The 230686-nt window shown below is 42.5% G+C and carries 209 protein-coding genes, 2 tRNA genes and 1 CRISPR repeat array (1 of these 212 cut by a window edge); of the genes, 135 read left to right on the top strand and 76 right to left on the bottom strand.

The genetic code is table 11. From position 1 onward, the window contains the following. Positions 1 to 105: the 5' portion of an alpha/beta hydrolase gene (gene phaC, locus Q4492_RS01060; protein WP_303415385.1), read on the bottom strand. Its footprint begins 1653 nt before the window's first position; 105 of the gene's 1758 nt are visible here — the first part of the coding sequence; the start codon lies at positions 103 to 105; its stop codon lies off the left edge, out of view. A 532-nt stretch (positions 106 to 637) separates the two neighbouring features. Between phaC (Q4492_RS01060) and Q4492_RS01055 the strand changes: the two genes are divergently transcribed. Continuing rightward, complete coding sequence (locus tag Q4492_RS01055; RefSeq protein ID WP_303415383.1) at positions 638 to 886, top strand: glutaredoxin family protein; 249 nt, start codon at positions 638 to 640, stop codon at positions 884 to 886. Positions 887 to 918: 32 nt separating this feature from the next. Here Q4492_RS01055 and Q4492_RS01050 read toward each other — a convergent pair whose 3' ends face one another. Both Q4492_RS01050 and Q4492_RS01045 read right to left on the bottom strand, forming a co-directional pair. Further along, entirely contained in the window at positions 919 to 1719 is an 801-nt protein-coding gene (locus Q4492_RS01050; protein ID WP_303415381.1) for a TatD family hydrolase, read from the bottom strand. 81 nt (positions 1720 to 1800) lie between these two features. After that, complete coding sequence (locus Q4492_RS01045) at positions 1801 to 3753, bottom strand: transglycosylase SLT domain-containing protein (RefSeq protein WP_303415379.1); 1953 nt, start codon at positions 3751 to 3753, stop codon at positions 1801 to 1803. A 161-nt stretch (positions 3754 to 3914) separates the two neighbouring features. Between Q4492_RS01045 and Q4492_RS01040 the strand changes: the two genes are divergently transcribed. Continuing rightward, complete coding sequence (locus Q4492_RS01040; protein WP_303415377.1) at positions 3915 to 5798, top strand: ATP-binding cassette domain-containing protein; 1884 nt, start codon at positions 3915 to 3917, stop codon at positions 5796 to 5798. A gap of 36 nt (positions 5799 to 5834) precedes the next feature. Here Q4492_RS01040 and Q4492_RS01035 read toward each other — a convergent pair whose 3' ends face one another. Further along, on the bottom strand, positions 5835 to 6278 hold the full coding sequence (locus tag Q4492_RS01035) for a universal stress protein (protein WP_303415375.1): 444 nt from the start codon (positions 6276 to 6278) through the stop codon (positions 5835 to 5837). Positions 6279 to 6496: 218 nt separating this feature from the next. Here Q4492_RS01035 and Q4492_RS01030 point away from each other — a divergent pair, with 218 nt between their 5' ends. Then, positions 6497 to 7003: a hypothetical protein gene (locus Q4492_RS01030; protein ID WP_303415373.1), complete on the top strand. Its 507-nt coding sequence runs from the start codon at positions 6497 to 6499 to the stop codon at positions 7001 to 7003. Between the two features lie 3 nt (positions 7004 to 7006). Further along, positions 7007 to 7216, top strand: a complete 210-nt coding sequence (locus tag Q4492_RS01025; RefSeq protein WP_303415372.1) for a DUF1653 domain-containing protein — start codon at positions 7007 to 7009, stop codon at positions 7214 to 7216. Here the strand turns inward: Q4492_RS01025 and Q4492_RS01020 are convergent. After that, on the bottom strand, positions 7213 to 7917 hold the full coding sequence (locus Q4492_RS01020) for a DNA topoisomerase I (protein WP_303415371.1): 705 nt from the start codon (positions 7915 to 7917) through the stop codon (positions 7213 to 7215). The two genes, Q4492_RS01025 and Q4492_RS01020, sit on opposite strands and share 4 nt — an antisense overlap. A 312-nt stretch (positions 7918 to 8229) precedes the next feature. Here Q4492_RS01020 and topA point away from each other — a divergent pair, with 312 nt between their 5' ends. Genes topA through Q4492_RS01005 form a run of 3 tightly spaced genes read left to right on the top strand, consistent with a single transcriptional unit; the run spans position 8230 to position 11669 of the window. Beyond that, positions 8230 to 10866, top strand: a complete 2637-nt coding sequence (gene topA, locus Q4492_RS01015; RefSeq protein WP_303415369.1) for a type I DNA topoisomerase — start codon at positions 8230 to 8232, stop codon at positions 10864 to 10866. 12 nt (positions 10867 to 10878) lie between these two features. After that, complete coding sequence (locus Q4492_RS01010) at positions 10879 to 11403, top strand: DUF6586 family protein (RefSeq protein ID WP_067863915.1); 525 nt, start codon at positions 10879 to 10881, stop codon at positions 11401 to 11403. 5 nt (positions 11404 to 11408) lie between these two features. Beyond that, the gene (locus Q4492_RS01005) at positions 11409 to 11669 is read left to right on the top strand and encodes a hypothetical protein (protein WP_303415729.1); all 261 of its coding nucleotides are present in this window, start codon (positions 11409 to 11411) and stop codon (positions 11667 to 11669) included. Between the two features lie 35 nt (positions 11670 to 11704). Here Q4492_RS01005 and Q4492_RS01000 read toward each other — a convergent pair whose 3' ends face one another. After that, positions 11705 to 12175 carry a cell division inhibitor SulA gene (locus tag Q4492_RS01000; protein WP_303415366.1) on the bottom strand — a complete coding sequence of 157 codons (471 nt, stop codon included), beginning with the start codon at positions 12173 to 12175 and terminating at the stop codon, positions 11705 to 11707. Positions 12176 to 12177: 2 nt separating this feature from the next. Next, entirely contained in the window at positions 12178 to 12783 is a 606-nt protein-coding gene (lexA, locus tag Q4492_RS00995; RefSeq protein WP_303415720.1) for a transcriptional repressor LexA, read from the bottom strand. A gap of 153 nt (positions 12784 to 12936) precedes the next feature. Here lexA and dinG point away from each other — a divergent pair, with 153 nt between their 5' ends. Genes dinG through sixA form a run of 5 tightly spaced genes read left to right on the top strand, consistent with a single transcriptional unit; the run spans position 12937 to position 18198 of the window. Beyond that, the gene (gene dinG / locus Q4492_RS00990) at positions 12937 to 15057 is read left to right on the top strand and encodes an ATP-dependent DNA helicase DinG (RefSeq protein WP_303415365.1); all 2121 of its coding nucleotides are present in this window, start codon (positions 12937 to 12939) and stop codon (positions 15055 to 15057) included. Between the two features lie 11 nt (positions 15058 to 15068). Next, entirely contained in the window at positions 15069 to 16514 is a 1446-nt protein-coding gene (gene rhlB / locus Q4492_RS00985; RefSeq protein WP_303415364.1) for an ATP-dependent RNA helicase RhlB, read from the top strand. After that, complete coding sequence (locus Q4492_RS00980) at positions 16477 to 16698, top strand: hypothetical protein (RefSeq protein ID WP_067863927.1); 222 nt, start codon at positions 16477 to 16479, stop codon at positions 16696 to 16698. Before rhlB ends, Q4492_RS00980 begins: the two co-directional genes overlap by 38 nt. A 19-nt stretch (positions 16699 to 16717) precedes the next feature. Then, positions 16718 to 17746: an NAD(P)H-dependent glycerol-3-phosphate dehydrogenase gene (locus Q4492_RS00975; protein ID WP_303415360.1), complete on the top strand. Its 1029-nt coding sequence runs from the start codon at positions 16718 to 16720 to the stop codon at positions 17744 to 17746. Continuing rightward, positions 17743 to 18198, top strand: a complete 456-nt coding sequence (gene sixA / locus Q4492_RS00970; protein ID WP_303415358.1) for a phosphohistidine phosphatase SixA — start codon at positions 17743 to 17745, stop codon at positions 18196 to 18198. The genes Q4492_RS00975 and sixA overlap by 4 nt, the downstream gene beginning before the upstream one ends. Here sixA and Q4492_RS00965 read toward each other — a convergent pair. Further along, on the bottom strand, positions 18146 to 19954 hold the full coding sequence (locus Q4492_RS00965) for a Wzy polymerase domain-containing protein (protein WP_303415356.1): 1809 nt from the start codon (positions 19952 to 19954) through the stop codon (positions 18146 to 18148). The genes sixA and Q4492_RS00965 overlap by 53 nt on opposite strands. A 102-nt stretch (positions 19955 to 20056) precedes the next feature. Between Q4492_RS00965 and Q4492_RS00960 the strand changes: the two genes are divergently transcribed. The 3 genes from Q4492_RS00960 to Q4492_RS00950 are packed head-to-tail and all read left to right on the top strand — an operon-like array spanning position 20057 to position 22694. Continuing rightward, positions 20057 to 20911, top strand: coding sequence for an alpha/beta hydrolase (locus Q4492_RS00960; protein ID WP_303415355.1), 855 nt, complete (start codon positions 20057 to 20059; stop codon positions 20909 to 20911). Positions 20912 to 20968: 57 nt separating this feature from the next. Then, positions 20969 to 21784 (top strand): DUF4892 domain-containing protein, encoded by an 816-nt coding sequence (locus Q4492_RS00955; RefSeq protein ID WP_303415354.1) that lies wholly within the window; start codon positions 20969 to 20971, stop codon positions 21782 to 21784. Between the two features lie 25 nt (positions 21785 to 21809). Next, positions 21810 to 22694, top strand: a complete 885-nt coding sequence (locus tag Q4492_RS00950; RefSeq protein ID WP_303415353.1) for a patatin-like phospholipase family protein — start codon at positions 21810 to 21812, stop codon at positions 22692 to 22694. 26 nt (positions 22695 to 22720) lie between these two features. Here Q4492_RS00950 and Q4492_RS00945 read toward each other — a convergent pair whose 3' ends face one another. Further along, the gene (locus Q4492_RS00945) at positions 22721 to 23275 is read right to left on the bottom strand and encodes a Smr/MutS family protein (RefSeq protein WP_303415352.1); all 555 of its coding nucleotides are present in this window, start codon (positions 23273 to 23275) and stop codon (positions 22721 to 22723) included. Between the two features lie 65 nt (positions 23276 to 23340). On the opposite strand from Q4492_RS00945, the gene prmB reads away from it, so the two are divergent. The 4 genes from prmB (at position 23341) to Q4492_RS00925 (ending at position 27550) form a co-directional block, all read left to right on the top strand. Beyond that, the gene (prmB, locus tag Q4492_RS00940) at positions 23341 to 24267 is read left to right on the top strand and encodes a 50S ribosomal protein L3 N(5)-glutamine methyltransferase (protein ID WP_303415350.1); all 927 of its coding nucleotides are present in this window, start codon (positions 23341 to 23343) and stop codon (positions 24265 to 24267) included. A 63-nt stretch (positions 24268 to 24330) separates the two neighbouring features. Further along, a complete protein-coding gene (gene aroC / locus Q4492_RS00935; protein WP_303415348.1) occupies positions 24331 to 25422 on the top strand; it encodes a chorismate synthase in 1092 nt (363 codons plus the stop codon). Positions 25423 to 25597: 175 nt separating this feature from the next. After that, positions 25598 to 26779: a threonine/serine exporter ThrE family protein gene (locus tag Q4492_RS00930; RefSeq protein ID WP_303415347.1), complete on the top strand. Its 1182-nt coding sequence runs from the start codon at positions 25598 to 25600 to the stop codon at positions 26777 to 26779. A 30-nt stretch (positions 26780 to 26809) separates the two neighbouring features. Then, the gene (locus Q4492_RS00925; protein ID WP_303415345.1) at positions 26810 to 27550 is read left to right on the top strand and encodes a lytic transglycosylase domain-containing protein; all 741 of its coding nucleotides are present in this window, start codon (positions 26810 to 26812) and stop codon (positions 27548 to 27550) included. Between the two features lie 7 nt (positions 27551 to 27557). Here Q4492_RS00925 and Q4492_RS00920 read toward each other — a convergent pair whose 3' ends face one another. Beyond that, a complete protein-coding gene (locus Q4492_RS00920; RefSeq protein WP_303415343.1) occupies positions 27558 to 28415 on the bottom strand; it encodes a LysR family transcriptional regulator in 858 nt (285 codons plus the stop codon). A 144-nt stretch (positions 28416 to 28559) separates the two neighbouring features. Between Q4492_RS00920 and Q4492_RS00915 the strand changes: the two genes are divergently transcribed. Then, entirely contained in the window at positions 28560 to 29225 is a 666-nt protein-coding gene (locus tag Q4492_RS00915; protein ID WP_303415342.1) for a glutathione S-transferase family protein, read from the top strand. Between the two features lie 58 nt (positions 29226 to 29283). On the opposite strand, the gene Q4492_RS00910 is transcribed toward Q4492_RS00915, so the two are convergent. The 4 genes from Q4492_RS00910 to Q4492_RS00895 form a co-directional block, all read right to left on the bottom strand. Next, positions 29284 to 30054: an amino acid ABC transporter ATP-binding protein gene (locus Q4492_RS00910; protein WP_303415340.1), complete on the bottom strand. Its 771-nt coding sequence runs from the start codon at positions 30052 to 30054 to the stop codon at positions 29284 to 29286. 12 nt (positions 30055 to 30066) lie between these two features. After that, positions 30067 to 31170, bottom strand: a complete 1104-nt coding sequence (locus Q4492_RS00905) for an amino acid ABC transporter permease (RefSeq protein ID WP_303415338.1) — start codon at positions 31168 to 31170, stop codon at positions 30067 to 30069. Between the two features lie 4 nt (positions 31171 to 31174). Continuing rightward, positions 31175 to 32359, bottom strand: a complete 1185-nt coding sequence (locus Q4492_RS00900; protein WP_303415337.1) for an amino acid ABC transporter permease — start codon at positions 32357 to 32359, stop codon at positions 31175 to 31177. Positions 32360 to 32436: 77 nt separating this feature from the next. Beyond that, entirely contained in the window at positions 32437 to 33450 is a 1014-nt protein-coding gene (locus Q4492_RS00895; protein WP_303415336.1) for an amino acid ABC transporter substrate-binding protein, read from the bottom strand. Between the two features lie 671 nt (positions 33451 to 34121). Between Q4492_RS00895 and speE the strand changes: the two genes are divergently transcribed. The 4 genes from speE to phaR all read left to right on the top strand — a co-directional run bounded on the left by speE (position 34122) and on the right by phaR (position 37113). Continuing rightward, complete coding sequence (speE, locus tag Q4492_RS00890; protein ID WP_303415334.1) at positions 34122 to 34979, top strand: polyamine aminopropyltransferase; 858 nt, start codon at positions 34122 to 34124, stop codon at positions 34977 to 34979. A gap of 103 nt (positions 34980 to 35082) precedes the next feature. Further along, entirely contained in the window at positions 35083 to 36246 is a 1164-nt protein-coding gene (locus Q4492_RS00885) for an MFS transporter (RefSeq protein ID WP_303415333.1), read from the top strand. A gap of 74 nt (positions 36247 to 36320) precedes the next feature. Beyond that, complete coding sequence (locus tag Q4492_RS00880; RefSeq protein ID WP_303415331.1) at positions 36321 to 36587, top strand: DUF6489 family protein; 267 nt, start codon at positions 36321 to 36323, stop codon at positions 36585 to 36587. Beyond that, complete coding sequence (gene phaR, locus Q4492_RS00875) at positions 36580 to 37113, top strand: polyhydroxyalkanoate synthesis repressor PhaR (protein WP_303415329.1); 534 nt, start codon at positions 36580 to 36582, stop codon at positions 37111 to 37113. The genes Q4492_RS00880 and phaR overlap by 8 nt, the downstream gene beginning before the upstream one ends. A gap of 109 nt (positions 37114 to 37222) precedes the next feature. Here the strand turns inward: phaR and speD are convergent, their stop codons facing one another. The 4 genes from speD to Q4492_RS00855 form a co-directional block, all read right to left on the bottom strand. Continuing rightward, positions 37223 to 38044: an adenosylmethionine decarboxylase gene (gene speD, locus Q4492_RS00870; protein ID WP_303415328.1), complete on the bottom strand. Its 822-nt coding sequence runs from the start codon at positions 38042 to 38044 to the stop codon at positions 37223 to 37225. A 162-nt stretch (positions 38045 to 38206) separates the two neighbouring features. Further along, entirely contained in the window at positions 38207 to 39271 is a 1065-nt protein-coding gene (gene phaC / locus Q4492_RS00865) for a class III poly(R)-hydroxyalkanoic acid synthase subunit PhaC (protein WP_303415326.1), read from the bottom strand. A 6-nt stretch (positions 39272 to 39277) separates the two neighbouring features. Continuing rightward, positions 39278 to 40324, bottom strand: coding sequence for a poly(R)-hydroxyalkanoic acid synthase subunit PhaE (locus tag Q4492_RS00860; RefSeq protein ID WP_303415324.1), 1047 nt, complete (start codon positions 40322 to 40324; stop codon positions 39278 to 39280). A gap of 4 nt (positions 40325 to 40328) precedes the next feature. Beyond that, positions 40329 to 41204 (bottom strand): LysR family transcriptional regulator, encoded by an 876-nt coding sequence (locus Q4492_RS00855; protein WP_303415322.1) that lies wholly within the window; start codon positions 41202 to 41204, stop codon positions 40329 to 40331. A gap of 172 nt (positions 41205 to 41376) precedes the next feature. Between Q4492_RS00855 and leuC the strand changes: the two genes are divergently transcribed. From leuC to Q4492_RS00765, 18 genes are all read left to right on the top strand, one after another. Continuing rightward, entirely contained in the window at positions 41377 to 42804 is a 1428-nt protein-coding gene (leuC, locus tag Q4492_RS00850; RefSeq protein WP_303415320.1) for a 3-isopropylmalate dehydratase large subunit, read from the top strand. Between the two features lie 23 nt (positions 42805 to 42827). Continuing rightward, positions 42828 to 43475 (top strand): 3-isopropylmalate dehydratase small subunit, encoded by a 648-nt coding sequence (leuD, locus tag Q4492_RS00845; protein WP_303415318.1) that lies wholly within the window; start codon positions 42828 to 42830, stop codon positions 43473 to 43475. Positions 43476 to 43558: 83 nt separating this feature from the next. Continuing rightward, entirely contained in the window at positions 43559 to 44638 is a 1080-nt protein-coding gene (gene leuB, locus Q4492_RS00840) for a 3-isopropylmalate dehydrogenase (RefSeq protein ID WP_303415316.1), read from the top strand. Positions 44639 to 44789: 151 nt separating this feature from the next. Further along, positions 44790 to 45905, top strand: a complete 1116-nt coding sequence (gene asd / locus Q4492_RS00835; protein ID WP_303415314.1) for an aspartate-semialdehyde dehydrogenase — start codon at positions 44790 to 44792, stop codon at positions 45903 to 45905. Positions 45906 to 45978: 73 nt separating this feature from the next. After that, the gene (locus Q4492_RS00830) at positions 45979 to 47001 is read left to right on the top strand and encodes an aspartate-semialdehyde dehydrogenase (protein WP_303415312.1); all 1023 of its coding nucleotides are present in this window, start codon (positions 45979 to 45981) and stop codon (positions 46999 to 47001) included. A gap of 143 nt (positions 47002 to 47144) precedes the next feature. After that, on the top strand, positions 47145 to 50000 hold the full coding sequence (locus Q4492_RS00825; protein ID WP_303415310.1) for a FimV/HubP family polar landmark protein: 2856 nt from the start codon (positions 47145 to 47147) through the stop codon (positions 49998 to 50000). Between the two features lies 1 nt (position 50001). Next, the gene (gene truA / locus Q4492_RS00820; RefSeq protein WP_303415308.1) at positions 50002 to 50853 is read left to right on the top strand and encodes a tRNA pseudouridine(38-40) synthase TruA; all 852 of its coding nucleotides are present in this window, start codon (positions 50002 to 50004) and stop codon (positions 50851 to 50853) included. 56 nt (positions 50854 to 50909) lie between these two features. Then, positions 50910 to 51548, top strand: a complete 639-nt coding sequence (locus tag Q4492_RS00815; protein ID WP_303415306.1) for a phosphoribosylanthranilate isomerase — start codon at positions 50910 to 50912, stop codon at positions 51546 to 51548. Next, positions 51538 to 52758 carry a tryptophan synthase subunit beta gene (trpB, locus tag Q4492_RS00810; protein WP_303415304.1) on the top strand — a complete coding sequence of 407 codons (1221 nt, stop codon included), beginning with the start codon at positions 51538 to 51540 and terminating at the stop codon, positions 52756 to 52758. Before Q4492_RS00815 ends, trpB begins: the two co-directional genes overlap by 11 nt. A gap of 21 nt (positions 52759 to 52779) precedes the next feature. Continuing rightward, complete coding sequence (gene trpA, locus Q4492_RS00805) at positions 52780 to 53583, top strand: tryptophan synthase subunit alpha (RefSeq protein ID WP_303415303.1); 804 nt, start codon at positions 52780 to 52782, stop codon at positions 53581 to 53583. Between the two features lie 16 nt (positions 53584 to 53599). Then, positions 53600 to 54529 carry an acetyl-CoA carboxylase, carboxyltransferase subunit beta gene (gene accD / locus Q4492_RS00800; RefSeq protein WP_303415301.1) on the top strand — a complete coding sequence of 310 codons (930 nt, stop codon included), beginning with the start codon at positions 53600 to 53602 and terminating at the stop codon, positions 54527 to 54529. Between the two features lie 69 nt (positions 54530 to 54598). Continuing rightward, positions 54599 to 55867 carry a bifunctional tetrahydrofolate synthase/dihydrofolate synthase gene (gene folC / locus Q4492_RS00795; protein WP_303415299.1) on the top strand — a complete coding sequence of 423 codons (1269 nt, stop codon included), beginning with the start codon at positions 54599 to 54601 and terminating at the stop codon, positions 55865 to 55867. Then, positions 55868 to 56431, top strand: coding sequence for an SPOR domain-containing protein (locus Q4492_RS00790; RefSeq protein WP_303415297.1), 564 nt, complete (start codon positions 55868 to 55870; stop codon positions 56429 to 56431). A 64-nt stretch (positions 56432 to 56495) separates the two neighbouring features. After that, positions 56496 to 56990: a CvpA family protein gene (locus tag Q4492_RS00785; RefSeq protein ID WP_067864027.1), complete on the top strand. Its 495-nt coding sequence runs from the start codon at positions 56496 to 56498 to the stop codon at positions 56988 to 56990. A 33-nt stretch (positions 56991 to 57023) separates the two neighbouring features. Beyond that, on the top strand, positions 57024 to 58541 hold the full coding sequence (gene purF, locus Q4492_RS00780; RefSeq protein WP_303415295.1) for an amidophosphoribosyltransferase: 1518 nt from the start codon (positions 57024 to 57026) through the stop codon (positions 58539 to 58541). 12 nt (positions 58542 to 58553) lie between these two features. After that, positions 58554 to 59771 (top strand): O-succinylhomoserine sulfhydrylase, encoded by a 1218-nt coding sequence (locus tag Q4492_RS00775; RefSeq protein WP_303415293.1) that lies wholly within the window; start codon positions 58554 to 58556, stop codon positions 59769 to 59771. Between the two features lie 246 nt (positions 59772 to 60017). Next, the gene (locus tag Q4492_RS00770) at positions 60018 to 60968 is read left to right on the top strand and encodes a tRNA-dihydrouridine synthase (RefSeq protein ID WP_303415292.1); all 951 of its coding nucleotides are present in this window, start codon (positions 60018 to 60020) and stop codon (positions 60966 to 60968) included. A gap of 29 nt (positions 60969 to 60997) precedes the next feature. Then, a complete protein-coding gene (locus Q4492_RS00765; protein WP_303415290.1) occupies positions 60998 to 63001 on the top strand; it encodes a methyl-accepting chemotaxis protein in 2004 nt (667 codons plus the stop codon). A 157-nt stretch (positions 63002 to 63158) separates the two neighbouring features. Here Q4492_RS00765 and Q4492_RS00760 read toward each other — a convergent pair whose 3' ends face one another. Then, positions 63159 to 63578, bottom strand: coding sequence for a DUF2185 domain-containing protein (locus Q4492_RS00760; RefSeq protein ID WP_303415288.1), 420 nt, complete (start codon positions 63576 to 63578; stop codon positions 63159 to 63161). 230 nt (positions 63579 to 63808) lie between these two features. Here Q4492_RS00760 and Q4492_RS00755 point away from each other — a divergent pair, with 230 nt between their 5' ends. Then, positions 63809 to 64114, top strand: a complete 306-nt coding sequence (locus tag Q4492_RS00755) for a DUF3622 domain-containing protein (protein ID WP_303415286.1) — start codon at positions 63809 to 63811, stop codon at positions 64112 to 64114. Positions 64115 to 64245: 131 nt separating this feature from the next. On the opposite strand, the gene Q4492_RS00750 is transcribed toward Q4492_RS00755, so the two are convergent. After that, positions 64246 to 65028 carry a DUF4197 domain-containing protein gene (locus Q4492_RS00750; protein WP_303415285.1) on the bottom strand — a complete coding sequence of 261 codons (783 nt, stop codon included), beginning with the start codon at positions 65026 to 65028 and terminating at the stop codon, positions 64246 to 64248. A gap of 278 nt (positions 65029 to 65306) precedes the next feature. Here Q4492_RS00750 and sugE point away from each other — a divergent pair, with 278 nt between their 5' ends. Further along, positions 65307 to 65624, top strand: a complete 318-nt coding sequence (sugE, locus tag Q4492_RS00745; RefSeq protein ID WP_303415283.1) for a quaternary ammonium compound efflux SMR transporter SugE — start codon at positions 65307 to 65309, stop codon at positions 65622 to 65624. Between the two features lie 33 nt (positions 65625 to 65657). Further along, positions 65658 to 66953, top strand: a complete 1296-nt coding sequence (locus tag Q4492_RS00740) for an APC family permease (RefSeq protein WP_303415281.1) — start codon at positions 65658 to 65660, stop codon at positions 66951 to 66953. A 172-nt stretch (positions 66954 to 67125) separates the two neighbouring features. Here Q4492_RS00740 and metH read toward each other — a convergent pair whose 3' ends face one another. Next, positions 67126 to 70827, bottom strand: a complete 3702-nt coding sequence (gene metH / locus Q4492_RS00735; protein ID WP_303415280.1) for a methionine synthase — start codon at positions 70825 to 70827, stop codon at positions 67126 to 67128. Between the two features lie 449 nt (positions 70828 to 71276). Between metH and panD the strand changes: the two genes are divergently transcribed. The 3 genes from panD (at position 71277) to Q4492_RS00720 (ending at position 73882) form a co-directional block, all read left to right on the top strand. Then, positions 71277 to 71711: an aspartate 1-decarboxylase gene (gene panD / locus Q4492_RS00730; protein WP_067864057.1), complete on the top strand. Its 435-nt coding sequence runs from the start codon at positions 71277 to 71279 to the stop codon at positions 71709 to 71711. Between the two features lie 212 nt (positions 71712 to 71923). After that, positions 71924 to 72541 (top strand): bifunctional phosphoserine phosphatase/homoserine phosphotransferase ThrH, encoded by a 618-nt coding sequence (thrH, locus tag Q4492_RS00725; protein ID WP_067864060.1) that lies wholly within the window; start codon positions 71924 to 71926, stop codon positions 72539 to 72541. A gap of 156 nt (positions 72542 to 72697) precedes the next feature. Continuing rightward, on the top strand, positions 72698 to 73882 hold the full coding sequence (locus Q4492_RS00720) for an HD-GYP domain-containing protein (RefSeq protein WP_303415275.1): 1185 nt from the start codon (positions 72698 to 72700) through the stop codon (positions 73880 to 73882). 1 nt (position 73883) lies between these two features. Here Q4492_RS00720 and pabB read toward each other — a convergent pair whose 3' ends face one another. Further along, a complete protein-coding gene (gene pabB, locus Q4492_RS00715; protein ID WP_303415274.1) occupies positions 73884 to 75230 on the bottom strand; it encodes an aminodeoxychorismate synthase component I in 1347 nt (448 codons plus the stop codon). A gap of 208 nt (positions 75231 to 75438) precedes the next feature. Here pabB and Q4492_RS00710 point away from each other — a divergent pair, with 208 nt between their 5' ends. The 12 genes from Q4492_RS00710 (at position 75439) to cas6f (ending at position 91144) form a co-directional block, all read left to right on the top strand. Continuing rightward, a complete protein-coding gene (locus tag Q4492_RS00710) occupies positions 75439 to 76305 on the top strand; it encodes an alpha/beta fold hydrolase (RefSeq protein WP_303415273.1) in 867 nt (288 codons plus the stop codon). Between the two features lie 142 nt (positions 76306 to 76447). Further along, positions 76448 to 77152 (top strand): GntR family transcriptional regulator, encoded by a 705-nt coding sequence (locus Q4492_RS00705; RefSeq protein WP_303415271.1) that lies wholly within the window; start codon positions 76448 to 76450, stop codon positions 77150 to 77152. A gap of 1 nt (position 77153) precedes the next feature. Further along, a complete protein-coding gene (gene prpB / locus Q4492_RS00700) occupies positions 77154 to 78047 on the top strand; it encodes a methylisocitrate lyase (RefSeq protein WP_303415270.1) in 894 nt (297 codons plus the stop codon). Positions 78048 to 78128: 81 nt separating this feature from the next. Further along, on the top strand, positions 78129 to 79256 hold the full coding sequence (prpC, locus tag Q4492_RS00695; protein ID WP_303415268.1) for a 2-methylcitrate synthase: 1128 nt from the start codon (positions 78129 to 78131) through the stop codon (positions 79254 to 79256). Between the two features lie 129 nt (positions 79257 to 79385). Further along, positions 79386 to 81989 carry a Fe/S-dependent 2-methylisocitrate dehydratase AcnD gene (gene acnD, locus Q4492_RS00690; RefSeq protein ID WP_303415267.1) on the top strand — a complete coding sequence of 868 codons (2604 nt, stop codon included), beginning with the start codon at positions 79386 to 79388 and terminating at the stop codon, positions 81987 to 81989. 270 nt (positions 81990 to 82259) lie between these two features. Beyond that, a complete protein-coding gene (prpF, locus tag Q4492_RS00685) occupies positions 82260 to 83441 on the top strand; it encodes a 2-methylaconitate cis-trans isomerase PrpF (protein ID WP_303415265.1) in 1182 nt (393 codons plus the stop codon). 247 nt (positions 83442 to 83688) lie between these two features. Beyond that, positions 83689 to 84540 carry a WYL domain-containing protein gene (locus tag Q4492_RS00680; RefSeq protein ID WP_303415263.1) on the top strand — a complete coding sequence of 284 codons (852 nt, stop codon included), beginning with the start codon at positions 83689 to 83691 and terminating at the stop codon, positions 84538 to 84540. 156 nt (positions 84541 to 84696) lie between these two features. Next, positions 84697 to 85659 (top strand): type I-F CRISPR-associated endonuclease Cas1f, encoded by a 963-nt coding sequence (gene cas1f, locus Q4492_RS00675; RefSeq protein WP_303415262.1) that lies wholly within the window; start codon positions 84697 to 84699, stop codon positions 85657 to 85659. After that, entirely contained in the window at positions 85656 to 88613 is a 2958-nt protein-coding gene (locus Q4492_RS00670; protein ID WP_303415260.1) for a CRISPR-associated endonuclease Cas3'', read from the top strand. The genes cas1f and Q4492_RS00670 overlap by 4 nt, the downstream gene beginning before the upstream one ends. 3 nt (positions 88614 to 88616) lie before the next feature. Next, positions 88617 to 89561 (top strand): type I-Fv CRISPR-associated protein Cas7fv, encoded by a 945-nt coding sequence (gene cas7fv, locus Q4492_RS00665; protein ID WP_303415259.1) that lies wholly within the window; start codon positions 88617 to 88619, stop codon positions 89559 to 89561. Positions 89562 to 89582: 21 nt separating this feature from the next. Continuing rightward, the gene (cas5fv, locus tag Q4492_RS00660; protein ID WP_303415257.1) at positions 89583 to 90584 is read left to right on the top strand and encodes a type I-Fv CRISPR-associated protein Cas5fv; all 1002 of its coding nucleotides are present in this window, start codon (positions 89583 to 89585) and stop codon (positions 90582 to 90584) included. 8 nt (positions 90585 to 90592) lie between these two features. After that, positions 90593 to 91144 (top strand): type I-F CRISPR-associated endoribonuclease Cas6/Csy4, encoded by a 552-nt coding sequence (cas6f, locus tag Q4492_RS00655; protein WP_303415256.1) that lies wholly within the window; start codon positions 90593 to 90595, stop codon positions 91142 to 91144. 130 nt (positions 91145 to 91274) lie between these two features. Then, a CRISPR array of direct repeats spans positions 91275 to 94423; the repeat unit is 28 nt; unit sequence GTTCACTGCCGCACAGGCAGCTTAGAAA. Between the two features lie 980 nt (positions 94424 to 95403). Here the strand turns inward: cas6f and Q4492_RS00645 are convergent. From Q4492_RS00645 to fusA, 3 genes are all read right to left on the bottom strand, one after another. After that, complete coding sequence (locus tag Q4492_RS00645; RefSeq protein ID WP_303415254.1) at positions 95404 to 97548, bottom strand: methyl-accepting chemotaxis protein; 2145 nt, start codon at positions 97546 to 97548, stop codon at positions 95404 to 95406. A gap of 349 nt (positions 97549 to 97897) precedes the next feature. Next, the gene (locus tag Q4492_RS00640; RefSeq protein ID WP_303415253.1) at positions 97898 to 98551 is read right to left on the bottom strand and encodes a DUF4253 domain-containing protein; all 654 of its coding nucleotides are present in this window, start codon (positions 98549 to 98551) and stop codon (positions 97898 to 97900) included. 98 nt (positions 98552 to 98649) lie between these two features. Beyond that, complete coding sequence (gene fusA / locus Q4492_RS00635) at positions 98650 to 100734, bottom strand: elongation factor G (protein ID WP_303415251.1); 2085 nt, start codon at positions 100732 to 100734, stop codon at positions 98650 to 98652. 396 nt (positions 100735 to 101130) lie between these two features. On the opposite strand from fusA, the gene miaE reads away from it, so the two are divergent. After that, complete coding sequence (gene miaE, locus Q4492_RS00630) at positions 101131 to 101742, top strand: tRNA-(ms[2]io[6]A)-hydroxylase (protein ID WP_303415249.1); 612 nt, start codon at positions 101131 to 101133, stop codon at positions 101740 to 101742. Between the two features lie 71 nt (positions 101743 to 101813). Here miaE and Q4492_RS00625 read toward each other — a convergent pair whose 3' ends face one another. Both Q4492_RS00625 and Q4492_RS00620 read right to left on the bottom strand, forming a co-directional pair. After that, complete coding sequence (locus tag Q4492_RS00625; RefSeq protein ID WP_303415248.1) at positions 101814 to 102542, bottom strand: UDP-2,3-diacylglucosamine diphosphatase; 729 nt, start codon at positions 102540 to 102542, stop codon at positions 101814 to 101816. Between the two features lie 2 nt (positions 102543 to 102544). Then, positions 102545 to 103075 (bottom strand): peptidylprolyl isomerase, encoded by a 531-nt coding sequence (locus Q4492_RS00620; RefSeq protein WP_303415717.1) that lies wholly within the window; start codon positions 103073 to 103075, stop codon positions 102545 to 102547. A gap of 281 nt (positions 103076 to 103356) precedes the next feature. Between Q4492_RS00620 and Q4492_RS00615 the strand changes: the two genes are divergently transcribed. After that, complete coding sequence (locus tag Q4492_RS00615; RefSeq protein WP_303415246.1) at positions 103357 to 105024, top strand: glutamine--tRNA ligase/YqeY domain fusion protein; 1668 nt, start codon at positions 103357 to 103359, stop codon at positions 105022 to 105024. A gap of 94 nt (positions 105025 to 105118) precedes the next feature. Here Q4492_RS00615 and Q4492_RS00610 read toward each other — a convergent pair whose 3' ends face one another. After that, positions 105119 to 105667: a TetR/AcrR family transcriptional regulator gene (locus tag Q4492_RS00610; protein ID WP_303415244.1), complete on the bottom strand. Its 549-nt coding sequence runs from the start codon at positions 105665 to 105667 to the stop codon at positions 105119 to 105121. A gap of 118 nt (positions 105668 to 105785) precedes the next feature. Between Q4492_RS00610 and Q4492_RS00605 the strand changes: the two genes are divergently transcribed. After that, entirely contained in the window at positions 105786 to 106424 is a 639-nt protein-coding gene (locus Q4492_RS00605; RefSeq protein ID WP_303415243.1) for a glutathione S-transferase family protein, read from the top strand. Between the two features lie 469 nt (positions 106425 to 106893). Continuing rightward, the gene (locus Q4492_RS00600; protein ID WP_303415242.1) at positions 106894 to 107901 is read left to right on the top strand and encodes a rhodanese-related sulfurtransferase; all 1008 of its coding nucleotides are present in this window, start codon (positions 106894 to 106896) and stop codon (positions 107899 to 107901) included. Positions 107902 to 107966: 65 nt separating this feature from the next. Here Q4492_RS00600 and hisI read toward each other — a convergent pair whose 3' ends face one another. After that, entirely contained in the window at positions 107967 to 108389 is a 423-nt protein-coding gene (gene hisI, locus Q4492_RS00595; protein WP_303415241.1) for a phosphoribosyl-AMP cyclohydrolase, read from the bottom strand. Positions 108390 to 108517: 128 nt separating this feature from the next. Between hisI and Q4492_RS00590 the strand changes: the two genes are divergently transcribed. After that, positions 108518 to 108694, top strand: coding sequence for a hypothetical protein (locus Q4492_RS00590; RefSeq protein ID WP_303415240.1), 177 nt, complete (start codon positions 108518 to 108520; stop codon positions 108692 to 108694). A gap of 100 nt (positions 108695 to 108794) precedes the next feature. Here Q4492_RS00590 and Q4492_RS00585 read toward each other — a convergent pair whose 3' ends face one another. From Q4492_RS00585 to Q4492_RS00570, 4 genes are all read right to left on the bottom strand, one after another. Further along, positions 108795 to 109667: an MYG1 family protein gene (locus tag Q4492_RS00585; RefSeq protein WP_303415239.1), complete on the bottom strand. Its 873-nt coding sequence runs from the start codon at positions 109665 to 109667 to the stop codon at positions 108795 to 108797. Positions 109668 to 109970: 303 nt separating this feature from the next. Next, entirely contained in the window at positions 109971 to 110549 is a 579-nt protein-coding gene (locus Q4492_RS00580; RefSeq protein ID WP_303415237.1) for a HupE/UreJ family protein, read from the bottom strand. A 55-nt stretch (positions 110550 to 110604) separates the two neighbouring features. Next, a complete protein-coding gene (locus Q4492_RS00575; RefSeq protein WP_303415236.1) occupies positions 110605 to 111024 on the bottom strand; it encodes a cytochrome b562 in 420 nt (139 codons plus the stop codon). 161 nt (positions 111025 to 111185) lie between these two features. Beyond that, a complete protein-coding gene (locus Q4492_RS00570; RefSeq protein WP_303415235.1) occupies positions 111186 to 111626 on the bottom strand; it encodes a hypothetical protein in 441 nt (146 codons plus the stop codon). Positions 111627 to 112144: 518 nt separating this feature from the next. On the opposite strand from Q4492_RS00570, the gene Q4492_RS00565 reads away from it, so the two are divergent. Both Q4492_RS00565 and Q4492_RS00560 read left to right on the top strand, forming a co-directional pair. Next, positions 112145 to 113119 (top strand): DUF1852 domain-containing protein, encoded by a 975-nt coding sequence (locus tag Q4492_RS00565; RefSeq protein WP_303415234.1) that lies wholly within the window; start codon positions 112145 to 112147, stop codon positions 113117 to 113119. A 44-nt stretch (positions 113120 to 113163) separates the two neighbouring features. Beyond that, a complete protein-coding gene (locus Q4492_RS00560; protein WP_303415232.1) occupies positions 113164 to 114192 on the top strand; it encodes a methionine synthase in 1029 nt (342 codons plus the stop codon). 94 nt (positions 114193 to 114286) lie between these two features. Here Q4492_RS00560 and Q4492_RS00555 read toward each other — a convergent pair whose 3' ends face one another. The 18 genes from Q4492_RS00555 to Q4492_RS00470 all read right to left on the bottom strand — a co-directional run bounded on the left by Q4492_RS00555 (position 114287) and on the right by Q4492_RS00470 (position 131894). Further along, complete coding sequence (locus tag Q4492_RS00555; RefSeq protein WP_303415231.1) at positions 114287 to 114847, bottom strand: hypothetical protein; 561 nt, start codon at positions 114845 to 114847, stop codon at positions 114287 to 114289. Positions 114848 to 115036: 189 nt separating this feature from the next. Beyond that, positions 115037 to 115693, bottom strand: coding sequence for a triacylglycerol lipase (locus tag Q4492_RS00550; protein WP_303415229.1), 657 nt, complete (start codon positions 115691 to 115693; stop codon positions 115037 to 115039). Positions 115694 to 115818: 125 nt separating this feature from the next. After that, positions 115819 to 116211 carry a VOC family protein gene (locus tag Q4492_RS00545; RefSeq protein WP_303415228.1) on the bottom strand — a complete coding sequence of 131 codons (393 nt, stop codon included), beginning with the start codon at positions 116209 to 116211 and terminating at the stop codon, positions 115819 to 115821. A 175-nt stretch (positions 116212 to 116386) separates the two neighbouring features. Beyond that, a complete protein-coding gene (locus tag Q4492_RS00540; protein WP_303415227.1) occupies positions 116387 to 117625 on the bottom strand; it encodes a hypothetical protein in 1239 nt (412 codons plus the stop codon). 350 nt (positions 117626 to 117975) lie between these two features. Next, the gene (locus tag Q4492_RS00535; protein WP_303415225.1) at positions 117976 to 118629 is read right to left on the bottom strand and encodes a TatD family nuclease-associated radical SAM protein; all 654 of its coding nucleotides are present in this window, start codon (positions 118627 to 118629) and stop codon (positions 117976 to 117978) included. A gap of 215 nt (positions 118630 to 118844) precedes the next feature. Continuing rightward, a complete protein-coding gene (locus Q4492_RS00530; protein ID WP_303415223.1) occupies positions 118845 to 119120 on the bottom strand; it encodes a hypothetical protein in 276 nt (91 codons plus the stop codon). Between the two features lie 375 nt (positions 119121 to 119495). Continuing rightward, positions 119496 to 119744, bottom strand: coding sequence for a DUF2164 domain-containing protein (locus Q4492_RS00525; protein WP_303415222.1), 249 nt, complete (start codon positions 119742 to 119744; stop codon positions 119496 to 119498). A gap of 18 nt (positions 119745 to 119762) precedes the next feature. Then, positions 119763 to 120002 (bottom strand): VF530 family DNA-binding protein, encoded by a 240-nt coding sequence (locus tag Q4492_RS00520; RefSeq protein ID WP_067868215.1) that lies wholly within the window; start codon positions 120000 to 120002, stop codon positions 119763 to 119765. 199 nt (positions 120003 to 120201) lie between these two features. Then, on the bottom strand, positions 120202 to 121830 hold the full coding sequence (locus tag Q4492_RS00515; RefSeq protein WP_067868219.1) for an electron transfer flavoprotein-ubiquinone oxidoreductase: 1629 nt from the start codon (positions 121828 to 121830) through the stop codon (positions 120202 to 120204). A 2-nt stretch (positions 121831 to 121832) separates the two neighbouring features. Then, positions 121833 to 123614 carry an acyl-CoA dehydrogenase gene (locus Q4492_RS00510; protein ID WP_303415217.1) on the bottom strand — a complete coding sequence of 594 codons (1782 nt, stop codon included), beginning with the start codon at positions 123612 to 123614 and terminating at the stop codon, positions 121833 to 121835. 97 nt (positions 123615 to 123711) lie between these two features. Next, positions 123712 to 124638 carry an electron transfer flavoprotein subunit alpha/FixB family protein gene (locus Q4492_RS00505; RefSeq protein ID WP_303415216.1) on the bottom strand — a complete coding sequence of 309 codons (927 nt, stop codon included), beginning with the start codon at positions 124636 to 124638 and terminating at the stop codon, positions 123712 to 123714. A gap of 11 nt (positions 124639 to 124649) precedes the next feature. Continuing rightward, on the bottom strand, positions 124650 to 125399 hold the full coding sequence (locus Q4492_RS00500) for an electron transfer flavoprotein subunit beta/FixA family protein (RefSeq protein ID WP_303415214.1): 750 nt from the start codon (positions 125397 to 125399) through the stop codon (positions 124650 to 124652). A 61-nt stretch (positions 125400 to 125460) separates the two neighbouring features. After that, positions 125461 to 127116, bottom strand: a complete 1656-nt coding sequence (locus tag Q4492_RS00495; protein ID WP_303415716.1) for an acyl-CoA synthetase — start codon at positions 127114 to 127116, stop codon at positions 125461 to 125463. 56 nt (positions 127117 to 127172) lie between these two features. Further along, a complete protein-coding gene (locus Q4492_RS00490) occupies positions 127173 to 128096 on the bottom strand; it encodes a branched-chain amino acid ABC transporter permease (protein ID WP_067868230.1) in 924 nt (307 codons plus the stop codon). Positions 128097 to 128105: 9 nt separating this feature from the next. Next, positions 128106 to 128993 carry a branched-chain amino acid ABC transporter permease gene (locus Q4492_RS00485; RefSeq protein WP_067868231.1) on the bottom strand — a complete coding sequence of 296 codons (888 nt, stop codon included), beginning with the start codon at positions 128991 to 128993 and terminating at the stop codon, positions 128106 to 128108. A 68-nt stretch (positions 128994 to 129061) separates the two neighbouring features. Continuing rightward, a complete protein-coding gene (locus Q4492_RS00480; protein WP_303415211.1) occupies positions 129062 to 130270 on the bottom strand; it encodes an ABC transporter substrate-binding protein in 1209 nt (402 codons plus the stop codon). Positions 130271 to 130335: 65 nt separating this feature from the next. Next, positions 130336 to 131097: an ABC transporter ATP-binding protein gene (locus Q4492_RS00475; protein WP_082792438.1), complete on the bottom strand. Its 762-nt coding sequence runs from the start codon at positions 131095 to 131097 to the stop codon at positions 130336 to 130338. After that, the gene (locus Q4492_RS00470) at positions 131094 to 131894 is read right to left on the bottom strand and encodes an ABC transporter ATP-binding protein (protein ID WP_303415209.1); all 801 of its coding nucleotides are present in this window, start codon (positions 131892 to 131894) and stop codon (positions 131094 to 131096) included. Before Q4492_RS00470 ends, Q4492_RS00475 begins: the two co-directional genes overlap by 4 nt. Positions 131895 to 132094: 200 nt before the next feature. Here Q4492_RS00470 and Q4492_RS00465 point away from each other — a divergent pair, with 200 nt between their 5' ends. Then, entirely contained in the window at positions 132095 to 134995 is a 2901-nt protein-coding gene (locus Q4492_RS00465; protein ID WP_303415208.1) for a cache domain-containing protein, read from the top strand. Further along, positions 134992 to 135693, top strand: coding sequence for a response regulator transcription factor (locus tag Q4492_RS00460; RefSeq protein ID WP_067868235.1), 702 nt, complete (start codon positions 134992 to 134994; stop codon positions 135691 to 135693). The genes Q4492_RS00465 and Q4492_RS00460 overlap by 4 nt, the downstream gene beginning before the upstream one ends. Positions 135694 to 135729: 36 nt before the next feature. On the opposite strand, the gene Q4492_RS00455 is transcribed toward Q4492_RS00460, so the two are convergent. Beyond that, positions 135730 to 136299, bottom strand: coding sequence for a peroxidase-related enzyme (locus Q4492_RS00455; protein WP_303415206.1), 570 nt, complete (start codon positions 136297 to 136299; stop codon positions 135730 to 135732). A 179-nt stretch (positions 136300 to 136478) separates the two neighbouring features. On the opposite strand from Q4492_RS00455, the gene Q4492_RS00450 reads away from it, so the two are divergent. Continuing rightward, a complete protein-coding gene (locus tag Q4492_RS00450; protein ID WP_303415204.1) occupies positions 136479 to 136979 on the top strand; it encodes a transcription elongation factor GreAB in 501 nt (166 codons plus the stop codon). A gap of 24 nt (positions 136980 to 137003) precedes the next feature. On the opposite strand, the gene Q4492_RS00445 is transcribed toward Q4492_RS00450, so the two are convergent. Continuing rightward, positions 137004 to 137471 carry a hypothetical protein gene (locus Q4492_RS00445; protein ID WP_303415203.1) on the bottom strand — a complete coding sequence of 156 codons (468 nt, stop codon included), beginning with the start codon at positions 137469 to 137471 and terminating at the stop codon, positions 137004 to 137006. A 126-nt stretch (positions 137472 to 137597) separates the two neighbouring features. Continuing rightward, entirely contained in the window at positions 137598 to 138731 is a 1134-nt protein-coding gene (locus Q4492_RS00440; protein WP_303415201.1) for a GNAT family N-acetyltransferase, read from the bottom strand. A 138-nt stretch (positions 138732 to 138869) separates the two neighbouring features. On the opposite strand from Q4492_RS00440, the gene Q4492_RS00435 reads away from it, so the two are divergent. The 18 genes from Q4492_RS00435 (at position 138870) to nadA (ending at position 153392) form a co-directional block, all read left to right on the top strand. After that, positions 138870 to 139313, top strand: a complete 444-nt coding sequence (locus Q4492_RS00435; RefSeq protein ID WP_303415200.1) for an HIT domain-containing protein — start codon at positions 138870 to 138872, stop codon at positions 139311 to 139313. Positions 139314 to 139646: 333 nt separating this feature from the next. Beyond that, on the top strand, positions 139647 to 139874 hold the full coding sequence (locus Q4492_RS00430; protein WP_067868251.1) for an FmdB family zinc ribbon protein: 228 nt from the start codon (positions 139647 to 139649) through the stop codon (positions 139872 to 139874). A gap of 87 nt (positions 139875 to 139961) precedes the next feature. Then, positions 139962 to 141725 (top strand): aspartate--tRNA ligase, encoded by a 1764-nt coding sequence (aspS, locus tag Q4492_RS00425; RefSeq protein WP_303415198.1) that lies wholly within the window; start codon positions 139962 to 139964, stop codon positions 141723 to 141725. Between the two features lie 125 nt (positions 141726 to 141850). Further along, entirely contained in the window at positions 141851 to 142591 is a 741-nt protein-coding gene (locus Q4492_RS00420; RefSeq protein WP_303415196.1) for a YebC/PmpR family DNA-binding transcriptional regulator, read from the top strand. A gap of 178 nt (positions 142592 to 142769) precedes the next feature. After that, a complete protein-coding gene (ruvC, locus tag Q4492_RS00415; protein WP_303415194.1) occupies positions 142770 to 143288 on the top strand; it encodes a crossover junction endodeoxyribonuclease RuvC in 519 nt (172 codons plus the stop codon). 45 nt (positions 143289 to 143333) lie between these two features. Next, on the top strand, positions 143334 to 143993 hold the full coding sequence (locus Q4492_RS00410; RefSeq protein ID WP_067868260.1) for a trimeric intracellular cation channel family protein: 660 nt from the start codon (positions 143334 to 143336) through the stop codon (positions 143991 to 143993). Continuing rightward, positions 143990 to 144622 carry a Holliday junction branch migration protein RuvA gene (ruvA, locus tag Q4492_RS00405; protein WP_303415192.1) on the top strand — a complete coding sequence of 211 codons (633 nt, stop codon included), beginning with the start codon at positions 143990 to 143992 and terminating at the stop codon, positions 144620 to 144622. Before Q4492_RS00410 ends, ruvA begins: the two co-directional genes overlap by 4 nt. Before the next feature lie 11 nt (positions 144623 to 144633). After that, positions 144634 to 145644, top strand: a complete 1011-nt coding sequence (gene ruvB, locus Q4492_RS00400; RefSeq protein WP_303415190.1) for a Holliday junction branch migration DNA helicase RuvB — start codon at positions 144634 to 144636, stop codon at positions 145642 to 145644. Between the two features lie 157 nt (positions 145645 to 145801). Further along, on the top strand, positions 145802 to 146182 hold the full coding sequence (locus tag Q4492_RS00395) for a TraR/DksA family transcriptional regulator (protein WP_303415188.1): 381 nt from the start codon (positions 145802 to 145804) through the stop codon (positions 146180 to 146182). Positions 146183 to 146388: 206 nt separating this feature from the next. Next, entirely contained in the window at positions 146389 to 147069 is a 681-nt protein-coding gene (tolQ, locus tag Q4492_RS00390) for a protein TolQ (RefSeq protein WP_303415187.1), read from the top strand. Between the two features lie 21 nt (positions 147070 to 147090). Then, positions 147091 to 147507, top strand: coding sequence for a protein TolR (gene tolR, locus Q4492_RS00385; RefSeq protein WP_067868274.1), 417 nt, complete (start codon positions 147091 to 147093; stop codon positions 147505 to 147507). A 9-nt stretch (positions 147508 to 147516) separates the two neighbouring features. Then, positions 147517 to 148413 (top strand): cell envelope integrity protein TolA, encoded by an 897-nt coding sequence (gene tolA / locus Q4492_RS00380; protein WP_303415186.1) that lies wholly within the window; start codon positions 147517 to 147519, stop codon positions 148411 to 148413. 47 nt (positions 148414 to 148460) lie between these two features. After that, positions 148461 to 149741, top strand: a complete 1281-nt coding sequence (tolB, locus tag Q4492_RS00375; RefSeq protein WP_303415715.1) for a Tol-Pal system beta propeller repeat protein TolB — start codon at positions 148461 to 148463, stop codon at positions 149739 to 149741. 98 nt (positions 149742 to 149839) lie between these two features. Continuing rightward, positions 149840 to 150355: a peptidoglycan-associated lipoprotein Pal gene (gene pal / locus Q4492_RS00370; protein WP_303415184.1), complete on the top strand. Its 516-nt coding sequence runs from the start codon at positions 149840 to 149842 to the stop codon at positions 150353 to 150355. Positions 150356 to 150358: 3 nt separating this feature from the next. Continuing rightward, on the top strand, positions 150359 to 151138 hold the full coding sequence (gene ybgF / locus Q4492_RS00365) for a tol-pal system protein YbgF (RefSeq protein WP_303415182.1): 780 nt from the start codon (positions 150359 to 150361) through the stop codon (positions 151136 to 151138). A gap of 14 nt (positions 151139 to 151152) precedes the next feature. Next, on the top strand, positions 151153 to 151836 hold the full coding sequence (gene queC / locus Q4492_RS00360; RefSeq protein WP_303415181.1) for a 7-cyano-7-deazaguanine synthase QueC: 684 nt from the start codon (positions 151153 to 151155) through the stop codon (positions 151834 to 151836). A gap of 51 nt (positions 151837 to 151887) precedes the next feature. Next, positions 151888 to 151963 (top strand) — tRNA-Lys (locus Q4492_RS00355). Positions 151964 to 152336: 373 nt separating this feature from the next. Continuing rightward, positions 152337 to 153392, top strand: a complete 1056-nt coding sequence (nadA, locus tag Q4492_RS00350; RefSeq protein ID WP_303415179.1) for a quinolinate synthase NadA — start codon at positions 152337 to 152339, stop codon at positions 153390 to 153392. A 50-nt stretch (positions 153393 to 153442) separates the two neighbouring features. On the opposite strand, the gene Q4492_RS00345 is transcribed toward nadA, so the two are convergent. Further along, complete coding sequence (locus Q4492_RS00345; RefSeq protein ID WP_303415178.1) at positions 153443 to 154879, bottom strand: M48 family metalloprotease; 1437 nt, start codon at positions 154877 to 154879, stop codon at positions 153443 to 153445. 180 nt (positions 154880 to 155059) lie between these two features. On the opposite strand from Q4492_RS00345, the gene Q4492_RS00340 reads away from it, so the two are divergent. Beyond that, a complete protein-coding gene (locus Q4492_RS00340) occupies positions 155060 to 155296 on the top strand; it encodes a sulfurtransferase TusA family protein (RefSeq protein ID WP_067868305.1) in 237 nt (78 codons plus the stop codon). Positions 155297 to 155308: 12 nt separating this feature from the next. Beyond that, the gene (locus Q4492_RS00335) at positions 155309 to 156385 is read left to right on the top strand and encodes an AI-2E family transporter (protein WP_303415176.1); all 1077 of its coding nucleotides are present in this window, start codon (positions 155309 to 155311) and stop codon (positions 156383 to 156385) included. A gap of 20 nt (positions 156386 to 156405) precedes the next feature. On the opposite strand, the gene Q4492_RS00330 is transcribed toward Q4492_RS00335, so the two are convergent. After that, complete coding sequence (locus Q4492_RS00330; RefSeq protein ID WP_303415175.1) at positions 156406 to 156873, bottom strand: peroxiredoxin; 468 nt, start codon at positions 156871 to 156873, stop codon at positions 156406 to 156408. A gap of 324 nt (positions 156874 to 157197) precedes the next feature. Between Q4492_RS00330 and dapA the strand changes: the two genes are divergently transcribed. The 3 genes from dapA (at position 157198) to Q4492_RS00315 (ending at position 160496) form a co-directional block, all read left to right on the top strand. Next, positions 157198 to 158073, top strand: a complete 876-nt coding sequence (gene dapA, locus Q4492_RS00325) for a 4-hydroxy-tetrahydrodipicolinate synthase (RefSeq protein ID WP_303415173.1) — start codon at positions 157198 to 157200, stop codon at positions 158071 to 158073. A 12-nt stretch (positions 158074 to 158085) separates the two neighbouring features. Continuing rightward, a complete protein-coding gene (gene bamC / locus Q4492_RS00320) occupies positions 158086 to 159462 on the top strand; it encodes an outer membrane protein assembly factor BamC (protein WP_303415172.1) in 1377 nt (458 codons plus the stop codon). Between the two features lie 74 nt (positions 159463 to 159536). Then, positions 159537 to 160496, top strand: a complete 960-nt coding sequence (locus Q4492_RS00315) for a D-2-hydroxyacid dehydrogenase (protein WP_303415170.1) — start codon at positions 159537 to 159539, stop codon at positions 160494 to 160496. Between the two features lie 19 nt (positions 160497 to 160515). Here the strand turns inward: Q4492_RS00315 and Q4492_RS00310 are convergent, their stop codons facing one another. Genes Q4492_RS00310 through Q4492_RS00300 form a run of 3 tightly spaced genes read right to left on the bottom strand, consistent with a single transcriptional unit; the run spans position 160516 to position 163322 of the window. Next, the gene (locus Q4492_RS00310) at positions 160516 to 161142 is read right to left on the bottom strand and encodes an RluA family pseudouridine synthase (protein ID WP_303415168.1); all 627 of its coding nucleotides are present in this window, start codon (positions 161140 to 161142) and stop codon (positions 160516 to 160518) included. Next, positions 161142 to 162497 carry a 23S rRNA (uracil(1939)-C(5))-methyltransferase RlmD gene (gene rlmD / locus Q4492_RS00305; protein ID WP_303415166.1) on the bottom strand — a complete coding sequence of 452 codons (1356 nt, stop codon included), beginning with the start codon at positions 162495 to 162497 and terminating at the stop codon, positions 161142 to 161144. Before rlmD ends, Q4492_RS00310 begins: the two co-directional genes overlap by 1 nt. A gap of 60 nt (positions 162498 to 162557) precedes the next feature. Further along, positions 162558 to 163322 carry an adenosylcobinamide-GDP ribazoletransferase gene (locus Q4492_RS00300; protein ID WP_303415158.1) on the bottom strand — a complete coding sequence of 255 codons (765 nt, stop codon included), beginning with the start codon at positions 163320 to 163322 and terminating at the stop codon, positions 162558 to 162560. Between the two features lie 127 nt (positions 163323 to 163449). Here Q4492_RS00300 and Q4492_RS00295 point away from each other — a divergent pair, with 127 nt between their 5' ends. Continuing rightward, positions 163450 to 164436, top strand: a complete 987-nt coding sequence (locus Q4492_RS00295) for a glycosyl transferase family protein (RefSeq protein WP_303415157.1) — start codon at positions 163450 to 163452, stop codon at positions 164434 to 164436. A gap of 16 nt (positions 164437 to 164452) precedes the next feature. Here the strand turns inward: Q4492_RS00295 and Q4492_RS00290 are convergent, their stop codons facing one another. Together Q4492_RS00290 and Q4492_RS00285 are read right to left on the bottom strand one after the other, a co-directional pair. Beyond that, positions 164453 to 165631: a cation:proton antiporter gene (locus Q4492_RS00290; protein ID WP_303415156.1), complete on the bottom strand. Its 1179-nt coding sequence runs from the start codon at positions 165629 to 165631 to the stop codon at positions 164453 to 164455. A 132-nt stretch (positions 165632 to 165763) separates the two neighbouring features. Then, complete coding sequence (locus tag Q4492_RS00285; protein WP_303415155.1) at positions 165764 to 167092, bottom strand: MATE family efflux transporter; 1329 nt, start codon at positions 167090 to 167092, stop codon at positions 165764 to 165766. Between the two features lie 195 nt (positions 167093 to 167287). Between Q4492_RS00285 and nfuA the strand changes: the two genes are divergently transcribed. From nfuA to Q4492_RS00260, 5 genes are all read left to right on the top strand, one after another. Next, entirely contained in the window at positions 167288 to 167881 is a 594-nt protein-coding gene (gene nfuA / locus Q4492_RS00280; protein WP_303415154.1) for a Fe-S biogenesis protein NfuA, read from the top strand. Positions 167882 to 168123: 242 nt separating this feature from the next. Further along, entirely contained in the window at positions 168124 to 170547 is a 2424-nt protein-coding gene (gene lon, locus Q4492_RS00275; RefSeq protein ID WP_303415153.1) for an endopeptidase La, read from the top strand. Between the two features lie 129 nt (positions 170548 to 170676). Then, positions 170677 to 170952, top strand: a complete 276-nt coding sequence (locus Q4492_RS00270; RefSeq protein WP_007020114.1) for an HU family DNA-binding protein — start codon at positions 170677 to 170679, stop codon at positions 170950 to 170952. Between the two features lie 29 nt (positions 170953 to 170981). After that, positions 170982 to 171058, top strand: a tRNA-Asp gene (locus Q4492_RS00265). Positions 171059 to 171141: 83 nt separating this feature from the next. Continuing rightward, positions 171142 to 173025, top strand: a complete 1884-nt coding sequence (locus tag Q4492_RS00260; RefSeq protein ID WP_303415151.1) for a SurA N-terminal domain-containing protein — start codon at positions 171142 to 171144, stop codon at positions 173023 to 173025. 74 nt (positions 173026 to 173099) lie between these two features. On the opposite strand, the gene Q4492_RS00255 is transcribed toward Q4492_RS00260, so the two are convergent. After that, positions 173100 to 173687 carry a YiiX/YebB-like N1pC/P60 family cysteine hydrolase gene (locus tag Q4492_RS00255; protein ID WP_303415149.1) on the bottom strand — a complete coding sequence of 196 codons (588 nt, stop codon included), beginning with the start codon at positions 173685 to 173687 and terminating at the stop codon, positions 173100 to 173102. A gap of 228 nt (positions 173688 to 173915) precedes the next feature. On the opposite strand from Q4492_RS00255, the gene Q4492_RS00250 reads away from it, so the two are divergent. Beyond that, positions 173916 to 175010 carry a DUF3524 domain-containing protein gene (locus tag Q4492_RS00250; RefSeq protein WP_303415148.1) on the top strand — a complete coding sequence of 365 codons (1095 nt, stop codon included), beginning with the start codon at positions 173916 to 173918 and terminating at the stop codon, positions 175008 to 175010. Here the strand turns inward: Q4492_RS00250 and dbpA are convergent. After that, positions 175007 to 176383: an ATP-dependent RNA helicase DbpA gene (gene dbpA / locus Q4492_RS00245; RefSeq protein ID WP_303415146.1), complete on the bottom strand. Its 1377-nt coding sequence runs from the start codon at positions 176381 to 176383 to the stop codon at positions 175007 to 175009. The two genes, Q4492_RS00250 and dbpA, sit on opposite strands and share 4 nt — an antisense overlap. Before the next feature lie 227 nt (positions 176384 to 176610). Between dbpA and Q4492_RS00240 the strand changes: the two genes are divergently transcribed. The 6 genes from Q4492_RS00240 to Q4492_RS00215 all read left to right on the top strand — a co-directional run bounded on the left by Q4492_RS00240 (position 176611) and on the right by Q4492_RS00215 (position 183012). Then, on the top strand, positions 176611 to 177837 hold the full coding sequence (locus tag Q4492_RS00240; RefSeq protein ID WP_303415714.1) for a UbiH/UbiF/VisC/COQ6 family ubiquinone biosynthesis hydroxylase: 1227 nt from the start codon (positions 176611 to 176613) through the stop codon (positions 177835 to 177837). Positions 177838 to 177930: 93 nt separating this feature from the next. Continuing rightward, positions 177931 to 178224 (top strand): cysteine peptidase family C39 domain-containing protein, encoded by a 294-nt coding sequence (locus Q4492_RS00235; RefSeq protein WP_303415145.1) that lies wholly within the window; start codon positions 177931 to 177933, stop codon positions 178222 to 178224. Continuing rightward, a complete protein-coding gene (locus tag Q4492_RS00230; protein ID WP_303415144.1) occupies positions 178187 to 180181 on the top strand; it encodes a type I secretion system permease/ATPase in 1995 nt (664 codons plus the stop codon). The genes Q4492_RS00235 and Q4492_RS00230 overlap by 38 nt, the downstream gene beginning before the upstream one ends. Before the next feature lie 49 nt (positions 180182 to 180230). Further along, the gene (locus tag Q4492_RS00225) at positions 180231 to 181679 is read left to right on the top strand and encodes an HlyD family type I secretion periplasmic adaptor subunit (RefSeq protein WP_303415143.1); all 1449 of its coding nucleotides are present in this window, start codon (positions 180231 to 180233) and stop codon (positions 181677 to 181679) included. Then, positions 181669 to 182526, top strand: coding sequence for a hypothetical protein (locus Q4492_RS00220; protein ID WP_303415141.1), 858 nt, complete (start codon positions 181669 to 181671; stop codon positions 182524 to 182526). Before Q4492_RS00225 ends, Q4492_RS00220 begins: the two co-directional genes overlap by 11 nt. 24 nt (positions 182527 to 182550) lie before the next feature. After that, the gene (locus Q4492_RS00215) at positions 182551 to 183012 is read left to right on the top strand and encodes a DUF2235 domain-containing protein (protein ID WP_303415139.1); all 462 of its coding nucleotides are present in this window, start codon (positions 182551 to 182553) and stop codon (positions 183010 to 183012) included. 226 nt (positions 183013 to 183238) lie between these two features. Here Q4492_RS00215 and Q4492_RS00210 read toward each other — a convergent pair whose 3' ends face one another. Continuing rightward, the gene (locus Q4492_RS00210) at positions 183239 to 183775 is read right to left on the bottom strand and encodes a phasin family protein (protein ID WP_303415138.1); all 537 of its coding nucleotides are present in this window, start codon (positions 183773 to 183775) and stop codon (positions 183239 to 183241) included. 404 nt (positions 183776 to 184179) lie between these two features. On the opposite strand from Q4492_RS00210, the gene Q4492_RS00205 reads away from it, so the two are divergent. The 10 genes from Q4492_RS00205 to Q4492_RS00160 all read left to right on the top strand — a co-directional run bounded on the left by Q4492_RS00205 (position 184180) and on the right by Q4492_RS00160 (position 195145). Then, complete coding sequence (locus tag Q4492_RS00205) at positions 184180 to 187101, top strand: insulinase family protein (RefSeq protein ID WP_303415137.1); 2922 nt, start codon at positions 184180 to 184182, stop codon at positions 187099 to 187101. A 107-nt stretch (positions 187102 to 187208) separates the two neighbouring features. After that, on the top strand, positions 187209 to 188081 hold the full coding sequence (locus Q4492_RS00200; protein ID WP_303415136.1) for a DMT family transporter: 873 nt from the start codon (positions 187209 to 187211) through the stop codon (positions 188079 to 188081). Between the two features lie 164 nt (positions 188082 to 188245). Further along, the gene (gene raiA, locus Q4492_RS00195) at positions 188246 to 188620 is read left to right on the top strand and encodes a ribosome-associated translation inhibitor RaiA (protein WP_303415134.1); all 375 of its coding nucleotides are present in this window, start codon (positions 188246 to 188248) and stop codon (positions 188618 to 188620) included. 175 nt (positions 188621 to 188795) lie between these two features. Next, positions 188796 to 189293, top strand: a complete 498-nt coding sequence (locus Q4492_RS00190) for a GNAT family N-acetyltransferase (RefSeq protein WP_303415133.1) — start codon at positions 188796 to 188798, stop codon at positions 189291 to 189293. A 253-nt stretch (positions 189294 to 189546) separates the two neighbouring features. Beyond that, the gene (locus tag Q4492_RS00185) at positions 189547 to 190230 is read left to right on the top strand and encodes a TIGR00153 family protein (RefSeq protein ID WP_303415131.1); all 684 of its coding nucleotides are present in this window, start codon (positions 189547 to 189549) and stop codon (positions 190228 to 190230) included. 17 nt (positions 190231 to 190247) lie between these two features. Then, complete coding sequence (locus Q4492_RS00180) at positions 190248 to 191513, top strand: inorganic phosphate transporter (protein ID WP_303415130.1); 1266 nt, start codon at positions 190248 to 190250, stop codon at positions 191511 to 191513. 166 nt (positions 191514 to 191679) lie between these two features. Continuing rightward, on the top strand, positions 191680 to 193113 hold the full coding sequence (locus Q4492_RS00175; RefSeq protein WP_303415129.1) for an aspartate kinase: 1434 nt from the start codon (positions 191680 to 191682) through the stop codon (positions 193111 to 193113). A 206-nt stretch (positions 193114 to 193319) separates the two neighbouring features. Further along, a complete protein-coding gene (bluB, locus tag Q4492_RS00170; RefSeq protein ID WP_303415127.1) occupies positions 193320 to 193994 on the top strand; it encodes a 5,6-dimethylbenzimidazole synthase in 675 nt (224 codons plus the stop codon). Positions 193995 to 194174: 180 nt separating this feature from the next. Beyond that, entirely contained in the window at positions 194175 to 194456 is a 282-nt protein-coding gene (locus tag Q4492_RS00165) for a peptidylprolyl isomerase (protein ID WP_067868391.1), read from the top strand. Between the two features lie 197 nt (positions 194457 to 194653). After that, positions 194654 to 195145: a DUF1499 domain-containing protein gene (locus Q4492_RS00160; RefSeq protein WP_303415123.1), complete on the top strand. Its 492-nt coding sequence runs from the start codon at positions 194654 to 194656 to the stop codon at positions 195143 to 195145. Between the two features lie 43 nt (positions 195146 to 195188). On the opposite strand, the gene Q4492_RS00155 is transcribed toward Q4492_RS00160, so the two are convergent. The 3 genes from Q4492_RS00155 to Q4492_RS00145 all read right to left on the bottom strand — a co-directional run bounded on the left by Q4492_RS00155 (position 195189) and on the right by Q4492_RS00145 (position 197771). Further along, entirely contained in the window at positions 195189 to 195734 is a 546-nt protein-coding gene (locus tag Q4492_RS00155; RefSeq protein ID WP_303415122.1) for a hydrolase, read from the bottom strand. A 27-nt stretch (positions 195735 to 195761) separates the two neighbouring features. Continuing rightward, entirely contained in the window at positions 195762 to 196376 is a 615-nt protein-coding gene (locus Q4492_RS00150; protein WP_303415120.1) for a DUF2889 domain-containing protein, read from the bottom strand. 177 nt (positions 196377 to 196553) lie between these two features. Further along, positions 196554 to 197771 (bottom strand): EAL and HDOD domain-containing protein, encoded by a 1218-nt coding sequence (locus Q4492_RS00145; protein ID WP_303415119.1) that lies wholly within the window; start codon positions 197769 to 197771, stop codon positions 196554 to 196556. A gap of 164 nt (positions 197772 to 197935) precedes the next feature. Between Q4492_RS00145 and ylqF the strand changes: the two genes are divergently transcribed. From ylqF to Q4492_RS00090, 11 genes are all read left to right on the top strand, one after another. Continuing rightward, positions 197936 to 198844 (top strand): ribosome biogenesis GTPase YlqF, encoded by a 909-nt coding sequence (ylqF, locus tag Q4492_RS00140; protein WP_303415118.1) that lies wholly within the window; start codon positions 197936 to 197938, stop codon positions 198842 to 198844. After that, positions 198845 to 199102, top strand: coding sequence for a hypothetical protein (locus Q4492_RS00135; RefSeq protein ID WP_303415117.1), 258 nt, complete (start codon positions 198845 to 198847; stop codon positions 199100 to 199102). 179 nt (positions 199103 to 199281) lie between these two features. Next, positions 199282 to 199524, top strand: coding sequence for a CDGSH iron-sulfur domain-containing protein (locus Q4492_RS00130; protein WP_303415116.1), 243 nt, complete (start codon positions 199282 to 199284; stop codon positions 199522 to 199524). A gap of 74 nt (positions 199525 to 199598) precedes the next feature. After that, complete coding sequence (locus tag Q4492_RS00125; protein ID WP_303415713.1) at positions 199599 to 200789, top strand: NAD(P)/FAD-dependent oxidoreductase; 1191 nt, start codon at positions 199599 to 199601, stop codon at positions 200787 to 200789. A gap of 450 nt (positions 200790 to 201239) precedes the next feature. After that, positions 201240 to 202226, top strand: a complete 987-nt coding sequence (locus Q4492_RS00120; protein WP_303415114.1) for a thiamine pyrophosphate-dependent dehydrogenase E1 component subunit alpha — start codon at positions 201240 to 201242, stop codon at positions 202224 to 202226. Positions 202227 to 202276: 50 nt separating this feature from the next. Then, complete coding sequence (locus Q4492_RS00115) at positions 202277 to 203299, top strand: alpha-ketoacid dehydrogenase subunit beta (RefSeq protein WP_303415113.1); 1023 nt, start codon at positions 202277 to 202279, stop codon at positions 203297 to 203299. Positions 203300 to 203302: 3 nt separating this feature from the next. Further along, the gene (locus tag Q4492_RS00110; RefSeq protein WP_303415112.1) at positions 203303 to 203533 is read left to right on the top strand and encodes a biotin/lipoyl-containing protein; all 231 of its coding nucleotides are present in this window, start codon (positions 203303 to 203305) and stop codon (positions 203531 to 203533) included. 16 nt (positions 203534 to 203549) lie between these two features. After that, positions 203550 to 204233 (top strand): 2-oxo acid dehydrogenase subunit E2, encoded by a 684-nt coding sequence (locus tag Q4492_RS00105; protein WP_303415111.1) that lies wholly within the window; start codon positions 203550 to 203552, stop codon positions 204231 to 204233. Continuing rightward, positions 204226 to 205002: a lipoate--protein ligase family protein gene (locus tag Q4492_RS00100; protein ID WP_303415109.1), complete on the top strand. Its 777-nt coding sequence runs from the start codon at positions 204226 to 204228 to the stop codon at positions 205000 to 205002. The genes Q4492_RS00105 and Q4492_RS00100 overlap by 8 nt, the downstream gene beginning before the upstream one ends. Before the next feature lie 50 nt (positions 205003 to 205052). Then, positions 205053 to 205631: a gluconate 2-dehydrogenase subunit 3 family protein gene (locus Q4492_RS00095; protein WP_303415108.1), complete on the top strand. Its 579-nt coding sequence runs from the start codon at positions 205053 to 205055 to the stop codon at positions 205629 to 205631. 17 nt (positions 205632 to 205648) lie between these two features. Continuing rightward, a complete protein-coding gene (locus Q4492_RS00090; RefSeq protein WP_303415107.1) occupies positions 205649 to 207229 on the top strand; it encodes a GMC family oxidoreductase in 1581 nt (526 codons plus the stop codon). Between the two features lie 837 nt (positions 207230 to 208066). Here the strand turns inward: Q4492_RS00090 and Q4492_RS00085 are convergent. From Q4492_RS00085 to Q4492_RS00065, 5 genes are all read right to left on the bottom strand, one after another. Beyond that, entirely contained in the window at positions 208067 to 209272 is a 1206-nt protein-coding gene (locus tag Q4492_RS00085; RefSeq protein ID WP_303415105.1) for a porin, read from the bottom strand. A 909-nt stretch (positions 209273 to 210181) separates the two neighbouring features. Then, positions 210182 to 212260, bottom strand: a complete 2079-nt coding sequence (locus Q4492_RS00080; RefSeq protein WP_303415104.1) for a 4Fe-4S binding protein — start codon at positions 212258 to 212260, stop codon at positions 210182 to 210184. Between the two features lie 43 nt (positions 212261 to 212303). Continuing rightward, positions 212304 to 213185, bottom strand: coding sequence for an SMP-30/gluconolactonase/LRE family protein (locus tag Q4492_RS00075; protein ID WP_303415102.1), 882 nt, complete (start codon positions 213183 to 213185; stop codon positions 212304 to 212306). Positions 213186 to 213210: 25 nt separating this feature from the next. Next, a complete protein-coding gene (locus Q4492_RS00070; protein ID WP_303415101.1) occupies positions 213211 to 213702 on the bottom strand; it encodes a hypothetical protein in 492 nt (163 codons plus the stop codon). 63 nt (positions 213703 to 213765) lie between these two features. Then, positions 213766 to 214716, bottom strand: coding sequence for a hypothetical protein (locus tag Q4492_RS00065; RefSeq protein ID WP_303415100.1), 951 nt, complete (start codon positions 214714 to 214716; stop codon positions 213766 to 213768). Positions 214717 to 215323: 607 nt separating this feature from the next. Here Q4492_RS00065 and Q4492_RS00060 point away from each other — a divergent pair. The 5 genes from Q4492_RS00060 to Q4492_RS00040 all read left to right on the top strand — a co-directional run bounded on the left by Q4492_RS00060 (position 215324) and on the right by Q4492_RS00040 (position 220688). Continuing rightward, positions 215324 to 215890, top strand: coding sequence for a ubiquinol-cytochrome c reductase iron-sulfur subunit (locus Q4492_RS00060; RefSeq protein ID WP_303415099.1), 567 nt, complete (start codon positions 215324 to 215326; stop codon positions 215888 to 215890). Positions 215891 to 215964: 74 nt separating this feature from the next. Further along, positions 215965 to 217758 (top strand): PQQ-dependent dehydrogenase, methanol/ethanol family, encoded by a 1794-nt coding sequence (locus tag Q4492_RS00055; protein ID WP_303415098.1) that lies wholly within the window; start codon positions 215965 to 215967, stop codon positions 217756 to 217758. Between the two features lie 85 nt (positions 217759 to 217843). Then, positions 217844 to 219283: an aldehyde dehydrogenase gene (aldA, locus tag Q4492_RS00050; RefSeq protein WP_303415097.1), complete on the top strand. Its 1440-nt coding sequence runs from the start codon at positions 217844 to 217846 to the stop codon at positions 219281 to 219283. Positions 219284 to 219364: 81 nt separating this feature from the next. Next, positions 219365 to 219811, top strand: a complete 447-nt coding sequence (locus Q4492_RS00045; RefSeq protein ID WP_303415096.1) for a hypothetical protein — start codon at positions 219365 to 219367, stop codon at positions 219809 to 219811. Between the two features lie 352 nt (positions 219812 to 220163). After that, on the top strand, positions 220164 to 220688 hold the full coding sequence (locus Q4492_RS00040; protein ID WP_303415095.1) for a DUF1097 domain-containing protein: 525 nt from the start codon (positions 220164 to 220166) through the stop codon (positions 220686 to 220688). A 286-nt stretch (positions 220689 to 220974) separates the two neighbouring features. On the opposite strand, the gene Q4492_RS00035 is transcribed toward Q4492_RS00040, so the two are convergent. The 4 genes from Q4492_RS00035 to Q4492_RS00020 form a co-directional block, all read right to left on the bottom strand. Further along, positions 220975 to 222456, bottom strand: a complete 1482-nt coding sequence (locus tag Q4492_RS00035) for an aldehyde dehydrogenase (protein ID WP_303415094.1) — start codon at positions 222454 to 222456, stop codon at positions 220975 to 220977. Positions 222457 to 222925: 469 nt separating this feature from the next. Beyond that, on the bottom strand, positions 222926 to 224143 hold the full coding sequence (locus Q4492_RS00030) for a hypothetical protein (protein ID WP_303415093.1): 1218 nt from the start codon (positions 224141 to 224143) through the stop codon (positions 222926 to 222928). Positions 224144 to 224551: 408 nt separating this feature from the next. Then, the gene (locus Q4492_RS00025) at positions 224552 to 225052 is read right to left on the bottom strand and encodes a hypothetical protein (RefSeq protein WP_303415092.1); all 501 of its coding nucleotides are present in this window, start codon (positions 225050 to 225052) and stop codon (positions 224552 to 224554) included. Between the two features lie 174 nt (positions 225053 to 225226). Then, positions 225227 to 227212: a sigma-54-dependent Fis family transcriptional regulator gene (locus Q4492_RS00020; RefSeq protein ID WP_303415091.1), complete on the bottom strand. Its 1986-nt coding sequence runs from the start codon at positions 227210 to 227212 to the stop codon at positions 225227 to 225229. 890 nt (positions 227213 to 228102) lie between these two features. Between Q4492_RS00020 and Q4492_RS00015 the strand changes: the two genes are divergently transcribed. The 3 genes from Q4492_RS00015 to Q4492_RS00005 all read left to right on the top strand — a co-directional run. Next, positions 228103 to 229887, top strand: a complete 1785-nt coding sequence (locus Q4492_RS00015) for a methyl-accepting chemotaxis protein (RefSeq protein WP_303415090.1) — start codon at positions 228103 to 228105, stop codon at positions 229885 to 229887. 206 nt (positions 229888 to 230093) lie between these two features. Beyond that, the gene (gene pqqA, locus Q4492_RS00010) at positions 230094 to 230168 is read left to right on the top strand and encodes a pyrroloquinoline quinone precursor peptide PqqA (RefSeq protein WP_075107977.1); all 75 of its coding nucleotides are present in this window, start codon (positions 230094 to 230096) and stop codon (positions 230166 to 230168) included. A 201-nt stretch (positions 230169 to 230369) separates the two neighbouring features. Beyond that, positions 230370 to 230686, top strand: a 317-nt coding sequence (locus tag Q4492_RS00005; RefSeq protein WP_303415089.1) for an MBL fold metallo-hydrolase, incomplete at its 3' end; no start/stop codon positions are given.

Raw genomic sequence — 230686 nt, 5'->3', positions numbered from 1 at the left:
AAACATATCAAACACTTTTTGGGTCTCAGTGTTTAGATAGTCAATAAATTCCTGAGGGTTTGAGAGTAGGTTGTTGTTATCCATTGGTTCGCCTTTCTTTGTCATATCCGTTTTCCATCTAGCCTAGCTTCACATAGTCTTTATGAGTAGGAGGCGGGATTAAGGGCAATAATTACCAGTTTTCAGCATATTCGCACAGATTTTTCTTTGCAAGAATACAAGAGCGTAGATTTAATAGAATAGCATATTATTGTGCAGTGCAACAAATCAAGCTATTCATTGGTCGATGGCACTTAGGTGTTACGACTAAATAATATGTTCATTGTCGATCTTAGCAGCAATATATTGCAGTATTTTGTACTACTCATCTGCTGAGCTGTATAAGAGTTATTTGTGTTGATTGAAGTGAGTTTTAAAGTAACTGCTTAGACGGCTGCTTATTGATCTCCTATGTTAGGTGAAACGAGTAGTTCTTATATCTGCCATTTAGACCCACTGTTTTTTTGCTGACTTGATTAGTATAGGCGACGATCTTATTTTTATTTAATAATTTAGCTGGTGTATTTTACGGAGGGAGTGTTTTAGCAAGACAATCTTAAAAAGATTTAATTAAATATTAATTTGATGTAGGAAGGGTATGCGGGAATTAGAGTTAATGGGAACCTTAGGTTGTCACCTATGTGAGGTTGCTGAGGCTGTTGTTACTTCAGTGGTCAATATGGACATGTATGCCATCTATCAGGTTGATATTGCTGAAGATGATGACTTAATGGAGAAGTACGCTTTAACGATTCCGGTATTAGTTGATCTACAGACAGGCAAAGAGCTTATGTGGCCATTTGATGGTTGCCAGCTGGCTGCTTTTTTAAACGAGCTATCCGTTTAGGTTATTAGGTTCCTATATTTTTTTACTGGTATTTAATCGTTGATATTAAAAAAGTCGAGGGTAGTTTTCTGAACATCATGGTTCAGCTCTTCCAATGTTTTATCCACAAGTGTGGCGACTACTGCGGCAATATGAGGTAAATGACTCGGAATGTTGCGTCTAGATTTTGGTTTAGGCTTTAAATCTCTTGGCAGTAGGTAGGGTGCATCTGTTTCGAGCATTAAGCGATTAGAAGGGATCTCCTTGACTAGTTTTTGCAATTCTAAGCCTCTACGTTCGTCACAAATCCAGCCGGTTATGCCTATATGGAGATCTAAATCTAAATAGTTATATAACTCCTGTTTTGAGCCGGTAAAACAGTGTGCTACAGCGTGAGTAAAATCATCGCGGTGGGACTTGAGTATTTCCAACTGTTTTTTGTGGGCATCTCTTTCATGTAGAAAGAGGGGGAGTTTGTGGGTAGAGGCTATCTCTAACTGTGAAACAAAGTTTAATATTTGCTGTGCTGCGGTTGATAAGTTGCGATTGAAATCTAAACCCGTTTCACCTAAAGCCACGACGCTGGTTTCTTTTGTTAGTGTATTTAATTCCGCGAAGTCTGCGGCTGAATGGTCTTTTGCATAGTGAGGATGAATGCCTACTGTGCAAAATAGCTGTTTAGGGTAGCGCTGGCATAACTGAATAGCGTCTAATGAATCTTGAAGGGTTGTACCAGTAATAATAAGTTTATTTATACCATCGGTAAGTGCTTGCTCAATTACCTCATGCCTGTCTTTATCAAAACTACTATCCGTTAAATTTACGCCGATATCGGTCCAAAAACAGTTGTTCATTCAAATAGCCTGATCAATAGAAAAATATCTAGGGGTGAAGTTGTCACCGCTAGATATTTTAGTGGATATGGTTTGTCGGTTTTACAGCGCTGTCGCTTTGTTTTGGTTTAACGCTAATAATTCAATCTGTTTTTCTGTCAGTAGGCTGGCTTCACGTCCTGCTAAACGATCGTAAATAACTCGAAATGCCAGCACATTCTGTACATATCTACGGGTTTCTTTGAATGGAATAGTTTCGATCCATATATCTAAAGGAAGATCGCCGCGCTGTTGGAGCCACCGTTTTACGCGATGGGGGCCTGCATTGTAAGCGGCAGCCGCAAATGCAGGGTTATTATCAAAGCGTTTTAGCATATCGCCTAAATAAGCAGAGCCCAAGGTTATATTCGTTTCTGGATCATAAAGCTGAGATGTCTTTTTATAGGGTACTTTGTGCTTTTGGGCTGTTTGTTTTGCTGTCTTAGGCATAAGTTGCATAAGTCCTCTGGCCCCTACACGTGATTGTGCATTATAGAGAAATGCACTTTCTTGACGGGCTATAGCCATGGGAAAGCTTAGGTCCAGCTCATTTTTTAAAGCGTGGGTTTTGAATAATTTGCTGTGAGGTTGAGGGAAACGTAAATCGATATGATCCCAGCGTTCCGTTTTAGCCGCATTAATAATGGCTTGTAAGTACCAACCCCAAGATTTCGCTAAGTAGCCAGCGATATTTTTTTCTTCGGGTGTCATTTTTGATAGGGCTAAATTCCATTCGCGGTTAGCTTCTATCAATCGACCTAATTTAAACAGCTCTCTGGCTCGAGCTACTGCCGGTTTATTTGATAGCTGAGTGAGTTGCTCCGATGAGAGAGGTTCATCAATGGCATTCAGCTGGAAGGGACTTTTGTTGAGCTCCGCCGCGAGGAAGCCGTAAAAGCTCCTATCTTTAGATAGATCCGCTAATTGCTGCTTCGCCTGATTTTTGTCGGGTGATAAATTTCGTTCGGCAATCAAGTTCCAGTATTGCCATTTTGGGTCCGCTTTACCCTTTTCGCTGAGGTGTGCGATGCCTATTTGGACGGTCTTCCAATCCTGTTTGGCGAGTGCATTTCGAATACGAGTTTCAGTTAAGGGCTCAATTTTATATTCAGGGTCTAGTAGATGAGATAACTTAATCGCTTGGCTATGGTAGTTAGCATTTAGGCGAATCCCCATATATTCAGTAACAGATAGCTGCTCTTCTTGGCTCATCAGCTTATTTCGCACTTTTACCCAAGCTTGGGTGGCGCTAATGGGTTGTGTGCGATACCAGCGTTTGTAAATTAACTTTGCAACTTTGCCTCGATTTTCTTTTGGTAGGAGGGATAATGCTTTTTTGCTGATGCTTTCAGGCTTGTTATAGAGCGCCCAAAACTGCTGAGTTTGTTGTTTTTGCTTTTTGTTTGTGATTTTTTTATCGATATATCGAGCGAGTTTAATATTATTTTCTTCGATGCTAAGCCAGAAACGCTCAAAAGCTTCATTTGATGTAGGTCTGCCTGTTGCCATCCACTCTTTAAATAAGGGATCGCAAGTCTTTGGCTGAGATTTTCCTACGACCCAAAGTTCTTTAGCTTTATATAGAGCCTCTTTTTTCTGTTTTGCTGTCCCATTCAAAAACGCTTGAAGTTGCATACATTGATAATGGGTGTGATCTATAGGGTGGAGACTGAAATGCTGAGAATAGGAGTTCCACTCCTTTTGTCTGTTCAGGTGTTTGAGCCAGGTTTTATTGAGTCGCTGTGCTATAGGTAGCTCATGATTTTTTTCAATAAACGCATTAATTTTTTCAGGTTTTGAGTTTGTGAGATTTTTTAATATCTCTTGATAGTCTAGGTAAGGAGCTAGAGGGTATTCATCGAGTTGTGCGCGTAGTTTTGCATACGCTTCTGTTTTGTTCTGTTGTAAAAGTGATTCGGCCTCAAGAAACTGTTTACGTAATGTTTCTGTAGACGCATTGATAGTTGTTGCAAGAGTTAATAGTGTAAAACATAAAAAAACGATGAATTTGTGCATAACACGATACATTTACCAAGCCCTATGTGATGTTCCGTTACCTATTTATACGGCAGTTTGAGGTTATTATTAAATAATAATTTGCCTGAATGCAGCATTTTCATGCATATCTAGTAAAAACCAGTAGAATAGCGCCTTCATAGAACAAAAGCTGAACAAACATGCCACTTATTAGACTCGATAAAATATCAATCGCCTTTGGCGCGAACCCTCTTTTAGATAATGTTGATTTTCAAATAGATCCCGGAGAAAGGGTTGCTTTAGTTGGATTAAATGGTGCGGGCAAGTCCACACTGCTCAAAATCGTTGCGGGCCATCATAAAGCGGATGGGGGCAAATTCTGGGTAGCACCTACCTGTCGAATCGCTGAACTTCCCCAAGCTATGCCAGCCGCAGATGAACGCTTAGTTCGAGATGTCGTGACGGCGGGGCTGCAAGATATTCTTAAGCTAAGAGAGGCTTATGATGAATTAGCTTCATCTGCAGAAGTGGATATGAACAAGCTTGATCACCTTCAGCATGAGATTGAAGCGGTTGATGGTTGGCATCTAGAGCAAAGGGTACAGCGAGTTATTGAGCAGCTTGAGCTTCCTGGCGATAAGTTAATGTCTGAGCTTTCTGGTGGTTGGCGTCGTAGAACGGCTTTAGGTGCGGCTCTAGTTCAGCAGCCTGATTTGTTGCTGCTCGATGAGCCAACAAACCATTTGGATATTGAAACTATTGAGTGGTTAGAGCAACAGTTGCTTGAGTTTAGGGGCGGATTATTAATTATTTCCCATGACCGAGCATTGGTGGATAGATTAGCGACCCGCATTATTGAATTGGATCGGGGGAATTTATCTTCGTTTCCGGGTAGTTATTCAGCCTACATGGAACTTAAACAGAAGATGTTAGAGGACGAAGAGAAGCAAAATGCACTCTTTGATAAGCGTTTAGCACAGGAAGAAACTTGGATCAGGCAGGGGATTAAAGCCCGCCGAACCCGTAATGAAGGGCGTGTTCGTGCCTTGAAACAAATGCGTAATGATCGCTCAGATCGACGCGAACGGGGTGGTAAAGCTAAATTCTCGCTCGAAGAGGCGGCTCGTAGCGGTAAGATTGTTGCTGAGTTAAAAGATGTTAGTTTAGGTTTTAATGATAAAACCCTCTTCAGTCATTTTGATTTCACACTTTTACGTGGTGATCGTGTTGGCTTAATCGGACCTAATGGTGCGGGTAAGAGTAGTTTGTTAGGTGTGTTATTAGGTAAACAAGCGCCAGATAGCGGTCAGGTTAAATTAGGGACTAATATTGAAGTTGCGTATTTTGATCAATTGCGTGCCCAAGTCGACCCTGAAAAAACAGTAATGGATAATATTGCTGAAGGGCGCGAGAGCATCACTATCAATGGTAAACAGCGCCACCTTATTAGCTATCTAAATGATTTCATGTTTGCCCCAGAGCGAGCTAGGACACCCGTCAAAGCATTATCGGGTGGTGAGACTAACCGAGTATTACTGGCAAAGCTTTTTAGCCAACCAGCTAATCTACTGGTGCTCGATGAGCCTACAAACGATCTAGATATAGAAACCTTAGAGCTGTTAGAAGAGATAATCCTTGATTTTGATGGCACTATTTTGCTGGTAAGTCATGACCGTTCATTCCTTGATAATGTAGTAACAAGCACATTGGTTTTTGAGGGTGATGGCGAGCTAAATGAATATGTAGGGGGGTATCAAGATTGGCTTCGTCAGCGGCCGAGTCTGGTAAAAAACACACCTAAAAAGCCTTCTAAAGCCGATAGTAGTCCGGTTGTTGAAAAACCACCTAAAAAGAAAAAATTAAGCTATAAAGTGCAGCGAGAACTTGATGAGTTACCCGCTTTATTGGAAGCTGCTGAGGCGAAATTAGCGGGGCTACAAGAGCAAACCGCTAAGGCGGATTTTTATCAGCAAAACCAAGATGTAGTGAGTTCTATACTTGAGGAAATGCAAGCTCAAGAGCAAGTAGTGGAAACACTGATGGAACGCTGGGTTGAGCTTGAAGCTATGCAGGAGGAGGACTAGCCTCCTCTCTACTTGGTAAGCCTTACAAAGGAGAGGTTATTCAGCCTCTTCTTTTATACGTATCGCAAGTACATCACAAGTTGCACCGTGCAGAATGCCATTAGCTGTAGAGCCTAATAGCAGTGCAATACCATGGCGGCCGTGACTACCGACAATGATTAGATCAATGGCTAGCTCATTAGCAATACGGTGGATCTCAGATTCAGTTTGGCCGGTTGCTACTTGTTTTGTTGTAACAGGGTAGCCTAGTGATTCACAGAATGCTTCAAGCTTGTTTTTCGCATGTTCATCAAGTTGTTCTTGGATGGAGGTTAAATCCATCGGCACATCACCGCCGTAAGCAAAGCTTAGTGGCTCTATTACATGCACAATATGTAGTTCTGCCTGATTTGTTGAAGCAATCTCACGAGCTTTGTCTTGTAGTTGTTCCGATTCAGTGGACAGATCCAGAGCGAGCAAAATTCTTTTATAAATACTCATGATTATTTCCTTGAAGTGCTTATCGGTCACATGCTGAGCCTATTTACAGAGCTCAACACTCATTGTTAATCAGATTAGCATAGAGCGTGTGGCTTAGTACTCTGTTAAACTTCATGGCATTGATATTTATCAATTAACTAAAGTATACCAGAACCCTAAGTCGCTTATTTATAACTGATTTTAAGCCTCTTTGCTTACACTTAAACGGAGTACCGTTCATGAAATGGATGATCATAATCGTTATTATGATGTCACTCATTGGTTCAATGATGTGGGTAATGCCTACGCCACGACAGAAGTATCAGGCTGCACTGAGAATGAAAGCTAAGAAAATGGGTTTTCTTGTTCAGTTAGAAAGGCTGACAGCTCCTCGGGCTAAAGGTGAAATGGAGCCGGAATCCCGAGATATAACGGCTTATCGAGTTATTCGTGAAGGTTTGAATAGGGAAGAGAAAAATCATTTTAAAACATGGCAAATTTTCAGACTGGAATCGATTTCTGATATAGGTCTCCCATCTGGTTGGAGTTGGTCTGAGGGTGAGCGAACCTTGTCTGAAAAACAGTTAGATAAGTTAACAGAGGTTATTTCTAAATTACCTGACGGTGTTTTTTCTCTTGAATCTACGCCTATTCATGCTGGCGTATATTGGAATGAAGAGGGCGGTGATGAGGCTTTGGACGAAATTAAAACGCTATTAGATGGCTTAGTGACAGAGAGGTTTTAGAGCGTGCAGATCGAATTAGGGCGGTATAAGCATTATAAGGGCGCTGAGTATGAAGTGATTAACCTAGCTCGACACTCTGAGACAGAGCAATGGCATGTTGTTTATCGCCAGTGTTACGGTGATGAGGGCCTGTGGATACGACCTCTTGATATGTTTGTTGAGCAGGTGAAATTAGAAAATGGCCTGACGGTTTCTCGGTTTGCCAAAATCTAAAGTAAACGATCTAATGATTCAGCTAAAGAGCCTTGAGGTCTAGGTTTTTTGGGTTGTATCTCTTCAATCAGTTTCTCAACGGCTTCCATTCTGGATTTTTTATTTTGAGTTGGAATGTTAGCTCGAACGAGCAGCGCTTTCGCATGGCGATAATGGGAGAGTGCTGTCATCAAATCATCTGATTTTTTAAAACGCTCGCCTTGCATAATATGGGCATCTGCTACGACGGTGATACGTAACCAATAAAGTTCCTGTTGATAACTTCTGGCTAAAGGGCGTGTTATTTTTCCGCCGCGTGCCAGTTGAAGTATAAGTTTTTCTGCAAAATTAATGTAGATTTGGGCACGCTTTAGCGATCGGTCACTGTCAAAAACGTCTGGAGATGAGAACGCTTTGTCAGCGCTGTCTTTTTGTTGTGTTAATGCTTCGAAAAGCTCGGAATCAGGTGCTAGCATAGCGACTTCTTCTAAAAGTGCTGTTGCATGCTCATTAATTTTTTGAACTATTTCGGGCTTACAATCAGCCTCTCTTAATACCGCAAGTGCTTGCAGAATATGCTCGGCTTGGCCTTTAAGCCAGGTTAAGCGTTTTTCTTTAGCTTCTTCCTGCTGCTCGCGTGTAGTAATGACAAAATTAACGGTAATAGCAACTAACCCAACTACTGCAATCAGTACTACTAATAGAATATTGTCATTTAACATGAGGTTGTTTCAGCCAGTTGAGATGTTGTTGATTATGCTGAATATTGTGGCCTTTAAGGCTCCATTGGTAAAGTTCTAGTTGGTCTATTGGTCGACTTTTATCACAATTGTTGCTTGACCCCAGCATTCTCAACACTTATATATGCACCCAAATTATTATTTATTATGTCGTTATTTAAAAGAAGCGTTGTAGATTTGCTTACAGTGTCGTAGGTTAAAAGACAAAATCATGGTTGAATTTTGCTTTCTAACCCTTTTCTGTTTTTAAACTATAGCTTCTTAATTATATAGCCCTGAGGAAAGAAGGACTCTATGGGAAAGTCTCTTGTTATCGTCGAGTCACCTGCTAAAGCGAAGACTATCAACAAATACTTGGGCAACCAGTTTGTTGTGAAATCCAGTGTAGGCCATATACGCGATCTGCCAACGAGCGGTAGCACTAAAAAGACCGATCCAAAAGAAAGGGCTCGTTTGGCGGCGCTAACACGTAAAATGTCGCCTGAAGCAAAAGTTGAGCATAAAAAGAAGAAAGCGCGTGAACAACTGATCGGGCGCATGGGGATTGACCCTGAAAAAGGGTGGGAGCCTCACTACGAAATTTTGCCGGGCAAAGAAAAGGTCGTAGACGAATTAAAACGGCTGGCAAAAAATGCCGATGAAATCTATCTCGCGACCGATTTGGACCGTGAGGGAGAGGCGATTGCATGGCACCTACGCGAAGCGATTGGTGGCGATGAAAGTCGTTATCGTCGCGTGGTGTTTAACGAGATTACCAAAAAAGCAATTACTGAAGCATTTGAAGAGCCATCCCTATTAGATATGGATCGCGTCAATGCCCAGCAAGCGCGCCGCTTTCTTGACCGTGTTGTTGGTTACATGGTGTCCCCTTTGTTATGGGAGAAAGTTGCACGTGGTTTGTCTGCAGGTCGTGTTCAGTCGGTTGCGGTCAAACTTGTTGTTGAACGTGAGAAAGAGATTAGAGCGTTTATTCCTGAAGAGTTTTGGGAAGTGCAGGCCGATGTTCTAACTGAGGGCAAAGCACCGCTTAAATTACAGGTGAACCGCGTTAACGGTGATACCTTTAGGCCTGGCTCTGAAGCTGAGACAAAAGCACATTTAGAGCGTTTACAGTCAGCCTCCTTAGAGGTCATTAGCCGCAAAGATCGACCTACAACGAGTAAACCTTCTGCACCCTTTATTACCTCTACGCTTCAGCAGGCTGCCAGTACTCGCCTTAGCTTTGGGGTGAAGAAAACCATGATGATGGCTCAGCGTTTATATGAGGCGGGCTACATCACCTACATGCGTACTGATTCTACCAATTTAAGTGCAGAGGCTGTCGCGGCTTGTAGGGAATATATAGGTGATAATTTCGGTAGTAAGTATCTGCCGGAGAATCCATTGAGTTACAGCAGCAAAGAGGGAGCACAAGAGGCTCATGAGGCGATTCGCCCCTCAGATGTTACTGTTGAGGCCACAGCCCTTAAAGGCATGGATCGCGATGCTGAGCGCTTGTATGAGCTTATTCGCCGACAGTTTCTCGCATGCCAAATGACACCTGCTAAGTTTTTGAGTACGCGGGTAACGGTTGCCGCTGCAGAATTTGAATTGGTGACTAAAGGCCGTATCTTACAATTTGATGGTTATACACGAGTGATGCCAGCAAAAGGCAAAGGGGAAGAGGATATACTCTTACCTGATGTTAATGCGGGCGAAACGCTTTCACTAGTTGAGTTAACACCGAAGCAGCACTTCACTAAGCCTGCACCTCGATTTACTGAAGCGAGCTTGGTAAAAGAGCTAGAAAAACAAGGTATTGGTCGTCCATCAACCTATGCGACGATCATCTCTACGATCCAAGATCGTGGTTATGTTCAAGTGCAGAATCGACGTTTTTATGCGCAGAAAATGGGCGATATTGTTGTTGAGCGTTTAGGTGAAAACTTCGCCGACCTGATGGATTATAGCTTTACCGCTCGAATGGAAGAAAGCTTAGATGACGTTGCTGAAGGGAGTGCAGATTGGAAAGCATTGCTTGATCAGTTTTATGCGGACTTCTCTGCAAAATTAGAAGAAGCACAAAGTGATGAACATGGGATGAGACCTAATACGCCGACAGAGACAGATATTAGCTGTCCTGATTGCGGTCGTCATATGATGATTCGTACGGCGAGTACCGGTGTTTTTCTCGGGTGTTCTGGATATAGCTTGCCTCCGAAAGAGCGTTGTAAATGTACTATTAACTTAACCCCTGGTGATGAGGTCGTTAGTGTTGATGGTGATGAGGAAGAAGAATCACGTATTTTACGTAAAAAGCACCGTTGCGGTATATGCGGTTCGGCGATGGATTCTTATCTAATAGATGAGAAACGTAAGCTTCATGTGTGTGGTAATAATCCCGATTGTTCTGGCTTTGAGGTTGAGGCTGGGGAATATAGAATTAAAGGTTATGACGGGCCTGTATTAGAGTGTGATAAATGCTCGGCTGAAATGCAGTTAAAAACAGGTCGGTTCGGTAAATATTTTGGCTGTACAGAGTGTAAGAATACCCGCAAGTTGCTAAGAAGTGGTGAAGCTGCACCGCCAAAAATGGATCCTGTTCCTATGCCAGAATTGGCCTGTGAAAAGGTTGAGGATACATATATTCTTCGTGATGGTGCATCAGGCTTATTTCTTGCTGCCAGTCAGTTTCCACGAAACAGGGAAACAAGAGCGCCAAAAATTGTTGAGTTGTTGCCGCACCAAAGTGAAATAGATCCTAAATATGAATTTTTGTTTAGTGCGCCTAAAAAAGATGCTGATGGAAATTTAACGGTTGTTCGATATAGTCGAAAGACTAAGGAGCAATACGTCATGACCGAGGTCAATGGTAAAGCGACCGGTTGGCGGGCATTCTATCAGGATGGGAAGTGGGTCGTTGAAGAAGCCCGCAAAAAGGCGAAAAAATAGTTAGGGTACTCCATGAGCGGTATTTATTTAGCACGGACTAATCAGAAATTAAGTTTCACACGTATTCATCTTGAGCTACTAAAGCAAGCTCAAGATGATACCAGCTGGAATAAACATGCACTCATTGAGTCATTTAATGAATCTGTTCTTTTTCACTTGATGTCAGCCTATGACGCGTTTTTACGTGAAATTGCAGAAGTTTATAAAGTGGATACTGAAACCTTAGAGGGTTACCGCTCTTTAGCTGCTGAGCTTGAAGTTACGGGTGTTGAAAGCCCAGAGCTAAAACAATTAAGTGTGTTAGAGAATGATTCGACAGCTTGGCTACATAAGATGATAGGTGCTTATGAAGCGTGTTGGCATGGTGCGGATAAGAAAGGGGCTACTAGCGATACTAAAAGCCTGTCAGAGATCCATGTGTTGCAGGTTAATCCTGATCATGCGGAAGATAAGGCGATTATAGTCGAGTATGAAGGTTGGTTTAATGCTTTGTCTCAGTTAGTTGATTCTCTGAGAGAAGGAATGCAGGAGTGGTAAAGTAAGTGTCAGGTATAGCGTCGGAAATGGTATTGGAAATAATAGAGCTTGAAAATGGTGAATTAGCCATACGGAATGCAGATAGTGATGCAGAGCCAATGATTAAGGTCAATTTCTCATCTGAGTTGAAAGATAAGTTAAATGGGCACTATCTTGACGTAGCGCGGGTCATGTTAACCGCAGGTATTCAGATGGTTGCCGAATCAGGTTTTGACTTGGATAATAATGCCGAGCCTGAGTCAGAGCCAGAACCTATTATTCATTAAACTGGATTGCAAAAGCCCTCTTATCTATCAGGGCCTTAGCTATGCTGCCTGCGACGTATAACTATTCCGTGGCTTTGCCCTTGCTTTGCCGCATTTTCTAGCTCATTTAGCTCCCTTTCTGACAGGTAACCAGGCCATGAAATGACGGAGTGGCTTGTGCCTGTGCTTAAAGCCTGTTTAGCTAAAGCGAAGGTGCTGTGCTTGTTATCTGGGTTTAACAGAATTACTTTGTTTAGATCTATGCCCGCGTCAGCTAGAAGCTGTTTAGGTAAAAGTACAGGGGGAGCGATCCAGACAAACCATCTATCATCTTGACTCAGTTGTGCCAGTAGAGGCATGAGCATAGGGATGTTAGAGAAGTTGTTATTTTGCACTACAATCTCTGTAACACTGCCAGCTAACTCCGATTTTGTAGAAGGGGTTACCGGAAGGGATGTAACTTTAGCTGATACTTTGTTTTTTAGAAGAACAAGTGGAGCCTTAGTACTTACTGGAAGTGCCATCATTTTTAGTTACCTCTGCGAATTACACCAACGCTTAAGCCTTCAATCGCGATATCTTGCTCTTTCAAGTCAATGACAATCGGTTCAAATTCTTCATTTTCAGCGATAAGATAGACGATATTTCCCTCTTTCTTAAAACGCTTAACCGTGACTTCATCTTCAATTCTTGCAACGACAATTTCGCCATCTTTTGCTGTATTACATTGGTGTACAGCGAGTAGGTCGCCATCCATAATTCCAATGTTTCTCATACTTTCACCTTTTACTCGAAGCAGATAATCTGCTTTGGGTTGGAAAAAGTTTGAAGAAATTGTGCAGTGATCTTCTACATGTTCTTCGGCTAATATGGGAGAACCCGCCGCCACTTGGCCTATAATAGGAATACCTAAGTCTGCTTCGAGTTCAGGAACTCTGATGCCTCTTGAGGTTCCAGGGATAATTTCAATCGCCCCTTTTTTAGCTAAGGCTTTCATATGTTCTTCCGCCGCATTAGCGGATCGAAAGCCTAAATCTTTGGCAATATCAGCACGGGTAGGTGGATAACCCGTTTCGCCGATATGGCGCTTAATGCATTCTAGAACTTCAGTTTGTCGTTTAGTTAGTTTCATAATATTGTCTGTTTGTTTATACAGTACGTGTATTTTTATACAGTATTTTGTGTTTGTAAAGAAACTTATGTTTTTTTATACAGTGTTTTTTGTTTTTATCCCTAGTGAGCTGTTAGAATTGTCCTTAGACATTCAATCCTGAGCTCGGTACTTCTTTTGTTAGATAAGCAACTTAAACAGTCGATACAGCAGGCCTATAGTACGTTTTTAAGTAACCGTGGCTTGCAATCTCGTTATGGCCAAAAAATGATGATTGCTGAGATTGCGCGTACGCTGGCCTCTATTTCTCAGAATAGTGAGGGGGAGCGTAATGGGGGGGCTCATATCAGTGTGACTGAGGCAGGAACGGGCACGGGTAAAACTTTGGCCTATCTTCTTGCTGCGGTTCCCATTGCCCAGCAGCGAAAGAAAAAGGTTGTTGTGTCTACAGCCACCGTAGCCTTGCAAGAACAGTTAATTATGAAAGATCTGCCTCAATTAGTGACGGAGGCGGGTGTTAGTCTTACTTACGGTTTAGCAAAAGGTCGGGGTCGTTATTTTTGTATTTCTAATGCTGAAAAAGTACTAGAACAGCAAAATGAGTTAGGGCAGATCGCGTTGTATGAAGATGAAGTCGCGCAGAAAATTGATCAGTCAGATATTGCTCAAGTTCAGGAGTTGCTGAGTTTATATGCCTCTGGAGAGTGGGATGGCGATCGTGATGGATTAAAAAATACTGTGGCTGATCCTATTTGGCGATTATCCACCAGTGATCACATGCAGTGTACTAATCGGCGGTGCAGTAATTTTTCAATTTGTCCTTTTTTTAAAGCCCGACAAGAGCTTGACCGCTGGGATTTGATTGTTGCAAACCATGATTTAGTGTTAGCGGATCTCTCTCTTGGTGGTGGTGCGATTCTTTCCGCTCCGGAAGATACGATCTATATTTTTGATGAAGGTCACCATCTTGGTACTAAAACTACAGGTCATTTTTCCTATAGATTACGTGTAAAGTCTAGTCAGCGCTGGTTGGCGAAAGTTACTCGTTCATTAAATAAGCTGCTAAATGACACATCAGCGCATGTAGTATTGCAGGGCTATGTAGAAAAAATGGCTAACCCCTTCTCTGATATGGAGCGTTCACTGGAGGAGTGGCAATTGCTGTTGCAGCAGTTATTAATGGATAAACTTCAGGGGACAAGTGACCGTTATCGGTTTGCCCAAGGGGTTATTCCTGAGCCTTTGCAACTTATTTGTCATAACTTTGCTACGGCAGCCGAACGTGTTGTACTAAAATTAGAGCAGATAGTCGATCTATTAAAAGAGGCGATGGATGGTGAGTTGGCTGATATTGACAGATCCGTTGCTGAAAAATGGTACCCGCAGATGGGTGTTTTTCTTTCAAGAATGCAGGCTATGTTTGGTTTAGCTCGGTCTTATGCGTCCCCTGATGAGAAAGGAGGGCTTCCAACAGCACGCTGGGTCTTGCGTGTTGATGGTAATGAAGGTTTAGATCTGGAGTGTTGTAGCAGCCCAGTATCTGCTGCTGCGACACTTCAGGAGCATCTCTGGTCTCAATGTTATGGTGCTGTTGTAACTTCTGCAACGTTAACAGCACTAGGGCGGTTTGATCGTTTGTATGCCGATTTAGGTATTCCCGTAGATAGTCCGTGCGCTATATTTCCTAGTCCGTTTGATTTTAATGAGGCTGCTGAGCTACGGGTTCCTGCAATGCGTACTGATCCTAGTAACCCGAATGATCATAATGGCGAATTGGCTGAGATTTTGTTGGCTTCTTTGCCAAACGAAAAATCGACCTTAGTGTTATTTAGTTCTTGGCGACAGATGCGGTATGTTCTTGAGCAGATGCCTGATAAGATGGTCGCCAATATTTTGGTTCAAGGTGACCTTGCAAAGCATGAGATTTTGCGACTGCATCGTGAACGTATAGATAATGAACTGCCAAGTATTATTTTTGGACTTGCTTCGTTTGCAGAAGGGGTAGATCTTCCAGGTGAATATTTGACGCATGTGGTTATTACTAAACTGCCTTTCGGCGTGCCTGATGACCCTGTGGATGCCACATATTCAGAATGGATAGAATCTCAAGGCGGCAACCCGTTTGCTGAGTGGGTTATACCTATGGCCTCAATGCGTCTTACTCAGGCGACTGGCCGGTTACTTAGAACTGAAAAAGATCAAGGTATAATTACTCTTCTGGATAGGCGTTTTATTACGCGTCGTTATGGTAAGCAGTTGTTGGCAGCATTACCGCCGTATAGGCGAAATTTTTCTTAGGATATATTGAATTGACTATAGATAATACGATGGATATGAACGAACAGAATGAGACTGAATCTAAGTCTGTATCGGCTCGTCAGCAAGTGGCGGGTAATGAAAACCCTGCTTGGAGCCCGGATCAAGTAAATGTCCCTGAGGTCGAAGGGAAGCAGCGCTTTTGTGATTTTAATCTGCCAGATACTGTTCTTCATGCTATCGCCGATCTTAATTTTGAATACTGTACAGGGATTCAGGCTGCAACAATTCCTGCTGCGCTGGATGGTAAAGATATAATTGGTAAGGCCCAGACAGGTACAGGTAAAACTGCTGCTTTTCTATTGGGAATTATCACCGACTTAATCGATTTCCCAATCGAAGAAAAACGCCGTAAGGGTGAGCCAAGGGCTTTAATTGTCGCGCCGACTCGTGAGTTAGCGTTACAAATCGCTGATGATGCTGAAAACTTAGCTAAGTATACGGATCTTCATGTAGTTAGCCTTGTCGGAGGTATGGATTACGATAAACAACGCCAAAAACTAAAGAAAAAGCCTGTCGATATTCTGGTTGCAACTCCTGGGCGTTTGATCGATTTTGTAAACCGTAAAGATGTAGATCTATGGAATGTGGAGATACTGGTTCTTGATGAAGCCGATCGTATGCTGAGCATGGGCTTTATCCCTGATGTACGTACTATTGTTCGTAATACACCGCGCAAAGGGACTGATCGTCAGACATTGCTTTACAGTGCAACGTTTACCGATGATATCTTGAGTCTGGCGGAACAGTGGACACTTGACCCTGTAGTTATTGAGATCGCTCCAGAGATCAGAACCACTGATAATGTGAGTCAAACTGTATATCTTGTGGCGGCGGATCAGAAATACCGCTTACTACGGAATTATATGGATAAAGATCAAGCTGAGAAGGTTATTGTTTTTGGTAACCGTCGAGATGAAACACGTCGCTTAGCCGAAAAATTATCTAAAGATGGGATTAAAGCGGCGCTGATGTCGGGTGAAATTCCACAGCAAAAACGTGTGCGTACCTTGGAGGATTTCCGTAATGGGAAAATCCAAGTACTGGTTGCAACAGATGTGGCTGGGCGTGGTATTCATATTGATGGTGTGACCCATGTTTTTAACTATCAACTGCCTGAAGATCCTGATGATTATGTTCATCGCATTGGGCGTACAGGGCGAGCGGGTGCTGCCGGCGCTTCTATCTGTTTTGCCTGTGAAGATGATTCCTTCCTTATTCCAGAGATTGAGGCGGAAACAGGGGTTAAGTTAAACTGTATCCACCCGGAACCTGAGCTTTTACAAGAGCCTCAAACCGCTCCTCGTACACCCAAAAAAGAGTCGCCGGTTCCGCAAGAATTAGATCTACAAACTGAAGCTGTCAGCAAAGATAGCGAAAGTGAAATTAATGGAAGTGACGATGCAGAAGGACATACACAAGACAAAGCGTCTAGCTAATATTGTTGCGGTAGTATTTAGTGCGGTGATCGCCGCATTAGGTGTTGCCGGTTATCAGCGCACAGATGATCCTTTACAGTTGATGCTTTTTTTAGGCTTGGCGTGTTTAGGGTATTTCATCGTTCTGCTGTTATTTAAAGGCATTAATAAAATGCTGGATAGCTTGGACGATTCTGTTAAATAAGTTTGTACTGGAAAAAGTCATGTCTCAGATACGTAAGGTGGCCGTTCTTGGTGGGGGTAGCTTTGGTACTGTTATCGCAAATATGGTAGCGGAAAACGGTTCTGATGTTCGTTTGTGGTTAAGAGATGAAGTGCTTGCCGAAGCTATAAATCATAAGCATGAGAACGCTCGCTACCTTCCTGGTTATACTCTGTCCGACCGTCTGTTAGCTTCAACTTCGTTACAAGATGTTTTGTCAGATGTTGATCTAGTGTTTATCTCTATTCCGAGTCAATCCTTTCGTCAGGTTGTTCAGCAAGCTCGCCCTTTTTTAAAGGCGGATCAGATGCTGGTGTCTACTACAAAAGGGATTGAAGCCCATAGCTTCCGTTTAATGAGTGAGATTCTTCGAGAGGAGATGCCCTCTGCACGCATAGGCGTACTGAGCGGACCTAACTTAGCGAAAGAGGTGGCGGCTAAGCAGCTGACGGCAACGGTTATTGCGAGTGATTGTGCTGAGTTGCGAAGTGAAGTACAGGCTAGACTTCATTCATCATATTTTAGAGTCTATGCCAGCTCAGATACTTATGGTGTTGAGTTAGGGGGAACCTTAAAAAATATCTATGCAATTGCTGCTGGCCTCAGTGCCGCTCTTGGCATGGGTGAAAACACCAAAAGTATGTTGATGACGCGAAGTTTAGCCGAAATGAGTCGCTTCGCTGTTTCTATGGGAGCAAATCCCATGACCTTTATTGGCCTTGCTGGTGTCGGCGATCTTATAGTGACTTGTATGTCTCCATTAAGCCGTAATTACCGCGTAGGTTATGCTTTAGGTGAAGGCAAAAGTCTTGAAGAGGCTGTAGAGGCTTTAGGACAGGTAGCTGAAGGTGTAAACACTATCAAGCAAGTTAAAGAGAAAGCTTCTGAAATGCAGATTTATATGCCTTTAGTGGTTGGGCTGTATGAGGTGGTTTTCAATAAAGCGCCTATTGCTGAGGTCGTCAAAATGCTAATGATGAGTGAGCAAAGCACGGATGTAGAGTTTGTTCTTCCACGTGAGGGAGTATGAAGTTCTTTTTGATGCGTCATGGTGAAGCGGAGCATTCAGCTTCATCGGATGCTAAAAGACATCTAACGACAAATGGCATTAAATCAGTAAGAGGAAGAGTGAATCAATACTCTGAGGACTTATCTGAGATTGATCTTATTATTCATAGTCCTTACCTTCGTACGATTCAGACATCGGAGATTATAGCCGATAGCCTGAACTTATCGTCGGCTCTCGTAGAGTCTGCTCTCTGGACGCCAGACTCTGACCCTTTAGTTGCACTGGAGTCGTTGGCGCATCATAGCCAGTCAACACCTATAATTGTGACCCATATGCCGCTAATCTCTTTTGTCGAAGCTTTATGCTGTGAGGGTGTAATATCTTACCCTCGATCATTTGCTTGTGCTGAAATTGCAGAGATCACGGCTGACTGGCCTGCGGCTGGGCTTGGGAGCTTGATTCGACGTTTTTAGTTTTAAGAGCGTTTTTGTCTTTTATGCGCAGCTTTTGCTGTAGCTCTAATAGCCCACTATGAGTAGGAAACATGCTCAATGCTTTGTTTAATACTTGATCCCTCTCTTGTTCCTTCCCAATTATATCGTAAGCAATGGCTAAATCTCGGTAAGTCACAATAGCAGGTGTGACTTTGACCGATTGTTCGGCCCAGTCGATATAATCTTGTGCTGGTTTTTTATTGTGATTGGATATACCAATAAGCATATTACGTCTCAGTAATAGGTAGGTCGTATACTCCCTGAAATAGGCAGATTCTAGAGATGAACGTAGGTATTGAGGTTGGCTCTGATTACGTTGCAAATAACTTACAATGCCTGCGCTTGCTATCTGTGTCTGTATTAGGGTAATTGTTGTGAAAATAGAGATAGCAACAAAACTGATCGGTATAGTTCTTTGTGCCGCCATTGATAGTTTCTGAGTTTTTACTGATTTTTTACCATGTTGATGGGTTAAAAAAAGTAGGAAAAGCAATAAAAACCAATGGGTATTAGAGATATAAAAGGGGAGTTCCACTTGAGTATGAAATACTAGAGGAAAAAGGAGAGCAGCATACCCCCAGCCTCTCTGCCAGCCTGCTTTGAATAGTTGAACTAGTGTATAAATAGCGGCTGCGAGTATGCCAATAATTGATACAATCCCACCCTCAACTAGCCAAAAGATCAACTCATTATGAGGATGGCTAAAGCGGGGAGAAGATCTAAGACTACTGTCTGTTTGCTGTTGATATTCGATGCGTTCTTCTTGGAAAACCTTTTGGAAACTCCCCAATCCGTGACCAATAAGTGGGGCTTGAGCGAAAATATCTAAGGAAAGGCTGTATATATGCCATCTGACATCAGCGCTAACTCCACCAATTGCCCTGTCTACTTTATCTGCTGTTTTCTCAAGTCCGCTTTTGCCTAAAATACCACCTGCTAAGGTTGCTATGATGAGTGCAATAAAAATTATTTTGGTCTGTCGAAATAGTTTCCAGCGACCGATAAATAGGCAGAGTAAGCCTAAGGCCGCACCGAGCAGTCCGACCCTAGAACCACTGGTTGCTATATTGTAACTTGCACCCAGTGCAGCGATTAATAAGGTTGCTTGTATCAAAAAGCTGAAAGTGCGGACAGTGGGTCGAGATGATAGGTAGTAAGTCAGCACCAATAATGTAGCCATAAATGAAGCTTGTAAATTAACTTGCTGAAATATACCTACAGGGGAGTGGTTGGTGCTTACCGGCATCATAAAGGCTAAGTTAGTCGCTCCCGTTAATGTTTGAATAACCCCATAGGCAGCAGCAATTAACCCCATAGCCAAAATTATATAAAGACTGCGCTCTATATGTTTAGATTTAAGTTGGAATTGAAAAAGGCTAAGAAAAAACAGATAGCCGCCAATAATAACGGATAATCTGACAATCCATTCAGTGGGATTGTTTTTGTCGGCAATAAAACCGGTAGCCAGAGCACCTATAGGGAAAAGTGCTAGACCCAGCCAATATTTTGGCAAAACAATTTTTTGGTTTTTGTAAATCAAAAAGCTAGCACTAGCAATTATCCAGCTTGCAACAATCCAAATGGCTCCGTTGTAAGGTAGAAACAGCCCTTCACCACCTAAATTGGGTTGATAGTAAAAAGGCGCAATTAAGAATAAACAGCCGAATAATATAAAAAAAAGGCGTTGGGGCTTTTTTAAGCTTGGGTCATGTTCTAGTTGCTGTCCTAATATCATCAAACTTTCCTTGCAGTGCTTATTTCTGCACAAGATATTACCCGAATTTCTGTTTATAGTATGTAAATAGCTTTGTTTATCAGCTGATTAGTGAGAATTTCAATGTCGGATTGTCGTGAGTATTATATCGATGCTGCTGGATATAAAGTTGCTGTCGTGGAATATGGGAACCCTAATGGGCGACCGGTATTGGCATTGCATGGATGGTTAGATAATGCGGCCAGTTTTTATCAATTAGGGCAGTATATATCAGAGATTCGTTTTATTGCTATCGATCTAGTTGGGCATGGTTTTTCAGATCATCGACCGAAAGAGATGCCTTATTATATTTGGGATAATGTGACTGACCTGTATGGAATAATAAATGCGCTAAATCTTGATCAAGTTGATTTGATTGGACATTCAATGGGCGCAAGTATCGCTATGATGTTTGCAGCTAGCTTCCCTTTGAAGGTTGATAATCTGATGTTCATTGACGGCTTAGGTCCATTGTTTTATGAAGTGGATGAGCTGCCACAGATTTTTTCTGACGCGATAATCAAAAGAGAGAAAATGCTTTTACGCTCCCTTAAGCCTTATGGGAGTTTCGATGCGGCTGTTGAAGCGCGCGCTAGCGGTCGATGGCCTGTGTCTAAAGAAGCTGCAGAGAAATTAATGGCGCGAGGGTTAACATATACGGACAAAGGTTATATTTGGAATAATGATCCTAAATTACTACTACCCTCATTGATACGTTTTAGCCCTGAACAGGTGCAATCTTTTATTCGGAAAGTGGAATCTAACGCTATAGTTATAATAGGTGAAGAGGGGGCACGTGATAGTATTATCGATCCTTGGTTAGATGATTTGACCTCTTCAGAGGTTGTCGAGTTAGTAGGTGGGCATCATCTACATTTAGATCCTCCCATAGCAAAGCTATTGGCGAGCAAAATAGATAGCTGGGAGAGTAAAAAGTAGATGGCTATTTGTTGGTTGATGAGGTTTAGTATTGGTAAACGAATCGGGATAAAAATTATGCGGTTTTCTGTTTTTCTATCTATATTATTTTATTCCACTTTTGCAGCAGCAGAGGCGGATCTTACTAATTCAAGTGATTACTTTCAGCTTGAACGTTTTCCAGGCTCTTACATTGTTCAATATGATAAAAAGGATGAAAACTATCGATTGATACTGGGTAGTTTAAAGAAAATAAAGGGCGTTGTTACACCGGAAAAAGAGCGTCGGGTTACAGGGCAATTAACACAAATTACATACCGTATACCTGAGTTGAACACGCCTGATGAAGCATTTTCAGTACTCGAAGATCAGTTGATCAAATTAGGTGCTACGAATTTATTCAAATGTACTGGGCGGGATTGCGGAAGTAGTAATCAATGGGCTAACGCTATATTTCGCTATTCTCGTTTGTATGGTTTGGAAGAGAGTCAAACCTTTGCAACTTATCGTTTAAATAATAAGTATTTTTCTCTATATGCGGTTAAACGCGGTAATAAACGTGTTTACTTAAGAGTAGAGGTGTTGGTGGAAAATGTTATTGGTATGGAAGCCCAAGCTGAGCAAGGTGATGGCATACCATTCACTGGAAAAGCATCTGAATTTAAAGCCTTAGTTAAATATTTAAAAGAGAATCCTGAGCGAACATTATGGCTTGTCGGGCAGAACTCTTCAGGCCTTACCTATAGGCAGCAATTGGATAAGGCGAATGATCAGGTTATGGCTTTAAAAACTCGCCTAATAGAGCAAGACATTGGTGCGGAGCGTATATCTTTATATTCCTTAGGTGGTTTTTCTTCAGAGCAGCGTACTGAAGTCTTAATTTTTATTGAGTAATGCTTTACTTCAAGAGAGTGGATATATGGCAACGGTTTCGCTGGTTTTAGGTAGTGGTGGTGCGCGTGGCTATGCTCATATAGGTGCGATTGAAGAGATTGAACGTAGAGGCTATGAGATTGTTTCTGTTTCAGGCAGCTCTATGGGGGCGCTTGTTGGGGGGATGTATGCGGCTGGCCGGTTAGAGGAATATAAAGCATGGGTTTCATCGCTAAATTGGATGGGCGTTGTTAAGTTACTCGATTTCACGTTGTCTAAAGGAGCGATTAGAGGAGATAGAATATTTGTGCAACTCGCTGAAATCTTAGGCCCTTGTTTAATCGAAGAGCTAGATATTGATTTTACCGCCGTTGCAGCGGATATTGCCCATCAAAAAGAGGTTTGGTATCAAAAAGGCTCACTGCTTGACGCTATTAGGGCGTCAGTGGCTGTACCGGGACTATTTACGCCTGTGATTAAAGAGGGACGGGTACTTGTTGATGGAGGAATTCTTAACCCTCTACCAATTATTCCTGTCGTGGCTGCACAAGCCGATCTTATTATTGCGATTGACTTAAATACAGGTGATTCTAGTCATAGCCATTTAACGTTGCCACGCAATCAATATTTGAATCGCAGTGGAATAAGCGATGAATGGAATATGCCAGATCACGATAGACCTGAGGAGAGGTATATTCCTAAAGCAGATAAGATTGGTGGGCGTATGGATATACTACTTAATTCAGTAGAGGTTATGCAGGCCAGCTTAGCTGAATATAAAATAGCAGGTTATCCCCCTGATCTTGTTATTCGTATACCTAAAAGCTTATGTAGTTTTTATGATTTTCATCATGCACTACCTACCATCGAATATGGGAGGCTTGCTGCTCGCGAAAGGTTAGAGGCGTTTGAGAATGGTCAGCCGCTGTAATGGCTGTCAGAATTTACTTTGAAATTTTATTTCTCTCGTTTAAGTAATACATAGAGTGCACCGGTTCCACCATCTTTTGCTTGAGCTGAACAGAAGGCCAATACGCCAGGCAATCGTTTTAACCATTCATTGACATAAGACTTTATCATGGGTTGTTCACTGGCTGATGAATGCGCTTTACCATGAACTACTATAACGCAGCGGCACTTGTTTCTACGTGCATCGAAGATGAAACGGCTGAGTTGGTCCCTTGCCTGGTCAACGGTATAACCATGAAGATCTAAGCCTTGTTCCCACGGTAGGTGGCCTTGTTTAAGGCGTTTTAAAACGCTGAACTGCACACCAGGGTTAGCAAATAGTAGCTCCTCAGTTGATTCAACTAATTCAACAGCTTGATCAGATAGGCCATCAATTACTTTCTCTTCTTCAAGTGTTGCTGCTTGGCGACGATAAAGCAGGCTGTGTTTATCCTTAGGTTTTGTTACTGAGAGGTCTGCTTTATCGTGTTTATGTTGTTGGACGCCCTCCATTGCATCAAAAAAGGATAATTCGTTAGTTGGATTATCATGCGGGTCTTTCATGGTGTTCCCAAGCAAAGTTTATTAATATGGCGGTCTTTCATAAACAAATTATCGGTCCAGAGTGTATGAGTGATCAACCCTTGTTTTCTAATTCGGTGAAAAATGAACTGTATAGCCTTAGAGATTATATTCGTTTTGCGATGAGTCAATTTGGTGAACACCGAGTTTATTTTGGGCATGGGACGGATAATGCTTGGGATGAGGCGACACAATTGGTCTTGGCCGCTGTCCATTTACCTTGGAATATAAATCCTGCTGTTTTGGACGGTCGTTTAACGGAAGATGAAAAGGAGCGGGTATTAGATTTTATTAAACTACGTACGCTAAGGCGTAAGCCATTGCCATATATCACTCATGAATCTTGGTTCTGCGAACTGCCTTTCTTTGTTGATGAAAGGGTGCTGATTCCTCGTTCTCCTATTGCTGAGCTTATTCAAAGTGAGTTTGCTCCATGGCTAAGAGAGGGGAGTGTTGATCGCATTTTAGATCTTTGTACTGGGAGTGGTTGTATTGGTATAGCTTGCGCTTATGCATTTCCCGAAGCGGAAGTTGATCTCGCGGATATTTCTAAGGGGGCACTCGATGTTGCAAATATTAACATTGAGAAACATGAGATGATTGATCGTGTGCATACCATTGAAAGTGATCTGTTTTCCGATTTGGACGGTAGAAAGTATGATCTGATTGTCAGTAATCCACCCTATGTTGATGAGGCCGATCTAGCGTCTATGCCTGATGAATATAGCCATGAGCCAGAAATCGCTTTAGGCTCAGGCCCAGATGGATTGGAGATTACGCTTAGAATTTTACGGGAAGCATCTGAATATTTAACCGATGACGGTCTTCTTGTGGTTGAAGTCGGTAATAGTGAAGTACATTTAATGGAAACTTATCCAGAGCTTCCTTTAATTTGGCTAGAATTTGAGAATGGTGGAAATGGCGTATTTACCATTACTGCTCAAGAGCTACGTGCATATAGAGATAGCATTTAATTTGCTATAATTACGCGCCTAATTTTTTATATATGTTTTTTTGTTTCTTAATGGACCGATACAATGTCAGGAAATAGCTACGGTAAACTGTTTACGGTCACCACTTTTGGTGAAAGCCACGGTAAGGCATTAGGTTGTATTGTTGACGGCTGCCCTCCCGGCATTGAATTGTCCGAAGCTGATCTTCAGCTTGATCTGGATCGTCGTAAACCAGGTACATCTCGTCATACAACACAACGTCGAGAGGCGGATGAAGTGGAGATACTATCAGGTGTATTTGAAGGTAAAACGACTGGTACACCTATAGGTTTGTTGATTAAAAATACAGACCAACGTTCTAAAGACTACTCTAATATTGAAGAGACTTTTCGACCCGCCCATGCGGATTATGTTTATACCCATAAATATGGTTTCCGTGATTATCGTGGTGGTGGGCGCTCTTCTGCCCGTGAAACAGCTATGCGGGTAGCGGCTGGAGCTATTGCTAAGAAGTTTTTGGCATCGAAAGGGGTGGAGGTAAAAGGTTATTTATCTCAGCTTGGTCCTGTAAAAATTGACCACGCAAAGTTTGACTGGAATGAAGTCCGCAATAATCCTTTTTTCAGTCCAGATGCTGAAGTAGTCGCGACTATGGAGCAGTATATGGATGACCTTCGTAAAGAGGGAAATTCGGTGGGGGCAAAAATTAGTGTGGTAGCTACAGGTACACCTGTTGGTTTAGGTGAGCCTATATTTGATCGTTTGGACGCGGATCTAGCCCATGCTTTAATGAGTATTAATGCAGTCAAAGGTGTTGAAATTGGTGATGGTTTTGATTGTGTTGCTCAAAAAGGGACTGAGCATCGGGATGAGATGACACCGGATGGTTTTCTCTCAAATCATGCGGGTGGTGTATTAGGTGGTATATCAACGGGGCAGGATATTATTGCTCATATTGCCTTAAAACCGACTTCCAGCCTTCGCTTGCCAGGCCGTAGCATTAATAGCCGTGGTGAAGAGATTGAGGTTGTGACTACAGGACGTCATGATCCTTGTGTTGGCATACGTGCAACTCCCATTGCCGAAGCGATGATGGCGATTGTGCTGATGGATCATCTACTGCGTCATCGTGGGCAAAATGCTGATGTGAAATGTGATGTGCCGATTATCACTTAACGATTGTCAGCATAATTTATAGATCAGGAAGGATAAATTAGCGATAGTTTATCCTTCTTTTAGTTTGGGGCTTCAACCTCACTTTTTGGTATAGAAAATGTCTTTCGACTTGCTAGATCACTATTCATTGTATACACAGCCTCATTTTCCACCGCGGACGCTTCCGGTGGGTTTTATGCTGCGTCTAGCGCGAGCATTGCATACTTATGGTATGACGGCTTATGAACTCGAAAGCACAATGAACCGAGTCGGTATTCGGTTGGGCTTTGGGGTGCAGTGTCTGGCGCAGCCTACGACTTTAATTATGAGCTTTTCACATCCAGAAGAACCTGAGCCGAAGACCTATGTTTTTCGGGTTGAGCAGGGCGAAGTGAATTTAGAGCGCCAAATTGAAGTGCAGGAGATCGTAAGTGCTGTACTTGATGAATCTTTATCGGTGGAAGAGGGCGCTGGGCGTTTAAAAACTATTTCTAATACGCCTCCTCGTTTTGGTGTAAAAGGCCAAATGGCTTCATTTGGGCTATTAGCTAGTTGTGTTGCCCAGTTACTAGGGGGGGCGATCTCTGAAATGATCGTTGCTCTTTTTGTTGGGATTGTGACTGGGTTTGTTGCGGTTAAACTTTTACAAACTGAGTCTCTCAAGTACCTTTTCCCGACTATCTCAGCCATTATTTCTGCTTTATTAGCAAGTTTTGTGGCGAGTTTTGGCTTGTTGTCCTCACCAGATATTGCAACGGTTGCAGGGGTTATCGCCTTAGTGCCTGGGTTGCCTTTAACTACTGCGGTTGCTGAGTTAGCGAGACAAAATATGGTGTCAGGCACTTCTAGGCTTGTATATTCAGGAACTATCTTGTTACAGATTGGTTTTGGTGTAGCTATAGGTAATGCTGTGGGCGTTGAGCTTTTTCCTGCTACAGAGATTAGTCGAGAATTTTTCCTACCTGATTGGAGTATTTGGATCTCCATTGTTATTGCCGGTATATCGTTATGTTTTTTATTCCAAGGGCGACCAAAAGATATTCCATGGATTGTATTGGGAGGATTAATTGCATTTTCGACTACTTGGTATGGCAAGGAGTTCTTTGGCCAAGTTATGGGGGCGTTTGTGGGAGCCTTAGTCACAGGCTTAGCCGCTAACTTATTTGAGAGAATTTCTGGGATTACGCGTGGGGTTATGCTTATGCCAGGTATTTTACTTTTAGTGCCTGGAAGTGTTGGGTTGCAGAGTTTGTCGTTACTCGTTGAGAAAAATGTTTTAGAAGGGATCGATACCGCATTTAGTATGAGCTTTGTTGCTATCGCTTTAGTAACTGGATTATTATTTTCATCTTTAATTGTACCGCCGAAAGATATCTAACTATCCTTTGTTGAATGCTAAACTGCAATTATGGGTAATAAAGACGCTGTTGTGATTAATATTAAACGCTACCTAGTACATCATTGTGTCATTACGTTGTGCTGTATATTTAGCGCAGTTTATGCGGGCGAAGTGCGGAAAATTGTTCATCCTGATGGGCGGGTTGAGTATACAAACTTAACGGACCAACAACGGAATATTCATTTCACCAATCAAAGTAAGAGTTCGACGAGCAGCGTTTATAAGTACCGAAATAATAAAGGAGTTCTTGCTTTTTCAGATCAGAAGCCCGTTAACGCTGACTTTGAAGTACTTCGTTTTGATTGTTATGCCTGTAGCCTTTCGTCAAACGTGAATTGGCATACAACACCGTTAAATCTTTCCGCTTATAAACAGCAAGTGAAGATCATGGCAGAGAAATATGGTGTTGAAGAATCATTAGTTAGAGCGGTTATCCATGCAGAATCAGCATTTAATAAAAATGCTATTTCCCGGGCTGGGGCTCAAGGGTTAATGCAATTAATGCCAGCAACCGCTAATGAGCTAGGTGTGAAAGATAGTCTTAATGCAGATCAAAATATCGAAGGTGGGGCTAAATACCTTTCTCAGCTCTTAAATAATTTCTCTGGCGATATGCGTTTGGCAACTGCTGCATATAACGCAGGCCCTGGCGCCGTATCGCGCTATAATGGTGTGCCCCCTTACGCGGAAACTCAAGCTTATGTGAAGCGTGTGGCTATACTCAAGAAGCGTTACGCAAAAGCAGACTAAGTCGGTATTAATTATCGCAAGCGTGTTTAGCTCTAAATGTTTGGCTTACCTCGGCAGCTATAGCTGAACCAAACAAAGGGTGCGGAATAGGCGCTGTAGCTAACACTATATTGATAAACGGTAAGGGTGGTAGTTGCGCCGAACTTTCGATTGATAATCCTTGTGACACGGTTGATGTTGCAACGGCACTGATACCTAATCCCTGTCGTAAAAGGCTTTTTATTGCAGTAGCGCTCGATGCACTGCAGAGTAGTCGGTAGTTAATCCCTTGTTTCTCTAAACCGTCAATAGCAGCGCTATGAAATTTACAATCGGCCTCATATAGAATGAGAGCAAGAGGGTCGGCGTTTATGAGATGGGGATAGCCACCATGAACCCAGACTCCTCTATCATGTTTGAGCAAGTACCCTTCTTCAATGTCGGGAGCACCAGTCAATATAGCTATATGAATCTCCCCCGTATCTAATTTCAAACGTAATTGACTGCTGCAGTGGCAACATATTTTAATGTTTTGCTGAGGGAGCTTTTCTAAGATAAGGGTGATTAGTTGAGGTAAAATCGATTCAGCATAGTCATCTGGACAGCCGATTACTAAGGGAGGGTGGCCGTTACTCCGTGAGAAGTTGCCTATAACCTCATCGTGCAAAGAGAGTATACGGCGAGCGTAGCTTACTAAAATCTGCCCATGCTCGGTTAGAACAAGATTACGGCCCTCTTTAATGAAAAGCGCCTGACCTGACTCCTCTTCAAGCTTCTTCATCTGCATACTGATCGCACTTTGAGTCCGAAAGGTTTGCTTTGCCGCTCGGGTAAAGCTACCTGTGTCAACAAACGCAATAAAGCTTCGTAGAGCATCTATATCCATGTGCCGTCTCCGTGAGTTTTGGATGATTGGCACCTATCAATAATCTGAATAGGTGATATCAAAACTATTGGTTAGTCAAAGGGAATGCAAGCTGAGAAAATGGATAAATAAGGTGTATTTGTCTCTGAGGGGGAAATGATAGCGATGAAGTTGATCATAGGTAATAAAAATTACTCATCTTGGTCTTTACGTGGATGGTTGATGTTAAAAGCGTTTGATATCCCATTTGAGGAGATTTCTTTAACGCTGTTTAGCGACCATTTTTATACTGTTTTAAAAGATTACACCCCTGTAGAAAAGGTTCCTGTGCTGGTGGATGGGGAGCTAAGTGTTTGGGATTCATTGGCTATCTGTGAATATATTAATGAACAATATCTTGATGGCAAAGGGTGGCCAAAAGAGGTTCAAGCTAGAGCTATTGCCCGTGCGATGGTGAGTGAAATGCATTCTGGTTTCACCGCATTACGTAATGAGATGCCGATGAATTGTAGAGCGCGCCGATCTGTTTTGTTGAGTGAGGCAGCGAAGACAGATATTGCACGCATTGACCGACTATGGGCTGAGTGTTTATCGAATTATGCAGGCAGTAATGCATGGCTATTTGATGAGTTTGGTATTGTGGATGTGTTTTTCGCACCTATAGCCTTAAGGTTTAAAACATATGGGATACAACTTTCTACTGAGTCTGCTGCTTATCAAGAACATTTGCTTGCACATCCTGCTATGGCGTTGTGGTTAATGGATGCGCTTAAAGAAACGGATGTAGTACAGGAAGATGAGGCTGGTGAAGAGCTTGGAACACTTAATTAAGTAGCTAAAAAGCCGTAACTTATATCAAGTTACGGCTTTTTAGCTATCTCATTGAAAATTAATGATCAAGTATTTGGCTTAAGAATAACTGTAATCTATCCGTTTGAGGGTTGTTAAAGATCTCTTCCGGTGTATTTTGCTCAACAATTTCACCTGCATCCATGAAAATGACACGGTCGGCTACTTTTTTTGCGAACCCCATCTCGTGAGTTACGCATAGCATAGTCATTCCTTCGTCGGCGAGTTCGACCATTACATCGAGTACCTCCTTAATCATTTCCGGATCAAGTGCTGAGGTTGGTTCATCAAAAAGCATGATTTCTGGATTCATACAAAGTGAACGAGCAATGGCAACACGTTGTTGTTGTCCCCCAGATAGTTGACCTGGAAATTTCTGTGCTTGATCAGGAATTTTAACTCGCTCAAGGTATTTCATGGCGATCGCTTCAGCTTCTTTCTTGGGCTTCTTCTGAACCCAGATCGGACCTAAAGTTAGATTCTCAAGAATAGTCAGGTGCGGAAAAAGATTAAAGTGCTGGAATACCATACCTACTTCACGACGGATCGCTTCGATGTTTTTTACATCTTCTATCATCTCAACACCGTTCACTGTTAGTGAACCGCGCTGAAACTCTTCTAGGCGGTTAATACAGCGTGTTATGGTGGACTTACCTGAACCTGAAGGGCCACAGATAACAATACGTTCGCCTTTTTTGACGCGAAGGTTGATATCTTTCAATACATGAAAATCGCCATACCACTTATTGAGGTCTTTGATGATGATAATGTCGTCATTGTTTTCAATACTTTGTTCGTGTTTTATGCTCACAAAGATAACCTCTTAATTTCTATGGCTAGTGTCTAGCTTGCGTTCGATGGATGAGCTGATCATGGACATACTGAAACAGCAGATCCAAAAAACAACCGCCACAAATAGATAACCTTCTGTTGAATGCCCACCCAGCCAGTTTGAGTTAGTGAGTGCTGTTTGAGTGGTACTTAGCATCTCAAAGATGCCAATAATCAATAGGAAGGTTGTGTTTTTAAATAGCATAACGAAAGTTGCCAAAATATTTGGCATAGAGATTTTGATAACTTGCGGCAGAATGATAAGGAGTGTTTTCTGCCAAAAGCCAAGCCCTAAAGAGTCGGCCGCTTCGTACTGGCCGTTAGGTACGGCCTGGAAACCTCCTCGAAATACTTCTGCCATGTAGCCTGACATAAAGAGTGTCAGTACGATCCAAACACGGAGCAATTTATCAACATTAGTTCCTTCAGGAAAGAACAGCGGTAGCATGACAGAGCCCATAAAAAATAGGGCTAATACAGGTACGCCGCGGAAGAACTCAATCAATATTACACTCACACTGCGAATGAATGGCATATCAGATCGTCGCCCTAAAGCCCAAAGAAAGCTCAAAGGAAACGCAACGATAATGCTTGCAGCGGCGAGCATTACATTGAGGGTGAAGCCGCCCCAGTAATCGGTTGCAACATATTCTAGGCCGATGAGAGATCCATCTAACAGTATGATGGATAAAAATGGCAATAATAAAAATAAGGGGATAGCTATTTTGTTACGTAAGTCTTTATGAAGTTTAAAGGAAGCGATAATGATCGCTATTAGAGCGAGTAAGCAGGTGTTAATTCTCCATATCTCTTCGACAGGGTAGCTGCCGTAGAAAAACTGTTTAGACCAAGCAATGACAAATACCCAACATGCGCCGTCTTTGTTTGTACAGGCATCCTGTGTAGTACCAGACCAGTTGGCGGAGAAAAATAGCCAATCAAATAACGGTGGTATCAGGGTTGCAAAAAAAGCGATTATTGCCAGAGTAACGAGTGAGTTTAACGGCGTTGGAAAAAGATTTTCCCTTAACCAAGGAATTATACCTACGACATCATTTGGAGCGGGTTTATCGGGTAATGGTGTAAACTCTTTCATAGCATCAATTCCGTTCCGCCAACTCTACGCTTGCGTTGAATCTATTCATCACAAACGAGATAGTCATATTGATCACAAAGTAAACCGCCATGGTCATAAACACGATTTCAATCGCTTGACCTGTTTGGTTTAACGTTGTCCCTACAAATACGGTAAAAAGATCTGGATAGCCGATGGCTGTAGCTAGCGTCGAGTTTTTAACTAAACTTTGATATTCACTGTTTAGCAAAGGAACAATAACGCGCATCGCTTGAGGCACAATAATTAGTTTCATTATTCGGCTCTCTTTTAATCCAAGGCTACGAGCCGCCTCTGTTTGCCCATGAGGAACCGCCTGAACACCTGCACGTACTGCTTCAGCAATAAATGCACCAGTATAAACAGTTAAGGCTAAGGCGAGAGCCATTAATTCTGGGATAACCGTAATGCCGCCACGGAAATTAAACCCTTTAAGTTCAGGGAAATCCCAAGTAAAGGGTAAGCCTGATAGTAATAAGGCAATCAGTGGTAAGCCGAATAAAATACCTAAACTAGTTAAAAATACCGGAAACTGCTGCCCTGTATCATTTTGACGTTTTCTAGCCCAACGGGTTAAAAAAATGATCGCCATAAATGCTAGGCCGATGGCGGTATAGACAAACCCTGCACCGGATTCGGCAATCAAGCCGGGTAGGTATAAACCACGCACATTGAGAAATATAGCCTCTCCGATGCTAAGGCTTTGGCGCGCACTGGGTAATGTTGCCAGCACAGCGAAATACCAGAAAAATATTTGCAACAGTAAAGGAATGTTACGAAATGTTTCAATGTAAACAACGGCTAGTTTTCTGATCAACCAGTTTTTGGAAAAATGGGCTACACCCATCAAGAAACCTACAATGGTCGCGAGTACTATACCTATAGTAGAGACCAAAATAGTATTTAATAGGCCTACAACAAATGTCCGACCATAAGAGTAAGTGGCATCATAGGGAATCAGTGACATTAATATGTCAAAACCTGCGGTTGTAAATAAAAAGTCATAACCGCTCTTAATACCCCTGGATTCCATGTTCGCCAGTGTATTTGTGATAATGCCGTAGAAAAAATAGACCAAGCCCGCGAGTAATAAGAACTGATAAATCAGTGAGCGGTTTCTTGGATTATTGAAGAAGGAGGGTGAGGATTTCACCTGAGGCTTTTCAGACATAATTAAGCACTTATCTTCAGAAGGTTAGTAGTAAACATAGCAGAGGGACAATATATGTCCCTCTTTTTTATGTTTTATTAACGTACTGGAGACGAATACATAATACCGCCTTTATTCCACTGAGCATTTAGGCCGCGAGCAATCTTAAGTGGTGAACCTGCGCCCACATTGCGTTCAAAGCTCTCTGCGTAGTTACCAACCTGCTTAACAATGTTGTAACCCCACTCGGCAGGGATGCCCATTTTAGCGCCTGAATCGCCTTCAGAACCCATCAAGCGTTTCTGTGATGGGTTACCTTCTGCTTTCGCTTTGTCAGCAGATGCGCTGTCAATACCTAAGAATTCAGCCTCTACCATCGCCATTAAGGACCAACGTACAACATTAAACCAAGCATCATCACCTTGGCTTACAACAGGGCCTAGTGGTTCTTTAGAGATAACTTCTGGAAGTACGATAGCTGCAGAAGGATCAGATAAGCCAATGCGTAGCGCATAAAGTTGAGATTGATCAGACGTTAGTACATCACAGCGACCACTCTCAAAACCCGCACGAGTTTGGTCGGATGTGTCAAATGTAATAGCGTTATAAGTAAGACCATTTGCACGGAAATAATCGGCTAAGTTTAACTCTGTTGTTGTTCCTGCTTGAATGCAGACTGCCGCCCCGTCAAGCTCTAGCGCACTTTTAACGCCTAAAGCCTTAGAAACCATAAAACCTTGTCCATCATAGTAGTTAACCCCCGCGAAATTTAAACCTAGTGATGTGTCGCGAGTGTGGGTCCATGTAGTGTTACGGGATAAAATATCAATTTCACCAGACTGTAAAGCAGTAAAACGCTCTTTCGCTGTTAATGGTTTGTATTGAACTTTGCTTGCATCGCCGAGTACGGCGGCTGCAACTGCACGACATACGTCTACATCCAATCCACTCCATACGCCGTTTTCATCCTTCTGAGAAAAACCAGCTAAACCTGTGCTCACGCCACAAGAAACGTTGCCGCGTTTTTGAACGTCTTCTAATGTTCCAGCTTGTGCGCCCAAAGATAAACTGAGTGCTAAGCCTGTAGCGATTACTGAGGTAAGTTGTTTCATTATGTTTCTCCGTCAATTTTGATGGCGATGATGCCGTTTTTTGTTGTTTTTATTGTTCTTATTTTATTCCAGTGATTAATAAAAACTGCTTACTAGATACACTAGCAGAATATATACCAGCCTGTGATTTAAATTATACTTTGGTTTAGATTGTCTCGAATCCCTTTATTTATAGGGGCTGTGGCTTTGTTGTGGTTTGTCTAATATGAAGGCGGGTGCACTAAAATAGGACGCTGTAAATTTTATGGTGCAAAACTAAACGCTTTCTTGACCGTAAATGTCATTCTTTGTGAATACTATTGTTACTCGGTGTTTGTTTTTTTGCTGTTGAATGCTAAGGCATATTCTTTTGTCGATTAGCCTTACCTGTTTAGATAAAAAGGGCTAAGAAATTTCTTAGGATTTGCTTTGATCTTGATAAAAGAGTGACTTATTCGTATGTGGTTTATTCCACAAGATTAAGTGCTTTTTAATGAAGATGTTCTAAAACGCTCTGCTTTTTTATAAATATAAAAAAGGGAGATAATAAGAGAATAAAGTTATTTTTTTATCTGAGTTTGCGGTATAAAATGCGCGCAAAATGACGCCTTTAACACAGCCGTCAAATCCAGTTACCTTTTAGTGTCTTAACTTGCTGATATTGAGTGAGTTTAAGATAGGATGAGATCCATATGACAACCGCTTATAGTGAAACGCTTCATAAGGGCTATGGCCAGACGTTTGATGTTGAAGAAGTCTTGTTCGAGCAGCAAACGGATTCTTGGCATTTAATTATTTTCCGTAACCCCGTCTATGGAACAGTAATGGCATTGGATGGAATTATTCAAACGACTCAGCGTGATGAGTTTGTTTACCACGAAATGTTAACCCATGTACCATTAATTGCTCATGGAAACGCTAAGCGTGTATTGATTATTGGTGGTGGGGATGGTGGGATTCTGCGTGAAGTCTGTCGTCATGCTACGGTTGAGCATGTAACTCAAGTTGAGATTGATCAAGCAGTAATTGATATGTGTAAAGAGCATTTACCGAATCATTCTGCAGGTGCTTTTGATGATCCGCGTGTGAATATTGTTATCGCGGATGGGGTTGAATACGTTAACAAAGAGATGGATGAAAAATTTGATGTCATTATCTCTGATTGTACGGATCCGGTTGGTCCCGGTGAAGTACTGTTCTCTAGCCGCTTCTATGAAGGTTGTAAGCGTTTGTTGAATGAGGGTGGTGTGTTTGTGGCGCAAAATGGAGTGCCGTTCCTACAACAAGATGAGGTGATTACTACCCGTCGTCGTTTGAGCCCTTATTTTGCAGATCAATCTTTCTATACTGCTGCTGTTCCGACCTATATTGGCGGTGTTATGACTTTAGCTTGGGGATCTGATAATACTGCATTACGTAAGCTAGGATTGGATGAATTAAATCAGCGTTATGAAAAGAGTGGTATTGTTACTCGTTATTATAACCCACAGATGCATATAGGCAGTTTTGGGCTTCCGCAATATTTGCTCACGGCGTTGGAAGAAGCTTAGCTTTTTCTATACTGAAGAGCCGGTCGATTGACCGGCTTTTTTGTGTCTTTTTTCTGCTAGGCTCTAAGTGTGAATTTTATGCGTGTTTTTAGGTTTTTATCTTTTGAATAGTTATATCCGCCTTTCAGGTTTCTATTTTTTCTACTTTGCTCTGCTCGGTGCTTTAGTACCTTACTGGAGTTTGTATCTGATTTCGTTTGATTTTGATGCACAAACAGTGGGTTCTTTAATGGCACTACTCCAAGCGTCTCGAATTGTGGCGCCTAATTTGTGGGGATGGATCGCGGATAAAAGTGGTAAACGTGTAGAGATTGTCCGCTTTGGCGCGTTGATGACCTGTTTAATGTTTATCGGTATGTTTTGGCAGGATACCGCTTTAGGCATCGGCTTGGTGATGTTGGCATTTAGCTTTTTTTGGAATGCAGTTCTACCTCAGTTTGAGGTGATAACACTAGAAGAGTTGGGTGATAAGAAAGATAAATACAGCCAGATAAGGTTGTGGGGATCGATCGGCTTTATTGTTACGGTGGTTGGGATAGGTGCGTTACTGGATTTTATTAATATTCGGTGGTTGCCGGGCCTTATGCTTATTTTAATGTTGTGTATTTGGTTGAATACACTGTTAATTCCTAAGCCTGCGGTGCTTGATCATATTGATGTAGAAAAAAACTGTAATTTGGGGTTTATGGCGTTATTGCTACGACCGCAAGTTGTTATCTTTTTTATTATCTGTTTCCTTGTCCAGTTTGGACATGGTGCTTACTACACATTTTATAGTGTATTGATGGTCGATGTAGGTTACAGCCGTACAGAGATCGGCTTGCTTTGGGCTGTAGGTGTAGTAGTTGAAGTTTTAGTGTTTATTTATATGCATTGGATGCTACAGCATTGGGGCATCCGTAATATTATGCTAGTGAGTTTGTTTTTATGTGTTGTTCGCTGGCTATTGATTGGTACTGTGCCGGAAAATTTAGGTCTCATGCTGTTCGCACAAACGTTGCACGCCGCTACATTTGGTAGTTTACATGCGGTAGGAATCGCACTAGTGCATCAGTATTTTTCAAAGCAGACCTATGGACAAGGGCAGGCCCTATTTTCAAGCGTAGGTTTTGGCTTAGGTGGTGCATTAGGTGCTTTTCTTAGTGGTATCTTATGGGACGATTTTGGAGCGTTTTATACCTTTGGTTTGTCCGCTCTAGCGAGTGTTTTAGCTATGCTCTTAGCATTGGTATGGATCTATCCTGAAAGGGTACAGAAAAACTATTGATCTGGATATTTTGCACTGCGGTGATTTTACTATAGGATTAGAGACACAGAGCTATCCGACCTAGGAGTCAGAGAGTGAAATTTAAGATTGATATTGATATGTCTCCTGAAGAGCTGCGTAAAGTACTGGGTTTACCCGATGTGCAGCGATTGCAGGAGGATATGATGGCAAAGATCACTGAACGGATGGAGTCCGGTGTAGAGGGATATGATCCTTTGACTTTGTTTAAGCCATATTTGACGGGTGGGGTTGGCTCAATGGAAGCACTGCAAAAACTTATGATGAATTTAATGACATCTGCGTATAAAAATTCTAACAGTGCGGATAATAAAAATGACTGATCAAAATGATGATCAGGCGAATTCAAAGGCATCTAACGAGAGAGATAGTAGCTTGCGTATTCTAAGAAAATATACCAATCGTCGTTTGTATGACACATCTCGCAGTTGTTATGTGACATTAGATGATGTGAAACAGCTTGTATTAAGCGGGGAAGCTTTTAAAGTTGAAGATTCTAAAACAGGGAATGATTTAACCCGTAATATTCTTTTACAAATTATTAGTGAGCAGGAAGCCTTAGGGCATGGTACTTTGCTGACTAATCAAGTTTTACAGCAGCTGATCCGTTTTTATGGTGACAGTATGCAAGGTATGATGAGCCAGTATTTAGAACAGAGTATTGCTTCATTTTTAGAACATCAAGACCGTATTCGTGATCAGATGCAAACTATGATGGGGGCCGCTAATCCATTAACGATGATGAATCGTATTGCTGATCAAAATATGCAGATGTGGGGTATGTTCAAGCCGGGTGAAAACCCTGAAGGAACTGTCGATGATGATCCCGATACTAAGAATAAGCCTTAATATTTGATGCGATCTTTCTTCACGATTGAAAGGCGTTATGATTGAAAAAAAAGCCGCTATTAAGCGGCTTTTTTTTATTTGCTCGTTAGGTTTGAGTCTGAATGATTTTTTAAGAGGAGTATTTCTTCATATCAGGCATATTTCTGCCGTAGAAAATTTCATTCATCTCTTTGTGGAGGCGTTCAGTGATCTCTTGTACATCCGTTTCTGGAAGCTCCTCTTTTGTCGTGCCAAAGAGGTAAGTATTGAGATCCAGATCTTTTTGCATCATTTTCGTGTGAAAAATATTTTCCTGATACACATTTACATCTAACATTTGATAGTTGTCATGGATATCAGGGGTAAAGAAGTTCTGGATAGAATTAATATCGTGATCTATATAATGTTTTACCCCTTTAATATCACGCGTAAAGCCGCGGATACGGTAATCGATCGTAACAATATCAGATTCTAACTGGTGGATTAGGTAGTTCAAGGCTTTTAATGGCGAAATAATGCCGCATGTGGATACTTCAATATCTGCTCTGAATGTACAGATGCCGTCATCAGGGTGTGCTTCGGGATAGGTATGAACACAGATATGACTTTTATCTAAATGTGCGACTACAGAGTCAGGCATAGGGCCCGGTTTCTCTGTTGTATCTACATCTTCTGAGTCTTTAATAGGTTCTTCTGCAACCAATATAGTAACGCTTGCGCCTTGAGGTTCATAATCTTGGCGGGCTATATTGAGGACATTGGCACCAATAATCTCGCAACACTCACTGAGAATCTCAGTTAAGCGGTCAGCATTGTATTGCTCGTCTATATATTCAATATACTCCGCTTTTTGTTGTGGAGTTTGAGCGTAGCAGACGTCATAGATACAAAAGCTCAGGCTTTTTGTGAGGTTGTTAAAACCTTCAAGCTTGATTTTCTTACTCGTTGGCAAGGCGGTATGCTCCGTAAAAGCACTACAAAATTTTAGTCGCGCGATTTTAGTAAACTATTTGGCGTGGAGGAAGTAAAAAATTACAGTAATATCGTTTGGTTAAACGAATTTCTGCTTAAATTTTCCGCAATCTTTATTCTTTCGTATTGATATATAAGAGATTTAATCTCTCGCTATCAACCAATCAACAATATTAGGCGCAACTTGTGTTTGAGACTTGCCTGATACAAAAACACCAATATGGCCTGCTTTTACTTCCATAGCTTGGTAATCAGAGGATGAAACGTACTTATTAAGTACTTTTGATGCTTTTGGTGGGACGAGGTGATCGAAACTGCCAAAAATATTAAGTATTGGATGGGTTATATTGGTTAAATCAACACGCTTATCACCGATCATTGCTTCAGCCTTAATCAGTTTGTTCTGTTGAAAAAATTGAGTGATAAACTGCCGAAAAGCTTCACCTGCTTGATCTGGGCTATCGTAGATCCATTTCTCCATGCGTAAAAAGCTTAACGCACGCTCTTTGTCTTCGAGTTGGTTGGGCATACCTAAGTTTTTCTGTACACCTAAGCGCATCGGCATTAAAGAGTTGTAGGAATCATTCAGCATACTGCCTGGTATATTTCCATAAGTTTCAACAGCTAGATCCGCGTCAACATATTTGGCTAAATGATAAAGTAGGTTGTCATCAGTTTGAAAGTCAACGGGCGTAACCATTGGAATAAGATTTTTAATTTTATCTGGGTTTAGCGCCGTATAGCATAAGCTGAAAGTCCCTCCTTGGCAGATACCAAGCAGGTTTGTTTGCTCTGTTCCTGCGTGTTGGAGCACAGAATCAACACAGTTATTGATATATTCATTAATGTAATCATCGAGATCTAAATAACGATCAGCCGCATCAGGGTAACCCCAGTCAATCAGATAGATATCTAAGCCTAGTTCTAATAAGCGCTGTAGCATCGATCGTTTTGCTTCTAGATCGATCATATAAGGGCGGTTAACCAGTGCGTAGCAGATCAATAGAGGGGTTTTACAGCGTTTTTCTGATGTGGCTTGATAGTAACGAAGTTTTAGTTTGTCTTCTTTGTAGATCACATCATAAGGGGTGGAGTCGACATCAACTTCTTTAAGTTGGGCGAGCGTATTATAGCTTTTTAATAGTTTCCGATTAAACTCAAAGAGTTCCTGAGATACGGTGGCTATATCAAGATCAAATCCATTCATAACCGATTACCCTTTAACTGCTTTTTTTAGTGTGGCCAACTCTTTTTTTAAAGCGGCAACCTCATTTTTAAGTTCTACTAGCATCGCGGTTGTGGAATCAGTTTGTAATTTATCGACTTGTTGTTGTAATTGGGCGAAGTCTCGGCGATTAGCTCTCATCTCTTTGCGAAGCTTATGTTGGCGCTGTAGCGCTGTATCTAGCCCTTTATGTGTCGCTAGGCCGACAGATTGAAAGTGTATGTCTCGTACATCTTGGACAAACTTCTTAAGTCGCATTAGGGCGTTACTAATACGCCCATGTGCTCGTTGGTACACATCGGTTAGTATAGTCTTGGTATAAGCTGATTCGTATGCATCAACCCAAATATCATGTAGCTGTTGCAAACTGGAGATTTTTTTATCGCCATTCGTCAGTGTTTTTAGCATCTGATTAGAGGCGCTTTTATTGATAGAGCTGTAATGTTTTACATAGTCTTGCAGAGCTTCTTGATATTCCATCGTTAGTTTGATGGCTTCTCTTAACTGCTCTTGTGTTTCTCTTTGAGTGCCTATAACGGGTGTTTCTAATAAGCTTTTCATGCCGCTAATAAACGGATTATCAAAAAGCAGATCATCTTGAAAACTGTGGGTTTTAAACAGGGCGGCAAACTGTTCAGGAAACTGCCATTGTTGCATCAGTGCGTCTGAAGTTTGTTGTTGCATATATTGTTGGAAATGCAAAACAGCTTCATTTAAATATTGCTCGCCACCTTCTTTGTACTGCTTAAGCAATTGCTCCCCATATTGAGTAAAATTGCTTGATTGTGCACCGAGTATATCGAGCAGTTGCGAAAATTGTTGAGGTGCTTCTTGATGGACCTTTTTTTGGTTCTTAGCAATAAATTCAGCCCATTCTTCAGGTGATTGAACATCGCTACCAGAAGAGATACTCTTCCAGTATGTTTTTTGGGCATCCAGCAAGGCTTCAATGTTTAAGCCGCTATTTTCCATCAGTTCCATCTCTCCGGCGTTGCTAAGTAAGCTTATCTTATTACATCCATCAACGGCTGACATTAGATTATCGTTGGGACTTTAGCATCTGTACTAGATGACTAGCTGCATTAGATAGTGTTCTGTTTCTATGATAGATAATCCCTAAATTACGATGAACAGGCTCTGAATCAACTACATTAAGTACTTTAAGTTCTTTTCCAACTAAACTTTGTGGTAAAAGGCTCCAGCCTAAGCCAATTGTGACCATCATTCTTATAGTATCTAGATAATTTGTCGACATAGTTACATTTAATGTTAATTCATGTTGCAGAAACAATGTTTCAACTAAAGAACGAGTAAATGTATTACTGCTAGGTAATATTGCATTGTAATGGGTCAACTCTTCTAGATTGATTTGGTCTTTTTTCGCTAAAGGGTGGTCTTTAGCGACTACGTACATGAGTAAGTCATCCCAGATAAGGTCAGAATGTATAGAGGGTTCTGGTTCTGGAGAGAGTGTGATCAGCGCGAGTTCAAAGTCTCCCTTTAATACGCCTTCGTAAGCGACTTCGGATTCCGCAAACTGTAGATCGAGTTCTACTTTTGGATACTCTTTAGAGAACTGCTTTAGGTGCGGCGGTAGCCTATGTAGACTTATATGATGACTTGCAGCGAGTGATAGCCCTCCTGTGACTTCGCCTGCAGTAAGATTACCAATCGCTCTTTTCGCATCATCTAATTGTAGCAATATATCTTTTGCTCTAGGTAACAGGGAATTGCCGGCTTCTGTTAATGAAACGGTACGACCGATACGATCAAATAACTTACTGTTAAGTTGATCTTCCAGCAGCGCAATACGTTTGCTTATAGCTGATTGAGTTAAATAAAGGTGATCTGCTGCTTTTGAGAAAGAGCTGCTTTCGGCAACGGCAATAAAAGCTTGTAGGGTGTTTGTGTCCATTTTTTTGCTCCAGAAACTTAGCTAGATCTTATCTATTCCTTATGGGAATGCAAACTATTAAAAATATGAATTTGTGTTGTGCGACTGTCTGCACTAGGATGGCGACATACAAAAAGTTGATAGGCTCTTTGGGCGGATCTATCAATATAAGAAGAGAGTGAGGTGAGTTCCCATGGCTGGACAAACATTATATGACAAATTATTTGATGCGCATTTAGTGCGTACCAATGATGACGGTAGTTCGTTGCTTTATATTGACCGTCAGGTACTGCATGAAGTGACATCGCCGCAGGCGTTTGAAGGGCTAAGAATTGCGGGTCGTAAGCCATGGCGAATTGATGCCAATATAGCAACGCCGGATCATAACGTACCGACTACCGAGCGTTCTGGTGGTGTGGATTTGATCGTTGATCCTGTCTCTAAAATCCAAGTTAAAACCTTAGATGAAAACTGCGATGAATTCGGCATTCTTGAATTTAAAATGAATGATCACCGTCAAGGTATTGTTCATGTAATGGCGCCAGAACAGGGGGCTATTCTTCCAGGTGTGACGGCTGTTTGTGGTGATTCGCATACAGCAACCTTAGGGGCACTTGGGGCACTTGCTCATGGTGTAGGTACCTCAGAAGTTGAGCATGTATTGGCAACTCAGTGTTTGATCACCAAGAAAATGAAAAACATGCTCGTGCGTGTTGATGGTGAGTTGGGCATTGGTGTTACACCTAAAGATGTTGTTTTGCATGTCATTGGTGTAATTGGTACTGCTGGTGGAACAGGGTATGCCATCGAATTTGGTGGCGAAGTGTTCCGCAATATGTCTATGGAAGGGCGTATGACGGTATGTAATATGGCGATTGAAGCGGGTGCACGTGTAGGTCTGGTTGCTGTAGATAAAATTACACTGGATTATGTTGAAGGTCGTCCATTCTCTCCTAAAGGTGAGCAGTGGGATCAGGCTGTTGAAGCATGGAAGTTACTTGTTTCTGATGCGGATGCTGAGTTTGATGAAGTTGTTGTGATCAATGGTAGTGATATTGAGCCTCAAGTGACTTGGGGTACATCCCCTGAGATGGTTGTAGGTGTAAGCGATCAAGTACCAAATCCAGCTAATGAAACGGATTCTGTGAAAATAGACGGTATTAATCGAGCATTAAAATACATGGGCCTTGACGCCGATCAGAAAATTACTGATATCAAGCTTGATCGTGTATTTATTGGTTCTTGTACAAACTCTCGTATTGAAGATCTGCGCGATGCGGCGAAAGTCGTGGAAGGCCGTAAGGTTGCAGACAATATTATCCAGGCACTGGTTGTACCCGGTTCAGGTTTGGTGAAAACCCAAGCGGAAAAAGAGGGGTTGGATAAGATCTTTATTGAAGCGGGTTTAGAGTGGCGAGAACCTGGTTGCTCAATGTGTCTAGCGATGAACCCTGATAAGTTAGGTAATGGTGAGCATTGCGCCTCGACCTCTAACCGTAACTTTGAGGGCCGCCAGGGCTTTGGTGGGCGTACTCATCTAGTGAGTCCTGCGATGGCCGCTGCAGCAGCAGTAACAGGGCATTTTATTGATGTGCGTGAATTACTTCAGGCGAATGGTTAATTTAAGGTATCGAGGAGAGCCTAATGAATAAGTTTACTTTACATACAGGTATTGCTGCTCCGCTTGATCGAGCAAATATCGATACCGATATGATCATCCCTAAGCAGTTTTTGAAGTCAATTAAGCGCTCAGGGTTCGGTAAGAATTTATTTGATGAGTTACGTTATTTGGACGAAGGTCAGCCAGATCAAGAGTGTACTGGTCGCCCATTAAATGAAGACTTTGTACTGAATAAAGCCCGCTATCAAGGTGCCAGTGTGCTATTGGCACGTGAAAACTTTGGTTGCGGCTCAAGCCGTGAGCATGCACCTTGGGCGTTAGAGGATTTCGGTATTCGCTCTGTGATCGCGCCGAGCTTCGCTGAGATCTTCTATAATAACTGTTTCAAAAATGGCCTGTTACCTATTGTTCTGAGTGATGAGCAGGTCGATCAACTTTTTACTGAAGTGGAAGCGACTGAAGGCTATCAGTTAACGATTAATCTTGAAAAACAGGTTGTTGTTACACCATCAGGCGAAGAGATCGCCTTTGATATTGACGGTTTTCGTAAGCACTGTTTGCTTAATGGTTTAGATGATATAGGCCTAACGCTTCAGCACGCTGATGAAATTAAGGCTTATGAAGCTAAGCGTAAAGCAGAGGCCCCTTGGTTGTTTGGTGCTATTCAGTAATCGTTTTTATGTTTGTTTATTTCAACATAAGTAGATAAAAATTTTAAATCTTGCACTGGCAAGATGAAGGAAAGGTTAAGTAGATGTCTAAGAATGTATTGATCCTGCCTGGTGATGGTATAGGTCCTGAAATTGTAACTGAAGCTCGTCGTGTTTTAGAGTTGGTAAATGCGCAGGATAATTTAGGTCTTGAGTTGACAGAAGCGCTTGTCGGCGGTGCTGCTATTGATGCTGATGGTGTGCCGCTTCCTGAAGCGACGCTTGCCGCGGCTAAAGCTGCAGATGCTATTTTGTTAGGAGCAGTGGGTGGACCGCAGTGGGATACTAACCCTGATTTCCAGATCCGTCCTGAAAAAGGACTGTTAGGCATTCGTTCTAATTTAGGGCTGTTTGGTAACTTACGTCCAGCTATTTTATACCCTCAGCTAGCTCATGCCTCTTCGCTGAAACCAGAAATTGTTTCGGGTCTTGATATCCTGATTGTACGTGAATTAACGGGCGGTATTTACTTTGGTCAGCCGCGCGGTATTCGTGAGAAAGAGGGGGGTATTCGCGAAGGCTACAATACCTATGTTTATGATGAGAATGAGATACGTCGCATTGGTCGTGTTGCCTTTGAAGCTGCGATGGCGCGTGATAAACGCCTTTGCTCTGTCGATAAAGCTAACGTATTGGAAGTAACGGTTCTATGGCGTGAGGTCATGGAAGAGTTAGGCAAAGAGTATCCAGAAGTTGAACTTAGCCATATGTACGTAGACAACGCGGCAATGCAGTTAGTACGTGCACCTAAGCAGTTCGATGTAATGGTAACCGGTAATATGTTTGGTGATATTCTGTCTGATGCTGCAGCGATGTTAACCGGATCTATCGGTATGTTGCCTTCGGCTTCTCTTGATGTGGATGGTAAAGGTATGTATGAGCCGTGCCACGGTTCTGCGCCTGATATTGCTGGCCAAGGGCTTGCTAACCCATTAGCTACCATCTTGTCTGCAGCGATGATGTTACGCTACTCCTTAGGTGCAAGTGATAGTGCTGATCGTATTGAAAAAGCGGTTAGCACCGTGCTAGATCAAAACTTCCGTACAGGGGATATTTGGTCTGAAGGTATGCAGAAAGTCTCTACTTCAGAGATGGGTGATGCGGTGGTTGCAGCACTTAGTTGAGCTGTGAAATAGAACCTTGATAGATAAGCTCAATTATAGCGTCTAACACGGTTTTATTGCATAATGTTCGCCCTTGTCGGTTCCAGAGGTAGTAATTTACTTTTGGAGCCGATTTTGTGTTTATTTGAATCCGAATTTTTTGGTGAATTTGATGAAACGTGTAGGTTTTGTTGGCTGGCGCGGAATGGTTGGTTCCGTGTTAATGCAACGCATGATAGAAGAACGAGATTTCGATCACATCGAAGAGCCGGTCTTCTTCACTACTTCTCAGGTAGGACAGGCTGGTCCAGATATTGGTAAAGATATTCCAGCGTTGAAAGATGCAGCATCTATTGAAGAACTTAAACAGATGGATGCCATTATTTCCTGCCAAGGTGGTGACTACACGAAACAGGTTTACACTGATCTGCGTTCAGCGGGTTGGGATGGTTATTGGATCGATGCCGCCTCTTCTTTGCGTATGGATGATAGTGCGATTATCGTGCTAGATCCCGTTAACATGAATGTTATCAAAGATGGCTTGAGCAGCGGCGTTAAAACCTTTGTCGGTGGTAACTGCACGGTTTCGCTTATGCTTATGGGCTTAGGTGGTTTGTTTCAAGCCGATCAGATTGAATGGATGACATCCATGACCTATCAGGCTGCTTCAGGTGGCGGTGCGCGTCATATGCGTGAATTGATCTCCCAGATGGGGGTTATCAACGATTCTGTCGCGACTGATTTAGCAAATCCAGCAAGTGCTATTCTTAATATAGACCGTCAAGTGGCTGAAACGATTCGTAGTGATGCGATGCCGGTTGATAATTTTGGTGTGCCTTTGGCGGGTTCTTTGATCCCATGGATAGATACTAAGCTTGAAAACGGTCAGAGCCGTGAAGAGTGGAAGGCCTATGCTGAAACTAACAAAATTCTTGGTTTAGGTGATAGACCGATTCCTATTGATGGCACTTGTGTGCGTATTGGTGCTATGCGTTGTCATAGTCAGGCGTTCACTATTAAGCTCAAACAAAATGTGCCAATGGATGAGATAGAGTCTATGTTGGCGGAAGCGAATGATTGGGTGAAGGTTGTGCCTAACGAACGCGATATAACGGCACAAGAGTTAACGCCAGCTAAAGTGACTGGGACATTGAGTGTGCCTATAGGTCGTTTACGTAAAATGAATTTAGGCGATGAATTCCTAAATGCATTTAGTGTAGGTGATCAGTTGTTATGGGGTGCAGCTGAGCCGTTGCGCCGTATGTTGAGAATCTTGTTGGAAGATTAGTTTTTCTGACATGAATCAAATTTTTACTAGCCCGACTTTGTTCGGGCTGGTTTGTTTTTAGGGTGTGAAAAAAATGGAACAAGGCTATAAAGTTGCAGTTGTTGGCGCAACAGGTATGGTTGGTGAAACTATATTAGAAATTTTAGAGCAACGGGAGTTTCCTGTTGATGAGCTGTTCTTGCTGGCAAGTAGTAACAGTGTAGGGAAGAGCATGCAATTTAGTGAAAAAACATATCGTGTGACTGATATTGATGAGTTTGATTTCTCTAATGCTCAAATCGCTTTCTTTACGGCAGGCTCATTAGTTTCAGAGGAATATGCGCAAGTCGCAGCGGATCAAGGTTGTATTGTTATTGATAATACCTCCTGTTTTAGGTATGAATATGATGTTCCGTTGGTTATTCCTGAGGTTAATCCTGAGAAAATTGCTGATTTTCGTAACCGAGGAATTATAGCTAATCCAAATTGTTCTACGATCCAGATGCTTTTGGCATTAGCACCCATTCATCGTCATGCTTCAATAAAAAGAATTAATGTTGCTACCTATCAAGCGGTATCAGGTAGCGGAAAAAAAGGTATTCAGGAGTTAGCAGGGCAAACAGCCAAACTGCTAAATGCTCAAACGCCAGAAAACAAAGTTTATCCTAAACAGATAGCTTTTAATGTGCTGCCACAAATTGATGATTTTCAAGACAATGGCTACACAAAAGAAGAGATGAAAATGGTTTGGGAGACCCAAAAAATATTGGGTGATGAATCCGTAAGAGTTAACCCTACCTGTGTTCGAGTGCCTGTTTTCTTTGGTCATAGCGAGGCCGTGCATGTGGAATGTTGGGATAGTATCAGCGCTGAAGAAGTAAAAGAATTGATGGTGCAAACTCCTGGCATAGAGCTGGTTGATGAACAGGTCGATGGCGGATATGCTACAGCAGTAAGTGATGCAGCGAAGAATGATGATGTATTCGTTAGTCGTGTTAGGGAAGATATTTCTTGTGAAAATGCTATAAATATGTGGGTAGTTGCCGATAACGTTAGAAAGGGAGCTGCCTTAAACAGCGTACAAATAGCGGAAATTTTGGTCCAACAGTACATTTAAAGGGCTTATATCATAGGAAATGCAAACAGGTGTTTGTATTTCCTTGACCAATAAGTGGTTTATAAACAATACTGTGGGAAGATTTCGGAATCGCAACCCTCGGATTTGTGTAGGGTTTTGTGGGTAGGGGAACAGGGATACTGATGATGTTGCGAAAACTCGCAGTCAGCCTTGCAGTGGCAGGGATTATAGGCGCGTCTAATGCTAATGCACTTGGTTTAGGCGAAATAAAAATTCATTCGGCACTTAATGAGCCTCTCAATGCAGAGATCAAACTTCTTCAGGTGAGGAAGCTCGGTCCGCTACAAATACAGCCGAGGATGGCTGATATTGATGAGTTTGCATTGGCGGGACTTTCTAAGTCGCGATTTCTTACTGATGTTAGCTTTCAAGTAAAAGTTAACCCTGATGGCACGGGTATGATAACCATGCGATCAGCTAGGCCCGTAAAGGAACCTTTCCTTAACTTCTTAGTTGAAGTGAATTGGCCTAATGGGCGTTTAGTTAGAGAATATACACTCTTACTTGATCCGCCAGTATTTGATCCTACGCCTGTTCGTAAGACAGTGCAGCCATCGGCATCTTCTTCTACTAGCAGTGCTTCAAAACAAACAAAATCTGCTAATACAAGTTCAAATATTAATAACTATCGAGCAACTGACGGTAAAGTTCGGGTCGGTAAGAATGACACGCTTTGGTCAATAGTTATTAAACATCGTCCGAGCGAGAGCGTCTCTGCAAAAAAGATGATGATCGCTTTGCAGAAAAAAAACCCACAAGCCTTTGTTGATAATAATATTAACGGATTAAGGTCTGGTGCGGTTTTAAGTCTACCTACATTAGACGAGATCAATCGTTTAAATGAGCAAGACGCTGCCTTAGAGGTTGTTCGTCAAGCATCTCAATGGAAGAATAAAACGGCACCTAAAGCAGAAGCGGCTGCCGTAGCGCCGATCGACGAGTCGAAAAAAACACCGGTTCCAGATGAAGAGGCTGCAACTGATCAGCCGGCTCCTGTGCCTGAAGATGAAAAATCTGCTGAATTAAAGATTGTTACACCCAAAGAAACTCTTGAGCCTGAAGATGGCGTAGCTACTGACCAAGCAAAAGCTGAGTCGGATACGGCGCCAGAAGAAGTAATGCCTGAAGCTCAAGATGCGATCGATGACGAAACTATGGCGCTGAGCGAGCGTAATGAAGAGTTAGAGGCGCGCTTAAGTGAATCTTTGGAGAATGTAGATCGAATCACACGTGAAAACGTAGAGCTGAATGAGCGTCTAGATGCTATTCAGTATGAGCTAGAAAAGCTTCGTGAGATGCTTGAGCTTAAAGATAACGAATTAACCGTTCTGCAAAACAAGGTTGTCGCTGCTGAAGCGGCACCTAAACCGGCACCTGAAAAGAAAGGTTTGTTTAGTTCTCCGCTAATGTTAGGGGGAATTGGTGCGGCAGTTGTTGCGTTATTGGCCGGTTTACTATTCTTTATGCGTCGCCGTAAAGAGGAAGATGCAGATAAGGCTGATGATACTGCATTGATGCAGGTTCCAGATGAATTGAGTAATGCTCCAGAAGAGGAGCTTGCGGTTGAGCCAGAACCAGAGCAGGAGCCTGAACCTGAAGAGGTTACGGAAGAGCTCGATATAGGTGATGAAGCTGATCTACTTGAGGATTCTGATTTAGAACTGGGTGACAGCAATGATTTAGACGATTTAGATGATCTAGATCTTGATATGGATATGGATTTAGATCTTGAAGAGGATGCTGCTGGGGATGTTCTTCCGGTCGTTGAATCTGAGAGCGAGCCTGACGATCTGGATGATATCTTAGAAGATGATGAGTTCGATCTAGGGTTAGATGATGATCTTATCGAAGAAGAGACTACATCAGAAAATGAGCCTGATGCTTTAGATGATATATTAGGTGAAACCAGCGAAGAGTCTGATGACCTTGATGATATTTTGGGCGAAGTTGATGACTTAGACGCATTGGGTGCTGATGTCGATACTGCTGTATCTGATTCAGATATCGATTTAGAGCTGGACGATATCGACTTTGATATGGGAGAGAGTGCGGATGTTATTGATGCGCCTGAGGATTCTGTTGATGAGCAAGCTGAGTTAGCTGAGGACGGATTAGATTTCGTTGTAGAGCCTATTGCGAAAGATTCTGTAGAAGAGAGTGATAGCGAAGCTGATGAATTAGATGACTTGTTAAATTCAGTGTCTTCTGAAGATATAGATGAGCTTAATGAAGTTGCAGAGCAAACGGATGAAGATGAGCTTGATGCTATTCTTGGTGAATTAGATGAAGTTGATACGGATTCCTCTGATATAGAGCTAGATTCCTCCGCTGAATCAGATGCAGAAGCTGATCTGGCGGCTATGTTAGCGGCCAATGCAGATCCAGATGATCAGCCAATGGAAGGCTTAGTCGATATTGATGAGTCAGTGGAAGATGATTCGGCTGATGATGATTTAGAGGCACTGCTTGCTTCCGTTGAGGATGATTCTGATGAGCTTGGTGATTCAGAGCTTGAAGAACTAAATGAGGAAGATGCTGCTTCTGAACTGGATGCCATGCTTGATGATTTAGATGCGGGTGATCTAGCAATCGATTCTGCCGAGACTGCTTCACTGGTTGATGATGAAGAGCTGGTCGTTGAAGATGATGGCTTAGAGTCAGACGTTGTTGATGAATTAGAAGCAGATCTAGATTCAGAGTTAGAAGCTCTATTGAATAGTAGTGATGATATCGAGCTGGAAGAACTTGCAGCTGAGGATGACGATGTGTCAGAAGATGAAGATTTTGACGAGTTGGCAGGTTTAAACCTGTTGGAAGGTGCAGATGAAGTTGAAACCAAGCTTGATCTAGCACGTGCGTATATGGATATGGACGATCTTGATGGCGCTAAAGATATCCTTGAAGAGATTGTTTCTGAAGGGAATGAACAGCAGAAAGCTGAGGCTGAAGCGCTGATTACATCCATTAACGAAAAGTAGTATGTCAAAGAAAAAGAATAATGGGTCTGCGGGCCCTTCTCAAGGGGCGATTTCGATCGCCCCTTATCGTTATGCCTTATGCGTTGAATATTCGGGTGCCGCCTATAGAGGGTGGCAGATTCAAAAAGAAGAGGATGTTCCCAGTATTCAGGAAGAGGTGCAAAAGGCGCTTTCAAAAATAGCAGATTCTCCTATCACCGTTGTTTGTGCAGGCCGTACAGATGCTAGAGTGAATGCTACTTATCAAATTATCCACTTTGATAGCCCAATTGAACGAGCTGATCGGGCTTGGGTAATGGGAACAAATAGCTATCTACCTGAAGATATTGCAATCCAATGGGCAACTCCAGTGAGTTTGGAGTTCCATGCTAGATTTTCAGCTCTAGAGCGTCGATATAGATATTTGATTTATTGTAACTCTGTTAAGCCCGGCATTATGCCTCATGGTGTAACATGGACCTATAAAGATCTAGATGTTGCTAGAATGGCTGAAGCAGCTCAGCATTTGATTGGTGAGCATGATTTCACCTCTTATAGAGCTGTTGGCTGCCAAGCTAAGAGTCCTGTACGTACTGTGAAGCAGTTTGAGGTCTATCAATCAGGTCATTTAATTGTTCTGGATGTCTGTGCTAACGCCTTTTTGCATCATATGATACGAAATTTTGCAGGGGTTCTTATGGCGATAGGCAGTGGCGAGGCCGAACCTATTTGGGCAAAAGAGGTTTTAGCGGCAAAGGATCGGCGTCAGGGGGGAGTGACAGCACCTCCTTTTGGGCTTTATTTTGTGGATGCCAAGTATCCTGATGAATTTGATCTACCAAAATCGAAAATAGGCCCTTTTTTCCTGTCATAGTTGACTGACGTAAAGCTACGCAATCTGATAAGATCTGCACTCAATGACTTTTTCATGTGAAATTTCAGCTAGTGAATAGAACGCGCGTTAAAATATGTGGTATTACTCGTCTTGAGGATGCATTAGCAGCCATTCGTTCTGGTGCTGATGCTCTAGGCTTTGTCTTTTATAAAAAAAGCCCAAGAGCGATTGAGCTTGAGGCGGCTGCAGAGATTATCCGTCAGTTGCCTGCATTTGTTACAACGACCGGCCTGTTTGTTAATGCGGATCAAGCTTATATTGATCTAGTTATTAAGAAAACACGTATAGATTTACTGCAATTTCACGGTGATGAGACTCCAGATTTTTGCAATAGCTTTTCTCGACCTTATATAAAAGCGTTGCGTATGAAACCGGGTCTCGATCTAGATGTAGAGTCCCGTAAATACGCTGAAGGTCAGGCTATTTTATTGGATGCATACCGTCCCGGTGTTCCCGGTGGTACAGGTGAAGTATTTGATTGGGATTTAATCCCCAAAATACATCCATCGCCAATTATATTGGCAGGAGGATTAACCTGTGAAAATGTTGCTCAAGCAGTAAGCGCTGTTCAGCCATTTGCCATTGATGTTAGTGGTGGTGTTGAGCAGAGTAAAGGCATTAAAGATGCCGTTAAAATTGATAAGTTTATAAATGAGGTAACCCGTGCCAACTAATATCGATCTTAAAGCACTTGCTCAGTTGCCCGATAGTAAAGGCCATTTTGGCCCTTACGGTGGGCGTTTCGTTTCCGAAACTCTAATGGCTGCGCTTAAGCAGTTAGAAGAAACTTATGAAAAGTTGTGGCGAGATCCAGCGTTTCAGGAAGAGTTTGACCGCGACCTTGCTCATTATGTAGGTCGTCCTTCACCTCTTTATCATGCATCACACCTGTCTGATAAGGTGGGAGGTGCTCAGATCTATCTGAAACGTGAAGATTTGAACCATACGGGTGCTCACAAAATTAATAATACGATTGGCCAGGCATTACTGGCTAAGTTTACGGGCAAGCCGCGCGTAATTGCTGAGACCGGAGCGGGACAGCATGGTGTTGCGACTGCAACGGTTGCTGCGCGCCTAGGGCTTGAGTGCCAAGTATATATGGGTGCTGAAGATGTTCAGCGCCAGTCACTTAATGTTTATCGTATGAAGCTTCTTGGTGCAGAAGTGATTGCTGTCGAGTCAGGTACTCGTACGCTGAAAGATGCCATGAATGAAGCTATGCGTGATTGGGTGACTAATGTTGATGATACATTTTATATTATCGGCACCGCTGCAGGTCCTCATCCTTATCCCAAACTTGTACGTGATTTCCAATGTGTTATTGGACGTGAAGCGCGTCAGCAGTGTTTAGACCAAATTGGTCGCTTACCTGATGCGCTGGTTGCTTGCGTGGGTGGTGGTTCTAATGCCATTGGCCTTTTTCATCCGTTTATTGAAGATGCTGATGTAAAAATGTTTGGTGTTGAAGCGGGTGGTTACGGTATTCAAACCGGCCAGCATGCTGCGCCTCTTTCAGCGGGAAGCCCTGGTATTTTGCACGGCAACCGCACATATTTGATGTCTGATGATGCTGGACAGATTATAGGTACACATTCAGTCTCTGCTGGCTTAGATTACCCCGGTGTTGGTCCTGAACATTCTTACCTTAAAGATACAGGAAGAGCCGTTTATGTAGATGCTACTGATGATGAAGCAATGGATGCTTTTCGTGCCTTGACGCGTATAGAGGGTATAATGCCTGCTATCGAATCTAGTCATGCAGTAGCTTATGCAATGAAGCTGGCAAAAGAGATGGATAAGGATCAAACCATTGTGGTGAACCTGTCTGGTCGTGGTGATAAAGATATTCATACGGTCGCACAGATCGATGGCATCAATATCTGATTTGTGCGAGGAAACTGAATTATGAGTCGTATTTCTACTAGCTTTGAAAAGCTAAAAGCGGAAGGGCGTAAAGCGCTTATTCCTTATGTAACTGCAGGCGATCCTGCACCGAGTGTCACAGTTGGTCTTTTACATGGTTTGGTCGAAGCGGGTGCCGATATAATTGAACTAGGTGTTCCTTTTTCTGACCCTATGGCTGATGGCCCTGTCATTCAATTAGCTTGCGAGCGTGCATTACAGCACAACACTCGTTTGCTTGATGTGTTGGATATGGTCGCTGAGTTTCGCAAAAAAGATAAGGTTACGCCGATTGTCTTAATGGGCTATTTGAATCCTATAGAGATCTTAGGTTACAAACGTTTTGCGGACGAAGCGAAAAAAGCCGGTGTTGATGGTGTATTAACCGTTGATCTACCGCCTGAAGAATCAGATGAATTCAATCTGATTATGCGGGCTCATGGTATAGATACAATTTACTTAATTGCGCCAACCACTGAAGATGAACGTATTAAATATATCTGCGAAAATGGTAGCGGTTATCTTTATTATGTTTCCGTTAAAGGCGTAACGGGATCTGCTTCACTGAATGTTCAGGAGGTAGCAGATAAGCTAGAGCACATTCGTAAATATACGGATATTCCATTAGGTGTTGGTTTTGGTATCAAAGATGCTGAGTCAGCCCGAGCGGTTTCTACTGTGGCTGATGGTGTAATTGTTGGCAGTGTTTTGGTGAATAAAATTGCGGATCTGGTTAAAGATCACGAGCAGATAGCACCCCAAGTATCTGCAATTATAAAAGATATGCGTATTGCAATGGACAGCTAATTAGGGTTTTAAAAAAATGAGTAACTGGCTGGAAAAAATCGTTCCTTCTCTGGTTCGTTCTGAGAAAAAACGTTCAAATATTCCTGAGGGGCTTTGGAAAAAATGCCCAAAGTGTGAATCTGTTCTGTATCGTCCAGAATTAGAGAAGAACCTGAATGTTTGTCCTAAATGTGATCATCATATGCGTCTTCATGCGCGCCGTCGCTTGGAGTTGTTTCTTGATGCAGATAACCGTCAAGAGATCGCTGGCGATATCGAGCCGGTTGATCGCTTGAAATTTAGAGACTCTAAAAAGTATAAAGATCGTTTAGCGGCTGCTCAGAAAGCAACGGGCGAGAAAGATGCTTTAATCGCTATGCGGGGTGAGCTTGAAGGTATGCCGGTTGTTGCGGTTGCTTTTGAATTCAGCTTTATGGGCGGTTCTATGGGTGCGGTTGTTGGTGAACGTTTTGTACGTGCCGCTAATATTGCCCTGAAAGAAAATATTCCGTTTATCTGCTTCTCCGCCTCGGGTGGAGCACGTATGCAGGAAGCGCTCTTCTCTCTTTTCCAGATGGCAAAAACGAGTGCTATTCTCGAGAAGCTACGCTTGCAAGGTACACCGTACTTATCAGTGTTAACTGACCCTGTTTATGGTGGTGTGTCGGCATCTTTAGCAATGTTGGGTGATCTGAATATTGCTGAACCTAAAGCGTTAATGGGTTTTGCTGGACCTCGTGTTATAGAGCAAACTGTACGTGAAAAACTACCAGAAGGTTTTCAGCGTAGTGAGTTCCTATTGGAGCATGGTCAAGTGGATATGATTATTAATCGTAGTGAAATGCGATCAGGTCTATCCAGAATCTTGCGCAAGTTTGTGCATGCGAGTCCTGCACCTATAGTTGAGACCGTTGAAGGGGAGGTGGTTTCTGATGCGGAAATACCACCAGCACCGGTCAATGACTAAACATTAGCAATAATCTTAATGGCCGACGTGAAAACGCCGGCCATTTTAGTTTTCTATTACTAAGTAGTTATGAATCAAACGGCGAAAAATTTTACTCTGACAGAATGGCTTGCATGGATGGAAAGTTGCCATCCTTCTGAAATCGAGCTTGGGTTAGAGCGTGTTCGAACGGTTGCTAATCTATTAGCTATAGACCTTTCTGCTTCTAAAGTGGTTACTATTGCTGGAACTAACGGTAAAGGCTCTACTGTAAGCTATCTTGATTCAATTTATCGCAAGGCAGGTTATTCTGTCGGGTGTTTTACTTCCCCCCATTTTCTTCACTACAACGAACGAGTAAAAATAGATGGTGTGAATGCCTCTGATAGTTTGCTTTGTTCTGCCTTTGCAAGAATAGATCAAGCTCGGGGTCAAATACCGTTGACCTACTTTGAGTTTGGCACTTTAGCAGCCTTGCTTATTTTCTCAGATTTGAAACCTGATCTGGTGCTCCTAGAAGTTGGCTTGGGTGGGCGCTTAGATGCAGTCAATATAGTTGATGCAGATGTTGCGGTGGTAACTACTGTTGCGCTCGATCATATGGATTGGCTGGGCGATAATAGAGAGGCGATTGGCAGAGAAAAAGCAGGTATATTTCGATCATCTAGGCCTGCGGTTTGTGGTGATCTTAATCCGCCGTTATCAGTATCTGACGTTGCGAATGAGCTAGAAGCCCAGTTGTTTCAGTCGGGAAAAGAGTTCTCTTATACGCAGGAAATGGATAGTTGGTCGTGGCAAGGACGATCTTCAGCAGGAGAAAAGCTGTTTATCCATAATATCCCTCTTCCTCATTTACCTATTCAAAATGCCGCGACAGTTTTACAAGTCATTCAATGTGTAGCTCTGAAGGTGGATGAAGAAGATATTTGTTCAGGTATAGCTACAGCTACCTTAACCGGACGAATGCAACTAATAGAAGTAGGTAATACACGTTATTGGTTAGATGTCGCACATAACCCTGAAGCGGCTGAACTTTTAAGTCAAAAGATTGAATCTATGACAGGTGAGGTAACTCTAGTACTAGGGATGCTTGCAGATAAAGATTGTCGTCGAGTGATTGAGTTGTTAGCACCTAAGGTTGATCGTCTCTATTTTGTTGATCTAAATGTACCTAGAGGCCAAAAAGCTTCAGTGTTAGCCGAGTTTCTTCCTGGCAATACGCCGATAAAGCAGTTTTCTACTGTAGCTGATGCTTTAAATCTATTTAAAAATAACCACAACAGGTCTGGTGATGTTATTATTGCCGGATCGTTTTTTACTGTCAGCGCTGCGCTGGCCGCATTAGGAAAGGAAGAGTAAATGCAGCAAAAAATTAAATATCGGCTGACAGGGTTAGCTGTGATTTTAGTCTCCGCTGTTATTGTTTTTCCTATTTTTTTTGATGGGGCTGGCTATAAAGAACGTCATCTCACATCTGAAATACCAGAAGCGCCCGAGCGCCCAGAAGTGGTACGCATTCAACCTCAGAATCAAGCATTACCCGATACATCATTAGCTGCGGAACCAATGTCACCAGTACCTCTGCCCAAAGCGCCAGAGAAAGTACAAAAAGTAATAGATAAAGAAGCAGCAGACCATAAGATCGACATTGATATTCATAATGAACAACCTGTTTTAGATCAACAAGGTGTGCCGGTCGCTTGGACTTTACAATTAGCTAGTTTTAAAGATGAAGCTAATGCAAAAGGTTTACGCAAACAATTGATCGCCGAAGGGCATAAAGTTTTCACCCGAAAACAGGGTGATTTAGTGAAAGTGTATGTTGGACCTGAGTTCCAAAAGTCTAGATTAGAAGCGCTTAAGTTGAAGTTAAAAACTGACTTCGGACTTAATGGTATTATTGTTCGCTTTACGACGCAGTAAGAATACGTTTAGTGGTGTTAGAAACTCTGATAAAATGCGCGCAATTTTACATTGAGCAGTGGATATGAATTGGGCTGACTGGACTATCTTAACGATTATAGGGATTTCAAGCTTATTTAGTTTGAAACGAGGCTTTGTCCGTGAGGCGTTATCACTGATTACTTGGGTTTCTGCATTTGTAGTGGCCCGATTGTTTAGTCAATCACTGTCTTTTTTACTCGAACCTTATATTCAGACACCATCAGTACGTTTGGCCGCAGCCTTCGCTATTCTTTTTATAGCGGCATTAATTGTCGGGGCTTTGGTCAATAAGTTGATAGGGGTTCTCGTCGAGGCGACAGGCCTTTCGGCAACAGACCGGATTTTAGGTATAGGTTTTGGTGCAGCAAGAGGCGGTTTAATTATCGTAGCAATTGTTGCATTGATTGGAATGACCCCAGCGATCAATGATCAATGGTTTAAGGAATCGCAGTTGATTCCACATTTCTTATTAATGGAAGCATGGACGAAAGATGTAGCGGGCGATGTTGGCCGCATGATCTGGAATGCGGGACGCTAAATTTCTTTAGTTTGCACTTTGAGGTGAGTTTTAATGTGCGGGATTGTTGGCATTGTAGCCAAATCTAATGTGAACCAGACTATTTTTGATGCCCTAACTGTATTGCAGCACCGGGGTCAAGACGCAGCAGGCATGGTAACTTGTGAGGGAAACCGTTTCTTTTTGCGTAAAGACAATGGCTTGGTGAACGAAGTATTTCGTACCCGCCATATGAAGCGTCTGGCAGGGAATGTGGGTATAGGCCATGTTCGGTATCCAACCGCAGGAAGTTCTAGTTCTGCAGAAGCACAACCGTTTTATGTTAATTCACCTTATGGGATAGCACTTGCCCACAATGGTAATTTAACTAATGCGGAAGATGTTGCAGAACAGATGTTCCGTGCTGACCTTCGTCACATCAATACCACGTCAGATTCTGAAGTACTGCTAAATGTTTTAGCTCACGAGCTTCAACTTCAAGGTAAGTTGAAACCACAAGCGGATGATATGTTTGCTGCGGTTCAGCGTGTGCATGAACGTTGTAAAGGTGGTTACGCTGCGGTTGCGTTGATCACCGGCTATGGCATGTTAGCTTTTCGAGATCCTCATGGTATCCGCCCTCTGATTTACGGTAAGCGTGAAACTAAGGGGGGGACTGAATATATGGTCGCTTCAGAGAGTGTAGCGCTAGATATTTCAGGTTTTGAGCGTGTTCGCGATATCGCACCGGGTGAAGCGATCTATATTGATATGGATGGCAATGTATTCACCCAGCAATGTGCGGAAAATACCAAACTGGCGCCATGTTTGTTTGAATATGTGTATCTAGCACGTCCTGATTCAATAATGGATGAAGTGAATGTACATGTCTCTCGTATGCGTATGGGCAAAAATTTAGCCGATAAAATCATTCGTGAAAGACCTGATCATGATATTGATGTCATTATTCCTATACCGGATACCAGTCGTACATCAGCGATGGAGATGGCTAAAGAGTTAGGTGTAACTTTCCGTGAAGGTTTTATCAAAAACCGATACATTGGCCGCACTTTTATTATGCCTGGCCAAGTTCAGCGTAAAAAATCAGTACGTCGAAAGCTGAACCCAATTGGTATGGAATTTAAAGACAAAGTTGTAATGTTAGTGGATGACTCTATTGTTCGCGGCACAACGTCTAGTCAGATTGTTCAAATGGCTCGTGATGTTGGGGCTAAGAAAGTTTATTTTGCATCAGCTGCGCCTCCAGTTAAGTATCCAAATGTTTACGGTATTGATATGCCAGCGGCTGAAGAGCTTATTGCGCATGGTCGAACAGATGAAGAGATTGGTAAAAAGATTGGTTGTGATTGGATGATCTATCAAGAACTAGATGATCTGAAAAAATCAGTTTCTGATGGTAATCCAAAAATTACTACATTTGATACCTGTGTTTTTGACGGCCAATATGTTGCCGGTGATATTGATGCTGATTATTTGAAACGCTTAAAAGCTGCCCGTAAAGACTCTGCTAAAGGCAAGAACAAGCAGGCGACTAGTAATGAGTCTTCAAACCTATGCAGTAAAATAGATTAAGAGGCGCTATTAATGTCTATTTCTGATTATGAACGCGCAGAGCGTATTCAATTTGATCCTGAAGGATATGATTTGGGTACCTTGGCTGTGCGCGCAGGTCAGCATCGTTCCCTCGAAGGGGAGCATAGTGATCCTATCTATCCTACCTCTAGTTTTGTATTTTCAAGCGCACGTGAGGCCGCTGCACGTTTTGGTGGAGAAGAGGAGGGGAATATCTATTCCCGATTCACTAATCCAACAGTGCAGTTTTTTGAAGAGCGAATAGCAGCCTTAGAAGGTGGAGAGCGTGCAGTTGCTACTTCATCGGGTATGGCGGCTATTTTAAGCACTTGCCTCGCGCTAATGAAAGTGGGGGATCATGTTGTATGCTCCCGTAGCGTGTTTGGGTCAACGGTATCTCTTTTTGAGAAATACCTATCTCGGACAGGCATAACCACTACATTTGTTGATCCAACGGATCTTCAATGTTGGGAAGATGCAATTACAGAGAATACCAAAATTCTATTTTTGGAAACGCCCTCAAACCCACTGGCTGAACTAACCGATATTTCAGCCGTGGCAAAGATTGCTCACCAGCATGATGTTTTGCTGGTTGTGGATAACTGCTTCTGTACACCGGTTCTTCAGCAACCGCTAAAACAGGGGGCTGACATCATTATTCATTCAGCGACTAAGTACCTTGATGGACAAGGGCGTTGTGTGGGTGGTGTAGTTGTTGGTGCACAAAAAGAGATGGAAGAGGTGTTTGGCTTTATCCGTACTGGCGGTGCTTGTATGAGCCCCTTCAATGCTTGGGTCTTTCTAAAAGGCTTAGAAACATTGAAAATTCGTATGGATGCCCATTGCCGTAATGCTCTTGAGATCGCTAACTGGCTCGAAGAGCAGACGGGTGTTGAACGTGTATTTTACTCTGGATTAGAGAGCCACCCTCAGCATGAGCTAGCCAAAAAACAGCAATCAGGTTTCGGTGGCGTGCTTTCATTTGAAGTTAAAGGTGGTCAAGAGGCTGCTTGGCGCTTTATTGATGCGACCACTATGGTTTCGATCACTGGGAACTTAGGTGATGTGAAAACTACGATTACTCATCCCTCTACCACAACCCATGGACGTATGAGTGAAGAGGATCGTGTTGCCGCAGGTATTCATCAAAACCTTATACGTTTGTCGGTGGGTATTGAAGACATCGATGACATAAAAGCGGATATGCAACGGGGTTTAGCTGCGCTCTAGCCGGTTGTAATATCGATCATAAGAGCCCGCTACGAGCGGGTTTTTCGTTATATGAAAGTATTTTTTCTTTAAATTGACAGTGAATGGATTACTCAATAATTCGTTTAAGTGGATTGGGCGCCTATTTTTTAGCCTAATCTAATAAATTCTACAGTTTAAAACATCTTATCTTGTTTACTTTGAAGTACCTTTGTTAATAGCAGCTATAATGTAGTGGTTTCCAGTGATCTTACCTGTAATTGTATTTTGAAAATTATTCTTGCGCCGATGGAAGGCGTTGTTGATTACACAATGAGAGATCTGCTGACTCAGATAGGTGGCATTGATCAATGTGTTACTGAATTTGTCCGCGTAAGTGATCGCGTGTTGCCGGCAAAGGTTTTTAGGCGTTTGTGTCCTGAGCTGCTTAATGGCGGTAAAACAAGCGCTGGGACGCCTGTGGCTTTGCAGTTGCTTGGCAGTGATCCTTCGGTCTTAGCGGGTAATGCACGTAAAGCGGCTAAGCTTGGGGCGCCTAGTATAGATCTTAATTTTGGCTGCCCAGCTAAAACAGTTAATAAAAGTAAAGGCGGGGCTGTTTTACTTGATACCCCTGAACTTATTTATGACATTGTTAAAGCTGTTCGAATAGCGGTCCCTAGTGATACCCCTGTGACGGCTAAAATGCGTTTGGGGAACAAAGATAAATCCTTAGCAATGGAAAATGCACAGGCGATTGAAGAGGCTAAAGCGGATGGCTTAACTGTGCATGCACGGACTAAGCTTGAGGGTTATCGTCCACCTGCTCACTGGGAATGGATAAGACGTATTAAGGAGGAGATTAGCATACCAGTAACCGCTAATGGTGAAGTCTGGAATTGGCAGGATTATCAGCAATGTAGAAGTATTAGTGGCTGTGATGATGTGATGATTGGACGAGGGTTGATCGCTAAACCAGACTTAGGAAAAGTCATAAAGCATCATCAAGCGGATGAAAATGTTAAAGCATTAGATTGGCAAGAAATACTCCTGATTGTGGATAGATATCTAGATCGGGTTGAGCAGGATATTGCGGCTAAATATGTGCATGGTCGTTTGAAACAATGGCTATATCACTTGCAGAGAGAATATGCTGAAGCAGCAGTTTTGTTTGAAAAAATTAAAAAAATTAAGGAACCTTCTTTGCTAAGGCTTGCCTTATATGGTTTATTTGAATAACCGCTCAAAAAATTGTGGAGATGTAAAAAATGGGATCTTGGATTAGACCAGCAGTAAAGCTGATGGGTAGCATGAAATACCCAGCAAAGTTCACTATTGTTAGTGTCCTTTTTCTGATTCCGTTGATATTAACGGTTGTTTTGTATTGGCAGGAGTTGAGTCGCAGTATTAACTTAACTCAATCAGAATTACGTGGCATCGAGATTATTCAGCTGACCGAACCTTTAGTTGTGAATATAGGTCAACATCGTGGGCTGACCAATGCACTTTTAAATGGTAATGCAGCAGTAGAAAGTAAAGTTTTAGATCGTCGCGCTAAAGTTGATGCGGCGCTGTCTAATCTAAAAGCCGGATCAACAGGTATAAGTCCGAAGACGCAAGAAGTTCTTGCTGACTTAGATAAACATTGGCAGAACCTGATCGCTAATATTAACAGTCAATCTCCTGCTGAGATCTTTGAATTGCATAACGAATTCTCTGCCAAAGTACGAGATTTCAATCATATTTTGTTGCGTGAGTTTTCTTTAGAGTTAGACCCTAGCGCTAGTAATACTTATTTAATTGATAATGTTGCGGTTTTTTTACCGTTAATTATCGATGAAACAGGCCAGTTGCGTGGCAAAGCGGCGGGTGTTGCAGCAAGAGGGTCTTTCACACCAGATACATTTATTTATCTAAATAATGTTATTGGTCATTTGGATGAGGTATATCCTGCTTTGCGCATTGGATTAGATATGCCTGGATTATCATCTATGGCTGAGGATATTAAAGCAGCAGAAGAAGGTATTCGGAATTATATTAGCTATGTTCATTTGAATGTTATAGAACCCGATAATTTAACGGTTGATTCGAATAAAGTATTTTCAGAAGGGACGGCAGCTATAGAGAAAATTGTGGGTCTGTATAAAGGGATGCTGCCTGCTTTATATGAGAAAGAACAAGCGTATTTAGAAACGCAGATTTTTAGTCGTAATTTAATCTTAGCAGTCATTATTGTTACTGTATTTTTAGCATTTTATCTTTTTCTTGGCTTTTATCGTTCAACTATTCAAACCATGGATGAGTTTAAAAGTGTCTCTGAAAAGCTGGCGAATGGGGATTTATCCGCGCGTTTGTATTATCAGGGTAAGGATGAAATGGGAGCTATATCAGCCGGTATGAATAAAGTTGCTGATGGCTTTGAAGCATTGGTAGAAGAGGCGCAAAGGGCTACAAAGCTGGTTGCTGGTAACTCAAAACGTTTGGTAAGCGAAGCGTCTCAAACCCGTGATGGGGTTGCCCGACAAAAAGAGGAAACCTCTCAAATTGCGGATGGCGTAGGAGATTTATCAGCGAGTGCTGCGGAGATCGCAAAAAACACAAATATGGCGTCCACGACTGCCCAAGGTGTAGAAGCGGTAGCAGCAGAAGGCTTAGCAGTAGTACAAAAAACAACGCAGTCATTCACACAGCTGTCTAATGAGGTAAGTAGTACGAGTGAAGTGATTAGTGAGCTAGACCAAGATGTGCAGAATATTCATGCGGTTTCTAGTGTTATTAGCGCTATAGCAGATCAAACTAACTTGTTGGCATTAAACGCAGCTATAGAGGCTGCACGTGCCGGAGATCAAGGTCGCGGTTTTGCTGTAGTGGCGGATGAAGTACGAACCTTAGCCCAGCGGACGCAAGAGTCCACAGGTGAAATTCGGGAAACTTTAAGCAAACTTCAAGATTGTACTACACGCGCAGTGACTATGATGGAGCGTACGAGCCATTCAGTAAACGAGAATGTTTCCGAAATGACGCGTACAAGCGACGTATTACATGAAATAAATCACGCATTAACTGACATGAACTTAATGAATGCAGGTATCGCCTCCGCTGCTGAAGAGCAGAGTGGTTTAGTTAACCATCTGCATAATAGTCTGGCCGCGATTGCAGAGGTGGCTGATAGTTCTGAAGGTGCCGCTAGAAATACATCTAGCTTAGCGGAAGAGATGTCATCATCTGCCTCGCATCTTGAACGTGCTCTATCGCGTTTTTCGCGGCGTTAAACGCTAATTGATATCAGATTAGCCCGTTGTGTATCCGCAGCGGGCTTTTTTATTTCTGTGAGATTAATATTTTCTATGTTCGCGCTATATCTAGGGTCAAAATATTTCCTGTTTTTTGACTCTAAATCCTATTGGAAGAAATGCCTAAAATTGGCATTTAATCATTAAGTTCAACGTTAAAGCGATCAATATCGTTTGTGATTTCTACATCAACTTTAGGTGACGGGATCTTATAATCGTATACTCGTTCCCAGCTCTCATTACCTGGTGCTCGCTCCCAAACAGTACCTGCATTGAAAGTGACTAAATCATTCAGTGATGGATCTAAACTGCACATTTTAACAACAGGAATAGGTACTAAGTTTGATAGCTCATCTTCAAGAAACTCTTCGGTCTCATAGCCTGTAAACATACGCCATCCAGTATCATTAAGATGCTCAGGTACAGTTTTATACATAAAACGTATAGGCAGTGTTTCATCAAAGCACAGTTTTGAAACAAGCGCTAAAAAGCCGTTTTTGGTTTGATTTGTTTCTGAGTCGGTTGAGATAGGGGTGTCTACTTCAGGCGATTTCATAGCGTCTCTTTACTTAAAAATAATCAGCAAAATATTAATTGAGCCTATTCTAAACTTTCAGGCTGAATCAGGCTAGCAGCGGAAAGGCTAAGAAACGTCTAAGCTAGCTTTTTGGCAATATCTAAGCGCTTCATCTGCTGTATAAGCTAAATAAATCTATCTTAACTTTAGGGGAAGCATGATAGAATGGAGCGCTTGTTATGAATCATCTATATCTTCAGGAAAAATGAATGGCCAAGGGTAAGAAATACGACTATCAGGTAGTAGCAGAAGGTGAAACCTGGTCTGTAAAAGTTTTGCGACAGGCAAGTGCCCGTAGAATAGTGGTATCAAAACGTCAAGATGGTTTTGCGACTGAAGATGAGGCTAAGGCTTGGGGCGAAGCTGAGCTAAAGCAGTTTATGGAACAGCAGATTGAGCGTAATAAACGCAAAGCTGAGCGCCGTGTTGAGCGTGATGAAGCTGAAGCAGCAGCGCAATCTCGCTATGAAGAAGCACAGGCCCGTTATGAAGCTTCACGTGTGGAAGACGAGTAAAGCTTTCTAGAGTTTAGTTTCTGCGATTTAGTTTTCTACGATACAACTACATAAAAAAGCCGAGATGAATATTCATCTCGGCTTTTTTTATAAGTGATAATTATATAGAGGAGACTTAATAAGTATCGCTATTATTGAAACAGTTGTTTTAATAGGTCTGTAGTCCGTGCTGCAGGATTCTCACGAATCTTTTTCTCTTCTACTGCCAACATTGTGAATAAACCGTTTAAGGCTTCTTCGGTAACATAGTTATCTAAGTCTACATTTACCTTATCCCCAACGAATGGAATCTCTTTCGCTTCACTAGCTAAGTCGTTGTAGTAACGTGTTGCGCCGACTTGACCAAGGGATTCCTCAACAGTTGGCTGAAAAAGCTCTCTTAGCTTACCGCTAGTTTTCTCTTTAAAGTACTGAGTAGCAGCATCATCTGAGCCTGAGTAGATCTTTTTAGCATCATCAAAACTCATCTCTTTTACAGCGCTAACAATAAGTTCAGTTGCTTGTGGTGCTGCTTTTTCAGCGGCACGGTTCATACTCTCTTCGAATTCAGTTACTTGGCTTTCTAGACCGTATTTTTTAAGTAGTGAAGCAACTTTATTAATGCCGTCAGGTAAAGGTATACGGATATCTTGATTATCCAGATAACCACCCGGCTGGCTGATCTCTTCTATAGCGCGTCGGCTACCGACCTCAAGTGCTTCTTTTAAGCCGTTAATTACGGTTTCAGTACTTAGGTCTGTGGCTTGGCCCGATGTGCTACTTGTTGTGTTACTACCCGTTGCCGTATCTAGAACTTTCTGTTGTACCTCTTCATCTTGAACTGCTTCTTTGAGCATATCAGCCCAACCAGCATAAGCAGTTGCGGATGTAATTGAAGCGGCCAGTATTGAAGTGATGAGATATGATTTTTTCATTATGCTTTTCCCTATGTCGCAATTGCACTAAGCATATCAGACAAGTACGAACGAAGCCTTAATAGGATTTAAAATTAGAAATAAGTGTTAATACAGAGCATAGCTATATATTTAGCTGATAGTAGCGCTACCCGGTTCAATTGAATAGGGAGATTTAATGTGTAGAATACTCAGTATCACCCAGTGGAAGCTGGTGACTTTATCTATTTATCAATGAAGTGAGGACGACCTCACCTCTCGATGCGTCTGGGGACGGCACCTTTAATTATGGGGGCTATATGCATTGGTTCTTTTTGGTTCTAGCTGGGTTGCTTGAGATTGGTTGGGCAATTGGGCTGAAGTATTCTGAAGGTTTTAGCAAATTATGGCCATCGCTGGGAACCGTGTTGGCATTGTTCGCGAGTTTATTGTTACTTAGCTTTGCAATGAAGGCCTTACCCGTTGGAACTGCATATGGTGTATGGGTAGGTATTGGTGCGCTAGGTACAGCAATACTTGGTATTATCCTGTTTGATGAGTCCGTCAATATGCTTAAGTTAGTGAGCTTAGGCCTTATTTGCTTAGGTATTCTTGGTTTGAAGGTAGCGCATTCTTAGCACTGAGTTGGGCTCGTTGTTTTAAGGAATTATATGCACACGTCAAAAAAACCAATTGGGTTTTGGTCTGCTGTATCTATGGGTATAGGTGCAATGGTTGGAGCCGGTATTTTTGCCTTACTGGGTGAAGCAAGCGCTATTTCAGGTAGTGCTGTTTATCTCTCTTTTATTATGGGGGGAGTCATCGCGTTATTTAGTGGTTACTCCTTAGGTAAGTTAGGCGCGCGCTATCCCTCGTCTGGGGGGATAATAGAATACTTATCCCAGTCCTACGGGAGTGGTTTTTTTACCGGCACAATGGGGGTTATGCTCTATTTTTCGGCCATTGTTTCCTTAAGTCTCGTTGCTAAAGCCTTTGGGAACTATGCAGTGACGTTTCTGCCTACAAATGAGGCAGAGCAGCTATGGCGGGGATTCTTCACGGTTGGGATTATCGTTCTTTTTGTCTTAATTAATCTTAAAGGCGCTAAAGATGTAGCGGTATGGGAAAGGATTACGGTTGGAGTCAAGTTTATTGTATTGGCTGCGCTATCTATTACCGGCATTATTTATTTAGATCCGAGTTTGCTATCGCCTGATAACTATCCCCCGAATAAAGATATATTTTTTAGTCTTGCTATCACCTTCTTTGCGTTTGAAGGCTTTCGCGTAATTACCAATACGGCTGAAGATATGCCCGATCCCTCTAAAACGCTTCCAAAGGCTATGATGACAGCTATCTTATTAGTCATGCTGTTGTATGTTGCGATTGCGTTTGCTGTTTTTGGCAACTTGCCGACAGATCAAATTATTGCGGCAAAAGATTTTGCCTTGGCGGAGGCCGCCTTACCTATATTTGGTGAGATAGGGTTTACGATAGTGGCGATAACGGCGTTAATTGCTACGGCATCATCAATCAATGCTAATTTATATGCGGTGACTAATGTGACCTATCAATTAGCGAAAGATGGTGAACTTCCGGCTGAATTTGGTAAGCCTATAGGGCATAGCCGAGAAGGGTTAGTGATTAGTGGTATTTTAATTATTATTTTGTCTCTGCTGTTTGATCTATCTGAAATCGCGGCTATAGGCTCAATCTCAATTTTATTTGTTCATACAGTGACCCATCTAGGCCATCTAAAGATTCGTGCTGAAACCGGCGCATCACTCAGTTTAGTAGTTATTGCTACGCTGTTGAGTTTAATCGCGATGATTCTTGCGTTTGTCTATGTCAGCCAAAACTCAGGACATATTGCGTATATTCTTATTGGCTTTGTTTTAGTGGCGGGTCTAACAGAGATTACATTGCAAAAAATAGCTAAAAGAGAAATAAAGCCAAGGATTGTCTAATAGGGCTTTAGGTGTGTTTTATTGTATTAAACCCCATTGATCTGATCACCTTTAGGTCAGCGGTGATTATTTAGATCAATGCCCAGTGGGGTAAACGATGAGAATAGTTTATTGTTGTCAGATATAAAAAAGCCGAACCTTAAAGGGTTCGGCTTTTTTTAGCTGTAATGGTTTAACCCTCTTCTGGTTCGTACCCCAGATTAGGAGCTAACCAGCGTTCAGCTTCTTTCATCTCCATACCTTTACGTTTTGCATAGCTTTCCACTTGGTCTTCGCCGATTTTTGCTACACCGAAATACTGGGAGTCTGGGTGGCTGTAGTAAAAACCGCTGACCGCCGCTGTAGGCAACATGGCGTAAGAGTCAGTAATGGTCATACCTGTGTTTTTCTCAACCTCTAATAGCTCCCATAGTAAGCCTTTTTCAGTATGTTCTGGGCAGGCAGGGTAGCCAGGTGCAGGACGGATCCCTTTATATTTTTCAGCAATTAGGTCGTCATTGCTAAGATTTTCATCCGCAGCGTAGCCCCAAAGTTCTTTACGTACTTTATCATGCATCATCTCGGCTAATGCTTCAGCAAAACGGTCTGCCAGTGCTTTAACCATAATGGAGTTGTAATCGTCATGGTCTGCTTCATATATAGCCACCAGCTCATCACAGCCATGGCCAGCGGTAACTGCAAAGGCACCTAAATAGTCGGCTTTGCCACTTTCTTTTGGCGCGACAAAGTCGGATAGGCACATATGGGGTTTACCGGCGATTTTTTCTGTTTGTTGACGCAGGTTATGAACAGTCATAAGTACTTCAGAACGGCTGTCATCAGTATAGAGTTCAATATCATCATCACCAATTGTATTTGCCGGAAACAAGCCAACGACAGCTTTGGCCGTTAGCAGTTTCTCATCGATGAGTTTCTTCAGCATAACTTTGGCATCGGCAAAAAGCTTTGTAGCTTCTTCGCCAATGATTTCGTCATTTAGAATGCGAGGATAGCGGCCCGCTAGTTCCCACGAGTGGAAGAAGGGTGTCCAATCGAGATAAGGTTCGATCTCCGTTAAAGATATATCATCAAAAACAGTAATGCCTGGTTTGATTGGTACCGGTGGGGTGTAACTCTCCCAATCAATCTGAAACTTGTTGGCGCGTGCTGCGTTAAGAGGTACGCGGCGTTTGTCTGTCATACGGGCGGCATGACGTTGGCGTACTGCTTCATAGTCCTCTTGAATCTCTTTTACGTAGGCGGCTTTCTTCTCGTTTAATAGATTAGAGACAACATTCACTGCGCGTGAAGCATTGGTGACATGCACCACTTGGTCACGTTTATACCCGCGATCAATTTTTACCGCCGTATGGGCTTTAGAGGTTGTAGCACCGCCAATAAGAAGGGGAATGTTGAATTCTTGGCGTTCCATCTCTTTGGCAACATGCACCATCTCATCAAGGGAGGGGGTGATCAGTCCAGAAAGACCGATAATGTCGGCATTTTCTTCACGTGCTGTACGCAGAATTGTTTCTGAGGAAACCATTACGCCTAAGTCGATAATCTCATAGTTATTACATTGTAGAACGACGCCGACAATGTTTTTGCCTATATCGTGCACATCACCTTTAACCGTTGCGAGTACAACCTTGCCATTTGTTTTACTGGAGCCGGTTTTTTCCTCTTCGATAAACGGCATCAAATAAGCAACGGCTTTCTTCATTACGCGCGCTGATTTGACAACTTGCGGAAGAAACATTTTACCTGCACCGAATAGGTCACCCACGATACTCATACCATCCATGAGGGGACCTTCAATAACATGTAAGGGACGGTCATGATTTAGGCGGGCTTCTTCTGTATCTTCTTCGATAAATTCAGTGATGCCTTTAACTAATGCATGGGCTAAGCGTTCATTGACGGGTAGATTGCGCCACTCTTGGGTTTTTTCTTCAACCTCTACGCCATCGCCACGATATTTTTCTGCGATATCGAGCAAACGCTCGGTGGAATCATCCCGTTTGTTTTGAATAACATCTTCAACCGCAAGGCGAAGTTCTTCAGGTAGATCATCGTAGATCGCCAGCTGACCGGCGTTAACGATCCCCATATCCATCCCTTGTTGAATGGCGTGATAGAGAAATACACAGTGGATCGCTTCACGTACAGGGTTATTGCCACGGAAAGAGAAAGAGACATTGGAAACGCCGCCCGATACTTTTGCATGGGGCAGGTTCTTTTTAATCCAGCCGGTCGCTTGAATAAAATCGACAGCGTAGTTGTTATGTTCATCTATACCGGTCGCAACCGCAAAAATATTTGGGTCGAAGATTATATCTTCTGGCGGGAAGCCGACTTCATCGACTAATACGCGGTATGAGCGTTCACAGATATTTATTTTACGTTCAAAAGTATCGGCTTGACCATCTTCGTCGAACGCCATGACTACAACGGCAGCACCGTAGCGACGTAGCTTTCGTGCTTGGTGGACGAAGTTATCATGGCCCTCTTTTAAGCTAATGGAGTTTACAATTCCTTTACCTTGTATGCATTTTAGGCCCGCTTCGATTACCTCCCATTTTGAGGAGTCGATCATAATCGGCACGCAAGATATATCTGGTTCAGAAGCTATCAGTTTAAGGAAACGATCCATGGCAGCAAGGGAATCAAGCATCCCTTCATCCATGTTGATATCGATAATTTGAGCACCGTTTTCAACTTGTTGGCGAGCAACATCTAAAGCTGTTTCATAGTCTTGCTCTTTAATTAGTCGTTTAAACATCGCTGAACCGGTTACATTGGTACGTTCACCAACGTTTACAAACAAGGTGTCAGCGCCAATGTTCATAGGCTCAAGACCAGATAGACGACACTCTATAGGTAGTTCAGGAATTACTCTTGGCGCCTCAACTTCGACCGCTTCTCTAATGGCTTTAATGTGTGCTGGCGTAGTGCCGCAACAGCCACCAATAATATTTAGAAAGCCTGAGCGAGCCCATTCGCCAATCTCTTCAGCCATCTGTTCCGGTGTTTCATCATAAGCACCGAAAGCATTAGGTAGGCCTGCATTAGGGTGAGCAGAGACAAAGGTGTCAGATATGCGGGAAAGTTCTTCCACGTATTGGCGAAGCTCTTTCGGTCCCAATGCGCAATTGAGGCCTATAGAAATAGGTTTTGCATGGCGAACAGAGTTCCAGAACGCTTCGGTTGTTTGACCCGATAGTGTGCGCCCTGATGCATCGGTAATGGTACCCGAAATCATTACGGGGAGGCGTATATCATGTTCTTCGAAATAGGTTTCTACTGCATAGATACAAGCTTTAGCATTGAGGGTATCAAAGATAGTCTCAATCAGAATAATATCTGATCCGCCTTCGATGAGGCCTGCTAGGGATTCGGTATAAGCATCAACTAGCTCATCAAAGCTGACATTACGGAAAGCCGGATCATTTACATCTGGGGAAATTGAACAAGTACGGTTAGTTGGGCCGAGTACACCGGCTACATAACGAGGACGATTAGGTGTTTCTTTAAGTATTTCGTCACAGGCTAGACGCGCTAAACGAGCAGCTTCAACATTTATTTCACGGCTGATCGATTCCATCTCATAATCAGCCATTGCGATCTGAGTGGCATTGAATGTATTCGTCTCAATGATATCAGCCCCCGCAAGTAGGTACTCACGGTGAATCGCTTTAATAATATCTGGCTGGGTCAGCACTAAAAGATCGTTATTCCCTTTGACATCTACCTGCCAGTCAGCAAAGCGCTCGCCACGATAATCCTTCTCTTCCAATTTATAATCTTGGATCATCGTGCCCATACCACCATCTAAAATCATGATGCGGTTTTTTAGGCTTGTGGAAAGTGTTTCATAAAGCGTTTTATCTGTCACAGCAACGTACCTGAATCAGCGACTAAAAAATTATAAGACGCGATTATAAATCAATTAGTTAAGAAAGGGGGTGAGGAAAGTTAATGTCTTTATGAGTAGCGTTCAATTTGCCCCTGTTTTTCGGTGTACTGTTAGCAATTAGTCACTGTTGATCTAAAGAATAGGGACTTACCCCTTAAAATTTTTGTAGATGGTGGTAGAATGCGCGCACTTTGCGGTTTATAAGCATAATTTAATGCTCTGGTTAGTTAATTTTTTGAGTGTTTTCCAGTATTATATGCGCCGCAACATAAATGGCTGTAAGGTCATTGCTAAAAATACACCCGTAGTTGAGATATAATGATCTGCTTACGTGGCGTTTACGTGTTACTTAATCACTTAGTGAATAAGTAGCGAAAGGGGGAAACCGAGGTCACTCGGTAAAGATGAGCAAACGCAGGATTTAGTCTATGCTGCAGACATTCTTAAAGTGCAAGCTACACCGTGTAACGGTCACTCACGCTGAGCTTCACTATGAAGGTTCATGTGCGATCGATGGTGTATTGCTTGATCAGTCAGGCATTCGTGAATATGAATTAATTCATATCTACAATGTGAATAATGGCGAACGCTTCACTACGTATGCAATTCGTGCTGAAGATAATAGCGGAATTATTTCCGTTAATGGCGCAGCTGCGCACAGAGCGAGTAAAGGTGATTTGCTAATCATCGCTTCATACGTTCAATTGGACGAAAAAGAAGCTGATGCTCATCAACCAACGCTTTGTTACTTTGAAAATGCCAAAGCGGATGGCGGTGTTGGTGCATCTGATGAAGAACTTCATCAGCGTAATGTACTGACAGGAGTTAAACAGGCAATACCTGTTCAACCTAAAGATATTTGATTTCTAAAGCCACCCTCTAGGGTGGCTTTTTTTTGCAGCCTCTGTTGGTAACAACAGGGGCGCTTTTGTTTATGTGTTCAGAAATTTATTTTGACTATTTTGCTGACATAGCATTCTTGCAAGGCTGCTCGATAGCAGGTAAATTGGCGCGCATAGATAATTGTTTATTAAATCATTTTGTTGCCTACATCAATTAATTTAAGGAGTCGCGTGTGGAACTCGCTTGTCTTGACCTTGAAGGGGTCCTAATCCCTGAAATCTGGATCGCTTTTGCTGAAGAAACAGGTATTGAAGAGTTAAAAGCAACCACCCGTGACATCCCTGATTACGATGAATTGATGCAGCAGCGCCTTAGAATTCTCGATGAGAATGGCCTAACATTGCCGCAGATTCAGGATACTATTAGTCGCTTATCTCCTCTAGAAGGCGCGGCGGAGTTTGTTGATTGGCTACGTGAGCGTTTCCAGTTGATTATCTTGTCTGACACTTTTTATGAGTTTGCTCAGCCATTGATGCGCCAACTGGGTTTCCCAACATTATTGTGTCATAAGCTAGAAGTGAATGAAGAGGGACGTATTACTGATTATACGTTGCGTCAGAAAGATCCAAAGCGTCAATCAGTACGTGCTTTGCAATTACTTAATTATCGAGTAATCGCCGCAGGTGATTCATATAATGATACAACCATGCTTACGCAAGCTGAGTCCGGTATTTTATTTCATGCGCCCGATAACGTAATTGCTGAGTTCCCTCAGTTTCCGGCCGTACACACTTACGAAGATCTGAAAAAAGAGTTTCTAAAGGCGAGTAATCGTAATCTAACTCTTTAATTTATTGTTATTTTTTACTAAACCCTAGCTTAAGGTTGTCTTATATCAATCTTAGCTGGGGTTTTTGCTTTATACTAAGCTGCAGTTTTTGACTGCATGCTTCTCAGTTTGCTATCACTATCTTTATAAATATCAATTGATTAGGTTTTTTACTTCATGCTTAACGCATTGATTTTGACCGCTTGTGCTGATTTGACCGACCAATTGTCCGGATGTTTTTGTAGCGGATATGATCTGAGCTATGGCCGGTGTAGCAGTGAGCCACTTCCCGTTAGTTGTAATTTGGCTATTATTGGTAGTGATCAGTTTGATAGCTCCGGTACGGAGGGTGTAGAGAAAACGCTTGTAGAAAAAACGATCGCTGAATGTGAGCGTTTAGGTATCCCAGTGTTCTTAGCTTGGACTGATTTAAAAGATGACTTTCGGGCATTAGCTTTAAAATTAGGTTGTACTGATTACCTAGCGCCACCCTTTATTGAGTCTGTTGTTAATTCCAAATGTAAAACCTATTCAGGCCTTGCAAATCTGAGACGAAACTTATTAGTTGAACCTAGAAGTACAGTTGAGGGCGCGTTAAACCTTACTGATAATCAAGTTAATTTAAATGATCTTAATACAGTGCAAGACGCGGCTATCTTATGTTTAGCGACTATTGCACGGGTTAGAGATCATTCAACGGGTAATCATATTCTCCGTACTCAACACTATGTTAAGGCATTGGCAGAGCATCTACGCCGTAGTCCAGAGTATCGGGATGAACTCGATGATGAAACGATTGAGCTTTTTTATAAAACATCGGCGTTACACGATATAGGTAAAGTGGGTATACCTGATCGAATCCTAAAAAATCCAGGAGAGCTATCGACCGAAGAGTATGAGGTTATGAAAACCCATGCCCGGCTTGGGTATGAGGCTATGCACGCCGCTCAGCAATTGATTGAGCATCAATCCAGCAGTCGAACCATTCGATTTTTAGCTATTGCTCAGCAAGTGACATTGAGCCACCATGAGCGTTGGGATGGTCAAGGTTATCCTGAAGGCTTAAAAGGTAAAGAGATCCCTTTGGTTGCTCGCTTGATGGCGGTAGCTGATGTCTATGATGCGATGATTTCCCGTCGACCTTATAAAAGTGCAATGGATCATAGTTATGTGCGAGAGGCGATAGCTAAAGGCAGTGGTAGCCATTTTGACCCAACCGTTGTTAATGCCTTTTTAGATCTTGAAGGTATGTTTGAGCGTATTTCTCAGGCATTAGAAGATGCTTTCCCATCCTCTTCTGAGATGACTCTGCACTCACTTTCTGATCTTATGGACGGGGATAGGGAAGATAAAAGTTTCTAAATTAGAGCATCGTATCTTCTAAGCAGTGTAGTAAGTTATTGACCTTATCAAAGGTCTCTTCATATTCCATCTCTTTAACAGAGTCGGCAACAATGCCGCCGCCCGCCCAGCAGTAAATATGATTTTCTTCACACAGCAAGGTTCGAATCGTAATACTGGTATCCATCCTTCCGCATAAGCTGATATAGCCAATTGAACCGCAGTAAACTGCTCGGCGGTGAGGTTCTAGCTCTTCGATAACTTCCATCGCACGAATTTTTGGCGCACCCGTGATAGAACCACCTGGGAAGCAGTGGGCTAATAATGAGATCGGCGTGTGCTCTTCGCTTAATGTACCGGTGACTGTGCTTACTTTATGGTGAACGTTAGCATAGCTTTCAATTGTAAATAATTTAGGGGCTTTTACACTGTTATGCGTGCAGACCTTACTGAGGTCGTTGCGTAAAAGGTCGACAATCATTAAGTTTTCTGCCCGATCTTTAACTGAATCTCTCAGCGCTTGTTTTAAGCGTTGATCCTCTTCTGGGTTATTCGATCGAGGCCGTGTACCTTTAATCGGCTTTGTCGTGACCTGCTGCATTTTGGATTCAAGAAACTGCTCTGGCGAGAGTGATAAAATAGGTGAACTCTCTGAATCAATAAAGGCCGAGTAGGGCGTAGGCGCGACCTCTCTTAATGCTTTGTAGGCCAACCAAGGGTCGCCTGTAAATTGGCTGTCGAACCGTTGAGCGAAATTAACTTGGTAGCAATCTCCCGCATGGATCAGTTCATTTACTTTTTCTAGCTTTTGTTTGTATTCAGGGGCGGTGAGATTGGCCGTAAAAGGGCGCTTTAGCCTAAACTTATGTGTTTCGGGTGCTGATACTACCTCAGCTCTCTTTGTTGTTAATAAGGTGTTTAGTTGCTGAAGAACTTCTGCTTCTACACGGCTATCTGCCACGAGTTGCGTGGTCTGCTCTTTGTGATCAGTAACAATCGCCCATAAGTACATGCCAACACGCATATCTGGCAGAGAGGAGAATTGCTCAGCAATCGAGGGTATTTTCTCTAGAGAGCGCCCGAGATCATAAGAAAAATGACCGATAATCCCGCCTTGAAAGGGTAGGTTTTCAATCTCTTTTTGATCTGTTTTGTATTTGCTATAGAGCTGTTCTAGTTGTTCAAAGGCATTTTTATTATCGGCATTTAATTCTAGTGTCTCCACGGGCGCTGCCGCGATAATGTCATAACGTCCCCAAGGACATTTTGGCCGGCCGCTGTCGAGAAAGACGGCATGGCCAAGGTGGCGAATTGTTTCAAAGTAAGGTTGGCTGTCGGCCAAATAGGGAAGTGCGCTTTGAGTAATCAAGGGATCGGCTTAAATAGCAAGTTACAAAAGTAGGGGTAGATTGTAAGTAACCCGATTGTCAGTGTCTATTTAAAGTCGGATTAATTGATTGCGACCAAAGATTGTCGACAAAATGCTTAATCTAAAGGCGGATTAGTCTAAAATAGTTTCAATAAAGCTGTAGGCGTAAAGCGTACAATTTTCTAAGTTAAAGAAGAGACAGTCGTTAATGAAGCATCCTTTTACGGTAGAACAACGTGAATTTCATCTTCCAGATCAGCACATTGTTTATCGACTTTATCGTAATCCAAATATTGAGACTAAGCGCCGCTTAGTACTACTTCATGGCGCAGGCGTCGCTGGTGTTGATACGTGGGAATTTATTATTGCTTTCTTAACTCAATGGTCAGAAGTATTAGTGCCAGATCAGCGAGGAATGGGCGATACCCACTATCCTGATGGTAAAGAGCACCCCTATACCGCTCAAGCTTTAGTCGGTGACCTAAATGCATTGGTTGATCATTTAGGCTGGTGGACCTTTGATTTGGGTGGTTACTCGATGGGCGGTTTAGTGGCACTTCTATTTAAACAGCAACACACAGATCGAGTGGGTAAGCAGTATTTACTGGAATCAGCTGTATTGGATCGCCCTTGTTGGGAAACAACTATAGATTTAAGAGAACAGTTTTCGCAAGCCGCGCTACACTTGCGTGGTGCATCAGATATAAAGAAAGGGATTGTAAACTTTCTTGATGCTATCTCGCCGAATAGAAAAATCTCACCAGAAGTTGAGGCACTGACTGTTCAGCGCTTAGGGATGAGGCCTGAAGGCTTTGCAAATGCGCTTGATTGCGTCACAACGGCTATCCGTCATATTGATAGAGATGAGTTGGTGGCATCTCAAGGGGATGTAAGTAGTGTAATTGGAGGAAATAGTGTTGAGTTAATGCATCAGTACCAACGGGAGTTGGCTGAACGCTTACCTAATTGGCACTATTTTTTGATGACAGGTACAGACCATTCCTTGCCATTTCAAAAGCCACGCCAAATTGCACGAATAATGAATGATGAATTGCTGCGCTATATAGGAAAATAGAAATATCTAAGTAAGAGGGCAAAACCCTTAAACTTTTGTATTGTGTTGACAATAATTGGGCATTTTCGAGTTGACTGCGTTATTTAGCGAAGGTATCGTGGCTTTAGTTCGAGATTGTCGACAATTTATAATGTGAGTTGTTATGACAGAAAGTATAACTAGCAAGATGTTTCAATCTGAAACACGCACTTTGGCTGATAGCGTTTGCGAGCAAATTGTAACTGCAATCGTGATTGGAGAAATTCCACCAGGCCAAAAAATTAGCGAGCCTGAGCTAGCTAAGACTTACGGTATTAGTCGAGGCCCATTACGTGAAGCAATGCGTAAATTAGAAGCCTTGAGACTTGTTGAACGTAAGCCGCATATAGGTGCCCGTGTTGTTAATCTGTCGGCAAAAGAGCTAATCGAAATCTATCGAGTTAGAGAAGCCCTAGAAGGTATGGCTTGTCGTTTAGCGGCGGAAAATATGCCGCAAGATGAAATTGATAGTTTACGAGATCTGCTTGATGAACATGAACAGAGCATCGATCAGCTTGATGGGCGCTCTTATTTTCAAAAAGAGGGTGATTTGGATTTTCACTACCGAATTGTTAATGGCAGCAAGAATGCAAAGCTATTGGAATTTCTCGGCGGAGATCTGTACCACCTTGTACGAATGTATCGATATCAGTTCAGTGTCTCTAGTTCCAGACCAAAACGCGCACTAAAAGAGCACCGCCAGATCATAGACGCTATTGAGTCACGTGATCCCGAATTGTCGGAAATGCTTATGCGTCGTCATATTGGAGCAGCCCGCAAAAATGTGGAAGATAAACTGAATGCAGCGACCGAATCCAGAGGGGAATAACATGTCTAAACACCTATCTGCAGGTGCACGTTTTCGTAAAGCGCTAGCTGAAACTAGCCCATTACAGATTGTAGGTACAACAAATGCCTACCATGCAATGATGGCTGAACGCGTTGGCCACAAAGCTATTTACTTATCTGGTGGTGGTGTTGCAAATGCCTCCTACGGTCTACCTGATTTGGGTATGACGTCAATGAATGACGTACTAGAAGATGTACGTCGTATCAGCAGTGCTGTTGAAACACCATTATTGGTTGATATTGATACAGGTTGGGGTGGTGCTTTTAATATTGCCCGCACGATTAAAGAGATGACTAAAGCCGGCGCTGCTGCCGTGCATTTAGAAGATCAGATTGCGCAAAAACGTTGCGGACACCGTCCAAATAAAGAGATCGTGTCTTTAGAAGAGATGGTCGATCGTGTTAAAGCAGCGGTTGATGCTAAAACAGATGACGACTTCTTTATCATTGCCCGTACAGATGCATTCCAAATGGAAGGCCTTAATGCTGCGGTTGAACGTGCACAAGCCTGTTTAGAAGCCGGTGCTGATGGTATCTTCGCTGAAGCTGTACATACTTTAGATGATTACAAAGCGTTCTCTAAAGGGATTAATGGCGCACACTTATTGGCGAATATTACCGAGTTTGGTGCTACACCTCTGTTCAATAAAGATGAGCTAGCGGAAACCGGCTCAACGATGGTGCTTTATCCTCTGTCTGCATTCCGCGCGGCCAATAAAGCTGCCTTAAATGTTTATGAAGCTTTACTGCGTGATGGCGATCAGAAAGCGGTTGTTGATACTATGCAAACTCGCATGGAACTATACGATTTCTTGAACTATCACGATTTTGAACAAAAATTAGATGGCTTGTTTGCTGAAGGTAAAAACAAATAAGTAGGCGAGTTAAGCCGATCATTATTTTAAATTAGTAACGAGCAGGCCGTTAGAGCCTGCCATATATAACAGGAGCACAATATGGTAGATAAAAAACTGAGCGGTGCGGGTCTGCGAGGACAATCCGCTGGTGAAACCGCCCTGTGTACTGTAGGACAAAGCGGCGCAGGCCTAACCTACCGTGGCTACGATATTAAAGAGCTTGCTGACAATGCACAGTTCGAAGAAGTTGCTTATCTGCTGCTTTACGGCAAGTTGCCTAATCAGGCCGAACTAGATGCCTACAAAGCAAAATTAAAGGGTATGCGGGCGTTGCCTGACGCACTAAAAGTAGTGTTAGAGCAGATTCCTGCAAGTGCACATCCTATGGATGTTATGCGTACCGGTTGTTCTATGTTGGGTAACTTGGAAACGGAGCAAGATTTTTCTGAGCAGCACGATCATATCGACCGTATGTTGGCGACGTTTCCAGGCATTATCAACTACTGGTACAACTTTAGCCACAAGGGCAAACGTATCAATGTAGAGACTGACGCAGATTCTATCGGCGAGCAGTTCCTATGGACGCTACATGATAAAAAGCCAGAGCCTTTGCATGTTGATGTAATGCACGCTTCATTGATTCTCTATGCAGAGCATGAATTCAACGCCTCTACATTTACTGCACGTGTATGTGCATCGACTTTATCTGATATTCACAGCTGTGTGACTGCGGCTATCGGTTCTCTACGTGGACCATTGCATGGTGGGGCTAATGAAGCCGCTATGGCGATGATCGAGAACTGGCGTTCAGCGGATGAAGCTGAAGAAGAAGTGATGGGCATGTTAGCGCGTAAAGATAAGATCATGGGCTTTGGCCACGCGATCTACCGTGAATCAGACCCACGTAATGCGATTATTAAAGAATGGTCTAAAAAGCTCTCAGAGCAGGTGGGAGATGAGTATCTTTACGCTGTATCTGAGCGTGTTGAAGCGGTTATGTGGCGTGAGAAAAAGCTGTTTTGTAATGCCGATTTCTTCCATGCATCTGCTTACCACTTTATGGGCATTCCTACTGAATTATTCACGCCAATCTTTGTTTGTTCGCGTGTAGCAGGTTGGACTGCTCATGCAATGGAACAGCGTGCTAACAACCGAATTATCCGCCCAAGTGCCGATTATACTGGCCCTGACAGTGCGGAATGGGTTGCTATCGAAGATCGTGATTAATTGATCTGATTAGGCTGCTTTACGTTTATAAGCAGCCTAAATTTTTTAAATTTTTAGATAAGGAAAGCGAGCTTTATGTTGAATGCACGCTTTACCTCTCTGAACCATAGCTAATGGAGTTCAGACCTAATGAACACTGAATATCGTAAACCTTTACCGGGTACTGAGCTTGATTATTTCGATACGCGTGCAGCGATCGAAGCGATTCAGCCAGGTGCTTATGCAAAATTGCCTTACACTTCACGTGTATTGGCGGAACAGCTTGTGCGTCGTTGTGAACCAGAAACACTTACCGACTCACTGAAGCAGATTATTGGCTTTAAACGCGACCTGGATTTCCCTTGGTATCCAGCACGTGTTGTCTGTCATGACATTCTAGGCCAAACCGCACTCGTCGATTTGGCTGGTTTGCGTGATGCTATTGCGGAGCAAGGAGGGGATCCTTCCAAAGTAAACCCTGTTGTGCCTACACAGTTGATCGTTGACCACTCTTTGGCTGTAGAAGCGGCTGGCTTTGATCCTGATGCTTTTGAAAAAAACCGTGCTATAGAAGATCGCCGTAACGAAGACCGTTTCCACTTTATTGAATGGACTAAAACTGCGTTTGAAAACGTTGATGTTATTCCAGCAGGTAACGGCATCATGCATCAGATTAACTTGGAGAAGATGTCTCCGGTTATTCAGGCGCGCGATGGTGTTGCTTTTCCTGATACCTGTGTCGGTACCGACTCGCACACCCCTCATGTTGATGCCCTAGGTGTTGTCGCAATTGGGGTAGGTGGCCTTGAAGCTGAAACCGTTATGCTTGGCTTGCCATCTATGATGCGCCTACCTGACATTATCGGTGTAAAACTGATTGGTAAGCGTCAGCCAGGTATTACAGCGACAGATATAGTACTGGCAATAACTGAATTCCTACGTAACGAGAAAGTTGTCTCCTCCTACCTTGAATTCTTCGGTGACGGCGCAAAAGAGTTAACTATCGGCGACCGTGCAACGATCTCCAACATGACACCTGAGTTTGGTGCATCAGCGGGTATGTTCTACATTGATGAACAAACCATTGATTACCTAAAACTTACTGGTCGTGAACCAGAGCAAGTTGAACTTGTTGAAAAGTACGCTAAATTAACAGGCCTATGGGCGGATGATTTAGAGAATGTCGAGTATGAACGTGTACTTGAATTCGACCTGTCCACTGTATGTCGTAATATGGCGGGCCCATCTAACCCACACCGTCGTTTGCCAACTTCCGACTTAGAGTCCCGTGGTATTGCGGTGCATTTAGATGAAGCACTAAAAGAGGAAGCTGAAGGCCTAATGCCGGATGGTGCAGTGATTATTGCCGCCATCACCTCTTGTACTAACACCTCTAACCCACGTAACGTAGTTGCAGCAGGTCTGATAGCTAAAAAAGCCAATGAGCTTGGTTTAGTGCGTAAACCTTGGGTTAAATCTTCCTTTGCTCCAGGTTCCAAAGTAGCCAAACTCTACTTAGAAGAAGCCGGTTTGCTTTCAGAGATGGAAAAACTCGGTTTTGGTATTGTGGCTTACGCATGTACAACCTGTAATGGTATGTCCGGTGCACTAGATCCAAAAATTCAGCAAGAGATCATTGATCGTGATCTTTATGCAACGGCAGTGCTGTCAGGTAACCGTAACTTTGATGGGCGTATCCATCCTTATGCGAAACAGGCTTTCTTAGCATCACCACCATTAGTTGTCGCTTACGCGATTGCGGGTACCGTGCGTTTCGATATTGAGAAAGATGCTTTAGGAAAAGATAAAGAGGGTAACCCAATTACCCTAAAAGATATCTGGCCAAGTGATGAAGAGATTGATGCATTGGTGGCTAAATGCGTTAAACCTGAACAGTTTAAGCAGGTTTATATCCCAATGTTCGATCTAGGCGCACGTGAGCAAGCAAAAAGCCCACTATATGATTGGCGTCCAATGTCTACCTATATTCGCCGTCCTCCTTACTGGGAAGGCGCTCTTGCTGGTGAGCGTACTATGAAAGGTATGCGTCCATTAGCAGTACTAGGTGATAACATCACAACCGATCACCTGTCACCATCTAATGCGATCCAAGCATCAAGTGCTGCAGGCGAATACTGCGCGAAAATGGGCTTGCCTGAAGAGGATTTCAACTCTTATGCAACTCACCGTGGCGATCACTTAACGGCACAACGCGCGACATTTGCAAATCCTAAACTGCTTAACGAAATGTGCCGAGATGAAAACGGCGACGTTAAGCAAGGTTCTCTTGCTCGTATAGAGCCAGAAGGTAAAGAGAGCCGCATGTGGGAAGCGATTGAAACCTACATGGAACGTAAACAGCCGTTGATCATCGTTGCCGGTGCTGACTATGGTCAGGGGTCATCCCGTGACTGGGCAGCTAAAGGTGTGCGTTTGGCTGGTGTTGAAGCAATCATGGCGGAAGGTTTTGAACGTATTCATCGTACTAACCTTGTGGGTATGGGTGTGCTTCCTCTACAGTTTAAAGAGGGCGAAACACGCCATACTTATAATATCGATGGCACTGAAACCTTTGATGTTGAAGGTGAACTATCACCCCGTGCAGAATTGACTGTGGTTATTCATCGCACCAATGGTGAAACGGTTAAGGTTCCTGTGACTTGCCGCTTAGATACAGCTGCAGAAGTGCATGTGTATAAAGCGGGCGGTGTACTACAACGCTTTGCTCAAGATTTCCTTGAAGAGAGCGCTTAAGTTCACGGCATAAATACCGGATAGGTGCAGTGTTAATAGGTTGGTAGGGTTTCTAACAACTAACCTATTTATCAAAACGCTGCGCCGATCACTATAGCAGTGATTAAAATACAAGATTATTTACTAACAATAACTGGCCAGAGTAGAGGCTCCACTAGAGAGTAGGGAAGTTATTGTTATTAAGTGATTCTCACTAAAATAGTTACTAAATATTTTTCATAATCGCGGGTGCGGTAACGCGCTTGCATAGTTTTTACAGGTTTACATAATATGGCAGCGCATGTTCCTCAGATTAAAATCCCTGCAACCTACATTCGTGGCGGCACAAGTAAAGGTGTTTTCTTCCGTCGACAAGATCTGCCTGAAGTAGCACAAGTACCTGGTAAAGCACGTGATAATATCTTATTGCGTGTAATTGGTAGCCCTGACCCCTACGGTAAACAGACCGATGGTATGGGTGGCGCGACTTCAAGTACCAGTAAAACGGTTATCTTAGATAAAAGTAGTCAGCCAGATCATGATGTTGATTACTTGTTCGGCCAAGTCTCTATAGATAAAGCCTTTGTTGATTGGAGTGGTAACTGCGGTAACTTAACCGCTGCCGTCGGTGCATTTGCCATTAGTGGTGGGTTAGTTGATGCCGACCGTATCCCTGAAAACGGCACCTGCGTTGTTCGTATTTGGCAGGCTAATATTAAAAAAACCATTATTGCTCATATACCAATCACTAACGGAGAAGTACAAGAAACCGGTGATTTTGAGCTAGACGGTGTTACCTTCCCAGCAGCGGAAGTCGCCGTTGAATTTATGGACCCCGCCGATGGTGAAGGTTCAATGTTCCCAACAGGTAATCTGGTTGATGATCTTGAAGTGCCCGGCGTGGGAACGTTCAAAGCCACAATGATCAATGCAGGTATACCGACTATCTTCCTAAATGCCGAAGAGATTGGTTATACAGGAACAGAGCTGCAAGAAGCGATTAATGGCGATCCAGCAGCACTTGAGCGGTTTGAAACCATTCGTGCATATGGCGCTATGCGTATGGGGCTGATTAGCGATCTATCTGAAGCCGCTGCTCGTCAACATACCCCTAAAGTTGCTTTCTGCGCGCCAGCAAAAGCGTACGTTTCTTCAAGTGGCAAACAGCTCACTGAAAATGATATAGATCTTGTTGTTCGCGCACTGTCTATGGGTAAATTACATCACGCTATGATGGGCACTGCAGCTGTAGCCATTGGTACTGCCGCCGCGATCCCAGGTACCTTGGTTAACTTAGCAGCGGGTGGCGGTGAACGCACCGCAGTTACTTTTGGGCATCCATCAGGCTCCCTAAAAGTAGGCGCCGAAGCAAAATTAGTGGATGGGGAATGGACTGCGACAAAAGCAATCATGAGCCGCAGTGCACGCGTATTAATGGAAGGCTGGGTACGTATTCCTGGTGATTCCTTCTGATCTCTGGAGAATGCCACCTAATACGTGGCATTGTTTAGATTTATAGATCTAACTGGATCTAAGAGTTGAAGAACGCCGCGTAGATTGGTTTCCCTATCAGGATCAATCTGCAGTTCTTCTTTGAGCCTTATGTGTAAACATAAGGCTTTTTTTTGTTTAGTATTATCGGCATTAGTGTAAAAATGCGATTGTTTAATTGTCATTAAGTTATACAGCCATTCCACCGGTGTATAGAGATAGGACGTGTATGGATACACAAGAGCATATTGAAACTAGTTTTCAAGAGAGAGAATGTTTTCTTATTATTGAAAACTTTGCCTTATGGGAGGGGAGGGTTAATACAACCTATCTACGGAATATTTTAGGTGTTAGTCGTCAAAAAGCATCGGACTTATTTGCCCTTTACCAGCACTTGCATCCAGAAAACCTACATTATGACGCTTCTCTTAGAGGGCATGTTCCCACGGATGAATTTTCACCTTATTACGCTTCTGGGCATATAGATGATTATAGCCAGCTTCTTTATCGCAGCGGGCATCCGGACTACCTGTCTATTTTTGATGCAGGTTTCTGTTATTTAGAAGCACCTTTGCGAAATATCTCACCTACCTTGGTTCAACCAATTATGCGGGCGATTCGCGACAAGCTACGTATAGATATTGGGTATACGTCTCTAAGTAGTCCTGAATATGAATCCCGTATTATCTCACCCCATTGTTTAGTCTTTGATGGTATCCGTTGGCACGTTCGTGCGCATTGTGGAAAAAGTAATGATTTTCGCGATTTTGTACTCTCCCGTTTTAATGGCGAAGCCGAATTTGAAGGCCCCGCATTATATACGGCTGAACAAGATGAACGCTGGAATACATGGATTGACCTAATCATCCAACCAGATCCAAGACTTGCGCCTGAAAAACGTAGATTGTTGGAACTAGATTACCAAATGGAAAATGGCCAACGGGTTATACCTGTACGTGCTGCATTGGTTATGTATCTGATTCAGCGCCTACGGCTTGATCGCTATGATCAAAATCCTGAAGCCCAACAAATCATTATTGAACCTGAATGTCTCAAGCGTATTTCACATTACCTGCCTTAAAAAACGACATGTGTTTTTAACCAGCATTGCTGAGTTTATTTAAACGCGTTTGAATAAGCCCAGTCAGGATGACAGCAGGACGTTGGAATAAGGTAAAGGATACCAAGGAAAAGGAAAAGCCAAGGATGGCTTATTAATAAACTAGGACACACGAATATGGATCAGTTGACCGATCTAAAAGCTATTTTGCATTCTCACCGAGCGAACCTTTATTACTTGGAACATTGCCGAGTGATGCAAAAAGATGGGCGTGTTCTATATCTCACTGAAGCGAATAAACAAAATCTCTATTACAACATACCTATAGCAAACACGACCGTATTGCTTTTAGGAACAGGTACATCTATTACTCAAGCAGCTATGCGGATGTTAGCGCAAGCGGGTGTCTTAGTCGGATTTTGTGGTGGCGGAGGGACGCCGTTATTAATGGCAACAGAGGTAGAATGGTTAACACCACAAAGTGAATACCGTCCAACTCAATATCTACAAGGTTGGCTTAGCTTCTGGTTTGATGATGAAAAGCGTTTTCAGGCGGGTAAACATATTCAACAAGCAAGAGTTACCTACCTTGAGCGAGTTTGGGGTAAAGATCGTGACCTCCAAAATGAGGGTATATCTCTTGACGCAGGCCAACTCAAAACATCATTAATACGTTATACAGATAGACTGACAACAGCAGAAAAACCGGCCGATCTATTGTTAGCAGAAGCTCAGCTAACAAAATCCCTCTATAAGTTCATAGTACAATCGGTTTCTTTTGGGGATTTTAAACGTGAGCGAGAAGGCACCGATAAAGCGAATGCTTTTCTCAATCACGGTAATTACCTGGCCTATGGGTTAGCAGCCACCACGCTTTGGGTGTTAGGTATACCGCATGGCTTTGCCGTAATGCATGGTAAAACACGGCGGGGAGCTCTAGTTTTTGATATAGCTGATTTGATCAAAGACGCCATCATCTTACCTTGGGCTTTCATCTGTGCGAAAGAAGGCGCAACCGAGCAGGAGTTCCGCCAACAATGTCTGCAAGCTTTTACTGACCATAAGTCCTTAGAATTTATGTTTGAACAAGTGAAACAACTCGCTTTGCGCGGTGAACCAGAAGAGGAGATCGTGCAATGATGGTCACCTTCGTTTCCCAATGCGAAAAAAATGCACTGAAAAAGACCCGCCGCGTATTAGATGCCTTTGCCGACCGTATTGGTGATAACACATGGCAAACCATCATTACTCAAGACGGTCTTCTAGCGGTTAAAAAACTGCTTCGTAAAACCGCGAGTAAAAGCACAGCGGTGAGCTGCCATTGGATACGTTCCCGCTCTCGTAGTGAATTGGTTTGGGTCGTGGGAAGTCGAAATAGGTTTAATAGTAATGGGTTAGTACCGGTAAATACAACATCAAAAGAGGTGCCAATGGATATAACAACGAATAAACCCATAAAGGGAGTGATGTATGCCAATACGCAATTGCAGCGATTGGATCAGCATCTATTTGCAGTGGGTTATATCGCAGAAAAGTTATATGCGAAGTTTTATCCTGACGAAGCACCGATGTGCTCGGCTGCCTTCATTGCTGGTTGCTTACATGATGTCGGAAAAATCGATCCTCAATTTCAAAAATGGGTAATAAAAGATAAGAATAAGGGTTATGAGGCTGAAGATGGTCAGCATATTAACGAGAAAGCATTTAGTTTTGAAAAGCATCCTCGTCACAATGAAATCTCAGTTTTACTCTATGCGTTACTAGATGACCCTAGCTTAAAAATCCCTAATAGGGATATCAAAAAAAGAATAAAGCATGCTATCTATTGGCATCATTCAAAACCTTTCCGTCCCAAAGGTGGTTTTGAGTCACTAGGGGATGTCTATAAAAAACTCAATTCTAGCTTGAAAGGGGAAGCTGGATTACTAGTTTTAGATAGAATTTCCGAATTGATCAATAACGTTTTTAATCTTGATGTTTCTTACAGAAATTTAGACACCAGCTGTTTACGTAAATGTCTATTACCAGAAATTGACCATGATAAAATTTATGATATTGAGGATATGAGGCTTCCAAAGTATAAAGAATATGATTCAAACGAAACAATTGGAGAGTTTAAAACACAGGCGAAATCCAATGCCATAAACAATCAGTTACGCGCTTGTTTAATCACGGCAGACCGTTGGGTATCCTCCATGCTCGCTGATGAGCTCTCATTATCTATAAAGGAACGACTACTAGATGAGTTCTTTAATGATAAATTTGAGGAGAATCGGTTGGTGCCAGAGTCATCTATATCGATGCATATCGATCATTGCTTGAGTGAATTTCCAGATGATGAGCGTTCTAAGCAGCAGTCTGATGTTGCTAAAAAACTGGCAGATAATTTTGATCATATTGCCGTCTTGGCCGGTGCTGCGGGTTGTGGGAAAACCAAGATAGCGCTTGAATGGGCAAAGTTACGCAATGCCCAACAGATATTCTGGATTTGTCCTCGTGTGCAAATATGTCAAGGGCTTTTTGCGGAGTTACGTGAGTGTGACAATCCTTATTTACCTGATGCCTCAGTAGAAATACATACGGGTGAATTTAAGTGTACTAACTCGTACTCAAATGTCACACCGGAAGATGATTACTTGACGGGTGATATTGTGATAACCACCATAGATCAACTGCTAAGCAGTGTTATCAGTCACACCAAAGCGGATCGGTTACTTAATTATCTTGGCGTACATGTGGTATTTGATGAGTATCATGAATACATCAATATGCCGGGGTTCAATTTGTTGTTTTCAGAGTTGTTAGCGTCACGAGAGAATCTTGCAGGAGGCGTGAATACATTATTGGTGTCCGCGACACCACACTATCATTACCTGAATACTATGATTGGAATAGATCAAGACTATGACTTGATAGAAATGCCATCTTTTAATAAATGTCATTATCAATTCCAGTTTGTTGAGTATGATGAGGCAGATACTTCAGCTGCCAATCCTCTTTATTGTCAACAACCAGAAAATACATTTGTAATAAGTAACACTGCGATAACTGCACAAAAAAGTTTCATCCAAAACCAGCATTCAGAAAATGCTATTTTACTGCATTCAAAATATAAAAAGAGTGATAAGAAAGCCTTATTTCAGCAGGTTTTTGATTCGTTTTCTAAAGAGGGAAACCGGCTTAATTCATTATTAAGAAGTGGCCCTATCGTGCAAGCATCACTCAATATAAGCTGTGATCATATGGTGTCAGAAATCACTCATGCAGAGAACTGTTTGCAGCGTTTGGGTAGGTTAGATAGGTTCGGCAGAAATTCCGATGTTATTAATCAATACAAGCTTGCGGTCCCTCTTGCTATGAGTAGTGGCGGCAGCCTATCTCGGTTCTTGTCTTCATCAAATCAACTAGCTTCTACAAAAGCGTGGTTATCCTACCTACAGGAGGCTACTGAGTATGGCGATAAGGTGCTTGATTTGCTCGCTATTTATAAAATATATAAATCGTTTTATGAAGATACTAATTCATTAAATTTTATTGAATCAGATTTGGTTGCAGCTTTAAAGAAAAGTGCGATGTTAATATCCGATAAAGTCGCTGAACCTCAAACTATCGCGCCATCAAAGAAAAATATTAGTAAAAGAACCAAAATTAGCAAGAGTTCGTTACGAGGAGATAGTCGATTTGTGCAGATGGCGGTGTGTGATGTATCAGATCTAAACCATATCGTTATCGAAAATCGCTACGCATATGATATTCCTACAAATGAAAATGAGGAGGTTGACAACCTTACTGAATCATTAGAACGGCTAAGGAATTACGGTCTGCTTGATTACTTAGCCCAGAAGCACGGACGAATAGATGAGAGTAGCCCGGTAAACGGAATACCCGCCAGCAAGATGTCGGCTAGAAAGTCGGTGCTGGAAGGTTATGCACGAGAAGCAGATTACCCATTATTTTTAAGTTATACCCCTAATACACTTGATGAAAAGTTGGGGGAGTCTACCGCACACCCCGAAGCTATTTATTATGCAATATCAAATAAACAGCCGATAGGCTCAATATCTTTAAAACACTTATTACAACAGAAGGATTGAATCATGGAAAAAGTGACTGGAATTAAAAGTGTTGATTTCAAAATCATAGCTAAAGGGCATGGTGTTGTGAACTGGAATGGGCCGACCAATCTTGCCCAAGAAAATGGCAATACAGTGGATAACCACACTTTACCTAAGTTAAGAGGTTACACTAATTTGTCTGGGAAAGTGAAAGACACTGGTTATAAGTATCGGAAAGAACCTACAGATATTAACTTTAAAGAAACGCCGCTATACATTAGCCAAAATTGTATTCGTCACCACCTATTTAGAGAACAAGCATTTGATGTTCACTATGCCAAAAAATCAAATTTAGAAAAAGTGTTGGCGTCAATCACCGGCTTGATTCGTGGATATGTTGTTCCGGAGTCTCAAAATAAACGAACCAGTCCGTTGTTGTTGGAGGATTTTGTTGACCAACTAGGTAATGGTAATTTTGAACAATTTGGACAGGCTGGTGAACGTGATAATTCATCATTTTTTTCTAAAACCACTTTTGGTGATACTGAGTACCACTCATATGGATCGATTAGTATTGAACAACTTCAGTTTATTTCCTTAGATAAAAAATTTGATAGGGAAGCAATGAGTATTAAAGAGGGGCAAGGAGAAGAAGTAGCTGAAGCCGTTACTAAGTTTATTAAATCTTTGAATCCGACATTGGCTTCAAAAGCTATTTTTCACCCAAATTATGTTCGTAAAGGAACAATATTCGAAGAGGGAGAAGTTGGGATTTTATTAAATGATGATGCTATCCATGCATTGATAGAGCATGCCATTGAACGTGTGGCTAATCTGTCGATACGACAAGCCAAATCTTATATGTATGTCGATGAGATATTGGTTGATTATAACGATAGTCAAAAGATGATGCGTATTAAACGTGATGTTAGTTCAATCTCTGAAGAGAGAACTGGTGACTACGCAACCTATTTTTATGCAAAGTAAGAGGGGCTTCGGATGAGAATAATGATTGAATACGAGTCCTCATGGCGCAATTCGTTTCTTGATCCTGCTACCAGTAACAATGAGCCTTTACCTAAGAATGGGCGAAAGTTTATTGGTTCTATGACCAACTTAAAAAAGCCTGAAAACTACCTAGCCAGAGAGGTTACTATTGATACGGTAATGGGGGTTTTAAATCGGCTAATTGGTGACCAAAGAAAACTGTATCAAGCAAGAGCCTCTGATGACTATTATTTCAGCGAAATCGAAAAGACTGTTTACTTTGAAGATAGACCTAAAGTTTTGAATACCGAGGTTGCTTACATTCGTAATATATCAGGCAGTACGGATCAAAATTCATATACCGGAATGATTCGAACTACTGATCCTGCGTTTTCTTCAGATTATTCTCAAGAACTTTGGGGTATTATCGCACTCACTTTTGAAGATCTATGTGAATTTATCATTAGTGGCGAGACCTCAACTGTAGCTATAGACCTCGACCCAATATCAATTATTAATAGGCTCGAAGAATTAAATAAACTAAAAACTGTAGAGAATGAAAATGATATCTCTATAGCTTACGAGTGTTTTTCTAAAGAATTTGAGGATTTTAAGGGATTAAATAATAAGGGGCAGGTTTATCCGATTAGTTTTTACTGCGCTGCCTTATATTTACAGTTGAAACGATTGGCTTGCAAATATGACCTCACTTCTGTGCTAACAAAATCAGGAGGGTTAAGTGGTATATCGAAGAATGGATTCACTAAGAAGGATTTTATGGCTCGTTATACAACGGGTGATAAAAAAAGGATTTGGGGGAATCCTTACATGCGCGAGGAATTTGTAAAAGGAGAGGGAAAAATAAAACAGCTGTTAACAAAAGCTAGCGGTCAACTCGAAGTAAATATCGATATTGAAAGAGAGGATGCGAGGCATTTAAAGTTACTTATTGATAGCGCTGGAGTTTCTAGCTTTTACCTTGGTAAAAAAGGTCTAGCTTATGTCTCTGATATACGAATATAGGAGGAACTATGGATAGTTACATTGAAATTTCCTTAAAACCAGATGCTGAAATGCCGCTTAATTGGCTTTTAAATGCTATATACACAAAGCTTCATAAAGCTTTGGTAGATGCTAGATCAAGAGACCTTGGAGTAAGTTTTCCAAAAGCGAAAGTAACGTTAGGAAATGTACTACGACTACATGGGAAAGCTACCGCGTTGGAGAGGTTTAGTTCGTTAGATTGGCTCGGTGGTATGGCGGGTTATTGTACGTTTTCCCCGATACAGCCTGTTCCAGATACTGCTCAATATCGCACTGTTCGTCGAAAGCAATCTACTATGACTCAGTCAAAACTAAATCGGCTAATAAAACGTGGGAGTATCAGTCAAGAGCAGGTGAAGGAATACCGAGCAATAATATTCACCAAAGGCCTTGATAATCCTTATATTGAATTAAAAAGTGCTACAAACGGTCATAGCTATCGACGTTATATAGAGTTTGGTCCGTTGTTAGATCATCCTGTGGAAGGTGATTTTGATAAGTTTGGCCTATCTAAAACAGCCACAATACCTTGGTTTTAACCCTTTATTTCCGGCTCTTTAAAAAATTGTTTAAAAACAAATAGTTGCAGAAATCACTGAAACCATTGGTCTTTTTGCCAATATCAGGTTAAGTGTTTGATGCAGCTATTTTTTCTGCGTTATACTTCCAGTTCACTGCCGCACAGGCAGCTTAGAAATAAGCCTGAATCTGAGCCTGATCTTGTAGAATGTTCACTGCCGCACAGGCAGCTTAGAAATAGATAGTTCAACTATAGTCGGAACCGTTCCAGTTCACTGCCGCACAGGCAGCTTAGAAATGACGATTGTACTTCTAATGTAAAGGGTCAGGGTTCACTGCCGCACAGGCAGCTTAGAAATTGTCCAGCTCATCTAGCCCCGCGTTATTCTCGTTCACTGCCGCACAGGCAGCTTAGAAAAAATAACAATGCGCTTAATTCTGAATCTCGTTGTTCACTGCCGCACAGGCAGCTTAGAAAGTACTTGTACATTGACCAGAAGTACCACTAGTGTTCACTGCCGCACAGGCAGCTTAGAAAAATAATAATTAATTTTGTCATCTTCATAAGCAGTTCACTGCCGCACAGGCAGCTTAGAAATCCTCTATAAGAATAAACACCAAAAATATCAAGTTCACTGCCGCACAGGCAGCTTAGAAATGCTTTTGATTTGCAGAGTGATACACCAGTTGGTTCACTGCCGCACAGGCAGCTTAGAAAAAAAACACCCGCGCCATCAAGTTAGCCGATATGTTCACTGCCGCACAGGCAGCTTAGAAATAATTCTGGCCATATTCCGTCTTTTGATATACGTTCACTGCCGCACAGGCAGCTTAGAAATTAACAGAGCGGAGCTAAAACCATGACAAAACGTTCACTGCCGCACAGGCAGCTTAGAAAGCGTCTCGCTGGGCTTCTCGAAGTTCGTCAATGTTCACTGCCGCACAGGCAGCTTAGAAATTTCGAGCAGTGCTTGATCTGACATCATACAAGTTCACTGCCGCACAGGCAGCTTAGAAATGATCAATTCTAAAGATAAAATCGTCACCATCGTTCACTGCCGCACAGGCAGCTTAGAAAGTAGATTCCTAATGTAAACAGTCCATTTACGAGTTCACTGCCGCACAGGCAGCTTAGAAAGTCCAACTCGTCAGGCTCTACACCTACAGGTTGTTCACTGCCGCACAGGCAGCTTAGAAAAGATTCAAGGAAGGTGTCTGAACCCTTCCACAGTTCACTGCCGCACAGGCAGCTTAGAAAATAATCGGCCCCCTGTTTAGATACCGTCTAGGGTTCACTGCCGCACAGGCAGCTTAGAAAAGAACGGCACAATGGACGCTAGCGATCTAGGTGTTCACTGCCGCACAGGCAGCTTAGAAATTGAGTTATGCCTTCAACAGCGAAACTGCCAAGTTCACTGCCGCACAGGCAGCTTAGAAATGTAAGGTCTTCCAGCTGCTTATCTGTTAAAAGTTCACTGCCGCACAGGCAGCTTAGAAACAGTAGCCGTTATTGTCAAACGTGTCTGATCGCGTTCACTGCCGCACAGGCAGCTTAGAAATAGTTTTTTTGTGATTAGATAAACAGTAACGCGTTCACTGCCGCACAGGCAGCTTAGAAATTCTTGATCGGCTGAGACACAGAGCATTTTTTGTTCACTGCCGCACAGGCAGCTTAGAAAATAATGTCATCATCAGCCATGGCTGATAGAGGGTTCACTGCCGCACAGGCAGCTTAGAAACCACCTTCGGCGGGTCGAATTAACCACTTTTTGTTCACTGCCGCACAGGCAGCTTAGAAAAATAGCTGATGAGTTTCACTATAAAGTTGTACGTTCACTGCCGCACAGGCAGCTTAGAAAGCCAATCGTCCATATTTTCCCATCGTTTATCGGTTCACTGCCGCACAGGCAGCTTAGAAAATTTCCGACGAGTCGTAACTCTGTCATATGCTGTTCACTGCCGCACAGGCAGCTTAGAAAGGGCGTGTATTGGCGATTGAATCCGATGAATGGTTCACTGCCGCACAGGCAGCTTAGAAAGATAATATAGTTTGCCACCGCGCTTTTGAGCAGTTCACTGCCGCACAGGCAGCTTAGAAAATTCTTTGGAGCCAATCACAGAGAAAATGATTGTTCACTGCCGCACAGGCAGCTTAGAAAATAATTATTCGAGCGCCGTATTTTCGACCCTTGTTCACTGCCGCACAGGCAGCTTAGAAATTCCCAGCCTGTAAGTTCTCCGAATACTCTGAGTTCACTGCCGCACAGGCAGCTTAGAAACCCTGCACTGGAACTTCTGCGCCCGCCGCTATGTTCACTGCCGCACAGGCAGCTTAGAAATTCGTCTTGGTCTGGTCTTGCTTTTAAGGTTTGTTCACTGCCGCACAGGCAGCTTAGAAACATGCTAGATTTAAAAACCGACACTCAGGGCAGTTCACTGCCGCACAGGCAGCTTAGAAAAGAAACAAAACCGCCCACATCACACGCCAGCCGTTCACTGCCGCACAGGCAGCTTAGAAAAGAAATGCTGTAATGGCTCTCGATTTCGATATGTTCACTGCCGCACAGGCAGCTTAGAAATGTTCTTACTCATAGTTCTGGGGATGTATATCGTTCACTGCCGCACAGGCAGCTTAGAAATGTACAGGGTGCGGGCGGTAAAATGTCGTTTAGTTCACTGCCGCACAGGCAGCTTAGAAAAGACATAAGACCGGCAATAATAGAATAGAAAAGTTCACTGCCGCACAGGCAGCTTAGAAAAAGCGAAGATGACGAGGGCAACAAAACAGACGGTTCACTGCCGCACAGGCAGCTTAGAAAGCCCTCAGCCGTCGGAATGATGTGGTCACAAAGTTCACTGCCGCACAGGCAGCTTAGAAAATTGCAGGCAAGGATGCTGAACTTTGAATAAAGTTCACTGCCGCACAGGCAGCTTAGAAAATCGAATGTTACCTGCAGCAAATCGTTTCTGAGTTCACTGCCGCACAGGCAGCTTAGAAAATTACGTCGTAGCAGTTCACCATGCGTGTGCCGTTCACTGCCGCACAGGCAGCTTAGAAACTAGTGAAAATTCTGCACCCCGTGCAAATATTGTTCACTGCCGCACAGGCAGCTTAGAAACGCCACGGCTTCAATATCATTTTTTGCAATAAGTTCACTGCCGCACAGGCAGCTTAGAAAACTATGAAAATTATAATAAACAACCATAGCGGGTTCACTGCCGCACAGGCAGCTTAGAAATTAAAGAGGGGTTGCTGTGCGGCGATGGTATGGTTCACTGCCGCACAGGCAGTTTAGAAACCGGCTTCGTAACTGGAGCAGGATTGAGCTTTTGGGGATTTGGGAATAGCTTAATAATCCGAGTTTTAAAGTCCTCGAATTCGAGGACTTTAAAAGAGAGGCGGGTCTTAACAGCTTTACCTTAACCCCGAAACAATGGATAAAAACCGGGACTGAGTGGAATGCTTATCTGGAGTGATAACGTGAAGGAGGGAGTATCGCACAAAGGATGACCCCGAGCAGTAAGTAGATGGTGGCTCGCTCCGCCGTGCCACCGGCCAGCAGCTCTTTGGTCGCACCTCGGAGTGCTATAGGCTGCTAGGCAGAACATAATTATAGGATAAAAAAGCAATGGCGGGAACTCAAGAAATTATAAGTATCGACTATGATAGGCAGCTTAGAAACGGGCTTTGTAACGGAGCATCATTGAATTTTTTGGGATTTGGGAGTAGCTGAATAATCCTGGCTTTAAACCCGTCGAATTCGACGGGTTTAAAAAAGAGGCTGGACTTAATAGCTTCACCCTAGCACTCAAGCAGTGGATCGAATCGACCAATGCTAAAGGGCTGGTTTCCAGGCGAGGCCGTTATGGTGGCACCTTCGCGCAAAAAGATATTGTCTTTGAGTTTGCCAGCTAGATCTCTGTTGAATTCAAGCTCTATCTGATTAAAGAGTTTCACTGCTCACAGGCAGCTTAGAAAGGTAGTGCTTCGCTCGCACTCTAATTCGCCTAGGCACCCGTTCCGGGCATAAGGGTAAGCGCCTAAAGGGAGAGATTGTCTGTAGGAGGCCAACCTTTGGCCGAAGGGGGGTAGTGTTTTTGTGGGGTTGAGTGCGTAATTTATTCGCCCACGGGGTGGGCTCCTACATGGGATTATTTTTTTGTGGGATGGCTGCGTAATTCATTCGCTCACAGGGTGAGCTCCTACACCTGAAGTGCGTGTAGGAGGCCAACCTTTATGCCCGGAACGGGTGTCTGGCCGAATGGGCTTGAGCGCGCGTTATGCGCTGACTTGGAACACACTGACCAACTGATTGAGCTTGTTGGCGGTGTTTTTCACTGAGGTGGAGCGTTCTTGTAACGTGCTGATCGAGCCATTCATCTGTTCTGCGGAGACGCCTACCCGTCGGGCGGCATCACCGTGACGCTGGCTGTTATCATTTAGCTGTTTGATAGCTAAAAACATATGCTCTACGAGGTTGTGCAAGGAGGCGTTTTCATTCGAAGCTTGTTCAGTTTTTCTCAAGTTGCGATCAACTTCTTGCACCCCGGATTCCATAAAATCTACGGCGCTTTGAGTTTCTTGCTGAATCCCTTCGATCATCCGTTGAATCTCATTCGCCGAAGCTGCGGTGCGATGCGCTAAGCCGCGAACTTCTTCCGCGACAACGGAAAAGCCTCGGCCATGCTCACCGGCTCGGGCCGCTTCAATGGCAGCATTAAGCGCCAATAGATTGGTTTGGTTGGTGATGTCGCTGATAACGCCAATAATCTTACCGACTTCAACGGTACGGCTATTCAGTGAGTTAACCTGTTTCGCCGATGTTTCAACGATGTTGCGAATATCTTCAGTACCAGAGCGCACGGATTCAAACTGTTGACGGGCCTCCGACACTACGGTATCCATTGCTTCTTTAAGAGATTCAGCGGTGTTCGAGGCCTGACTAATTTCAGTCAGTTGCTCTTCGAGCAGCACTAATATCTCCTGAATCGCATCACTAACCTCAGCCGATACCTGATAAGCCTCTTTATTGGTATCGAGCATTGCTTGGTTGGTCTGTTTAACGTGGCTGCTGGAGGTAATTACTTGGCCAACAATACCATCGAGGTTATCAATAAAACTATTGATCCAGCGTGCCATATCGCCTGTTTCATCGGCGACTAGTTTGTGGGGTTCTACCCGTTGTCGCAAGTTACCTTCACCCTCGGCAATGGTGCGAATAACCTCTGTCATATCATCGAGCCGAGATGCTAGTCTGTTGGTACTGAGTTTAGGGAACATCAGTGTTGTAATCAGTAACAACAGCAGCGATAGCCCATCAATTGTATATTGCGGTAGCTCTGTGAAGGTATGCAGGGCGCTGTTAACGCCTAGAATGACTGCGGCAGTGAGGCCAAAGCCTTTCATTAAGCTTAGGTTGATTGAGCGGCGACGATAGACCTCTTCTAAATCACCTTCGCACATCATACCCCAGCGGTCGGGCGAGCCTTTTAGTTGAAAGGTTACTCCCTTGCCGATCACTGGAATGTGGCGATAGTCAGAATAACCCGGGTAGGTGATAAATAGATTTTCACCGTTACGAATAGTTTCGCGTACACCTGGATGGAGTTGGCCAGTGGCGGGATCGGTAAACCGTAACTCTAGCTCGGTATGGCGTTGGACTCTGACCGTACCCCATTGGGTGTGGATACCGCTTTTTAAATTCTCGCCGTGGGAAAAAGTGTTATCTTCAAATCGGGAGCGTGATAACGCTGTACCTGGCTGAATATTCCGGTTGAAATGAGAATCGACCATAAAAATATAGTTATCACCGGATTCAGGATAAATATGGCCTGCTTCCCGTTGGATTAGGTCACCGAGGACATCGTTCGGTACACGACCACAAATAGCCCCGATAGGTTCGCCATTGTGCTCAATGGGTTGGTAGAACATCAGAGTGACTTCATCGTGGAAGTTGGAGCTAGAGGCTCCAATATCTAGCGTGAGAGAGTCAGTGTATGGACCATGTAAAAACTGTTGTTTTACGCCTTGAGTCCATGCAGCACTAGCAAGGTCGGATGCGCCTATATGAGCGCGATGAGTCGAACTAATGACTGTGCCTTGAAGGTCGATCAAAAACAGTTCAGAAAAATCGCGGTTCGCTTCTAGACGTTGGTTTAGCCACGACTGATCAATATTATCAAAGTTGGGGCCAAGGTGTTCAGCGAGAAAGGCGAGCTGATCCCATTGGTTTTCCACCCACTGATTAAGAATTTTTACTCGAGTGGCAGCAATACCTTCAAAGGTTTGCTCGACTGATGAATAGGTATGGCGGTTTAGAAAGCAGGATTTATACATCGCAAACTTGCCTGTGCTGCCAAACCAGTTAAGCCACTTTCGCTCCTGCGGGCTGAGGTCCATTGAACTACTTTTAAGTTGAGTCATGACTGCGACTACCCTCAAACAGTGTAAAAAGATATAATTAATTATGCTAATGCAAATAATATGCCATTAAGTTGTGCGATAATGAATTCAAAAGAGAAACTCCCTGAGGGAGCAATCTTCGCCAGCTTCGTGGCATGTGGAGCATTTTTTTTGGTGCGTGTTGTAATAACGGTTAGATTTTGTTGCACTAGATTGGTGCGGTGTTGCGGGGTGAATGTAGGAGGTCAGTTTCTGGCTGAAGAGATCTTCCATTGTTATGAGCCTTGGGGTAGGGGCGTTTTTCGGAAGGTTAGCGAGGCTTTTGCTCTTGCACTGGTTTGGGGCATAAGGTGAGTATCTACAAGGTGGATTAATTCCACCAAAAATACCAGCTGTCGTGGTTGATTAGCATAGATGCGAGTTTAGCGACGCTTTCTACGCCTTGGTCTACGATGTCGTTGCAGTAAGCGTATTGCTGCCAAGCGAGTGCCATCGCGTCTTCTTCGGTTGTAGGTGGATTGCTAATATGGGCTTCGATCAGGTCATTGCTGACGGCAACGATCTGTGCGCCGTACGCTTGCTGCCAGTGTTTCCATATAGCGCAGTGGATATCTGGGGTAGGGCATTGGTTCCAGCCGCCAAAATTGAAGTAAGCAGGTATTTTCCAGTTACGATCTGTCTTTATTTTTGCGCCGATTAAGTCGTTGATCGGCTCGCCCGTCATAATGTCTTGGGCTAGGCTGAAGCTTTGCTTCTCTTTTGATTCGCCTTGCCAGGTGCCGGTAATTACGGGGAGGTCAATTTCGCCTTTTAGTGCATTGAGCTGTTCTGTTAGCCAGATGTTGGGGTTGATCAATATTGAGGCTTTGATGATCTCTTTTGGACTGTTCTGGCGGGATTCTATGGCGTCTTCGATGTAGGTTAGATCTTCTTGGGTACCGCAGACGATAACCTTGGTGTCTTTGCCGCAGGATTTAATTGCTTTGTTATAAGCGGTTGTGGCGTCAAGGTTAATAAATTTCATAGGGTGGCTCTAAGTTTTTATCGATGTTGGTGAATGGAATATACAAAAAAGCCCGATGATTTCTCATCGGGCTTTTTGTTGTGCGTTAAGTAATTAGATTACTTAGCTGCATTGCGTGCTTTAACGTCAGCAATAACAGTTTCTGCAACATTTGTTGGACAAGCGCTGTAGTGAGAGAACTCCATAGAGAACTGACCACGACCGGATGTCATTGTACGTAGGTGTCCGATATAACCGAACATTTCAGATAGTGGAACGTCTGCTTTAATACGTACACCAGAACCTGCTGCTTCTTGACCAGAGATCATGCCGCGACGACGGTTAAGGTCACCGATAACATCACCTACGTGATCTTCTGGCGTGAACACGTCAACTTTCATGACAGGTTCAAGAAGCTGTGCGCCTGCTTTAGGGATAGACTGGCGGAATGCGCCTTTTGCAGCGATTTCGAAGGCTACAGCAGAGGAGTCAACCGCGTGGAAACCACCGTCGAAAAGCTCTACTTCAACGTCTAGTACTGGGAAGCCAGCTAGAACACCCTGTTCCATCATGCTGCTGAAGCCTTTCTCAACTGCAGGGAAGAATTCTTTAGGTACGTTACCACCAACAACCGTTGAGGTGAACGTGAAGCCAGAGTTTGGCTCACCTGGTTTGATGCGGTAATCGATTTTACCAAACTGACCAGAACCACCAGACTGTTTCTTATGGGTATAAGAATCTTCAATCTCTTTAGTGATTGTTTCGCGGTAAGCTACTTGTGGTTCACCAACAATTAGGTCAACGCCGTAAGTACGTTTAAGGATATCTACTTTGATATCTAGGTGAAGCTCGCCCATACCACGTAGGATAGTCTGGCCGCTGTCTTCATCAGTGTGTACTAGGAAAGTTGGGTCTTCTGCAACCATTTTACCAATGGCGATACCCATTTTCTCTGCGCCTGCTTTATCTTTAGGCTCAACAGCGATAGAGATTACTGGCTCAGGGAATACCATAGCTTCAAGCGTACATTCATGTTTAGGATCACAAAGTGTGTGACCTGTCTGTACGTTTTTCATACCTACGATAGCGATGATGTCACCCGCTTGAGCGGATTCAAGTTCTTTACGCTCGTCGGCTTCCATTTCACACATACGACCTACACGTTCAGTTTTACCTGTGAACGAGTTAAGGATAGTGTCACCTTTCTTCAACTTACCGGAGTAGATACGGATAAAGGTAAGGGCACCGAAACGGTCATCCATGATTTTAAATGCAAGGGCACGGAATGGCTCGTCAACAGATACAGTTGCTACTTCACCTGTTGGCTCACCAAGTTCATCAGTTAGATCCTGTGGAATAACTTCTGTCGGTGCTGGTAGGTAATCTACAACAGCATCAAGGATTAGCTGGATGCCTTTGTTTTTGAATGCAGAACCACAGTATGTTGGGAAGAACGCTAGTTCAAGTGTACCTTTACGGATGCAACGTTTGATCTCTTCAGTAGAAGGTACTTCGCCTTCCATGTAAGCCATCATTAGGTCGTCATCTTGCTCAACCGCTGTTTCAACAAGTTGATCGTGGTACATGTCAACGTCATCTACCATATCGGCAGGTACATCTTCAATTTTGAAGTTTTCAGGAAGACCTGTGTCATCCCAAACGTAAGCTTTTTTGCTAAGAACGTCTACAACACCAACAAAGTCATCTTCACGACCGATTGGTAGTGTCATAACAAGAGGCTTAGCCGCTAGTACGTTTTCAATCTGGTCGACAACTTTATAGAAGTCAGCACCTAAACGGTCTAGTTTGTTTACGAAGATGATACGGGATACGCCGGATTCATCTGCATAACGCCAGTTAGTTTCTGACTGAGGTTCAACACCACCAGAACCACAGAATACGCCGATGCCGCCATCAAGTACTTTAAGAGAACGGTATACTTCAACAGTGAAGTCAACGTGTCCCGGAGTATCGATTACGTTCATACGGTGATCTTTCCAGAAAGTGGTGATCGCCGCTGATTGAATAGTAATACCACGCTCAGCTTCCTGCTCCATGAAGTCAGTAGTTGACTCGCCTTCATGGGTTTCGCCTAGCTTATGGATTTTACCTGTAAGCTTTAGGATACGTTCTGTTGTAGTGGTTTTACCCGCATCTACGTGCGCGAAAATACCAATGTTTCTGTACTTGGATAGGTCTGTCATCTCTTTACTCGACTATGTGAGGTCCTAAAATTGCGCGTCAGTATACAGTCTTTTTTATTACTTTTCGAAGAAAAATTACAAGTAAATGGGGCTTTTGATTAGTTTTTTTTATCTTAAAAGTTTATTACTAAGTTGATGCGAGAAACTATGGCGTTTTTAGCGTATTACAAAGGGGACAGAGAGAGGAATGCGAAGGCTGTTTTTAGTCTGCAAAATAGGCTGATTTTTATAGTGCTGTTCTTTAGCTGTTTACGAAGGCTATGTGTGAAGAATACTGCGTTTGGTCAATTTATTTATGATTTGAGCTTTTTCTCTGCTGGTTGAGTGGTGCATGAGTATCCATGGGTCGCTATAATGCGCCCTCATTTTAGTTTGTATAGTAGTGAGTCAATATAGATGGATGCTCTTGATGAGATCAAAGAATTTTTAGCTTGTGAAACTCCTGATTTATGGATTCAGGCGGCACTGGCCAATCAGGATATTTTATTGATCGACCATGCGCACTGTGAGAAAAAAGCGGCTTCTACTGCAATGCGTTTGATGTTTCGTTATGTTGACCGTGTTGATCTGCTTAATAAAATGTCCCGTTTGGCGCGAGAGGAGTTAATCCACTTTGAGCAAGTATTAGCGATTATGCAGGCGCGAGGAGTGGTTTACACGCATCTTTCGTCGGCGCGCTATGCGGGTGGTATGCTTAAAAAGGTGCGTACATATGAGCCCGGCCATTTGATTGATTTACTTATCGTAGGGGCTTTTATTGAAGCGCGTTCTTGTGAACGTTTTGCCAAGCTTGCGCCTCATTTAGATGATGAGCTGGCTAAGTTTTATCGCTCATTGCTTAAATCGGAAGGGCGTCACTATCAAGATTATTTAGGTTTAGCTGAAGAGTATGCAGGTGAGCCTATTGAGGAACGTATTCAGGTGTTTCGGGAGGTTGAACAAGGTTTAATTGAACGTGACGATGATGAGTTCCGCTTCCATAGTGGTAAACCTACTTTCATCTCTTGATATTTATCGCTGTATAAACGCTTGCGAGGCAAGTGTTTATTGTAGGCAGTGGACTCGCTGACTGCCTATGGTTATTTAGCTATTTCAAAACTGATTAGTTGGTAGCCGTCGTGATCCACTTTTAGATACCAGCCTAAAGATTCCCAATCGCCTAAGACAATTCTCGTCGCTTCATTACCTTCTATTGTTAGCTTATGTATAGCTGGTCGATGGGTATGGCCGTGAATCATAAGTTGAACATGCGCATCGTTAAGCCGTTTATTGACTTCATCCGCATTGACATCAGTGATGTAATCATCTTTTTCGGCCGTGCGTTCTTTACTCGTTGCCCTAAGCTGTTTGGCTAAGGCTATACGTTCTTCTACCGGTTTACTGAGAATCTGCTGTTGCCATGCGGGGTTGCGCACCATTGCGCGGAACTGCATATACTCTTGATCATCAGTACAGAGTTGATCGCCATGCAGGATAAGCGCGTTGCCAATAGGTAGTGAATGAACTATCTGTTCAGGTAAGAGCTCTGCGCCGATACTATCGGTAAATGCTTTGCCGACTAAAAAGTCACGATTGCCATGCTGAAAGTAAATTTTGCAGCCGGAGTCGCTAAGTTGTTTCAGTTGAGAGACTAAAGGCTCAATACCGGGCACAGGAGCATCGTCACCGATCCAAGCATCAAAGATATCACCTAACAGGTATAGGGCTTCAGCACCTTTGGCTGTGTGTGATAGGAAAGATGAAAACGCCCGAGAGAGATCCGGGCGTTCAGGTTTCAGATGTAAATCTGAGATAAAATAAACCGACATGCTTACTCTTCGGTACTTGCTGCTTCGGTTTCAGTTGTTTCGTCAACCAGCTCGGCAGATTCAATGATGATGTCTTCAACAGGGACATCTTGATGGCCTGCGCGCATAGTTGTCGCTACAGTTTTTAATTTGTTAACAACATCCATCCCATCTACAACTTTACCGAAGACTGTATAACCCCAACCTTCTGTTGTTTTAGCTGAGTGATCAAGAAACGTATTGTCTGATACGTTAATAAAGAACTGTGCAGATGCGCTGTGAGGATCCATTGTCCGCGCCATTGCTACAGTGCCTGTTGAATTAGAAAGTCCGTTGTCGGCTTCATTTTCAATTGTTTCGCGGGTTACTTTTTGAACCATGCCCGGTTCAAATCCACCGCCCTGAAGCATAAAACCGTTAATTACGCGGTGAAAAATCACACCATCGTAAAAACCATCGGTTACATATTGTTCAAAGTTTTCTGCTGTTTTTGGGGCTTTTTCGTAATCAAGCTCTAAGGATATGTCACCAAAATTGGTATGGAGAATTATCATCGTTATAGTGTCCACTTCTTCGCCTTTAACCGGGACATTATACTCAAGTCGAAAAGAAACGCATCCTTGTTTGTTCTTTAGGAGTAACTCTAAAGGCAATAGTTGCTTCTATATAAGGGAAGAAACCAAATAATCTAAAAATAGATCAATTTGTTTGTTTGTTCTCTGCCATTTGTATAGAGCATCCGTTTATAATGGGGCAACTTTTTACTCGCCTTTAGGTTTATCCATATATCAGGGCGATACAGAATTCATGCTATTCCAGGATTAAGACGCTACCTATGAGCACAACAGAAAGCAGCAAACCAACGAACTTCATCCATCAAGTGATAGAGCAGGATCTGGAGCAAGGTAAAAACGACGGTAAAGTGGTTACCCGTTTTCCTCCAGAGCCCAATGGTTACTTGCACATTGGTCATGCTAAATCTATCTGTTTGAATTTTGGAACAGCAGAAAAGTATAAGGGTGGATGTAATCTACGTTTTGATGACACAAACCCAGAGAAAGAGAGCCAAGAATATATCGACTCCATTATTGAAGATGTGACTTGGCTTGGATTCCAGTGGCAGGGTGATATCTGTTATACCTCTAATTACTTCGATCAACTTTATGCTTGGGCTGTGCACCTTATTAAAGAGGGTAAAGCTTATGTATGTGATTTGGGGCCGGATGAAGCGCGTGAGTATCGTGGTAACTTCACTACACCGGGTAAAGATAGCCCTTATCGCAACCGCAGCGTTGAAGAGAATCTAGCGCTGTTTGAAAAAATGAAAAACGGTGAGTTTGCTGAGGGTGCTTGCTCTTTACGTGCAAAAATAGATATGCAATCACCTAATATGAACCTGCGTGATCCGATGATCTACCGCATTATCCATACCAGTCATCATCAGACAGGGGATAAATGGTGTATCTATCCTATTTATGATTTTGCCCATGGCCAATCTGATGCCATCGAAGGTGTGACACACTCTATTTGTACCTTAGAGTTTGAAGACCACCGTCCACTTTACGAATGGTTTCTTGAAAACTTGCCGGTTCCTGTTGTCCCTAAACAGTATGAGTTTTCCCGTTTAGAGCTGAACTACACCATCACGAGTAAGCGTAAGCTTAAACAGCTGGTGGATGATAATAAGGTGACGGGTTGGAATGATCCACGTATGCCGACTATTTCAGGCTTGCGTCGTCGTGGTTATACCCCTGCATCATTGCGTAACTTCTGCGACATGGTCGGTGTTACGCGCTCTAATGGCGTGGTTGATATGGGTATGCTTGAAGCTGCAGTGCGCGAGGATCTGGATAAAAATGCACCTCGAGCTATGTGTGTTGTGCGTCCATTAAAAGTGACGATCACTAATTATGATGAGGCGTTGGAGGAGTGGTTTGAGCTACCTAAACATCCTAAAGATGAAACTATGGGTATGCGCAAAGTTCCATTTACACGTAATTTGCTGATAGAGCAGGATGACTTTGCCGAAGTGCCACCACGTAAGTGGAAACGTTTAACTCAAGGTGTAGCTGTTCGTTTACGTGGTGCATACGTAATCACTTGTGATGAAGTGATTAAAGACGCAGAAGGTAATGTAGTAGAGCTGAAATGCTCATACGATCCTGCGACTAAGGGCGCTAATCCTGAAGGTTATAAACCTAAAGGGGTTATCCATTGGGTGTCAGCTGATAACTCTGTCCCATGTGAAGTACGCGAATATGATCGTTTGTTTACAGTGGAAAATCCAGAAGCTGATAAAGAGCGTGACTTTAATGAATTTATCAATCCAGAGTCACTCGTGGTAGTAACTGGCGGGCGCTGCGAGAGTGGTTTAGCGGATGCGGCAGTTGAAAGTCGCTACCAATTTGAACGGACTGGTTATTTCTGTGTTGATGCTGATTCGACCGCCGACAAATTAGTCTTTAACCGCACTGTGACCTTACGAGATTCTTGGGGTAAGTAAAACACTTGCTCTAAGGTTGGGTGCACGATAAAAAAACGGTCTCTTTAAGAGGCCGTTTTTTTATGCACCTATCAGGCTAGCTCCGATTGAACAGTTAAGCATTAACGCCCTCACGGCAGGCATTGAGCAGGCGTTCGGAAAACTCATCATCGTTAATTGCACGAGCAATAGCTATGCCGCCAATCATCAATACGGCTTTTTTTATGGCTTCGTTTTCATTTAACGCCATTCCATGTTCATTAAATTCATGAATGTTATCAATAAAACCTTTTAGCACTCGGGTATAGGTCGACCGTACGTTGTTATCACGTTGATGGATGTCGGTGGTTAAAAACGCAAGGGGACAAGAGAACTCGCCTTGTCGATGTTTATCGCTTAAATAGATTTCAATTATATCAGCAAGCTTAAAGCCAGATCGCTCTATCGTATGCGCTTTAGCAAGGTGGGCGGCACTTACAATAGCTTCGGCATAGAGCTCACTTTTAGACGTAAAGTGATTGTAAAATGCGCCTCGTGTAAGGCCTGCATGTTTCATTACATCATTAATCGCTACATTATCAAACCCCTGTTTGGTAAAGAGTTCGGCTGCGCTGCTGATGATTTTTTCGCGGCTTGTGTTTTTCTGTTCTATTGTCCAACCCATTAGCTATCGCTCCTCGCTTGCGTTAAATGAGTATGGCATAGGTTTAAAATATGTTCTTGAACATATAGTGGTAGTTACTACAGTGGTACCTCATTATTCATAAAACTGGAGTACAGTTATGACCGCACCTATTAAAATTTACGGCCCCTCTTTTAGCACCTTTGTACGTAGTGTCATGATGGCCTGTGAACTTAAAGGACTCGCTTATGAGGTTACGACAGAGGTTAATGGTGAAGAGGTTGGCTTTCATACCGCGGGTCATAAAGCGATTCATCCTTACACTAAATTTCCTGTTCTATTAACGGAGCAAGGCCCAATTGCTGAGACTGTCGCAATTTTGCATTACTTAGAGAATGCATACGGTGGTACGCCCCTTTATCCAACAGATGCTTTTGCCCAAGCACAGGTTGAGCAGTGGAGTGGCATTAGTGGCATTTATGTGGATTTTGATATTGTTCGGAAAGTGCTTTTGGAGTTTATTTTTCCTAAAGGTGAAAACGGTTCAGTCCGTATGGATAAAGTAGAAGCGGCACTGCCTAAGGTTGAAAGCGCTTTGGCGATTGTTGCTGAACAGTTAGCCGATCAGCCTTATCTTTGTGGTGATGATCTAACGGCAGCCGATTTGATTTTGATTCCAATTATCGACTACATTGAAAAAGCGGATGTAGGTAAGCCCCGCGTAGCTGAGCATGCAAATCTATTAGCCTATATTAATAGAATACGTAAAGAAGCATTCGCTAAAGATATTCTTAGCTAGAGTATTCCCTTGTAGGAGGTCAGCCACTGGCCGAAGAATGGTGTTTTGATTGGGTTTTGAGGTGTGATTTATTCGGGTGCTTTTTGTGGATTTTTACACGTAATTCTTTCGCTCACAGGGTGGGCTCCTACACTGGGCGTGCACGTAGGAGGCCAGCCTCTGGCCGAAGGGTTATGTGATATCGGGTTAAGTGCGTAATTTATTCAGGTGCTTTTTTCGGATTTCTGCACGTAATTCTTTCGCTCACAGGGTGGGCTCCTACATTGGGTGTGCATGTAGGAGGCCAGCCTCTGGCCGAAAAGATCTTCCATAGATTGTATGTGCGCTTCCTTTCCGAATGCTATAAAATCCGCCCCCTGAATATTTTTGTTCGGATTTAGGTAGGTTTTTCCTACATCTCGTTTGCTACGTGGCCTGAAGGGCTGCCTCTATTTTGCGTTGGGATTACGCCCCAATTAGCGGAGTTTATATGTCTAATCAAGAACAGCTAGGCAACAATATTGTTGTTTGTGCTCTGTATAAGTTTGTCACTTTAGAAAATTATGAATCTTTACGTCAGCCCCTGCATGATTGCATGGTCGAGGCAGACGTTAAGGGTACCTTGCTGCTTGCGGTGGAGGGGATTAACGGTACGATTGCTGGTACACGTCAGGGAATTGATGCCGTGCTTAATTGGTTACGCCAAGATGAGCGTTTATCGGATGTAGGGTATAAAGAATCATTCGATACCACTAACCCTTTTATGCGGACCAAGGTTAAGTTAAAGAAAGAGATAGTCACAATGGGAGTTGAAGGTATCGACCCTAAACGTGTGGTAGGCACCTATGTGAAGCCGAAAGATTGGAACGCGTTAATCTCCGATCCTGATGTTGTATTAGTTGATACACGTAATGATTATGAAGTGGCTATTGGCACTTTTGAAAATGCCTTAGATCCCGAGACCAAAACTTTCCGCGAGTTTCCTGAGTATGTTTCTAATAACTTAGATCCTGAAAAGAACAAAAAAGTGGCGATGTTTTGCACCGGCGGTATCCGTTGTGAGAAATCTACAGCCTATTTAAAAGAGCAGGGCTTTGATGAGGTTTATCATCTTGAAGGGGGGATTTTAAAATACCTTGAAGAGGTGCCTGAAGCTGAATCTATGTGGAAAGGGGACTGCTTTGTTTTTGATGGACGAGTGTCTGTTAAGCATGGTCTTGAAGTTGGAGATTATGATCAGTGTCACGCGTGCCGTATGCCGATTACTGAGGAAGAAAAGCAGTTAGATAGTTACGAACGCGGTGTCAGCTGTCTTCATTGTATAGAAACCATGACTGATGAGCAGAAGAGCCGTTTCAGAGAGCGTGAACACCAAGTTCAGTTAGCGAATGCACGCGGCGAAGCTCATTTAGGTGGTGAAGTTCAGGATGCGGTTAAAGCCCATCGACAAGCTAAAGAAGCCTATCGCGAAGCGCAGAAAAATCGTTCTAATAGCTAAAGATTTACCTATAAAAAAACCACGCTATTGCGTGGTTTTTTTTATCTTTATAGATCACAAAAAACTTATTCTGCGCAACAAGGCTCGGCGATAATCTCTATTTTGTCGCCTTTAACTGCATGGAAAAAACAGTTGGAGCGTTCAGTATGGCAGGCCGGTCCTGTCTGATTGACTAGACAAAGTAAGGTATCGCCATCGCAATCTATGCGCATCTCGACCAGTTTTTGTACATGGCCAGAACTTTCCCCTTTACGCCAATAGGTTTGGCGGGAGCGGGACCAGTAACAGACTTGTCCCGTTTTTAAAGTTTCTTCAATTGAGGCTCTATTCATCCAAGCCATCATTAAGACTTCACCGGTTGCATTTTGCTGTGCGATGGCTGGAATCAAGCCATCCTCATTAAAACGTAAATTATCTAAGGCTGAGGTTAGATCTGTTTGAGCGCCTATTTTTGAGGACTCTAAATCGTAGTAAAAGTTGTTTTTCATAATCTCTTTCATCTATGCAAGCTGATCTTGTGCGCATCATATCACAAGGTGCTTTTTAGCTAAGGAATAAAGATTGAATTTTTACCTCATCTTGTACTCAAAGGATCAGATAGCCAGTGGATATGAAGATGAATATGCGTATTAGTTTGTTAGTGTTTGTTGTAACGGTGTTGATAACTTTATTGTTCGGGCGTCATTGTTCATCGTTTATAGATGGCCAAACTGATCGGCACGATGTCCTATCAACACAATCGATCTATGCGGATAATGGAAAAGCGAGTGAGCGAGGGGATTGTTCCTCCTAGCCCTACTTAGTGAATTCCACTAAACAAAAGTTTATAAAAGGAGGAGACTTATCCTTTTATAAACATCCGCAGAGTCGATTTTTTAGTATTTAAGCTCTGTTTAAGCGTCCTCAAGTGCCATAGAAGCCATCTTCATTGCACTTTCAAATGATTTTGCACCAGCAACAAATAGTCCATTATGGCAAAACATAGCATCATCAATACCGGTTACATCTTGAAGTGCCTTGTCAGATAAGCCAGCCCAAGGCTTAGGAAGTGATTTTCTATCTTCAAATGAACCTAATTCGACAGGTACCGTTTGAATTCTCCATTGACCCGAATCTGATGGATAAACCATATATAACGCCTCTTTAGATAAGGCGTGTACTGTTCTTTTCCATGGTGTGTATTTTTCTAATACGATCACTCTTGGATCTTCTGCATTCTCAATCGCTTCAGCCACAATTGACTTAGCGCTAATACCACCGTTAGTCGTTGCAATAAAGCGTGTTAAAACACGTGATGCAAAATCAACCGCTTCATCAAAGCAGCTATCAAAGTGGCTGTCTTCTTGCCATGTGGGGTTAAACATAGAGATTGTTTGGCTAAGGCTAATACCTGTCGCTACCCCCTCTACATGGCCGCAATCGATCGCATCAATGGTTGATACTAAGCCTGCATCGACAGAGTCCGCGACCTCTTGGTTCCCTTTGCATATCTCTAAACCATACTTCTGCCAAATCAACCCAAATGAGGAGTAGGGGATACCATTGTCGCGTGTGCCTGCTCCTCCCCGTTGATGATGATCAAAACGGCCTGTGTCTGGATCATATTCACCGCCAACATCAATCGCAAGGTCAGCTTTAGCGATCAGCGCCAAATCCCGTGTGCGTATCAGTGTAAACGCCGGGAAAATACTCTTAAGAGCAGCGATACTGAAAACATCATCTGCATGAAAGTTACCGCTGTGTGTTGCTACCGTTATATCAGTCATTGGTTTTTGTCTTATCAAAAAAGAAGAGAGGGCTGATTAAGCTTACTGTATGGCGGCCCATCTTGAGGGCGTTTAATCAGTAAAAATCATATGGGGCGATCCTATAGGAAGATTGCCAGTAAAAATAGGGGGGAGTTGTCTAAACACTAGTTTGGCTTAAAAAGTAGTTAGCAGTGCTGGTAACTACGGGAGGAATACCTGTCTTAGCCATTCCCTGATGGATGAAGTAATAATGGCCATTTGGGGCCGTGCAGAGTAGAACGGCCATTATTACGGAGTCATAGTAAGCAGATTGTTAGGCTTTTACATTATGATTAAATGGAAACCTATGCCTGCTATACCAGCGCCTAGATATCTTAAGAACTGGGCTCCATTTGAAAGCTTTGCGGCAATGATACCTATTAACACGCCCATAACATGAATACTCGCGGTACCTACAATAAAACCGAGTGCATAATACGCTGGGTTTGCTAAGTAAGGCATTTCAATGCCGTGTGCGTAGCCATGAAAAATGGCAAAAAAACCAACAAAACACATGGCTAAAATAGGTGCGATTTTTTTCTCAACTGTAAGTGATATACCTAAAACAAGCACGGAAATTGAGATGCCTGTTTCAACAGAAATTAAGGCAAAACCATTTAATCCTAGGATACCGCCCACTAACATTACGGATACAAAAGTTGTGGGTACTAACCATAGGGCTCGTCCGCCCATTTGGGCGCTAAGGATACCTACACTTAACATGGCTAGTAGGTGATCAAAACCAAGGACAGGGTGAGATAACCCCGCTAAAAAGCCTCCACCACTTGCTTGATGTGCAAAAGCGATGCTGGGAAGAAGCATGGAAAGAATAATGCCTGAGAGTGTTAATAATCTTTTCATAATGAGTCCTTGTTTGTTTCTTGTCTTTACCTAAATCAGTTGATTAGGTTCCTTTTTACTTCAAAAAGCTGAGGAACATCTCCCAGATGCTCGGCTTGGCTTTTTTATGGTACTCCGTACGTAACTGATCGACAGTGCTGAGTTGCTGCTGAACTGCGCTTAGGTTGTCAGCTGTAGCTGGTGGGATAGCCTCAACAAAACGCTCGACTTTATTTAAACCTTCCAGCGAAATCACTTTGCGTTCAGGCGAAAAGTCATAGGCTTGCGCACTCTTAAGGTATGTTTTGAACTCGCCAATATTTTGATTAAAGCTTTGGGCAGAATCAGTATCCAGTGCATTTTTATAATGCAGCCGCATCTGTTTCATCGTTTTCTTTAAATTCAGGGGCTCACCTGCGCTGCTATATCCAGAAAAAGCGATTAATAAGATAAGCGACAAAGAACTAAGTAACAGTTTTAGAGATATGCGTTGCATAAACAAAATCGACCTTCACAGTGATTAGGGTATTTGCAAGGCAATATACCAGATCTGCGTAGCGAGCACCTTATAGATGAGTGTTGCTCGCTATCACCTTTGTAAGCGGGCTAGCGAGCAAGTTTATCGGTTGTGTTTAAAGGATTAATCGATAAAGTCGATTATTGAGCGGGAATCACGACTGCTTGCTTACCAACGGGAATAGGTTGGCCACCTTGTGCCGCCGCGTATGTTTCGGCTTCCGGCAAGGATGTGAACCAGATGTTGGGATAACCTGCATGTTTTAATGCGAGGCTGTAATCAAGCGGTTGCTCTTCGGGCTGGGCTTGGATCTTTTTTTTGTATTCAGACCAATTAAGGCTTCCAGCCTCTAGGGCTAACATTTGCAATATATGTTTGCGCTGGATTGTCTCTCGTCGGCGGTATAGTTCAGGTAATGAAATTTGACGAAAGGTTTCGCTGGAAATCAGTCTTCGTAAAACAGGAAGAGAGTGGGGACGTGAATCCGATTTAGCCGCACGGTGTAAGGATTTTGCCACGCGTAATATCGATTTGAGTAATTCGTTTTCGGGTGTGTTAAGACCACAGATAGGATGAGTCATATGCATATCGCCTACTTAAACCGGTCTACTCGCTATGAACCTGAGATGATATGCAAGCGGCTGCTTGCGAAATATATATGATTGGTACTGTCGTTTTTGCGAGGCAGGCGTCCAATAAGCCTGAGCGCATTATCTTCTGACTAGGCTGTAGCTGTCAATATGGGATCTGTAAAAACGATCCGGTTTGCTGTATTAGCTCATCATGAACAATAAGATCATCTATTCGAATCAGTCTAATAGGCATAACCCTTACCTGTTGATATTTTCGCATACCTATCTGCATGAATTAAATTCAATGCAAATCAAAAATAAACCATTTTTATTCATGTTTTATTGCGAGTATAAAATACATTCAGCTATTCAGCTTAGACAATATTGCAGTTGACTCTTAATGAGGTCGCACAGGTCAAAATGATGGTGACGACGATTAACAGGGGAAACCAGAAAACAAGTAAGACGGTCTAGCGATGGTAGGGAATAAATTCAGATTTTATATCAGGAAGTAGGGTGCGATTAGGATGAATACAAACTTTACCTTTACGATTAAGCGCGTTGGCTTCGATAAAAACTATCGTCCGTCAGACAATACGCGTGTCACGACTAACTTTGCGAATCTGGCCAGAGGAGAGCGTCGTCAAGAAAACTTGTCTAACACCCTAAAGATGATTGATAACCGTTTTAATGCGTTGGCACATTGGGATAATCCTAACGGAGATCGTTATTCTGTCGAATTAGAAATTATTTCTGTAGATCTTGATATCGAAGGCAATGGTCAAACCTTCCCCGCTATTGAAGTATTAAAAACAAACATTGTTGATCATAAAACCGGTGAGCGCATTGACGGCATTGTAGGCAATAATTTTTCTTCTTATGTGCGGGATTATGATTTTAGTGTATTGCTTCTGGATCATAATAAGCATCAGCCTAAATTCAGTATCCCAGATAACTTTGGGGAGCTGCACGGTAAGCTTTTTAAATATTTTGTTAAGTCTAAAGCTTACAAACAGCATTTTAAAAAACCGCCGGTTATTTGCCTCAGTGTGTCTGATAGTAAAACTTACTACCGAAAAGAGAATCAGCATCCCGTTTTAGGGTTTGAGTATCAACCTAATGAGCCATCCTTGACTGAGCAATACTTTGAAAAGATGGGCTTACAGGTTCGTTACTTTATGCCGCCAAATAGCGTTGCTCCGTTGGCTTTTTATTTCCTTGGCGATTTATTGAATGATTACACCAACCTCGAACTGATTAGCACAATTAGTACGATGGAGACCTTTCAGAAAATATATCGACCTGAAATTTATAATGCCAATGCTGTGGCAGGCCAATGTTATCAGCCTAAGCTGAAAAACCGAGATCACTCCGTCACCCAAATTATTTATGACCGAGAAGAGCGCAACCAGTTAGCTAATGAACAAGGGAAGTTTGCTGAAAAGCACTTCATCAAACCCTACCAAACCCTGCTTGAACAGTGGTCAGCTCATTACGCTTAATCTCTAGGTCCAATTATTCATCTAAATAGACGGCATTACTTATTATGAAAACATTATTACCCACTTCAACTGCAGGCAGCTTACCTAAACCCTTGTGGCTTGCAGAACCTGAGACGCTTTGGTCACCTTGGAAGTTGCAAGGAGAGGCGTTAATTGACGGCAAACAGGATGCGCTACGTGTGTCATTACACGAACAGCAACATGCCGGTATTGATATTGTCAGTGATGGCGAGCAAACGCGGCAACATTTTGTGACGACTTTTATTGAACACCTCGATGGTGTTGATTTTGAGAAACGTAAGACCGTTAAAATTCGTGATCGTTATGATGCGAGCGTCCCCACAGTTGTTGGCCCCGTTTCCCGCCAGAAACCTGTGTTTGTTGACGATGCTAAATTTCTACGCCAACAAACCAAACAGCCGATTAAATGGGCGCTACCAGGCCCCATGACGATGATCGACACGCTCTATGATGATCATTATAAGAGCCGTGAAAAGCTCGCGTGGGAGTTTGCCAAAATTCTCAATCAAGAAGCGAAAGAGTTAGAAGCGGCGGGCGTTGATATCATCCAATTTGATGAACCTGCATTTAATGTTTTTTTTGATGATGTAAATGACTGGGGGATTGCGTGCTTAGAGCGAGCGATTGAAGGGCTAAAATGTGAAACGGTTGTACATATCTGCTATGGCTACGGCATTAAAGCCAATACTGATTGGAAAAAGACATTAGGGTCCGAGTGGCGACAATATGAAGCCGTGTTCCCTAAACTGCAAAAGTCGAATATCGATATTATCTCATTAGAATGTCACAACTCCCATGTACCTATGGAGTTACTTGAATTGATTCGCGGTAAAAAAGTAATGGTAGGGGCGATTGACGTAGCAACCGACAAAATTGAGACAGCCGAGGAGGTCGCCCATACCTTGAGAAAGGCGCTTGAATTTGTCGATGCTGATAAACTCTACCCTTGTACCAACTGCGGCATGGCACCTTTATCTCGTCAAGTTGCCAGTGCCAAACTCGAAGCGTTAAAAGCAGGTACAGAGATTATTAGGCGAGAGCTTTTAGCCTAAAAATGACGGGCTCAGAAAGACTTTTTAGTGAGAGGGTTTCACTACTGAAAATCGCTTTCAGTAAGGAATCTGAGCCGGTTATTCCTATTGATGCTTATGCTCGAATCCATGTTTTTTTATTTTTAGATGCACGGCGAATTTTTTCTGTCCGAATCAATTGGTTTAACGCTTTAGTAAATTCAGGTTTGGGTTGTTTCAGCTTTTTTCGCACAGCCTCGGTCGTTTGAGCCGTCTTGAGTTGGTCGTAGATCATTTGCTCCAAACTCTGTAGCAGTTTCTTTGGTTCTACGATCCGTTTCTGCTGAACGTCTGATTTAGGCTTTAGCGCAATTTTAGAATTTACCTTATGAAGTTTGCACTGGAATGAGAACGCTGTGGTTAGCGCATTATCTTGCGTATAAAGAATAAACTGACAAGCACTTCGTTGTACTTCAGATAATGATGCAATAATTCCGATTAAGTTTCCTATAACGTAGAAGTCGGCTTGGTTCGGCCCGCTGGGGTAGCTTGATACGTAGAGAAATAGTTTTCTTTCGCAAGCCTCTTTTACCGCTTCGTTTTTTGAGAAAACAATAACCTTATCTGAAATAGAAGCGTCAATCGCTTCAACGCCTTTCAAGCCAATATTTTCAGCATCTACGAATATAAATCTCAAAAAAATACTCCTTATCTTTTGAGTGTGTAAAGAACGTAAGAGTCAGGCCTGGCATTGTGCAGTACCCGTTATTCATCGACTCACTGGCGAATAACTAACCTCAACATAATCGCCTATCTTCTTCATCGTGTAATGGCCACTTTTATAAGCCTTCAGCAGGAACAGATGCTGTGCTCGTTTAACGCGCTGTTAGAGCGAAACCCTATGATGCTGAAACTTTCCCTTTTTCAGGAAGATTTTTACCTGTTGAATCACCGCATCATCTCGCATAAGAAAGGGGTGAGAAACGGACATTATGATGTGGTCAGTCATCCCTTCTACTTTTGTGTTCTCGACAGACACTTTGCCATCGTCAGGGTTTGGAAGCATTTGAGAAAGTATTGGATTAATAGTTGAACTGCCCGCTATTACGCCTACTTGATAGGTCACTGCTCCAAGTGAATTTGGCACACTTGTTTTATCTGTGCCTAATTCTAAACCTGCAGGGCCATTAATAAATTCAAATCCAGGAACATTTTTTAATTTATCAACAACCTCACTTCCTTTATTCGGTGGGCCTAGCATTACTACACGACCTAAGCGGTCTAATTTGTTATCACTTAAATATTTACGTAAAACAATCCCACCCAAAGAGTGAGTAACAAAATTTATGGTTAGGTTAGGTTTACATTGCGCGACAGCATTAGGAATATAATTTTTGGCTATACTTTCAATATCATGTTTGGTTGAAGGGTAGTCAAAGTTCACTACGGCATAGCCAGACTTTTCAAGTTCTGCTTCCATTTTATTCATAGAACTATCGGAACGAGCCATCCCATGAAGTAAGACAACACATTCCTCAGCCATTGAAAAAGTACACCATAAACACAAAATTAAACTGAATAATCTTATTAGCATACGGGACTCTCGATAGTGTGCTTTAGTGGACAAAGCGCGCTTGATCTTGCCCCGATAAAACGGATAGGTTCTCCTTAGTCGCAGCGGTACATTCCACAAATTTTATGACCATCGAGATCCAAGAAATAGCACAGGTGCTTTTTGCCAGTCGAATTATCACGTAAGCCTGGAGGAGCTTCAATGCTAGTAGCGCCGTTTGCTATGGCAACAGAATGAAATTCTTTTACTTGCTCTGGTGAGTCACAAGCAAAGCCAATAGTTGAACCATTAGCTGCGCATGCGGGTTCACCATTTATAGGCTCAGTAACACAAAACACTGACCCATTATGAACATAGAACAGTCGTTTTTGGCCAGTGTCATTTACATTATGTACTGGCTCGTTGATACCTAGCACAGCTAATACAGCGTTATAAAAACGTTCTGAACCTTCTATATCATCGGTTCCGATCATAACATGGCTAAACATTTCGATATCCTTTTAACAACTCAATGACAATTCATTTATTGAGATTTAATTGATGAAAGCTGCGTAAAGGCATAGGAGCCTAACGTCGCCAATCACTGGGATTTTGTGGAGCGTAGCGGAACAAAATATCCATGTGCATTGGCCTTGTTATGTTTATATTCCCCGATTAAAGTCTCTAATTACCCGGAAACTCTTTTATTACCTTACGTTTTGGATCTCCGAAATAATTTAGCGACTTTTTGTATTTACTATCCGTTATAACAGGGTAGTTACAAGCATCTTCAATGCACACTACTATTTCATCAAAACTGTTGCCCGTATGAATTATGGACTTTTTAAAACCATAGCCAAAGACAGAATATTCAAAAGAGAGCTCTTTCATTTCTTTAAATAATTTTAACTGAGCCATTTCAATTAAGTTATCTTCCAATTTCCCTGCCTCCTCTCCATACTGAAAATAGAATATAGACCAGCACCTTGTAGTTTGGCTTAGATATGCAAATATCCTCGGTTTAGCTCCATCTTTTAAGCCTTGAAATGCCTCTATGACTTTATCAGCTAGAGCAACCCGCTCGCGTCTTGTTTGAATACCAATCTCCCACGCGATCAAAGGCATTATTTCACTTTTATCAGTATTATCTGATAAATAAGCCACTAACTGATCCAAAATTTTAGTTCTTTTGTTTTCTTCATTTCTAGCTCTAATTTTATCTCTGAACTCTCGTTTATAGTCATCCCAAATATTGTTTTTCGAAAGTTGGCTACAGCTATAACCCACAAATGAATTAGACTGTTTCTTATACAGGGCAATTAAAGCCCTTTCAGTGCGAAGATTGAGATTAATGAAAATATTGGGGCACTCTTGAAAAACTGAGTTTATAAACTTATGCCTATCTTTCAAGTAGTATAATAGATCAGAGACCGTATCAATCTCTATCAATAGATCAACAAAATCATTTCTCGTCATTACTGCTATTGGGAAATTAGAATAGTTTATTTTTTTATATGAATCGTAATGAATATTTTCTAGTTTAGAATCACAATCAACAATAATCACACCAACAAAATTATCTGGATGAAAGTAACCTTTCTCGTAATTTATTCTTTTACCAGCTTCATTTATTAATTCTAATTTATCAGCATTCTCTGAATACACTTTGAAGTCTGATTCTAATTGCTTTCTTTTTTCACCAATTCTTTTGATGAATTGTTTTGTGCCACCTTTACTGGAAGGGTCTCTCCAAACAACTTCAAATGCTATTAAAAAGGTTCTGAGCCAAAGAATAATATCGCCAGCTTCTTTTTCTGTTGGGTCATTATATTTTGGACTATGAAATACAAAGCCCTTTAGATATTGTTTCGCACATAATTCAGCGAATAATCTTTCAGATGGATTTTCTTTGTTCTTTGCCAAAGCATTACCTCAATTACACACTAGTGATTTCGCACCATCAACATAACAGCTAAATATATGACAGATTGTCGCGTTTAAACACGACAAGTTGTCATATATCTACATAAAGCGAGTTGTTTAAGGTGGCGTAGGTGTTTGAATATCATAAGCTTTCCTTAGCTGGGGTTTTCTCTTCCTTGGAGAAAAATACAAAACTGTCAGGCTATCCTTACACAAACGAGGGCCGTTTTAAATACTCTGTTTGTCTGTCATTGATCATAAAGGTAAAAACCTGTGTTTTCCCCCTGTAACTCAATAGGCCATCAGCGGGTTTACGTTGTTTGTTCTTTTTGATTTTAAGTCTTGGTCGGTCAGCCAACCACATCCAACTCGCGCTGTTTAAACTGAGCCCCGAGGCGTTCGGTTATGGCTTTGCACTTAATCACATCTACGCCTTCAAGCCCGTGGATGGCGGAGACTTGCACATCAGGGATCAGTTCGGCGGCGCGTTTGATGAAGGCTTGCACGGCTTGAAACGAGTTGGGTAGGGCGGGGTGGCAGTGCTGTTGATAGATCTGTTCGTTTTGGGCATTAAGAGAGATAGATAGGGCATCTATGCACTCTGCTAATTCGGGCACAATGTCACGTTTGTGAAATAGGCTGCCTAAACCGTCGGTGTTGATCCGTGTTTTGCCGCCGTTTTCTTTTACCCAATGGGCGATTTCAAGTAGGGCTTTTAAGCGAAGCGTCGGTTCACCGTAACCGCAAAATACTATCTCATCATATTTTGATGGAGTGCCAATTTGCGCGATAATTGTGGCGGCTTCGGGTTGTTTGGTTAAGTAAAGTTCGTAGCCTTTAACTGCAGTTGAGCCGTTGTGTTTTGGGCAGAACTGGCATGCTAATGTGCAGCGATCTGTTAAGTTGATATAGAGGCTATTGTCTATTTGATAAGTGCAAGTATCGCACTGGTTAGACGATGTTTGGCGTTTGGCTGTATTTGGACGACTTTTGCTTGGGCTCATTGGAGTATGGATATTTGGCTAAGTAGGCTTGTGATCCTATCAGCCTCGATAGCATGTCATGTTGATGGTTATCAATAAATGAGTGTCCAGAGGCGTGAGTCAGCGCAAGACTTAGTTTTAACTGTATAGGTAAAAACGATCCGGCGGGGTGAACTGAAATGGATATCACCCCTCGCCGGTATCGAAAGGACTTGCTTGCTATGTTATAAAATTTTCTACGCTGCTTTTTTAGCGTTATGTTCTGGGTGAGTGGCAATAAAATGGTTAAGCACTTTTCTTAACATATCTGCATGCTGGTAATGCTTCGCACGCTCTGCCTTTTCAATATCATCGATAATGATAGATTTTATTTTCTGTTCACCTTGATGGGTGATTAGGTAGTGCCCTAACGCTATAGCTATCATTGAGTCGACATGTTCATGTTCTGCAATAGCATCTACTTCATCAGCAGTTAGATCACTTAGTTCTAAGCATTCTTCGTACGTTATCATCTCTATCCCTCAGCCTTATTTTTATCAAACTATTTGGCGTTGCCGAGTCAATTCGTTAACCGGTAAAACTGATTGTAGGAGACAAATATTAATAACTCTAATCATTTAGTAGGATAAAATTTCACCAAGAATAATCATTAAAAAAATTAGATTCATGTTGCGGCTGCGGTAGATAATAATTGTTCAATAATGCTGTGCAGCTATGATGAGGACTAGCGTTGTTGTGCGTGACAGCAAGTGTGATTATCTGCTTCTCATGGAGAAGTCTAGATTTTTAAAAAATAATAACTTTATGCTTTTAGGATATGAGCAGAGTAGGGTTGCGGTTAATTTAAAACGGATGTTTTATAGCTGAGAAAGGAGAATATTTTTAATTTAGGAAGGGGTTATTTTTTCCATTTCATAGAATGCATCAGAGATATCCTCTAGTTTTTGACTGACAATCAACTGAGCATCGCTTAGGCCTTTATTGTAATAATGGGCACCAAACTCCTTAGAGATGAAGTCGAGGAGAAACTCACACTCAAACTGTCCTATATCTTGTTCCATCTCCTTTTCGAAATAGGATTTTAGTTTTGCCACTAAGAGCGCTTTTTCATCGGTCGAAAACTTAATCTCTGACATAATTTATTTCCAGCTGTTTTATTTGCTATTCCAAGGATTCTGCTTTGAGAAAGTGTATAGATAAAGCTGCTCTACCTTCTCTCTTGCCCAAGGTGTCTTTCGTAAAAACTTCAGTGATGACTTAATCGACGGATCGCTTTTAAAACAGTTGATGTCGATCTTTTCGGCCAAACCGTCCCAACCGTAGTGGGTTTCGAGTTGAGTTACTATATCGGCAAGTTTTACCCCGTGTAAGGGGTTGTTGGGTTGAGTTGTCATTTAGGTCACAGGTTTGCAAGGATAAAGATAAACGATGATACGGGGTTGCTGAGCAGAGAACCATAGAGTGCGGGGATATTTCTGATAAGTCGTCGGCAAGTATGGCCCATAAAAAGGCCCTCCAGAAGAGGGCAAGAAGGCACCGAGCCTTGAAACCATAAATGGTTTCCGATGATTCGTTTACGGGCGGCTTTAACGGTTACATATTTGGATAGTTGGGACCTCCTCCGCCTTCTGGTGGAACCCACTGAATATTTTGACAAGGGTCTTTAATGTCACAGGTTTTACAGTGTAGGCAGTTCTGTGCACTAATTTGCAGTTTTTTACCAGCCTCATCTTCGATGACTTCATAGACTCCTGCTGGGCAGTAACGTTGTGCAGGTTCATCATATAAAGGGATATTTACGGTAAGAGGAATATCCTCTTTGCTTAGTTGTAGATGACAAGGTTGATCTTCCTCATGGTTTGTATTGGATAAAAATACAGAGGAGAGTTTATCGAAGGATAGTTTTCCGTCCGGTTTAGGATAAGTGAGCTTTTTACTTTCACTTATACGCAGTAATTTAGCGTGGTCTTCTTGACGGTCATGAAGTGTCAGCGGTATCTTTCCGTTGAAAATATTCTGATCTAAGGTGTTAAAAGCGCCACCAATCCAAGGGCCAAATTTATGCAGAGCGGGGCCAAAGTTTCGCGCGTTAAATAGCTCGCTATACAGCCAGCTTTCCTTATAAAGAGTATCGAATGTTTCAGCTTCTTTATCGCTACTTTTTAAGGCGTTATTAATCGCTTCCGCCGCTATCATGCCTGACTTCATGGCCGTGTGAACTCCTTTTATACGGGAGAAGTTTAGCGTTCCTGCATCACAGCCAATCAGAATCCCACCAGGGAATTGCATTTTAGGAAGCGAGTTGTAGCCCCCTTTAGTGATCGCTCTTGCACCGTAAGATACGCGTTTACCGCCTTCCAAGTATTGGGAAATCATTGGGTGATGTTTAAGTTGTTGGAACTCATCAAATGGACTCAGCCAAGGGTTGCTGTAATTAAGATCGATAATTAAGCCAACGGCTATTTGATTGTTTTCTAGGTGGTAGAGAAAAAAGCCACCACTAGTATCACCATGTAAAGGCCAGCCTGAGCCGTGGATAACGAGTCCCTGTTGATGTTTAGCAGGATCAATGTCCCAGAGTTCTTTTAGGCCTATACCGTAATGTTGCGGATCTTTATCTTTATCAAGGTTGAAGTTATGGATTAACGCTTTACCTAAATGCCCTCGGCAGCCTTCGGCAAAGATAGTGAAAGGGGCGTGAAGCTCCATGCCCGGCATATAGTTATCTTTAGGCATATTATCTCTGCCTACACCCATGTCACCGGTTAGGATGCCTTTTACGCGCCCATTATCATCGTATACAACTTCAGAGGCGGCAAAGCTAGGAAATATCTCTACCCCTAAGGATTCTGCCTGCTCTGCTAACCAGCGGCTGAAATTACCGAGGCTGGCAATATAATTACCTTGATTATGCATGCTCTTCGGTGCCATCCAATGTGGAATTTTTATCGAAGAGGTGCTGTCTTTTAGCAGGACGATTTCATCCTGTTCTGTGGCTGTTGTTAAGGGTGCGCCCATCTCTTTCCAATCAGGGAATAGTTCGTTCAAGGCTTTAGGGTCAATAACAGCGCCTGAAAGTATATGAGCGCCAACTTCTGAACCTTTTTCTACGACGCACACATTTAGCTCTGGGTTTAGTTGCTTCAGTCGACAGGCACTGGCCAAGCCAGCAGGACCCGCACCAATAATGAGGACGTCGAACTCCATCACTTCATGTTCCATAACTACACTCCCTGCATCTGCTCTATATCTAATGCAAACGTATTGGATAGGCCGGTGAGTACCGTATCGGCATGTTGCTTAACACGCGGTAGATAGTGTTCTGCATAAAAACTGGCGGTTGCAATTTTTCCTTGTAAGAAGGGGTCCCCGTAAGGGTTTTCTTGTGTGATTAGTTTGTTCGCTAAAAGGGCGCTGCGAGCCAATAACCAGCCACCGGTTAAATAACCCATCATCATCAGGTTATCAAAACTAACATTACCCATGGTTTGTGGATCATCGGCCGTATTTTCTAGAATCCAATCACCGGCTGATACAGCACTTTCTAAGGCTACTTTTAGTGGGTGTTGAAGGGCCTGCAGTTGTTTGTTATCGGAGGCTGTGAGTTGATTGAGTGTTTCATTAATATCTGCATGTAGTGCTTTAAGGGCCATGCCTTTATCAAATAAAGTTTTACGCCCGATTAAATCGAGTGCTTGGATACCTGTAGTGCCTTCATAGATCGGAAGAATACGGGCATCACGATAGTGCTGTGCTGCGCCGGTTTCTTCAATAAAACCCATGCCACCGTGTACTTGGATGTTAAGTGAGGTTAGTTCTTGCGCTAATTCGGTCATCCAACCTTTAACAATAGGTGTGTATAGCTCTACTCTGGCTTTGGCTGCTTCATCGCCACTATGGGCGTGATCAATATCTGCGGCGGCACTGTAAGCGAGTGCGCGCATGGCTTCATTACCTGCTTTCATAGCCATTAGCATGCGGCGCACATCGGGGTGATCGATGATGGCAATTTTTTGGCCATCACGACGACTACCTTGAAAACGTTCTTGGCTGTATTGCAGCGCTTGCTGATAGGCTCGTTCTGAGATAGATAAACCCTGTAAGCCAACAGCTTGTCTGGCATGGTTCATCATGGTGAACATATAGCTTAAGCCTTTGTTCTCTTCGCCGACGAGGTAGCCAATCGCTCCGTCGTTATCGCCAAAGCTCATTACGCAAGTTGGGCTGCCATGAATCCCCATTTTATGTTCTAAAGAGATGCAGCTAACATCGTTCAATTCAGCGGGTTGGCCCTGCTCATCTAAACAATATTTTGGGACGATAAAGAGGGAGATCCCTTTTACTCCGGCGGGAGCATTAGGCAGCCGGGCTAGTACAAGGTGAACGATGTTGGAGGTCATTTGGTGATCCCCCCATGTGATAAATATTTTTTGGCCGCTAATTTTGTAGTGATCACCTTCAGGTTTAGCTTTAGCTGCAACCGCTGCAAGATCTGAGCCTGCATTTGGTTCGGTTAAGTTCATTGTACCTGTCCATTCACCACTGATAAGTGGTGGGAGGTAGTGCGCTTTGAGTGTTTCACTACCATGGGCGATCAGGGCTTCGACAGCACCTTGGCTTAGCATTGGGCAGAGTGCGAAAGACATATTTGATGAATGCCAAAGCTCATTAACGGCCGTACCTATAACATTAGGTAGGTTCTGTCCTCCAAACTCTTCAGGACCGGTTAGTGTGGCCCAACCATTTTCTACAAACTGTTGGTAAGCGTCGGCAAAACCAGCAGTTTCTTGTACTTTACCGGCAGAAACCGATGACCCTTTTTCATCACCAACGCTGTTTAGAGGGGCGAGTATATCTGAAGCCAGTTTGCCGGCTTCTTCGATAATGACGGTGGCTAGTTCAGTATTAATATCTTCTAATTGCAGCTTTTCACAAAGCTGGTTGAGTCCGATGAGTTGATCCAGTACAAAGCTGGCATCTTTCAACGGGGGAGTATAAGTGCTCATAACGATCCTCTTTTTTAAAAAGGAGGCTTAGACTGGAAACGGTTTTACGTAGTCCAAGCCTCTTAAGGTCAAGCAGGGGTGGTACATGAATAAAGGGTTATAGTTTCTGTTCAAGCTCAGGTACTGCTTCAAACAGGTCGGCTACTAGTCCATAGTCTGCTACGGAAAATATGGGTGCTTCTTCATCTTTATTGATGGCGACAATGATTTTCGAATCCTTCATCCCTGCAAGATGTTGGATTGCACCGGAGATTCCGACCGCAATATAGAGATCAGGGGCAACAATCTTGCCGGTTTGCCCAACTTGTATATCGTTAGGGACAAAGCCTGCATCGACCGCTGCACGGGAAGCGCCAACGGCTCCACCTAGTTTGTCAGCGACCTGTTCTAACAGAGTAAAGTTCTCGCTATTTCCCATACCTCGGCCACCGGATATAACCACTTTTGCTGCGGTTAATTCAGGACGGTCCGATTGCGCTATCTCTTCTGAAACAAAGCTAGAGAGGTTACTTTCAATCTGTAGATCCACATTTTCAATAGGTGCATCGTTACCTGTAGATGCCGCTTCAAAGGCGGTACCACGGACGGTAATAACTTTAATATTATCGAGTGACTGGAGTGTCGCAATGGCATTGCCTGCATAGATAGGGCGTTGGAAAGTATCTGCGGATTCCACCGCCGTAATATCTGAGATCTGCCCTACATCAAGTAGCGCTGCCACTCTAGGCAAAATGTTTTTCCCGTTGCTCGTTGCAGGCGCTAGTATGTGGCTGTAAGCCGTACCTAATTGACTGATTAACTGTGCCGTATTCTCTGCGAGGTGATGAGCATAAACAGAGTTGTCAGCAAGTAGTACTTTGCTAATTCCTTCGACACTAGCCGCTTCATCGGCCACGTTTTGACAATTAGAGCCAGCAACCAAAAGGTGGAGGTCTTGGCCCATTTGAGCCGCGGCTGTTACGGTATTGAGTGTGGCACCTTTAAGGGTGCAGTTATCATGTTCAGCAATAATTAGAATAGCCATTTGTTCACCCCTTAAATTACTTTCGCTTGGTTTTTGAGTTTCTCGATCAGTTCATCAACGCTGCTTACTAATATGCCAGCACTGCGTTCAGCTGGAGGAGTAACTTTAAGCAATTTACTGTGCTGTTTTAGCTCAACCCCTAAAGTTTCGGGGGTAACAACTGCCAGTGGCTTTCGTTTCGCTTTCATAATATTGGGTAGTGATGCATAGCGAGGTTCATTTAAACGAAGGTCTGTCGTGATAATGGCGGGTAGGGTAAGGCCAAGGGTTTGTAAGCCGCCATCGATCTCGCGGATAACTTGGACTTCACCTTCCTGAAGGTTGATCTCTGAAGCAAAAGTACCTTGTGGCATATTGAGTAGTGCCGATAGCATTTGTCCCGTCTGGTTGTTATCGGAATCGATGGCTTGTTTACCCATAATGATGAGATCGGGTTGTTCATCGCGGACAACTTGAGCTAACAGTTTTGCCACATTTAGTGATTCAAGGTTATCGTCGGTTTCGACCTGAATACCACGGTCTGCACCGAGGGCGAGTGCTGCCCGAATCTGTTCCTGACAGGCTTTGGGCCCAACCGATACTGCAACTACCTCTTGAGCGCTACCTGCTTCTTTAAGGCGAATGGCTTCTTCAACAGCGATCTCACAGAAAGGGTTTATCGCCATTTTGGTATTGCTTAAGTCAACATTTGAATTGTCAGCTTTAACCCGCACTTTGGCGTTGTAATCAATAACGCGTTTTACAGCGACTAATATTTTCATTTCGGTACCTCTATTATTCCTCAGGGGTGTTGAATCCACTGAGGTTATTTTAATCATGTTCTTAACTATCTTGTTCGTCTGAATAATTGGCCTTGTCGCGGAGTAAATATTTTTGGATTTTTCCTGTCGATGTTTTAGGCAGTGGGCCAAAAATAATATCTTTTGGCGTTTTAAAGTGGGCCATATGCTCGCGGCAGAAAGAGATAATTTCCTGTGCGGTAACCTCTCGATCGAGATCTTTTAAGGCGACAAAGGCACAAGGGGTTTCCCCCCATTTCTCGTTACTTTTAGCAACAACGGCGGCTTCTTGAATCATCGGGTGGCGATAGAGCACATCTTCAACTTCAATACTGGATATATTCTCGCCACCGGAGATAATGATATCTTTCGAACGATCTTTGATTTCTACATATCCATCTGGATGCCATACAGCTAAATCGCCGGAGTGGAACCATCCACCCTCGAAGGCTGCGTGAGTGGTGTCTGGATTTTTAAGATAGCCCTTCATCACTAAGTTGCCGCGCATAAAAATCTCGCCCATAGTCTCGCCATCTTGAGGAACCGGCTCCATTGTTGTTGGGTCCGCAACCATCAAGCCATCAAGCATTGGGGCGCGAACCCCTTGTCGAGATTTAAGACGCGCTTTTTCATCTAAAGGCTTGTCATTCCACTCATCGTGCCAAGCGCAAATTACAGAGGGGCCGTAGGTTTCGGTTAGACCGTAAACATGAGTGACGTTAAATCCTAGAGCTTCCATACCTGAGATCACTGATGCAGGTGGTGCAGCGCCTGCAGTCATTACATTAACTTGATGTTCTATACCGGTTTTTAGGTCATCATCGGCAGAATTAAGCATATTTAATACGATAGGAGCACCGCAGAAATAACCTACTTTTTCTTGTTTAATTAGGTTAAAGATATGATCTGCACGGACATGACGTAAGCAAACGTTAACCCCTGCCATAGCCGCAATACCCCAAGGAAAGCACCAGCCATTACAATGGAACATAGGAAGTGTCCAGAGATAAACAGGATGTTGCTCCATTCCCCAAGATATAGCGTTACTAATGGCGTTTAGGTATGCACCGCGGTGGTGATACACAACGCCTTTAGGATCCCCTGTAGTACCTGATGTGTAGTTTAGAGTTATCGCATTCCACTCATCTTTAACGGAGTAGGGGGTGAAATCTTCATCGCCTTTTTGCAAAAAAGCTTCATAGGTCAAATCGCCAATAAGTTCGCCGTGTTGCCAATAGGGATCATCTATATCAATAACTAGAGGTTTGTTCTCGACAAGTGTAAGAGCTACTTTAACAACGTCACTAAACTCTTTGTCGGTGATAAGTACTTTGCTTTCTGCATGTTGCAGAATAAACGCGATCGCTTCCGCATCAAGGCGAATATTGATTGAGTTTAGCACTGCACCACACATAGGTACGCCAAAGTGAGCTTCAAAATGCTCGGGTAGGTTTGGGGCCAAAATGGAGACCGCTTCCCCAGGTTTGACACCATATTCATGCAGCGCACTGGCTAAACGTTTGCAACGTGTGTAAGTTTCAGACCAGCTATAACGGGTATCGCCGTGTACTGTTGCCGTTCGGTTAGGGTAGACACTGGCCGCCCGTTGAATAAATGTAATAGGCGTCAGTGCCGCGTAGTTGGCTTGGTTTTTATCCAGATCTGTTTCGAAGGCAGATTCGTTATTGTTTTCATTTATATTCACGATGCTCTCCATGTTTGTTGTTATCCCAGTAGCCGAAATTAGTGTTACGCTTAAAAGTTATTGCGCTTAAACTTCATGAGTTGGCCAACAATGCCGCTACGGAAGCTAAGTACGCAGATGACGAATACTGCACCCATAATAATGTGGATGTAGTTACCCATCTCTCCACCTGATAGGTAGTTCTGCATAGTGACAATAAAACCGGCACCTAATACGGGGCCAAAAATAGTGCCGACCCCACCGACTAAGGTCATTAATATGACCTCTCCAGACATGTGCCAGTGCACATCTGTCAGAGAGGCGAGTTCAAATACGAGTGTTTTTGTTGATCCTGCAAGAGCGGCTAGTGCCGCTGAAATCACAAAGGCTAACCATTTGTAATGGTTGACGTCATAACCTAAAGAGGTCGCGCGATCTTCGTTTTCACGAATGGCTTTAAGTACTTGGCCAAATGGAGAGTGAATGGTGCGATTAATTAACCAATAACCGGCGATAAAGATAACCAGCACGAAGTAATACATAACCATATTATCGGATAGATCAATTAAACCGAATAGAGCACCGCGAGGAACGCCTTGTAAGCCATCTTCACCGTTGGTGAATGGTGCTTGTAAGTAGAAGAAAAAGATCAGTTGTGCCAGCGCTAATGTCACCATGGCGAAGTATATGCCTTCACGTTTGACTGCGAGTTTGCCGAATATCGCACCCAGCAAGCCTCCTGCAATTGTACCTAGGAGAATCGCAACTTCAGGGGTTAAGCCACTGTGGATCATTAAGTAACCGGTAACATAGCCACCGGTTCCTAAAAAAGCGGCATGACCAAATGAGAGTAGGCCAGCAAAACCTAGTAACAGATTAAAGGCGCAGGCAAACAGAGCAAAGCAAAGCACTTTGGCCAGAAAAACAGGGTAGAGCAGCGTTGGTGCTAGCAAAGCTAGGGCGAGAAGACAGAGATTAAGTTTCATATTATTCATAATAGGTTCCTAAGCTTCCTTACCGAAAAGACCCGCGGGTTTTAGTAGCAGCACAATAACCATTACTAAAAAAATCACGGTGTTAGAGGCTTCTGGATAGAAGTACTTAGTGAGTCCTTCGACAACACCCATGCCTAAGCCGGTAATAATGGCTCCCCCTATAGACCCCATGCCGCCAATAACAACGATGGCAAAGACGGTTATTAGAATATTGGATCCCATATCAGGTGATACCGAGTAGATTGGGGCTGCCATAACGCCAGCAAAACCGGCTAAAGCCACTCCAAAGCCAAAGGTAAGAGTGACAATGAGCGGCACATTGATCCCGAAGGCTTGCATCAGTTGCGGGTTTTCAGTGCCAGCACGTAGGTAAGCACCAAGTTTAGTTTTTTCGATCATCCACCATGTGCCAGCACAGACAAGGACTGACACAATAATGATCCAAGCACGGTAGTTAGGTAGGTACATGAAAGGGAGCTTTGTGCCGCCTTTTAATGCGTCTGGTACAGCGTAGGACAAGCCGGAAGAACCAAAAGCATGGGTAAATACCCCTTGGATTATTAGAGCAAGACCAAAAGTTAACAATAAGCTGTAAAGGTGATCTTCATTGGCGATAGGACGGATTAGAAAACGTTCCATGAGAATGCCAATCAAGCCAACCGTTAAAGGAACAAGGATGAGTGCAAACCAGTAGTTTATACCCATATATTTCAACGCAAGGAGTGCAATAAAGGCACCCAGCATATACATAGCGCCTTGGGCGAAGTTGATGATTTTTAATAGCCCGAAGATGATTGCTAATCCTAGACTAAGCAGGGCGTAAAAAGAGCCGTTAATCAGTCCGACCAGTAACTGGCCAAACAGGGCAAATAGATTAATATCAAAGAGTGTAGCCATAACAGAAAAATTACCTTTCTGAACTATATAGAGCGATAAAGGCGGCTCTTTTCAGAGCCGCTAACCGATCAGGAAAAGTTACACTGAGGTAGCATAGGGCTATATGCCTCGTTACCTGGAATCACTTTAATAATCTTATAAATATCGTTTTTATCTTTACGCTCTTCTTTCTTTTTAATCTCTACGTAAAGCATGTCATGTACCATGCGGCCATCTGGGCGTAGGGTTGCGTTACGGGCAAAAAAGTCGCTAGGTTTTGTCTCTTTCATTGTTTTCATAACAATATCGGAGTCGTCAGTTCCTGCTGTTTTAACCGCATTTAGATAGTGGGTTGTGACTGAATAAACGCCTGCGTGGATCATGCTTGGAATCGCACCATGACGTTGTTCAAAGCGCTTACTCCATTTTCGTGTTTCATCATCCATATCCCAGTAAAAGCCGGATGTAAGGCGCATGCCTCCTGCGGTAGCTGGATCCATCGCTTGTGCATTAGGTGTAAAAACCAGTAGACCAGCTACATCCATCTGTTCCGTTAGGCCAAATTCAGCAGCTGCCTTTAGGGCGTTAACTGTATCGTTACCCGCGTTGGCTAGAGCAACGACATCTGCGCCAGAGGCTTGGGCCTGCAGAATGTAAGAGGAGAAATCTGTTGTACCGAGTGGCGCACGAACATTACCGAGAACTTCGCCACCATTTTCGTTAATAACTTTACTGGCCATGCCTTCAAGTGCATGACCGAAACTGTAATCTGCGGTAATGAAGAACCATTTCTTTTTGCCCGCTTGCACCATAGGTTTAACGGTACCGTTGGCGAGTGCAACTACGTTATATGTCCAATGCACGTTATATGGGTTACACGCTTTTGTTGTGAAGCTGTTTGATGCAGAACCCGAAATTAAGGTGATATTTTTGCTGTCCGCATTTACCTTTGATACTGCGCCGGATACCGCGGAAGAGACTAAGCCTCCAATGGTATCGACCCCTTCATCTTCTACCCATTTACGGGCAATCGCAGAAGCTACATCCGGTTTTAACTGGGAATCCGCACTGACCATTTCAATGGGTTTTCCTAGTACACTTCCACCAAAATCTTCAATCGCCATTTCTGCTGCAATAACACAGCCTGAACCACAAATATCTGCGTAGGTACCGCCCATATCTGCCAATATGCCCAGTTTCACCTGACCATCTGTGGCTGCTTGAGCGCTACAAATCATGGTTGCGGCGATTGCGCCTGATACAACGGTAGATAAAACTGATGTGTTGGTTCTTTTCATTTTCTGACTCCGGTTTGGTTTGTTTTTATTTTCTGTTGGGAAACAGTTAGTGATATAACCAAGGGCTAGACGCCCAAATAGGTGTTAAGTAGTTCAGTTTTGGCTTCCAATTCGTTGGCGTGTACTTCTTCCACAATGTGGCCGTGTTCCATCACGTAATGACGGTCGGCAATAGGTGCTGCAAAACGGAAGTTCTGTTCAACCAATAAAATGGTAAGACCGCGCTCTTTGAGGTTCCTAAGGACCTCGCCCAGTTTCTGCACAATGACGGGGGCGAGACCCTCAGTTATCTCATCCAAGAGTAGGATATTTGCGCCGGTGCGTAGAATGCGGGCCAAGGCCAGCATTTGCTGCTCACCACCAGAAAGGCGAGTGCCTTGGCTTGTGCGGCGTTCGTAGAGGTTTGGGAACATGTCGTAGATCTCTTCAAGGCTGACCCCATCAGAGCGTACATTCGGCGGTAACATTAGGTTTTCTTCCACATTAAGACTGGCAAAAATACCCCGTTCTTCAGGGCAGAAGCCTAAGCCAATATGTGCAATTTTATGGGCAGGCATAGCGATAGTTTCATGACCATTAATCACAATCTGCCCGCTGCGTTCACCTACCATATTCATAATGGCTCTAAGCGTGGTAGAACGACCGGAACCGTTGCGACCTAATAGGGTCACGAGTTCTCCTTGATTCACGGTCATGTCGATGCCATGTAAAATGTGTGATTCACCATAAAATGCATGTAAGTTATTAATGCGAATTTTTTCTCGGTGACTGGCGTGGAAGGCTGGGTTAGCAATAGATTCGCTATGGCTTGATGCGTGCTCGATCATGATGCCACCTCCGCTGTTTGCTTAGTGTCTACATCGTCTGCTGCGGTACCCATATAAGCTTCACGGACGCGGGCATCGGCAGAAACACTCGCATAATCACCTTCGGTTAGAATAGCGCCCCGTTGTAATACAGTAATCCGATCTGCGAGTTTAGATACAACATGAAGATTGTGTTCCACCATCAAAATAGTGCGATCTTTAGATACCTTTTTAATCAGGTCGGATACTAAGCCCACATCTTCATGACCCATACCTTGAGTCGGCTCATCCAGTAGCATTAACTCAGGTTCTACGGCGAGTGTTGTTGCAATCTCTAATGCCCGTTTACGGCCATAGGAAAGGTCAACAGTTACAGTGTTCGCAAAGCTTTCTAAACCTACAGACTCCAGTAGCGCGAGAGCTTTATGATTTAAACGATTAAGAATCTTTTCCGAACGCCAAAAATGAAAGCTATTGCCTTCTTTACGTTGTAGCGCGATACGCACATTTTCTAAAACACTTAGGTGAGGAAATACCGCGGAGATCTGGAAAGATCGGATCACACCTTTACGGGCAATTGCCGCTGGTTTCAATGGTGTAATATCCTCACCTTGAAACAGAATTTTTCCAGAGGTTGGTTGAAGAAACTTTGTTAATAAATTGAAGACAGTCGTTTTACCTGCTCCGTTGGGGCCTATTAAAGCGTGAATATGTCCCCGTTGGATATTCAGATTAACATCATCGACTGCTGTAAAACCTTTAAAGGCTTTTGTCAGATTACGGGTTTCAAGAATGAAATCCTGTGCTGGCTGGGTCATCGCTTGCTACTCTATTCTGGCCGAAGTCACTGTGAAATGTTGATCAGGCTTCTGCTGTTATTTTTATTAACAGCAGATTAAAGCTTAAATCTTGCTCAACTATTTTGAGAATCTAACCAAATGTAACAAGCGAGTTGAGAGTGGTAACTTTGTGTTACATTCTTCGAGTTGTTGAGCAATGATGGGAAGATGAATTACTGATGCAGCGCCACGCTTCTATTACTATCCGTTTGTTTTTAATGCTGCTTGTGTTGATCGGCAGCATCTTTGGCTCGATCTATTGGCTAACGGTTCCATTAATAAAAGAAAATGTCTTTGGCTTAGAGCTGCACTCTAATCGCCAAGTGCTAAATATTGTTTATGATTTGGCAAACCGTATGTACGCCAGTACAGAAACCTATATAGATAACACCCTTAATTCCCATGAGCAGCGATTAAAGTCAGTATTAGATATCGCTGAAAAACATATAGAGGTTAGCTTGAGAGATGGGCAAACTACGGGATTAAGTGATGAGCAAGTTTGGCAGAAAGTGTTTGCTGATCTACGTGAATTTGACTTTGGTAATGGTGATTATATTTGGATCGCTGATTATGATGCTCGCCTGTTATCTCACCCCGATAGTGAGTTCAATAATAAGAGCATGTCGAGGGTTATAGGCCCTGAGGGTAAGCTTATTATTCCTGAAATATTAGATAAAGTGCGTGAGGATAAACAAGGGTTTTATAAATATAAATGGCAGCGCCTGAATAATAATACCAAAGTGATTGATAAATACTCCTATGTAAAAGACTTCTCTGAGTGGGGCTTTATTATGGGGGCGGGTGTTTATATTGATGATATTCAGAATGAAGTTGAGTTACAGAAGCAGCGCGCAATTTTTGAGATTAATAAAGCATTAAAAAATGTAAAAATTGCAACGAATGGCTATCTATATGTCTTTGACTCAGAAGGGAATATGCTATTTCATCCCAACCAGAATATCCATGGAACTAACTTTACAAAGCAGCTTAACCCCGTTACACAGCAACCGATCTATCAGGATCTTATGGCCGTGGCTGATTCGGGTAAGGAACTTTACTATAAGTGGGACCGGCCCGATGATCAGGGCAATTACATTTATGAAAAACTATCTTTAGTACGTCATTTATCGGGCTTTGATTGGTATATCAGTTCCTCCGTCTATTTGGATGACCTTAAAGCGAGCTCAGTACAATTAAGTCAGCGGCTGATGGCGATGGGGTTCTTTGCATTACTTGCCGCTATTGTTCTCGCTTTTCTATTTGCTGAGTGGCTGACTTCGCCTATTAAGAAGCTTTCATCGACAGCTTATAAAATCAGCCGAGGTAATTATTCTGCGAAGACAGGTATTCATCGTAATGATGAGTTAGGCCTTTTAGCTGAATCGTTTGATTATATGGTTGATCAGCTGCGGGATAATATTAATACCCTTAATTCACGTGTAAAAGCGCGTACTAAAGAGTTATCTGAATCCAACTACCAGTTACGTGATGCTGTTCTCTCTATGGAGTTGGCTCAAACAGAATTACGTGCAGTTGAAACGCGGCAGCGACTTATTCTTAATGCGCTACCGGCTCAAGTTGCATACTTAGATAAAGAACAGCGCTTTGTCTTTGCTAACCGTGAGTACCTAGATTTATTCAATCAGAGTAAAGATGAGATTGAGGGGAAAACTCTTAAAGAGGTGGTTGGCGATGATATGTATAGAGAGATTCGGCCGAATATAGAACGGGCTCTTGAAGGGCAAACTGAAGTATATGAGTACCTATTTCAGGAACAAGACAGAGAGATGCTAACCCGTCGAACTGTATTGCCGTTTTATAATGATCAGAAAAAAGTGGTTGGTTTTCTTAACCTTTCTATCGATATTACCCATGAGCGGGAAACGGAACGGCGTTTGGCTGAAGTCAGCAAAATGAAAGCGGTAGGTCAGATGTCAGGCGGATTAGCTCATGATTTTAATAATCTATTGACTATTATCTTAGGTAATTTGCTTGAGCTTCAACGGCATAAATCTATACCGGAAGAACTACAAGATAACTTGAGTCCAGCTATTCGTGCGACAAGGCGGGGTGCTGATATGACAAAACGGTTATTGGCTTTTTCTCGTCGACAATCGTTACCTCCTGCACGTATTAAATTAGGCGGATTAATCCATGAGCTCGTTGATTTATTGGCGGCACCATTGCCAGATAATATCAATTTACTGACCGAGATTAAGCCCGAAACACCGGATGTTTATGTTGATGCTGCTCAAATGGAAGATGCCTTAGTTAATATAGTATTGAATGCAGTGGATGCAATGAGTCGGGGAGGGGTGTTGTGTTTAACCGTTTCGGGTACAACATCTACCGCGTCAGATATTGTCAGTGGCGGATTTGATGAAGCGGTAGCGGCGGGTGAGTATGTTTTAATTTGTATTACCGATACAGGGGATGGGTTTACGGAAAAAGCGCTTAAAAAAGCCTATGAGCCGTTTTTTACCACTAAAGGTACCGGAGCTGGCTCAGGACTGGGCTTAAGTATGGTGTATGGTTTTGTAAAACAGTCGAAGGGTTATCTGCGCATACGTAATCGATGCGATATTCATGAAGGGGAAACGGGCGCTCAGATAGATCTTTTACTGCCTGCAACGCTAGGTATTGAATCTGAAGGTAAGGTGGACCAGCAGGCCGTAGTCAGATCTCCTTTTTCAGCAAAAGGGGATCGCGCTTTAGTTTTGTTGGTGGAAGATAACCAAGATCTACGTCAATTAGTGCGTAAGCAATTAACGGACATGGGGTTTGTTGTTATTGAAGCTAATAGTGGCGATGAGGCTGCGTTGTTGCTGGCTGGATTAGAGAGGGTTAGTGGTGTTGTTTCCGATGTAGTGATGCCAGGTCATAAGAATGGCTACGATGTTGCGGCGCTGGTTAAAATGCAGCACCCAAATGCTTTTGTTGTTTTAATGACCGGTTACACGGAGAACCCTCCTGAAACCGATTTTGATTTTAATTTGTTACAAAAACCTTTTGATGCAGATGCATTAGCACAGGCGATCTCGCCCGAGTTAGTTGATAAGAATAAGAAGGATAATCCATGAATGGATACAGTCCATTAATTTACGTTGTTGAAGATGAAGAAGATCTAGGGACGTTGATTTGTTCTTCCTTGAGTAGTTACCGTTATCAAGTGGAATATTGCGCTAATGGCGAACAGTTATTTGCTGCTTTAGATCGTCAGTTGCCGGAGATCTGTATTGTTGATCTGAACTTGCCAGATATTGATGGTATGCAGTTAGTAAAAGAGTTAGAGCATAAGGCGGTTGGGGTGATTATTGTGTCTGGCCGTGATGGTCTAGCTGATCGTGTTTTAGGCCTAGAGTTTGGTGCAGATGATTACATTACTAAACCTTTTGAACCTAGGGAGCTAGTGGCGCGGGTACAAAGCTTACATCGCCGTCTTGAAAAACAGAAACAGCAATCGGCTCAGTGTCCTAAACAAGCACTATTTGCGAATTGGAAATTTCAACCAGAGTCGCTTCATTTAAGCCGAGATCAATACAGTGAGTCGTTAAGTCGAGCGGAAGGGGATATGCTGTTAGCCCTGTTAAAACATCCTTTTCAGATTTTATCTAGAGATCAGCTATTGGGGGAAAATTGCGTTCCCTATGATCGAAGCATTGATGTGCGAATGTCTCGTTTGAGGAAGAAAATTGAGTCAGATCCTCAGCATCCAGAGTTGATTAAAACCGTTTATGGGGCTGGTTATATGCTAACGACGGAGGTTAAATGGCAGTAGCGCCACCTTAGCTTTTAGGTGACGCTACCTTTAGGTTTATCGACCCATCGTATAAAACTCAGGATTAGGCTGCATCGCACTTATAATCGCCATTCTGTTTGATAGACCAAAAAACGCACAGACGCTGGAGATATCCCAGATATCTTCATCATCTAATCCCTGTTTGTAGAGATGGTTATAATCTTCTTCGTTAATCTGCTCCGGTGTACGACATAGTTTCATACTGAAATCGAGAATTGATTTTTGCCGCTGAGTTATTGCACTGTGGTGATGGTTAATACTGATTTGGTCAGAGAGTATAGGCTGTTTCGTGATAATTCTTAACACGGCACCGTGAGCAACGACACAATACTGACAGCCGTTTGCTGAACTGGTGGCAACCACAATCATCTCTTTCTCAGCTAAGCTCAAATTAGCTTCCCTATTCATGATTGCTTGGTAGTAATCGAAGAATGCACGAAACTCATCAGGGCGGCGAGCTAAGGTCAAAAATACATTAGGGATAAACCCTGTTTTCTCTTGTACTTCGGTGATGATCGCCTGAATATCTTCAGGTAGATCATTCAGGTTGATATAGTGATAGCGACATACGTCTGTGTTAAACATGGCCTTTCCTTATTTTTATAGGGTTTATTTGCTCTGATATAAATGCATTCAGATAGCTAAGAGTAAAAACAGGAAATGCTGCACAATGTTGAGTGAATCCTAACGAAATGTAACCAGAAATGATTTAATACTCCGTCTAAGACCGATCAATCAGATTGATAAAAAGTAGATAGATTCTCTTGAATAAATATAAATTACTTAAACAGGTTGTTATGGCGTTAGAGCGAGACTATCAAAACGCTATAGCCGCTGCAGAACGAGCACATCAAAGCGCCACGGATAAAGAGAACGTTGCTGAAAATAAGTACGATACATTGGGCTTGGAGGCGGCGTATCTTGCCGAAGGTCAATCAAGACGGGTTATGACGTGTGAAGAGGAGTTAAGGTCGTTTCAGCAGTTACTTGAGTCTTCAGGCAATGATGAGGAGGTCGATGAGATTGGTGTGGGCTCATTAGTTAAGCTTGAGGATGAAATAGGGGCAGTGAAATACCTGCTTATCGGGCGTTTAGCCGGTGGTTTAAAGGTGAAATATGGTGATCACAATCTTGGTCAAGAGGTGATGGTAATAACGCCCTCATCTCCATTAGGTAAAGCGTTAATGGGCTTAGGGCTTGGTGATCAGGTTGATATAGGAACTGCTACTGATAAAAAGAGTTATCAAGTAGCAGCGTGTTATTAAATTATCGCGCTAGGAAGGTGATGATTAACCCATTTTGGCAAGTTTAACTAACGTGTTGATGGCAACTTTTAAGTTCTCTAATGCTTGGCCTGCAGGTACTGATTGTTTTGCACAATCGTTGATAGCAACCGCAAAGTCGGTATAAAAACGGGTGTCTTTATATTGCTTTTTAAGTCCGCCGACTATGGTGGCTTTATACTCATCCACTTGCTTTTGCATCGCTTTGGCTTTGGCTGCATCGCCACCATTAAATTTAAGTAGACCCGGTGTTACGATCTCTTGTTGAATAAAGTTGTCATATCCACCTAACCCAAGACGTACGGCATTTAGATCTTCTTGTGGGTATTTATCAGGCGCAGAATCCAATTTATATTCAACAAAATCTATAACCCCTTGGCAGGTCTGCATATTATTGATTGAAGGCGCAGCGAGTGCAGAGGTCGCTAGTGGTGTGATAAGAGCCGCGAGTAACAGGTTTTTGCTAATATTCATTGATCTTCCTTTATCCATTTATTGTCTAGCGGTCGGATGGTATAGATAGCTTCATCACACCGATTTAAATACTGTTTTCCGATAGTGGCATATCTACATAAACAATGGAAATTGTTGGCTATTTAATTACTCATCGGCTTTGAAGGGAAGAAATTTACTGAGCTCTATCATCTGTTCATCCACCATAGCCGTTTCTTCCACAATAAAACGTTTAATCGCTTGATTAAAGCCCACCTCTTTTACGTAGTGAGTAGACCAGGTAGCTACAGGTTGAAAGCCTCGTTGGATCTTATGTTCACCTTGGGCTCCTGAATCAAAGCGTTTTAGATTGTTTTGTATGCAGTAATCGATGCCTTGATAGTAGCAGGTTTCAAAGTGCAGGCTGTCGTATTCATCAAAGCAGCCCCAGTAGCGACCATACAAAGTGTCGGAGTCTTTAAGTGATAAGGCTGCAGCGACGGAGCGCTCCCCTTGTATAGCTATAACAAGGAGAAGGTTATCAGGCATTGTTTCTTGTAACTTAAAGAAAAATTCTTTGTTCAGATAAGCTTCACGTCCACGCTTTAAGTAGGTCATACGGTAAAAATCATAAAACTGCTCGATCTGCTGGTGGCTGATCTCATGGCCACTGAGCTGTATATGGCTGATCCCTTGGTCGATCACTTTCTGTCGTTCTTTTTTTACATTCTTTCTTTTTCTTGAGGTGAAATGGCTTAAAAAGTGTTCAAAGCTTTTATAGTCTTGATTAAACCATTGATACTGACAGCCTTTGCGTAACATTAATTTGGGCTGCGCTAAATGGTTCTTTTCATATTCGGTTGGAAAAAGGAGATGGAACGAGTTAGCGCCTAATTTCTCGCAGAGTACAGGTATTTGGGCGCGAATAGTGGCTAGCAAAGGAGCGGGATCTTGTTGTGTTAATAGCCTCGGGCCCATAACTGGGGAGAAGGGGATGGCACAGACCAACTTAGGATAGTATTTGAGCCCATGTTGCTGGTAAGCATCGGCCCACGCCCAGTCAAACACGTATTCACCGTAAGAGTGGTTTTTTAGATAGAGCGGCATAATAGCGACAGTTATACCGTTATCTTGTAGTTGTAGGTGTATAGGCTGCCAGCCTGATTGAGCGGAGGCGCTGCCTGATTCTTCCAATGCGTGAAGAAACTCATAGCGGAGAAAAGGGTTATCAGTGGGAGAGAGCTGATTCCATAGGTTTTTATCTATATCGCTGATCTTATGGCTGAATTTTATTTCCAGCATATTGTTGGTACCCGCTTTCTTTTATAGTTGCTAAGCTTTAATTTGAGGATAATGATTGTTAGTGACCTTTTAAACTAATTTATAGGTCTATCTTTGATTGTATGGGGCGTCATCCCCATTGCATATAGGGGCATAAAAATGGATGAGCTAGAACTTGAATTTGAACTTCATCCCCAACTTGCAGCTGATTGTATTGTATTGGGGGACTTTCCTGTTAGTCGTTTATTATTGTTGAATGATGCGAACTATCCTTGGTTTATTTTAGTTCCGCGCCGTGCAGGAGTCACCGAAACTTATCACCTGTCAGATGAAGATCAATGTATATTGATGAAAGAATCCTCTTTTTTAGCGTCTAATCTTGCTGATGCGTTTGCCGCTAAAAAAATGAATATTGCCGCTTTGGGTAATGTGGTTCCTCAGCTTCATATTCATCATATTGTGCGTTACGAATCTGATAAAGCTTGGCCTGCGCCGGTCTGGGGTAAGTTTCCTGCGCAACCTTACACGGCTGAACAGCTAGATGACGTTCGCTCTAAGCTTGAAGTCTTATTGGCAGGTGAGCTCACATTTGAACTTCATTAAACCTGTAGACGTTTGCTTAGTGGATAAAATATTGAGCATCTAAAGGAGCTGGCGTCATACGGGTTAAGGCTCTGCCTTTTAATGTAAGGGAAGTATTTAAGTATTCGCTTAGATATAGGCTCTGATCATAATAAGGCAGGCCTTCTATTGTGAAGCCAATAATCTAGAAACCTATAAAACTACTTAGGTTTAGTTACTTTCATTCTGTTAAATTCACTTCAAATAGCTCTTTCTGCGATCAATGCGGGTAGGGGCCTGTCACCATCAAATAATTCAGGTATAATCCGCCGTTTTTAATAGGTTTATCCTTAGCAGTTTGAGGACTTATTTCGAATGCCAATCTTTGATTTTAAGTGTGATAGCTGTGGTCACGAATTTGAGAAGTTAGTTCTTAAAAGTGATGCACCAGCGCCAGTTTGTGTTTCATGCGCAAGCAGTGATGTAGTTAAAAAAGTATCAGCACCGGGCTTTCGTTTATCAGGCTCTGGTTGGTATGAAACAGATTTTAAAACCGGTAAGAAGAAAAATCTTGCAGGTACACCGGACAGCTCCGCTAGCTAAGGTTAGCGAAGAGTACTGGATAGGTTATTAATTCATAGACGATTGGGTGTAGACCCGATCTATTTAAGTTAACAGGAACAGTAAATTATGCGCAGTCATTATTGCGGCGATCTTAGAAAAGAGCATATCGGTGAAGACATTACACTGGCAGGTTGGGTGCACCGTCGCCGTGACCATGGTGGCGTTATCTTCCTAGACGTGCGTGACCGTGAAGGTATTACGCAGGTTGTATTCGACCCCGATCGTGAAGAGAGTTTTACTCTTGCTGATAGCTGTCGTAATGAGTTTGTTATCGAAATTAAAGGGACTGTGCGTGCGCGTCCTGAAGGTACAACTAATGCTGATATGCCGACAGGTGAGATCGAAGTATTAGGTAAAGAGCTGGTTCTATTGAACAAGTCTGAAACACCTCCCTTCCAGTTGGATGAACATCAACAGGTGGGTGAAGATGTTCGCTTGCGTCATCGTTACATCGATCTACGTCGTCCTGAAATGCAGGAAAAACTACGTTTCCGCTCTAAAGTATCTAATTCGATCCGTAACTTTTTAGATGATAACGGCTTCCTTGATATTGAAACGCCAATTTTGAACCGTGCAACGCCTGAAGGTGCGCGAGACTTCTTGGTGCCAAGCCGTATCCATGAAGGGGCTTTCTTTGCATTGCCGCAGTCACCACAACTGTTTAAACAGTTATTAATGGTGTCGGGTTTTGATCGTTATTATCAGATCGCTAAATGTTTCCGTGATGAAGATTTACGCGCGGATCGTCAGCCTGAATTTACCCAGATTGATATTGAAACATCCTTTATGGATGAAGAATCAATCATGGGCCTAACTGAGAAAATGATCCGTAAACTGTTCCTTGAGCTTAAGGGTGTTGATCTGGGTGATTTCCCACGCATGCCATACTCTGAAGCGATGCAGCGTTTTGGTTCTGATAAGCCAGATCTCCGTTTCCCAATGGAATTGGTTGATGTTGCTGACTTAATGGCCGAGATTGAGTTCAAAGTCTTTGCTGGGCCAGCAAAAGATCCTAAAGGCCGTGTTGCTGCGCTTAAAGTACCGGGCGGCGCTAAGCTGACACGTAAAAATATCGATGATTACACTAAGTTTGTTAGCATTTACGGTGCTAAGGGCTTGGCGTGGATCAAAGTGAATGAAATTGAAAACGGCGCGAATGGCCTTCAGTCACCTATCATCAAGTTCTTAGGTGATGATGTAACAATGGCGATTATGGAGCGCTTAGGCGCAGAAAATGGCGATATTGTTTTCTTCGGTGCTGATCAAGAGAAAGTGGTTTCTGAGGCACTAGGCGCTTTACGTATTAAAGTAGGTGAAGATCTTGAAATGTCTCAGCGCGAGTGGGCGCCACTTTGGGTTGTTGATTTCCCAATGTTTGAAGAGACAAGTGATGGCGGTTTAACTGCGCTGCACCACCCATTTACGGCACCAAGCTGCTCACCAGAAGAGCTTAAAGCTGATCCGCTAGCGGCACTATCCCGTGCGTATGACATGGTGCTTAATGGTTGTGAGCTGGGTGGGGGTTCTATCCGTATCCATGATCAAGAGATGCAAGCTAAAGTACTTGAAATTCTAGGTATTTCTGACGAAGAAGCTGAAGATAAATTTGGCTTCTTACTAACAGCCCTAAAATTTGGTGCGCCTCCGCATGGTGGTTTAGCGTTTGGTTTAGACCGTTTGATTATGTTGATGACCGGTTCGGATTCTATCCGTGAAGTCATCGCTTTCCCTAAAACGCAGAGTGCATCTTGTCCGATGACCAATGCGCCAGGTGAGGTTAGCGCTGTTCAGCTTCGTGAATTAAACATTAAATTACGTAAAACGCCTTAGTTTTCGTTTTGCTGTAATAGGGCGCTTAAAAGGGCCTTTTAGTATTAAAAATAAACTGCCTTCGGGCAGTTTATTTGTATCTATAGATCATTATTTTAAAACATACGGTAGATAGGGAGAGGGTGATGGCTGGTCATTCTAAATTTGCAAATATTAAACACCGTAAGGCGGCACAAGATGCTAAACGCGGTAAGGTTTTTACTAAGCTGATTCGTGAACTTGTGGTTGCTGCGAAAGAGGGTGGCGGTAATCCTGATGATAATCCTCGTTTGCGTGCGGCGGTTGATAAAGGCCTAGGCGCAAATATGAAGCGCGATACTATCGATAAAGCGATTCTACGTGGAGCAGGGGGCGCAGAAGGTGATAATTACGATGAGCTCACCTATGAAGGTTACGGCGCAAATGGTGTGGCCATTCTTGTTGAGTGTATGACAGATAACGTTAACCGTACGGTTGCTGGGGTGCGTGCTGCTTTTAATAAGTTTGGTGGAAACTTAGGTACAAGTGGTTCGGTTGCTTACCTATTCGAGAAGAAAGGCCAGATCACCTTTGGGGACGATCTGGATGAAGAGGTTGTAATGGAGGCCGCACTTGAGGCTGGTGCTGAAGATGTGGTTACTAATGATGATAACTCTATAGATGTGTTCACCGATTGGCATGAGTTCATGGATGTAAAGCAAGGTTTGGAAGATGCAGGCTTGCAGCCGGTTCATGCGGAAATTGCGATGATTCCATCAACAACTGTTGAGTTGGATGTAGATGCGGGCCGAAAAGTCCTGAAGCTGATCGATGCGCTAGAGGATTTTGATGATTCTCAGAACGTTTATCACAATGCCATTATCCCTGAAGAATCGATGGACGAATAATTTGCTTTCCTCTTTCTAATGGCCGGGATTATACTCTCGGCTTTTTTTATTCCTCAATATTAGTGGGTTCAGGGTTTTTAAAATGGGCTAGCTCCTGTATTCTTTGCTGTATAAATAAACAGTATTTTTTTGGGTTGGTGATTTTGAACCGCAATTTGAATCAGAATGTATTAAACAGATGCTTATATTAGGAATAGATCCAGGGTCGCGCATCACAGGTTACGGTGTGATTAATAGTGTTGGCAATAAAAATGAATATGTTGCTAGCGGCTGTATACGCATCAAAGGTGATGAGCTACCAGAACGCTTACAGCAGGTTTTTACAGGCGTTGCTGAGGTCATAGAGCGTTATTGTCCTCAAGAGATGGCCATTGAGCAGGTGTTTATGGCACGTAATGCTGACTCAGCTTTAAAGCTAGGTCAGGCGCGTGGTGTGGCTATTGTGGCAGGCACTAATGCAGATCTGCCTGTTTATGAATACGCAGCGCGTAAAGTTAAGCAATCTGTTGTGGGCAAAGGTTCGGCTGATAAGGCACAGATCCAGCATATGGTGACTCAAATTCTGAAGTTGCCAGGCGCGCCTCAAGCGGATGCCGCTGATGCGTTAGCTATTGCTCTTTGTCATGCTCATACACGTAGTAGTTTGATTAAAACTGCAGGTAGTATGTCGTCGCGAAATGCGAGTTGGCGCCGTTAATTTTCTAGTTGCTTAGGCAGCATTGTTACTTATAAGAGTTTAATCATGAGTTACGAATATTTTATCTATATTGCCGACCTTCTGGGTGTTGCGGTTTTCGCCACTGCGGGAGCTTTAGCAGCCCAAGGGAAGCGTTTAGATATTTTAGGGGTGGTAGTGTTAGCTATTGTGACCTCAATTGGTGGCGGAACTATTCGTGATATCACATTGGATATTCACCCGGTTGTTTGGATTGCTGATACGACTTATCTTTGGGTAGCGATTATTTCTGCGGTTGTTGCTTTTGTCGTGTGTCGTTATATGCAATATCCAAGAAGATTATTGTTAATACTTGATGCGATGGGGTTAGCGCTCTTTACAGTTCTTGGTGCTGAAAAAGCCTTAGCATTAGAATTTTCACCGATTATCGCTGTTATGATGGGGGTAATAACGGGTTGTGCCGGAGGTATGATTCGTGACATTCTCACAGGTCAAATTCCGTTAATACTTCAGCGTGACGGCGAGCTTTATGCGACCTGCTCTATTGTCGGTGCGATATTCTATATTGCGTTTTATGAGGTGGTAGAAGAGCAGTTATTGGTACTTATAGCCATGTCGATAGTATTTGTTGTTCGCATGGCTACCATTTTTGCGAACTTGAAATTGCCAGAATTTATTGTCGCAGGACATAAGTTGGAAGATATGAAAAAGGGGCAGGATCAGTGATAGGTCGATTAAAAGGTGAGTTAATAGAGAAACGCCCTCCACAACTCGTTATTGATGTGAATGGAGTGGGTTACGAGGTTGAAGCCTCAATGAATACTTTTTATCGTTTACCTGAATGTGGTTCGCAGCTAATTTTGTTTACTCACTTTGTGACCCGTGAAGATGCGCAGTTGCTCTATGGTTTTTATGAACGGGAAGAACGCACGCTTTTTCGCACTTTAATTAAAGCTAATGGTGTCGGGCCCAAACTGGCGATCACAATCTTATCGGGCATTTCTACTGCCGAATTTGTACGTTGTGTAAATGATGGTGATACCGCGTCGTTAGTAAAATTGCCCGGTGTAGGCAAAAAAACTGCAGAACGTTTGATTGTTGAGATGAAAGATAAAATTCAGGCATTGGGCCTTGAAAGCTCAAGCGAATTTCAGTTATCGGCTGCAGATGGACCTGATATGGCTGCTTTCGAGCCAGTTGCCGATTCTCGGTCTGAGGCTGAAAGCGCGTTGATCGCTTTAGGTTATAAGCCTGTTCAAGCGACTAAATCGGTAGCGCAAGCGGTAAAAGCTTTAGGTGCTACAAGTAGTAGTGAAGCGCTTATTCGTTACGCTCTACGTGCAATGGTTGGGTAGGAGTACTGTAAGTGATAGAAGCTGATCGATTTATTTCGCCGTTAAGTAATCCTGTAGAAGAGGCGACAGATCGCGCTATTCGCCCTAAAACCCTTGAAGATTATGTGGGACAGCCTGTTGTACGCGAGCAGATGGAGATTTTTATTCAGGCTGCGAAAATGCGTAATGAAGCTTTAGATCATACCTTGATTTTTGGGCCTCCGGGCCTAGGTAAAACCACATTAGCTAATATTATTGCTAATGAGATGGGGTCGGAGATTAAAACCACCTCTGGCCCAGTGCTTGAGAAAGCAGGGGATTTAGCAGCGATCTTAACTAATTTAGAACCTAATGATGTTCTGTTTATTGATGAGATTCACCGCCTTAGCCCTAATGTGGAGGAGGTGCTTTATCCTGCAATGGAAGATTATCAACTTGATATTATGATTGGTGAAGGCCCTGCTGCCCGTTCTATTAAGTTGGAGCTGCCTCCTTTTACTTTAGTGGGGGCAACCACGCGAGCGGGGTTGCTCACATCCCCGCTTCGTGACCGTTTTGGGATTGTGCAGCGCTTAGAGTTTTATAATGTCGAAGATTTGACCCGCATCGTTTCCCGTTCAGCTAACCTTTCTGGCACTTATATTGATGAGCAGGGCGCTTCGGAAGTAGCAAAGCGCTCTAGAGGAACGCCACGTATAGCAAACCGTTTGTTGCGCCGTGCGCGGGATTACGCTGAGGTTAAAGGGGACGGTAAGATCAATAATGATATGGCAGATCGAGCTTTAAATATGCTTAATGTTGATCATCATGGTTTTGATCATCTGGATCGCCGAATGTTAATGACGATGATCGACAAGTTTGCGGGAGGCCCTGTAGGTGTAGAGAATCTTGCAGCGGCAATCAGTGAAGAGCGTGATACTATCGAAGATGTGTTGGAACCCTACCTTATCCAGCAAGGATTTATTATGCGAACCCCTAGAGGGCGTGTAGTTACTGATTATGCTTATAAGCATTTTGGGATTGATCGGCCAGACGAAGGTTAATCATTACTGGTTTTATTAAATAAACCAAATCCGATTTAGATCAATAAACCCTACTTTAAGTATGCTTTTGTGCTAAAACTGATCTTCGTCAACCCTGTTTTATAGGTCCTAGGTCTAATATACCGATTACTATAATAAAGTAAGTGCAGGTATTGTTATGACGGTTAATCTTACGCTATCAGAGGTGGCGGCCTTTAAAAAGGAGCTTCTCTATCTATTAGAGCAGTTACAAGCTGAAGTGACAGAGGAAATGGAGCCGCAGATAAGCACCGGAGTGCAAACGCTAGAGGTTCATGATTCTGGGGAAGATGCGGATGCTACCGCAGACTTTATGTTGAAAGTTGAATCCCTGTCTAGGCATAACGAAGAGATAGCAGAATGCTTATCTGCGTTAAGTCGAATCAATGCAGGGGAGTTCGGTTTATGTACCGATTGCGGTGAAGAGATTGAATTGAGTCGTTTAAAGGCTTGTCCAACTGCCGCTCGATGTATTCGTTGTCAGTCTTTATATGAGCAAGGTTTGCAAAAAAGCGCATAATTTTTTATTACAAAACCCTTCATCACTTTTCTTGTATTAAACCAGCCGTTCTAGGCTGGTTTTTTTCTTGTATTAATTCTTCTGACTGTTATTGTTGATCCTAAATTTCTCTGCTGGGAAATAGATTGAACTTATCTGCTTTTGAGTAATCAGAAAGCAGGTTTGGGGTCTCTTTAACTGCTTAAATAGATAAGAAGGATAGTACTGTGGTCGAAAAAATGTCGATCTGGAGTTTGGTTGCAAATGCGAGTTTAGTTGTGCAACTGGTTATGCTAATGCTTTTGTTAGCCTCAGTGCTTTCTTGGATAATGATTTTTCAGCGTCAATCGGTGCTTTCAAAAGCACGTAGAAGCCTCAGGAAGTTTGAAGAACGATTTTGGTCAGGTGTCGATTTAGGCCAACTTTTCCGTGAAGTCAATCAGCAGCCTAATTCCGATTGTGGTGCTGAAAATATTTTCCGTGCAGGGATTAAAGAGTACACCCGCTTAACGCAACAGCAGGGTTATGATCCAGATTCTGTAATGGACGGCGTTGAGCGAAGCATGCGTGTTGCCTTAGCGCGTGAAGAAGATAAATTAGAACGTCATCTACCTTTCTTGGCAACCGTCGGTTCAACCAGCCCTTATGTCGGTCTTTTTGGAACCGTTTGGGGGATTATGAACTCCTTCCGTGGCTTAGCCAATGTTCATCAGGCAACTCTAGCATCAGTGGCTCCAGGCATCTCTGAAGCTCTAATTGCTACAGCTATTGGCCTTTTTGCCGCAATTCCAGCCGTCATTGCTTACAACCGTTATTCTGCACAAGTGGAATATCTATTAGGTAATTATGAAACCTTTGCGGATGAATTCTCATCTATCTTGCATCGCCGTATGCATGGATCACACTAATTTAATGGGGAGTGTGATCAGATGATTAGAAGGCATAAGAAAAAGCGCAAGTTGAACGCCGATATCAATGTTGTGCCCTATATTGATGTAATGATGGTGTTATTAGTGATCTTTATGATTACTGCACCGATGCTTACACAAGGGGTTAATGTTGAGTTACCTAAAGCCGCAGCAGAACCTGTAGATGATAAAGACAATGAACCCGTTATAGTGACGGTTAATGCCGATGGCGAATACTTTATCGATATTGGTGGTGACCCTGAAGAAGCGGTTACCGCTGAGGTGGTCCAAGATCGAATCAGTAAGATTTTGGCGACCAATCCAGATAAAATGTTATTAGTTCGCGGCGATCGTAGTGTTGATTACAATACGGTTGTGCAACTGATGGTTTTACTACAACAAGCTGGCGCTCCAAGCGTTGGCTTGGTGACAGAGTAGGTTAGAATTTTGCGTTTAGGTAGTTACCTGCTTCCCACTCTCTTTGCTGTTTTACTGCATGCGGTTGTTGTTGGCTTATTGGCACAGAGTTGGTTTGACCATGAAGACTCGACACGTAAAGTGCCGCGGCATGTTCAAGCAACGATTGTGGATATGAAAACTCAAACTGCACAAAAAAAAGCCGCAGCAGAGGCTAAAGCAAAACAGAAAGCTGATTTGCAACGTAAAGCTGAAGCGGATAAAAAACGTAAAGCGGATGCGAAGAAAAAACAGTTAGCAAAAGAGAAAGCGGCTAAGAAGAAAGCAGAAGATAAAAAACGACAACAAGAGTTAGCTAAGAAAAAAGCAGCCGATGCTAAAAAACAGGCTGAACAGAAGAAAGTTCAAGAGGCTAAGTTAAAGAAAGCGGCCGCAGAAAAAGCGAAAAAAGCTAAAGAAGCGGCTGCAAAAAAAGCTAAAGCTGATGCGGCTAAGAAAAAAGCGGAAGCTGAACGCAAAGCAGAAAAAGCCCGTAAAGCAGCAGAAGAACAGGCTAGAAATGAAGCCTTGATTCAAGCGCTGGAAAGGGAGGAAGCTGCGATTGCGGCGGAAGAGCAGCGTGCTGCTGCGATGGGCTATGAAGCTTATATTGTTGATCAGGTCACTCGTAATTGGCGACGTTCTCCAACAGCAAGAAATGGTATGGTGGTTGAGATAACGGTGCATCTATTACCCTCAGGCCGTGTTAATGATCGCTATGTAACGAAGTCGAGTGGTGATTCTCGGTTTGATAATGATGCACTGAGAGCGATTGATCGTGTTACTGTATTTGAAAAGCTACAGGAGTTAGATCCTGTCGTGTTTGACCGTTATTTTAGGAAGCGTGTTCTTCGGTTTAGACCTGAAGATTTACGGGATTGGGATTAAGTTTTAAAGGGGAGTTAAGCGTGAAGAAAGTGTTTCATCTATTAATTATGAGTTGTGCGTTACTGCTTTCCTCTGTTGCTAGTGCTGAGAGTGATTTAGCGATTGAGATCACCCAAGGCATTGATGAGCCAACCCCTGTTGCGGTTGTACCTTTTGCTTGGGATGGGTCGTCAGCGTTAAAAGAAGATATTGCTAAGATTGTTTCAGCTGATTTAGGTCGTACTGGCTTGTTCAATATGATGGATCCTAAAAATATGTTGAGTTTTCCAACTCAGCAAGCTCAGATCTATTATAGAGATTGGCGAATTAGCAAAACTGAGTTTTTAGTGATTGGCCGTCAAATACCTGCTGAAGGTAATCAAATAAAAGTTGAATTTGAGCTTTATGATGTCCTTAAAGAGCAGCGTTTGTTATCTGAGCGAGTATCAGGTACACAAGATAATCTACGCGATATAGCACACTATATATCGGATATGATCTATCAGAAGTTGACGGGCATTCGCGGTGCGTTTTCCACACGAATTGTCTATGTTACCGCTCAGCAATATGGTGAAGGTAAAGTGAGCTACCGCCTTAAAATGGCCGATTCTGATGGTGCGCGTCCGATTACGATCCGTCAGCAGAGTGAACCTTTAATGTCACCGGCTTGGGCGCGAGATGGCTCGAAACTCGCTTATGTGTCTTTTGAAAGTGGCCGTCCGGCAATCTATATTCAATACTTGGCAACAGGTAAACGTGAAAAGGTTCAATCATTTAGAGGCCTTAATGGTGCGCCAGCATGGTCACCAGATGGTAATAAATTAGCGATAGTCTTATCTAAAGATGGTAACCCAGAGGTCTATGTACTGGATCTAAGGTCCCGTAGTTTAGCCAGAATTACTCATCATTATGGGATTGATACGGAGCCCTCATGGTCTCCTGATGGTCAATCTATTATTTTTACCTCCGACCGAGGTGGTCAGCCACAGATCTATCGGATCTATCTGCCGACCCGCCAGTTGGAACGAGTGACTTATGAAGGCAATTATAATTCACGTGGACGTTTGACCCATGATGGTCGCTTCCTCGCGATGGTACACAGAGGCGATGACAATGTGTTCCGAATTGCTGTTCAAGATTTGAAAACAGGCCGTTTAGATACGCTAACTGATACGTATCTTGATGAGTCGCCCACTATAGCTCCAAACGGTAGTATTATTCTTTATGCTACTCAAAAAGGGGTGAAAGGTGTGCTTGGTGGCGTGACCTTAGATGGTAATGTGCGCTTTATATTGCCGGCAACGAGTGGCGATGTTAGGGAACCCGCATGGAGTCCCTACTTGCAATAATTTCTTATAGACATTAACTTATGTCCTGATTTGGACATGGCGGCGTTAATAACATTAAAAATGCTGGGTAAACCAGTAAATTTTTTCAGGAGTGATCAATGCGAGCTTCCAACGTAACTAAAGCAGTTGCACTAGCCCTATCCGTTGCATGGGTAGCAGGTTGTAGTACATCTGGCACAACAGAAAGCACTGGTTCTACAGCAGGAACTGACACAGGTTCGACTCAGGGCGTAAGCCAGAATACTGGTGTTAGCGGTTCCTCTATGGACGATGTCGCAAACCTTCAAACTGTATTTTACTTTGACTTTGACCAGTCTGTTGTAAAAGCGGATGGTTTTGCTGATTTAGAAAAACATGCGGCCTATTTAGCAGCTAACCCATCAGCACAAGTTATACTAGAAGGTCATGCTGATGAGCGTGGTACTCGTGAGTACAACATGGCTCTAGGTGAGCGTCGTGCTAAAGCTGTTTCTCGTTTCCTACAAGTTAATGGTGTATCTGGTTCCCAGGTTGAATCTATTAGCTTCGGTGAAGAGAAACCAGCCGTTTTGGGTCACAGCGATTCTAGCTGGAGCCAGAACCGTCGTGTGGAATTGAAGTACGTATCTCGTTAATTTATGACTTCAAAATACACAGTATATACATCAACACTGGCGCTGTTACTCAGCGCTAGTGCTGTTGCTGAAGAGGTTCCGGTGATTGAGTTAGGCGTCGATAGTGGCCAAAGCTCATCTCAAACGGCGACTTATACTCCTCAAGCGTCAAGCGGTAGTGAGCTTGTACTTATTGTCCAGCAGTTGCAGGATGAGGTGCGATCATTAAGAGGGCAGTTAGAGCAGCAGGATTACCGTCTAAAGCAGATGGAACGTCAGCAATTGGATCGTTACCGAGATCTTGATCGACGTATATCATCTATATCTACAACCTCAGCTCCCAGTACGCCTGTTTCTACTGATCTGAGTAGTGCTGAGCCAACGCCTACAGTTACTCAATCCCAGCCTGAACTTGTGCAGTCTGATGCAGCACCTAGTGATGCTAAAGCCTATCGCGAAGCCTTTGGGTTAGTGCGAGAGCGCAACTTTCCTAAAGCGGCTGAAGCATTTACTGCTTTTATTAAAGATTACCCGCAAAGCGAACGCTTAGCTAATGCCTATTATTGGCTTGGTGAAGTGAACTTGGCCGAACAGAAACCTGAGTTGGCGCGCGAATCTTTTATGCAGGTTGTCACACGATTTGCTGATCACCGTAAAGCACCGGATGCCGCTTATAAACTTGGTATTGTCTACGATCAGCTAGGTGATAGTAAAAAATCCACTGAATACTTAGATCTTGTTATTACTAAGTATCCGGACTCTTCTGCCGTCCGTTTGGCCGAAGAATTTAAACGTCTTCAATAAATCTGGAAATATACATGAATACGCCTGCTTCCCCTAAAGCAGTGGTACTGCTTTCTGGCGGCTTGGACTCAGCAACAGCGCTAGCCATTGCTTCTGACCGTGGTTATGACTGCTATGTACTGAGCTTTGATTATGGACAGCGTTCGCTGACAGAACTTAATGCAGCTAAAGAGATCGCTAAACAGCTAAAAGCGGTTGAGCATCAAGTGATTCGCCTTCACCTTGAAGATTTTGGCGGATCTGCGCTGACTGATCATAGTATTGATGTTCCTGAAGAGGAGACGGATGAGATTCCAGTGACATACGTGCCAGCACGTAACACGGTATTTATGTCTTTGGCTTTAGGTTGGGCTGAAGTGTTAGAAGCGGATGCTATTTTTATCGGCGTCAATGCGGTGGATTACTCCGGCTATCCTGATTGTCGACCAGAATATATTGCTGCATTTGAAACTATGGCGAACCTTGCCACTAAACGTGGTGTAAGCGGTGATCCTATTCGTATAGAGACACCGTTGATCGATCTAACTAAAGAGCAGATTATCCAAGCGGGTACAGCGCTGAATGTTGATTACGGTTTGACGATCTCTTGTTATCAAGCGGATGATCAAGGTCGTGCCTGTGGTGTTTGTGACAGCTGTCGGTTACGTACAAAAGGTTTTGTGGACGCAGGAATTAAAGACCCAACACGCTACCAGTAAAAAAAGCCTTGCTTTCCCGCTTTTGGTGCGTAGAATACGCCTCCTCCAAGTGGGTCGTTAGCTCAGCTGGTAGAGCAGTTGGCTTTTAACCAATTGGTCACAGGTTCGAATCCTGTACGACCCACCACTTAAAGAACCCAGCCCTGTGCTGGTTTTTTTATGCCTAAAATATCTAAATTTTTCCCTTCCTGTAGGAGCTCACCCCGTGAGCGAAGGACTTAGGTTTAGTGTCAAAAGATGCTGGTTTCGATAGCGTTATCCTTGTGCTCTACAGGTGGCTAGAGGTAAGAACCTCGACAAAACATTAAAACGCACAGCTGATAAGCAGATCACCTCACGTTTAGCGGTTATTAAATCCCTGCTTTATAGTCGTTAGGCTTTTAATCTCTGTGATATAATTTATTTTTTTCTGCTGAGCGCTAGTCTTCAGTGGTTTCGCTGCTGGTTATTGGTGAGATAGGCAGCGTTTTATTCCCTTGATATATGAGTACAAACATCACATGTTGAGCAAACAAGACATTTCAGACCGCATTCTTGTGCAAGAACACTTTGCCAAAGAGCATCTGCCTCTAGATATGAGTGAGGCGCAGGTGGATGATTATAAACAGCGTATTAAAGCGTTATTGAAAGAGAAAGATGCGTGTTTAGTTGCTCATTATTATACGGATGCGGTGCTTCAACAATTAGCGGATGAGACCGGTGGTTGTGTATCTGATTCGTTAGAGATGGCACGTTTTGGTAATGCGCACTCAGCTAGTACGTTGGTGGTTGCGGGTGTTAAGTTTATGGGCGAAACTGCGAAAATATTGACGCCAAATAAACGTGTCATTATGCCAACGATTGAGGCGACCTGTTCTTTAGATATTGGTTGTCCAATCGATGAGTTTTCCGCTTTCTGTGATGCCCATCCTGACCATGAGGTAGTTGTATATGCGAATACTTCTGCGGCGGTTAAAGCGCGTGCTGATTGGGTGGTAACTTCAAGTATTGCGCTCGATGTAGTTGAGCATCTGGCTGATCAAGGCAAAAAAATTATTTGGGCCCCTGATAAGCATTTGGGCTCTTATGTACAGCGCCAAACGGGTATCGAGATGTTGATGTGGGATGGAGCCTGCATTGTGCATGATGAGTTTAAGGCGAAAGGTATTCTTGATATTAAGAAGGTCTATCCTGATGCGGCGGTCTTAGTTCATCCAGAGTCACCGGATTCGGTAGTCGATATTGCTGATGCGGTGGGGTCTACGACTCAATTAATTAATGCAGCGAAAAATATGCCGAATAAGCAGTTTATTGTTGCGACGGATAATGCGATTTTCTACAAGATGAGGCAGGCTGCGCCGGGCAAGGAGTTTATTGAGGCGCCTACGGGAGGATCAGGGGCGACCTGTCGTAGCTGTGCACATTGCCCGTGGATGGCGATGAACGGCTTAGAGAGTGTGTTACATGCGCTTGAGTCTGGGCAGGATGAGATACATGTCGATCCTGCTTTGATTACGGATGCGCGTAAGCCTTTGCAGCGCATGCTGGATTTTTCAGCGGCGCTTAATAATCGTTAATTTAATTGTGAGCATAAAAAAAATCCCGCAGCAGCGGGATTTTTTTATGGTTAGAAATCAAATTCGAGTGACTCTCTGATCTTTTTTGCGTCTTCTTTGCGTTGTTCTAAGCGGGCTTTTTCGTTGGGAGTTAGGCTAGGCTCTTTAAGCGCATAGTCCACTTGTTTTAGTGCTCTATCTATATTGGCGGTGAGTAGAAAGTACTCTATACGTGCCTCATGTACGCCAAGAATATTGCCTTCTAAACCATAAGATTCCGCTAGTAGGTACCAAGCACGGCTATCGTTAGGGTTGTTTTCTACCAAGCCTTTATACAGCTCCGTTGCTTTATGTGGCTTATTTAAATAGACAAGGTTGTCGGCGTAGATATAACTGATAGCGTGGTTGCCGGGGTAAATGTTGTGCAGTTTAGATAGAATCTTATCCGCTTGTATGAAATTCTCTTGGGCAATGAAATATTCGGCATCGAGAAGTTGGCTGCTTAGTTGTGATTTAAATGTAGGTGAAAATTTCGCCATCTGCTGTTTAGCAATATCGAATTTTTTATCTTTTAAGGCCGCGTAGGCAACAGCATATCTGAGCGAGTCGCTGCCATGCAGGGCGAGCTGATCTTGATATTTAGCCAGTAGCTTCTTGATATCTTGTGCGTAGTTCACTTGAATACGTATTTTGGCAATATCAAAGGAAATTGAGTTCTCTTTTGTTGCCTTACCTTTGAAGTTGGCTGCTCTATTTTGAGCATCCGCAATCCTTGACTGAGTAACCGGGTGGGTGAGTAGGAATTCAGGTACTGTGCGGCTAAAACGAGCGGCCTGTTGTAGCTGTGTAAACATATTCGCCATTTGAGATGGCGCATAACCTGCGGCGATTAAGGTTTGTAGGCCTATATAATCGGCTTCGCGCTCGTTTTGGCGGCTGAAGGACAGTTTAGATGATGTAGATGCCGCCATTGAGGTTTGTATGGCCGCTACGCCCGCTTCAGTGTTGGCCGCGGCGAGTAGAATACTGCCTAAAATTGAAGCGATAAAAAAGGGTTGGTTGCGGCGCTGCTCTTCAAGCTGTGAGGCAAAGTGGCGCTGGCTTAAATGGGCAAGCTCATGGGCAAGAACCGAGGCTAGCTGTGCTTCATTTTGAGCAGTTAATAGTAGGCCGGTTTGAACACCAATGATGCCGCCAGGAACAGCAAAAGCGTTAATAGTTGGATTGTCTAGAACAATGACCTCTAAACGGCGATCTGTCAGTTGGCTATGGGTCACTAAACTCCATGTTAGTTCTTCAATGTATTGGCTAACTAAAGCGTCATCATAAATCCGGGTGCTGCCACGTAGTACGCGTGCCCAAGCGCGACCTAATTGGTACTCTTGCTGTTGTGAAATGATACTGTAACCGCTGCTTCCTATATCAGGCAGTTGAGGCTCTGCCGATATGGAGTAGGGCAGGCATAAGGCCATTAGAGGAAGCAGGAAATTTAAACATCTGTTGCGCATATATCTATCCGAAAAAGCCCGTGCTAATGCAAACAATAATGGTATATAGTGCTGAACTAAATCCCTTTCGACAATAGCAAACCGTTAAAGAAGCGTTATTACCTATGTAAGATGATGTTTTACTAGCGAAAAGGGCGTATATCTTGGTGACTTTTAAAACTTTACACTTAAGACATGTTCATGACTGATTATGATATATATTTAACCCTTGATACATCGGGGTTAAACTGCCCATTACCTTTATTAAAGGCTAAGCAAGCATTAAATAAAATGCAGCCTGACACTATTTTAAAAGTAATTGCCACGGATGCTGGCTCAATCCGTGATTTTAAAGCATTTACAGATCAATCTGACCATGATTTGGTTGATTCGTTCACTGATGTGGAACCGTACGTTTATATTATTCGAAGAGGTTAAAAAAGAAGGTCAATGCGGAAAATATTTAGTAAATGGGTCGAACGCTATTTTTCTGATGAAGAAGCTATACTGCTTTTTATTTTGTTGGCTGCTGCGTTACTAGTTATTTTAACTTTAGGACAGGCGCTGGCTCCTGTTTTTTCAGGTATCATTTTGGCGTTTTTAATGCAGGGTGGCGTCAATAGACTTAAACAACTTAAAATCCCCCATCTGCCTTCTGTTATCTTAGTGTTTTTGGCGTTTATAGGCTGTGTAGCGGCTTTGCTATTTATTGTTATGCCATTGGGGTGGCAGCAGTCGGTCAACCTTTTTAATGAATTACCGAGGATTATGACGCAGATACAATCGGTGCTTCTATTACTACCTGAACGTTATCCTGAGTATATATCTGAAACTCGAGTGTTAGAGTTGATCAATCTTGCTAAGTCTGAACTCTCTCAGATGGGGCAGTGGGTGGTGACCTTCTCGTTAAACTCACTAACGTCCATTATGGCGCTTTTGATCTATCTGGTTTTAGTGCCTATTCTTGTATTTTTCTTTTTAAAAGATGGCGCTTCGCTTTCGCGGTGGTGGGTTTCTTTTCTGCCAGAAAAACGGGATATGATGAGAGCGGTTTGGACTGAAATGGATGATCAGATCGCAAACTATATTCGGGGCAAGGCGATAGAGATTGTGGTAGTAGGGGTTGTTACTTATCTGACCTTTATCTTGCTAGGGATTAATTACGCTGCGTTGTTGGGTATATTAGTAGGGTTGTCGGTTCTGATCCCCTATATAGGCGCTGCTTTAGTTACTATTCCTGTAGCTCTGATTGCATTCTTTCAGTGGGGGTGGAGTGGCGATTTTATGTATCTAATGATCGCTTACGGAATTATTCAAGCCTTAGATGGTAATGTATTAGTCCCTCTACTGTTTTCTGAGGCGGTCAACCTTCATCCTGTAGCGATTATTGTAGCAGTACTTGTTTTTGGCGGGCTGTGGGGGTTTTGGGGGTTGTTCTTCGCTATACCTTTAGCGACGTTGTTTAAAGCTATTATTAATGCATGGCCTAAAACAAAGATGCTTACATCTGATGAAAGCAGCACCTAAGTGCTGCTTAGGTTGATTGTTTAAAGTGCTTGAGCTGCAGCTAAAACTTCATCTACGTGGCCTTTTACTTTTACACCACGCCATTCCTGTTTAAGTACGCCTTCACTGTCAATGAGAAAAGTAGAGCGTTCGATCCCCATATATTCACGACCGTAGTTTTTCTTAAGTTTGATGACATCGAATAATTTGCACAAGGTTTCATCGGGATCGCTAATTAATTCAAAGGGGAATGATTGTTTAGCTTTGAAGTTTTCATGTGCACGTAAGCTGTCACGGGAAACGCCAAATATAAGGGTATTAGCTGCTTCAAATTCATCGATTAAATCGCGGAAATTTTGGCCTTCTGTGGTGCAGCCCGGAGTACTGTCTTTTGGGTAGAAATAGATAACTACGTTTTTACCTTGTAGCTCTGATAGGGTGATTGTTTGTTCACTGGTTGCTTGAGAAGTAAAAGATGGCACTTTTTTATCGATTGAAACGCAGTTCATAGTAAATCCTTAGTGATGATGGCTACTCAACAAAGTACAAAATCGTATAGAATAACGACCCTTTATACGATACCAGATAGGTTTTAGATTATAAGGGGCTATTTGATGTCCACATTATCATAGATAATAGTGGTTGTTTATGTGGCTTCTTATATTGTTAAGAGTCTTTCTATCGTTATGGATAATTGACTAATTATCTAGCTAAATAATCATTACTTTCATATAGCTAGAATAAGATTAGTAACGCTTTTAAGGTTGTAATAAGTGGTGTCTCAGAGTAATTTGGGCATTGCTAAACCTGATATTTATCTCATGGAGAAAAAAATGATTACTGGCAGCATTGTTGCTCTTGTTACCCCTATGCATTCTAACGGTGATATCGATTGGGATTCCCTCGATAAACTGGTTGATTGGCATTTGGATAAGGGCACTGATTCTATCGTCGCTGTAGGCACTACGGGTGAGTCTGCTACTTTAAACTGCGATGAGCACTGTCAGGTTATTAAACGTGTGGTAGATCGAGTCGCCGGACGTATCCCTGTTATTGCGGGTACGGGGGCTAACTCTACTTCTGAAGCGATTGAGTTAACTCAAGAAGCTAAAAACGTAGGAGCGAATGCCTGTCTATTGGTCACGCCTTACTATAACAAGCCAACTCAGGAAGGTTTGTTTCTGCACTATAAAGCCGTTGCTGAAGCGGTGGATATTCCGCAGATTCTTTACAATGTTCCAGGACGTACTGCTTGTGATATGTTACCTGAGACTGTTCTTCGTCTTGCGGAAATCGATAATATTGTCGGTGTAAAAGAAGCGACTGGCGATTTAGAACGTGCACGTTTTTTGATTGACAATTCTCCCGCCGATTTTGCGATCTATTCTGGTGATGATGCTACCGCGGTTGAGTTAATGATTGCCGGAGGCGATGGGAATATATCGGTTACTGCTAATGTCGCACCCGCGGAAATGTCTCAGCTTTGCCGTTGTGCTATTACCGGTGATGCAGATGCCGCCCGTGCAATACAAGAAAAACTAATGCCTTTGCATGAAAAACTTTTTGTTGAAGCGAATCCTATCCCAGTAAAGTGGGCTATGACTGAAATGGGGTTAATGGGGCTTGGTATCCGTTTACCGTTAACCGTATTAGCTGATGAATATCATACAACTGTGCGTGAAGCGTTACGTAGCAGTGAAATTATTTAAGCGATCATAATAATGAAAAAGATTTTAGCTCTATCGACAGTTAGCCTGTTAATGGCGGGCTGTGGTGCGTTGGATAATAATCCAATCTATGGTGAAAACGGTATTGTTCGTGATCGTAGCCAAGATTATGAATTAGCTGAAACCGGCCAGCGTTTAGAAGTGCCTGAGCATCTTAATGTTAAGCAGACAGAAGAGTCGCTTACTATTCCAGAAATCAGTGATGTCGCAACAGCACGTACTGGGGACTTTATTGTTCCTAGACCTGAGTTTTTCTATGCTGAATCTGGTACGGAAGCGGTTAGTTTAAAGCGTGAGGATGGCGATAAACTGATTATCGTTGATGAAGGTATAACAAATGTATGGGTTAAATTGCAGGAGTTTTGGCAGTTTAATGGTATAGATATTGTTAAATCGGATCCGCGTCAAGGGGTTATGGAGACTCAGTGGATTACTCATGAAGCCAAGGAGCTAAGCTTTGTCGATTCTTGGGTGAAGCGCCTTACATTCCAAGACCTTCCGGGTGCAACTAAGGATAAATTACAGGTCAGTTTGAAGCCTGTTGATGGTGACCCAAATCGTACTTCTATAGCGATGCAACATATACGCTTTGCTGAAGATAATGAAGCAGCGGAAGTCGACTGGAGCGAACAGGCGAGAGGTGTTAGTTATAAATCCGATATGATGTTTGAAATGTTACGTTACCTAGGTAAAGCTACCGGTGATCGTAGTGCTCAAACATTGGTTGCTTTCCAAGAGCAGCGCCGTTTAGGCACGCAGTTAGGACGTGACTCACGTGGTAATGCGGTATTAAAACTTGATGCTGATGTAGAGTCTGCTTGGAATAATGTTAGTACTGCATTAGATAAAGCCGATATGGATGTAGGTACACGCGATCCTGACTTGGGTTTATTTTATATGACGTACACGACGTCAACGCCTTTTGAAAATGAAGAAGAGATGGGCTTCTTTGAATGGCTGCATGCCGATCGTGGTCCAATTACTCTAGATACAAGTGCCATATCTGCAGCCTTAGGTGTAGAAGACGATTCTGAAGGTATAAGTTATACCAGCGGTAAAACGGCGGCTCGCTTCCAGAATACTGAAAATCAAGCCGCTGGAACGTTGAATGATCCTGAAGACGAAGCGAACAAAAAAGGCTATAAGATCTGGTTTGCAGGTAAACCTATCTATGTGTTTGGTGGGGATGACTCAGGTGTATACAACGCCAACTCTGGTAAGTTTGAGCACACTGGCCAGTATCAATTGAAACTTATTCGTACGCGCACAGGTGTTTACTTAAGCGTCTTGACGGCGGAAGGGGTCGCAGCCCCTGCAGTTATAGGTGAAGAGATACTGTGGGAGATTAAAGAGCAATTACCTCGCTCTTAATCAATATGTGGTTGTGAATAGTTGATAGAAGGGGCCTTAGGGCCCTTTTTTATGGGTTTCTGAGGGAGAGGGTTATGCGTGCAGTTATACTTGATTTAAAAGGCCTAGAGGCCTTAGATTTGAGTGCCATCGAATTCTTGGTTGAAGAGCTAGTTTGTTATGATCTGACACCGGATAAGGAGATAGGTAACCGAATCCAAGGTTTCGATATTGTGATAACAAATAAGACGCCTTTAGCACGTCATCATCTAGAGCAGGCCTCCCAATTAAAGCTGGTTTGTGTACTGGCTACCGGAACTAATGTGATCGATAAGCAAGCGGCATGTGAGTTGGGTATTCCTGTGTCTAACTGTGTGGCTTATGGCGTAGATTCTGTCGTTCAGCACGTGTGGTCACTGATTTTAGCTTTACACACTAACCTGCCGAGTTATGCCCAAGATGTTGTAGCGGGTGAGTGGCAGCGTTCAGAACAATTCTGCTTTCTAACTCACCCGATTATTGAGCTTAAAGGGCGAACGCTTGGAATTATCGGTTATGGAAACTTAGGTAAAGGTGTGGCTAAAATAGCTGAAGCCTTTGGTATGAAGGTCATTGTATGCCAAAAAATAGGTCAAATTGGAGGGGCTGAACAGGACTCTAATACCGCTTACCCTTTTGATGATTTTATTCAGCAAGCGGATGTTATTAGTTTGCATTGTCCGCTGACTGACGCAACGGAAAACCTTTTTACTACAGAGGTTTTTAAACAGATGAAACCTGAGGCTTTTATCATTAATACAGCTCGTGGTGGTATTGTTAATGAGGCTGATCTTGCTGATGCGCTGAGAAATGGGGTTATCGCTGGTGCTGCCTTTGATGTATTAACGGAGGAGCCTCCGATTCATGGTAATGTTTTGCTCGATCCAAGCATTCCCAACTTGCTCCTGACTCCTCATACCGCTTGGGGAAGTATAGAAGCGCGCAATCGTATTATTGAACAGACGGCTGAGAATATGAGAGCGTTTCTAAGCGGTACGCCAATTCGTACCGTTTAGGCTTGTGTGCTATTTCTCTTTAAAAAGGACAGGGTGCAAAAAACTCAACAAATTCACCCGTAATCGGGTGGGGAAAGGATAGCTGTTCGGCATGGAGCAGTAGGCGGTCAGATTTTGCTTGGCCTTCTGTATCCGCATAAAACCGATCCCCTAAAATTGGGTGTCCCATAGCTTGCATATGCACTCTTAATTGATGAGAGCGGCCAGTGATAGGTGTTAGCTCAACGCGAGTATCTTGCTCAGAGCCCTCTTTAGACAGTACTTTCCAGTGTGTTAACGCGTTTTTCCCTTGTTCAAAATCGACGATCTGTAAAGGTCTATTTTCCCAATCGCATCGTAAAGGGAGTTCTACACTGCCTTCTGATTGCTCTGGTGTACCGGAGATAATGGCCTGATAGCGCTTATGGGTTTGACGCTCTTGAAAGCTGCGATTGAGCGACCTTTGTGCTTCCAATGTTAAGGCTAATACCATCACTCCGGATGTTGCATAATCTAGCCGGTGAACGACTCTAGCTGTTGGAAATATTGTTTGTACTCGTCGCCATAAACAATCTTGCTTGTCTTCACCACGGCCAGGAACGGATAAAACATCGTAGGGTTTATTGGCGATTACAAAAGCGTCGTCAGCATAGATAATATCAACCATTAGATACGCTCAAATAGGACAAGAGATTCAACATGAGATGTATGTGGGAACATATCCATAACGCAAAAACGCGTTGCTTTATAACCTTGGGATATTAACTCTGCCCCATCACGGGCAAGTGCTGCAGGGTTGCAAGAGACATAGAGTACCATCTCTGCAGAGTGTTGTTTCAGTTGTTTAATAATCTCCAGTGCGCCGGTGCGGGGGGGATCAAGGACTATTTTATTGAAGCCTTGCTTGTACCAAGGCATGGCGCGTAGGTCATTGGTTAGGTTGGCTTTATGAAATTCACAATTATCGATTTGATTGATCTGAGCATTATCATTGGCGCGAATGACCATCTCTTCTACGCCTTCTATGCCGACGATACTTTCAACTCGTGTGGCTATAGGTAGTGTAAAGTTACCTATACCGCAAAACAGATCTAATACGCGATCATTTTTTGAAAGTTGTAACCAAGATAAAGCCCGCTGGATCATCTGCTCATTAACCTTAGCATTGACTTGAATAAAGTCACCAGGTTTGAAATGGATGAGCGTATCTGTCTCAGCTATTCGGTAGTTGAGTTGAGCTTCACCATCAACGGCTTCAATTCGGTCTCCGAAATCAAAGTACAGTTTGAAACTATTTGCTTGCGCAAGTTCATTTAACTGGGTGATAAGTGGCTCTTTAGGAGTTTTCTTTACCCTTAAGGTTAATGCGCCTTCGTTATCACCCATACTGATTTCGGCGTGGGTGATCTCTTTAAAATTTTCTGTCTCTTCAAGTACCGCGGGTAGCGAAGATAAAATTTTATCGAGTGGTTCCGATAATACTGGGCAGTGGTCTATTTTGATCAGTTTGCTGCTACCCTTCCGGCGAAAGCCAACAATGGCACTATTGTCCCTTGTTAATTGATTAATTCCGAGACGGCAGCTGCGACGATAGTGCCAGCTAGGGCTCGTAATGGGTTGTTCTACTTCTAATGGCGTGAACTTTCCCAGCCTTGATAATTGATCGATGACCAGTGCTTGTTTTGTGGTGATTTGTTGCTCATGGTTTAAGTGCTGGAGATCACAGCCACCACAACGTTCATAATAATCGCAGGAAGCTGGGACCCTATGCGCTGATGGGGTGACTATTTCTGTGTAGATCGCTTCATCATAGCGACGGTGTCTTGCTTCAATTTTGAATCGTACTTGCTCTGTTGGAAGCGCTCCTGATATGAAGAGAGTCTTCCCGTCCTGTTTAGCTATGCCGCGGCCTTCATGGCTTAGTCCCTGTACTTCGATGACATCAGGGTACTCAATCGTTTTTTTTGATTGGGGTGTTTTTGATGCAGTTGGACGGCTAAATAGGCTATTTTTTCGTTTCATAAGGGATACCAGCAGATTAGCGGGCGATTTTAGCAGAGATTAATAGATGTTATATAGAAATTAGCCAATAAACCAAGGCAAACAGAACCAAATATAAATAGTTAACTCAGATAGTTGTTGGCAGCAACCTAAGCAGTCGCCGGTATAACCGTCTATCCAGGAACGGAAGTACGATGCTAACCAGAATGTAAGCCCTAAAAGGGGAACTAATACGCTGATATAAACAAGAGGGCTAAAGGCTAAACAGAGCAAGGCTGGGATAAAGGCAATAATAAGATCAGTTTTAGTTATTCTGTGGGTAGTCATGACCTTGGCTTTATTTTGTTCTGTAAGGCCGACATAGTTTTCCTTGTGGATAATTAATAGCGGAAAAAAGCGGCTCAGGCAGTGAGCACTGATGATGATTAGCACGGTCTCTTGTACAGTGAGTAGAGCGTTATATTTCAACATTAGGGCCAGTATAATCGCTAATACCCCGTAACTGCCCAATCTGGAATCTTTCATAATGGTCAGAATGCGCTGCTTCTCCCATCCGCCGCCGAATCCATCGAAACAGTCGGATAGACCATCTTCATGTAGAGCGCCACTCATCCATATACTTGTGGCGATTGATAAGATAACCGCGATAGTGTCAGGAAAAATAAAGGTTCCAAGCCAGTAAATTAAAGCGGTATAAAAACCTATTAATAAGCCAATCCAAGGTAGGTAACGAGTTGATTCTGCTTGGTTCTCTTTGGAATATTCAACCCAGCTGGGGGCGCTAAATCTAGTGTAGTAGGTTAGTGCATTAAAAAAAACATGTAGCTGGCGAGGGTATGATTTCATTACACTATTGATCCAGATAATCCAAAACCGTTATTGAGTACTAATTAGGTTATATGCGCGATGATGTAGTAATGGGTTAATTCTACTGTATTTATTTCGTTTGCACAGAATAAGGTTAAAGCTGCTAATGATTGAAGAGCATAAGTTTGCCCCCTTTGTAAGAATTTTAGGCAAAGGTAAGACTGGGACACGTTCACTTACCCGTGAAGAGGCTGCTGAGGCCATGGGAATGATTCTGGATAAGAATGTTCGGCCTGAACAGCTTGGCGCGTTTCTTATGCTGTTACGCGTTAAGGAGGAGGCGCCGGAAGAGTTAGCCGGTTTTGCTGATGCTGTGCGTACACGTTACGCGGTGGGTCGTAGGATTGATACTGATTTAGATTGGTCGACTTATGCGGGCAAAAAAAATCGTCATCCTTGGTACTTGTTAGTAGCACTCTGTCTTGCTAGTCATGGCTATAAAATTTTTATGCATGGGGCTAAAGGGCATACGCCAGGGCGAATCTATCTTGAAGATATGTTAAGTCTATTTAAGCTTCAGCCTTGTGCTGCTTGGGATGAGGTAGAAACAGAGCTGGCACGTGTGGGTTTTGCTTATATGTCTATCGATAATTTCTGCCCACCTTTAGGAGAGATTATTCAGCTTCGGTCTATCTTAGGCTTACGCTCACCCGTTCATACTCTATGTCGTATGTTAAATCCTTCTGAAGCGCCTAACAGTATTGATGGTGTATTTCATCCAGCTTATGGTCCTATGCATCAAAAGACAGCTCAGTTACTCGGTGAGCAGCGAAATTTAACGGTTAAAGGCGATGGTGGGGAAGCAGAGATTCGACCTGATGCAGAGTGTTTGTTGCAGTGGGTAGAAGAGGGTGAGCTGGTTGAGTATGAGTGGCAAAGGATCGTCGCTAAGCGTTTTGTTAAGGAAGATAAATTAGATCCACAAACCTTACTTTCTGTTTGGCAGGGTGAAACTCGGCATGAGTACGGAGAGAAGGCTATTCTCTCAACTTTGGCTGTTGTCTTAAGGCTGTTGGGTGAGGATGGAGAGGTAGATGATTTGCTTAAACGTGCAGAGATACTCTGGCAAACCCGCAAAATAGATCTATTTTAGTATATAAACAGCGCCGTTAATCACGGCGCAATTTATCTGATACAGCGATCGGTGATGGGAAGTTAAAAATCACTACATAACTGGAAAGTAAGAAGGTTAAAATCGCTGTAGCCTGAATCACGTGTGATGCCTCCTCCCCAATCATCATGGAGCCTGCGGCAATATAAGCGATCAGTAACGAAAATTCACTGATCTGCCCTAGTCTAAATCCTACCTCCCAGCCGATTGACGGTGATTCGCTAATACCGTTTAAGAGAAAACGGAAAATCATAGGTTTTAAACTTAATACGAGCAATGCCAATATAATAGCCGGAATTGCAATGAGTCCCACTAAAGACAGATTGAAGCTAGCGCCAATTGAAAAGAAGAACAGTATTAAGAAAAAATCACGTAAGGGTTTTAGGCTTGTAGCTATATATTGAGCAATAGGGCTTGTCGCGATGGAAACGCCCGCTACAAAAGCACCTATTTCGGCGGATAAGCCGACAAAGTTAGCCAGTTCCGCTAGTCCAAGGCACCAACCAATCGCTAGTAAGAAAATATATTCATGAAAGCGGTCAAATTTTTGTATCAGTTTTAATAGAACAAACCTGACAAATATAAAAGCGCCCAAAATAAGCAGAGGCAGGGCGACTAAGGTTTTGGCGAAGATAATCATTGTTTCTGAATCGCTAGTTTCCCCTGTACCACTGTAAAGAAATAACAGCATCATAATGGCGATAACGTCCTGTAGTAGTAATAAGCCTACAACCAGTTCCCCTGTATGGCGGTGATGTAAAACGGTAGTGGGGAGTAACTTGATTCCAATAATCGTGCTGGAAAACATGATAGCGATACCGATAATCATGCATTCTGTTTGTGTATAACCAAAACTAAAGCCGACAGCGTAGCCTATGATGAAAAATAAAACGGAGCTTGCGATGGCGATCAGCGTTGCTTTTTTTAGCATATGAATAAGATGAGAGGGTTGCATATCAAGACCGAGTAAAAACAGTAAAAAAATGATACCTATATGGGATATATCTGTTAACAGCTTAGTGTCGGTGACCATAGCTACGCCATAAGGCCCAAGGAGTGCTCCTAAAGCAATATAAGCAACAAGCAAAGGTTGACGCGTGTAAAGAGCTAATGAGGCAACAATAGCTGCGCCTGTGAAAATTAAGAAAAATGAAAAGACCAGTGACTGCTCAGCCATACAATAGATCCTTAATTATGCAGATTAGAATGATAAACCAGACCCGCTGGCTTGAGCTTAGCTAGATGTTACGCATCCAGATGTAGATATGAGTGGATGGATAATAATGTTTTAGGTTAAAGCTGGTAATAATTACAGTTTGATCATTGACCAACGCTGTTGTTGCCAAATATAGATAAAAACTAGCGACGATAGCGCACGATATATCAACTGGATAATCCAGATTCCAATTAATCCAAAACCTAAAGCAGGGCCAAATAACCAAGCTAAAGGAAGATAAAATCCCCATAAGCCGCACGTCGATATAATGAATACTATACGATTTGCGCCTACACCAAACAATGCCTGAGTTAATACAATGGTGGCTGCATCTAGACATATAGCTAAAGCTGCTATCTGTAACGGTAGCACCGCTTGCTCTATTAATGCGTTAGATTGTAAAAAGAAACCGAGTATGGTTTCTGGTATGAGCCATAAAGGTAAACTTAGAAGCAACATAAAAGCGAGTGCAGTTTTTAACACAGCCCACCCCCATCTGAGAGCTTCCTGTTGTTTGTCTTCCCCTATAGCGTGACTGACTAACGATGTAGAAGCAATTCCGAGCCCTACTGCAGGTAAAATTAAGAATAGAGATAAGTTAATTAACACATGCGCGATCGCTTGATCACTCGTACCCAGTTGTCCAATGATCCAAATAAGTACGCAGATAGATAGGGCTAGGAAAAACTGCTGAAGTGAGTGTGGGATAGATAAACGTAATAATTTTGAAAACTCAATTATGCTGCCCGAATGCCACCTTAATAAACCGGCAGGTTTTGCATTTTTATACACAAAAACCGCATTGATAAGCGCACCTGAGTAAATTGCAATTGCTGAGCCTAATCCTGCGCCCGGCGCTCCCATTTGAGGTAAGCCTAAATGTCCAAAAATAAGGCAGTAGCTAATGACTATATTTAAGGAGTGGGTAAACACAAGGATTTTAAAATAAGTAATAGGTGTTTTATTACCATTCCACCACCCGCGAAAAGATAAATTGATTCCAACGGCAAGCATAGCTGCTGTTCGGTAATCAAAATAGGATGAAGCAATATCTTGAACAGAAGAATCCTCTGACATTATAGCAACGAGACTATCAGAATAATGGATATAAATTATGCTCAGGGGGAGGGCAACAAGAAAAGAGATTAGCAATCCCCAATGGACAGGAGTCGCTGCATAATTATGTTGTCCTTGCCCTCTATTTCTTGCCACGAGGGTTTGTACACCTGAAGACAGCCCGAGTATTAAGCTGATAGCAACAAAATTGGTATAACTACCAATACCAACGCCCGCAAGAGAGGCTTCACCAAGTTGACCGACTAAGGCCGCATCTATCAAATTGATAACGCTTTGAGAGAGCATACCCGCGATGATCGGTAGTCCGAGGAGGATAATTGTTTTCTGTCGAAGAAATGCAGACATAGAGGATCGGCGCAAAAGGCCTTATTCTAACAGAACACTTAGTTTTAAAGTTGAACAAATATACAAGTGGATAGAATTACTCCTTAGGATGGATTTATAATAGGGGTTCGATTAATAGTTGATCAATTTACTCGGGAATAGTTTGGGTGTATCCTACAGCTAATTAAAGTGTAGATTTAACATACAGGACATCGTATGAATATTACCGTTACAGAAACGGCTGAAGATTATTTAGTAGAACTTCTTAGCAAGCAAGATGTAGAGGGCATGGCGGTGCGTATGTTTGTCACTCAGCCAGGGACCTCCTACGCTGAAACTTGTCTTGCATACTGTCGCCCTGATGAAATCATTGAAGATGATGAAGTCATGGAGTTGGCTAAACTACGTTTTTATGTTGAAAAGAATAGCATTCCTTATTTAGATGAAGCTCATGTGGACTTCTCTAAGGATCGAATGGGTGGCCAGCTGACGATAAAAGCGCCTAACGCTAAAGTGCCTAAAGTGTCTGCAGATAGTCCGATAGCTGAGCAGATTAATTATATTCTTTACTCAGAAATTAACCCGGGCCTTTCATCTCATGGTGGTGAGGTGAAGCTAATGGAAGTTGTCGAGGAGGAAGAGGGGCAGATTGCTATTCTTCAATTCGGCGGTGGTTGCCAAGGGTGTAGCGCTGTTGACATGACTCTGAAAGACGGAGTTGAGGCAACCTTAGTTGAGCGTATCGCAGATTTGGTTGGGGTACGTGATGTAACCGACCATAGTGTGCGTGAAAACGCATATTATAAATAACATGTGATTGAAAAGGGGAAGCTTGCTTCCCCTTTTCAATTGTCTCCGCCCTAAGATGCTGTTATAAAATAACAATGCTTCTAATATCTACAACCTTCATGACACTCTAAACGCTGTATTATTTTGATCCCGCTGGTTGCATTTATATAGAAACACCCCCATGTAACCATTAATCGTTTATCGCGTATTTAAAGAATTTATCCGCAGAGCACCGCGGACCTGTTTGATGAGGCTATTGCTGCATGACTCAACATGACGAATCACAGTCACAAGTAATTGAATTGCCCGTACTCCCATTACGGGATGTCGTTGTTTATCCGCACATGGTGATCCCACTTTTTGTTGGGCGGGAAAAATCCATTGATGCACTTGAAGCAGCAATGTCAGGCGAGAAAGAGATCTTATTAGTTGCTCAGAAAAACGCTTCTGATGATGAACCTCTGGCGGATGATCTGTTTGAAGTAGGTACTGTTGCCAGCATCTTGCAGATGCTGAAACTACCAGATGGTACAGTGAAAGTTCTTGTCGAAGGTGATTACCGTGCGACTATTCATAGTTTGCACGAAGATGAAGGCTTTTTCTCTGCTCAAGCCTCTGTGTTACCTATTGAGGAGCTGACTGAAGCTGAAGACACTTTATACAAACGTACGGTGCTTGAACAGTTTGAACGCTTTGTTCAGGTCAATAAAAAGATACCTTCAGAAGTATTGTCTTCACTGCAAAATATTGATGATGTAGGGCGTTTGGCTGATACCATTGCTGCTCATATGTCTTTGAAATTAGGAGAAAAACAACAGATTCTCGAGATGTTGGGCAATAAAGAGCGTCTTGAGCATCTAATGGCGTTGATGGAGTCTGAAATTGACTTGGTTGAGGTCGAAAAACGGATCCGTGGCCGGGTTAAAAAGCAGATGGAAAAAAGCCAGCGCGAATACTATTTGAATGAGCAGATGAAGGCCATTCAGAAAGAGTTAGGCGATCTGGATGAGTCTGGCACAAACGACATGGATGAGCTGAAGAATCGCATTGCTGAAGCGAAAATGCCTCAGGAAGCGTTCGACAAAACCATGGCGGAATACAACAAATTAAAAATGATGTCACCTATGTCAGCGGAAGCAACCGTTGTGCGTGGTTACATCGACTGGATGCTTTCCATTCCATGGTCTAAGCGTTCAAAAGTTCGTCATGATATGAAGCGAGCTGAGAAAATTCTTAATCAGGATCATTATGGTCTTGAGGAAGTTAAAGATCGCATTCTAGAATATCTCGCTGTTCAAAAGCGCGTTAAAAAGTTAAAAGGCCCTATTCTTTGTCTTGTAGGTCCTCCTGGGGTTGGTAAGACCTCTCTAGGGCGTTCTATTGCACGTGCGACTAATCGTGAGTATGTCCGTATGGCGCTAGGTGGTGTACGTGACGAAGCCGAGATTCGTGGTCACCGTCGTACCTATATAGGTTCAATGCCGGGTAAATTACTACAGAAGATGGCTAAAGTTGGTGTTAAAAATCCACTGTTCTTATTAGATGAAATCGATAAGATGGGTATGGACCAACGTGGAGACCCTGCGTCAGCACTTCTTGAGGTTCTTGATCCGGAGCAAAACTCTAGCTTCAATGATCACTACCTAGAAGTTGATTACGATCTATCGGATGTTATGTTTGTTTGTACCTCGAACTCTATGAATATTCCTGGTCCACTTTTGGATCGTATGGAAATCATTCGTATCCCCGGTTACACCGAAGATGAAAAGCTAAATATTGCTCGTAATTACCTCGTAGAGAAACAATTTAAAAATAATGGCTTAAAAACGGGCGAAGTTGAGATTACAGATAGTGCCATTACTGGACTTATCCGCTACTATACGCGAGAAGCCGGTGTTCGTGGCCTTGAGCGTGAAATTGCTAAGATCTGCCGTAAGGTTGTTAAAGAGCTCGCGCTTTCGAATAAGGCAGGTACTATTACCGTTGATACAGAACAGCTTGAGCACTATAGCGGTGTCCTGAAATACAATTTCGGTATTGCCGAAGAGCAAGATCAAGTTGGACTAGTGACAGGCTTAGCTTGGACTCAAGTTGGTGGCGATATACTTAGTATCGAAGCCGCTGTAGTGCCAGGTAAAGGTCGTCAGGTGACTACAGGTAGCCTTGGCGATGTCATGAAAGAGTCTATTCAAGCGGCGTTGACTGTTGTAAGAAATAGAGCTTCGGCATTAGGTATTGCACCAGACTTTCATGAGAAACATGATATCCATATACATGTTCCTGAAGGGGCAACGCCGAAAGATGGCCCAAGTGCTGGCATCGGCATGTGTACTGCTTTAGTATCAGTCTTGACCAATATACCGGTGAGGGCTGATGTTGCCATGACGGGCGAGATAACCCTTAGGGGGCAAGTCTTGCCTATAGGCGGATTGAAAGAAAAACTGCTTGCAGCTCATAGGGGGGGAATCAAAACGGTTCTTATTCCTAAAGAAAATGAGCGTGATTTGAAGGAGATTCCTGACAATATCAAAGCAGATTTAGATATAAAAGCTGTTAAGTGGATAGATGAAGTTTTAGATATCGCACTTAAGTATCAGCCTAAGCCAATAGAGCAAGAAGAAGGCGAGGTTGTTGCAGCAAAGGAAAAGCCTGGAAAAGCTGAGCCGGGGCAAATAAAGCCTCATTAGAGTTCATAAGGGGAGAAAGGTGCACAAGTTGTCTTGACACCGCTTTCTACCACTTGGTATAAATGCTTACCATCTTGCTGGGCATGGATTACGAAAATTAAAAATAACGATCTATTAAAGGGGAACAATGTGAATAAGTCTGAACTGATCGACGCTATCGCAGCTTCAGCCGATATTCCTAAAGCAGCTGCTGGTCGTGCACTTGATGCGACTCTAGAAGCAGTAACTGGTGCATTACAGAACGGAGATTCTGTGGCACTTGTAGGTTTCGGTACATTTTCTGTAAAAGAGCGCGCAGCTCGTACAGGTCGCAATCCGCAGACAGGCAAACCAATTGAGATTGCTGCTGCTACGCTGCCTACTTTTAAACCTGGTAAGGCTTTAAAAGACGCAGTTAATAAGTAAGATCTGATCGCGTCACGATCTTACTTTAAGGAGCGGTAGTTCAGTTGGTTAGAATACCTGCCTGTCACGCAGGGGGTCGCGGGTTCGAGTCCCGTCCGTTCCGCCAACAGAAAGAAATCAAGAAAGGCGCATTCGTTTAGAATGCGCTTTTTTTTTGTGTGAAAAAATGCTCAGGGGTTTATAGGCATAATGCTACAGTCCATTCGGGATAACTCCCAAGGAATCATCGCCAAGATTATTGTTGGTTTGATTGCAGTTACTTTTGCTTTATTTGGTGTTGAATCACTTGTTAGTTTAACTGCGGGCAGCAATGCGCCTGCTACAGTTAATGGCGAAGAGATTAGTCAACAGGATCTCGTTCAAGGTGTTCAGCTTCAGAAACGCCAAATGCTTTCCCAGATGGGAGAGGATGCAGATCCAGCGTTGCTTGATGATAACTTAATCAGCAACATGGTACTGGAAGGCCTTATAGAGCAGACTGTTCTTGTTCAGTCCGCTAGCGATCAGGGATTAACATTCTCTGACAACATGATTGATCAACTGATTTTGACAACAACAGATTTTCAACAGGATGGGCAGTTTAATCGTGCGCAGTTTGAAGCTGTTTTACGTAATGCCGGTCTGACACCGATGATGTATCGTGATTTGATACGTAAAGACAAGATAACGGAACAGGAACGTGCAGCGTTTATGTTATCTGCTTTTACTCTCCCTTCTGAGTTGACCTCAATCGCTCAATTGGACAGCCAAACACGAGATCTACGATATTTTACACTTCCTGCATCCTCACTTCGTTCATCTTTAAATGTGAGTGATCAAGAAATTGCAGATTACTATGATGAGCATCGTTCAGAGTACTTAACTGATGAGCAGGTTGCTATAGAGTACTTATTACTTGAACGTAGCGCGTTAGAAACTGAAATAACAGTGACGGATGAGCAGTTAGAAAGTGCTTATCAGCTATTAATTGATACCTTTCAAGCACAAGAACTTCGCCACTCTGCGCACATTCTCGTCGCTATCTCAGATGAGCAGGATGATGCTGCTGCAAAAGCTAAGGCTGCTAATATTGCTGAACGTATAGCGGCGGGTGAGGCTTTTGAGGCTATTGCTAAAACTGAATCAGATGACCCTGCGTCCGCTGAAATGGGTGGTGATTTAGGTGTTAATGAGAAAGGTGTATTTTCTGATGAGTTTGATAATGCACTCTTTGCCTTAGAGAAAGGGCAAGTATCATCGCCTGTTAGAACTGAATTTGGTTACCATATTATTAAGCTTATCGATATTGAAGCAACTGAAGTGCCTTCTTTTGAAAAAGCTAAAGCTGATCTTGCAAGTGATCTGCTAAATCAATTATCTGAGGAAGAATATGTAGCTCAGTTAGAGCGCTTAGCTGATATATCTTTCTCTTCTGGTGATTTGGTTGAGCCTTCTGAAGTGCTTGATCTTGAAATTCAAAAGACAGAGCTTTTCTCCCGCACGGGTAGTGAAGATGAAATTACAGCTAACCCTAAAGTCTTGGGCGTCGCCTTTGATGAAGAGCTGATTAAAGATGGGTTGAATAGTACACCTATCGAATTAGATTCTGGCCGGGCCCTAGTGTTACGAGTAGTTCAACATGAGCTACCTCGTGAGAAAACACTTGAAGAAGTTGCTGCCATGATTAAAGAAGCGTTGTTAGATGAAAAGGTAGCGCAAGCTTTAGCGGCTCAAGCGGATGAACTTATCGCTAAACTGAAGCAAGGAGATAGCTTAGAGAATGTCGCTACGGGTGCCACGGTAACGACGCTTGCCGGCGTCACTCGTACTCAACAGGATTTACCGCAAGAGTTACGATCTGCTGTATTTAAATTGCCTAAGCCTGCTGAGAACGCTATGAGCTATGCGGCAGTTGATATGCTAGATGGTAGCAAATCAATCGTAGTGCTTGATAAAGTAACTGAGGCGGATGTTGACCTGAAGCCGGAAGAGATTAGCTATATGAGTATGATGCTGAGTAACCGTAAAGGTCAGCAGGATTACCAAGATTATCTAACTCAACTAAAAGAGAAAGCTGAAGTAGAACGTTTGTAATTTTACTTTAGATAAAAAAACCACCTTCAGGTGGTTTTTTTGTTTAGGCTATCGCTGATTTTTTGCTCGTAGGTTTAACATGCACTAAAGACTGTTTTGAGTTGAGGATCATTGAGCTGGCTGGCCGGTGTAATGGTTTTTCGCTGCCAAGGAACAAAGCCTAAGTACCAGCAGCGCCAGAAGTTAACGCTAGCTTGAGGGTTTTCTTGTAGCAAGGCTTCTAGCGTTTGCACTTTACCAATCTCAATCCCTAAGGCCTCCTTGAATATGTGGTGGACAAACTTTGAGCAAAACTGACGCTTTGAATCGTATTTAAAACCTAAGTGGTAATAAATCCCCATTTTTTCTTCTGCTGCATATTTTAGTTTATCAATCTGCTCTTGATTGAGCCCCTCTTTTACCCGCATAACACTGACTTCGTTATTGGTTGTTCTAGAAAGAAACTTGCGTAAAGGGCAGCGTGTTACTTTAGGGACTGCGCTTTCCAGTACATACCATTGATTATTTTCTTGGACAATAAAGCCCACATGTGAGGTCCAGCTTCCAGTGCCTTTGGCGACTTGGCGATAGAGAAAGCTATCAATCGAGATGAAGATAATATCGCCTTCTTTAACTTTATTAGTGATCTCTTTTTCAAGTTGATCCAGTTGTTGTGTATTCATCTCTGCTATCTCCTGCTACTTACTTAATATTTAAACGTCATCCGTTTTTTGTTGGAGCAAGTATTAATTTTATCTGCCTATAAGGGGATTAAATTTCAACAAGTCGCGTATATTGATACTTTATGGTGCATTTAGCTCTATAGGTTGGGTGCAAATAAAAGGGGGAGGGGTAAAATGCCAACGACTTAACAGCGGTCATTTTAACGAACGGAGTTGGCTAGTTTATTTATGCGCATTTTACTATTGTCTGCTTATGATGCTGATAGTCATGTTTATTGGCGAGAAGGACTGGTCACACACTTATCTGAATATCAATGGACAGTACTTAAGTTACCGGGTCGATACTTTAGCTGGCGAATGAGAGGGAATAGCTTAAGCTGGGCTTTCTCTGAATATGAAACACTCTCCCAGCCGTATGATTTAGTGATCGCTACGTCGATGACCGACTTATCCTCCTTGCGGGGGTTTGTTCCCTCTTTGGCTAATACGCCTACCTTGGTTTATTTTCATGAGAATCAATTTGCTTATCCAAGTTCAGGTAAAGAGTTTAAGAGCGTAGAACCCTGTATTTTGAACTTATATACGGCATTAGCAGCGGATTATTGCTTGTTCAACAGTGAGTATAATCGGAAGACAATGTTAGAAGGCGCGGCAGTTTTACTGGCTAAATTACCTGACCAAGTGCCTTTAGGTTTAATTGAAAGGATTAGGAAGCGCTCCTCAGTGCTGCCTGTCCCTTTGAGTGATGATAGTTTTTTGCCGAGTACTGCTATAAACGGCGAGTTTACTATTACTTGGAATCACCGTTGGGAGTATGACAAAAACCCTCAATTACTCTTAGATAGCATGCGGTTGTTATCTGATTTTGATGTGGATTTTACGCTCAATATTGTTGGTCAGCAGTTTCGGAAGATTCCTAAACAGTTCGATCTACTTAACGCGTTATTGGCTGATAGGATAGGGCATTGGGGCTATATGCAGTCGCGCTCGGCTTATCAGCAGTTGTTACAGCAATCTGATGTGGTTCTATCAACGGCCTTACATGATTATCAAGGTATTGCTGTACTTGAAGGTGCGGCTGCAGGTGCGCTTCCTGTTGTCCCTGATAGGCTCGCTTATACCGAACTGTTCCCTGAAAGCTGTCGCTATAGTGGAGAGGACGAGGCTGAGACGCTTGCGCTTTTTTTAAAGCAATTGATTGATTATAAGAAAGCTGGGAGCGGGCTTGAATGTGTCGATGTCTCTCATTTGAACTGGACGGTAATGGCGGACCATTACCGTCGTATTATTCAGCAGGTTGCATCAGGTAATCTGGTTAATTAAAGGCGGCGAGTATTAAATTTACGACCTTTAATTTTGCCTTTATTTAAGCTCTCTACTGCAGATCGAGCCACTTTAGCATCAACAGCAACGTAAGCGACATAATCTAGTACGTTAATCTTACCGACTTGGCTGCCATCAATACCGGCATCACCGGTCAGAGCACCGAGAATATCGCCTGGGCGTACTTTGTCTTTTTTACCGCCCGCAATAGAAAGTGTCGTCATGGGAGGCTTGCTAGGAACAAAGTCTGCTTTGGCGGTAGGTAAAGGCGTCACACTGAATTCAGTCTTTAGATATGTCTCAATTGCCGCTACTTTATAGGCTTCTGATGGCTGATAAAGGTTGAGGGCGATCCCCTGTTTTCCTGCACGACCAGTACGGCCAATACGATGGGTGTGTACCTCAGCATCGCGGGTGATGTCATAGTTTATTACACAGGGTAACTCGTCAATATCAAGGCCACGTGCGGCCACATCCGTTGCAATCAAGAATGAACAGCTGCGATTGGCAAACTGCATAAGCACTTGGTCACGCTCTCGTTGTTCCAAATCGCCGTGGATCGCTCTAGCGCTATAGCCCATCGCTTTTAGGTGTTGTTGAACATCGTTACAGGTTTGCTTCATATTACAGAAAATTACTGCAAACTCAGGTTGATAGTTACTGATAATATCTGTCAGATTATTGAGTTTATTTTCTTTGTTAATCTCAAAGAAATATTGCTCAATTTGGTTTTGGCTATGGGTTGATTCAACTTCAACTGTCACAGGGTCTACTAGAATATCAGCGCTAAGTTTAGCGATTGATTTAGGGTAGGTCGCAGAGAAGAGTAGTGTTTGGCGCTTTTTGGGTGCATGGGAGATGATATCCCTAATATCGTCTGCAAAGCCCATATCGAGCATACGGTCGGCTTCATCTAAGACAACTGTATGGACTTGCTCTAAGCGTAAGGTTTTCTTGCGAAGGTGATCTTTGATGCGTCCTGGCGTGCCTACAACAATGTGAGCACCATGCTCTAAAGAGCCAATCTGTGGCCCGATAGACTGCCCGCCACATAAAGTTAAAATCTTCACATTCTCTGTAAAGCGTGCAAGTTTACGCAACTCGTTAGCGACTTGGGTGGCAAGCTCACGGGTAGGGCAAAGCACTAGTGATTGTGTGGCAAAGTTCTTTGTCTTGAGTTTTAGTAGCGTGCCAATACCGAAAACAGCTGTTTTACCACTGCCAGTCTTGGCTTTGGCTATTAGATCCTTACCGGCAAGAAGTTCTGGTAGTGCTTGCTCTTGAATTGCGGTCATATGTTGATAACCCAAGCTATCTAAGTTGGCAAGCATCGATTGGGGCAGGTCTAAACTGGAGAAAGGGGTATTGGACACAGTAAGCTCATTTGGAAAGAATTAAAGATAAGTGGATTATAAATCAAATTCGTCTGCTTCGGAGAAAAAAGCGTCGTAAATCGTCTTTAAGGACAGAATTATTTATAAAGCTTGAGGTGAAAAAGGGATAGCTTAGAAGATTCATTATTTTCCGGCTCCTTTTCAAGAAGTCAGTATTTTTTTTGCGTATACTCGTGTCTGCATTTAACGATGATTTGGTAGAAAAGATGAAGACTCGATATGACGTTGTGATAGTAGGCGGTGGCATGGTTGGTGCGACAATCGCTTGTGCCTTAGGTGGTAGTAATCTATCTGTGGCGGTTCTTGAAAATCACTACCCTGCGGAGTTTGATAGTGAGCAGCCACACGATCTACGTGTTTCAGCTATTAGTGTAGCGTCTCAAAATATCTTACAGAAGGTTGGAGTCTGGGAAGGTATATTATCGCGCCGTAGTTGTCCTTATCGTCGTATGAAAGTGTGGGAGGCGAGTGAAGAGAAGGCTGCTACAGAGTTCGTTTCAGATCATATTGGCTGTGATTACCTAGGCCATATTGTAGAAAATCGTATCATTCAATTAGCTTTGCTAGAGCGTTTGCAGCAGTTTGATAATATCGACCTTATCTGCCCTGCAGGTATTCAGGAGATTGATTACTCTCCTGGTAGCAGCATCATTCGTTTAGATAATGATCGGGAAATTATAGCAAGGCTTCTGGTTGCGGCCGATGGTGGTGAGTCAAAGGTACGTTCAGCGGCAGGTATTGGCGTTAATAAGTGGGATTATGAGCAAAGTGCATTAGTTGCCTCAGTTACAACCCACTATCCGCAACAAGATATCACTTGGCAGCAATTTACTCCTACTGGACCTTTAGCGTTTCTACCATTGTCTGGCAATCACGCATCTCTGGTTTGGTATAACACCCCAGATGAGATAAAACGGTTAATGGCATTGCCTGATGATCGCTTTATGGCTGAATTAACATCGGTCTTTCCTGACTGTTTAGGGAATATAGATCAACTCTTAGGACGTGGTGCTTTTCCATTAAGACGACAGCACGCACAGCAGTATGTACTTGAAGGTGTTGCCTTAGCAGGTGATGCTGCCCATATGATCCACCCGCTTGCAGGCCAGGGCGTTAACATAGGTTTGTTAGACGCTGCTGCACTCGCTGAAACACTGCTTGTTGCTGCTAAGACGGGTGAAGATATCACTGAACTAGAGGTATTGAATGATTACGAAAAACAACGCCGTCAACATAACCTTATTATGATGCAAACCATGGATCTGTTTTATCGTGTCTTTAGTAACCAAAGCGGTCCATTAAAACTACTGCGTAATCTAGGTTTAGGTATTGCGGGTAAAGTGAGTCCTGCTCGAAATAAAGTGATGCGCTTTGCTATGGGGCTTGAAGGGCCATTGCCTGCTTTGGCGCGATCAGAAAATACCCGATCGTAACAAACTCTGTATGCTTAGTATCATTGTTTGTTCTACTAATTCAAACAGTATACAATTCTTGGCTACTTCAACAAGGACTCGTTGTCGCCCGTTATGGAATCACAGGCAGATACCTCTATAGATAGCGGCTTGCAATCATTAATTGCAATCTCTCGTTTTCATCAGCTACCGGCCGAAGCGCCACAAATACAGCATCAGTTCGGAGTGCCGGGGGAGGCTTTTGGAACTACGGAAATTCTTCGTGCGGCTAAATCCTTAGGTTTCAAAACTCGCTTATCGTCGCTGACCTTTTCTAAATTGAATAACGCTGTTTTGCCGGCCATTTTAGTGTCCAACGCAGGAGAGTATTTTGTCCTCGCTAAATGTTGCTCATGCATCAGAGGTTAACTATTCGGTTGACCTGTCAGACATAGAGAATGGTGAAGAAGGTCCACAGCCACCTGAAAGCAAAGTCCTTGTTCTTTTCCCCGATAAACAGAAGCCGGAGCAGTTAAGTGAATCAGAGCTCTCTGAAATGTGGTCTGGCGATACCATTCTTATTAGTAAGCGAGAAGGCATATTAACTAGCTTCAAAGAATTCGATATAAAATGGTTTATCCCTGCTTTATTAAAATACAAAAAGTTTTTTGTTGAAGTTTTTGTTATCTCTTTTTTCTTACAACTTTTTGCCTTAGCTACTCCGCTATTTTTTCAAGTAATCATGGACAAAGTACTGGTACATCGTGGTTTTACCACGTTGGATGTGCTCGCATTTGGCTTTGTTGCCATTGCTGTATTCGATGCCATACTGGGTGGTTTGAGAAATTATGTTTTCTCTCATACCACCAACCGAGTCGATGTCGAACTAGGCGCTCGGTTATTTAACCACCTTGTTTCACTCCCGCTTGCTTATTTTGAATCGCGACAAGTGGGGCAAAGTGTCGCGCGTGTTCGGGAACTTGATACGATCCGTAACTTTATAACGGGTACAGCATTAACGCTGGTTATCGATCTATTTTTTACCATCGTCTTTTTTGCTGTGATGTGGTTTTACAGCCCAACCCTCACAATAATTGTTTTACTTACGATCCCTTTTTATATAGCACTTTCTATCTTTATTACACCCATTTTACGTCACCGATTAGATGAAAAGTTTAAGCACGGCGCTGAGAATCAGGCGTTTCTCGTAGAAGCGGTAACTGGTGTGGAGACTTTAAAGTCAATGTCGGTTGAGCCGCAAATGCAACGTAAATGGGAAGATCAGCTTTCTAAATATGTAACCGCCTCATTCCGAACCCAGAATTTAAATAACGTGGCTAATCAAATAGCCGGTTTTATCAGTAAGATAACCACCGTTCTGATTATTTGGTACGGCGCACATCTTGTCATTGATGGGCAATTAACCGTCGGTCAATTAGTGGCGTTTAATATGATTGCGGGAAGAGTATCTGGGCCTATCCTTAAGCTTGTGCAGCTATGGCAGGATTTTCAACAAGCAGGAATTTCTGTTAAACGGTTAGGGGATATCCTCAATACTCCAACGGAACCCGGTTATAACCCTAATCGAAGCACGCTACCTAAGCTGGAAGGCAAGGTTACATTTGAACATCTAAATTTCCGCTATCGCCCTGATGGCCCACGTATTCTGAATGAAATATCTTTGAACGTACAACCGGGGGAAGTGATCGGTATTGTTGGTCGCTCAGGTTCAGGAAAAAGCACTCTCACCAAGCTAATTCAACGGATGTATGTCCCTGAAGCTGGCAGAGTACTGATAGATGGTGTGGACCTCGCGATGGTTGATACTGCGTGGCTACGTCGCAATATAGGTGTGGTGCTACAAGAAAACTTTCTATTCAACCGTAGCATTCGAGAGAACATCGCTTTGGCAAACCCCGGCCTTCCGATGGAAGCCGTGGTTCAAGCAGCAAAACTTGCAGGTGCACATGAGTTTATTCTGGAACTGCCTGAAGGCTATGATAATTCAGTCGGTGAGCATGGCTGTAACTTATCAGGTGGTCAACGCCAACGTATCGCTATAGCCCGTGCGCTGATTACTAATCCACGTATCTTGTTATTTGACGAAGCAACCAGTGCCTTAGACTATGAATCTGAACGCATTATTCAGCAAAATATGCACGCCATCTGTCATAACCGTACAGTATTTATCATTGCCCACCGTTTAAGCACGGTACGCCAATGCGACCGAATCATTGTGATAGATAAGGGACGAATTGTAGAAACCGGCAATCATGATGAGTTAATAAAACAGCAGGGCTATTATCACCAACTTCATAGTATGCAAAATGGTGTGGGTAAACCTTTACGGCCAGTAAAAAATGGCAGTGATCAGGTGATCACTTAGATAGTGATACGGCTAGTAACTGCAACTAAACAAGGAATTGTTTTAAACAATGGAAGTTATCACTAAAATTCTTAAACATTGGCAGGAACGTGACAGGATGGGAGATAGCGATTTAGCCCGTCAAGAGTTAGCTTTCTTACCTGCTGCACTTGAGATAAAAGAGAAGCCACCTCACCCTATTAGTCGAGTGACGGCCTATGTGCTGCTAGCCTTATTTACTATAGGTCTTGTATGGGCTTGTGTTGGGGAAGTAGATATTGTTGCCACCGCCGAAGGTAAAATCATTCCCTCCGGACAAGTCAAATTAATACAGCCCTTTGAGCGAGCGGTAGTCTCCACCATTTTGGTGCAAGATGGGCAGCTAGTAAAAGCGGGACAGCCGCTTGTTGAATTGGATCGTGGGCAGACTGGGGCCAATCAAAAACGCTTAGAGCAAGAGATCATGCAAAACCGTTTGAATATGCAGCGCTTAAGTTACTTCAAACAGCACCTAGATCTACAGGCCATTCAACACCGCTCTTTAGACGACAGTCAGACTAAATCACTATCAGAACCACAACGTGCATTAAGTACTGATACATTAACTTGGCCGGATGCGAGCGATTACCAAAAGCTGCAGCAAACACTGCTCCTTCAGCAACAGAAAGAAAGTTTTGATGCAGAGCAATCAAGACTTTTTCAATTGATTATCGATAAAGAGGCAGAACAACAGGTCAACATAGCACTGACTAATAAGCTCAAAGGCACCTTGCCGCTGATCACTCAGCGGGTCAGTGCATTAAAAAAACTCATGCAGCAAAAGATGGCTGCTCGGGTTCAATACTTAGAGCTTGAACAGCTCAGAATTGAACAGCAACAAGACCTGCTCGGCGCCAAAGCACGAAACCGCCAGTTGAAAGCGCAATTGGATGAATTAGAGCAGCAAAACCAAGCCTTAATCGCCCGCACCCGAAGTGAAAACCTACAGGAACTCTTACAAACCGATAGAGAGTACCTAAGTCTCAGTCAGGAGCTTAATAAAGCCAATGACCTGAATAAAAAGCAGATCCTCACATCCCCTGTGAATGGGGTCGTTCAGGAGCTGGCAATTCATACCATTGGTGGCGTAGTCACCGAAGCACAAACATTAATGAAAATAGTCCCAGAGAATCAGCAGTTAGAAGTAGAAGCTTGGTTAGAGAATAAAGATATCGGCTTTGTCACGACCAACCAAACAGTCGAAGTAAAAATTCATACATTCAACTTTACCAAATACGGCATTATCGATGGGCATGTCGAAACGATCTCAAGCGATGCCACTGTAGATGAAAAGCGCGGGCTTATTTATAAAGCCAAAGTTTTATTAGCAAAGAATAGTTTAATGGTAGATGGGCGAGAGGTTCAATTAGTACCGGGAATGGGTGTGAGTGCAGAGATTAAGATAGGTAAGCGGTTGTTGATTGAATATATAACTGCGCCGTTGCTTAGGTATAAGAGTGAGAGTTTAGATGAAAGATAAAACAACAAATATCTCTTTATTAGTAAGCATATTACTCCTTTCAACGGCTATTAGAGCGGAGGATGCGAGTGAGGTGGTTCAACAATCTACTCATCCGTCTAAAACTGGAGAATCGATTGTTTATACCATCCAAGGTAAAAAGGACCCAAGGTTAAAAGCTACGTTTTTAGCATCTTATATAAGTACAAGCAGATCAGAGGCCTGTTCATATAAACAAGCCACGACTGCTAGTCGTAAAGTACGAATAGCGGATAAAGCTTATCCGGTAACAGAAGAAAACTATCGCATTAAAATCCCTATTTTTCTGGAAGAAAGCGAAACTGAATGCGGTTATCGGTTTTCTCGAATTGAGTTGGTATTGCAACGAAATTACGACAACAGCTTATATTCAAAACATATTGTTTTGGATAGAACACCGAAAGCCCGTGCGATTTATCGAGGCAGTCGAGGAGGTTTTATGGGCGTAACTGGCCCTAAGCATCCAGCGAAACTGACCACATCTAAAAAGTATTTTAGAGTCGCGACTGAGACTAATTATATCTGTATGACTTGGTTCTACTCGACACGTGGGCGTAGTGGGCTTGTCTGTCGTATGCAGATAAAAAATGGTGAAGGTAAGAATAAATTCATTCCTACTAACCCCCAAAAAACAGTTGTGACTCATCCGGAATTTGGTACTGATCAGATTAAAAGTGAATTCTTGACCATCAATATGATTGCGGATGACGAAAACAGTAAATTAGCTAACGGGAAAGAGGTACTGCCTGATTATTTCAGGACTTTGCCAAAGCCAGAGCCTTCTCCCTGGCAGAAAATAAAGAATGAAATTACTACCTATTTTAACTGAATAATAAAAAGTTAAGGATGACTCATGAGTGACGTTATACGTATAGGCGCTTTTTTTGACGGTACCGGCAACAATATTTGGAATGATGAAAAGATAGGTGATGGTAGTCAAACGAATGTTGCAAAACTGTACAGCCTTTATGAAGATCAAGATTATGAAGTGCTTTATGAAGAGGGAGTAGGTACTGAGAAATACAGAGGAGACGTCCCTGATCCGCTGACGTTTGATGATACAGAGATAAAAGCCATTATTAATGGTGATATACAAAAGGATGAAAAGTATGATGCTTTTCCCGAAATGGCTTTTGGTACCACAGCAAAAAGCCATGTGGAGGATATGCTCGTAAAAATTTCTAATGTCATTGAACAGCACCCCGACAAAGAAATTGTATTTGATGCTCCAACGGGCGCCGGAGAAGTGATCCCTCAGAATGTGAAGGACCAGTTACAGCCTGTGTTGGCTGCAAGCTGGCAATCTACTAGTTGAAAGGTATGTAGGCTCTGAGTAAAACCCCGTAATTACGGGGTTTTTTATTCCTACTTAGCAGCAATGATAGTACGTTGGTAAGACGATGGTTTTAAATTTAGGGGAAAGGTCAATTGCTACAGGTAGAAAGGCACAAAAAAAGCCGGTCAGGGCGACCGGCAAAGGATATAGGCTGAATTAACCAGCCAGAGTAGAGAGGTGGGATCGTAACGTGATCCCGAACGATCTATTCTTTCGCTGCTGCTTTTGGCGCTGCAGGTTTACGCTTTGCAGGTGCTCTTTTCGCAGGAGCTTTCTTTGCTGGGGCTGCTGCAGCAGGCTCGGCTTTAGTTTTAGGTACTACAGTTTCAGGTACTACAGCTGCGGTAGCTTCAGATATAGCGTTTGTTGTGGCTTCTGTTGCTTCCGTTATAAATTTATTGAAATCAGATACGTAAGGCATTTCGCCGATTTCAGAAAGACTCTTTTCTACGATTCCAGAGATCTCTTCTTTTGCTGTAGTTAATGCAGCAAGTTCTTTTTCAGCGACTGAAGTCATTTTTACTTCTAAGTTTTTGAAAAATTGAACCTGAAGCTCAATAGCGTCTTTAGCATCTTTAACTTCTGAAAGTGCTTTTAGCTGAGCAACGCTTGAATCAACAAAGTCTGTTACGTATTCAGACTGAAGGGAAAACAAAGTTTCCAACGCTTTTTTATTTACTTCAGCAACATCAATCGCTGGTTGCATTTTTTCCTGGACGTCTTTCATCAGATCATCATACATGTTCAATTCCTCTGAGAATCAAAAATTAACTTTGTGCGTTGCAGCATTTGTATTCAATATAGTGATTAATAAATAACCTGTCAAATATTTTTTTGTGCAATGCACAAAAAAAGACTGTTTTTTGCTCTTTCTATTTTTATCTCTTTATAAACAATTAGATAGGTAATTCAAGGTGCTTTTCTGTGGGGGGTGATTGGTTGCTATAATGGCTATTAGCGCCCCTCTTAGACCTTAGTTTATTAAAGAGAGGCGAAGAATTATGCCTACTTAAGCTGTTCAAGGTTGTTCATCGTGGCTAATAGTCATTACAATCAATCAATAGGGTAGAGTTTGCTGTGTTTATTGCGTCAAAGCAGGATGCTTTACCGGTTTTAAGCTTGTCAGTAACGGGATCAATTTTTTTCATGACAATTATTCAGACTGCTCCAACCCCGCATAAGACTTTCGAATTTATCCGTACAGAAATAATAGAATCACTCGGGATTGATGTTACAGAGTATCGTCATACCAAAACGGGGCTTGCGCATTACCATATAGCAGCTGACCATACTGAAAATGTTTTCTTAGTTGGCTTGCGTACAGTTCCAGAAGATTCTAAAGGTGTTGCACACATCTTGGAGCATACCGCTTTGTGTGGCAGTGAGCGTTTTCCTGTACGTGACCCATTTTTTATGATGACACGGCGCTCTCTAAATACTTTTATGAATGCTATGACGAGTAGTGACTGGACGGCTTATCCTTTTGCAAGTCAAAACCGTAAAGACTTTTATAATCTATTAGATGTATACCTTGATGCTGTTTTCTTTAGTCGCTTAGATCAATTGGATTTTGAGCAAGAGGGGCATCGTGTCGAGTTTTCTGAACCTAACAATGCTGAATCGAATTTAGAATATAAAGGTGTTGTGTTTAATGAGATGAAAGGGGCGATGAGCTCGCCGGTTTCTCGTTTATGGCAATCAGTGACAAAATACCTATTTCCGACCACGACCTATCATCATAACAGTGGGGGAGAGCCGGAAAGTATCCCTGATCTTACTTATGATGAACTGCTAGCATTCTATAAAACCCATTACCACCCGAGTAATGCGGTTATCATGACCTTTGGTGATATTCCAGCTGCGGATCTACAGGCTGTTATTGAAGATAAGGCGCTCTCTCGGTTTGAAAAACTAGATGAGACGATTGAGATACATGATGAAAAACGTTATTTCTCACCCTTACGTGTAGAAGAGGGGTATGAGTTAGATCAAGAGGATACAACAGGTAAAACGCATCATGTTCTGGCTTGGTTATTAGGTCAGTCCAATGACTTGGAAGCGCAGCTGAAAGCGCATCTTATGTCTAGAGTGCTTTTAGATAATAGCGCTTCTCCTTTGCGCTTTGCTCTAGAAACAACGGATCTGGGCAGTGCCCCTTCACCCTTATGCGGTTTAGAAGACTCTAATCGTGAAATGAGTTTTATGTGTGGTCTAGAAGGCAGTGAGCCGCAAGATGCAGATGCGTTTGAAGCTTTAGTCTTAAATGTATTAGCTGAAGTTGCAGAGAACGGTGTGCCGATCGCAATGTTGGAAGCTCAGTTGCATCAGTTGGAGCTTCATCAAAGAGAGATTAATGGTGATGGCTATCCTTATGGTATGAGCTTGTTAATGGCTTCTTTAGGCGCAGCTATCAATCGTGGTGATCCAATCGCTTTACTTAATCTTGATCCAGTTTTAGATAAGCTTCGTGAAGAGATTAAAGATCCTAATTTCATTAAAGGAATGGTTAAAGATCTATTAGACAATCCGCACCGTGTACGTTTAACCTTGCGCCCTGATAATCAATTGGCTGTGAAACGAGATTCGGCTGAAAAAGCGCAGCTTAATAAGATTAAAGCGAGCCTAAGTGAGGCTGAAAAACAGCAAATTATTGATCGTGCTGCTGCCCTTGAAGCAAGACAGAATCATGAAGATGATGAGTCTATTTTGCCTAAAGTTACATTAGCGGATGTACCTGATGATATGTCAGTGCCTGAACCGACAGATGTAGCCTCTAAATTACCTTATGTGCGCTTTGATAGAGCAACGAACGGGTTAGTTTATCAACAGGTGATTATTCAACTTCCTGCGTTAGATCAGGAGGAGCAGCATCTATTACCTTTATACAGCCATCTGCTTACAGAGCTGGGTTGTGGTGAACGTAGTTATCAAGAAAACCAGCAGTATCAAACAGAAGTAACGGGTGGAATTCATGCTTTTGCATCTGTGCGAGGTATGCCTGACGACGAACAAAATGTGAACGGCTATTTTACCTTATCAGGTAAAGCGCTTGTTTCTAAACAGACGCAGCTGACTGATCTTCTGAAAGAGACTTTAGCTTGCGCTCGATTTGATGAGTTAGCACGAATTAAAGAGGTCGTGTCACAGCAGCGAACACGTAAAGAACAAGGCATTACCGGCCATGGACATGCTTTAGCGATGATGGCTGCTACCTCTAAAATGAGTCCCGCTGCGGCGCTTGCCCAAGCAACAAAAGGACTTGAGTCTATACTTTTTTACAAGACCCTAGATGATGACTTAAAACAGGAGTCTGCACTTAAGTCTCTTGCTGAACGCTTAGAGCAGTTACATCAAAAAATTGCACAAGCACCAAAGCAGTTTTTAATGGTGGCTGAAGAGGAGCATCAAAATCAGCTGCAAGACTATTTAGAAAGTAGCTGGCAGTCATTAGCTGATGAACCTACTGAGCTGTTTAGTTTGCCAGCCTTGAGAGAGAAGGTTAAGCAGGCCTGGGTGACGAGTACACAAGTTAGCTTTTGTGCAAAAGCTTTTGCTACAGTGCCCGTTGAGCACCCCGATGCAGCTGCGTTGACTGTACTCGGTGACTTTTTACGCAATGGCTTTTTACATAGAGCTATTCGTGAGCGTGGTGGTGCTTATGGTTCGGGTGCAGGTCAGGATTCCGGAGATGCCGCTTTTAGGTTTTTCTCATACCGTGATCCTCGTTTAACCGAAACCTTGGATGATTTTGATGCTTCAATAAAATGGCTGTTAGACAGTGAACACGATGAGCAGCGACTGGAAGAAGCGATTCTAGGTGTGGTTAGTTCTATCGATAAGCCCGGCTCTCCAGCCGGAGAAGCTAAGCAGGCCTACCATAGTAGTTTGTTTGGTCGTACGCCAGAACAGCGCCGTAAAGTGCGCTCACGCATATTGCAGGTGACTATTGATGATCTGCAACGTGTTGCAGAAACCTATTTGCTAAATGCTGAAGCAAGTGTAGCGGTTGTTACTAGCCAAGCCCAGGCAGAGACGCTTGGATCTGACTTTGAGATCATCGAGGTTTAACGGCGCGGCGTAAGTGCCATATTGATAAATTAAGTGGCTGACGCTCGTTAAGTGATTACATTACCTACAGCCCCTAAATACAGGGGCTTTTTTGTTTGGCCATATATATGTCTACCAATCCGCTTTATCGTGGAGCGCTACTGATTATCCTGTCGGAGTTTTTTTTAGTGCTCTCAGGGATGCTCATTAAACAATTAAGTGGTGAGTTACCAACCGAAGTAATTGTCCTTGCGCGTAACCTTTTTGCATTGTTACTTTTACTTCCTTGGTTATATAGTGTCGGTCTACGTCGCATTTATACTCAAAATGTACATTTACATTTTGCCCGTGCAGCAGTCGGCGTTACCGCAATGATGTGTTTGTATTATGCATGGGGAAATTTACCTTTGGCCGAAGCTGCCCTTATCAAACAAACCGCGCCTTTCTTTGTGCCTTTGATTGCTTTTTTCTGGCTAGGGGAGCGTATTGGTAACAGGGTTAAAATTGCTATTTTTATTGGTTTTTGCGGTGTCTTTCTTATTTTAAATCCTACCGACCAAACGATTAATATCGCTGTGTTAATTGCCCTGTTTGGTGCCATGTTAGGCGCATTGGCAAAAGTGATTGTCCGCCGGATGAGTATCAGTGAATCTCCGCAGCAGGTTGTTTTCTATTTTGCATTTTTTAGTACAGTGTTGGCGTTTGTTCCTGCGATGCTTAATTGGGTAACGCCCTCATTGGCCGCTTGTGGGTGGCTCCTTTGTGTTGCTATAACCTCAACCATTGCCCAGTTATTATTGAGTAAAGGCTACGGATTAGCGCCCGCTGGTCAGTTAGGGCCTTATACATACTCATCGGTTGTGTTCGCAGCTCTCTTTGGTTGGCTGTTTTGGCAAGAGGTGCTTGATCTAAATAGCATTATTGGTGTCGTTTTAATTATTAGCGCAGGTGTTCTTTCAGCGGTTTCTCGCAAAAATAAACAATCAAAAGCGGATAATTGAACAGAGAATGCTCAATTTTTTTGAAGAGATTAATTATTTTATCTAGATGTAAATAAAGTGCTTGTAATCCTCTGTGGGAGTGGTACTACTGTAAGTGTAGAGGGGATGTTGAAAAGCAGTTTAATTGAGTCCCCTAATAGCAACATTGCATTAAGGATTTACATATGAACATTAAAATCACTCACCGCAATGCTAAAGTTTCTGACAATATGAAAGATAAAGTAGAAGCGTGGCTAAACAACAGTCAGGAGCGTTATGAAGTTATTACTAGCGCCCATGTTATTTTGGAAAAAAATGATCGAGAGGAGTTAGCAGAAGCGACTATTCATATTGCGGGCAAAGATATATTTGCTAAAGCGAGCGCTGATAATTTATATGCAGCACTTGATACTCTAGCGGATAAAATTGATCGCCAGCTAGATAAAATTCATCAGAAAAATGTTAACAAGAAAGGTGTGCAGAAACCTGCAACAGAGTCTGCTGACGCCGAAACTTTTGATGAAGATTATGATGAAGAAGAGATGACACTCGTTCAATAAGATCAGTTATCTAGAGAGAATGCCCAGCTTAAGCTGGGCATTTTTGTATCTAGATCTAAATTTAAAGTGCTTAGAAAATCCTTTATTGTATTCCCTAGCTATTGTGACTTTGTAAGCTTTATATAAGGGCTTAATTTTGAAATCCACACATAGTTATTTATGAAGGTGTTTTGCCGTGAATTCAATCTCGTCTGATATTAAAGTGTTAAGTGTAAAAGCAGATGAATGGGATATTGTTTATCCTATGTGGGAACACTTAATCTGTGAACTACCGAGTTATCACTTCAATCCCTTTGGCAAACCGCTATTGGATGAACAGAGAGTTCATCTTAAAAGCACATTACAGGGGTGTTTAGCTAAAGATGAGGCCGAAGTGTGTGTTGCTGTTAATAAAAATAATGAAATATGCGGCACGATAGCCGTTATTCAAAACACGCAGCGGGGATATGATCAACCAGAGAGCGGGGTTCTTTTTAATCTTTGGGTTAATCCTCTCATGCGCCGCCATCAAATTGGTACCGCCTTGGTTAAGTACGCAAAGGAGTGGTTGCTGGCACAGGGAGCGACCTCTGTGCAAGTTGGTTGGCATCCTGATAATAGTATCGCTGCTTCTTTTTGGCTCAAGCAGGGATTTCGTCAGTATGAATGTATTGCGGCCACTTTTTTGAATTGAGCAGCACTAATTTGTGAGACTCTAGGTAAATAAGCTTATGTATATACATTGGTATGCTTTGCGAATGCAAGTTATGGGCTATGTATATCAGCTGTGTGTGTGAAATCAAAAAAAATCATTTTTTTGTCAATTAATTGCCAAATTGTCACAAAACTGTAATTACTCAGCGTAACAAATCCGTCATAATTCGCGCGCCTGAGCATTTTGTTTTTTCTGCTCAAAAATGTTTTTTCGACTCATTAGGGTGCGTTGTATGGTCTCCACCAATAATCCATTTTTGCAGATGTTTGCGCGTTCGCCGTTCAAACCTATGCAGGAACACATCGCTAAAGCGCAAGAATGTGCGATAGAGCTAATTCCTTTTTTTGAAGCTGTAATGGCTGATGATTGGGAAGAGGCTAAAAAAATTCAAAGAAAGATCGCCATACTTGAAGGCGATGCTGATGCAATGAAAAAAGAGATTCGCCAGAATCTACCGAAAAGCATTTTCCTACCGGTGCCTCGCACAGATCTATTAGAAGTTTTAAGAATGCAGGACAAGATTGCTAATAGGGCTAAAGATATCTCAGGCCTAATGCTTGGCCGAGAAATGTCTGTTCCTGCAATTATACAGTCGGATATGACGGAGTATGTTCGAGTTGCGCTTGAAACATCAGATCAGGCACTAACAGCACTTAATGAACTTGATGAACTGGTCAATAGCGGTTTTGGTGGCCATGAAATCAATGTGATTGAGAAGATGTTAGATCAATTAGATGCGTTGGAGCACCGTACTGATGAGCACGAGAGAGATATTCGTGCAAAGTTATTCAGTGTTGAGAAAGAGTTACCGCCAATTGATGTCATGTTTTTATATCAGGTGATTACTTTGATAGGTGATCTAGCTGATCGTGCTCAACAAGTCGGTAGCCGCTTGCAGCTACTCGTCGCTCGTTAATTCGGTAGGTTATTAGAATGGAAATTATTGCTCAGTACGGCGACATAATCGTTATTCTTGCATGCGTATTTGGTTTCTTTATGGCTTGGGGTGTTGGTGCAAATGATGTTGCCAATGCAATGGGTACTTCGGTAGGTTCAAGGGCGTTAACACTTAAACAAGCGATTATGATCGCGATTATGTTTGAGTTTTTGGGTGCTTATTTAGCCGGTGGCGCCGTTACGGCAACAATTCGTAAAGGTATTATCGACCCCGGTCTATTAGCAGGAACACCCGAGTTACTGGTGTTTGGTATGCTTTCAGCGCTTTTAGCTGCGGGTATCTGGTTACTGGTTGCAACGCATTTTGGCTGGCCCGTTTCCACAACCCATTCGATTGTAGGTGCCATCGTTGGTTTTGCTGCAGTGGGTATCTCTGTTGATGCGGTTAACTGGGGTAAGGTCACTAAGATTGTCGCAAGTTGGGTTGTTTCACCGGTTACCGCGGGTTTGATTGCCTTCTTCCTGTTTAGGAGTGTGCAACGCTTAGTTCTAGATACAAAAGATCCTTTTACAAATGCTAAAAAATATATCCCTTTTTATACTTTCCTAGTCGGATTTATGGTCTCTATGGTGACCTTCACTAAAGGCCTGAAACATGTAGGGCTTGATTTTAGTTGGACTGAGAGCGCGCTGGCATCATTAGGTATTGGGGTTGTCGTGATGTTAATCGGCATACAGATGCAGAAAAACATTCAACCTGACCCAGAAGCTGATCGTGACCATCACTTTGCGAGTGTTGAGAAGCTGTTTGGTATTTTGATGATGTTTACGGCCTGTGCTATGGCATTTGCTCATGGTTCTAATGATGTTGCCAATGCGGTTGGTCCTTTGGCTGCGGTCGTTGGGGTTGTTGCTGCAGGGGGGGAGGTGGCACAGAAAACGGCCATGCCTGTATGGATCTTGCTATTGGGTGGTGCAGGTATTGTTGCAGGGCTAATTATGTATGGCCATAAGGTTATTGCAACAGTCGGTAGTAATATCACTGAATTAACGCCAAGTCGTGGTTTTGCTGCCACTCTAGCAGCTGCAACAACCGTTGTATTCGCTTCAGGTACGGGATTGCCTATCTCAACTACGCATACTTTAGTAGGGGCTGTTTTAGGTGTTGGTTTAGCGCGAGGTATGGCCGCGTTAAATATGCGGATTGTAGGTACGATCTTTGTGTCTTGGGTTGTTACACTTCCCGCAGGCGCTGCTTTGGCTATTATGTTCTTCTTTATGTTTAAAGGTATATTTAGCTAAAGGTATAACCAGATTTAATAAAGCCCTGTAACTTAGTCGCTACAGGGCTTTTTTTTGATTAAGGTTTGAAAAAAAAGATCACAAAAAGATCATATTAATGTAAAATTTGTGCCCAATTTTTTCTTTGGCTAGATCCAAAGTCCAACCAGTAATATTCGGAAAAACGATGCATACAGTTGAGAAGATCGGCGGAACTTCAATGAGCCGCTTTGAGGAGTTGATGGACACTATTCTGGTGGGTAAACGCACAGCACCAGAGGAACTGTATAACCGAATTTTTGTTGTGTCTGCGTATGGAGGGATTACCAATTACCTTCTAGAGCATAAAAAAACAGGTGAACCTGGGGTTTATGCACGGTTCGCTAATGCTGAGTCTGAACAAGCTTGGGTTGATGAGCTAAATAAAGTTCAAGCGCGTATGGAAGAGATTAATGCTGAACTTTTTACCGATGCAGAGTTTGAGCGTAATGCCGCTGATAGCTTTGTAATCGAGCGTCTTAATGATGTTCGTGATTGTATGAAAAGCTTACATCACTTGTGTACCTATGGGCATTTTCAGTTAGAAGAACACTTGATGAAAGTGCGTGAGATGCTGGCCTCAATCGGTGAGGCTCACAGCGCATATAATTCGGTACTTGCCTTGCGAAAAGCAGGTATTAATGCACGTTTTGTTGATCTCACCGGTTGGCATATGGATCAGCCTCTTCCTTTTGAAGAGATGATTCAGCAGCAGTTTTCAGATGTTGATATTGCAAGTGAAATGTTGATAGCGACAGGTTATACGCATTGCGAAGAAGGGTTAATGAAAACCTTTGATCGTGGTTACAGTGAGATGACGTTTAGTATGATCGCTACAGTAACTGGTGCGAACGAAGCGATTATTCATAAAGAGTATCATCTAAGTTCGGCGGACCCTATGTTGGTTGGGCCTGACAATGTGATGACTATAGGTGCAACTAACTATGATGTGGCTGATCAGTTATCGAATCTAGGTATGGAGGCGATTCACCCTAAAGCGGCCAAAGGTCTACGCCGTAATGGCGTAAAATTGCGTATTAAAAATGCATTTGAGCCTGAACATGAAGGGACAATAATTAGCCAGGAATATCATAGCGATACACCTCGTGTTGAGATTGTTGCTGGGCGTAAAGATGTTTTTGGCATTGAAATATTTGACCAAGAGATGTTGGGTGATGCTGCTTATGATATTGAGATATCTAAACTGCTTTCACAACTGAAGCTTTATGTGATTAATAAAGATGCCGATGCTAACAGTATTACCTATTATGTAGGTGGCTCTCGTAAAATGGTTAATCGTGCCACACGTCTTATGGAAGAGATGTATCCCGAAGGTCAGATTCGCTTACATAATTTGGCTATAGTGTCTGCTATAGGCTCTCATATGAAAGTAAAAGGTATTTTGGCTCGTACTGTTAGTGCATTAGCAGAAGCAGGCATCAATGTGATGGCATTACATCAATCTATTCGTCAGGTTGAGATGCAATGTGTGGTTTCTGAGGAAGACTATGAGCAAGCGGTGATAGCGTTGCATGCGGCATTGATTGAACAGAGTGGCTCTACAATAAATTCTGCGGCTTAAGTTATTTAGGATTAAGTAATCTAGACTGTAGTTGCAACCGATTGAGAAATTTTAACAGGCTTGGATCTAGCTTATCGTTAGGCCCAAGCCTGTTTTTCTATTTTATTGAAGATGAAGTAGTCTTAAGTTTTTTGCCTAATGTATAGGTTTTCTATTATTAATAGCTATTATCCTGTGAGTTTATATAACTTATACCGAGTGATTTAATGCCTTCCAATAATGATCAGAAGCAGCAGAATATAACACCGCAAGCACGGGAGCATTTTTATGATGTTTTATATGGACGTCGTGATGTCCGTGGCCAGTTTCTAGCTGATGAGATCCCTGATGATGTATTAACCAATATATTACATGCGGCTCACCATGCGCCTTCTGTTGGTTTATCTCAGCCTTGGAACTTTATTCTTATTCGTGATCCGCAAAAGCGGCAGAAAATTTATGAAGCTTTCGTTTCCGCTAACGATGAAGCGGCACAGATGTTTGAAGGCGAACGCCGTAATAAATACCAAAGCCTAAAGCTACAGGGAATCCTTGATACTCCACTTAACGTTTGTATTACATGTGATCGTGAACGGGGTGGACCTGTGGTTTTAGGTAAAACTCATCAAGTTGAGATGGATCTATATAGTACGGTGTGCGCCGTTCAAAATTTTTGGTTGGCTGCGCGTGCTGAAAATGTGGGTGTGGGATGGGTTTCAATTATAGAAAAAGAAACCCTTAGTGAGCTTTTGAATTTACCGGATAGCGTTGTGCCTGTAGCTTACTTATGCGTAGGTTATGTTTCTGAGTTTTTAAAAAAACCTGAGCTTGAGCTGGCTGAGTGGGAAAAGCGAACGCAGTTAAAGGATATGATTTTTACAGGCTCTTGGGGAATTAAGTAAACATTATGTTGTTTGCTTTTGACTGGTCTGTTAACCCATTAATAATGGGTAAAGAGGAAAAGTGCATCTCTATTATTGGCTAAAACGGTTTATTTTAAACTCCAGAACAGTTGTGACTGGACTAAGTTTAGGTAGGCAGGTAGTGTTCTCAAAACTGAATATTAAAATAGGAGTTAAATGATGGCTCGCGCAACTGCACGTCACATTTTGGTCGATACTGAAGAAAAATGTAACCAGCTTAAAGCTGAAATTGAGTCAGGTACTGACTTTGCTGAAGCCGCAAAAAAACACTCTACATGCCCGTCTGGTGGTGAGGGTGGAGATTTAGGCTCTTTTGGCCGTGGTCAGATGGTTCCTGAGTTTGATACAGCTGTATTTACAGGTGATGTCGGTGTTGTTCAAGGCCCTATTAAAACTCAGTTTGGTTACCACCTTCTTGAAGTAACTAGCCGAGACGATTAAGTCGTCCGCATTTGTAAAAAGAGCATTGAGTGATTAGTGCTCTTTTTTTGTATCTAATTATTGCTACTGAGTCTGTCTAGGCTCCTTCTTGTGAAGAATACACTTATTAAATTAGTTATACCTGTGTGGGTGGAGCTGGTATCTTAGGCCTATATGCAGGGGAAGCCCTTTACATGTAAAAAGTGGTATCGACAGGAATGATAGGGAAGCATCTTTATAAAATGGAATGGATTGCAGCAGTCCTAGTTATAGCAGTTTTACTGATCTTTGGTTTTATGTCGATGGCCTCAAAAGAAGGCAGGGCGGTCGGTTTGGTAGAGGGGCGTTTGGCACCTTGTGAGTCTAAGCCTAACTGTGTCTGTTCAGAGTATCCTGAAGATAAAAATCATTTTGTCGCGCCTTTTGTGATCCCCGCACAGGTTGATAGTATTGAGTCTTTAAGCCTTCTGGTTAAAAACCTTGTTACTGAGGTTGGCGGAGACGTTCAATTAGAATCTTATACTTACATTTCTGCTATTTTTACTAGCTCCTTATGGGGTTTTGTTGATGATTTTGAGGTGCGTATAGATATGGATACTCGGGAAATTAACTTCCGTTCGGCCTCACGTGTTGGGCATTCGGATCTAGGGGTTAATACAAAACGGGTTGAACGGTTCGTTGAGTTACTCGAGGAGCGTATAGGGCGGTAAAATTAGCCAATCTAGTGTGTAACGTGATTGGCTAAGTATAAGCCTATCTTAGGTAGTTTTTACTGATCTCTCTAAAAGTATCTGTTCCTGCTTTTTGCATCCATTCAAATGCAACCATTTCTCGGCTTACAATATATATACCGCACTGACGCATGCGTTCTAATGCTAACGCTTTGTCTTTAGGATCCCTTGATGATACACAATCCGCCACAACGTAGACTTCTCTTGCTTGCTGCTTTAATTGAATCGCTGTTTGTAAAACACAAACATGGGCTTCCATACCAACAATAACGACCTGATTTGGGCGTAGTGCGTTAATTTTTTCATTGCAGCTAGGTTCTGACATGCAGGAAAAGTGTACTTTTTCCATTATGCCTTCTTCAGGAATAAGTTCCGCAATCTCAGGTATTGTGTGTCCTAAGCCTTGAGGGTATTGCTCGGACGTTAAAATAGGCACGTTAACTTTAGCGGCTATCTCGGTTAACCAGCGGGTATTTTTGATGAGTTCAGTTGGTTCATTAATTGCTGGGACTAATTTATCTTGAATATCGACAATCAATAGACATGATTTGTTTGGATGGATCAGCATAATTAAGTCTCATGTAACGGTTATTAGTTAAAACTCATCAGTTGATTCTGTTGTTTTGACTGAGTTTGTAGGAATTATTTTATTATTATCATGCTCATAAAAATGAGGCCAGTACTCTTTGACTACAGGGCCATTCGCCGCAAGTGCATGGCAGGTATCTAGCATAGGTGGCTTTTTGTCGCCATCTTGCCAGAAGTTTTCTGCTAATTCACGTTCTTGGTGAGTTGCTTGGAAGGCCGTTGTTGCTAAAGGTCCAAGTAGTTCAAGCAGGTGAGTGCATCCCCCGCGCCCAGAAAATAGTGATTTTATTTTACCTGTAAAGCCTCGTGCTATTTGCAGCCCAATAAGTTGCTTATAGGCTTCGGTAATCTGTTTACAGCCACTGAAGGGGGTGTAATCCATAGAAGCGACCGCATCTAGTATATTGAGATCCATATCGATAGTGATACGTACAGACATCCCATGCAAAGGCTCACCAGGAGGAATGATGCCATTTTCCCTGTCTTTATAATCCATGCTAAATGTTTTTGTATCGATGAGATGGGCTTCAATGTCCCATAAACCGTCTTCACGTTTAAAACCTTCACAAATAACGCGGCGGGTGTGTTTGAGTGAACGGGCAGAGGCTATAGGTAATGGCATAAATAGATAAACACTATGGGCTGACAGTCTATTGAACGACTGTTGAGGAAGTTACTTAGTTATTTTAAAACTTATTCAGGTTGAAAACATTATAAACTTTGGCGTGCGGTTAAAGGCAATAAAAAAGGCAACACTCTGTTGCCTTAAATAGATAATCTAAATATAGACAAAGTCCGTCTATTCATACATTGCTTGCATGGATTCCTGAGTCCATTCGAGGCTAGCTCGATAAGCTTTGTCGTAAATATTGCCATCTAAGTCAGGTGGCAGTAAATCCCAATCACCATTCTCATAGTTCACAACATTACGCAGTACTGCACCTATAGGACCTTGACCTAAACTAACCGCTTCTTTTATATCATCGCCAAGAGGTACTTGTTCCAGCATTGTCTCGCGCTCAATGTCGAGCATTGCATGTAGACCAGACATCATTCCCGCCATAAAGTAACTTCCATAGTTACTTAGTTTAGCTGCACGGGCTACCTCCTCACACATTCTCCCACGAATAAGCAAGCTTCTTGATAGTTCTTCAGGTTTATCTTGGTTTGAAGACATTGCGATCAAGGTTGCCCATTTTTTAACTTGTTCTAAACCAAGGAGAACGATGGCTTCCGCGATGGACTCAACTTGACGCACTAAGCTATAACCCGCTGAATTGACTATGCGCAGCAACTTATAAGTTAATGCTGGGTCCCTCATTATCAATTCTTCTAATTTTTCTGGTGTAGCTTTAGGACTTTGCAGCTCTTGTATTAATTGCATTAGCGCAACTTGGCTACCTTGTATCTTTTTGCCTTTGACAACTTTAGGTCTGCTTAAAAAGTGCCCTTGGAAAAGCTTAAAACCTAATTCAATACAAGTTTCTAATTCTTCATGGGTTTCGATTTTTTCAGCAAGTAAAGTAACTTTATGTTTTTTAAGCTCTTTTACCTGTTCGCGTACTTGATCCATACTTAACTCATAAACATCAATTTTGACTATATGAGCAAGTTTTAATAATTCATCATATTTTGGACTATAGACAAAATCGTCCATAGCTATTCTGTAGCCTTCAGAATGTAATTTTTGGACTGCGCTTAGTACTTCTTTATCAGGCTCAATATCTTCAAGTATCTCAAGCACTATATATTTTTTAGATACTTCGGGAAGGCGCTGTTCTACCAATATGTCGCGTGTAAGATTGATAAACGCAGGTACCCGTTTAAGCTCGCCAGAATCAGAAATACTGGTGTAGGCATTAAGAATGACTTCACTGGTCGCTTCAGAGTTTGCGAATAGAGCGTGTCCCTGAGCATCTTCAGTCCGGTATAAGAGTTCGTAAGCAACAACTTTTTGATTCCGGTCAAAGATAGGCTGTCGAGCCATTAAGACTTGTGAGTTTTCTATTTGATCCATAAATGTAGGTCATCCCTATCTATCGGCATAATATGATCAGGTTATATATTCAGTGTAGCCTGCTTATTATATCTTTAGGGAAAATTATTGCTCTTTATTTCTTTTAAGCTAATTAAGACTCCATACAGTATAATGCGGGACTTTAATTTTATCAGGGTTTGTTGATGAGTATAAATTGGTTTCCGGGGCATATGCATAAAGCTCGGAAAGAGATCGCTAGCGTAATGGATGAAGTTGATGTGATTATTGAGGTAATCGATGCACGGCTGCCACAATCTAGTGAAAATCCGTTGGTTAATACGCTTCGTAAAGGCAAACCTAGATTAAAATTACTGAATAAGAGCGATCTGGCGGATGAAAAACGTACACAGGAATGGCTTGAATATTTTAATAATCAGCCAGAAACTAAGGCGGTGGCACTCGATTACACTCAGAAAAAATTAATTAACCGTATCGCCGATATTTGTAAGCAGATGGTGCCTTCGCGGTCTAATTCTGATCGCCCTGTACGTGCTATGATTATGGGGATTCCCAATGTTGGAAAATCTACATTAATCAATGCCTTGTTAGGTAGGAAGATTGCTAAAGTTGGAAATGAGCCGGCTGTTACTAAAACTCAGCAGCGATTTACAACACAAAATGGCATGGCGCTTTCTGATACACCGGGTTTTTTATGGCCTAAAATTGAAGATAAAGATTCAGGTTATCGTTTAGCTGCCAGTGGTGCGATAAAAGATACAGCGATAGAACATGAAGATGTAGCTATTTTTGTAGCGGGCTTTCTTCGGGATGATTATCCCGATCGTTTGATCGCGCGATTTAAATTTAAAGAAATGCCTGCTATTGCAGAAGATGTACTAGATGAAATAGGGCGTAGAAGGGGCTGTCTTCGTCCCGGCGGTATAGTTGACCGCAACAAAGCCTCGACGTTGCTTCTTAATGAGCTACGTTCAGGTAAGTTAGGACGAATTAGTTTTGAAACGGTTGAGGAGTGGACGGAAAAACGTCGCATTGCTGAACTTGAACGAATAGAAGCTGAGGCACTGGCTGCCGAAAGTGAAGGTAAAAAATAAATGGCACGTATTAAGAAAAGTCGTAAGGCTAAAGGGTTTATTGATGATTCAGGACCTAGTCGTAGAGAGCGATTAGCGGATCCGGAGAGCTATGATAGTCGCCGCCGTAGGGCCTTAGAGAAGAAAAAACGTCATCAGTCTGTCTATGAAAAGGAAAAAGAGCAAGCGAATGAGGGCGAGAGCGCTCAAGAGCAACGTAAAACGCGCTTAGCTGATAAGATCCGTAAATTGAATAAAGAGAAAGCTCAGGAAGATTAATTTCTCTGTTAGATAGCTCAACGTTATATAGCACTAAAGCGCATATTGGTTTGAAGTATTCCTTCAAATCCTATGCGTTTTTTTAAATCTATAGCCAGCAATATTTGCTCAATGGACATTGCTCTTCTACGGTTAGGTAATCGTTAAGATGCCTTCTGATTAAGAAAGGAGAGTATCTCATGACTCATTCACCTGTTCATTCTGCGGGGAATTCACCGATTAAAACAGCATTACAAGCGGGCAAAACTTATGCTTGGTGTGCTTGCGGACGTTCAATGAAACAACCTTTCTGTGACGGTTCCCATCAGGGAACAGGGATTGATCCAGTTATCTTTACCGCTGAAGTTGAGGGGGATGTTTGGTTATGTCTATGTAAAAAGACCAACACCGCTCCCACTTGCGATGGTAGTCATAAAAAATAACCTGCGAATTAGCACTATGCTAAACTAACGCGCTTTAAACCTTCACTTATTAGGTTGATTTAGGGGTGAGCGCGTTGTTGTATGATGTTGTAATTATTGGTGCTGGTGCATCGGGATTGATGTGCGCTGCAACAGCCGGTTATCGGGGGCGATCAGTACTTGTTTTAGAGCATACGGCGAAGGTTGGTCGTAAAATTCTTATGTCCGGTGGTGGACGCTGTAACTTCACCAATATGCATAATTCCCCAACTAATTTCATCTCCCAGAATCCCCATTTTTGTAAATCCGCCTTGAGTCGTTATAAAGCACAAGATTTTATCGACCTTGTGGATCGTCATGGGGTTGAGTATCACGAGAAGACCTTAGGCCAGCTTTTCTGCAATGAGTCCAGTAAAGAGATTCTTCAGCTGTTATTGACTGAGTGCGAATGGGCCGGTGTTGAGATAAAAACAGAAACAACAGTGGCTTCTGTAGAGCAAAACGCTAATGGTTGGGTTTTAAAAACGTCCAATGGGAAAATAAATGCAGAATCTGTTGTGATTGCGACAGGTGGGCTGTCGATCCCTAACGGTGGCGCGACCAGCTTTGCATATGATCTGGCCGAGCAGTATTCACTTCAGGTACTGCCGCGCGTCGCTTCATTGGTACCTTTTACTTTGCAGCCAAAAGATAAAGAGATACTGAAAGAACTGTCTGGCGTATCTCATTTAATCCAAGCAAGTGTGACTGATAAAAAAGGCATCAAAACTAGCTTTATTGAGATGATGTTGTTTACTCATCGAGGCTTGAGCGGGCCTGCGATTTTACAAATTTCTAACTATTGGCATCCCGGTGATGATGTTGAGTTAGACCTGTTTCCTGAATTGGATCTACTAGAATGGCTAAAAGAGCAGCGTAGTGCACGTCCAAAGGCGGAAATAACCACTATCATGGCTCAACAAATGAGTAAACGTATGGCGCAAATTTTATGTGCCAAGTTTGAATTAAGTGGGGTAATGGGCTCGTTTTCTAATAAGCAGCTCGAGATGATCAATGAGGCTTTTCGTCGTTGGACGATTAAACCTTCAGGTACAGAAGGCTATAGAACGGCTGAGGTTACACTGGGTGGTATCGACACTAATGAGATCAATCAAAAAACAATGGAAGCGAAAAAAGTACCAGGACTTTATTTCATTGGAGAGTGTTTAGATGTTACGGGTCATCTAGGGGGGCATAATTTTCAATGGGCATGGGCTTCGGGGTTTGCCGCAGGGCAAGTGGTTTAAGTGTATTGAATCCTGAGTTAATGCCGCTTGTCATTATAAGCCTTGGATCTGTTATGGTCTGGGTCAATTATCATATTAAAAATAGATTAACTTCAACTCATCAATCGTTCTTATCGCTACTTGAGTGATAAATGGGGAAGGGTTATTAAGTCGTTTTTATGACTTGTTATCCCTAGCCTTAATAAAATGAGCCTCGTCTTAAGTCGTCTTTAAACGACCTTGTTTATCTTTTGTACAATGTGCGTTTTTGTGTGCCAACCCCTTTGGAACACAGTGTCGCACTAACTGTGTCAGCTTCTTTTCTTCAGCCAATTCTTAACACTATATATTTAATTTATCCTTTATAAATCAATATCTTATTTCATTTAAATGCTTATGGCATGACGTTTGCCTTGGTTAGAGTAGATGTTATTGCGTTGTTAAACAGTATTGAATATTTGGGAGCTTGAGATGATACCTAGCCAAGAACAAGAAAAATGGATGTATAAACACATGCTCATTAGCCGTTTTTTTGAAGAAGCTATTGAGAAGATCTATATGGAGGGAAAATCTCCAGCTTTCAACATGGCTAATGGCCCCATTCCCGGTGAGATGCATCTTTCTAATGGCCAAGAACCTTGCGCAGTGGGTGTGTGCGCACATCTAAATGCTGAAGATGTAGTGACTTCTACCCACCGTCCCCACCATGTTGCGATTGCTAAAGGTGTTGATCTTAAGGGGATGGCTGCTGAGATATTTGGCAAAACAACAGGGTTAAGTGGTGGTCGTGGCGGTCATATGCATATTTTTGATCCGGCGGTTAATTTCTCTTGCTCAGGCATTATTGGTCAAAGTGTTGGTCCTGCGGTCGGTGCCGCTTTATCACGTGTAATGCAGCAGAAAAGCGGTATTGCCGTTGCTTACTTAGGTGAAGGGGCTGCGAACCAAGGCGCTTTTCACGAAGCTCTGAATATGGCGGGTGTGTGGAAGTTACCTGTTATTTTTATTATTGAAGATAACTCTTGGGGTATCTCTGTCTCTAAACGAGCAAGTACGGCTATTGAGCGTAACTCCGATCGTGCCTCTTCCTACGGTATGCCGGGTGAGTTTATTCCTGGTAATGATCCTATCGCAATTTTCAAAACGGTTGGCCTAGCGGTTGATCGTGCTCGCAGTGGTTTAGGTCCTACGCTGATTGAAATTGAAACCTCTCGTCTTGCCGGCCACTTCATGGGTGATGGTGAAGCTTATCGTCCTGCTGGTGAAAAAGAAGCCCTAATGAAGGTTGATCCCATTCCGGTCATGAAAGAGCGTTTGGCTGAAGTGTATAGCTGGACAGATGAGGATGATGCACAGCTAGTGGCAGATGCGCATGGGGTTGTTGATGAGGCGATCAAATTCGCACGAGATAGCGAGTACCCAGCGCCTGAAGAAGCGATGGAAAAAGTGTTTGTCTAAGGCGATATGTGAAAGCCCTTCAGGTCAGGACTAAGGTTTAGGAGATAGAGATGACTCAAGTAAAAGAAAAAGAACGTAAGTTAACGATCGCTCGTGCAATGGCTGAAGCAATTGCCCAAGAGATGCGTACCGATGAAAAAGTATTTGTGATGGGTGAAGACATCGGTGAGCTCGGCGGTGTATTTGGTAATACGCGTGGATTGTATAAAGAGTTTGGTCCAGTACGTGTTCGTGATACACCCATTTCAGAAACCGCCTTTATCGGTGCTGCAGTGGGTGCAGCATCAGATGGAATGAAGCCTGTTGTGGAATTGATGTTTGTCGATTTCTTTGGTGTGTGCTTTGACGCTATCTACAACATGATGGCAAAAAACACTTATTTCTCCGGTGGTAATGTCACTGTGCCAATGGTGTTAATGACATCCACAGGGGGAGGGTATTCCGATGCGGGTCAGCATTCTCAGTGTGTGCATGCAACGTTTGCCCATCTGCCTGGTATGAAAGTAGTGGCTCCTTCCAACGCTTATGATGCGAAAGGAATGATGATCGCGGCTATCCGAGATCCTAATCCCGTTGTTTTCATGTTCCATAAAGCCCTACAGGGGATGGGTTGGTTAGGTACAGAGAAGGATGCCATTGTTCATGTGCCTGAAGCCGATTACGAAGTGCCGTTAGGTAAGGCCGTTGTTACGCGTCCGGGTACTGATGTGACAATTGTTGGTATTACTTCTGGTGTTCACTATGGCTTAAAAGCCGCACGAATTTTAGAAGAACAGGGTGTCAGTGCTGAAGTACTTGATCTGCGCTCTTTAGTGCCACTAGATCGTGAAGCGGTTATTGAGTCAGTGACGAAAACAGGTCGCTTGATTGTTGTCGACGAGGATTATCACAGTTATGGCATGACGGGCGAGATTATCGCAACGGTTGTTGAAGCCGGTGTTCCGTTGAAAGCTCCACCACAACGTGTTGCTTATCCTGATATCCCAATTCCGTTTACACCGCCTATGGAACAGTGGGCGCTGCCAAGCCCAGAAAAAATTATCGCAGCTTTTAACAAAATGAAGGAAGTATAAAAAATGACTGATGTAATCGTTCCAGTAGATCTATGGGAAGAAGACTCTGAAGCAGTAATCACCTCCTGGTTAGCAAGTGATGGGGGTGATGTTAGTGAAGGCGATGTGATTGCTGAGCTAATGGTAGAAAAGATTCAGTATGAACTTCTAGCACCAGCAACCGGCAAACTTAGCCTCATTAGTGATGCTGATGATGTTGTTGAGAAAGGCCAGAAAGTTGCCACTATCGGGTAGGCTTTAGGAGGTCCAGATGACAGATACAGACGCAGATGCAATTAAAATAACGCCTCTTAAAGGCTTAAGAGGCATGATTGCTAATAATATGCGCCGCAGTCTTGATGAGGCGGCTCAGCTGACCCATCACGCTGTGTGCTCAGTTGAAAATATGTGGTTACGTAAAGAAAAAATGGCAGAACAGGGGATTAATATCTCTATAGAAGATCTGCTAGCCGATTATCTTGTTCGTGCGCTGAAGAAACATCCTACGATGAATGGGCGTATAGAAGATGGTGAAATTCGTGTTTACCGTAATATCGACTTGAGCTTTGCAATTGGATTACCGGGGGGGAAATTAATGGCTCCCGCTGTATTCGCTGCGGACCAGAAAGATATTAAAGAAAGAGCTTTAGCGCGGCGCGATGCGTTACATAGAGCGAAAACTGGCGGTCTTACTGTATCTGAAATGACGGGCGGTACCTTCACACTCACTAATATAGGTCGAAGCCGCGTTAGGTTTTTTACTCCGATCATCAATTTACCTCAATTGGCTATTTTAGGTGTAGGTGAAACTTACACTGAATTAGTGATTGATAATGGGCAGTTATCTGAAAAAAGAATGATGGGATTATCACTAACCTTTGATCATCGTGGTATTGATGGTGGTCCGGCTGCTGATTTCCTTTCTGATCTTTGTCAGGAAATTGAAAGTGAATAGCTTGGTAACGGCAAATTATAGGCGTATCGCTAAGATTAAAGTGTCTACGCCTATGCATATCTCTTCTGGATTGGATCTTGAGCACAGTTTATTAGATCAAGTCCTTAAGGGGGATATTGAATGTGGTTATGCGCTTTGGCGAAGTAAGCAAGCGCTGGTTGTGCCAAAAAGCGCAACCCATCGTGAGAACTTTGAGCAAGCTTGTGAGCTTTGTGCAGAACAGGAATGGCCTGTCGTTGTAAGAAGCACAGGTGGTGAGTTAACTCCTCAGAATGAAGGGTTTCTCAATCTCTCTATCGTCTTAAAGTGCAAGAAAGGTCAATTGAGTATTAAAGATAGCTACCAGGTTATCTGCCAAGCAATCATTCTGTGGTTAGCAGAGCAGAATATAGCAGGTAGTTGTTCATCTATTGATGGTGCATTTTGTGATGGTGACTTTAATGTTGTTGTTGGTGACCAAAAGCTTGTTGGTACTGCTCAGCGGTGGAAAAAAATTACAGATCCTGCAGTAAGAGAAGATGGCAGTGATATGGCTTTATTGATGCACGCCGTTATTTTATGTGATGGTGATTTACCGTCTATGTGGAATATATCCAACGCATTTTATAAAACCTGTAATTTGAAACCTTTCATAATCGCTAATAAACATATTTCGCTTTCTCAGATACTTAATCGTCGCGGGGAAGCATTCGTTATAAAAATGCTTGATAGCTTGGATCTGTCATTGGGTAAATATATCGATGACTTTTCTGAAAAGCATTTTAAATAAATGTTCAATGAACTTTTCTTTTTACTGTGAGGTAAAGAGTTGGAGGTATTATGAATAAAAATAAAAAATCATTATTTTCGTTTAGAAAATCTGACCAAGATGTTTCTGATACTCCTTGTTCCGATCGAAGAGAGTTTTTATCTAAATCGGGAAAATTGGCATTAGGTGCATCAGCTGTAATTGTTGGAGGTGGTTTGTTTTCTCCGAATAGCTTTGCAGCTAAGAAAATTGGTGCTGATGCTAACGAAACATTATTAAAACTAGCACGTGATATCTACCCTCATGATACGTTGGAAGATAAGTATTATGTGCAAGTCATGTCTCCAATGGCTGAATCTGCAGAAAAAGACCCTGAGCTTTTTAAGCTCTTAGCCGATGGCGTTAAATTGTTAGATAACACCTCAGTTGAAAAATATGCTGTGAGTTTCACCCAGATTGAAACTGAGCAAGAGCGTGTTGCTGTTCTCAAAATACTCGAGCCTACACCGTTCTTCCAGAAGATCAAAGGTGCCTTAATGATGGGTATCTATAACAACCCAGAGATATGGCCGCTTTTTGGTTTTGGTGGTTCTGCTTGGGAAAAAGGCGGTTATATCAACCGTGGTTATGATGCAGTTGATTGGCTTTGAGCCACGGGAGAATAAGTATGTCTGCAAAATTTGATTTAAATGATGATAGCTTAGTAGTAATCATAGGTTCTGGTGCTGGTGGCGGTACGTTAGCGAATGAGCTTGCGCAGAAAGGTATTCGTTCTGTTGTTCTTGAAGCGGGTAAGCGCTTTAAAATGGATGATATCGAAAACGATGAATGGAAGATGTTTGGAAAAATCTCATGGCTGGATAAACGCTATGTGGTCGGACCTGCACGTATTGCTGAAGATTTTCCAAACCTTCCCGCATGGATCGTTAAAGGGGTAGGGGGGGCCACTATGCATTGGGCCGGTGTCGCTATGCGTTTTCAAGAACATGAGTTCAAAATGAAAACGACTAATGGCACAGTTCCAGGTGCAAACGTTTTGGACTGGCCGGTGTCTTTGGAAGAGATGGAACCTTACTATGTTAAGGCTGAGAAGAAGATGGGTGTCTGTGGTACTGAGGCTACTGGTATGCCTTACCATGGAAAGAGTAGCCATTATAAAGTGGTTGCTGAAGGTGCTAAACGTATCGGTGCTAAATGTGATCAAGCAAAATTAGCGATCAATACAGAAGTACGAGATGGTCGTCCACCATGTCAAGTCAACGGTTTCTGTATGCAAGGCTGTCGTATCGGGGCCAAGTGGTCAACCATGTATACGGAGATTCCAAAAGCGGAAGCGACTGGTAATGTTGAAGTGCGTCCCCAGTCTATGGTATTGCGTATTGAACATGACAAAACGGGTAAAGTCACTGGTGTTCTATATGCTGATAAAGATGGCAATCAGCAACTGCAAAAAGCACGAATTGTTGCGGTAGCCGGTAACTCCATTGAGTCGCCTCGTATGCTACTTAACTCTGAATCATCTATGTTTCCTGATGGTTTAGCTAACTCTTCTGGTCAAGTGGGTCAAAACTATATGACGCATACTACCGGTGGTGTTTATGCAGAGTTTGAAAAGCCTGTACATATGTATAAAAGTACGGTGGTTCCCGGTATCGTGCATGAATGGAGTAATAATGATCCTACACGTGGGCACTTTGCTGGCTATGAGTTAGAGATTCTGCATTTAGGTTTACCTTTCATGTCTGCATTCCTTAATCCTGGCAAAGGGGGTTGGGGGCGCGAATTAGCGGATTCCCTTGCTAATTACGGCAACATGGCCGGTTTTTGGATCTGTGGTGAGGATATGGCGGTAGAGTCAAACAACATAACACTGCATGCAACTGAAAAAGATCAGTATGGTTTACCTGTACCTGTTGTTTATAAAACAGACCATATTAATGATACGCGTATGCGAAATCATGCGTACGATCGTTCAAAAGAGTTGTTTGATGCGGTAGGGGCCCTGAAAGTGAATAACTTACCGCCGTACCCTGCCAGCCATAATATGGGTACAAACCGTATGAGTGAGCATGCACGTGATGGTGTAGTTAACCGCTGGGGACAAGCTCACGATATTAAAAACCTGTTTGTATCAGACGGTAGTCAGTTCACCTCAAGTGGTACTGAAAACCCAACATTGACGATTGTTGCTTTAGCAATAAGGCAAGCAGATTACATCGCTGACCAAATGAAACGTAAAGAGATCTAACCCGTTCGGATTTGTAAAACGTTGTTACCCTTTAGCACGCCTTCAGGCGTGCTTTTTTATGCCAAAAATTTAGGCGGGTGTTAATCTAACCTTGGATTGAGGCGATGATACTTATCGCTTATCGCTTATCGCTTATCGCTTATCGCTTATCGCTTATCGCTTATCGCTTATCGCTTATCGCTTATCGCTTCATATTGATTTTTACCATAAGCCCAGAGGCATGTTATGTTTGCATGTGGTTGGTTTGGCATCTGAGGTTAATACAAGCGCTCTGAAGCAATATTCTGGTGGCAGATATATGAAACTAATAACCCTCCCATTATTTTTCACACCGACTTTTCTTGATCTATAGTTAGGCTGCTTTTATTACTTGTCGGGCAAATTTAACCAAGCTTGATTATTGGGCTAAGAATAGCTGTAAGTAAGACTTAGTACTTAGTTTTAAACTTAGAAATTAGAAGCAATCTGTATCAATGTTTGCTAGGTAAATAGATTGCTATTGTTAACTGAATATATCGAGAGCGTTTTAATAGACGATGTTTTAGATTTATGTCGGCAGGGTTTTAATATTGGGTTACTGTTTAGGATAATGATTAACCTGATAAGGCCTATATTTAGCTGAAAAACTCTTTGTGGTTAAGCAGTTTTTTAACCTAGCCTAAATGATGTTTAATGATCTACTTACTTTTAAATAGAAGAGCAAAGCTGTTTTACATAGGCTCTAAAATTGGAAAAGCTAGCGAGGTTTACTCGCTAGCTTTTGGATAGGGCTATGGTTAATTGATTTTCTCAGAAGGGGGTGAGAGATCAGCTTAACCATGTAGATCCCTAGTTGGTCTAGAATGCGAAATTAACACCTATATTGAGTAGTGTTGTTTTCTCGCCGACAGGGGCTGGCGTTGCCACAATAGAGGTTGCATATTGTGAAACAACACCCATACCTGCATCAGAGTCAACGTAAGCCATCTGAGCGTAAAGAATAGTAGATTCACCCATAGTATATTCGTTACTCAGTACTAGGGATTTAGTTTCTGCACTAGTAACCGGAGCATTATCTTCATTGATATAGTAAGCAACGGTGGCTGTATGTTTAGCCGCCCATTTCCAATCTATGCCCATACCTAGCGCATCAAGGTCAAGGATCTCGTTACCATTTTGATCATTGTTTTCAGTATTCATGTAGTTGATCTTAAAAGTAAGATCGCCCAAGTTATAAGCGGCACCGGTCGCCCAGCTTGTTACTACGTCTTCACCTGTTTGTTGATCCGTCATATTCTGAAAGGAGCCAGATAATGAAAGAGGGCCAGTTGTGTATGCAGCACCAAGGGCTAGAACTTCGCCCTCTTTTTGCGAACCTTCCTGCCCACCAAAAGAGTACATAACACCAAAATCAATACCATTAATGTTGTTACGGTATTGAATTGCATTATTAAAGAAAATACCGACATCATTGTTATCGTTACGGCCGCCAGCGTTAGCATTATTTACTGTAGAAAAGTATTGGCTATATGCCCAAGCATAAAGGTTTGAGAACTGCTCTTTAAAGATGCGCGGTTCTGTTGCCAGATTAGCAAGAAGAGCCGGCCCGTACTGGCGTCCAGCGATAACTGTACCCCAGTCGCCAGTAAGACCTAGATTAGCTTGACGACGGAACAGAATATCTCCGCTACCATCTCCTGCTGCGAGGGGAGCATCACCTGTACCGTGAAATCTACCAGTATCTAGATCGAAATGAGCTTCTAAGTTGAAAAAAGCATTCATGTCATTGTCTAGTTCACGGTTACCTTTAAAACCGAAAACTGTTTGTCGTAGACCACTAGTTGCTAGATCGACTCGCTCACTTCCATTAGTGGATACATTATCTTGAGCAAGAATACCAATATCTAAAATACCGTACATCGATAATTGGGTTTTATCGGTTTCACCAATTAGGATATCGGCAGATACAGTGCTAGCAGTGGTGGATAGAAGAATCGCAGCTGTTAGTGCCTTAATCGGGCTGGCTGCGCCAAGCTGAGCTTGGGATACCTTCTTAACGTTCATATAATTACTCCCCAGTGGAATTTTATAATTAGATTTATCAACGGGATTTCACTCAAAGTTCTTTTTTAATCGCTTTAATGTGAAATTGGGTTTTCATCAATTCATAGGGGAAATAGCATTTTATGTGCCAATAGATTTTTGTATTGGTTTTTTGTTTTATAAAAACCATTGTTTTTCAATAGGTTATGTTGTTTTTTTGAGAAAGGTAAGGTTTTTTGTTTAGGTGCTTATAAAGTGATAGCGCGAAGAGTTTTTTTGGAGGCAGGAGAGTATTTTAGTTTTATTTGTTTTTATATATCAATTGGTTATGTTGTTTAAAAAATGGATATAGATTTTCAATGAGAATAATTTATTGATGCTTTTTAAGAACATTTTTGGATGGAGTAAAAAATAAGATTATTAGTTCTTTTTAAAGATTATTGAAACAGTTTGTTTCAGAAATTGAATCACATTGTTTCGTTAGTCCTAAGCTTGATACAAGAACTATCTTGTTTGATTTTCTTTATATAGATAAAAAATAACCATTTTAGGTCTGGCCAATACAGATTCCTATATTGGATATTATTGTGTATTTATAGATGTGAAATATGTTTTGCATATAGTCGCTGTGATGCTGGATGATATTTATATGTTAACGATGATCTGTTTGGTCGATTTGTCGCATTAGATCGATACGGTATGTTGCATAAACAAAACTTTAAAAATAAATAAATTAATATTATTTATATATATCAATGAGTTAACTTTTTGGTCTCCATCTTGCTATTTACTCTTATGTTAGTAATGACGCTCTACTCTAGCTTAGTGAATGCTGTCGCTTAAGCTCTTTGTTCGGCATATCGCAATTTGGGATCTTTTCTGCCCGTCTCCCTTCAGGGTATGTATTGCGATGTGCCGATCATTTTTTAGTTATACGTCTACCGTGCTTGCAATAATATTACTTGCTTGTTTTGACTGCTTACTTTTTCTTTTTGTATCCGCCACCTCGATTGCACAGAGTGTTGGATTGTAATTGATAACGATACATTCAAGGCATTGCACGCATTCTTTCATATCTATCTTTCCTTGCTTATCTATTGCGTCAATCTCACAGTTGTTTCGGCAGTTTTGACAAGGTGATCCGCACTCAGCTCGACGTGTAAGCCAATTAAATATAGGGAAGGCTCCTAATATGGCGAGGCTTGCGCCGAGCGGGCATAGGTATCGGCAATAGAATTTATGTACTTTCATCGCGAGCAAAATAAGAATGATAGCGTAGATAACGTATTGCCACTCACGTATGAAGTAGAGTGTAACACTGGTTTTGAACGGTTCCAGTTCAGCTAAGGTTTCACCTAGAGCAAGGGAGTAAAATGAGGCTCCAATTATGCCGATCAACAATACGTATTTAAGCTTTTGTAGCTGGTTATGCCATTTAGGTTTGATCTTCCAGCGCTTAATTTTAAGTTTTTTTGCTAGTAATCCCGCAAACTCTTGAATAGCGCCAAACGGACATAGCCAACCACAAAAGAGCCCTCGACCAAACAAAATCAGGCTGAATAATACGTAGCACCATAAGATTGAGACGATAGGGTCTAATAAAAAGGAGGTTAACGATATACCTTCAATCCATAAGTGCTGTACTGTGAGTATGTTGACAATACTGAGCTGTCCCTGGGCGTAATAACCTATAAAGATAATAGTGAAGGCTAAGAAACCTAAACGTATTTTGTGAAAAATCTTTGGGTTAAGTACCGCAAAGTGTTGATTTAAAAATAGAATCGACAAGATAACTAAGCTTAGCAGTAACAGGGCTATCTCATTTTGTCTTTGCTGCCAAAGCTCTTGCCACAGCTCTAATTCGTTAGCTTCTTTATTTAGCTCAGCAGTGAAATCCTCGGCAGGTAGTTGAAAGTCGTCATATAAGTTAATGCCCGGATTTGTTTTGAATATCATTTTTGTTCGAGCGAGTGGATCAAAGGTGGCGACAGGTGGAACTCTGTAAAGGGTAATCTCATCCCAATCGGACCCCGGTAGTCCTATGTTAAAGTCAGTGACTTTTTTACGGATAACTTCAGTATTTCGCTGTTTTAAACCGAGGAAATTGGAAAACGGTTGCTGTTTCCACAAGCCTTTGCTAAAGAGTAAAAAGTACTGATCACCTTCAGTTTTATATTTTAACCAGTCTTGATAGCGGGAGTCAGACAGTAGGTTTTTAGCCACGAGAGGGTGGCTAAAGTAGGCGGCATAAAGTTCGGCAATAGGAAGCTGGTTATCTACTGAAACCGGTTGGCTGGGATAACCTAATTGCTTATCGCTGATTGCTGCATTGATCTGTTGTTTATAAATAGGCCAGTGCTTAACTAATCCTCTCTCAACAAGTTGGGATAAGTTGAGCTTTTCAAAGTGGTCCATTTTAGGAATATAGTGTGATTGGGAGGCGTAGCCGGCAAGTTCTTTCGCTTGTGCAACGGCGCGTGCAGCTTTAGTAATCGTTTTGTTAATCGCGTTAGTCGTTACTGTTGCACTAGTGATACCGTCAATGTAAGTACTTTTTCCACTGCCGGTTAGATTTTTTTGATTATCACCACGTATATAAATGTTATTAGATGCAGGGACGTCGATCAGTTGCTGCATGTAATTTACTAATCGTTGCGGGCCATCACCTTTCATAAAAATAGGTTCATAGTGGTCGATGACCACAAACCCCATGTAGCGACCTTCAGGGGAGAGACCGATCATAATATCAATAGGTTTCCCGCCATATCCGCGGACAGGAAATATCTCAGCGGTTTGGAAGGCGTAACCAACAATATCAGCGAAGCGGTAAACAGGAATAATACTTAAATCTTTGTCTTCCTGCTCTATATGACTGGCATTGGGGAATAACTGTTGTAGTTCAGATGTTAATGGCATCTCAACCGCATAAATGTAAGAGCTAACCAAAAGGCTTGAGCAAATTAATATGAATCGACTGACTTTAAACAACACATCACATAAAAAATTCATCATCGCACCTTTTGGTTATCTCTGTAGCAAGCTTTGGTTTAGCTTATTTAGTGGTATAAGCGATTAGCTTGCCTTCCATCATATGAGGAATAAGTAATAACTTTTTGCTACGTAGATAAAGTATGTCAGCAGTACCTTGTCCTAACTCGAGTAAGGTTTTAACCTTGCCGTCATCAGAGGCTTGCATTAATTTTCCTTGCATCCAATCGGTTATAAGGAATGTGTGATCATCTTGTTTAGCTAAACCGTCTAGATTGCCTATAGGTGAGCCATTACCAAAGTCGACGATGCTCTTATCTTTTAATGAAATGACAAGTAGGTGGCCAGGTACATCAGTTTTCCAACCATCAGTAGGTTTGCCCCAGCTACCTACAATTAAATGCTCATTGTCTATATAAAGACCATTTGGATTCTCGAGCTTCTCATCTTCTAACCAGATCTCTAATTTACCGCGGTAAAGGCGATAGATACGATTAGTGGATGTATCGGTCACATAAATGACACCGCTTCTATCTATAGCTACATCGTTAAGGAAGTGCTCGCCATCCAGTGCGAAGCGTTTGGTCACTTTAGCGGTTTCTACGTCAATGACGAGGAGTTCGTTAATGTCTGCGACAAATAAGTTTTTGCCAAAGATAGCCATACCTTTTGGCGCATTTAGACCGTCGACCCATTTTAACTTTTCAATCTTTCCATCATTAGCGATGAGTGAAATAAAGCCTTTGCCATCTTTGCCGCTTGGCTCACCATTGATGTTAGAAACGTATAATGAACGTCGCATAATGTCATAGATAACGGATTCTGGTTGTTTTAGCTCCGTTTTTGTTTGCCATTGCTGAGTTAAAGTAAGTTCTTCGGCAGATACCGGGTTACTTAGTGGCACTACTAATGTGAGTAATAAGCTTGCTGTTATCTTTTTAATCATTTTCAGGCTCCATCTAAGTAAGAAATTAGTGAGAAATTGTTTGTGCCGCTTTAAGTGCTTGTTTTTCAGCTAAGCTACAAAATGCTTTTTTGGATTCAGGTGTTGGTAACGCAAGAGCAAGACCTTGGGCTATGCCCGCTTTGTAGCGTTCAATGTCGCTTAACATTGCAAAGCGATATAGCTTCCAGTCATCATCATTCATCTGACGAGCGACTTCGGTTGCTTGTACATTTTGAGTGCCGGAAACCACAAATGAATCATATATGGCACGTTTTAAACCGGTGTCGGATAGTTTCAGTTCATCTGCTAATTCATTTAAACCGCACCAGTTTAGTGTCGGTTCTGCGTGAATCTCATTTCCATGAGTACGGATCATCTCAGCAAAAATTGCTTTCTGAAATTTGATCAGTAAAGGAGAATTTTGCGTCATTTCTTCCTGTTTTTGCGTTGTATCTGCGTTCGCTACAGAGCAAAGAAGGGTTATTCCACAGCAAAAAATGGATAAGAGCTTATTCATTAGTTATCCTTTTTATTGTTTTTATTAGCGCGAGCTAAAACGAAAGTGTTTGTAAAAATATCTTTAAAGTTCGTTGATGATGGCATTCATCTTATTCAGGTAAACGCTTTCTGGAATAACGCCTTGCTCGTAAAGTGATTTAACTTTTTTGAGTCGAGCTTCTACGGAGTTTTCATTGGGAGAAGAGGGCGTTGTTGCAACAGAGGCTTCTTGTGTTGCTTTCTCTAAGCGCTGTAGACGTTCTTCTATGGCTAGTTCTTTCTCATCTTGTTTGTTTTTCTGATTTTCAGATAGGTATTTATTTTGTATAACTTCCGTTGGATTATGAGGCTGCTGGTAATCGTATTTATGATCTAGGTTCACACTTAACCAGTCATTACGATTATTAACCATGGTTGCTCCAGGAAAGCTTTTTAGTTTCCATGCGTGATCTGTTTCTTCCGTTATATCGCCTGTTGAAAGCTTGAAGTGAGAGAGTTCAACATTTGAAGCAAAACGGCTGTTACTTACGCCTTCACCTGAACGTATATATTTTTTGTGCAGGTCAACATGAATTTCACCAAAAAGTAGGTTCAGTGCATCACCTCGAACAAAGGCGGTTCCGCTGGTAGATAAACGTTTATCACCAAAATAGATACTTCTGAAGTCCGACATAGAAAATGTAATAGCTTCATCTTTAGATGCTTTTTTTAACGCATCACTTATGCCTTGGGCGAGAATATCAATCTCTTTATCTGTGAAAATACGTCGTTTTTTATTAGTCGAGCTAGAGGAGATAATTGAGGTTAGGCCTGTTTGTTCTTTCTCTTGAATTTCAAGTTGGCTAAGAATTCTAGCGACTTTTTGAGCATCTAATTGATAGGGATGGGTAGCGTTCCCCCCCGTTTTTTGAGAACTGATTCCTATATAGTCAGTACCATCTTTCCAGAGAGTTTCTGTGGCGGCCTGACTATTGGTGAAAGCTAAGGAGAGAGCAGGTATTAGCATAAGTTTAATTAAAGTGGCACGATTCACGGCATTGTTCCTTATTATCTTTTTTAGTTTTACCTCATAACGCAAAAGATATGCCACAGCCCAAAACTAATCACTGGTTCCAATTCAAAGGTCGCTGAATGCATTGTAATAGCTGAATTTATGTGGGGAGGGTAATTCATAAGCTGTTGTCTAGGGGGCTGGGCCGAAAGTCTCTTTGTTGTTGAAAAGCCACAGGTGTCATCAGTTTAGCGACATGTGTTGCATTTATTGCTCTATTTGGGCTTTTGTTATTTTTTGTTGCAGATTGAGTGTCGCATCCCTTTCTTTTTCCTTGTTTATTTTTGCGCGTCAGGTTGTTAACTGCTTGTTTTCTTAGGTTTATCTTGTGTCGCATTTATGCAACGTTTGTTGTGGACAGTTGTCTTTTTTCTACCAAATAAAAATTGATGCCTAGTTTTTGTCTTTCAGTTTTCTTAATGGAAAATAAAAAAAATAATCATTAAAAATCAAATAGATATAAAATTATTTCTGTCTTTTGGTTTTTTTTGGCGCACCCTTTGCAGATTCAGGCACAACAAGTCTCAAACTTCTTTAAGTGAATTTTACGACTTACAAATATAAAGATAACTAAACGGTGAGATAAATCGTGGAACGTAGATCATTTTTAAAATCTTGTGCATGTATCGCAGCTGTTGGTGCTACTGAGGGATTGTCTAGTAGTCACGCTGAAGCAGCTTCCAAAAAACCAGAAAGTATGAGGCCAAAACCAGGGGATCAGCTTGTTGTTGAAGATGGTCATGGTAATGCTCGTGTGATTTCTGCATCTGAATTGAAATTAGAAGTACAGCAGATTATGGCGTTCCCTCAGGACCCTGTTACTGGCGTTATCCGCAGTGGTTCCCGATTTAATAAGGTCATGGTAATGCGTCTTAATCCTGAACTTATGGATGAAGATACTAAAAAGAATTCAGCTGATGGTGTTGTTGCCTATTCGGCTATTTGTACCCATCAAGGGTGTGATGTGAATTCGTACATTGAAGATAAAAAGGAATTCTTCTGCTTCTGTCATTATTCCAGATTTAATCCATATGAGGCGGGCAAAGTAACTAACGGTCCTGCAACAAGACGCTTAGCAATGCTGCCGATTGAGATTAAGGACGATTTTATCATCGTCAAAGAACCATTTACCCGTAAACCAGGTTACAAGAAGTAAGTTTAAACAGAGTCTCTATTCCCCGTTTGGGGGTTTCCTAAGAAGACAAATAAAAACAACCAGGAGTGAGCTATATGTCATTAGCTAAACAGTTTGGGATACTTGCCGTAGCATTGGCTGTTACACCTGCTGCATTTGCAGTAGGCGGTGCAACCGCTGCTAAGTCAAACCCATTAACAAACTACAGCCCAGTTACTGAAGCTAGGCTACAAAATCCAGAGCCAGAAAACTGGCTTCAATGGCGTGGTACTTATGAAGGTTGGACGTATAGTCCACTAGATCAGATTAATGCTGATAACGTTTCTGACCTTGTACCAGTATGGTCATATTCTACAGGTGAGCTAGAAGGTCACCAGGCACCACCTATCGTCAATGACGGGGTGATGTTTATCTCTACGCCAAACAACCAGGTTATTGCGCTTAATGCAGAAACAGGTGATGAGCTTTGGCGTTATAAGAAAGAGATTCCTGAAGAGCTTTTCCAATTACACCCAACAAACCGTGGTGTAGGCTTGTATGGCGATAAAGTATACCTGGCTGCAACAGATGCATGTCTAGTTGCTTTGGATGCTAAAACAGGTGAGGAATCTTGGGTTACTTGTGTTGCTGATTGGCAGGACGGTTACTATATGACATTGTCTCCGCTTATTGCGAAAGGCAAAGTTATGGTAGGTGTTTCTGGTGGTGAATATGGTATTCGTGGCCATATCACAGCAGTTGATGCTGAAACTGGTAAAATTGAATGGAAAACCCATACAATTCCAGCACCAGGCGAGCCAGGTAGTGATACGTGGAAAGGCGATGCTTGGAAAACCGGTGGCGCATCTGTATGGATCGCAGGTACTTATGACGCTGACATGGGTGTAGCGTTCTATGGTACGGGTAATGGTGGCCCTTGGATGCCAGATACTCGTCCAGGCGATAACCTATATGCTAACTCTGTAGTAGCAATTGATGTTGCAACAGGTAAGATGAAAGGTTACCACCAATACCATCACAATGATGCATGGGATTGGGATGAAGTATCTCCGCCTGTAATTATTGATTACAAGCACAAAGGCAAAAACATTAAAGGCCTCGTACATGCGGGTCGTAATGGTTACCTTTGGACGCTTGAGCGTCATAAAGATGGATCTATTGGTTTCGTAGATGCTGAACCATTCGTTAAGCAAAACGTATTTAAGAGTATAGATCCTAAAACGGGTCGTCCAACATATGACCCTGCACATACGCCAGGTACAGGTAAAACTGTTACTTTCTGCCCATCTCTTTGGGGCGGTAAAGATTGGCCGCCAGAAGCATACAACCCTAAAACAGGTCTTTTCTACATCCCAGCACATGAGAACCTTTGTTCTGAAATGGGCGGTGTAAAACTAGCACCTCGTAAGTCTGGTGAGTTGTATATTGGTGTACCTATCTCTGACATTCTTACTAACATCCGTTTGACTGATGCTGCTAAAAACGATCATATTGGCGAAATTCAGGCTTGGGATCTTAAGAAAGGTAAGAAGGTATGGCAGTTCAATATGAAAGAGATGAACTGGGGTCCGTTGCTAACTACTGGCGGTAACTTGTTGTTCTCTGGTGGTTCTAATGACCGTATGTTCCGTGCACTTGATGCGCGTACTGGTAAGAAACTTTGGCAGTACCGTGCTAACTCAGGTATCACAGCGGTTCCTTCTAGCTGGAGTGTAAATGGTACTCAGTTTATCGGTGTTCAGGCTGGTTGGGGCGTAGATGCTCAGCGTATGCAGGGTGCATTTGATGCTGTAATGGATCATACAACTGCAGTTCCACAGGGCGGTGTTCTACATGTATTCGCTCTTAAGAAAAATGCAGACAAACTGATGGAAGCTGCAGCTAAATAAGCAGTAAATCCATCCTAGAGTCAGGTTAGTAGTTCTACTTTCCTGACTCTTATTTCCCCCCCCATAAGAATAAAGAGAATATGTCATGTTAGAAGCCCCTGTTTATAGAAATTATATTAATGGCGAATTTATGGCGGAGCCTGCGTCAACTATTGATGTATTTAATCCTGCTAATGGCCAATTATTATCCCATGTCCCTAATTCTGCAGCTGATGAAGTTGACTTGGCTGTTGGTGCTGCAAAAGCAGCACAGAAAGATTGGGCTGCAAAACCAGCAAATGAGCGTGCGGGCTATTTGCGAGTTATTGCAAACAAAATTCGTGAAAATGCAGATAGGCTAGCGACAATCATTACAGAAGAGCAGGGTAAAGTGCTAAGCCTTGCTAGAGTCGAAGTGGACTTTACTGCCGACTATATGGACTATATGGCTGAGTGGGCTCGCCGTATAGAGGGTGAAGTAATTACAAGTGACCGTCCAGGTGAAAATATTTTCCTTTTTCATAAGCCTGTAGGTGTAGTTGCAGGTATTTTACCTTGGAACTTCCCGTTTTTTCTTATTGCAAGAAAAATGGCGCCAGCTTTAGTTACAGGTAACACTATTGTTATCAAGCCTAGTGAAGAAACACCTAATAACTGCTTTGAGTTTGCTAAGTTAGTTGCAGAAACTGATCTACCGAAGGGCGTATTTAACGTTGTGTGTGGGACAGGTGCTGGTGTAGGTAGTGCTTTGACAACTCATACAAGTGTTGACCTTATTAGCTTTACGGGCAGTGTTGAGACAGGATCTCGTATCATGGCTGCTGCTGCACCAAATATTACTAAGTTAAACCTTGAGCTTGGTGGTAAGGCGCCAGCGATTGTTATGCCAAGTGCAGATATTGACCTAGCGGTTACTGCAATCAAAAACTCTCGTGTGATTAACTCAGGCCAGGTGTGTAACTGTGCAGAGCGTGTTTATGTTCACGCATCAGTTGCTGATGAATTCATTAGTAAAATGACCGCAGCTATGGCTGAAACCACTTATGGTGATCCAATTGAAAACCCAGATGTTGATATGGGGCCTTTGGTTAATAAGATTGGTTTAGATAAAGTTGCAGCAATGGTTGAAAAGGCAAAAGAGCAGGGTGCGACAGTAACTACGGGTGGATCTATTGCTGATTTGGGTAAAGGATTCCATTACCAACCGACAGTTATTTCTGGTTGTACAAGTGATATGGAGATCATGAATAAGGAGATCTTTGGTGCCGTACTTCCTATCCAGATAGTAAATGATCTTGATGAGGCGATCTCTATTGCTAATGCATCTGAGTATGGATTAACTTCGTCGATTTATACGCGTGATTTAAATGAAACGATGAAAGCGATTAATGAGTTGGATTACGGTGAAACTTATGTAAACCGTGAAAACTTTGAAGCGATGCAGGGCTTTCATGCAGGTGTTCGTAAATCTGGTATCGGTGGTGCTGACGGTAAGCATGGTTTGTATGAATATACTCATACCCATGTTGCCTATATTCAGCGTTAAGTGTCGATAAACTCTTAGCAAGCCAATGCTTGAAAATGAGGAGCGAACTAGCTCCTCATTTTATTTGATTTTGGGGCATCTATGGAAAAATTAAAAAGGAAATTATCATTATTAAATATCCCTGTTTATGAAATAGAAACAGAGGACGCTTTGCCTGAGGTTATTTATACTCATTTAGAACTAATAGATGAAGACCTTTTAGTGTATGAGCCAAAGATCTACTTTGATACGGAAAATATTAATTCTTCTTATAACCGTGAACATTTAAACGTTATTGTCTTTCAAACGTTATTAGCTGTTGAGGAAAGCTCGATCTTATTTGTAGATCAGAATGTTAACGATAGTATAAGGCTGGCTGATTTATCTAACTACTCTGTATTAGTCGTTCAGGAACGTAATGTAGTTGACTGCATTGAGGTCGCTTTACATAGAATTAGCGGTGCTTCTGGTTACTATAATAACAATATAGAAATAATATCACCTAGTTCTATCCCTTCTAATTCAATAATTGTTATCGTAAAAGACTAATTTTAATTCCTTTCTTAAAAGTCCCTATATAAAAATAATATTTTATATGTCTCCTTAAATGAAAGTGTATAGTTTTAAATGCATTTTCTATTTCGATATCTTTTTTGAGTGTCGCTTTCTGTATTTTAAATTATATATTATGTTTTATAATTGCGACACTTGATGCAGCTTTGTTTTTGTTTGTTTCAGTTTTTAAAGGTATTTTTCCTTGTTTTATAAGGTTTTATTGTTAATTTTAGTTTTCTGCTGAGTTGGCATTATAACTGCTTTGTTTATGTCGATAGTTAATAAATGGTTAGTTACATCATTTATTTAATGACATAAATTTAAGAAAAATAAGGAAAAGTCATTTATGAACCCTTTAACCGCTACTTCTTTAAGTATCGCTATATTCGGTGCGTTAGCTACCTGGATGGCACTTAGTCCTTTATCAGGTCTCGTTCTGATTTGGGCGATCTTCGTTGCGTGGGCAGCATTTGCTGCTTTAGGCGCGGATAATACTGCATTCAAAAATACTATTGTTTGCGGCGTATTCGGCGTTGTTATTGGCTGGATAGGCGCTTTTATTCTATTAAAACTTCCATTAGGTGAAGTTTTAGGTGGTCCATTATGGGCGGCAATAGTCGTGGCAGTAACTGCCTTTACCGTAGTGTTCGCTTCTAACCTTTCAATTTTTGGAGCGGTGCCTGCATCGGTTCTTTCTTATGCTGCAACCTTCGCTTACCTGCTTCAGACTGAAGGGAAGATGTCTTTAGAGACATTAACATCAGCATCATTTGAAAACCCATTATTAATCATCTCTCTATCATTTATTTTGGGCGCTGTTTTTGGAAAGCTTTCAACCTTAGCAGCAGGCGCAGTGTCAGCAGAAGCATAAGGTTTTTCACCCTTTTATACGAGTAGTACCCTTCGCTCTCGGTACCGCATCTTCTACGGTGGTACCAAATCCATCCGCTATTCACGGCGGCTTTAGCCCTAAATCTTTGGTTTAGGGCTTTTTTTATATTTTTCTGTCACTTAAAAATGCTATGAAGTGGGCTCTTTGCTGAAAATAATTAGGGGTAAATATTGATGTGAAAGGGGGATATGAGAGGAGCTAGCTTAGAGATAAAAAAACCGGGTATTTATATAAATACCCGGTTTTGTTTTAAGAGTAATAAGGGCTAGCCAAGAGGTCTAGCAATCGTTAGCTCACGTAAGTAATCATAGAATGTTTCTGGGGAGTTTACGCCACCACCAACACCACTCATATTGATCCCGCCGTAAGGTAAACCATATGCAAAAACGTTATGAGCGTTAATCCAGCTGTTCCCTGCAATCATCTGTTCTGCTACACGGTTGCAGCGTTCGATATCACGACTGAATACACTATTTGCTAGTCCGTATTCTAAGCTATTAACTAGATCTAGTGCTTCACTTTCAGTTTTGAATTTAACAAGAAAAGCAGCTGGGCCGAAGATCTCTTCTTTAAAGCAGATGTTGTTAGGTGAGCCTGTTAATAGATAAGGTGCTACGTAGTAGCCACCATCATGACCATCAACAGAAACCTTACCCCCTGCTAATACTTCAACGGCGCCTTCAGTTAAGCCTTTATCTAAATACTCGAGGACTGTATCTTGTTGGGCTTGGCTCACGACAGGTCCCATCTCTGTTTTTGGATCTATACCAGGACCAATAACAGTGCTTTTCAATTTTGTTGTTACTTTTTCAACAAACTGATCGTAGATGTTTTCGTGAATTAACCAGCGCGTTGCGGTACAGCAAACTTGTCCAGTGTTTAGAGTGATCGCGCCTGCAAGCTGCTCCACAGCATTATCTATATCAGCATCATCAAAGACAACCGCAGCACCTTTACCGCCAAGCTCTAGTTTGCAAGGAATAGGACGTTGACCACACATGGATGCTATCTGTTTGCCTACACCGGAAGAGCCTGTAAATGATATACGGCGTGTTTTAGGATGCTCAATAAGTGGTGTGCCTACAGCTCGACCTGCACCAACAACAACATTAATTACGCCAGCAGGAATGCCAACTTCTTCAGCTAACTTACATACATAAAGAGTAGTTAGAGGTGTTAACTCGGCAGGTTTTATAACAACAGTATTACCCGCAGCTAATGCAGGTATAACGTTCCACATGAGAAGGTCAAAAGGGAAGTTCCAAGGAAAGATAAAACCACAAACGCCATAAGGGGCGCGGTGGACGCGCGCGTCCATATCTTTTAAATCTAAAGTTTTGCCGTAATCCGCATTTACTGCAAGATCTGCATAGTAACGTACACATTCAATACCGAAAGGAATGTCAAAGCCATCAGCATTTACGAATGCCTTACCTACATCAAGGGCTTCTAGTTGAGCGAGAGTCTCTGACTCGCTTTCAAGCTTGTCTGCAAGGCGGTTTAAATATTGAGCGCGTTCGGCAGGTGATAGTGCTGACCAGCTTTTAAATGCTTTGTCTGCTGTTACTACTGCAAGGTTAACATCTTGTGCGTTACCAGAAGAGACAGTGGCAATTTTCGACCCAGAGGATGGGTCAATAACATCTGTAGTTTTTCCGCTTTCGCTATTAATCCATGTACCGTTAATGAATTGAGGGATCGGTTGGCTCAAAAACTCTTTTGCTTGAGAACTTAATAGATCGTTCATACATTGCTCCATTGGCTACTCATTAGTTTTATTATGAAGTGGTTTATTCAGCAGTATATGTGCCAGATTTTAAGTGTCTGAATAAAAATATTTAAACGTAATTGTCTGTTAAATATATGTATTTTTTAGTTTTAGGTGGATTTTTACTAAAAGTTAATATTATTAAGAAAGGAACGACGCAGCGGAGAGATTAGTGTTTTAGAAATGCAACATTTGTTACTTTTTACATGTTTTATTTAGCAACTCTATATACACAAAAAGGACCTGCCTCAGAGTGCGAACTTAGGCAGGCCAAAGCCACTGCTGTCGTGACAGTAGTTTTGAAGAAAACTGAGGCAGTATGTTTTCTTCAAAGGTGAAAAAAGAGCACCTTAAAAAGGTGCTCAAGATCACCGGAGGGTGAATTGATGAAGAAATTCTCTAGCTAGTAAGGTGGGAGCCCGAAGGGGGGGGCTCCCATCTTTACCTGTTAGAAAGTTACAGATGCTTCGACGATTAAGCCATCCCACTCTGCGCCGCCAGCAACGCTAGAGTCTGTAGCGCCACCGCCGGAGAACTGATCTTCTTCCTGTTTAACATATTCAGCTTTAAATAAAGTAGAATCGTTCATCCAGTAGCCAGCGCCAACTTGTAAACGAGTCGCTTCGTTAGGGCCGCTGATACCGGCACTTTTGTTCTCTGATTCAGCATAACGAGCAGCAAGATAGAAGTCATTGCTGATATCGTATTTACCTTCGATAGACCAGAATGCCATTTTAGACTTTTGAGCTACGTATGTTGTATCGAATGCGCCTTGGCCGCCTGCCCAGCTATAATCATCTTCCGCTTGACCGATAAGGCCGTGTACAAGGAAGTTGTTAGCTTTATATTGAACATCAGCCTGCCAAATGAAGGCATCAACACCTGGAACGATCAGTGGGTGTGTTGCACGTGCGTTTGGAGCAGTGCTTGCGAACTGATAGTTATCGCCATCACCAACAGCAATCAATGAACCAGCTGTTTTGCCAGTAACTGATGCTTGATCGTGGTTAGTTTTAAATGTACCAGCACCAAAAGAAAGACCACTTTCTAGGTTGATAGTACCGCGTAAACCAAGGTTATAACCGTGACCTGCAGAGAAATCTGTGAAGAAATCTGGTGTTGCTAATACAGCATCCCAAGTTACGTTTGTGCCGCCAGATAGATTGTGAGAACCGTAAGCCCATAGGCCTTCCTCAGCAGTAATCATGTCGACTAGACCGTTACCTACGAACGGGTTGCTTTGTACAGCAGCACCATCTGAGTAGCGGATAAAGTTTTGAGTTGTTGAAACAACGTTACCTAAGCGAACACCTGTGTTGTTAGGTAGGTCGAATTGAATCCAGCCTAGATCTTGGCTAATTGCAGCGCTACCATTATTCCAGTCGTTAGGTTCTTCAGCTAACTCAGCGAATACGGAAACATTTTCAGCTATTTGAGCATTGATGTTCAATGCAAAGCGCATGCGTTGGAATGCAGAATCTGAGGATGCATCAGCAGGATTAGCTGCTGCTCCTTCTACATCAATGCCTGATTGCCATGACTGCATAGCCGCGCCACTGATTTTGATTTTTCCATCCATGAATTCTGCAGCAGTTGCTGTCGTTGCTACAGCGGACATAGCAAGAATTGCAGCGGCAACATTCATGTTGATTAGTGTTCGTTTCATTAACGAATCCCCCTAACTTTTTTATAAGTAAGTTTTTGTTTTGGTTTTTTAAAATAATTAAATTTAATTACTCTAGCCGACTTTAATATCGCAATTGCTGTGCCAGATGTGTTTTTAGTGGGATTTTTATTTATATGTTTTTGAAAAATAAGGAGAAATGATTTTTTTGTATTTATTTTGAACTAAATGTTTTTTCTAGTGTCTGTTTTTTTGTAAATCATATGTCGCATTAATGTTTTAAATTTGCGACAACTGTTCTTTTTTTGTTTTGTTTTTTTAATATAGGGAGAGATGTTGTAATTGTTGCATTATATGTTTCATCTGTATCTTTTAAGAAACATATGTAGCATTCTCTGATAAAAAAAAGCACTTATTTAAAGTGCTTTTATTTTTAAAAGGTATTTTAAATTAAGATTTTTTCTCATCAAGCGTGATTGCTATTTTATAACCTTCATCGCTTTTTCCAACAAGGTATACAACAGAATTATACTCTTCTTCTTTGCTTGTTTTGCTTTCTTTGTCGCTGTTTTCAAAGTAGATTCTCATTAAATGTGTAACAGGCATATTGCTATGATATTTTTTGTTACCTACAGAGAAGTTATTTAAGAACTCAGTATCAGCTTCTTCAAACTCGGTTTTCGCTACTTTGCGGCCAAAGTTGTTACGTGTATAAACACGTACCATTTTGGCTTTATATTTTCTGACACCTTCCCAATTTACTAAAGCTTCTATATCAGAATAGTTTTTGGCCTCATGGGCTGCTAAAAAGCGTTCCAATAATGACTCTTTAGTGTTTGCTATGTCAGAAGCGTGCGCACTAAAACAACAAATAATAAAAAACAATGGCAGTATTTTTTTTAACATTTTTATTTTCTCCGTTGATCTATCAATTCTAAGTGATAAATTCATAGATTTGCTTTTAATCGATAAATTTAATGCAGGTGTTATGCCAATTAGCATGAAGTCTGAGTGGTAAGTTTTTGAAGGGCGTTCGTATGAAAATGGTGAATAATAAGTAGATGTTTTATCTATCTTAAGGCTGGAAATGAGGCATTCCCAGCCTTAAGATTCGTCATTAAAGAATCAATAGATATCATTCGGTTGAACGATGTTATATTTTTTCATTTTTCGATAAACGGTTGAGCGGCAAATATTCAATTCTTCAGAGACTTGAGTGATATTCCAGCGATATTGACGTAATGCATCGACTAGGCGGCGTCCTTCCTCATCATTTACAAAATCAGATAGACTCATTGGTTTCTCTGTTTCAGGGATGACTTCCTCTTCCTTGAAGAGCTCTTTCGATGCACGAACTTCAATAGGTAGATCATCAATTGTAATGTGTTTTTCTTTTGATACAGCTAAAGCGTAGCGTAGTACGTTAGCTAGTTGGCGTATATTACCAGGCCAGTGATAGTCGTGAAGTATCTGTCGAGCCTGAGGGGCAAAGACTACATCAGCAGAGCCACCTAGTTCTCGATCAAGAATGCAATCAATAATAAAGTCTTTATCATTGCGATTTCGAAGGGCTGGTAGTTTTAGTGACATGCCGTTGAGTCGATAATAAAAGTCCTCGCGGAATAATTTGTCTTTAATATGCTGCATTAGGTCTTGATGTGTTGCAGAGATAACTTGTATATCTAGAGTTATGGGGGCGGTTGCACCTAAAGGCATTATCTCGCGTTCCGCTAAGGCGCGTAGTAAACGAGTTTGTAGTTGTGCTGGCATATCACCTATCTCATCTAGGAAGATGGTCCCGCCGTTAGCCTGTTCAAGTTTACCCTTCATTCCTTTTCGGTTTGCGCCGGTAAAGGAGCCGCTTTTATAACCAAAGAGTTCACTTTCTATTAAAGATTCTGGAATCGCAGCACAATTTAATGCGATGAAAGGACCGTTCTTTTTATCGCTTGCGTCGTGAATAGCGCGAGCAAAGGCTTCTTTGCCTGTCCCTGTTTCACCGGTTATTAGGATAGGAATGTCCTTATTTATGACATGTCTTATCTGCTGAACATTGCGAAGTACTCCCTCGTCTTCGCCTGCTAGCTCTTCTAAAGTCGGGTGTTTGTGTTTATGTGCTTCTTTAGGTTTTATAATTGCATTTTCATTAGAGGCTGTTATTAGCTTGTTGGCCGGTACGCGAATGGCTATCTCTATCTCGTCCAGTAATTTTGGCGATTGATGCCTAACGGTTAATGCGCCTCCGTTACTTTGGGTGAGTAGTTGATCCACATTTAAGCCAACAATATCTTCAATTTGCATGCCTAAGAGTTGTTGGTCTCTATCAAGGAGGTGCTCGTATTCTGCAAACGCAGAGCGGTTAGCCCCGATCACAACGCCGCGTTCATTGATGGCTAGTAATTGTTCTTGTGCCAGATCGGAAAAGTTATTGGTCTCTTTTACGTTCATGGTGATCTGGCCACGATAGGTTTGACGGAAATAACTATTCTCAATCATTCGGCCATACATGCAGATCATCTGCAGGGTTAAAAATTGGCTTTCTTTGCTGCCTGAAGCATTAAGGCATGAGGCATTGAGGCAGCCTTTTAGGTTGCCTAGTGGATCAAAAATAGGGGTAACTGAACAGCTTAACTGGCTATGGTTGGCAAAAAAGTGTTCATGATGATGAATTATCATGGACTCTTTTTCTTCTAAGCAAGTGCCTATGCCGTTTGTGCCTGCTTGTGATTCCCCCCACGTTGAGCCAACCAATAGACCGGCGCTTTGCCAAATTTCTTTGGACATTTTAGGGAGTCGTGCATCTAAGGTTAAACCTGATTCGTCCGTTAATAGAACGGAGAAACCAGCGTCGGCAATTCGTTTTGATAGGCCGGTCAATCCATTTCGGGCAATATTCAGGTAATCTTCGTGAAGTTGTAACTGTTCTTGAATCTCATACTGAGTCAGGATATCTACCGGTCGAGGGGTTTTTGGATCTAGGCCGTGCTTTAATAGGCTTCTCTCCCATGACCGTGCTATACGATCTCCGGGGGTGAATTTTCGATCTTGGAAATTCCCTGTTACGTAGGCGACAACGTCCTTGGTGCCATTTATTTGTGGCATATTTCTCATGCTGGATTCGCTCCTGCCTTAACAATCTTATTTATATAGGTGAAAGAGAATGCTTTCAGCTATTTAAGTCGTAAGGCTTTTTATTTTTGTTATACGAGTTCTACTGTAACAATGTTTGGCTACATTGTTCATGAAATCTTTGCAGGATGTATGCCAGCCTAATTCTTTCTTTTATGTGTGTGATTTGCATAGTTAATTGGCTCCTAACTTGGTCTTAAATTGTATAATTTTTCTATGCGAATTGGTTGGAATATTGAGGCGTTTTTATTGCGATCTAAAAAAAACACCTTGTGTTTATATTTTCTAACTATTTGATAATTAAAACTTAAATAAGTCGATTGTTGTTTTTATGCACCGGTCTGTTGCAGCGCTGAATCAAATGTTTCTTTTTTTATCAGACGGGTGCGCATTTTACATCTTGAGTTGAAATGAGACAGGTGTGTCAAATATGAAACATTAGATGATTGTTGCTACACATGTAGCAGTATCGCTCATAGAGAGCTGGCAATCTATAGTGTTGGCGGTAGGTTGTCGATGTCGATTTTTGTTTTCTTTAGTGGATTATTTTATTTTCCCTCTATTTGATTCTCTTTTCTGGGATTTTGTATAGTGCTAGGCGGTCTGTCTTGTCTTTGCTGAAGCGCTATGGGTGTTTATATCTTCTTTTTTGTTTTTTTATCCAGCTCTTTTATTTACTTGTTCTTTTTCAACTAGTTGCTGCTCTTTTGTTCTCTCTTCTTTGCTTTTGGCATATATCTTGATGATTAACAGCTTTGGTTGTTACTCATAACTCGTTGTTAAAAAGTAGTTTCTAGTAATTTTGAAGTCTGCTAGCGAGTGCTTTGGGTTGAGTTCTTAAAGATAATTATAAAAAGAAGAGCAGTGGATATATGAGTTTATATAAAAGTATTGAACGGACTTTATTTAATTCTCTTACTAAAAAGATAGTAGGTAATGTCCTTTTTCTGATCATTCCTAATATTATTTTGATGGTTTTAGTTTATCGTCATACGCAAAGTGTTGAGTCGATTTTGTTGTCTGCTGAGGTGGGCGACTCGACTAAGCAGTTGTTGGGGGATGCATTAGGTGTGTTTTGGTTATCTGCTTCAGTCACGGTTGGATTGGCTTTAGCAGGTGGTATTTTCACTATTTTTTTTATGCGCCACCTTTTTCTCAAACCGATTCAGGATATTACTCGGGTTTTAAGTGCTATTAAGGAGAAGGGGGGAGATATATCGGTAACGCTGCCTGTTTATACTTGTGACGAAATTTCAGTCATGGCGCAGAGTTACAATGAGTTCTCTTCAAAGCTTAAGGATATTATTGCGGATACGCGTTCGAGAAGTGTGAATATTGCGGTGTCGGCGGCGCGTCTTAAAAAAGTGATTGGGCAGGCAAGTAATAACGCAAGTGATCAAGAGGATAAAGCGCATCAGGTTTTTCAGTCTAGCAGTGAGTCCACTCAGGCTATAGATGAGATCGCTAGAAGTACTATCCAGATAAGCGAGCAGAACTCATCAAATCTTAATGATGTGCGGGGCTCAAGTTCAGAGCTGCTGAAGGTCCAAGAGCAGGTTGAAGCCATTCATCAGCTAGTTAGTGAGTTTCAAACTAAAATCGCGAGCTTACATGCAAATTCGCAAAATATAACGCAAATACTATTGATGGTTCAGGAGTTCTCTGAGCAAACAAATCTGTTAGCGCTTAATGCATCTATCGAAGCTGCGCGTGCGGGTGATGCTGGGCGAGGATTTGCGGTTGTGGCTGATGAGGTTAGGGGGTTGGCTCAAAAAGTGGGTTCAGCTACGAGTGAGATTGATAAAAATATCTCACAGATGTCATCCCTAGTATCAGATACGGGTAGTAGTGCTAAGAATATTTTGGGTTATGTTGAGTCAACGGGGCAGTTTATTGAGCAAACAAATATTCAGTTTGGTCAGTTGGTAACCGACTTTGAGCAGGTGGATGGTCAGTTGTCCGGTATTAGTGCTGCGATTGATGAGCTTTCGTATACCAATAAAAGCTCCCATAAGCAGGTGGATCTGATTACTAAAATTTCTGCGGAGATTAAGCAGGAGATGGAGCATTCTCAAAGTTTCTCTAATGATTTAGAGGTATCGACTGAGGAGAGCCAGGAGTTGTTATCTCGTTTTATTATTGGCTACGGTGCATTTGAAAGCATTATTGTGAAAGGCAGGGGTTTTCATAGTGAGCTGCAAGGATTGCTTGAAGAGCTTGGTCAGCGCTGTAATATTTTTGATACTAATTATCAGCGGGTTAATCCAGATCAGCAGCCAGCAAAATTTGTAACATCTTGTACGGATAAGTTTGATGGTTGTTTTCAGGCTGTCATTGATCGCTTTATAGAGTTGAACTCCGAGTTTATCTATACAGTATTAGTGGATCAGCGTGGTTATATAGCTACGCATCATAAGAAAGTGTCTAAGCCTATGACGGGGGATTTCTCAATTGATAATCTTCAGAGCCGTAATAGACGGATTTTCTTTGATACCCGCTCAGAACAGCGGAGGGCAACTCATACGCAACCTTTCCTTATGCAGACTTATATACGCGATACGGGCGAGATACTTAATGAGTTATCAATTCCTGTCTTTGTGGGTGGTAGGCACTGGGGTGCATTAATTATGGGCTTTAATCCCGATGTGCTTTTGTAAAGTTTTTTAAATATGACGTTGGTAAGTGGAAATAAAAATTTTAAATAGTGAGTTAGTTGATGTAATGGCATGAATCTAGCTTATTATTTTGATGAGAAGTGTAATGCCTGTAATGCGCAAATAGCTGTCCGCTTCTGCAACAGGTGTTGCACTTTGTGAAGCAATAGAAAAACAAGTGATAATAAATTTAATAATAGGAGTTACTTATGAAATGGTCTAAACCAACATATAGCGATCTAAGAATCGGTTTTGAAGTTACTATGTATTTCGCAAACCGTTAAGCTCTATTTCATCTTCCCCGGATGATGGTCGCAACTGTATTTTTTAAGTTGTGTAAGAATGGCGCCTAATCATAGCTGTAATTTAAAGTAATTTATTGAATGGCTTTTTCTGGATTAGGCGCCTTTCGCGCTCAGTTCCACCTCTTATTTTTATTGATGCTAAAGCGTCTGTAATAAAATAAGCCAACTAGAAGAATAATAATGAAAGTACAAGTATTAGGCTCAGCTGCTGGCGGCGGTTTTCCTCAGTGGAACTGTAACTGTCGTAACTGTGCAGGCGTGCGTGCCGGCACTATCAATGCAAAAACTAGAACACAGTCCTCTATTACCGTCAGTGTTGATGGCGAGAACTGGATCCTCTTTAATACCTCTCCCGATATTCGTGAACAGTTGGCCAGTTTTGGCCCTATGCAACCTAATCGTGCGATCCGCGATACCGGTATTGCTGCGATCGTCTATATGGATAGTCAGATCGACCACACCACCGGCTTATTGATGCTGCGTGAAGGCTGCCCCCA

It is taken from the genome of Neptuniibacter sp. 1_MG-2023 (assembly GCF_030547185.1).
In the GTDB taxonomy this organism is placed as follows: Bacteria; Pseudomonadota; Gammaproteobacteria; order Pseudomonadales; family Balneatricaceae; genus Neptuniibacter.
This window is presented reverse-complemented; position numbering and strand designations above follow the sequence as displayed.

What these genes read in the sequence shown, in the direction of transcription:
- Q4492_RS01055 (WP_303415383.1), top strand. Translation starts at nt 638, where the DNA reads ATGCGGGAATTAGAGTTAATGGGAACCTTAGGTTGTCACCTATGTGAG.
- Q4492_RS01050 (WP_303415381.1), bottom strand. Translation starts at nt 1,719, where the DNA reads ATGAACAACTGTTTTTGGACCGATATCGGCGTAAATTTAACGGATAGT.
- Q4492_RS01045 (WP_303415379.1), bottom strand. Translation starts at nt 3,753, where the DNA reads ATGCACAAATTCATCGTTTTTTTATGTTTTACACTATTAACTCTTGCA.
- Q4492_RS01040 (WP_303415377.1), top strand. Translation starts at nt 3,915, where the DNA reads ATGCCACTTATTAGACTCGATAAAATATCAATCGCCTTTGGCGCGAAC.
- Q4492_RS01035 (WP_303415375.1), bottom strand. Translation starts at nt 6,278, where the DNA reads ATGAGTATTTATAAAAGAATTTTGCTCGCTCTGGATCTGTCCACTGAA.
- Q4492_RS01030 (WP_303415373.1), top strand. Translation starts at nt 6,497, where the DNA reads ATGAAATGGATGATCATAATCGTTATTATGATGTCACTCATTGGTTCA.
- Q4492_RS01020 (WP_303415371.1), bottom strand. Translation starts at nt 7,917, where the DNA reads ATGTTAAATGACAATATTCTATTAGTAGTACTGATTGCAGTAGTTGGG.
- topA (WP_303415369.1), top strand. Translation starts at nt 8,230, where the DNA reads ATGGGAAAGTCTCTTGTTATCGTCGAGTCACCTGCTAAAGCGAAGACT.
- Q4492_RS01010 (WP_067863915.1), top strand. Translation starts at nt 10,879, where the DNA reads ATGAGCGGTATTTATTTAGCACGGACTAATCAGAAATTAAGTTTCACA.
- Q4492_RS01000 (WP_303415366.1), bottom strand. Translation starts at nt 12,175, where the DNA reads ATGATGGCACTTCCAGTAAGTACTAAGGCTCCACTTGTTCTTCTAAAA.
- Q4492_RS00980 (WP_067863927.1), top strand. Translation starts at nt 16,477, where the DNA reads ATGCAGAAGGACATACACAAGACAAAGCGTCTAGCTAATATTGTTGCG.
- Q4492_RS00975 (WP_303415360.1), top strand. Translation starts at nt 16,718, where the DNA reads ATGTCTCAGATACGTAAGGTGGCCGTTCTTGGTGGGGGTAGCTTTGGT.
- sixA (WP_303415358.1), top strand. Translation starts at nt 17,743, where the DNA reads ATGAAGTTCTTTTTGATGCGTCATGGTGAAGCGGAGCATTCAGCTTCA.
- Q4492_RS00965 (WP_303415356.1), bottom strand. Translation starts at nt 19,954, where the DNA reads ATGATATTAGGACAGCAACTAGAACATGACCCAAGCTTAAAAAAGCCC.
- Q4492_RS00960 (WP_303415355.1), top strand. Translation starts at nt 20,057, where the DNA reads ATGTCGGATTGTCGTGAGTATTATATCGATGCTGCTGGATATAAAGTT.
- Q4492_RS00955 (WP_303415354.1), top strand. Translation starts at nt 20,969, where the DNA reads ATGCGGTTTTCTGTTTTTCTATCTATATTATTTTATTCCACTTTTGCA.
- Q4492_RS00950 (WP_303415353.1), top strand. Translation starts at nt 21,810, where the DNA reads ATGGCAACGGTTTCGCTGGTTTTAGGTAGTGGTGGTGCGCGTGGCTAT.
- Q4492_RS00945 (WP_303415352.1), bottom strand. Translation starts at nt 23,275, where the DNA reads ATGAAAGACCCGCATGATAATCCAACTAACGAATTATCCTTTTTTGAT.
- prmB (WP_303415350.1), top strand. Translation starts at nt 23,341, where the DNA reads ATGAGTGATCAACCCTTGTTTTCTAATTCGGTGAAAAATGAACTGTAT.
- aroC (WP_303415348.1), top strand. Translation starts at nt 24,331, where the DNA reads ATGTCAGGAAATAGCTACGGTAAACTGTTTACGGTCACCACTTTTGGT.
- Q4492_RS00930 (WP_303415347.1), top strand. Translation starts at nt 25,598, where the DNA reads ATGCTGCGTCTAGCGCGAGCATTGCATACTTATGGTATGACGGCTTAT.
- Q4492_RS00925 (WP_303415345.1), top strand. Translation starts at nt 26,810, where the DNA reads ATGGGTAATAAAGACGCTGTTGTGATTAATATTAAACGCTACCTAGTA.
- Q4492_RS00920 (WP_303415343.1), bottom strand. Translation starts at nt 28,415, where the DNA reads ATGGATATAGATGCTCTACGAAGCTTTATTGCGTTTGTTGACACAGGT.
- Q4492_RS00915 (WP_303415342.1), top strand. Translation starts at nt 28,560, where the DNA reads ATGAAGTTGATCATAGGTAATAAAAATTACTCATCTTGGTCTTTACGT.
- Q4492_RS00905 (WP_303415338.1), bottom strand. Translation starts at nt 31,170, where the DNA reads ATGAAAGAGTTTACACCATTACCCGATAAACCCGCTCCAAATGATGTC.
- Q4492_RS00900 (WP_303415337.1), bottom strand. Translation starts at nt 32,359, where the DNA reads ATGTCTGAAAAGCCTCAGGTGAAATCCTCACCCTCCTTCTTCAATAAT.
- Q4492_RS00895 (WP_303415336.1), bottom strand. Translation starts at nt 33,450, where the DNA reads ATGAAACAACTTACCTCAGTAATCGCTACAGGCTTAGCACTCAGTTTA.
- speE (WP_303415334.1), top strand. Translation starts at nt 34,122, where the DNA reads ATGACAACCGCTTATAGTGAAACGCTTCATAAGGGCTATGGCCAGACG.
- phaR (WP_303415329.1), top strand. Translation starts at nt 36,580, where the DNA reads ATGACTGATCAAAATGATGATCAGGCGAATTCAAAGGCATCTAACGAG.
- phaC (WP_303415326.1), bottom strand. Translation starts at nt 39,271, where the DNA reads ATGAATGGATTTGATCTTGATATAGCCACCGTATCTCAGGAACTCTTT.
- Q4492_RS00860 (WP_303415324.1), bottom strand. Translation starts at nt 40,324, where the DNA reads ATGTCAGCCGTTGATGGATGTAATAAGATAAGCTTACTTAGCAACGCC.
- Q4492_RS00855 (WP_303415322.1), bottom strand. Translation starts at nt 41,204, where the DNA reads ATGGACACAAACACCCTACAAGCTTTTATTGCCGTTGCCGAAAGCAGC.
- leuC (WP_303415320.1), top strand. Translation starts at nt 41,377, where the DNA reads ATGGCTGGACAAACATTATATGACAAATTATTTGATGCGCATTTAGTG.
- leuD (WP_303415318.1), top strand. Translation starts at nt 42,828, where the DNA reads ATGAATAAGTTTACTTTACATACAGGTATTGCTGCTCCGCTTGATCGA.
- leuB (WP_303415316.1), top strand. Translation starts at nt 43,559, where the DNA reads ATGTCTAAGAATGTATTGATCCTGCCTGGTGATGGTATAGGTCCTGAA.
- asd (WP_303415314.1), top strand. Translation starts at nt 44,790, where the DNA reads ATGAAACGTGTAGGTTTTGTTGGCTGGCGCGGAATGGTTGGTTCCGTG.
- Q4492_RS00830 (WP_303415312.1), top strand. Translation starts at nt 45,979, where the DNA reads ATGGAACAAGGCTATAAAGTTGCAGTTGTTGGCGCAACAGGTATGGTT.
- Q4492_RS00825 (WP_303415310.1), top strand. Translation starts at nt 47,145, where the DNA reads ATGATGTTGCGAAAACTCGCAGTCAGCCTTGCAGTGGCAGGGATTATA.
- truA (WP_303415308.1), top strand. Translation starts at nt 50,002, where the DNA reads ATGTCAAAGAAAAAGAATAATGGGTCTGCGGGCCCTTCTCAAGGGGCG.
- trpA (WP_303415303.1), top strand. Translation starts at nt 52,780, where the DNA reads ATGAGTCGTATTTCTACTAGCTTTGAAAAGCTAAAAGCGGAAGGGCGT.
- accD (WP_303415301.1), top strand. Translation starts at nt 53,600, where the DNA reads ATGAGTAACTGGCTGGAAAAAATCGTTCCTTCTCTGGTTCGTTCTGAG.
- folC (WP_303415299.1), top strand. Translation starts at nt 54,599, where the DNA reads ATGAATCAAACGGCGAAAAATTTTACTCTGACAGAATGGCTTGCATGG.
- Q4492_RS00790 (WP_303415297.1), top strand. Translation starts at nt 55,868, where the DNA reads ATGCAGCAAAAAATTAAATATCGGCTGACAGGGTTAGCTGTGATTTTA.
- Q4492_RS00785 (WP_067864027.1), top strand. Translation starts at nt 56,496, where the DNA reads ATGAATTGGGCTGACTGGACTATCTTAACGATTATAGGGATTTCAAGC.
- purF (WP_303415295.1), top strand. Translation starts at nt 57,024, where the DNA reads ATGTGCGGGATTGTTGGCATTGTAGCCAAATCTAATGTGAACCAGACT.
- Q4492_RS00775 (WP_303415293.1), top strand. Translation starts at nt 58,554, where the DNA reads ATGTCTATTTCTGATTATGAACGCGCAGAGCGTATTCAATTTGATCCT.
- Q4492_RS00765 (WP_303415290.1), top strand. Translation starts at nt 60,998, where the DNA reads ATGGGATCTTGGATTAGACCAGCAGTAAAGCTGATGGGTAGCATGAAA.
- Q4492_RS00760 (WP_303415288.1), bottom strand. Translation starts at nt 63,578, where the DNA reads ATGAAATCGCCTGAAGTAGACACCCCTATCTCAACCGACTCAGAAACA.
- Q4492_RS00755 (WP_303415286.1), top strand. Translation starts at nt 63,809, where the DNA reads ATGGCCAAGGGTAAGAAATACGACTATCAGGTAGTAGCAGAAGGTGAA.
- Q4492_RS00750 (WP_303415285.1), bottom strand. Translation starts at nt 65,028, where the DNA reads ATGAAAAAATCATATCTCATCACTTCAATACTGGCCGCTTCAATTACA.
- sugE (WP_303415283.1), top strand. Translation starts at nt 65,307, where the DNA reads ATGCATTGGTTCTTTTTGGTTCTAGCTGGGTTGCTTGAGATTGGTTGG.
- Q4492_RS00740 (WP_303415281.1), top strand. Translation starts at nt 65,658, where the DNA reads ATGCACACGTCAAAAAAACCAATTGGGTTTTGGTCTGCTGTATCTATG.
- panD (WP_067864057.1), top strand. Translation starts at nt 71,277, where the DNA reads ATGCTGCAGACATTCTTAAAGTGCAAGCTACACCGTGTAACGGTCACT.
- Q4492_RS00720 (WP_303415275.1), top strand. Translation starts at nt 72,698, where the DNA reads ATGCTTAACGCATTGATTTTGACCGCTTGTGCTGATTTGACCGACCAA.
- Q4492_RS00710 (WP_303415273.1), top strand. Translation starts at nt 75,439, where the DNA reads ATGAAGCATCCTTTTACGGTAGAACAACGTGAATTTCATCTTCCAGAT.
- Q4492_RS00705 (WP_303415271.1), top strand. Translation starts at nt 76,448, where the DNA reads ATGACAGAAAGTATAACTAGCAAGATGTTTCAATCTGAAACACGCACT.
- prpB (WP_303415270.1), top strand. Translation starts at nt 77,154, where the DNA reads ATGTCTAAACACCTATCTGCAGGTGCACGTTTTCGTAAAGCGCTAGCT.
- prpC (WP_303415268.1), top strand. Translation starts at nt 78,129, where the DNA reads ATGGTAGATAAAAAACTGAGCGGTGCGGGTCTGCGAGGACAATCCGCT.
- acnD (WP_303415267.1), top strand. Translation starts at nt 79,386, where the DNA reads ATGAACACTGAATATCGTAAACCTTTACCGGGTACTGAGCTTGATTAT.
- prpF (WP_303415265.1), top strand. Translation starts at nt 82,260, where the DNA reads ATGGCAGCGCATGTTCCTCAGATTAAAATCCCTGCAACCTACATTCGT.
- Q4492_RS00680 (WP_303415263.1), top strand. Translation starts at nt 83,689, where the DNA reads ATGGATACACAAGAGCATATTGAAACTAGTTTTCAAGAGAGAGAATGT.
- cas1f (WP_303415262.1), top strand. Translation starts at nt 84,697, where the DNA reads ATGGATCAGTTGACCGATCTAAAAGCTATTTTGCATTCTCACCGAGCG.
- Q4492_RS00670 (WP_303415260.1), top strand. Translation starts at nt 85,656, where the DNA reads ATGATGGTCACCTTCGTTTCCCAATGCGAAAAAAATGCACTGAAAAAG.
- cas7fv (WP_303415259.1), top strand. Translation starts at nt 88,617, where the DNA reads ATGGAAAAAGTGACTGGAATTAAAAGTGTTGATTTCAAAATCATAGCT.
- cas5fv (WP_303415257.1), top strand. Translation starts at nt 89,583, where the DNA reads ATGATTGAATACGAGTCCTCATGGCGCAATTCGTTTCTTGATCCTGCT.
- cas6f (WP_303415256.1), top strand. Translation starts at nt 90,593, where the DNA reads ATGGATAGTTACATTGAAATTTCCTTAAAACCAGATGCTGAAATGCCG.
- Q4492_RS00645 (WP_303415254.1), bottom strand. Translation starts at nt 97,548, where the DNA reads ATGACTCAACTTAAAAGTAGTTCAATGGACCTCAGCCCGCAGGAGCGA.
- Q4492_RS00640 (WP_303415253.1), bottom strand. Translation starts at nt 98,551, where the DNA reads ATGAAATTTATTAACCTTGACGCCACAACCGCTTATAACAAAGCAATT.
- fusA (WP_303415251.1), bottom strand. Translation starts at nt 100,734, where the DNA reads ATGACAGACCTATCCAAGTACAGAAACATTGGTATTTTCGCGCACGTA.
- miaE (WP_303415249.1), top strand. Translation starts at nt 101,131, where the DNA reads ATGGATGCTCTTGATGAGATCAAAGAATTTTTAGCTTGTGAAACTCCT.
- Q4492_RS00625 (WP_303415248.1), bottom strand. Translation starts at nt 102,542, where the DNA reads ATGTCGGTTTATTTTATCTCAGATTTACATCTGAAACCTGAACGCCCG.
- Q4492_RS00620 (WP_303415717.1), bottom strand. Translation starts at nt 103,075, where the DNA reads ATGATAATTCTCCATACCAATTTTGGTGACATATCCTTAGAGCTTGAT.
- Q4492_RS00615 (WP_303415246.1), top strand. Translation starts at nt 103,357, where the DNA reads ATGAGCACAACAGAAAGCAGCAAACCAACGAACTTCATCCATCAAGTG.
- Q4492_RS00610 (WP_303415244.1), bottom strand. Translation starts at nt 105,667, where the DNA reads ATGGGTTGGACAATAGAACAGAAAAACACAAGCCGCGAAAAAATCATC.
- Q4492_RS00605 (WP_303415243.1), top strand. Translation starts at nt 105,786, where the DNA reads ATGACCGCACCTATTAAAATTTACGGCCCCTCTTTTAGCACCTTTGTA.
- Q4492_RS00600 (WP_303415242.1), top strand. Translation starts at nt 106,894, where the DNA reads ATGTCTAATCAAGAACAGCTAGGCAACAATATTGTTGTTTGTGCTCTG.
- hisI (WP_303415241.1), bottom strand. Translation starts at nt 108,389, where the DNA reads ATGAAAAACAACTTTTACTACGATTTAGAGTCCTCAAAAATAGGCGCT.
- Q4492_RS00590 (WP_303415240.1), top strand. Translation starts at nt 108,518, where the DNA reads ATGAATATGCGTATTAGTTTGTTAGTGTTTGTTGTAACGGTGTTGATA.
- Q4492_RS00585 (WP_303415239.1), bottom strand. Translation starts at nt 109,667, where the DNA reads ATGACTGATATAACGGTAGCAACACACAGCGGTAACTTTCATGCAGAT.
- Q4492_RS00580 (WP_303415237.1), bottom strand. Translation starts at nt 110,549, where the DNA reads ATGAAAAGATTATTAACACTCTCAGGCATTATTCTTTCCATGCTTCTT.
- Q4492_RS00575 (WP_303415236.1), bottom strand. Translation starts at nt 111,024, where the DNA reads ATGCAACGCATATCTCTAAAACTGTTACTTAGTTCTTTGTCGCTTATC.
- Q4492_RS00570 (WP_303415235.1), bottom strand. Translation starts at nt 111,626, where the DNA reads ATGACTCATCCTATCTGTGGTCTTAACACACCCGAAAACGAATTACTC.
- Q4492_RS00565 (WP_303415234.1), top strand. Translation starts at nt 112,145, where the DNA reads ATGAATACAAACTTTACCTTTACGATTAAGCGCGTTGGCTTCGATAAA.
- Q4492_RS00560 (WP_303415232.1), top strand. Translation starts at nt 113,164, where the DNA reads ATGAAAACATTATTACCCACTTCAACTGCAGGCAGCTTACCTAAACCC.
- Q4492_RS00550 (WP_303415229.1), bottom strand. Translation starts at nt 115,693, where the DNA reads ATGGCTGAGGAATGTGTTGTCTTACTTCATGGGATGGCTCGTTCCGAT.
- Q4492_RS00545 (WP_303415228.1), bottom strand. Translation starts at nt 116,211, where the DNA reads ATGTTTAGCCATGTTATGATCGGAACCGATGATATAGAAGGTTCAGAA.
- Q4492_RS00535 (WP_303415225.1), bottom strand. Translation starts at nt 118,629, where the DNA reads ATGAGCCCAAGCAAAAGTCGTCCAAATACAGCCAAACGCCAAACATCG.
- Q4492_RS00530 (WP_303415223.1), bottom strand. Translation starts at nt 119,120, where the DNA reads ATGATAACGTACGAAGAATGCTTAGAACTAAGTGATCTAACTGCTGAT.
- Q4492_RS00525 (WP_303415222.1), bottom strand. Translation starts at nt 119,744, where the DNA reads ATGTCAGAGATTAAGTTTTCGACCGATGAAAAAGCGCTCTTAGTGGCA.
- Q4492_RS00520 (WP_067868215.1), bottom strand. Translation starts at nt 120,002, where the DNA reads ATGACAACTCAACCCAACAACCCCTTACACGGGGTAAAACTTGCCGAT.
- Q4492_RS00515 (WP_067868219.1), bottom strand. Translation starts at nt 121,830, where the DNA reads ATGGAACATGAAGTGATGGAGTTCGACGTCCTCATTATTGGTGCGGGT.
- Q4492_RS00510 (WP_303415217.1), bottom strand. Translation starts at nt 123,614, where the DNA reads ATGAGCACTTATACTCCCCCGTTGAAAGATGCCAGCTTTGTACTGGAT.
- Q4492_RS00505 (WP_303415216.1), bottom strand. Translation starts at nt 124,638, where the DNA reads ATGGCTATTCTAATTATTGCTGAACATGATAACTGCACCCTTAAAGGT.
- Q4492_RS00500 (WP_303415214.1), bottom strand. Translation starts at nt 125,399, where the DNA reads ATGAAAATATTAGTCGCTGTAAAACGCGTTATTGATTACAACGCCAAA.
- Q4492_RS00490 (WP_067868230.1), bottom strand. Translation starts at nt 128,096, where the DNA reads ATGAATAATATGAAACTTAATCTCTGTCTTCTCGCCCTAGCTTTGCTA.
- Q4492_RS00485 (WP_067868231.1), bottom strand. Translation starts at nt 128,993, where the DNA reads ATGGCTACACTCTTTGATATTAATCTATTTGCCCTGTTTGGCCAGTTA.
- Q4492_RS00480 (WP_303415211.1), bottom strand. Translation starts at nt 130,270, where the DNA reads ATGAAAAGAACCAACACATCAGTTTTATCTACCGTTGTATCAGGCGCA.
- Q4492_RS00475 (WP_082792438.1), bottom strand. Translation starts at nt 131,097, where the DNA reads ATGATCGAGCACGCATCAAGCCATAGCGAATCTATTGCTAACCCAGCC.
- Q4492_RS00470 (WP_303415209.1), bottom strand. Translation starts at nt 131,894, where the DNA reads ATGACCCAGCCAGCACAGGATTTCATTCTTGAAACCCGTAATCTGACA.
- Q4492_RS00465 (WP_303415208.1), top strand. Translation starts at nt 132,095, where the DNA reads ATGCAGCGCCACGCTTCTATTACTATCCGTTTGTTTTTAATGCTGCTT.
- Q4492_RS00460 (WP_067868235.1), top strand. Translation starts at nt 134,992, where the DNA reads ATGAATGGATACAGTCCATTAATTTACGTTGTTGAAGATGAAGAAGAT.
- Q4492_RS00455 (WP_303415206.1), bottom strand. Translation starts at nt 136,299, where the DNA reads ATGTTTAACACAGACGTATGTCGCTATCACTATATCAACCTGAATGAT.
- Q4492_RS00445 (WP_303415203.1), bottom strand. Translation starts at nt 137,471, where the DNA reads ATGAATATTAGCAAAAACCTGTTACTCGCGGCTCTTATCACACCACTA.
- Q4492_RS00440 (WP_303415201.1), bottom strand. Translation starts at nt 138,731, where the DNA reads ATGCTGGAAATAAAATTCAGCCATAAGATCAGCGATATAGATAAAAAC.
- Q4492_RS00435 (WP_303415200.1), top strand. Translation starts at nt 138,870, where the DNA reads ATGGATGAGCTAGAACTTGAATTTGAACTTCATCCCCAACTTGCAGCT.
- Q4492_RS00430 (WP_067868251.1), top strand. Translation starts at nt 139,647, where the DNA reads ATGCCAATCTTTGATTTTAAGTGTGATAGCTGTGGTCACGAATTTGAG.
- aspS (WP_303415198.1), top strand. Translation starts at nt 139,962, where the DNA reads ATGCGCAGTCATTATTGCGGCGATCTTAGAAAAGAGCATATCGGTGAA.
- Q4492_RS00420 (WP_303415196.1), top strand. Translation starts at nt 141,851, where the DNA reads ATGGCTGGTCATTCTAAATTTGCAAATATTAAACACCGTAAGGCGGCA.
- ruvC (WP_303415194.1), top strand. Translation starts at nt 142,770, where the DNA reads ATGCTTATATTAGGAATAGATCCAGGGTCGCGCATCACAGGTTACGGT.
- Q4492_RS00410 (WP_067868260.1), top strand. Translation starts at nt 143,334, where the DNA reads ATGAGTTACGAATATTTTATCTATATTGCCGACCTTCTGGGTGTTGCG.
- Q4492_RS00395 (WP_303415188.1), top strand. Translation starts at nt 145,802, where the DNA reads ATGACGGTTAATCTTACGCTATCAGAGGTGGCGGCCTTTAAAAAGGAG.
- tolR (WP_067868274.1), top strand. Translation starts at nt 147,091, where the DNA reads ATGATTAGAAGGCATAAGAAAAAGCGCAAGTTGAACGCCGATATCAAT.
- tolB (WP_303415715.1), top strand. Translation starts at nt 148,461, where the DNA reads ATGAGTTGTGCGTTACTGCTTTCCTCTGTTGCTAGTGCTGAGAGTGAT.
- pal (WP_303415184.1), top strand. Translation starts at nt 149,840, where the DNA reads ATGCGAGCTTCCAACGTAACTAAAGCAGTTGCACTAGCCCTATCCGTT.
- ybgF (WP_303415182.1), top strand. Translation starts at nt 150,359, where the DNA reads ATGACTTCAAAATACACAGTATATACATCAACACTGGCGCTGTTACTC.
- queC (WP_303415181.1), top strand. Translation starts at nt 151,153, where the DNA reads ATGAATACGCCTGCTTCCCCTAAAGCAGTGGTACTGCTTTCTGGCGGC.
- nadA (WP_303415179.1), top strand. Translation starts at nt 152,337, where the DNA reads ATGTTGAGCAAACAAGACATTTCAGACCGCATTCTTGTGCAAGAACAC.
- Q4492_RS00345 (WP_303415178.1), bottom strand. Translation starts at nt 154,879, where the DNA reads ATGCGCAACAGATGTTTAAATTTCCTGCTTCCTCTAATGGCCTTATGC.
- Q4492_RS00340 (WP_067868305.1), top strand. Translation starts at nt 155,060, where the DNA reads ATGACTGATTATGATATATATTTAACCCTTGATACATCGGGGTTAAAC.
- Q4492_RS00335 (WP_303415176.1), top strand. Translation starts at nt 155,309, where the DNA reads ATGCGGAAAATATTTAGTAAATGGGTCGAACGCTATTTTTCTGATGAA.
- Q4492_RS00330 (WP_303415175.1), bottom strand. Translation starts at nt 156,873, where the DNA reads ATGAACTGCGTTTCAATCGATAAAAAAGTGCCATCTTTTACTTCTCAA.
- dapA (WP_303415173.1), top strand. Translation starts at nt 157,198, where the DNA reads ATGATTACTGGCAGCATTGTTGCTCTTGTTACCCCTATGCATTCTAAC.
- bamC (WP_303415172.1), top strand. Translation starts at nt 158,086, where the DNA reads ATGAAAAAGATTTTAGCTCTATCGACAGTTAGCCTGTTAATGGCGGGC.
- Q4492_RS00315 (WP_303415170.1), top strand. Translation starts at nt 159,537, where the DNA reads ATGCGTGCAGTTATACTTGATTTAAAAGGCCTAGAGGCCTTAGATTTG.
- Q4492_RS00310 (WP_303415168.1), bottom strand. Translation starts at nt 161,142, where the DNA reads ATGGTTGATATTATCTATGCTGACGACGCTTTTGTAATCGCCAATAAA.
- rlmD (WP_303415166.1), bottom strand. Translation starts at nt 162,497, where the DNA reads ATGAAACGAAAAAATAGCCTATTTAGCCGTCCAACTGCATCAAAAACA.
- Q4492_RS00300 (WP_303415158.1), bottom strand. Translation starts at nt 163,322, where the DNA reads ATGAAATCATACCCTCGCCAGCTACATGTTTTTTTTAATGCACTAACC.
- Q4492_RS00295 (WP_303415157.1), top strand. Translation starts at nt 163,450, where the DNA reads ATGATTGAAGAGCATAAGTTTGCCCCCTTTGTAAGAATTTTAGGCAAA.
- Q4492_RS00290 (WP_303415156.1), bottom strand. Translation starts at nt 165,631, where the DNA reads ATGGCTGAGCAGTCACTGGTCTTTTCATTTTTCTTAATTTTCACAGGC.
- Q4492_RS00285 (WP_303415155.1), bottom strand. Translation starts at nt 167,092, where the DNA reads ATGTCTGCATTTCTTCGACAGAAAACAATTATCCTCCTCGGACTACCG.
- nfuA (WP_303415154.1), top strand. Translation starts at nt 167,288, where the DNA reads ATGAATATTACCGTTACAGAAACGGCTGAAGATTATTTAGTAGAACTT.
- lon (WP_303415153.1), top strand. Translation starts at nt 168,124, where the DNA reads ATGACTCAACATGACGAATCACAGTCACAAGTAATTGAATTGCCCGTA.
- Q4492_RS00260 (WP_303415151.1), top strand. Translation starts at nt 171,142, where the DNA reads ATGCTACAGTCCATTCGGGATAACTCCCAAGGAATCATCGCCAAGATT.
- Q4492_RS00255 (WP_303415149.1), bottom strand. Translation starts at nt 173,687, where the DNA reads ATGAATACACAACAACTGGATCAACTTGAAAAAGAGATCACTAATAAA.
- Q4492_RS00250 (WP_303415148.1), top strand. Translation starts at nt 173,916, where the DNA reads ATGCGCATTTTACTATTGTCTGCTTATGATGCTGATAGTCATGTTTAT.
- Q4492_RS00240 (WP_303415714.1), top strand. Translation starts at nt 176,611, where the DNA reads ATGAAGACTCGATATGACGTTGTGATAGTAGGCGGTGGCATGGTTGGT.
- Q4492_RS00235 (WP_303415145.1), top strand. Translation starts at nt 177,931, where the DNA reads ATGGAATCACAGGCAGATACCTCTATAGATAGCGGCTTGCAATCATTA.
- Q4492_RS00225 (WP_303415143.1), top strand. Translation starts at nt 180,231, where the DNA reads ATGGAAGTTATCACTAAAATTCTTAAACATTGGCAGGAACGTGACAGG.
- Q4492_RS00220 (WP_303415141.1), top strand. Translation starts at nt 181,669, where the DNA reads ATGAAAGATAAAACAACAAATATCTCTTTATTAGTAAGCATATTACTC.
- Q4492_RS00215 (WP_303415139.1), top strand. Translation starts at nt 182,551, where the DNA reads ATGAGTGACGTTATACGTATAGGCGCTTTTTTTGACGGTACCGGCAAC.
- Q4492_RS00210 (WP_303415138.1), bottom strand. Translation starts at nt 183,775, where the DNA reads ATGTATGATGATCTGATGAAAGACGTCCAGGAAAAAATGCAACCAGCG.
- Q4492_RS00205 (WP_303415137.1), top strand. Translation starts at nt 184,180, where the DNA reads ATGACAATTATTCAGACTGCTCCAACCCCGCATAAGACTTTCGAATTT.
- Q4492_RS00200 (WP_303415136.1), top strand. Translation starts at nt 187,209, where the DNA reads ATGTCTACCAATCCGCTTTATCGTGGAGCGCTACTGATTATCCTGTCG.
- raiA (WP_303415134.1), top strand. Translation starts at nt 188,246, where the DNA reads ATGAACATTAAAATCACTCACCGCAATGCTAAAGTTTCTGACAATATG.
- Q4492_RS00185 (WP_303415131.1), top strand. Translation starts at nt 189,547, where the DNA reads ATGGTCTCCACCAATAATCCATTTTTGCAGATGTTTGCGCGTTCGCCG.
- Q4492_RS00180 (WP_303415130.1), top strand. Translation starts at nt 190,248, where the DNA reads ATGGAAATTATTGCTCAGTACGGCGACATAATCGTTATTCTTGCATGC.
- Q4492_RS00175 (WP_303415129.1), top strand. Translation starts at nt 191,680, where the DNA reads ATGCATACAGTTGAGAAGATCGGCGGAACTTCAATGAGCCGCTTTGAG.
- bluB (WP_303415127.1), top strand. Translation starts at nt 193,320, where the DNA reads ATGCCTTCCAATAATGATCAGAAGCAGCAGAATATAACACCGCAAGCA.
- Q4492_RS00165 (WP_067868391.1), top strand. Translation starts at nt 194,175, where the DNA reads ATGGCTCGCGCAACTGCACGTCACATTTTGGTCGATACTGAAGAAAAA.
- Q4492_RS00160 (WP_303415123.1), top strand. Translation starts at nt 194,654, where the DNA reads ATGATAGGGAAGCATCTTTATAAAATGGAATGGATTGCAGCAGTCCTA.
- Q4492_RS00155 (WP_303415122.1), bottom strand. Translation starts at nt 195,734, where the DNA reads ATGCTGATCCATCCAAACAAATCATGTCTATTGATTGTCGATATTCAA.
- Q4492_RS00150 (WP_303415120.1), bottom strand. Translation starts at nt 196,376, where the DNA reads ATGCCATTACCTATAGCCTCTGCCCGTTCACTCAAACACACCCGCCGC.
- Q4492_RS00145 (WP_303415119.1), bottom strand. Translation starts at nt 197,771, where the DNA reads ATGGATCAAATAGAAAACTCACAAGTCTTAATGGCTCGACAGCCTATC.
- ylqF (WP_303415118.1), top strand. Translation starts at nt 197,936, where the DNA reads ATGAGTATAAATTGGTTTCCGGGGCATATGCATAAAGCTCGGAAAGAG.
- Q4492_RS00135 (WP_303415117.1), top strand. Translation starts at nt 198,845, where the DNA reads ATGGCACGTATTAAGAAAAGTCGTAAGGCTAAAGGGTTTATTGATGAT.
- Q4492_RS00130 (WP_303415116.1), top strand. Translation starts at nt 199,282, where the DNA reads ATGACTCATTCACCTGTTCATTCTGCGGGGAATTCACCGATTAAAACA.
- Q4492_RS00120 (WP_303415114.1), top strand. Translation starts at nt 201,240, where the DNA reads ATGATACCTAGCCAAGAACAAGAAAAATGGATGTATAAACACATGCTC.
- Q4492_RS00115 (WP_303415113.1), top strand. Translation starts at nt 202,277, where the DNA reads ATGACTCAAGTAAAAGAAAAAGAACGTAAGTTAACGATCGCTCGTGCA.
- Q4492_RS00110 (WP_303415112.1), top strand. Translation starts at nt 203,303, where the DNA reads ATGACTGATGTAATCGTTCCAGTAGATCTATGGGAAGAAGACTCTGAA.
- Q4492_RS00105 (WP_303415111.1), top strand. Translation starts at nt 203,550, where the DNA reads ATGACAGATACAGACGCAGATGCAATTAAAATAACGCCTCTTAAAGGC.
- Q4492_RS00095 (WP_303415108.1), top strand. Translation starts at nt 205,053, where the DNA reads ATGAATAAAAATAAAAAATCATTATTTTCGTTTAGAAAATCTGACCAA.
- Q4492_RS00090 (WP_303415107.1), top strand. Translation starts at nt 205,649, where the DNA reads ATGTCTGCAAAATTTGATTTAAATGATGATAGCTTAGTAGTAATCATA.
- Q4492_RS00085 (WP_303415105.1), bottom strand. Translation starts at nt 209,272, where the DNA reads ATGAACGTTAAGAAGGTATCCCAAGCTCAGCTTGGCGCAGCCAGCCCG.
- Q4492_RS00080 (WP_303415104.1), bottom strand. Translation starts at nt 212,260, where the DNA reads ATGAATTTTTTATGTGATGTGTTGTTTAAAGTCAGTCGATTCATATTA.
- Q4492_RS00075 (WP_303415102.1), bottom strand. Translation starts at nt 213,185, where the DNA reads ATGATTAAAAAGATAACAGCAAGCTTATTACTCACATTAGTAGTGCCA.
- Q4492_RS00070 (WP_303415101.1), bottom strand. Translation starts at nt 213,702, where the DNA reads ATGAATAAGCTCTTATCCATTTTTTGCTGTGGAATAACCCTTCTTTGC.
- Q4492_RS00055 (WP_303415098.1), top strand. Translation starts at nt 215,965, where the DNA reads ATGTCATTAGCTAAACAGTTTGGGATACTTGCCGTAGCATTGGCTGTT.
- aldA (WP_303415097.1), top strand. Translation starts at nt 217,844, where the DNA reads ATGTTAGAAGCCCCTGTTTATAGAAATTATATTAATGGCGAATTTATG.
- Q4492_RS00045 (WP_303415096.1), top strand. Translation starts at nt 219,365, where the DNA reads ATGGAAAAATTAAAAAGGAAATTATCATTATTAAATATCCCTGTTTAT.
- Q4492_RS00040 (WP_303415095.1), top strand. Translation starts at nt 220,164, where the DNA reads ATGAACCCTTTAACCGCTACTTCTTTAAGTATCGCTATATTCGGTGCG.
- Q4492_RS00035 (WP_303415094.1), bottom strand. Translation starts at nt 222,456, where the DNA reads ATGAACGATCTATTAAGTTCTCAAGCAAAAGAGTTTTTGAGCCAACCG.
- Q4492_RS00030 (WP_303415093.1), bottom strand. Translation starts at nt 224,143, where the DNA reads ATGAAACGAACACTAATCAACATGAATGTTGCCGCTGCAATTCTTGCT.
- Q4492_RS00025 (WP_303415092.1), bottom strand. Translation starts at nt 225,052, where the DNA reads ATGAATTTATCACTTAGAATTGATAGATCAACGGAGAAAATAAAAATG.
- Q4492_RS00020 (WP_303415091.1), bottom strand. Translation starts at nt 227,212, where the DNA reads ATGAGAAATATGCCACAAATAAATGGCACCAAGGACGTTGTCGCCTAC.
- Q4492_RS00015 (WP_303415090.1), top strand. Translation starts at nt 228,103, where the DNA reads ATGAGTTTATATAAAAGTATTGAACGGACTTTATTTAATTCTCTTACT.